The sequence below is a fragment of the Micromonospora sp. NPDC005979 genome (assembly GCF_040614415.1).
Classification (GTDB): domain Bacteria; phylum Actinomycetota; class Actinomycetes; order Mycobacteriales; family Micromonosporaceae; genus Micromonospora.
This window is the reverse complement of sequence record NZ_JBEXUR010000003.1, coordinates 397,553-590,342: the sequence shown is the minus strand read 5'-3', so window position 1 is coordinate 590,342 and position 192,790 is coordinate 397,553. Positions and strand designations below refer to the sequence as shown.

The following is a 192,790-nucleotide window of genomic DNA, read 5'->3' as shown; positions in this document are numbered from 1 at the left end:
CGGCCGGATCGACAATGAGTCACCCAAGCGATCATCGACGCCGAACCTAACGGCAACCAGCCGAACCGATCACCACAGACATAGAAGCGTCTTGCACTTTCTGTGGCCCCATAAGGGGAGCAAGGCGACATGTCGACGACAGAAACTGCAAGATCGCCGAGCGTGAGCGCGAGGGCAAGGGCGAGGGCGAGCATGGGCGCGGGGTTTACGGGGTGGGGACGGGGGTGGATAGGTCGGGGGTGCTGCGGGCCTGGCGGGACTGGTGTGCGGCGCGGATGGCGTCGGCGGTGAAGACCACCAGGGCGAGCCAGACCAGCGCGAAGCCGGCGAGGCGGGCCGGCGGCATCGGCTCGTGGAAGATCAGCACACCGCAGGCGAGCTGGAGGATCGGCGCCAGGTACTGGATCATGCCGAGGCCGGTCAGCGGCAGCCGGTTGGCGGCCCCGGCGAAGAGCAGCAGCGGGATCGCGGTGGCCGCGCCGGCCAGCACCAGCAGCGCGGTGTGCCCGGCCGAGACGTGCCCGAAGGTCAGTCCGTCGTGCCGGGACAACCAGGCCAGGTAACCCAGCGCGGGCAGCGCCAGCACCGCCGACTCGACGAACAGCCCCTCGGCGGCGGGCAGCCCGAGCCGCTTCTTGATCAGGCCGTAGCCGGCGAAGCTGAACGCCAGGGTCAGCGCCAGCCAGGGCAGCCGCCCGTAGTCGACGGCGAGCACCGCGACGGCCGACCCACCGATGCCCAGGGCCACCCACTGCGCGGCCCGCAGCCGCTCCCGCAGCACCGTCACCCCGAGCAGCACCACCACCAGGGGGTTGATGAAGTAGCCGAGCGCGGTCTCCACCACCCGGTCGGAGCTGACGCCGTAGATGTACATGCCCCAGTTGACGGCGATGAGCGCCGCCGCGGCGACGATTCCGGCGAGCGCCGCGCGTCGGCGTAGCAGCGCCCGTAGGAAGCCGACGTTGCGCAGCGCGCCGAGCAGCAGGGCCACGAAGAGCACCGACCACACGATCCGGTGGGCGAGGATCTCCAACGGGCCGGTGGGCCGCAGCAACTTGAAGTAGAGCGGGAAGAAACCCCAGAGCAGGTACGCGCCGATGCCGTAGAGGTATCCCAGGCGCAGTGGCGTCACGGCTCCACCGTAAGGGGTTAACCTCCGTTTTGTTCCTTTCCGGTGATGGGGGTCACCGGCGGTCGCCGGTCGAGGTTCATCCACCGTCCGGGAACGTCCAACGGGGTGAAGCCCACCCGCGCGTACACCTCGTGCGCGTCGTTGGTGATCAGCAGGATCCGGCGTACGCCCAGCTCGTCGAGGTGGTCGCGGACCGCGGCCGCCAGCCAGGTGCCCAGGCCGAGCCCTCGCGCGGCCCGGTCGACGTACACGTCACAGAGCCAGGCGAAGGTGGCGCGGTCGGTGACGACGCGGGCCACCGCGACCTGGCTGTCGTCGTCCGTCCGGTAGATGCCGAACGGCAGCGACCCGGCGAACGCCCGCACGACGCTGTCCCGGTCGCGTCCCAGTGCCCAGTACGCGTCGGTGGACAGCCAGTGGTGTACGCGGTCCAGGTCGAGTCGGGCGGGATCGGTGCTGAGTAGATGACCGTCGGGCCGGGTCAGGGTGAACACGTCGGCGACGCTAACCGACCCGAGGGGGCCGTCAGCCGGCCAATTCCCGAACTCTGGTCACCGGACCGCCCTACCCGTCGGGGCCGGGCGGTCCGGGACGGTGGTTGGTCAGTCGCGGTCGAGGACGGCCCCGAGGATCCACGTCACGATGCTCACGAACAGGGCGCCGAGAACGGCGGCCGGCCAGAACCCGTCCACCGAGAACGGCAGCCCAGCCTGGTCGGCGATCCAACTCGTGAGGAGGAACAGCAGCCCGTTCACCACCAGCGCGATGAGGCCGAGCGTGAGCAGGTAGAAGCCGCAGCCAACGGTCTTGATGACCGGCTGGAGCACCGCGTTGACGATGCCGAAGATCGCCGCCACCAGGATCAGCGTGGTGACCGTCTGGACGGCGGAGGTCGATTCCAGGTCGATGCCCGGAATGAGCAGCGTGGCCAGCCAGAAGGCCAGTGCCGTGGTGGCCAGCCGAATCAGCAACCCTTTCAGAAAACCCATGGCGGGGATCGTGCCACGGACCATCCACGGGCGTAACCCGGCAGTTGACCATCGAGGGTGACCGGCCCGCCTCGCGTGGCCGCGCTCAAGCCCCCGAGCGCGGCCGCGTTCAAGCCCCGAGCGCGGCCGCGCTCACGCCCGTGCCGGCCGGCCGATCAGCTGAGCCTCGATCGGGGTCGGGGAGAGCAGCGCCCAGCGCAACGCGCGGCGGTTCACCACCGCCACCATGTCGTCGCGGATGCGGGTCAGCCAGTCGGCCGAGGCGCCCAGGCCCAGCGCCGCGCCGGCCAGCGTCGCCTCCGCCGGGTGCAGCCGCTGGAGCACCGCCAGGTCGGCGCGACTCAACGTGTCCACGTCGGCCGGTGTCAGCTCGTCGCGCACCACGAGGGTGGCCCGCCACGCCGGACCGGGTTCGGTCTCGGCCGGCACCGGTCCGGTGTCGACGATCAGCAGCATCGGCCGCAGTGCGGCGCCGGCCGATTCGGCGACCGGCCGGCCCGGCGGGATGAGCGGAATGGATCCCCCCGGCGCGCCCACCCCCCGTACGAACGGCTCCCACGCGCGGGGTCGCGCCGTCTGCACCACCACCAGCGCCCCCAGGGCCATCGCCCGCAATGCGACGAGCTGCGCGGTACGCACCCCGCCCAGCAACAGCACCCGCGTGCCCTCCGGCCGGAACAGCCGCACGGTGACCGCGCCACCGTGCCGGTTGGTGCCGACCATCATCCCCGCCTCGCCGAGGGTCAGCTCCCAGTCGTCAAGCGCCGCCTCGGGCCGTCCGGCCGAGAGGAGCGCCAGCGGCAGCGTGCCGGCCAGGCCGTCCAGGTGCGCGCCGTCGAGCCGCCGCAGATCCCCGCCCGCGCCGTCGACGAGGCGGCCCAACGCGTCGACGGCCACGGTCAGTTCGGCCGTCGACGTGGCAGCCAGGCGTACGGTCAGCTCGGTCACCGCGTCCGTGCCCGCGGCCGGCCCCACGCAGAGCGACACGGTCGTCGCGGTCACCGGCAGCGTCAGCAGCCGGGGCACCAGCTGCCGCGCCGCCGCCGCACCGGCCTGCGGCCAGCGGACCAGCCGGAACGTCGCCTGGACCAGAGCGCCGGTGCGGAGCGACGGCCAGCCCTGGACTATCGGCTCACCGTCGTGATGGGCCAGCTCGCCCAGGACCCGCAGCGCCGCGGGTACGCCGAGCGGCCGGGCGGTCAGCGGCCCGAGACGACGGATGATCCGGCGGGTGGTGCCGGCGAGCGCCCGGCGCAGCGCCTCCGGCGTCCAGCCGTCCGCCCGCAGCACCCGGACCGCCAGCACCGCCCGCTCCCGCCCGACGAGGCGGCCGTCGGTGAGCTGCCGGTACGAGGTCCCGACCGTGCCGCCCGCCGTCGGTACGGGCGCCGGTGTGCCGGTGAGCAGCAGTTGGATCCGTACCGGTGGCACGTCCGGCCCCGGCGTCGGCAGCAGCGTGGACGGCGCGGGGATCGCCCGGGACGCGTCGCCGAGGAGGTCGCCGGGATCGCCGAGTTCCAGCACCACCACCATGCCGCCGGTGTCCTCCAGCACCGCCGCCGGCCCGCTGGACAACTCGGTCGAGCCGACGACGGCTCCGGGCGCGACCAGGTCGAGCAGTTCGACCGCACCGGCCCGCTCACCCAGTTTGCGACGACGGGTCACGTGCCCGGCGGCGGTGCCCAGCCACTCGAAGAGCCACCGGCCCCGGAACCGGACGCAGGCGGCCGTCACCAGAAGCGTCGCCACCAACAGCGCGGCGATCATGACCGGGGCGCCCTGGCCCGAGGCGGCGAGGACGACCGCCACGGCGACCTGCCCGGTGACCAGTTGGCCCGCGCGCATCCCCGCACCGAGCCGACCGATGGCGGCCCACCGCGCGGTGGTTCGTCGAGCGGGTACGCCGCCTCGGGGAGCGGTGCCGACGAGAGTGCCTGGCGCGGTGCCGCCGATCGTGGTCGGTCCGACGTCCGGTGCGGTGTCGACCGACGAGACGGCGGGGATGTCCGGCCCGGCTGTCGGGGAAGCTGCGGTCGGGCCCCACCCGGCGTCGCTCGCCGGTTGCGCGCCTGAAGTGGTGATCGGCGGCACCGCGCCTCCTCGACCCGGTCTGGACGTGCCCGGCGGCCGACCGCCCCCGGATGCCCGTCACGCGCCGCGACGGGGCTGCCGCACATCGTAGGCGACCGATGGCTGTCGTAGTTGTCCACAGGGGAGAGCCAGGGGGTAGCAGAACCGCTACCAGGCCGCTACCGTCAGCCACGAAGTTCATCGCTGACCCGTGTCCGACCGTGTTCGTCGAGCGGGCCACGCGAGCGGTGCGCTCCCACCGCGGGCGCATTGACAGCCAGGCACGACCGAGGAGACGAGGTGACGTCCGGGTGTCCCAGACCCAGGCAGAAGCAGCGGTGATGAAGCAGACCGCCGCGAGGTTCGAGCAGGTGGACCAGTCGTTGCAGTCCATGCTGACCGGCCTGCTGGCCGAGTTGGAGGTGTTGCAGCAGGCCTGGCGCGGCGCCGGCGGGCGGTCGTTCGAGCAGGTCAAGCGACAGTGGGCAGACGATCAGGCGGCGTTGCACCGCGCGCTGCGGGAGACCGCCGGTGCCATTCGCACCGCGGGTCGACAGTACGACGTCTCGGACGACGAGGCGGCCAGCCGGGTGGCCGGCACCAACCGCGGCGGCATCCAGCTGCCGCTCTGACCTGCCGGGAGGGCATTCCGATGGACAACGGTGTGCTGGTCGTCAACTTTGCCGCGCTGCAACAGGCCGGCGCGGACATTCAGCGGGCGCTGAACACGCTCGACTCGCAGCTCGGCCAGCTCGAACGTGACGCTGGGCCGCTGGTGTCGGCCTGGTCCGGTGACGCCCGCGAGGCGTACGAGCAGCGCCAGGCGCGGTGGCGCTCCGCCTCGCAGGACCTGCAGGCGATGCTGCGGGCCATCAAGTTGGCGGTGGACGACTCCGCTGCCGACTACCTCGACACCGAGAAGAAGAACACCGGGCTGTTCCAGTGACGTCGGTGGGCCGGGAGCGCTGACCATGACCGCGTCGGCGTCCCGGCCGCCCTCGGGCGGGGGCCACGGCGGCGACCGGGTCGGGTCAGGCCGGCTCGGCCGGTCGCCAACGCCGGCGCGCGCCCCGGGGCAGCACGAGGGCCAGCACCACCACGGCGATGGCCGTCACGCCGATCACCGCGCCGGCCACCAGGGCCCGGTCCCGGGCGGTCGCGCGACGCGCCTGGCGGGCCAGCGCTGCCTGATCGGCCCGGTCATCGGCGAGCGCGGCGGCCGATCTGGGTCCGCCCGGCCGGCCGCCGGTCTCGGTGACCGCCCGGTAGGGGTTCAACACGCCGGCCCCGTACCCGCCGCCGTGTCCCGGGCCGGGTGCCGGATCGGCCGTGGCGACGATCCGCTCCACCACCTCGGTGGCGGTCAGCTCGGGTCGGTACGCGCGCAGCAGCGCCGCGGTGGCGGCCACGAACGGCGCGGCGTAACTGGTGCCCTCCACCCGCTGGTGGCCCTGAGCGGGCGCGGCGACGAGCACCTCGCTGCCGGGGGCGACCAGATCGACGTACGCGCCGGTCTGCGAGAAGGTGGCCCGCGCCCCGTCCGCCCCGATCGCGCCCACCCCGAGCACCCCGTCGTACGCGGCGGGGAACGGGCGCGGGTCACCGTTGTCGTGCAGGTTGCCCACGGCGGCCACCAGCACCACGTCCCGTTCGACGGCGTACCGGACGGCGGAACGGACCTGCGGGTCGTCGGCGTACAGGACCACGGAGAGGTTCACCACGTCGGCGTCGTGGTCGACGGCCCAGCGGATGGCGCGGGCGAACTCGCCAGCGCTGACCGTGCGCCCCGATTCCCGGCCCTGCACCACCTGCTGCTCACTCACGCGTACCGGCAGGATCCGGGCGGCCGGCGCCAGGCCGTGGAAGGCGACGTCGGGCTGCGGCGCCGCCGCGATGATGCTCGCCACACCGGTGCCGTGCCCGGCACAGTCCTGGCCGCCGTCCCCACCCGGTTCGAGCAGGTCGGCGCCGGGCAGCACCCGACCGGCCAGTTGGGGGTGCGCCCGGTCGACGCCGGAGTCGACCACCGCGACCGTCACCCCCGCGCCGGTGGTCAGCGGCGCGAGCCGCGCGGGGTCGTACCGCTGCTGGGGCCACGGTGTGGCCTCGACCGGTCGAACGGGCGTCAGTGGGGTCGCGCAGACCGGAGCCGATCGGCGCGGGCCGGCGGCGACGGCCGGACCTGTCGCGCCGGTCAGCAGTGCGACCGCCAGACCGGCCAGGACCGGGCGCGCAATCGACCGGGACATCGACAGCCTCCGTATCGTGTCGGCTCCGGAACGGGATGTTATCGCCTCGCCGCCGCCGGGGCGGACCGCCGCCGGCCAGCCATTGTGATCTTGATGCCACCTTGTAGGTTGTACGCGATACCTGTGGCCTGTTCTCGGGAGGAGAGGTGGCCGTGACCGAATGGGAGCCGGCCACGGAGGCCGAGGTGGCGATGCGGGACGCGCTGCGCGCCAACGACCAGGAGCTCTACTTCCGCCTCCTGTCCCGCACCGATCTGCTGTTGCCCGTCTCCGCCCCGGCATCCTCCGGTCAGGCCGCCGGCTGGGGCACCTGGACGACCGGGGGCCGGACGCACGTACTGGCCTTCACCTCCAGCACCGCGTTGCGGGCCTGCCTCGGCGAGCACGCGGGCACCCACCGGCGCGTCCCGTTCGCCGACCTCGCGCTGGGCTGGCCAAACCACGAGTGGTGGCTCGCGGTCAACCCCGGGCTGCCCGTCGAGGGGTACCTGCCTTCCTGGTTCGTGTCGCAGCTCTCCCGTGGTGACGTCCGGCTGCCGGGCCGCGCCATGGGCGCCCGGGCCCGGCTGGAGCGGGCCGAGACCCTGTCCCGGTTCCGGGCGGGTACGACCGGTCGGGAGGGCCCTCCCGCAGCCGGGTCCGTACCGCCGTCACCGACGGTCCCCGAGGCGACGCCGCCCGGACCGAGGAGCGCGACGCCTCCGGTGTCTCCGCCCGCCGCCTCGGGTCATCCCACCCGCTCGCCCGGCCCGGGTGACCTGCCGCGCCGCTCCGGGGTGGAGGACCTGCCCGCCGCCGGGCCGCCGCAGCCGACCGAACCGCCCCGCGCGGTCCGGCCGGGCGCCGGTGTCGGGCCGGGGGCGAGCCGCACCGCCGCCTCGCGGTACGTGCCGTTGGCCGCCGACCGCACCCGCACCGTCCCGGTCGACCAGCCGACTCCACGTGCCGGCCGGCCGTCCGCGACCCGTCCGGGCAGCGAGGGTGACGGTCCGGCCGTCGGTGGTGGCGTCAACGACGAAGGCCGGCGTTCCTTCTTCGAACCGACGTCCGGTCGTAAGTCTGGCCTGCCCTCGGGTGACAGTCGGACGGGCGACCGGGCCGCGCCGCCGTCGCGGTTCGGGCGCGGCAGTCAGCCCTTTCCGCGCCGCCGCCCCGCCGACGCGCCCGGCGGCGACAGCGCGACCCAGGCCTTCGCGATGCCCGCGCCGGACGCCGGCCGCGGACCGTGGCCGCCCGCGACTGACCTGGGCACATCCCGGGTGGTACGAGCGCCGCTGACCGACGACGAGACCACGCAGCCGCTGCCGCCGCGACGGCCCGACCCGTTGGCCGAGGAGCCCACCCGCGCGTTCCGGGTGCCCGGTCCGGTCAACGGCGGACCGCCACCGGCCCGCCTCTCGGAGCCGGCGCCTGCGGCGGACGAGACCCAGGCGATCCCGCGTGGCCGTCCCGCTGAACGGCGGCGCTTCGAACCGGTGGAGGATCTGCCGCCGTCGGTCGCGGAACCGGTCTCCGGCCCGCCCGCCCCCCGGCGCGGCTTCACGCCCATCGTCATCGAGGGCACCATCATCGAGTCCCGGGATCTCCTCGATCCGCCCGAGGTCGGCACCTTCTTCGAGACCGCCCGGCGACCCGGCCCGACGACCACCGCCCCGCCACCGTTCAGCCCGGCCGTGCCCGACCCGGCTGTGCCGGACCCGTCCGGATTCAGCCCGGCCGTGCCCGACCCGGCTGTGCCCGACCCGGCCGTGTCCGGTCCGTCCGCGCCCGACCCGGCTGTGCCCGACCCGTCCGCGCCGGATCCCACTGCCTGGGCCGCGTCTGGTGGTGGAGCGAGCCTGTTCGAGCCGTCCAGCGTCACCCCGGCCACCGACGCCGGCCTGGGCGGTACCGGCCCGGCCACCGACGCCGGCCTTGGCGATGCCCGTTCAGCCGGTGACGCTGGCTTCGGTGCCGGCGGCGACACCGGTCGGTCGTCCCGATCCCCGGTGGGTTACGAACCCGAGCCGGCACGCCCCGACTCCGACGCGGAGGCGACGATCGCGGACGCCGTCGAGCCTCCGACGGTCGACGAGCCGGCGTCGCCGCAGTTCCAGCCGGCGAACACCGTCGAGGAGGACCTGCTCGGCGCGGCCGGAGCCGGGAGCACGGACACGTTCCTGTCCACCCTGCTGCTGGCCCGTGTGCTGCTGCCGGCGGCGGCGGACTCGAAGCGGGGCAGCCGTCCCGGCGACCCGGGGTTCGTCTGGCGCACCGCCCGCCTCGACGGCGAGACGTACGTGGTGGTCTACACGTCCCCGGAGCGCCTCGCCGACCACGTCGAGGGCGCCGTCGACACGGTCCGGGTGAAGTTCGCCCAGCTGATCCGGCGCTGGCCCGACGAGGACTGGTCGTTCGCCGTGAACCCGGGCACCCCGGTCGGCGCGAAGTTGCCCGGTGACCAGATCGTCGCGTTGGCCAACTGGGCCGCCGAGGTGGGACTCGGCGACGACCTGGAGGTCGACCCGGTGGAACCGGCGGCCGAGGCGGAACCCGCCGCGCGTCCCCGGTACGCCCCGGCGGCGGTGGACCCGGCCCGCCCGACGGTGATGCAGAAGGCGATCGCGCCCAGCCAGCTCGCGTACTACCTGGAGCGGGGGTACGACCGGGTCTCCGGTTTCGTGCACCGGGCCGGTGAGCTGGCCCACCTGACCACGCCGGCCGAGCTGCACGACGCGTTGGGCCTGAACTACCCCGGTTCGCCGTTCGTGCGGGACGCCGAGGAGATCTACGTGCTGCGGTGGCCGGCGCACCGGCCCAGCCTCTACCGAATTCCGTACGGCGGGCAGAACGAGGCGGCGATGCGTGCCATGGAGGGCTGGGTCATCGAGCGCCCGCCGTTCCGGGGTAATGGCTTCGCCCCGGGCGAGAGCAGTGACGTGGTGGCGGAGTTCAAGGTGGACAGCGCCCGCCTTCCGCACGGCGCGCAGCTCTGGCGGATCGGTGGCGACGGTACCGAACGGGTGGTCGCGGTCCTCGACACGGACGCGGTTACCTGGCGGCGGGTTCCGGAGGAGTGATGCGCGACGGTTACGTGGCCCGCTGGCAGGGCCGGGAGTACCAGGCCAGCCCGGACGGCGACGACATCCGCCTGTACCAGCCAGAGCCGGGCGAGGGCTTCGAGGAGGTCCGCGCCGGCCGCTACGTGCGGGTTCTGCCGGCGAGCGAGATCGAGGATCTGGCGTACGTGCGGACCACCTGCACCTGGCAGGGCCAGCCGTTCATCGTGCTCGGCGAGCACGACGCGTGGCTGCGCGTCGAGTACACGGGTGGTCGTTGGCCGGTGGCCGAGGCGATGCGGTTGGAGGTCTTCGACTTCGGCGTCTACCAGGGCTGGGCGCCGGCCGCCGAGGTCACCGACCTGCGCGAGCAGCGGGTCTGACCGGTCACGACTTGGCCCACCGCAGGATCTCGCCGAGCACCACCTCGGGGGCTTCCAGGTGCGGGAAGTGCCCCACCCCGTCCAGCAGACGCCACTCGTACGGCGCGACGACGTACCGGCCCGACCCGAGGGCGGTCCGTGGCAGGGCGGCGACGTCGGCCGCGCCGTGCAGTTGCAGGGTCGGGGTGACCAGCGGCTTCTGCATCAGGCGCACGAATCGGTAGCCGTGCAGCCGCAGCACGGAACGGAAGGCCCAGCGATAGCCTTCCAGCGCGCAGAAAGCGGCCTGCGGGATACGCATCGCCTCCCGACACCGTTCGGCGTACGCCTCGAAGTCCGCGCTGGCGGCCCAGCGCGGGCCGGCCCAGCGGCGCAGGATCTCCTCGACACCCGCCGCGCCGTCCTTCGTGAGCACGTGCTCGTAACGGGGGAGTTGGAACTTCAACGCCGGGGTGGAGGCGGCGAACTGGCCGCGCGGGTCGGCGAAGATCGCGGCGCGCAGTCGTAGCGGGTGGGGTGCGCCGAGGACCACCAGCCGACGGACCAGGGTCGGGTGGAACGACGCCACCGTCCAGGCGACCATGCCGCCGACGCCGCTGCCGACGAGCGTGGCCGAGCGCTCACCGAGGGCCCGGATGAGGCCGGCGATGTCGGCGGCGAGGGTGTAGCCGTCGTACCCCCGGGGTGGTTTGTCGCTCGCGCCGTAGCCGCGCAGGTCCACGGCGACCGCGCGGAAGCCGGCGTCGGCGACCGCGGGGAGCATCTGGTGCCAGGCCCACCAGTGTTCGGGGAAGCCGTGCAGGAAGAGCACCATCGGGCCGGTGCCGGCCTCGACCACGTGGAAGCGGCTGCCGTTGGCACCGACGAAACGGTGCGTCCACGGGCCCTCGGTGAGGACGCAGGACTCGTCGACGGCCTCGCCGCGCTGGTCGGTCATGGTTGACAGCCTAGGACCCCGTCGAGACGCGGCCGTTTCGCCGGCCCGACTGTGACCCTGCGGGGGATCAGACGACCGGGTTGATGTCGACGATGGTGGCCGGGATGCCCGGCCCACAGTCGGCGGCCGGGTCGGCGGGGCCGATGGTCACCCGGACGGTCGTGCCGACGGTGAAGGTGCCCTTGCCGATGCCGTGCAGCGCGTACTGCCGGCCGTCGTCGGTGACGAGGCCGTAGCAGGGGCCGTCGCCGCCCCGGTTGATCCGCCCGGCCAGGGCGTTGGCCCGCCGGGCGTCGGTCGGCTTGCGTGGTGGCCCGGTCGGCGGGCGCAGGGTGGGCAGCGGGACGCGTGAGCGCGACGGACGGCCGGCAGGGGCCGACGGCGTGGCCCCGCTTTCGGTCGGCGCGGCGGAGGCCGGTGGTGCGCTGGTCGCCGGGGTGCCGGACGGGGTCTGTTCGGCGGGCACGGTGCCTCCTTCGTTCCGCGTTCCGGCGCAGCCGGCCAGCGCAAACAGGACGGTCAGACCGACGCCGGTCAGGGTGGTGCGGGTTCGCGGTCGCACGGGTGATCGGACGCGCGCCACCCGGTCGGGGTTCCCTGGAACGGGCGATGCCCGGGCAGGTGACCTGCCCGGGCATCGCCGTGGTGCGGGTGGTGCCTGATCGAAGGATCAGTTGAAGCGGACGGTGGTGTTGATTCCGTCCTGCGACACGACCTTGATCTTGGTGCCGGTGGCCGGAACCTTGACACCGTGGTTCGGCAGCTCCGGGTACCAGTACTGCTTGGTGTCGTCGAACAGCGGCTGCGCCGCCTGGCCACGGACGTAGTTGGCCTGGCTGTTGATGTGCAGCGTGAACGAGTCCGCCTTCTTCAGGCTGAACGGAGCGTCGTAGACCTGGACGCGGGCCCGCCAGGGGGCGCCGGTCAGGTTGTAGGACGGCTCCGGGTGGGCGTCGATGATCATGTTCCGACCCTCACCCGGGTGCGCGAACGTGTCGTTGTCCGACCACCGCAGGTTCCAGTACGAGATCAGCAGACCCTCCTGGTACGCGTAGTGGTCCACCAGGTCCGGACGGGTGTTCTGGTAGCCGAAGTAGTACGGGCCGGTCTTGAGGTACTTGTCGTACGAGGTGTACGACCGGGTGCCGGCGATGTAGAAGTTCTCGAACGCCTTGGTGTAGGTGGCCGAGGCGATCTCGAACTTCCCGGCGAAGGTCCAGCCGTTGGCGCCGTTCTCGCCGCCGTCGGTGAACACGGTCTGGCCGTCGGCGGTCACGGTGATCGCGTCACCGTAGAAGCCGCCCCGGGACAGGCCGCCATCGGTCTGGTAGCGCAGCCGGAACTGCACGACCTTGCCCGCCGCGGAGTTCATCGGAATGTTGACGTCGACCCACCTGCCGCCGCTGGAGCCGTCCAGGGCGAATCGCCCGGGGGAGATCTCCTTCAGCGGGTTGCCGTTGGCGGTGCCGGGCAGGGTCGCCCAGGTCTTGCCGCCGTCGGTCGACGCCTCGAAGAACAGGTAGTCGAAGTTGGATTCGATGTTGTAGCGGCCCTTCATGGTCAGGGCGGCCGACGACTTCCCGGTGAGGTCCAGCGTCCGGGTCATCGTGCTGTTGAGGTTGTCCTCGTTGCCGGTGAAGAACTGCTTGCTGCCCTCGAACGGCGCACCGTTCGAGAAGGTGTAGTCCCGCTTCGGGAGTACGACGACCGCGGCCTGCGCCTCGGGCGAGTTGTACTCCTGCGGGCCGAGGACCAGCGTCTTCTTCTGCCCCGCGACGACGGTCTCGTAGTCGAGCCAGCCGAGCTGGAACTTGTTCCACGCGCCGAGGTCGCCACCGCGCTCGCCGATGCCGCCGTCGTTCTTGGCGCCGAGCCGGCTCTGGGCCATCAGGGTCCAGTGCTCGTTGTTGTTGTCGCCACCGTTGATGACGTTGTAGTCGTCCGGCAGACCGAGGTCATGGCCGTACTCGTGGTAGAAGACGCTCCGGCCACCGTTCTCCGGCTGGATGGTGTAGTCACCGATCCAGACGCCGGTGTTGCCGATCTGGGTGCCACCGCCGGGGAAGGTGTCCGGGCCGGTGTTGCCCTGGTCCGAGGCGAACGCGTACCACCGGTGGCTCCAGATGGCGTCCTCACCCTGGATCGGGTCACCGTCGGCCTGGTCGCCGCCGGAGTGGACGATCTGGAAGTGGTCGATGTAGCCGTCCGGCTCGTTGAAGTTGCCGTCGCCGTCGTAGTCGTACCGGTCGTACTGGTCCATCGACTTGACGTCGGCGGCGATCTGCGCGTCGGTGCGGCCGGCGGCCTTCTGGTCGGCGACCCACTGGTTGGCGGCGTCCCGGACCAGGTCCCAGGTGTTGTCGCAGACGTTGCTGTCGCAGACCGCCGGGTCGTTGGCCGGGTTGGCGGCGTCGTCGTCGGCGATCGGGTCGTCGGAGCGGCCGTACCGGGCCTCGTTGTACTTGACCTTGACCCAGTCGGTGACCTCGCCCTCGACGCTGTAGCGACCGGAGGACTGGGCCTCGTAGTACTGCTTCAGCGACTCGTCACCCGGGTTGGTGCCGAAGTAGAGCTGCCGGTAGTGGTCGGCGGTGTAGTCCGGCTGCCAGACGGTGGAGTTGTCCACGGCCCGGTTGGGCGCCGGGATCTCGTTGTGCAGTGGACCGGTGAACTTGGTCGGCCCCGCGGTGTTGGGGTCGATGTTCTTGTCCGGGTAGTCCGGGTGCCGCTCGTTGCCGAACTCGGCAAGGATCACGAAGATCTTGTCGGTCCGCTCGCGGGAGAGTTCGACGTACTGGTCCTCGGTCTGAGCCGTGCCCGCCCCGGTGGTGCGGGCGGCGGCCCCGTCGGCCTGGGTCTTACCGACCTTGACGACCGTGCTGCCGTTGATCTTCTCTGCCTTGGACTTGCCGGCCAGGACCTTGCTCAGGCCCTCCTGGCGCAGCGCTCGCCGCTTGTCCTCCAGCGGGTTCGGCAGGTCGTGGTCGGCAAGGGCGGGCTCGGCGACCGACGGAGCGGCCGTCGGCAACTTCGGCTGCGGCGCGGCACTGGCGGACGGTCCGAACGCCAGCCCCGTCGCCGTCAGCGAAAGCCCGAGCAGACCCACTGCGACTTTGCGCACGTGGTACCTCCGGTGTGAGGGAACCGACCCAACGGGGGTACGGGTCGGTGAAAGTCGATCCCACTAGTGGGACCATTGGTGAACATAGACACTGCTGCGACGGGTGGGAAGATGCGCGCGTCGATTTGTTGCAAGATTTTGTTGGGAATGCTTTTCACCGTCACACCCCCGCGCTTCATCTGCGCTCGAGTCAGGGTGGACCGGGTGGCTGCTTCCGCAACGATGTATTTCGATCAATAAGATCAGATGAAACGACAGTGGGGCCGGTGGCGTTCCCGCCACCGGCCCCACCGTCAGTTGCCGAACCCGTTAAACCGTCACTTCGTCGCCGGGGTGACGTAGATCGTGGCGGACGAGTTGTCCTTCGCCGCCTTACGGATCGTCAACGAGACGCCGTTCTGCACGCCAGCGTCGGCCGGGTTGCCCGTGCCGAGCACGATCGCGCCGCCGCCCAGCGTCACGCCGTAGTAGTCCGGCGCCGGGCTACCGTCCGGGTTGGTCACCCGGGTGGTGTACGGCGCGTTGCCACGCGACGGGATCACGACGGAGGCGTCGTTGTCCCGGGCGTACGCGGCACCGTCGCGGATCTCGATGCCCGGGTACCAGCCCTTGGCGTCGGTGAAGCCCTTCACCGGCGGCAGCGCCTTGAACTTCGTGCAATACGCGCTGTACGGCTCGCCCGCCGCCTCCAGGCACTCCGTGAAGGGGTACGTCTTCTGGAGCGTGAAGGCCGCGTTCGACGACTGCGGACGGCTGGGCAGGTTGTCCGTCACCGACGGGTCCTTCTCGGCCGCCGTGCCGGTACGCCGGTACGGCTCGTTGTGCGAGTCGACGATGAGCAGCCCGCCCTTGGCGCCGTAGCTCGGCAGCGAGGTCATCTGACCGGTGACGTGGTTGACGTCGCCCAGCGCGCTGTCCCGGTACCACACCAGCATGCCCGGCGCGTTGTAGGAGATCCGGTCGACCTTCCACGCGTCGCGCGAGTAGATGGTGTCGTAGGCGTACTTCAGGCCCTTGTCGAAGCCGTCGAAGTTGCGCCACTCGGCCAGGTAGTACTGCGCGTGCACCTCGGTGCCGCCGGAGACCTTCCAGCCCGCGCCGGTGGTGTCGACGAAGGTGCCGCCGCTGGTCGTCCAGCCGTTGGCGCCGCCCTCGACGTCGTCGCTCCAGGTGGTGGCGCCGCCACCGGTGACCGAGAAGTCGTCGACGAACCAGTTGCGCTCCTCGAACGCCTCATCGGTGGCCAGGCGCAGTCGCACCTGGACGGTCTTGCCCGCGTACGCCGACAGGTCGACGTAGTCGTGACGCCAGCCGTCGGTGCTGCCGGTCAGGCCGTACTTCTTGCCACCGAAGTCGTTCATCCGGCCGTTCGGGTCGCCGTAGTTGTCCGGCGTCGTGACGACCGTGCCGTCCTCTGCGTACACCTTCTGCTCGGACCAGGTGGTGCCGCCGTCGGTCGACAGCTCGAGGAAGCCGTAGTCCCAGTCCTCTTCGATGATGTAGTTGTTCCACATCCAGAACTTGGAGTCCGCGGCGTTGGGCACGTCCACCGAGCGGCTCAGCTTGACGTCGGCCCAGCTCTGGTCGTTGTTGCTGTGCCACATCTTGGTGCCGCTGTGCGGGGTGGCCAGCACGGTCACCTTGTCCGGCAGGTCGACCTTGATGCCGTCCTCGGCGTCGATCGGCGTACGCGAGGTCTGCCCGAGCTTGACCTCGCGCGGGTTGGAGCCCGGACGGATGGTCAGCGGGTCGGCCCAGCCGAGCACCCACTTGTCCCAGATGCCCATGTGCGTCGGCAGCGCCTGGAAGATCTCACCCGAGTGCGATCCGGAGGCCATCAGGTCCCAGAAGTCGACGTCGGAGTCGGCGTTGCCGGAGGTGTCGTAGAGGTCCGGCAGACCGAGGTCGTGACCGAACTCGTGGGCGAAGACGCCGACGCCGGCGTCCTCCGGCTGCACGATGTAGTTCGACACCTTCAGGCTGGTGCCCGGGATGGTGTAGCCACCCGGCACCGAGGAGGAGTGCGCCCACACGGCGTACGTGCCCTGGCTGCCGCCGCCGCTCGACTTGCCCTTGCCGGCGTGCACCAGCACGAGGTGGTCGATCACGCCGTCCGGCTCGAAGAGGTTGCCGTCACCGTCGCGGTCGGCCTGGTCTTCCTTGTCGTAGTCGGCCCACGGGAAGGTCGGGTCCTTGGCGGCGAGCGCCTCGATCGCGTCACCGGCCAGCCGGCTCGCGCCGGCCGGGTTGTCCGGGTGGCCGTTCATCGACTGCTCCCGGCCGGGCACCCAGTTGCCGTTCTCGTCCTGGGTGCAGCGGTTGGCCGCGTACCAGCCCTCGGAGTGCGGCACGGTGATCCACGGGCTGGCCTGCCCGTCGACCGTGTACGCGTTCTTGGACATCTCCAGGTACATGTTGTGCATCGTGCGACCCGAGATGTCGATGCCCTTCTTGCCGTCCGGGCCCTTGAGGTCCGTACGGACCCGGTCGGTGATGCCCTTCTTGCTGTACAGCATCTTGTTGTAGTGCGACGGCGAGAAGTCCGGCACCCACATCGAGTTGTTGTCCTCGTGGGTGAGCCGCGACGGGTCCGGGATCTTGTTGTGCTTCGGCCCGTTCTGCACGGTACCTGGAACGCAGGTCCGGTCCTCGAACACCGTCTTCGGGACCATCACGTTGGTGAAGTCGTCGTTGGCCTTGTCGTTGAACTCGACCAGCAGTGTCAGCAGCTTCGCCGTCTGCGTGGTGGGCGCCTGCTTGATCTGGCGCGGGCTCTTGCCCGTCTTGATCGACTTGGCCTCGATCTGCGCGAGCTGGCGGGCCGTCACCGGGTTGCCCCGCGCGTGCTTCTGGTCGAACGCGCGGGCGTCGTCGACCTTGGGGGTGTAGACGCCGTTCTTGCCCTTGACCTCACGGCCGGAAGTGTCCGGCTGGACCTCGGGCTCGGCGTAGTTGATGTAGTACTCGTCAGCCCCGATCACCGCCCGGGGGGTGGTGGACGGCTGTGCCGCCGCACTGCCACTCACGGTCAGTGACGTGGCCGCGAGGGCGATGACGGGCAGCGCGACGAGTAGTCGTCGACGCGACCCCGGTTGGGAGTTTCTGTTCATGCCGCTCCGTTTCTCGGGCATGGGCGAGGGAAGCCGGCGGACTCCGTGCACGCAGCGTCGCGTCGAGGGCCAGCCGACCTTCGTGAAACTAAATGAGAATCCTGCCGAACGGCGGGAACGTGATGCAGGCGTTATCCGTCCAACCGTCGGCCAGCGGCGCGTGGGGTGGTCGCAAGTCCACAAATGACGACGGTGGGTGACGGTCCGCGGGGACCATCACCCACCGATCGGGGTACGTCTGTCGTCAGTCCTCGTCGGACTTCGCGCCACTCATCCCGGAGGAGATCAGCTCCATCACCGAGGAGTCCTGCAAGGTGGTGACGTCGCCGAGCGAACGGTTCTCGGCCACGTCCCGCAGCAGCCGACGCATGATCTTGCCGGAGCGGGTCTTCGGCAGCTCCGGCACCAGCATGATCTGCCGCGGCTTGGCGATCGGCCCGAGCGTCTTCGCCACGTGGTTGCGCAGGTCGGCGATGAGCTGCTCACCCGCCTCGCCGGCGACGTCCGTGCTGCCGCGCGGGATGGCGAACGCCACGATCGCCTGGCCGGTGGTCGGGTCGGTCGCACCCACCACCGCCGCCTCGGCCACCGACGGGTGCGACACCAGCGCCGACTCGACCTCGGTCGTCGAGATGTTGTGCCCGGACACCAGCATCACGTCGTCGACCCGACCGAGCAGCCAGATGTGCCCGTCGTCGTCCTTCTTCGCCCCGTCGCCGGCGAAGTACATCCCCTCGAACCGCGACCAGTACGTCTCGATGAACCGGTCGTCGTCACCCCAGATGGTCCGCAGCATCGACGGCCACGGCTCACGCAGCACCAGGTAGCCGCCGCCACCGTTCGGCACCGGCTGACCCTGGTCGTCCACCACGTCGGCGACGATGCCGGGCAGCGGGGCCATCGCCGAGCCCGGCTTCGTCGCCGTCACCCCCGGCAGTGGGGAGATCATGATCGCGCCGGTCTCGGTCTGCCACCAGGTGTCCACGATGGGCAGCTCACCCCGGCCGACGTGCTGCCTGTACCACATCCACGCCTCGGGGTTGATCGGCTCGCCGACGCTGCCGAGGAGCCGCAGCGACGACAGGTCGAAGCCCGCCGGGATGTCCTCGCCCCACTTCATCATCGTCCGGATCAGCGTCGGAGCGGTGTACAGGATGCTCACCCGGTACTTGTCGACGATCTCCCAGAAGCGGCCCTTGTGCGGGGTGTCCGGGGTGCCCTCGTACATGACCTGGGTCGCGCCGTTCGAGAGCGGGCCGTAGACGATGTAGGAGTGGCCGGTGACCCAGCCGATGTCGGCGGTGCACCAGTAGACGTCCGTCTCCGGCTTCAGGTCGAACACCGCGTGCGTCGTGTACGACGCCTGCGTCAGGTAGCCGCCGGTGGTGTGCAGGATGCCCTTCGGGCGGGCCGTGGTGCCGCTGGTGTAGAGGATGAACAGCGGGTGCTCGGCGTCGAACGGCTGCGCGGTGTGCTCGGCCGAGGCGGTCTCGACCGTCTCGTGCCACCAGTGGTCCTTCTCCGTCCAGGCCACGTCCTCGCCGGTCCGGCGGACCACGAGCACGTGCTCCACCGACGGGCAGCTCGCCACCGCCTCGTCCACGGTCGGCTTCAACGCCGACGGCTTGCCCCGCCGGTAACCACCGTCGGCGGTGATCACCACCTTGGCGCTGGCGTCCTGGATGCGGTTGCTCAACGAGTCGGCCGAGAACCCGCCGAACACGACGCTGTGCGCCGCGCCGATCCGGGCGCAGGCCAGCATGGCCACCGCCGCCTCCGGGATCATCGGCAGGTAGATCGCCACCCGGTCGCCGGCGGTCACGCCCAGGTCGGTGAGCGCGTTCGCCGCGCGGCAGGTCAGCTCGTGCAGGTCGGCGTACGTGAGAGTCCGCGTGTCGCCCGGCTCGCCCTCCCAGTGGATCGCGACCTTGTCACCGCGGCCCGCCTCGACGTGCCGGTCCAGACAGTTGTACGCCACGTTGAGCTGCCCACCGACGAACCACTTCGCGAACGGCGGGTTCGACCAGTCGAGCACCTCGTCCCACTTCTTCGACCAGGCCAGCCGGTCGGCCTGCTTGGCCCAGAAGGCGAGCCGGTCGGCCTGCGCCTCGGCGTACGCGTCGACGGTGACGTTGGCGTGCGCGGCGAGCTCGGCCGGCGGGGGGAACTGGCGCGTCTCGTTCAGCAGATTGGCCAATGCCTCGCTCATGCCGTGACTCCTCGTCCTCGGGGTGACCTGCGTCTCGATGGGCACGAGGGTAGTCGTGGGTCCCCCGGCGGGCGACCGCTGCCCACCCCGTCGCGCCGAGCGGCCCCCGCCACGCGCCCGACGGCCCGGCGCGGGTCGCTTGATCGACACGAGATCGCCGAAGTGGGGGTGTTCGGGCCGCCTTGACAGCCCCACTTCGGTGAAGTCGTGTCGATCTGGCCGGCCGCCGGCCGGGTGGCCCGGGTCGCGTTGCGGGCGGGTGTGGGCCGATCAGCCCGGTGGGATCGTTAGCGTGGCGGGGTGACCACCGACCCGCTCGCCCCGCTGCTCGCGCTCGCCGACATCGCGCCCGCCGTCGACCGGGCCCGCGAACGCTTCGACCAGGCGCTCGGGCACCGCGCGCTGCGCCGCAACGGCGGCCAGGTCGCGGCCGAGGTCGGCCTCCGCTCGGCGGTGGCCAGCGCCGCGCTCGAAGGGGCCGTCCACGAGCGCGAGGAGGTACGCGCCGGGACCGTCACCGAGCCAGTGCTCCAGGGGGCGCTACGGGTCGCCGGTGCCCTGCCCGGTCTGAGCGAACTCTGGCCGAAGGCGCCGCGGCAGGCCCTCGCCCGGCTGCACGTCCTCGCCGCCCGGGACATCGTGCCGGAGGCCGAGCTGGGTCGTCCGGTCGCCGATCCGGTGGTCGCCGCCCGACTCGACGGGCTGTCCGGTCTGGTGGCCGGCGGCACGAAGGTCTCCCCGCTGGTGCTCGCCGCCGTCGTACACGGAGAACTGCTCAACCTGCGTCCGTTCGCCGGACCGTCCGGCGTGGTGGCGCGCGGCGCCGCCCGGCTGGTACTGCTCGCCAGCGGCCTCGACCCGCGCGGCCTGCTCGCCGTGGACGTCGGTCACGCCGAACGCGAGCCCGAGTACGTCGGCGCGGCCGGCGCGTTCGCCACCGGCACCCCGGACGGGCTGCGCTCCTGGCTGCGCCACTACATGACGGCCGTCGAGGTCGGCGCCGACCAGCTCGCCACCATCGGCGACGACATTCTCGCCGCCGCGTGAGCGGTGGTTCAGTCCCGCCGCGTCGCCCGGTTGACCTTGGCCTGTAGCGCGCGGCGGGCGATCGGCCCGAGATCGTCGACGATCTCCATGAGGAGCGCGAGCTGGTCGAGCGCGGCCATCGCCCGGTCCGCGCCGGCCGGGTCCACCCCGTCGTAGAGTTCCAGCCCGATGAAGGCGGCCGAGACCGCGCGAGCCAGGCCGGGCACGTCGGCCACCTCGGCGAACGGTGACCCGGCGAGCAGCCTCCGCAGGACCTGCTCGATCTCGTCCACCCAGAGTTGGAGCGCTTTGGCGGTCGGGGCGGCCATGCGCTGGTCAGCCTGTGCGCCCGCCAACATCTGGGCCAGGAAGGTGACGTTGCCGAGTTGCCGTTCCTCCTCGTGCAGCGCCCGCCCGACCGCCAGCAGCTCGCGCAGCGAACCGGCCGAGGCCAGCCGTGCCGACCAGTGCTCGACCCGCTCGGCGGTGCTGACCCGGCAGGCCGCCGCGAGCAGGTCGTCCACCGTGCCGAAGTGGTAGAAGACCAGCGCCTGGTTCACGCCGGCGGCGGCGGCGATGGTGCGGGCCGAGACGCCGGCGATGCCGTGCTCCCGGATGGCGGCGATGGCGCCGTCGAGGAGACGCTGCTTGGTGTCGGACATGGCTCTCCTTTCGGACGCGCCGGATGCGGCGGTGCGATCATCGCATCGGTGAGCAGTTGAGCCAGCCAGGTGACCCCGGGCAGCCGTAACGTCCAGCCGACCAGAGCCCAGCCGAGATGGATGTGTTCGAGCGAGCGGGCGACGGCGGCCACCCCCCGTTCCGGGTGGCCGTCGCCGCCCACGTACTCCGCCCGCCACAGCACGCGCTCGTGCTCCCGGGCCGCCCGGATCCGGAGGCCGACCGGATGCCGCCGGGCCACCATCCGCCAGGTGGCCGCGCAGGGTCCGCAGTCGTCGTCCAGCCAGAGCACGGCCGGCTCTTGCGAGGGGTACGGCCGCCAGCGCGGCCACCAGTCGCGTACCTGCCGCCGGTAGGACCGCCAGGAGTCGCCGTACCGCGTGCGCAGGTCGTGTTGCTCGTGTGGCCCGGCCACCGCCGCGCCGAAGGCCGTCGCCGACACCGCCCCCAGCGCCAGGGCGACGCTCCCGGTAACCGCCGCCGTGAACAGCAGCAGCGCCACGGCGACGAACTGCATCGGGTTGGCCACGTACGCGTACGGGCCGGTGGTGACCAGCCGCCGCGGCGGATCCCACGGGTAGGGCGTGCCGCCACCCCGGACGGCGAACTCCGCGACGGCGGCCAGCGCCGGCACGGCCACCAGCAGGGCCAACTGCGCGACGACCAGGATTCCGGTGCGGTCCAGCGCGATCAGGCCGGCCCATGACCCGTCGCCGACCTCGAACGCCAGGGTGGGGACGAACCAGAGCAGCAGGGCCGCGAAGACTCCCACCTGGAGGAGGGTCCGTGCGCCCAGGTGCCGGCGGTCGGCGCAGAGGCGACCGAGCAGTTGAGCGGGCAGCGCCACCGCGAGCAGTCCGACGACCTCCCCGACGAGCCAGTGCGGGCCGAGGCTGACCAGCGGGTGCAGCGCCGGCATCGCCACCGCGTCGACCCAGAGGAGCAGACCCAGCGCGACCGGCAGCGGCAACGCCCGCCGGAGCAGCACCGGCAACGGGCCCCAGAGGGCCGCCCAGCCGATCCAGAGGTCCACCGGCATTCCCCGGTACGCGCCGTCGACCGGAGCGAAGGCGTACCAGCCGGTCCGGCGGGCGACCTCGTGCAGCGCGGCGATGCCGATCCCGGCGGCCAGGAACGCCAGCAGCCCCGCGGCCCGGACGGACCGGTCCCGCTCCCGAGCGCCGACGGCCAGCACGGCGGCCAGCGGCACGGCGAGGCTCAGCCAGCGGGCGACGGTCACTCGAGCGTCAGCATGTCGAGAAGGTGCCCCACCCCGGCGCCGAGCAGCACCTGCTGGATTGGACCGAAGTACCAGGACGGGTCGAGGCCCCGCGTGTAGTCGACCCGGACCCGGATCTCGGTGTGCCCGGGGTCGACCGTCCGCCAGCTCAGCTCCGCGTGCCGCCAGGTGAACCAGCGCGCGGTGATGGAGCTGTCCTCGACGAAGTCGAAGCCCACCTGCCCCGGCGCGGCGCTCTGCACCTCGGCGAGCAGGTGGCCACCCGGTCCGTGCGCGCTGCCGTGGTAACCGAACATCCACCGGTCGCCGATGTCGAGCCCGTCGCCGGTGACCTGGCCGGGCGTGGGCACGCCCAGGAGCCGCAGCGGCACCGACCGGACGGCGGTCGGGCGGGGACCGGCAGCGAGACGTGCGGCCACCTGGTCCACCGGGAGCCCGACGACCCGGATCACCTCGACCGTCTGGTCCGGAGCCACCCGGGGAGCGATGCCGGTGCCCTCCAGACCGGGCAGGAGCAGCAGGGGTACGGCCACGACGACGTACGGGCGGTTCGCCTCCCGCAGGGCGCGGATCAGCGCGGTGGTCCCGTGCGCCACCGCGTAGACCAGCGGGGCGGCCAGCACGACGCAGATCGCGCCCTCGTGCAGGGCCACCGACGCCAGGAGCAGGGCCATCGTGGTGGCCGTGAAGACCCTCCCGTGAGCCGACCGACGGGGTGTGAGCGCGAGGGCGGCGGCCAGGAGCACCGGGAGCGCCACGAAGAGCACCGCGCTGTCGGCTCGGCCCTGCCGCACCACCACGACGAAGACGACCGCTCCGAAGAGGGTGATCAACCCGGCCAGGATCCAGTGCGCGCTCGTTCTGCGTGGTGTCGGTTCAGTGTCGTCGCCCATGCCAGTCTCCCCGTCTTGAGCGGTCGCTCAAACGGAGGGTACGTCTTCTTGAGCGTTCGCTCAATACGGCGTGGGACAGGGGGCGATGGATTGTGTCGGATAGACGACTGTCGACGATATCGGTGGCGCTGTGAGGGTGAGCGCCGAGAGAGCGGATGCCTACCGAGGGTGGTGTCGTCGGCGAGTGCAGAGGCCGTGCGTTGCCCGGGACGGGCCGCGGTCAGGCCGGGGTGGCGGCGCGCGTGCGGCGGTGCCGGCCGTACCAGGCGATGCCGATCGCCACTCCCACACCGACCCCCAGCGCGGCCGCCGCGACCGGGACGGCCGGCCGCTCCCGCCAACGGCGGCCCAGCGGAATCGGGTGCCGGAACTCCAGCACCGGCCAGGCGTTCTCCGAGGCCAGCTTGCGGAGCTGCCGGTCCGGGTTGACCACGCTCGGGTGCCCCACGCACTCCAGCAGGGGACGATCGCTGTACGAGTCGGAGTAGGCGTACGAGTCGGCCAGGTCGTAGTCCCGGACGGCGGCCAACTCGGTGACCGCCTCGACCTTGCTCGGACCGGCCGCGTAGAATTCGACCTCACCGCTGTAACGGCCGTCCCGCACCGTCATCCGGGTGGCGATCACGTCGGTCACCCCGAGCAGCTCGCCGATCGGGCGGACCATCTCCTCGCCGGACGCCGACACCAGCACCACGTCCCGCCCGGCCGCCTGGTGCTCCTCGATCAGGGCGGCGGCTTCGGCGTACACATAGGGGTTGATCAGCTCGTGGAGCGTCTCCGCGACGATCTGGCGGACCTGTTCCACCTGCCAACCCTTGCAGAGCGCGGCCAGGTAATCCCGTGTTCGGGCCATGGTCTGCTCGTCGGTGCCGCCCAGCCGGAACATCAGCTGCGCGTACGCCGACTTGACCACGTCACGCCGAGTGATCAGCCCGTCCCGGTAGAACGGCCGACCGAACGCCAGGGCGCTCGACTTGGCGATGACGGTCTTGTCCAGATCGAAGAAAGCGGCACTTCGGCCCACGGCGCGAAAGTCTAGCCGGATGGTCTATCGTCGGCGGGTGCCCGGGGTCAGGCCACCCCTCGGACCTGCGGACGGGCGCCCCCACCACCGCTCAGCGTGACCGTGCTCACATTCAGCGAGGAGATTTTCGCGCTGAGTGGAGTGAACACCACTCGACGTGACGGGCCCGCTCAGGCAGACTTGTCCGCACGACGTGCTTTCACATACCCGAAACAGACAGGCCCTCGGCGGTTGCACCCCCCGTGACCGCTGAGTGGTTCGGCTCGACCCCCCCGGAGCCGAACCGTTGACGACCCCCGTCTCCCCCCGACGGGGGTCGTCCCTTTGCGGGGAGCGCTCCCGTACCGATGGAGAGCCGGGTTCGGCACGCCCTCGAAGTAGCCATGTCGAAAGCTCCTGGAACCCCTCGCCCGCAGACACCCCCCGCCCTGCCCGCCCCGCCCCGCTCCGCCGATCCCGCCCCGCCGATCTTGCACTTTCTGTCGTCGACATGAGCGGGATGCCCTTTATGCCGCCACAGGAAGTGCAAGATCGCGGGTAACCACCGCCCGATCTTGTCGATCATGGAGCTGTGGTGCCGGGTTTGGAGATTTACGGGTGCTTTGTGACCCACCACAACTTCATGATCGACCGGCGGGGCGGGGCGGGGCGGGGCTTGCGGTGCGATCGCAGCGCTCGGTACGGCATGTCTGCGTGCGGCGGAACGCGGCAGCGCCATCTAGAGCGGTCTGAACTTGAGGTTCGATACTCCATCGAGACGGCCTACGCGGGCCGCGCTGCCATGTCGCACCCTGGCCGGGTTCGGCGAGTTGGTGGAGGTCGCGGGTTGCGGCCTGTGCCGCCTCCGGCGGTCGAAACCTGCGCTGCCGATTCCACACCGGGCAGATTGCGGGAAACTCCAATCTGCTCATAGAGGTCCAGCGGGTACTTACCTGCGATCGCAAGGTTCTCGATAACGATGGAAGCGGTAAAGTCGCGGCCAAGCAAAAACTTCCTCCGCTTGGCGGTAAGTGGGACCATGCTGGCGACATCCGCAAGATGCTTCTCCCACCTGTCTTGCAGAAGTGCTTCACAGATCGTCCACGCGGAAACAAGTGAGCTAGAGAATTCATGCGAATTGTAAGAAACGACTGCATCGTTCATCAGTGCTGCTAAAGACGTTCCCCTGCTCGGGTTCTTGCCTCCGATCAACTGGTCGAGAAACTGACACGCAGTGCGGAGGGAGGCTTCAGGAACTACCCCTGACCGTAGCACCGGTGACAGGAAGCCGCCGCCAATCATCGGCGGCATGCCACGAACATCTCCTCCCATTCCAATTCCATTGTCGTCGAGATGTAATAGGCGATGTGGGTCAACTCGAAACCCGGTTCCTCCCAGGTTGCGCTCGTGCGTGAATCGAGCCGAGTGGAGGCGGAAGGAGAACGATTCTGCCACCCGTCATCGATGCCGAGCCCAGGTCGCTAGGGGACTACGACCTGGGCTGGGCCGTGCCTTCAGCCGTCCAGTCCGTTGAGTGACGAGGATGCTGCACCGACGGCGGCCGGGACAGGCGCTGAGGACCTCACGTCCTCGATGGCGCGGTAATCGTCGAGCCTCCCGCGACACAAGACAGGGTGAGAGTCGCCGAGGCAGTGGGGGTTCGGGTGGGTCCACCGGGAAAGCGCGACGAGGTCTGGTTCACCAGCCTCTACGCCGCCGAGTACGCGCACATCGTCAAGTACGGCCTGCGCCGCCTCGGCGACGCCGACGCGTCGGCGGAACTCGCCCAGGAGGTGTTCGTCGTCGCGTGGCGGCGGCGCGGCGAGGTGCCGGACCGCAGTCTGCCCTGGCTGTACGGCGTGGCCCGGCGCCTGTTGGCCAACCAGTGGCGCTCCCGGCGGGCCGCACCGGATCTTCTGCCGATCGTGGATGCCGACCTGACGCGGGTGGCCGATCCGTCCGGTGCGGACACGACCGTGGGGGTCGCCGACATCCGGGCGGCCCTGGCGACCCTCAACGACCTCGACCAGGAGATCCTGCGGCTCGTTGGCTGGGAGGAGTTGACGGTGTCCGAGGCCGCGCAGGTCCTCGGCTGCACTCGGACGACCATGGCGGTGCGCCTGCACCGCGCTCGCCGTCGACTGGCCGTGGCGATGTCGAGCCGGCCGGTCCGTCCCCGCCGCCCACTGTTGGCGAGCACGCGAGAGGAGCTGTGATGTTTTCGGTGGCACGTACCCGTACCCTCATCGGCCCGGCCGATCCGGCTCGGAGCGCGACCGTCGCGCCGCCCTCGGTCGCGGCCCACGAGTTGATCGATCGTGCCGGCGTCGCCGAGGCGGCGGCGCATCGGCGCGTACGCCCGACTCGCCGGCTCGTCCTGACGGCCGGGACGCTCGCGGTGGCGGCCGGTGCGGCGGCCGCACTGCGGCCGTCCGGCGAGCGCACGCCGGACGTCCCGGGTGGGCCCGGGGACGCGGCCGGGCTGGTGCTCGTGCCGGTCGCTTACCAGTTCGACGCCGACCCGCCGGCCGCCGGCCCGCGGCTGCGCACGCTGGCGAACAAGATCAAGGACGCGGGGTACGACAACCGCGGCGGGCGCTACATGTACCACCACACGAAGGTGTGGGGTGACCCGGTGATGAGTTCGCCCGACGACCGTTACCACGTCGCCTTTGTCGGCGAGACGAAGGTGTGGCAGGCCGCGGACGGGACCGGCAGCCAGGCCAACACCCAGCAGGAGCCGCAGTACCCCGACGAAGAGTCCCAGGCGTACTGGCGGCGCAAGATCCCCCAGGGCCCGGCCGATTCTTCCCAATGGTCGCTGATTCCGCTGCCGCCGATGGAGCTGACGCCACCACCGGCCGATCCGGTGCGACTGCGGGAACTGCTCAAGATTGAGTACGGCCCGGGGTCGGCGAGCAAGGCGGTCGGCACGCTCTACGCGCGGTACGTCATACCGCGCGCCACCCGGGCGGAGATCCTGCGGGTCCTCGCCGACCTGCCCGGCCTGCGCTGGCGGGGGCAGGTGACCGATCGCGCCGGTCGGGCCGGTGTCGCGGTCACCCACGACGACCGGGAGCACGACGCCCAGTCCCTCCTGATCTTCGATGCGATCACGGGCGGCCTGCTCGCCCACGAGATGCTGACGCTCAGGCCGGTACGGATCAGCGCGTACCAGACGATCATCGACACCGCCTGGACCGCCCGCGTCGGCTGACCAGCGATTTCTGGGGCCGCTCTCTCGGGAGCGGCCCCGGGCTGTTTTTGCGGCAGAGCCGCTAGCTGCGCGAACGCCGGTGCGCGTAGCAGATCAACCGTCTCGGCGGGCGTTGTCCACAGGCCCCTGAGTTGTCCACAGGCGGCCGGGTCGGGGGCGTCGTTCGGGGTTCACCGCGAGCAGGGTCGGCGGTGCATCCGATCCCGACCGCTGGAGGCCGCGATGGCACCCCGTACCTCCGTCCCGCCGATCCGACGGCTCCCACTGGTCGTCACTGGGGACAGCGACCTGCTCGACGACCTGCTCCGGCTCGCCGCCGCTGGCGGGACCGAGGTGGAACTCGCCGCCGACCCGGCCGCGGCACGCACCCGCTGGGCCTCCGCGCCGCTGGTGCTGCTCGGTGTCGACCAGTCTCAGGCGTGCCTGCGGGCCCGACTACCGAAGCGGCCCCGGTTGGTGCTCGTCGGCCGGACCGGTCAGATCGACCCCGGCTGGCAGATCGCCGAGCTGATCGGCGCCGAACACGTCGCCGCGCTGCCCGCCGCCGAGCCGTGGCTCGTGGACCGCCTGGCCGAGCACGGCCCGGACCAGCCGGGCGGCCCGGGTGCGCGGGTCGTCGCGTTGTTCGGTGGCCGAGGTGGCGCCGGGGCGAGCGTGCTCGCCGGTGGGCTCGCCGTGACCGCCGCGCGGGCCCGACTGCGCACTCTGCTCATCGACGCCGATCCGCTCGGCGGTGGCCTCGATCTCGTCCTCGGCTGGGAACAGTTGGAGGGGCTGCGGTGGCCGTCGCTCACCAGCGCGGACGGGCGGGTGGACGCACCCGCGTTGGTCCAGGCCCTGCCCAGTCGGGGCGACCTGGTGGTGCTCTCCTGGGACCGCGGCGAGATGCTGGCGCTGCCCGCCGCGGCCATGGCGGCGACCGTCGACGCCGCCCACCGGGGCCGGGACTTCGTGGTGATCGACCTGCCCCGGCAGTTCGACGACGCCGCCGTGGTCGCGTTGCAGGCGGCCGACCAGGCGTTCGTCGTCGTACCGGCGGAGTTGCGTGCCACCGCGGCCGCCGCCCGGGTGGTGGCGGTGGCGGCACCACACTGCGACGCGCTCTCGGTGGTGGTGCGCGGGCCCGCCCCGGGCCGCCTTCGCGCCACCGAGGTGGCACGGGCCCTCGGGCTTCCCCTCGCCGGCACGCTGCGCCCCGAGCCCGGCCTCTGCCGGGGCCTCGAACGCGGCGAGGCGCCGGCGGCGGCGGGCAAGGGTCCGCTCGCCGCGCTGTGCCAGCGGATCGTCGCGGACCTCACCGGCGCCACGACCGGTGTGGCATGAGCGGCCAGCCTGAGGACACCTCCTTCGCGGCCCGGGTGCGGCAGCGGATCGTCGCCGCCACCGACCCGGTCACCCCGGCGGCGATCGTGTCCGCCGTACGCGCCGAACCCACCGCCGCCGTGCTGGGTGACACCGCCGTCCTGCGGATCGCCGACCGGGTGCACGACGACCTTGTCGGCGCCGGACCACTCGCCCCGCTGCTGGCCGATCCAGAGGTGACCGACGTCCTGGTCAACGGCGTCCGCGTCTGGGTCGACCGGGGCACGGGGCTGCACCAGGTGGCAATCCCGGTGGGCTCGGTCGACGACGTTCGCCGGTTGGCGCAGCGGCTCATCGCCAGCGCGGGTCGGCGGCTCGACGACGGCTCCCCGTACGCGGACGCCCGCCTGCCCGACGGCACCCGCCTGCACGCCGTACTGCCTCCGGTGGCGACCGAGGGCCCCTACCTGTCTCTGCGGACTTTCCGGCATCGCCCGTACACGCTCGACGAGCTGGTGAGCCAGGGGACGGTGCCGCGACCGGTGGCACCGCTGCTCGCCGCCGTCGTCGCGGCCCGGTTGGCGTACCTGGTCACCGGCGGCACGGGCTCGGGCAAGACGACCCTGCTCAACACCCTGCTCGGGTTGGTGCCGGCCACCGAACGGATCGTCCTGGTCGAGGACGCGGCAGAGCTTCAGCCGGGGCATCCGCACGTGGTCGGGCTCCAGGCCCGTACCGCCAACGTCGAGGGGACGGGCGTGGTCAGCCTCGGAGACCTGGTCCGGCAGGCGCTGCGGATGCGCCCGGACCGCCTGGTCGTCGGGGAATGCCGGGGCGCAGAGGTGGTCGACCTGCTGGCCGCGTTGAACACGGGTCACGACGGCGGTGCCGGCACGCTGCACGCCAACAGCCCCTACGACGTGCCGGCCCGGCTGGAGGCGCTCGGCATGCTCGGCGGGCTGCCCCGCGCCGCGCTGCACGCCCAGGTGGTCGCCGCGCTACAGGTCCTGCTTCAGGTGCGTCGCGGTGATCAGGGCCGCGTCCTCGAATCGATCTGTCTGTTGCTCCCCGAAGGGCCCGAGCGCCTGGCCACCGTGGTCCCCGCCTGGATACGTGGACGAGGACTGGGCCTGGCCGCCCGTACGTTCGGCGCGTTGTTGCGGGACCGGGGCGTCGCGGTCCCGCCGATCCTCAGCGAGCCGTGGCCTGGATCGGCAGGTCCGGCATGAACGCCACGATGGGGCTGTTCGCGGTACTGCTGTTGCCCACCGCGATCCTGGTGACCTGGCGGGCGAAGAGCATCAGAGACCGCCGGCGTCGGGTGCTGACGCCGACCCGGCGTGCCGGCGTCGACCCGGACGATGCCCTGGTCGAGTGGATCAGGGACCTCGCTCGCGGGCAGGACCGGCCGACCGACGAACTCGGCGGCACGGCCGCCTCGGCTGACCCAGGTGTGCTCGTGCAGCCGGGGACCGGCAGCGGACGCATGGCCGTCGCCTGGTCCACCCGGGACCTCGACGACAGCCCCGGCCGTTCGAGGGTGACCGGTGGACCCGAGGGACCCACCCGACCAGCCGGCCCGGCACGTCCGCCGGCCCGCCGGGACTCGCGCCGCCCGGCTGCCACTGCCAGGCCCGAGGCCGGAGCCCCGGCGGCCGTCGCTTCCCCGCACCACGAGGCCGGCAGGCCGGTCGCCGACCAGGCGGACCAGAGGGCCGGCGGGCTGTTCGCCGACCAGGCGGTTCATCGGGCCGGCGGGCTGTTGGCGGGGCCGGCAGGCCGCGAGCCGGACAGGCCGATCGTGGACCAGCCGGACCATGATGCCGGCGGGCTGTTCGTGGGGCCGGCGGGCCACGAGCCGGACAGGACGGTCTCGACCCTTCTGGTACGCGCGCGACGGTCACCGCGTCGCGTGCTGCTCCTGGCCGGTCTGATGGGAGCAGGTGTCGGAGACGTGTCCGGCGGGCCGGTGGCCGCCGTGGCGATGGCCGGCTACGGCACGCTCGCTCTCCGCGCCCTGCTGCGCTGGAGAACGAATCGGCAGGTCGAGCTGATTCGACGGCGCAGCCTGGACCTTCTGTGTGGCCTGGCGGCCGACCTTCGGGCGGGTTCGCCCATGCCGTCGACCCTCGAGATCACCTCCGTCGCGGGAGCGTCGATGGCGGGCGTCGATCGGCTTCGTGACCTGACCTCGGCCGCCGTGCGGCTGGCGGATCGGACCGGCGCGCCGCTGGCGGAGCTGATCGAGCGGATAGAGGCGGACGCCCGTGCGACCGACCGTGGGCTGGCCGCCGCAGCGGCACAGGCGGCCGGCGCACGCGCCACCGCCTGGTTGCTGGCTGCGTTGCCGATCGGTGGGATCGGGCTCGGTTACGGGATCGGGGTCGACCCCCTGGCGGTGCTCCTGCACGACACGGTCGGTGGGGTGTGCGCGGTCCTCGCGGTCGCCCTGCAGATCGTCGGCCTCTTCTGGGCTGAGCGGCTGGGCGCTGGACCGGGGCGGACCACCTGATGTCTCCGGTGTTGTCCACTCGCGGGACTGCGGGCATACGGCGCCGTCCGGACGCGATCCGGCTCGCGGCAGGCATGGCCGGGCTTGCCGTGGCAGTGGTTGCCGAGGGCTGGTTCGGATGGCTGGGCGCCGTTCCGGTCGCCGTCCTGTTGGATGTGTCGCTGCGGCGGATCGAGCCTCCCGCCGTACGCAACCAGCGGCTTCGGGAGGCCGCCGACCTGCCGCTCGCCGCCGACCTCCTGGCGGCGGCGATGCGGGCCGGTGCGCCGGTGGACCGCTCGGTCCTGGCCGTCGCCGAGGCGTTGGACGGCCCGCTGGCCACCCGACTGGCCCGGGTGGGCCGCACGTTGCTCCTCGGCGGCGGCCCAGCGGAGGCGTGGTCGGCGTTGGACGGTGTGCCAGGGGCGGATCGGATGGCCGCGGCGGCGTTCCGCTCGGCCAACAGCGGCGCGGCGCTGGCCGGTGCGCTGACCCGTCTCGCCGACGACCTGCGGGCCGACCGGGCCACCGCGGCCGAGGCGTCGGCCCGTCGGGCCGGCGTCCTCATCGTGCTGCCACTGGGGCTCTGTTTCCTGCCCGCGTTCATTCTCGCCGGCCTGGTGCCGGTGATCGTCGCCGTTCTCGGCGACGTGCTCTGACCCATCGAGGAAGGGAAGATCCATGCGCAAACTCATCGCCCGACTGCGGGGCGACGACGGAATGAACACCGCCGAGTACGCCGTCGGCACGCTCGCCGCGGTGGCCTTCGCCGGGATCCTGTTGAAGGTGCTGACCTCCGGCAACGTCCAGTCGGCGCTGACCGCGGTCATCGACCGGGCACTCAAGTGATCCGGCGCCGGCAGGTCGACCGTATGCGGAACACGGACGCTCCCGGGCACGCGTCCGACGGCGACCGGAAGGCCCACATCGTCGGCGGCGAGCGGGGATCCTTCACCGCCGAACTGGCGGCCGGCCTGCCGGCGCTTCTCCTGCTCCTGCTCGCCGGCCTGACGGCGGTGAACGCCGTCAGCACACAGGCGAGTTGCCTGCACACCGCCCGGGAAGCCGCGCTCGCCGCCGCCCGGGGTGCCGGCAACGCGGACGGTGCACGGACCGCGCCGCCGGGGGCTGAGGTGTCGGTGTCGATCGACGGCGACCGGGTGCAGGCGACCGTCCGGGCACCCGTCCGTGCGCTGGGCGGCCGGCTACCACGAATCGCCGTGGCCGCCACCGCCGTCGCAGCGGTGGAGCCAGGCGTCAACGAGGGGACTGGGTGATGGGCCGCACGGGCGCGGACCGGGGCGGGGCGACGGTCCTGCTGCTCGCGCTGGGGCTCGTGTTCGTGTTGGTCGGGACATTCGGCGCCGCCGTCGCCGCGACCGGGATGGCGGCCCAGCGGGCGGCGGTGGCCGCTGATCTCGGCGCGCTGGCCGGTGCTAGCCGAGCATTCGATGGTGACGCGGCGGCGTGCGGCTCCGTCGTGGACATCGTCCGGCGCAACGGCGGCCGAATGGTGGACTGCGCCGTCGACGGGCTGGACGTGCTGGTGACCGTCGAGGTGACGTTCACGCCGATTCCGGGTCTGACCCGGGTAGCGGCGTCGACCGCCCGCGCCGGGCCGGTGCGCGGCTGAGCGACTGAGGCGGAGCGGGGGTGGCCGGGGCAGCCGGCTGGCCGGGACGGGACGGTGAGCCCCGTCCCGGCCAGCCGCAACTCCAGAGAACTCGCCGCACCCAGGCGCAACGGCCCGGCGGACTCGGCGGACCGGTCCGGCGGACTCGGCGCACCGGCCCGGCGGACCCAAGCTGCCTGTGAGTCCCCTTTGCTCTGCTTCACCATAGGCAACACCCGGTGTCCGGATACCGGACGCCAACTGTTTCCTCGGCTGAAGCAGAGCAAAGCCCAGCGGCCGAGGGGTGGGCGGCGAAACGCCAGCAGGATGCGTCAGCGGGACTGGAGCGCGTCCAGGGCGACGGCCATGGCGATGACGAGGCGGCGGTCGATCTGCGGGTTCTGCACCTCGACGACGTACTTGTCACGCAGGCCCCACTTCTTGACCACCGAGAAGACGGGCTGGCCGCCGGCGAGGAAGTCGAAGTGGTACGGCAGCCAGGAGAGCGAGTCGACGAACCGGCGGAGCAGCGCCACCGGCAGGCTGCGCTCCTGACCCGTCACCTGCGGCAGGCCGGCCTGCTCGACGTGCCACGTGGAGCGGAGCAGGGACTGGGCGAAGTCCTTACGGAACAGGCCGATCGGGTTGCCCGCGGCGTCGGTGACGTCGTACGTCGCGCCGAGGTCGATGCGCTGGCGGGCCTTGAAGCCGAGCAGGGGCTGTTGCTTGGAGTCGTCGGTGTAGATCGTCACCTGCTCCTTGAAAGCGAGCCGCTTCTGCTGCGCGAAGGCCAGCAGCTCGCCCTCGCTGCCGTCCGGCGCGACCGCCCGGACCTCGTACTGGTTGACCATCATCCGGAGCCGCTGGCGGATGTGGAACTGCTGCAGGGTCTGCAAGTTGTCGAGCTGCATCTGGTCTCCTCAGGGGGTGTCGCGCCGGAGTCTCGCACAGCCGGGCAACCGCCGTCGGCCCATGCCCATCCGACTCACCACCCGACCAACCCGCGTACCCCGAACCGGCCACCCCGACCCCGGCCCACCTCGACCAGCTCGCCCGAACGACACAGCCTGACCGGTCCGCCCGGCCGGACCGGTCACGCGCGGATTCAGCGACCGTCCACCGTCGACTTCAGCGACCAGGTGTTGAGCACCTGGTGGATGCCGCGCAGTCGCTCGTTGATCTGCTCCAGCCGTTCGGCCTGAGCCAGCGCGGCCAGCGCGGCCCCGAGCGCGATCTGCTGGTCGAGGGTGAGGTGTTCCTGGTCGATGGTGTAGAGCAGGTCGACGGTCTCAGCGATCGTGTCGGCCACAACTTCTCCTCGGGCGCGGGGGCGAAATACAACACAAGCATCGATGGAAGCGCTCCCAAACCATTGTGCCCAGTGCCACCGGGATTCATGCAAGGTGGCTCAGGAGGGCAGATTGCCCAGCACCACGTCGAGGACCCGGATCGCGTCCGGCTTGGAGAGAGGGTTGTTGCCGTTGCCGCACTTCGGCGACTGCACGCAGGACGGGCAGCCGGTCTCGCAGCCGCACTCCGCGATCGCGTCGCGGGTGGCCCGCAGCCACGCCGACGCCGTCCCGTAGGCGCGCTCCGCAAAGCCCGCGCCACCCGGGTGACCGTCGTAGACGAAGACCGTCGGCGCCTCGGTGTCCGGGTGCAGGGCGGTGGAGAGGCCGCCGATGTCCCACCTGTCGCACGTCGCCATCAGCGGAAGCAGGCCGATCGCGGCGTGCTCGGCGGCGTGCAGCGCGCCCGGCACGTCGGCCGGCTGCACCCCGGCGGACGTCAGCGACCGCTCGGACAGCGTGAACCACACCGCCACCGTCCGCAGCTCCCGGGCGGGCAGGTCCAGTGGCCGGGTGTCGATCACCTCGCCGGTGGCGATCCTGCGCCGCTGGTACGACACCACCTGGCTGGTGACGTCCACCTCGCCGAGGAACATGCCGACCGGCCCGGCGTCGACGTAGGAGCGCACCGACACCACGGACAGGTCGGTGACGTCCCGGGCGTGGGTGGACCAGTCCGGCTCCTCGACGTGCACCAACGCGCAGCCGTCGGCGAGGTCCAGCTCGTCGACCACGTACGAGACGCCCTGGTGCAGGTAGACCGCGCCGGGGTGGAGCAGGAAGTGGGACGAGCCGCCGTCGACGGTGCCGAGCAGCCGGCCGGTGGCCGACTCCACCACGCAGACCGGCGCGCCGCCCTCGCCACGCAGCTCCACCTCGGGGCGCTCGCGGTGTCGCCAGTACCAGCCGGTGGGCCGCTGCCGCAGCGCCCCGGTTGCCACCAGCTCGTCCACCGCCTCCTTCGCCCCGTCACCGAAGAGCACCAGGTCGGCCGGCGTCAGCGGCGCCTCGGCGGCGGCGCAGGCCAGTTGCGGGGCCAGCACGTACGGGTTGGCCGGGTCGAGCACCGTCGCCTCCACCGGCGCACCGAAGATCGCCTCCGGGTGGTGCACCAGGTAGGTGTCCAGCGGGTCGTCCCGGGCCACCAACACCGCTAGGGCCTCCTGGCCGGAACGCCCGGCGCGGCCCGCCTGCTGCCACAGCGACGCCCGGGTGCCCGGGTAGCCGCAGATCAACACCGCGTCCAGCCCCACCAGGTCCACGCCCAGCTCCAGCGCGTTGGTGGAGGCCAGGCCGAGCAGGTCACCGTGCAGCAGCGCGCGTTCCAGCTCGCGGCGCTCCTCGCGCAGGTAGCCGCCCCGGTAGGCGGCGACCCGGTCGCCGAGCCCGGGTACGGCGTCGTCGAGCGCCCGTCGCGCGTTTGCCGCCACCACCTCGGCGCCCTTGCGGGAACGGACGAACGCGAGGGTGCGTACCCCCTCGGCGACCGTGTCGGCGAGCAGGTCCGCGGTCTCGCGCAGAGCAGAGCGGCGGACCTGGCGAAGGTCGTCGTGGTCGCCCGTCGCCTGCGGGGGGACCGGGGAAGAGGAGCCCGAGTCGGGTGGCAGCAGTGGCGGTTCCCAGAGCGCGAAGGTCACCCCGCCGCGCGGCGAGGTGTCCTCGGTGACCGCGGTCACCGGCAGGCCGGTGAGTCGCGCGGCGGCGGTCGCCGGGTCGCCCGAGGTGGCCGAGGCGAGGACGAACACCGGGCTGGCCCCGAAGCGCGCGCACTGCCGGCGCAAGCGGCGCAGCACGTGCGCCACGTGCGAGCCGAACACACCCCGGTAGGTGTGGCACTCGTCGATCACGACGTACGCCAGTCGGCGCAGGAACCCGGACCACTGCGCGTGGCCGGGCAGGATGCCGTGGTGCAGCATGTCCGGATTGGTCAGCACGAAGCGGGAGTGTCGGCGGATCCACTCCCGTTCCGCGCGCGGCGTGTCCCCGTCGTAGGTGGCGGGGCGTACCCCCTCCAGCTCCAGGCCGGCGACGGCCCGCAGCTGGTCGGCGGCGAGGGCCTTGGTCGGCGCCAGGTAGAGCACGGTGGCCCGGGGGTCGGCGAGCAGCGTGGCCAGCGCCGGGAGCTGGTACGCCAGGGACTTGCCGGACGCGGTTCCGGTGGCGATGATCACGTGGCCGCCGTCGTACGCCAGGGTGGCCGCCTCGGCCTGGTGCTGCCAGGGCGCGACCACGCCGCGGCGGGCGAACGCCGCCCGAAGCTCCGACGGCGCCCAGGCCGGCCACGGCGCCGGCACCCCGACGCGGGCGGGCACCCGCTCGACGTGGGTGACCGGGTCGCCCGCGCCCCGTGCGCGCAGCCGGCGCAGCAGGTCGACCGGCGGGGAGGAAGTCACGTCCTGCACTCTCGCACTGGTGTTCGGAGATGAAAAGCCGGGCCCTGGGGTAAGGGAAAGCCGCCGCCGGTGACCGCAGGGTGTCCCGGCGGTAGTGGTTAGATGCCCAGGAGAGTTTACGGCTCTGGCGAGGAGGACCGATGGAGCTGTCGCTGGCGACGCGCACCGTGGGCGAGCACACGGTGCTCGAGGTCGGCGGTGAGGTGGACGTCTACACCGCGCCCCGGCTCCGCGAACGTCTCCTCGAGCTGATCGACGGCGGCGCCCGGCACGTGATCGTGGACCTCGGGCGGGTCGACTTCCTCGACTCGACCGGGCTGGGCGTGCTGGTGGGCGCGCACAAGCGGCTGCGCACGGCCGGCGGTTCGTTTGCCCTGGTCTGTGACAAGGAGCCGCTGCTCAAGATTTTCCGGATCACGGCGCTGGACCAGGTGTTCCCGCTGCACGCCACGGTCGAGGCGGCGGCCGGCGCGGGCCCGAGCGGCGCCAACGCGTGATGGCGACGGTCCGGCTCTCCTTCTCTCCGGCCCCGGTGCACGTGCGTACCGCCCGACTGGTCGGCGTGGCCGTCGCCCGACGGGCCGGTGTCCGCGAGGACCTGCTGGACGAGGTGCGCCTGGCCATCGGTGAGGCGTGCACCCGGGCTGTCGCGCTGCACCGTCAGTACGGCCTGGCCGATCCGGTGCTGGTGGAGATGTCCGACGGCGGCACGTACGCGGTGCGGGTCGTGGACCGGGCGCCGATCGAGGCCAGCATCGGGCTGGCGGCGCTGCCGCCGGACGAGTTGGCCGACGAGTCGCTGACCGACGAGGCGTTGACCACCGGTGTCGGGTTCGCTCTGCTCGCGGGCTTCGTGGAGGACCTGCAGGTGCGCCCGGTCGACGAGGGCATCGGCACCGAGGTGCGAATGGTGTGGCCCGTCGGGCGCTGACTTCCGAAGGACTGCTCACAAGGCCGTGTCCCCGCCGGGGATACGGCCTTGTCGTCATGGACCGGGCCCTATATCAGATTTCGTTTCATAACACAGCGACGAAGATCATCGAGACACGGTGCCCCCTGCCTGTGACCTCGAACACTGTGGAGGGCTACAGTACCCGGGTTGTCAGCAAGTGATCCAACCCGCAGCCAGCGGGTATGGGTGGTCATCGCTGGTCCGCTGGGGTGGGTTGGCGCGCGCTTGCGAGTCCGCATCCAGGCGTCGACCGGTGCGTCTCCACCCGTCGACGCGAGTGTTCGGTAACAGGAGGACACAGATGTCCGAGACCTTGGCCGCCGATGGCGGCGGGCTTTCCCTTACCGGAGGCAATGTCACGTACGTCGTCATCGCCGCGGTCATCGCGCTGGTGGCGCTCGTCTTCGCCGCCGCGTTGACGAAGACCGTGCTGGCCGCCGGCAAGGGCACCACCAACATGCAGGAGATCTCGGGGGCGGTCCAGGAGGGCGCCTCGGCCTACCTGCTCCGCCAGTTCCGCACCTTGGCGATCTTCGTCGTCGTCGCCGTGGTGCTGCTCTTCCTGCTGCCGGTGCACGACACCGACGGGAGCGAGATGGCCGTGAAGCTCGGCCGCTCGCTCTTCTTCGTGGTGGGCGCCGTGTTCAGCGCGTCCATCGGTGGCGCCGGCATGTGGCTGGCCACCCGCGCGAACCTGCGCGTGGCCGCCGCCGCCCGGGAGCGACAGGGTGGCCGCGAGGCCGCCATGAAGATCGCCTTCCGGACCGGTGGCGTCGTCGGCTTCCTCACCGTCGGCCTCGGCCTCTTCGGCGCCGCGCTGGTCGTCCTGGTCTACCGGGGTGACGCGCCCACGGTGCTGGAGGGCTTCGGCTTCGGCGCCGCCCTGCTGGCGATGTTCATGCGGGTCGGCGGCGGCATCTTCACCAAGGCCGCCGACGTCGGCGCCGACCTGGTCGGCAAGGTCGAGCAGGGCATCCCCGAGGACGACCCGCGCAACGCCGCCACCATCGCCGACAACGTGGGCGACAACGTCGGTGACTGCGCCGGCATGGCCGCCGACCTGTTCGAGTCGTACGCGGTGACGCTGGTGGCCGCGCTGATCCTCGGGCGGGCCGCCTTCGGCGAGGACGGCTTGGTCTTCCCGCTGATCATCTCCACGATCGGCGTACTGGTCGCCATCGTCGGCGTCTTCATCACCCGGCTGCGCGCCTCCGACCGCAACGGTCTCACCGCGATCAACCGGGCCTTCTACATCTCCGCCGTGATCTCCGCGGTGCTGGTGGCGATCGCCGCGTACGCGTACCTGCCGGCGACCTTCGCCGACCTGGAGGGTGGCCTCACCGACGTCGACCGCAACCCGCGACTGGTGGCCATCGGCGCGGTGGTGATCGGCATCGTGCTGGCCGCCGCGATCCAGGCGCTGACCGGCTACTTCACCGAGACCAACAAGCGGCCCGTGCAGGACATCGGCAAGAGCTCGCAGACCGGCGCGGCCACCGTCATCCTCGCCGGCATCAGCGTCGGCCTGGAGTCGGCGGTCTACTCGGCGCTGCTGATCGGCGCCGGCGTCTTTGGTGCGTTCCTGCTCGGCGGCAGCTCCATCACGCTGTCGCTGTTCGCGGTGGCGCTGGCCGGCACCGGCCTGCTCACTACCGTCGGCGTCATCGTCGCCATGGACACCTTCGGGCCGATCTCCGACAACGCCCAGGGCGTGGCGGAGATGTCCGGCGACATCGACGAGCACGGCGCGCGCGTCCTCACCGAGCTGGACGCGGTCGGCAACACCACCAAGGCCATCACCAAGGGCATCGCGATCGCCACCGCAGTGCTGGCGGCGACCGCGCTGTTCGGCTCGTACACGGACACCCTGCGGACCGCGTACGCGGACGCCGGCGTGGGCGACGTCGGCACCGAGATTCTCAACTCGCTGAACGTGGCCAACCCGCGCAACCTGGTCGGGTTGATCATCGGTGCGGCGGTCGTCTTCCTCTTCTCCGGGCTGGCGATCAACGCGGTGTCCCGCTCGGCCGGCGCGGTCGTGATGGAGGTTCGCCGGCAGTTCCGTGAGCTGCCCGGCATCATGGACCGCACCCAGCGCCCGGAGTACGGCAAGGTCGTCGACATCTGCACCCGGGACGCGCAGCGCGAGCTGATGACGCCCGGCCTGCTCGCCATCCTGGCGCCGATCGCGGTCGGCTTCGGCCTCGGCCCGGGCGCGCTGGCCTCCTACCTGGCCGGCGCGATCGGAGCCGGCACGCTGATGGCGGTGTTCCTGTCCAACTCCGGTGGGGCCTGGGACAACGCCAAGAAGCTGGTCGAGGACGGCGCGTACGGCGGCAAGGGTTCCGAGGCGCACGCCGCCACGGTCATCGGCGACACCGTCGGCGACCCGTTCAAGGACACCGCCGGCCCGGCCATCAACCCGCTGATCAAGGTGATGAACCTGGTCTCGCTGCTGATCGCGCCAGCCGTGGTGGCCTGGAGCGTCGGCGACGACCGCAACGTCGGCCTGCGGGTGAGCATCGCGCTGGTCGCGACGCTGATCATCGTGGCGTCGGTGGTCTTCAGCAAGCGCAAGGGCATCGCCATGGACGACTCCGACACCGGCGCGGGCAGCGCCGACCACCGTCCGGAGACCGTCAACGCCTGACACCGGCGGCACCGGGGTCCCCGCTCGACGCACCCGTCGGGCGGGGACCCCGGCCATCCGGCCCGGTGCCACACCTGGCCGAAGGTCGTACGCTGCAACGCATGCGTACGTGCCGGGCGTCTGCCGTCGGAAAGCTCACGGTGGTCCTGGCCACGCTCGTCGTCGTCCTCACCGGCTGCGGGGGGCCCAGCCCACGGGCCTGGGCGGCCTCGGTCTGCGGCGCGCTCACCCCGTGGCGCTCCGAGATCAGCAAGTTGACCAGCAGCACCGATCAGCAGATGACGGCGCAGACCACTCCGGCGCAGGCCAAGGAGAACCTGGTGCGGCTCTTCGGCGGCGCGGAACAGGCCAGCGAGACCGCGCGCCGCAAGGTCGAGCAGGCCGGCATCCCGGAGACCGACAACGGTGAGGCCATCTCCGCCGGCTTCCGTGGGTCGCTGGAGAAGATGCGGGACGCCTACGGCCGCGCCCGGGACACCATCGAGGGGTTGGGCACCGGTGAGCCCGCCGCCTTCTACGACGGCGTCCGGGCCGCCGTGGACACTTTGAACAAGGAGTACGACGCCAGCGCGCTGGACACCAGCAAGCTCAACTCCGAGGAGCTGAAACAGGCCTTCGACGAGGTGCCCGAGTGTCGCTGAACGGGCTCGGTGATACGCCGGCCGCGCAGTCGCTGCCGGCGCTGTTCCCCGTACCCGAGCCCGATCCGTCGGGCACCGATCCGTCGGGCACCGATCCGTCGGGCACCGACCCGGCGCGGCCCGGCTCGCGGCGGCCTGGTTCGGGCCGGCGACGCGGCGGCCCGGACCGGTCGGAGTCGAGCGTCCCCGCGCCACCTCGGGCCGACGACGCCGGGCGGCAACTGGTCTTCTTCGGCGCGGATGCCGCCGAACCGGCGGTCGCCGATCTGGCCGGGCTGCTCGCCGGACCCGGCGAGGTCGTCCGGATGGGTGGCACCGCCCGTCTCGCGGTACGGGTGGACGCCGCCTGGCGGGTGCACGTGCTCGTCGCCGAACTGGCGCTGCGTGGGCTGGCCGCGAGCTGGGAGCCGACCGAGGACCAGCGACACACCGTGCGGACGTCGTACACCCGGCTGTTGAAGCCGCTCGCGGTCGCCTGGCTGGACGGCCCGGCGAAGCGTCCGCCGGCGGCCTTCCATCTGACCGGCCGGCGGCTGCGGCTGTGGCTCGCCGCCGCCGGGACGCCGGAGCCGCCCGGCGGCTTCCTGCTCCGCCTCGGCGCGGGTGACCAGCGATCCTGGGACGCGATCGGCGCGGCTCTCACCGCCGCCGGCCTGGCCGGCACCCTGCTCGGCCCCGACGAGGGCGGCCCGGCCTACCGGATCACCGGCCGCCGCCGCCTGGCCCGCCTCGCCGAACTGGTCGGCGCCCCCCCGCCCGCAACCCCACCCAACGCCTGGCCCTGACCGCCCCCGCCCCCCGCCCCGCCCGCCGCCCGCAGCCCGCCGCCCGCCTCCCGCTCGCGTCGATCATGGAGTTGTGGTGGTGGACGAACTTCGCCTTCGGGGCCTAAACGCCCACCACAACCCCATGATCGACGCGAGCGGGAGGGGCGCGGGAGGGGTGCGGGAGGGAAGTGGGGTGAGGTGTCTGGTGTTGGACAGCTGGGCTTGGATGGGCTGGTTGGGGGTCCCGCATCGTCACAGGGACCCGCTCCGAGGCCTACCCACGGTGTACGGTGGCGCCGTCCGGCAGTGTCGAGCACGGCGGGCGGGAGTCGACCGCCGCGCCGCAGCGGATTGCCGCCCGCGAAACCCGAAACGCGGACGGCGCGTTACGTTGGACATCCGGACCGCCGGTGCCACGGCGGGGTCGAGAGCGGTCGCTGTCGTAAGGCGCCGGCCGTCCACGAGCAGGAGTGAGGTCGGGGAGAGACGTGCCGAGCAACGCTGGAACCACCCGTCTGGTCATCGTCGAGTCACCGGCGAAGGCCAAGACGATCTCGGGCTACCTCGGCCCGGGGTACGTCGTGGAGGCCAGCTTCGGTCACGTCCGCGACCTGCCGCGCAACGCCGCCGACGTGCCGGCCAAGTACAAGGGCGAGTCCTGGGCCCGCCTCGGGGTGGACGTGGACAACGGCTTCCACGCCCTCTACGTCGTCTCGGCCGACCGCAGGCAGCAGATCAGCAAGCTGGTGAAGCTGTCCAAGGAGGTCGACGAGATCTTCCTGGCGACGGATGAGGACCGCGAGGGCGAGGCCATCGCCTGGCACCTGGTCGAGACCCTCAAGCCCAAGGTCCCGGTCAAGCGGATGGTCTTCCACGAGATCACCAAGCCGGCGATCCAGGCCGCCGTGGCCAACCCCCGGGAGATCGACCGCGACCTGGTCGACGCCCAGGAGGCCCGGCGCATCCTCGACCGTCTCTACGGCTACGAGGTCTCCCCGGTGCTGTGGAAGAAGGTCATGCCGAAGCTCTCGGCGGGCCGGGTGCAGTCCGTGGCGACCCGGATCGTGGTGGAGCGGGAGCGGCAGCGGATGGCGTTCCGCACCGCCGAGTACTGGGACATCCTGGCCACCCTCGCCGTGGCGAACGCCGGTGAGGGGCCGCGCACCTTCAACGCCACCCTGATCGCGCTCAACGGCGACCGGATCGCCACCGGTAAGGACTTCGAGCCCACCACGGGCAAGGTCCGGGCCGGCGCGGGCGTCGTCCACCTCGACGAGGGCGGTGCCCGGGGTCTGGCCGCCCGGCTCGACGGGCGGCCGTTCACGGTCACCCGGGTCGAGGAGAAGCCGTACCGTCGCCGCCCGTACGCGCCGTTCATCACCTCGACGCTCCAGCAGGAGGCGGCCCGCAAGCTGCGCCTGTCCTCGCAGCAGACGATGCGTACCGCGCAGCGCCTCTACGAGAACGGCTACATCACCTATATGCGTACCGACTCGGTGAACCTGTCGGAGACCGCCATCTCGGCGGCCCGCCGGCAGATCGTCGAGCTGTACGGCGAGCGCAGCGTTCCGCCGGAGCCCCGCCGCTACACGGGCAAGGTCAAGAACGCCCAGGAGGCGCACGAGGCGATCCGCCCCGCGGGGGACAACTTCCGCACCCCGGGCGAGGTGGCCAAGGAGCTGTCCGCCGAGGAGTTCAAGCTCTACGAGCTGATCTGGCGGCGCACCATCGCCTCGCAGATGACCGACGCCGTCGGTTCCAGCGTCTCGGTGCGCATCCGCGCGGTCTCCACCTCGCAGGAGGAGGCCGACTTCGGCGCGACCGGCAAGACCATCACCGACCCGGGCTTCCTGCGCGCGTACGTCGAGTCCAGCGACGACGAGAACGCCGAGGCCGAGGACGCCGAGCGCCGGCTGCCGACCCTGGTCAAGGACCAGCCGCTGACCGCCGACGAGCTGGCCGCGCAGGGCCACCACACCCAGCCGCCGTCGCGCTACACGGAGGCGTCGCTGGTCAAGGCCCTGGAGGAGTTGGGCATCGGCCGCCCGTCCACCTACGCGTCGATCATGCAGACGATCCAGGACCGGGGGTACGTCACCAAGCGCGGTCAGGCGATGATCCCCACGTTCCTGGCCTTCGCGGTGATCGGCCTGATGGAGCGGCACTACCCCCGCCTCATCGACTACGACTTCACCGCCAGCATGGAGAACGAGCTGGACGAGATCGCCGGCGGTGACCACGCCGCGGTCGACTTCCTCACCGCGTTCTACTTCGGCAGCTCCAACGGCGCCGGCGACCAGGACATCGCCCGCTCCGGTGGGCTCAAGAAGCTGGTCACCGAGAACCTGAGCGAGATCGACGCGCGCAGCGTCAACTCGATCCCGCTCTTCACCGACGAGGACGGCCGGGAGGTCGTCGTCCGGGTCGGCCGGTACGGGCCGTACCTCCAGCGGGCGGTTCCCGGCGAGACGCCGGCCGCTCCGGCCGAGGGCGAGGAGTCCGGCTCCCAGGGTGACCGGGCGCCGATCCCCGAGGGCTTGGCCCCAGACGAGCTGACCCCGGAGAAGGTGCACGAGCTGTTCCTCGGCGGCAGCGGCGAGCGCAAGCTCGGCGACGACCCGGCCACCGGCGAGCCGATCGTGCTCAAGTCCGGCCGCTTCGGCCCGTACGTCTCCAGCGGCGAGCGCAAGTCGTCGCTGTTGCGCTCGCAGACACCGGACTCGCTCTCCCTCGACGAGGCGCTGCGGCTGCTGAGCCTGCCCCGGTTGGTGGGCGTCGCGCCCGACGGCGTCGAGGTGTTCGCCAACAACGGTCGCTACGGCCCGTACGTCAAGCAGGGCGAGGAGTTCCGCTCGCTCGAGTCCGAAGAGCAGATGTTCACGGTCACCCTGGACGAGGCGCTGGCCCTGCTGGCCGCTCCGAAGACCCGGGGCCGCCGGGCCGCCGCGCCGCCGCTGCGCGAGATGGGCGTCGACCCGCTGACCGAGAAGCCGCTGGTGATCAAGGACGGGCGGTTCGGCCCGTACGTCACCGACGGCGAGGTCAACGCGTCCCTGCGGCGCGGGCAGACCCCGGAGGCGCTGAGCATCGAGGAGGCGTCCGAGATGCTGGCCGACAAGCGGGCCAAGGGCCCGGCCCCGCGCAAGAAGGCGGCGGCGAAGAAGGCTCCGGCGAAGAAGGCTCCAGCGAAGAAGGCGACGGCCACCAAGAAGACGGCCGCCGCCAGCAAGTCCACCGCCGCGAAGAAGACCACCACCGCCAAGGCGACGGCGGCCAGGAAGGCGACCCCGGCGAAGAAGGCGGCCCCGAAGAAGGCAACCGCCAGCCCTGCCGAGGAGTGACAGGGAGCACTTCACCCCAAATGGGTTAAATGTCCAGTTTGGTGTCGGGGCTCTGGCGCGGACTGCCTAACGTGAGGGAATGTTCGCACTCCCTGTCCCGCGCCGCCGCGTGCTCGTCGGTGCCGCTGCCGGTGCGTTGCTGCTCGCCGTGGCCGTCGTCGGCATCCGGGCGACGGACGCGGACGATCCCTCGCCAGCCGGCGCCACCGTGTCGCGCGCTTCCCCGCAGGCCGTCGCCCCCGGGCCGACCCGCGATCCCGCCAACCCGCGGACCGTGCGACTGGTCGCCGCGGGTGACGTTCTGATCCATCCCGCGGTGACCGAACAGGCGCGCCGGGACGGTGCCGGCGCCGGTGGCATGGACTTCGCCCCGATGTTCGCCGGGGTCGCCCCGGTGGTTCGCGACGCCGACCTGGCGCTGTGCCACCTCGAGACGCCACTGGCCGATTCCGCCGGCCCGTTCGCCGGCTATCCGTCGTTCAACGCGCCCCCGCAGGTGCTCGACGCGCTGCGCGCCACCGGGTTCGACGGCTGCTCAACCGCCTCCAACCACACCCTCGATCAGGGTGCCGACGGGGTGACCCGGACACTCCGCGCACTCGACGCCGTCGGGCTGGGGCACACCGGCAGTGCCCGCAGCGCCGCCGAAGCGGCCCGGCCCCGGATCTACCAGGTCGGCGACGTCCGCGTCGCCCACCTGGCGTACAGCCTGAACTTCAACGGGTTGAGCCGCCCCTCGGGCAAGCCGTGGCTGGCCAACCTGATCAAGCCGGCCGAGATCCTCGCCGCCGCCCACAAGGCCCGGGTCGCCGGTGCCGACATCGTCGTGCTCAGCCTGCACTGGGGTACCGAGTACCAACACCTGCCGGACGCCGACCAGCGGGCGTGGGCCAAGCAGTTGATCTCCTCGCCCGACGTGGACCTCATCCTGGGCCATCACGCCCACGCGGTGCAGCCGTTCCAGCGCTTCGGCGACAAGTGGGTGGTCTTCGGCATGGGCAACGAACTGGCCCGGCACGAGACGCCGATCGACGACAACCGCGAGGGTGTGATGGCCCGGGCCACCTTCACCGAGACCGCGCCGGGGCGCTGGACGGTGACCCGGATGGAGGCACTGCCCACCTGGACCGACCTGGCGCCGGCCCTCCGGCTGGTCGACCTGACCGCAGCGCTTGCCGACCCGGGCACCCCACCAGGTCTGCGGGGCGACTACCGGGAGGCGTACCAGCGGGTGCTCGGCTACGTCCGGGCCCTGGGGGCCGGCCCGGACCAGGTGGTGACGTCGGGCGGCTGAGCGCCGCCGCCGAGGACGCGGCTCGGGACCAGGGTGCGCTGCACCACACCCGAGATCGCGCGCCTACCCGTTGAGTCGGTATCGCCGTACCGTATTGCCATGCCGATCGGTCGGACGAGGCGTGCGGGCGGGGAGAAGCGGGGTGCCGTTCTCGACGCCGTGATGGACGTGCTCGCATCGCGCGGGTACGAGAACACGCGGTTCGCGGACGTGTCGGCGGCCGGCGGCGTCGCGATCAGCACCCTCCAGACCTACTTCGGGTCGCGGGAGGACATGATCATCGTGGCCATGCAGGTGTTCACCGACCGGGAGGTCGCCGCCCTGCACGCGGTTCCGGTCGCCGAGGCCGACCCGTGGAGACGACTGGTCGCCCTGACCGACCGGAGCCTGCACAACTCGGAGAGCGCCCGACGGATCCTGGTCGAGTTCTGGCGATCCGCGATGCGCGACGACGAACTCCGCGACCACAGCGCCGAGGTGCTGGCACGGTACCGGGCACCCTTCCTGGCCGCCGTGCGCGAGGGCGCCGAGCGGGGGGCGTTCACGCTGACCCACGACGCCGACGCGGTGACGGACTTCCTGCTCGCGGCTCTGGCCGGTCTGATCGTCTCGCGCGTCCAGCACCATGCCACGCCGTCACCCGCGAACTTCCGCGACGTCCTGCTCACCCAGCTCAGGCTGATGCTGGGTGTCCAGGACCCGGCTCCCCGTACCCGAACGGATTGAGGACGATGACCACCGTTGAGATCACCCGCTTCCGCGTGGCCGCGCAGCGCGCCGATGCCCTGCTGGCCGCACGGCCCGCGATGCTCGACGACTTCCGGGCCGACCGTGCCGGCTTCCTCGGCGCACGGCTGATCCGACTCGATGCCGGGGAGTGGCTGGACATCGTCTTCTGGGCCTCGCCCGAAGACTTCGCCGAGTCCCGGCGCAAGGGCGCGAACCAACCCGGCATCCAGGCGTTCTTCTCCCTGATCGACGAGGTGATCAGCTCCGAGCAGGGCACCACGACCGACGTGGTGGGTGCCTGATGCGCGCCGCCTGGTACGACCGGCAGGGCCCGGCCCGCGAGGTACTCCAGGTCGGCGAGCTGCCCGACCCCTCGCCGGGTGCCGGTGAGGTCCGGGTCCGCGTGTCGGTGTCCGGGATCCATGTCGGTGACCTGGGCAAACGGCAGGGCTGGTGGGGGTCGACAATGGCGTTTCCCCGGGTTGTCCCACACGGTGACGGGGCCGGGGTGATCGACGCCGTCGGCCCGGGTGTCGATGCGTCCCGCGTCGGCGAACGGGTCTGGGTCTTCCTCGCCCAGTCGTACCGCCCGTTCGGCACCGCCGCCGAGTACACGGTGGTGCCGGCCCGGCACGCCGTACCGCTGCCCGCCGAGGTGCCGGACGAGCAGGCGGCCGGGCTCGGGATCCCGGGCATCACCGCCCATCGGGCGATCTTCGCCGACGGTCCGGTGCGTGGGCAGCGGGTCCTCGTCACCGGTGCCCTCGGCGCGGTCGGACGGGCCGCGTTGGCGGTGGCCCGCCGGGGCGGCGCCACCGTGATCGCGACGGTCCGTACGCCGGAGCAGGTCGACGAGGCGTTGGAGGCGGGCGCGCACCACGCGGTCGACACCGCCGGTGGCGACGTCGCCGCCCGGATCCTCGACCGCACCGGCGGGGAACCTGTCGACCGGGTGGCCGAACTCGCCTTCGACGCCAACCTGGCGACCAACCTGGAGATCCTCCGCGTCGGTGGCGTCATCGCGACCTACGCGACCGTGGCCGCCGAACCCGCCATCCCGTACTGGCCGCTGGGCTTTCAGAACATCACGGTCCGGTTCCTCAGCAACGACGACTTCCCCGAGTCGGCGAACGAGGCCGCCGCGACCGACCTGACGGCCGCGCTCGTCGCCGGAGACCTGCGCTACCCGATCGCCGCCCGGTTGCCGCTGGCACGGATCGCCGAGGCCCACGAGTTGGTCGAGCAGGGTGCCCGGGGCCGGGTCGTCCTGGACGTCTGACGGGCGGACGCCGCCCTCAGGCGCCGAGGATGTGGGTCAGGTGCCCGCTGGCGAAGACGCGGTGGGGGTCCAGGCGGTCGCGGACGGCCTGGAAGTCGGCGAAACGGGGGTACGCCTCGGCGAGGGACGCCGCGTCGCGGTAGTGCAGCTTGCCCCAGTGCGGGCGGCCGCCCAGTGCGGCGGCGACCTTCTCGAACGCCTGGAAGTACGGCTCGTACGGCATGCCGACGTACTGGTGTACGGCGATGTACGCGCTGTCCCGGCCGTAGCCGTGGGACAGCCAGATGTCGTCGGCGGCGGTGAAGCGCACCTCGACCGGAAAGAGGATCTTGAACGGGAGCCCGTCCACGATCCGGCGCAGCGCGCCGAGCGCCTCGGGTAGCGCCGCGCGGGGGAGGCCGTACTCCATCTCCACGAAGCGGACTCGGCGCGGGGTGCAGAACACCCGGTCGGAGCGTCCGGTGTACCGCCGTTCGGTGAGCGCGCGGGCGGAGACGGCGCTGATGCCGGGTGCCAGGGCGGGCACGGCGCGGCCGAGGCGGCAGGCCCCGGCGAAGACCCGGTTGGACAGAAAGTCGTCGTCCAGCCAGCCGCGCCAGCGGGACAGCGGCCGGTCGTTGGCGGGTACCCGGTCATTGGCCTTGACCTGGACCCGGGACGTGTAGGGGAACCAGTAGAACTCGACGTGGTCGTGCCGGCCGATCAGCGAGGGCAGGTCGCCGAGCACGTCGTCGAGGGCGGCGGGGCGTTCGTGGGCGTGCAGGACGAAGGCGTCCACGCAGCGTAGGGTCACCTCGATCAGGACGCCGAGCGCGCCGAGCGAGACCCGGGCGGCGGCGAAGACGTCCGGGTGCTCGTCCGCTGAGCAGCGCAGCACCTCGCCCGTGCCGGTGACCAGGGTGAGGGCCTCGACGAAGGTGGAGAGGCAGCCGTAGCCGGCGCCGGTGCCGTGGGTGCCGGTGGAGATGGCGCCGGCGATGGTCTGCGCGTCGATGTCCCCCAGGTTGGGCAGCGCGAGGCCGTGCCGGGCGAGCAGTCCGTTGAGCGCGTGCAGGGGCATTCCCGCCGGTACGGTGACCAGTCGGCGCGCGACGTCCACGCTGACGCCGGTCTCCAGCTCGGACAACTCCATCCGCCGGTCGTCGGCGAGGGCGACGGCGGTGAACGAGTGGCCGCTGCCCGCGACGCGGATCCGGCCTCCGGCGGCGGCGGCGTCCCGGACGGCTTCCGCCACGTCGTCCGGCGAGCCGGGGCGCAGGATGGCGGTGGCGCTGCCACGCTGGTTGCCGGCCCAGTTGGACCATCCGGCGGTGAGCGGTGCGGTGCCGACCATGCGCGCTCCTCATTCATGAATATGAACTGACTTCATATCAGGAACGTTGTCCCTGGTAAATACCGCAATTGCGGTCCGCTCGTTGTACCGGTAGTCACGGACTCGTGACCAAGAGATATGTTCATCCGTCGAAGGGGGGTGGCGCCGAGTGTCCACACCAGCCGCCACGACCGGGCCGCTGCGCCGCGTACCGGTGCAGGGTCGAAGTGTCGCGCGGGTACAGCGCATGTTGGACGCCTGCGCCGAACTCGTCGACGAGGTGGGGTACGAGGGGCTGACCACGACCCTGCTCGCGGAGCGCGCCGAAGTGGCGATCGGGTCGGTCTACCAGTTCTTCCCGGACAAGCGGGCGATCGTGCAGGCGTTGACCCTGCGCACGATGGAGTCCTACCTCCAGCGGCTCGACGAGCGTTTCGCCTCCGACGAGATGACCCACTGGTGGGACGGCGTCGACGCGGGAATCGACGAGTACATCACGATGCACCGCACCGTCCCCGGCTTCCGTACCCTGCACTTCGGCGACGTGGTCGACCTGCACCTGCTCGACGAGCAGCGTGACAACAACGGCGTCATCGCCGACCAGTTGGCGCGGGTGCTCACCGAGCGCTTCGGTCTGACCGACGTGCCGAAGCTGCGCTTCGTCCTGGAGATCGCCGTGGAGGCCGCCGACGCGTTGATCAAGCTCGCGTTCCGACGGAAGTCCGACGGCGACGAGCGGGTCCTGCTCGAGGCGAAGGCGCTGATCCGGGAGTACCTGCACCGCCAGGTCGACGGATGCGAGAGCGAGCAGCGCGCCGAGGCCGCCCGGTCCGCCTGACCTGGCGACGCGGCCACCTAGAGGAACGCGTGGCCCTCGCCCCGGTAGGTGGGCACGGTCGCCACGACCGCGTCCCCCTCGACGAGGTGCAGCTCGTTGACCCGTTCGCACAGCTCACCCGCCTTGGCGTGCCGGAACCACACCCGGTCGCCGACCTGCAGGGTGGCCGCCGCCGCGCCGGAGAGGGGAGTCTGCACCTCGCCGGCGCCCTCGGTGCCGACGAGCTTCAGGCCGGCCGGCAGCCACGGTCGGGGCAGCCGGCTGTCGGCGGCCTGGCCCGAGGCGATCCAACCGCCGCCGAGCACGGTCGCCAACTCCGGCGTCGGTCGGCGGACCACCGCGCAGGCGAAGAACGCCGCCGGGGTGGGCCGCCAGGCGCGGTACGCGTCGAACAGCGTCGGCCCGTACAGGCCCGATCCCGCGGTGACCTCGGTGACCGCGGGATCGGCGCTGGTCGCGGCCACGCTGCCGGTGCCGCCGCCGTTGACGAACTCGAGGTCGGCGTGTTCGCGTACCGCCGCCACCGCGGCGCCACGGCGGGCCAGCAACTCACGGTAGGAGCCGCGCTGGGCCAGCCTGATCGCGCCCGCCAGCAGCGTCCGCCCCGGCGGCGCGTCGCCCAGGCCGGCGATCTGCGCCTCGTACGACATGAGCCCGACCAGCCGGAAGCCGGCGCGGCCGGCGACGGTGGCGGCGAGTGCGCCGGCCGCCCGGGCGCTGTGTACCGGTGAGCGGCGGACGCCGACGTGCACCCCACGCAGCGGTCGCCAGGAGGCGTCCAGGTCCAGGCAGAGCCGCAGCTCGGCGCGTTGCCCCGGGGCGCGGACCGCGTCAATGAAGTCGAGCTGGCCGGTGCCGTCGATCATCAGGGTGATCGCGGCGGCGAGTGTCGGGTCGGCGGCCAGCTCGGTGAGGGCCGCCCGGTCGGCGGTCGGGTACGCCACCAACACGTCGTCGCTCAGACCGGCCCGGACCAGCCAGATCGCCTCGGGGAGGGTGAACGCCATGACACCCTGCCAGCCGGGCCGGGTGAGCGCCCGGGCGATCAGGTCCCGGCTGCGCACCGACTTGCTGGCCAGCCGGATCGGCTTGCCGGCGGCGCGGTCGGCCAGGGCCGCCGCGTTGGCGTCGTAGGCGGTGAGATCCACCACGGCGTACGGGGGGTCGAGATGGGCGGTCGCCCGGTCCAGGCGCTCGCGCAGTTTGTCGCTTTCGATGGCCACGTGTGCACGCTAACTGTCCGACGATGAATGCGAAATACCCTCGCATACGTCCCGGGCTGCGGTCGACGCCGTCGGCGGCCTAGGCTCAGCGAGCAGGAGAATGTCGCCGGTGGGGCGGCCCCCACCGGGTCTAGAGTGTTCCACCGGGGGTGCCCAGCGATGGGCCGGCACGTGGAGGTACGGCCATCGAAAGCCAGAACAGCGGCGAGTCGCCCGGCGTGTCGCGCGCGGGGGACCAGTCGGGCAGCGCCGCCAACCAGTCCAGCGGTGGTCAGGTCGACGCGTCCGGCTACGCCGCGATCCGGTCGGTACTGCGAATCAGGCCGTTCCGCCGGCTCTGGATCGTGCTCGGCGCGGCCTCCTTCGGTGACTGGCTCGGTCTGCTTGCCACCGCCCTCTTCGCCGCCTCGCAGGTGCAGGGCAGCACCGCCCAGGGTGCCGCGTTCGGCGGGGTCACCGCGATCCGGCTGCTGCCCGCGCTGGTGCTCGGCCCGGTGGCCGGCGTCTTCGCCGACCGGTTCGACCGGCGCTGGACGATGGTCATCTGCGACCTGCTGCGCTTCGTGCTCTTCGCGTCCATCCCGCTCTACGCGCTCAGCGGCGCCGCCGGCGGTCTGGTGGTCGGCTGGGCGCTGATCGCCACCTTCCTGATCGAGTCGCTCACCCTGCTCTGGATCCCGGCCAAGGAGGCCGCGGTCCCCAACCTGATCCCCCGGGCCCGCCTGGAGGCGGCCAACCAGCTCACGTTGATCACCACGTACGGCCTCACCCCGGTGGCCGCCGCCATCGGCCTCGCAGTGCTCGACCGTGGGGTCAGAGGCGCGGTGGGCGGCGACCTACCCTCCTGGGCCGAACCGGCTCAACTCGCACTCTGGTTCAACGCCTTCTCCCGGCTCGCCACCGCGTTGGTGGTGGCGTTCGGGATCAAGGAGATCAGCGAGGCGCAGCGCGGCGAGGCGGGGCGTTCCGAGCAGAGCATGTTCCGGCAGTTCTCCGAGGGCTGGAAGTTCATCGGCCAGACCCCGCTCGTCCGCGGCCTGGTGCTGGGCATCTTCGGCGCGTTCGCCGGCGGCGGCATCGTGGTCGGCACGGCCAAGTTCTTCGCCAACTCACTGGGCGCCGGCGATGCCGCGTTCTCGCTGCTCTTCGGCGCGATCTTCGTCGGTCTGGCGCTCGGCATCGGGCTCGGCCCGATGGTCGTCAAGGAGATGTCCCGGCGTCGCTGGTTCGGCATGAGCATCGTGCTGGCCAGCGCCGCCGTGATGACCCTCGCCTTCGCCATCCACCTGTCCATGGCGATCGTCGGCGCGGTGCTGGTCGGCGCCGGCGCGGGCATGGCCTTCCTGGCCGGCACCACGCTGCTGGGCGGTGAGGTGGCCGACGAGGTGCGTGGCCGGGTGTTCGCGGTGGTGCAGATCGGCACCCGACTGGTGCTGATCCTGGCCATCGGGCTGAGCAGCGTGTTGGTCGGCGTCGGTGGCTCGCGCAAGCTGGAGATCGCCGACCTCGGCATCTCCGTCTCCTCCACGCGACTGCTGCTGCTCGCGGCCGGCGCCGCCGGCATCTTCGCCGGCATCAGCGCCTTCGGCCAGATGGACGACAAGAAGGGCGTCCCGGTCCTCGCCGACCTCTGGGGCTCGATCCGGGGCCGTCCGCTGACGCCGGCGGAGCCGTTCGTCTCCGCCGGGCTGTTCGTGGTGTTCGAGGGCGGCGAGGGCGCCGGCAAGTCCACCCAACTCGCCGCGCTCGCCGAGCGGCTGCGCACCGACGGGCGCGACGTGCTGGTGACCCGCGAACCGGGGGCCACCGGCGTCGGCCGGCGGATCCGGTCGCTGGTGCTGGACACCTCCGGCGACGAAGCGCCGTCCCCACGCGCCGAGGCGCTGCTCTACGCCGCCGACCGGGCGCACCACGTGGCCTCCGTCGTCCGGCCCGCGCTCATCCGCGGTGACGTGGTGATCAGCGACCGGTACGTCGACTCGTCGCTCGCGTACCAGGGCGCCGGGCGCACGCTCCCGGTCGACGAGGTCTCCTGGCTCTCCTCCTGGGCCACCGGGGGCCTCAAGCCCGACCTGGTGGTGCTGCTCGACGTCGAGCCGCGCACCGGCCTGTCCCGGGTCGCCTCGCGCAGCGGGCAGGCCGACCGGCTCGAAGCCGAGTCGATCGCCTTCCACGAGCGCGTCCGCTACGCCTTCCTCGACCTGGCCGCCGCCGACCCGAAGCGCTACCTGGTGCTCGACGCGTCCCGGCCGGTCGGCGAGATCACTGGGCTGGTGGTGCGGCGCGTCCAGGAGATGCTGGGCAAGCCCGGCGGCATCGTGCACCCCCGACCCGCGCAGGGCCCGGACACCTCGGTGCAGCCTGAGTTATCCGACTCGGAGCTGGTGACGATGGAGCACAAGACCTGATGCCGGACGTCTTCGCCGACCTGGTCGGTCAGGACGAGGCGGTGACCGAACTGCGCCGCGCCGCCGCCGCGGCGGCGGCCGTGCTGCGTGCCGCCGCGACCGACCGGACGCCCGCGCTCGTCGCGGCGGGCGAGGCCGAAACCGGGGCCGGCACCCCCGACCCGGGCACCGGGATGACCCACGCCTGGATCTTCACCGGGCCACCCGGGTCCGGTCGCTCGGTCGCCGCGCGCGCCTTCGCCGCGGCCCTGCAGTGTGCGTACGGCACCGGTTGCGGCGAGTGCCCCGGCTGCCACACCACGATGGGCGGGACCAACGCCGACGTCCGGCTGGTGGTGCCGGAGGGGCTCTCCATCGGCGTCGGCGAGATGCGCGCGCTGGTGCTCCGCGCGGCCAGCACCCCGTCCGGCGGGCGCTGGCAGGTGGTGGTCATCGAGGACGCCGACCGGCTCACCGAGGCAGCCGGTAACGCACTGCTCAAGGCCATCGAGGAGCCGCCACCGCGGACGGTCTTCCTGCTCTGCGCCCCGTCCACCCACCCGGACGACATCTCGGTGACCATCCGGTCGCGCTGTCGGGTCGTACCCCTGCGGCAGCCGCCGGCCACCGCGGTGGCCGAGGTGCTGGTCCGTCGGGACGGCATCGCGCCCGACGTGGCGCGGTGGGCGGCGGCGGCCGCGCAGGGGCACGTGGGTCGGGCCCGCCGGTTGGCCCGTGACCCGGAGGCCCGCAAGCGGCGTGAGGCGGTGCTCGCCGTGCCGCGCCGGCTGACCGGCGTGGGCGCTGCGTTCGACGCGGCGTCCGCGCTGATCGAGGCGGCCGAGGCGGAGGCCGAGGCGTCGGTCGCCGAGGCCGACGTGGCCGAACGGGCGGCGCTGGAGACGGCGCTCGGCGCGGGCGGCACCGGCCGGGGCGCGGCCGGCGCGATCCGGGGTGCCGCCGGTCAGCTCAAGGAGCTGGAGAAGCGGCAGAAGTCGCGGGCCACCCGCGCCCAGCGCGACGCGCTGGACCGGGCGCTCGTCGACCTGGCCGGCTTCTACCGTGACGCGCTCACCATGGCGCTGCGGGCACCGGTCGACCCGGTGCACACCGACACCGCCGCGCTCGCCGGCGCCGGGGCCCAGAAGTGGGACGCCGAGGGGTCGCTGCGCAGGCTGGAGGCCGTGCTCGCCTGCCGTGCCGCGATCGAGGCGAACGTCAAGCCGCGCATCGCCGTCGAGGCGATGATGCTCGCCCTCTGGAAGGGCTGACCAGCAGCTTCCGCCGGTTGTCCACAGCCATCGACACGTGCGATTGCTGTGCGGTACGGTCCGGTGTGCCGTGGTGACGGTGGCGGCACGCTCAGTGATGATCCATCCGGGAGGAGTCGCCGATGCCGCGGGGGGAGATCGACGAGGCCTGGATCGAGGAGGCGGTGCGGCGCTACCGCCGTATCGAGTCGTTGCAGGCCGAGTTCGACCAGGCCGTGTCGACGGTCGAGGTCACCGTCCGTTCGCCGGACGGGCTGGTCGAGGTGGTGGTCACCGCCGCCGGGCGCATCACCGACGTCCGGTTCCTGGGGCCACTGCACGCCCGCAGCCCGCGCGACGTGGCCGGCTCGGTGCAGGCCGCGGTCACCGCCGCGGCGGACGCGGCCGAGTGGGCCCGGGAGAAGCTGCACAACGAGACGTTCGCCGCCTACCGACCGCTCGCGGGGGCCTGACATGGACACGCTGCGCGCGCTCTCCGCCCGGCTCGACGAGGCGAGCGCCACGCTCACCACCCTGTCCCACACCGTCACCGCCAGTGATCCGGCCCAGGCCGCGTTCGGCGCGGACGCCCCGGGTCGTCCCGGCGAGATCGGTCGCGCCCTGCACCGGCAGTGGGCCGCCGCCACCGACGACCGGGCCCGCGAGGCGCGAGCCGCCGCCGGCCGCCTCGCCGCCGCCGCCTCGGCGGTCCGTGAGGCCGCCGACCGGTACGCCGAGGTCGACCGCGCGGCCCGCCGCCGGATCACCGGAGAGCCGTGATGGACCCACTGGACCGGCTCGCCGAACCCGGCCTCGACCTGCTGCGCCGGGTGGACGCGTTGCTCGCGGCCGGTGTTCCCGAAGGGCACCGGGTGTGGCCCCTGCTCCGCCGGATGCAGGTACTGCCGGGCGACGCCGTCCGGGGCTTCCTCGACCTGCACCCGGCGCCGCTCGTCAGCGCCGGGCACGCCGTGCGCCGGCTCGTCCGGGGGTACGACGACGTCGGCGCCGCGCTCACCGATCCCGTGCTCTGGTCCGGGCCGGCCGCCTCGGCGTACGGGCAGGAGCGTGCCGCGCTGCTGCGCCACCTGGACGAGGGGCCGGAGAGCCTGGTCGGGCGGATGGAATCCACCGCCGGGTACGCGGACGCGCTCGCCGACTGGGTGGAGGGCAGCCGTCTCGCCCTCGCCCGTACGCTGGCCGACCTGCTGCGCTCGGCCGAGGCGGTGGCCGTGGTCGCCGCCAGCGCCGCCGGCCCACCGAACCGTTTGACGCCGGTCGGGCCGGGCGTCGCCGACGCCGCCGAGATCGCCGCGCGGGTGCTGGCGGTGCTCTGCGTCGCGTACGACGGCGCCGAGACACTTCTGCGCCAGTGGGCGCCGAGCCTGGCCGAGTCCACCTGGCGGTCGCCGACCCAGGAGCGCGCCCGGTACGACCAGCACACCCGGGTCGGCTGGTAGCCGTATCCGGCGCCCGCTTTCCGGCCTGGTGTTGCTCTGTGGTCGGCTCGTGGCGTTACTCAGGCCCTGATGTGTCGGTTCGCGGGTAGGCCACGGCGTTGCTCGGGGCCGGTGGTGGTTGGGTTCCCGCGCAGGCCACGGCGTTGCTCGGGGCTGGTGGTGGTTGTTCCCGCGCAGGCCACGGCGTTTCTCGGGGCTGGTGGTGGTTGGGTTCCCGCGCAGGCCACGGCGTTGCTCGGGGCTGGTGTGGTGTTGGTTCGCGGGCAGGCCACGGCGTCGCTCGCGGGCGCCAGAGCAGAGCCGGCGCACACGGCGACGCCGTGGTCTTCCCCCTGCACCCCCCGCAGGTCTGTCTCCACTCAACGCTGTCCGGCAGCGTTTGTCCCCTTCCCGGGCACGGATTCAACCGTCCGGGCGAGGATCATCGGCACGACGGGTGGCCCGGCAATCGGTCGAGTCGACGGTCATGAATGGAGATGGGGTAGCGCCCGCCGCGTTCTCCGCGGTGATCCGTCGTAGGGTGGGGGGATGGGCATGCTCTGCGCGGTCAGCTTCAACCGGTACGGGCGGCTCTACTACCTGGACCCGGGTGAACTGCGTCCCCAGGTGGGCGACCGGGTGCTCGTGCCGACCGACGACGGACCTGAGGTCGCCGAGTGCGTCTGGGCCGCCCAGTGGGTGAGCGAGGAGACCGACGGCTTCCCCCGGCTGGTGGGGTTGGCCGGCGACGACGACCTGCGCCGTGACGAGGCGCTGCGCCGTCGTAAGGCTGAGGCGAAGGTGGCGGCCAAACGGCTGATCCGCGCGCACGGCCTGCCGATGAAGGTGGTGGCCGTCGACCATGTGCTCGGCTCCGCCGACGGCGGTGGCGAGCGCAGCACGGTCTACTTCACCGCCCCGCACCGGGTGGACTTCCGGTCACTGGTCCGCGACCTCGGCGCCACCCTGCACTGCCGGGTCGAGCTGCGCCAGCTCTCGGCGCGCGACTCGGCCCGGGTCCAGGGCGGCATCGGCTCGTGTGGTCGTGACCTGTGCTGCGCGACGTTCCTCACCGACTTCGAGCCGGTGACCATCCGGATGGCCAAGGACCAGGACCTGCCGCTCAACCCGCTGCGGATCTCGGGAGCCTGCGGTCGACTGATGTGTTGCCTCAAGTACGAACATCCGCTGTATCAGCGCTTCCAGGAGACCGCGCCCGCCGTCGGCAGTCGGGTGACGACGCCCGAGGGCAGTGGTCGAGTGGTCGGCCACAGCGTGCCCCGCGACGCGGTGACCGTACGCCTCGACGCGGACGGCTCCCGCTGCTCCTGCTCCCGCGCCTCCGTCTGCGGACCGAGACAGGCACACGAGGAGCACTACACCCCCTAACCCCACCCGCCCCCACCCCGACCCCCCACCCCCCACCCGCCAGCCCGCGTTGATCAAGAGGTTTGCGTCAAAATTCGGGCTCGGGATGATGCAAACCTCTTGATCAACTAATGGTCCGGTCAGGACAGGATCACGGGGGGTTCTGTTAGGTGGGGGATTAGGGGGGTTTTGGGGAGAAGCCAGCTGGCCGTGGGGGACTGGTCGGGGTTGACCTGCCAGTCCCGGGACACCCGGTCGACGCCGATGGCGTACACGGTGAGCGTGCCGTCCGGGTCGATGCGCAGCCGCAGGAACGACTTGGAGTCCTCGATGCCCTGGCCGGCGAACAGTTCGTTGACGTTCACCCCGAAGGCGCCCGCCACCAGCAGATACGCCGCAACCAGCTGACTCGCCACCAGCCCGATGACCGGGCCGTACACCACCACGGCGGCGACCGCTGGCAGCGGCCACGGCCAGTCGTAGAACGGCAGCGCCAACCAGACCCAGGTGCCGCCGGCGGCCAACGCCACATGGGCCACACCGTGGCCGACGCCGAGGAGCCAGTGCCGGGCGTGCCGTTTGCCGCTGGCGCTGGGCGGCTTGGCGAAGAGGATCGCCGCGATCACCGTCACCAGCACCATCAGCACCAGTGGGACGCTGAACAGCCGTTGGTCGCTGCTGTCGCCCCAGTTGGCCGTCGCGCCCGCCATGGCAAGCATCAGCAGGGTGTGCAGGGTGCCCAGCAGAGTCGCGAAGCCCGGGTTGCGGAACGGCAGACGCCCGAAGATGCCCCAGCCGTAGCGGCGCGAGCGGGCCGCGTCCGGGTAGCGGGCCACCAGGTCGTACGGCTGGGAGCGGCTGGCCCGCCGGGCCAGCGTGTCGCGCGGTGGCACCTCGAGGCGCTCGGGCAGCTTGTGCGTGGGGTACAGATACGCCCCACCACCGCCGCAGGTGATCAACTGCCGGTCGTGCCCGGCGTAGCGGGCGTAGTGGTGCAGGTCCCCGGAGAGCAGCAGCCGCACCCGCGCCCCGGTCGGGTCGATGATCGTGCGGACGAAGTAGTCGATCGAGTCGTACGCCGTCGGGTCGTCGGCGGCCTTGACCCACGTCGGCGACGGCGTCGCGATGATCACCTTTGACTCCGGGCTGAGCCGCCGGGCCACCTCGTCGAAGTAGGCCAACTGCGGATCGTCGAGGTACGAGCCGGACTGGTCGTCCACGCCGAGCAGCCACCAGCCGGCCGGCAACTCCACGGCGAAGTACGACCGCGACTGCCCGGTACGCCAGCCGGCGAAGTTACGGTCCCGGGAGCGGACGAACAGCCGCAGGAAGGCGGTCAGGCCGTCGTACCAATCGTGGTTCCCCGGGACCGCGAACAGCGTGGGACGGTCGGGCGGCGGTGCCGGCAGCGCCGCCTGGTAGGGCCCCTTGCAGCGGTTCTCGTACTCCGCGTAGGCCGCCGACGGGTAGACCTGGTCGCCGCCCATCACCAGGGTCTGCGCCCGGGGCAGCCGGTGCCCGTCCACGGTCAGCTCCGGCTGCGCCAGCAGGTACGCGACGGAGTAGGTGGCGTGGAAACCGTCGCCGAGGTCGGCCACGTAGTCGAGCCAGAGCCCACCGTCCGGTCCGGCCTGGCGGAAGATGTCGTCGCCGAAGGCGTTCTGCAACTCGCGCTTGTCGAGGTACGCGCCGAAGAGGATCGCCAGCAACGTCCGGATGCCGGTGCTGATCAACAGGAACGGCGCCAGCCACGGCACCGGCTTGCGGGGGGTGAAGCCCAGTTCCAGCGGGTCGGTGGAGCGTGGGCGGCGAGGAGCCGGCTCGCCGTCGGGCTGCGGGTCCGCCGGTGCCGGGTGATCGTCGCGTTCGTCAGTCACCCGCCGCAGCGTAGTACCGGTCCGCGTGTAGTGCTGTCCGGTAATTGGCCGGATGGCGGTGCTTGTCCGTTTGGTGGCGGCGGGAGCGTCGGGGGTATCCCGCTCGGCCCAGGGGTACGGGGTGCCGTACACTTGCTGATCGTTGCCGCCTTAGCTCAGTCGGCTAGAGCGACGCACTCGTAATGCGTAGGTCGACGGTTCGATTCCGTCAGGCGGCTCGGTACGGAAGCCCAGGTCATCGACCTGGGCTTCCGCCGTTTCCGAGGTGGGATCACGCTGCCGTCCGTGGTGCCGGCCTCGAGCGGCAGTCGCTCTCAGGCTGCCGCGCCACCACCTGTGCGGTTCATCGACGGCCGCCGCTCGTTGAGGAGCCTGCTCTCAAGCAGGTATGCCGCCTCCCGGCTATCGCACGGGTAGGCCAGCCACGACCTCAACGGCTTGCCGTCTCTCCGGTGCGTTCGCATCCGATCTCTGAATGCCTTCGTGCTTCCGACGTAGATTGGATGCGCGGCGGCGTCGTACAGCACATACACGACCGCCTGTCCCCGATGGGGAGTAACGGTGTCTTTTTCGAATGGATAGGGCCCGTGCCAGTGGGTGCCTCCGGGCGCGTTCGGCCGTGTCTTGACTCGGTTGCGCCAGTGGTACTGCACCTGGCCGGCGGGTACGGACATGTGCTCATCCCATTTGGTGGTAAATCCAGGGCCGAGCCCACGTGCCCGCTCGTAGATGAGCGCGAGGTCGTCCATGTCCAGCCGACCGTCACGGTAGTCGCGGTCAATGGCGGTGTAGAGCTGTGCCTGGGATTCGACCAGTCGAGCGCCTAGTTCATTGATCTTCCTTCGGATCAGCTCACAGTGCTGAAACGTCGCTTCGTAGGTCGTCACCGTCTACCTTCCGATCGGAGGCACGCCTCGATATCTCAACCATGGAGCTGACCCGGCACAGTCCGAGGTGGACAACTAGCCAGTGGGGAGGGCGTGCAGGCCGGCTGACTACGAGTAGCACGGGGGTGCGACAACATCTCTGCCGCTGCCCGCGTCTTCGTGCCGTTGCACGCCGGGCGGAGCGACACCGGGGGGTCGTCGGCTGTCGACCCTCGGACGTGATCTTCCCGCATGCCGGGTCGAGGTCAAGCCGGGTTGCCGTGTTGCCACGGCGCATTTCCCGGCAAACGCCATCCCACCGAAAATCCACTGAGGATGAAGTGGCGTGGATCTCGTAGCATTGATGGCGGACGTTCGGCCGAAGAGCGGGGAGTGGTGGCATGAAGTTCGACATGGGGGCTCAGACGCTCGGCAGTCTGACCAAGCAGACGCAAGGTTCCTCCGATGATCTCGGTTCTTTGATCAAGCAACTGATCGCCGCGGCGGAGCCGTTGCAGGGCAACTTCAACGGGGCCGGGCGGGTGGCATTCGACTCGTTCAAGGCCAACGCCGATTCGATCACCGCCGAACTCAACTCCGCTCTCGGTGCGATTCTGGGCGGCCAGAGTGGAATGGACTCCTCGTTCGGCCAGGGTGACACCGAGATGTCGGACAATGCCAGGTCGTCCGAGGGCACCGCGAACTTTGACGCCGCCAGGTTCTCCAGCAGCCGCTGACACGGGGAGTGACAAGTCATGACAGACCGACGCAGTTTCGACACCGGCACGTCGCAGCAGGTACAGGGCGACCTCGCCGGCATCATCGGGCGGCTCGAGTCACTGATCTCGCAGCGCAGCTCCGACGTCGCGGCCGCGATGGCCGACTTCCAGGCCGATGGAGTCTCCGAGGAGTACCGGACCGTCGAGGACCGGTGGAACCGGGCAGCGGGCGAGGTCCGCACGATCATCGACCTGGTCAAGACCACCATGACGAAGAACGACGAGACGGCGAACACCACGCTGTCCCGCGCCCGCTCTGCGGTGCAGTCGATCGGTTGAGTCGTTATCCGACGAGTTGTTGACGAGGGAGCACGAGCGTGAGCGCGTGGGATATCTCCCCCGGTGGAGTGCGCGACGTCCTGACTCGTACCCATGCCGCGGCCATGCCCTTCGAAGGGCAGATGACGAGCTTGAACTCGGCGTTGGAGGGATCTGCCACCGAGTCCAGTTCGGAGATCGTGGGCCAGGCGCTTCAGGGCTTCGTGGAGTCGATTCGGACGGATCTCGAGTTCGTGTTCACTCGCACGGGGGCGTGCATGCAGGCAGCGGCGCAGGCGACGAACGCCTACGTCGAAGGTGACCTGGAGATGGCGGCGAACGCGCAGCGCAGCGCGGCGGCGGCACCCGACCCGTCGGCCACGATGCCGGGGCCGGGCGGTGGGGCGGTGCCCCGATGATCAACCCGGGGGAGATTCCGCAGATCCCCGGCAACATGGATGCGCTGGCCACCCATGCCCAGACGGTTCGGACCGCTGGCGTCGACTTCGCCAACACCGGCCAGGCGGTCGACAGCACCTGGCAGGGGCTGGCGGCGGTGTACAAGGCGCCGGAGGCAGCGCAGCTCTTCGCCGCCACCGGCCCGGTGCGTACGGTGTCGGCCTCGGTGGGCGAGGACATCCAGGCCGTCGGGGCCGCGCTGGCCACGTACGCCACCGAGGTCAAGGAGATCAAGGCTCAACTCGCCGCGCTGAAGGGCCAGGCGGAGGAGTTCGTCGGCTCGATCAAGGACGACGAGGACTGGCGCGACGATCAGGGCAAGGTCGACAAGCACAACGGCCTGATCACCGCCGTGAACACGCAGGTGGCCGCGTTCTTCGAGGCGCAGCGCAAGTGCGCCAACACCATCAACGCGCTGTACGGCGGCCGCCAGTACCGGGCCGACAACGCCGACGGCCAGGCCGAAGACGGCGAGTACGGCTTCACCGCCGACACGCTGAACGCCGCCGCCGGTGAGGACGGCGCTCTGCCGTGGGGCAGCAACGAGGAGCACGACCGCGGCTTCTGGGGCGACGTGGGGGCGTACTTCGTCGGCATCGGCATCAGTTTCGTCACCATGCTTCAAGACCTGGGCGGGCTGATCGGCCGCGATCCCACCACCGGCGAATGGAGCTGGGGCACCGCCGGTCAGTCGTGGCTGGGGCTCGGCAAGTTCGTGTGGGCGGTCTCCATCTACGTCAACCCGGTGACGATCGTGATCGACCAGACGGTCGGCATGCCGTTCATGGAGCAGCGCGAGGCGGGAAACCTCCTGCTCAACGCGGGCAAGAGCATCATCGCGTACGACACCTGGGGTGAGGACAAGTCGAAGGCGGCCGGGATGGCCACCTTCAACATCGTCTCGGCGGTCATCGGCACCAAGGGTGCCGGCTCCGGGCTGCGCGGTGCGGGAGCGGCGGTCAACACCATTCGAGGCAGCGCCACCGCCGCGCGGATCAGCGCCGCGCTGGTCCGTACCGGTAACTGGCTCGACAAGCTGCCCACCGTCGGCGAGGTGGCCATCAACTTCGCCAAGAAGTTCGACATCAAGATCCCGCAGCTCGGGTTGGTCCCGGCGATCGCCGGCGACGTGCCGATCGGGCGTGGCTTCGACGTCGAGATGCCCAACGTCCGCGGTGGCGACGCGATGCACATGGACGGGGGCAACGGGCCGGGCGGCCACGTACCTGGCGGGAACACGCCGGGCGGTCACGTCCCAGGTGACCTGACCCCCGGCGGGCACATCCCGGACGGCAACGCCCCTGGTGGGCACATCCCAGACGGCAACACCCCGGGCGGGAACCTCCCTGAGGGCAATAGCCCTGGTGGCAACCTCCCTGAGGGCAATAGCCCTGGTGGCAACCTCCCAGAGGGCAACGGGCCGGGTGGCAACTTCCCGGACGGCAACGCCCCCGACGGGAACCCGCCGGGCGGAGGAATCCCCGATCGCGGGCGGAACCTCACGCCGGATGAGCAGCAGCGCTTCGTTGATCAGGCCGAGCGGCTCAATCCGGCAGCGAGAGCCCAGGCGTTGGAGTTGCTCGCCCGAAGCGACCTGCCGGACGGTGTGGCCAACCGCGCCGTCCGGGACTTCGTCGACCTACAGGATTCCGGGCGATTGGCAGGCAGTGCGGATCGGCAGGCCCAGGTCCTGCGCGACATGATGGAACAGTTGGGTGGCGACCGTTCCGCCGCAGTCGGAGCGGCCGCTGAGCTACGTGCCGCGAACGAGGTTCTCAACAGCCCCGACCTGATGCCTGGCTCGAAGATCGGTATCAGCGTCAAGAATGAGCTCGTCGATCTCGGCAACGGTAAAGTGGTCAGTACCGGTGACGTCCCCGAGTCGGATCTGGTGTACCAGACCAGGGACGGCAAGGTGCATTTGGACGAGGTCAAGGCCACCGCGCAGACGGTGGCCAATAAGATCAGTGAGAACCCCGATCAGCTGCGCCGGCTGGTTACATGGCGGGGTGAAAATCCCGCAGGACGGGCAGTGAGCTACCGCATCGGGACCGACGAGGGGTTGAAGGGCCTGTTCAGCATGACCAAAACTGAGCCGAAGGCGTATGCGATCGATCGGATTGCCAATGCTGACGTGCCGGTCCAGATTGGTGGACGCACGTTGACTCCGGATCAGCTGCGCCAACTGCGTGAGGCGGCGGAGCAGGCGGCAGCGGATCCAGCGCACCCCATGAAGAGGGGCCAGTCCGGGGCCTGGTTCGACGAGCACATGCCCAACCTCTCTGCGGCACGCGACTTCCTCAGGCCCTATGGAGTTGACTTCCTGTGAGCGAATCTTTGGTACCGCCCGAACTGTTGGCCCTGCCGCCCTCGTGGCAGGCGGCGGAGTCTGGGCGACGTCACCCCGTGATCAGGGACCTGCCGGCCGATCCTGAACACCGGGCGCTGGCGCTCTCGGCCTTGGAAGCGTGTCTTGCCTTTCAAGTGAACTCCGCCGCTCGTTACGGCGACGACCGGAACTGGGGGTTGCCCGAGGCGTTCTCCAACGACGACTGGTTCCTGCTGCAGATAAGGCTCAAACGACGGCTGCCGACCCTCGCCGATGTGACGCGCACGAAGGTGCGTGACTGGCTGCAGGAGGACGACGTGGCGGAGATCCTCGACGCCAAGCGGACCGAGCCCTCGGATGAGCTCGTCGAGGCGGTCGGGCAGATGTGGGCGACTTTCATCGTCAATGGCCTGACCGAGGATCTGCTCCGTTGGCTGGAGTTGGTCGCACGGGATCATCTGGATGTCGTAGAGCGCGCCAGGGCGCTCGATCTCCTCAAAACGACCACGCCGCGCCTGCCGTGGCGTTACACGATCGAGACAATTCCGGTAATTCTGAGTCTCGGCGGGTCGGCTGAGCGTCCCTACTTTGACCAGTTGGCGAATGATCCGGACCTACATGAGAAAACCCGCGCCGAGGCAGCAAGCAAGCGGTGGCTTATCGACAGCAAGCGCGCGCGAGCCTAGCGTGTCACTGCTCTTGAGACCCGGGAACCATCGTCAGCCGATGAAGCAGCCACCCCGACAGCCAGTTCATCCCGAAACTACTCAGCTGTCGTCCTTCCGCCGAGAATGACCCCCAGCGAAAGCTTCGTCGCGGCTAGTTGAGTTAGACAGGTCCCCTATGGAGTTGGTTCAGTGGCTGGTCCCTGGGTTGCCCCCGAAATGCTGGCCGCCGTGCCAGTTCCGTGGCGGCTGGCGGATCCCGTCGAACGGGGCAAGGCGACCTCCGAGCTGCCGCCCGACCCGCTGCACCGGGTCGAGGCTCTGACGGCTCTGCAGACCTGCCTCGGGTACCTGGTGGACGTCCGGGACCGTTACGGCGACGAGACCGATTGGGGACTTCCCAAGGCTTTCTTCGACGACTACTGGTTCATCCTGTACACCCGGCTGAAGCAGTCGATGCCGACTCTCGCCGACGTCACGCCCGAGAAGGTGCGAGCCTGGGCTGACGCGTACCTGGATTCGGAGGACGTCTTCGGCGTCACGTGGACGACTCCGCCGGACGAGGTCATCGACAGCATTGGTCGGTCATGGGCCTTCTTCATCCTGCAGGGAGCGACAGAGAGCCTGGTCCGATGGTTCCGCGGCGTGGGGCCTGATCAGCTGGACGATTCGGAACGGGCCCGGGTGGTCAACCTCCTCAAGGAAGCCACACCTCGTCTGCAGTGGCGTCTGACGATCGTCACCATTCCGGCGATTCTCGATCTCGACGGTTCGGAGGAGAAGGGCTACTTCGATCGTCTGGCGAACGATCCGGGCCTCCACGAGAAGACCCGCGCCGAGGCGGAGAGTGTGAGCGCGTTCATCGACCGCCAACACGAGCCGATCTAGTTGCTTCGGGGGGAAAGGCGTGAGTGTTTCGAGCTATCTGGTGTGTCCGTCGCGCCAGTTGATGATCGGGCTCGGTAAGCGGCTGAGAGAACAGGGTCGGACGGTCATCGGATTCTCCATCGGCGACCACTTGACCTCCGAAGACCCGCAGCTCACGCAGGCGCTCTGGAGGTTTCTCGCCCACACCGCCGGTGCCGAACTGGTCGTCAAGTTCAGCGACGACGAGGACTTCGAGGAGGTCGCCGGCTATCGCGAGCTCGGCGGGAATGAGTACGGCGACATCACGATCGAGGACTACGTGCGCGGAGGCGTCTAGGGTCGGCACCGCCTAGCAGAGCGGACCGGATTGGCGGGCAAGGCAACCATGCCGAACTACGTGGAGATTTATTTTGGGTCCATTGAGGATCGCGGGCGGGTCGCCGACCAGGTCAGTTCCGCCCTGGGCATCCCGTTCGCGCCGTCCGACAAGCCCTACGCCGATTACCTGGGCAGGACGGACGATCTGGCGCTCGACTTCAAGGTGGGTCACGAGCTGGAGGACGATGCGGGCATCCCGTTCGAGGCCATGCCGTACGTCTTGACGGTCCGGGACTTCCAACGGGGCCAGTTGGATGAACCGGCCGCGAGGAAGATGTTCGCTGAGCTGGAAGGGCTGGGCTATCGCCCCATGTACCTCGTCAGAGGCCTTCAGGAGATTCTCCAGTTCAGCGACTGAACCGACGTGTGGGACGCGATCTGCCGGCGGGGCGTCGGCGATACTGTCGAGGTGGAGTACGTGTCCAGGGTGCCGCGACCGCCGCTGGACGCACTGATCGACGACCTCTACTACCTGGAGGGTTCGTCGCCGTACGCCCGGCTGATGTTGCCGCCGATGCCGGCGGCGCTGCTCATCGTCAACCTCGGGGCACCGTTTCGCATTCGTGCCGGCACCGACATCGAGACGGTCGAGTACGCCGACGGCTGCGTCGTCACCACTCCCACCCGCGCCGTGGAGTTCGCGTACCCACTTCGGACCCGGTCCGTCGGCGTGCACGTCAAGCCGTGGGGACTGGCGCCGTTCCTGCCGATGCCCGCGGTCGAGCTGTGTGATCGGCCGGTGACGTTGGAACAGGTGTGGGGCCGGCCCGCCATTGGCGAGCTGCGCGACCGGCTGGCTACGGCGAACGGGCCGCACCAGATGCTGACGCTGCTCGAGGAGGAGCTCATGCGGCGGCTGCGCGAGACCAGCGGCCTGGGGCTGGTGCGTCATACGAGCAGCGTCATCGCCGCGACCGGCGGTGCAGTGGTCATCGACGACCTGAGGGTCTCGGCCGGCGTCAGCAGCACGCACCTGGTTCAGCGGTTCAAGGATCACGTCGGCGTTACCCCGAAGCGGCTGGCCCGCACCTACCGCTTCGCCGCCACCGTGCTCACGATCGACCCTGCCGGACCGTTTGACTGGGCCGAGCTCGCCAGCGGCGCCGGCTACTTCGACCAGGCCCACTTCGGCCACGAGTTCCGGGCATTCACCGGGCTCACACCGACCCGGTATCTCGAGGTCCGGCGGCGCTTCCTGCGCGAGCATCCCGGTCACGTGCTGGACGGTTGGCCGCTGCCGGTCGATTGATTTTCTACAAGAGTGGCAGCTCACGACCCGCTACCTTGAGGCATCTCGGAGCAGAGGAGAGCCCGTGGGCAAGGTGGTCATGTACGGCTCGGTGTCGGTGGACGGCTTCGTCGCGGATGACAGCGACCAGCCCGGACCGCTCTTCGACTGGCTGTCGAACGGTGACGTCCCGCTGGACGAGAGCGGCATGGTGAAGGTCTCGCAGACGTCCTACGACTACACCCGGCCGTACTGGGACGAGATCGGGGTGACGATCGTCGGTCGCCACGTCTTCGACCTGACGGACGGCTGGGACGGGAAGCCGCCGAGCGGCATCGACCATGTGGTCGTCGTGACGCACCGGCCGCCGCCGGAGAGTTGGGACCCCGCGACGCCGTTCCACTTCGTCGGCGGCGTCGAGGCGGCCGTGGCCCGGGCGCAGGAGCTTGCGGGTGATCGCGTGGTCGAGGTCGCTGCTGGCGACGTCGGTGGCCAGGTGCTCGCCGCGGGCCTGATCGACGAGGTACGCATGGACGTCGTACCCGTGGTGCTCGGCTCCGGGAAACGCTACTTCGGGCCGGTCGACGCGCAGCACCTGCTGGAGGATCCGGACCTGGTGATTCAGGGCAACCGGGTGCTCCACCTGCGCTACCGGGTGCGCCGCTGACCGGTGTCGTCAGGCGATCGGCGAGTCAGCCGCCAGACCCGCCGTTCAGGCCGTAGCGGCGCAGCACCGCGCCGAGCGTCTCGTACGGCGCACCCGGACCGCCGTCCAGTCGGTACCACCACGCGCGTCGGGCGCCCCGCCCGAGGGGGCGACCCACCACCACCTCCGGCTCGGACTCGACGGGGTTCTCATGATGGCCGACCAGGATCCCCCACGGCAGCGCCGGCATGCTCGGTCGGCTCGACCGCAGCCCGCCGGTTCGGCCCGGATGCACGGTCACGATCATGCTGCGGGCGGTACCCGCCAGCTTCTCGGCGAGACCTTCGAGCGTCGCCGCGTCGACGACCGACAGGGGCGGGCCGGCCAACCGGAGTTGTTCGCGGACGCCGACGTCGACCCGCTCGACCGTCAGGACCCCGAGCGTCGCCGACTCGTCGTCGCCGCCGACGATGGTCAGGCTGGTGGGTGCCGGCGCGCGCGTTCGACAGAATGCGGTGAGTTCGTGGCGTGACCACGGTTCGGTGACCGGTTCCGCGACGCCCCAACCGGTCGGCTCGGCATCGGTGAGGGCGCGGACGGCGGCCTCGGTGCTGGCTCCCAGCCGCAGGGCCTCGGTGGCGGGGTGCAGGGTGACGATCTGGATCTCCAGGCCGCCCGTCCACGGTGTGTTCGTGGGCAGTGTTCCGGCGGTCTGCGCCGCGTCGGATCTGGCGAAGCGGTGACCGTCCCAGCGCAGCGGCAACCCGGTGAGGCCGTCCCGGTACTCCTCGCCCGCCCGCACCACCCACTGGCCCCGCGCCTGGGCCAGCATCGTCTCGAACGGGTACGTGATGACGCCGTCCACCGGCGTGACGACCTGGAGCAGCAGACCGTCGCGTACCGCGTCGACGGCCGCCTGCGCGAGCCACGGTGCCAGGCCGACCACCGCCCGGTCCTGGTGCAGGACGACGGCCCGGTCGGTGATCGTGTCGGTCGCGCCGTTCATCGGCCCTCCCATGTCAGCCCTCCGGTGATCTCGACCAGCGCGGCGGTGAAGCGGCGGGCGACTTCCGCAGCCTGCGGGTCCGCGCCCGGCGCCCGGCTCTCCACCCACCACGCCGGCTCGGGTACGTCGTCGGCGGGGGCGAGGCCCAGCAGCCGCCGCGCTTCCCCGGGTACGCGCACGAGGCGCGCGGCCTCGACGCTCAGCAGGAGCCGCCCGTCGACGGGGTCGAACAGTTGCACCAGCCCGGCGGCCTCGACGGTGTCCATCTTCAGCTCGGAGCCGGCCGCGAGCAGGGCTCCGAGCATCGCGGCCGCATCGGGCTCGGCGCGGCACAGCGCCACCGTGTCGAACGTCATCAGTGCTCCTTCGTCTCACCGGTGAACGCGATCTGCACCATGCGGGGACCGTCGCCGGGGCGGATCAGTTGCGCGCGGCCGGTCGGCAGGACCATGGGCCGCACGCCCGAGAACAGCTGGCCCTCCGTCCGGTCGCCCGACATGAGCAGGCTGAGGCAGCCGGCCTCCCGTACGGCCAGCGGGAACGGCTCGAACAGGCCGCGTGAGGCACCGGCCACCCGGCGGGCCATCACGACGTGCAGCCCGGTGTCGCGGCCGGCCGCCACGTGCGGCACCAGCGCGCCGAGCGGCTGGGTGGCCGACGCGGCCAGGATGTCGTAGTCGTCGATGAGCAGCACGATCCGGGTACGCGCCGCCTCAGGCGACTGCCGCTTCGCCAGCTCGTCGGAGACCGCCCTGGAGAGTTGCTGGGCGAGTGCCGGGTTCGGGGCGTACCCGCCGCAGTAGGAGTCGGGCACCACGTCGGCGAGGGCGCGGCGCGGGTCGAACACGGCGAAGACGAGTTCCTCGGAGTCGTACTGGCTCATCAACTCCTCGGCGACCAGCCGCAGCAGGTTCGTCTTGCCCGTCCGGGGGTCCCCGAGCACGAGGAGGTGCTGGTCGCGGCCGAAGAGGTCGACAGCGGCGGTGGAGAAGTCGTGCTCGTAGCGACCGAAGGGAACCACCCCGTGACCGGAGGGAGCACCGGCCAGGTCGGCCACGGGAAGCACGGCGGGCAGGACCCGCACCGGCGGCGGCAGCGCGCCCGTCCAGGCCGCCCGTACCGATCGGGCGGCCGCGACCAGACCGGCGACCGCCGGGTCGGCGACCCCGTCCAGTCGGGGAAGCGCCACCTGGGCGAACAACTTCTCGCTGGTCAGCGCCCGACCAGGCTGGTCCGGCGGTACGGCGCGGGCCTGCCGGCCGTCGATGCTGGATTCGGCGGGCTCGGTGAGCCGCAGCTCCACGCGGTTGGCGAAGGCGACCTGCTGGGCGGCGCGGACCTCGTTCCAGCGCCGGGCCGTGCCGACCACGTGGATGCCGTAGCGACCGCCCCGGGCGAGCAGGCCGTGCACCTTGGCTTCGAGACCTTCGAACTCCGCGCTGAGCTGTCCGTACCCGTCGATCAGCAACACCACGTCGACGCAGCCGACCTCGGTGCGCACGGCTTCGTCGGCGTTCCGCAGGTCCTCGACCGTGTCGAACTGGTGCCGGGTGAAGATGCGCTGCCGGCGGGTGAGCATCGCGTGCACCTCGTCGACGACACGGCGGACCCGCTCGCGGTCCTCACGGCCGGCGACGCCGCCGACGTGGGGCAGCTCGGCGAGCCCCGACAGGCCGTTTCCCAGCAGGTCGATGCCGTAGATCCCGACGTCGGTGGGACGGTGGGTGGTGGCCAGGCCGAGGGCGAGGGTCCGCAGCGCCGTCGTCTTGCCGCTGCCGGGTCCGCCCAGGATGAGCAGGTTGCCGCCGCTTCCCGCGAGGTTCAGCACCCAGGGGCCCTGCCACTGGCGGGCCGGGTCGTCGAGCCGGCCCAGCGGAACCGGCAACCCACCGCCGGGCGGCGGGCTCATCCCCAGGCGTACGCCGTCCGGTGTGGTGCTCACCCCGCCGGCCATCTCGTCGAGGGTGAGCAGGGACGGCAGGGGCGGCAGCCAGATCGCCGGGACGCGCTGCCCGCTCGCGGCCATCTGTCGTACCACCGTGGACAGCAGGGTCGGTCCGGTGGTGCGCCGGGTGGCCGTTGGCTCGTCCGGCACGCCCTCGTCGACGTCGGCGCGGGCGGTTCCGAACATCGGCATCGGTTTCGCCAGCGGTCCGACGATCGGGGCGAGTTCGGCGTCCGCACCCTCGTCGAGTGGGCCGGACACGTAGGCGGCCTTGAACCGCTGGTAGATCGACACGTCGACCTTGAGGTACCCGTTCCCGGGCAGCGGCGGCAGGTGGAACGCGTCGACCGTGTCGAGGACGGTGCGCGACTCGATCTCGGTGAGCGTACGCAGGCCGATCCGGTAGGCGAGGTAGTTCTCCAGGCCGCGCATCTTGCCCTGCTCGACGCGCTGGCTGGACAGCAGCAGGTGCACGCCGATGGACCGTCCGATCCGACCGATGCGTAGGAACAGGTCGATGAACTCCGCCTTGGCGGCGAGCAGTTCACCGAACTCGTCGATGAGCACGAGGAGGTGGGGCAGTGGGGGCAGGTCTTTGCGCTCACCCTGGGCGCGGAGCATCTGGTACTCGATGATGTCGGTGACCTTGCCGGCGTCGGCGAGCACCTGTTGGCGGCGCTGCACCTCGCCGTCGAGGCTCGTGTACATCCGCTCCACCAGCGCCGCGTCGGCCGCCAGGTTGGTGATCAGCCCGGCCAGGTGCGGTAGGTCGCCGAACGGCGCGAAGGTGGCCCCGCCCTTGTAGTCCACGAGGACCATCGCCATCCGCTCCGGCGGATGACTCGCCGCCAGGGCGAGCACGAGGGTACGGAGCAGTTCGCTCTTGCCCGAGCCGGTCGCCCCGACGCACAGCCCGTGCGGCCCCATGCCGAGTTGGGCGGGCTCCTTCAGGTCGAGCAGCACCGGACGCCCGGCGGGATCGACCCCGATCGGGACGCGGAGGAAGTCCCGTTCGCCGCGCGGTCGCCAGAGGCTGGTCAGATCGAGGTCGGTGAGGTCGGACAGGCCCAACAGCTCCTGGAAGTCCGCCGGTGGGGTGCCGGTGCCGTCGTCGTACGAGTCGGCGGACAGTCGCAGTGGTGCGATGCTGCGGGCCAGTCCCTCCACGAGCGGGCCCGGCGCCGCGTCGAGGGTGCCTCGTACGGTCATGGCGGGGGAGGCGGTGAGGTCCTCCAGGGTGACCGAGTCGCCGTCGATGGTGATCCGGCGGGAGACGTCGCCGGGCTCGTGCAGCCGGTCGGCGAGCAGGTGGACCACGGTGACGCCGAGGCTGGCCAGTCCGACCGTCGGGTCGGGGCTGGCGAGCACGCGAGCCAGCTCACCGTGCGCGTCGTCGATGACCAGCAGGCGTGGCCGGGCCTTCGCCTCGGCGCGCCCGCCACCGTGGCGGAACGCCTTGAGCGCGCTGGTGGCCCGCTCCTCCAGGTCGTCGCGGAGCAGTTCCACGAGCGTCTGGGCCGTGGTGACCAGCAGCGGGGTCGGGCCGGACGGGCCGATCGAGGTCCGGTCGAGCAGGTGGGGCAGCCACCGTGCCCACCGCCAGTCCCGGGCCCGCTCCGGGGTGGTGATGATCGCGAGCGTCACGTCGTCCGGTGCGTGGAAGGTGGCGACCTGCACGAGGATCGCCCTGGCGACGGCCACCGCCTCGGCGTGGTTCGGCGCTATCACGCTGACGTCCCCGGCGCAGTCGAGGTTCGCCCGCAGGGGCAGCCCCGGTGTCAGCGCGAAGCGGCGGATCAGGGAACGCGCCTCGTGCCGCATGAACGGATCGAGCGGGTTGGTGGGCGTGCTCTGCTCGCGCAGCTCGATGGGTCGCACCGGCAGCGCGCCCACACCCAGTCGTACGTGCAGGAAGTCGATGTCGGCGCGTCGGCGCTCCCAGAGCCGGGCGGGGCTGCGGATCACGTCGAGCAGCCGGTTCACCGGCGGGTCGAGGAGGCTGGCCTCCTCGCGCATCCGCTGCTCGGTCTCGCGCAGCTGGTCCCGCAGTTCCTCCAGATAGTCCTGGTAGCGCTCGCGCTGCGCGCGGCGTTGGCGGCCGGCCTTGCCCAACTGGGTGAGGTACATCGCTCCGGCGGCGCCCAGCGCCGCCACCATCACCACCGCGCCGAGGGCCGCGAATCCGGAGCCGCGCAGGAACATCATCATGCTCATGGCCACGCCCGCGCCGGCCATCGGCAACAGTGCCTGAAGTCCCATCGCGGATTTGCCGTCAGGCAGTTGCGGTGGCGGGTCCAGCACGAGCGGATCCATCGTGGACATCGGGCGGGCCATCCGGGCCGGGCGGTGCACCATGCGCGTCGACATGTGGTCCTCCGGTCAGATCTGCCGGGCGCGGGTCAGGGCCAACGCGGCGGCGCGGGTCACCTCCACGAGCGTCGCCTCCCCGATCCGCGACGGCGTGATGAGCGCGCCGGCGGCCAGGTGACGGTCGTAGGGCAGCGCCACCACCGGTACGCCGGTCTGCCCGATCAGCTCCCGTGCCGCGCGCTGGTCCAGCGTCGACCGGCCGTGCGGGTTGCCCGCGCTCAGCACGACGATCACCCGGTCCAGCCACGCCCCGTACCCGTCGTCCACGATCCGACGGAGGGCCTGGTAGGTGCCCCGTACCCCGTCGGGTGTGGCCGCCGCGACGAGCACCACGGCGTGCGCGTCGGCCATCACCCCCGCCGGGGTACGGGCCTCCAGGCCGGGCGGGCAGTCGGTGACGGTGACGGCGAAGAGGCGCGACAGCGCGCGGGTGACCGCAGTGCACAGGTTCGCGTTCGTGGTGCCGCCCGGCAGCACCCAGAGGCCCGTCCCGGTGCGGGGTAGGAGTGGTGCCAGCTCGCGTAGGTCGCCGCCTCGTGCCGCGAGTAGGCCGGGTGCCAGTTGGTGCAGCGACGGCTCACTCGGCACGCCGAGCCGCCAGGTCAGTGAGCCCTCGTACGGGTCGGCGTCCGCGGCGAGGACCGGATCGGCACGACGGGCCGCGAACACCGACGCCAGCAGCGCGGCGACCGTGGACTTCCCGGCGCCACCCTGCACGGAGGCCACCGCGATGCGCCGGCCGGTGTGTACGGGCGACTGCACCTCGGCCGCCAGGTCGGCGAGTTCCCGGTTCTGTCGGCCGCTGGCGAACATCTGGCTGGCGCTGCGCCAGGTACGCCGTAGCGCGGAGTCGCCGGAGGGGGGACGGCGTGCGATCGGCGGGTTGGTCGGCTCCGCCACCGAGGGATCGGCCGGCGGTGCGGTTCGCGGCACCGGTGGAGCGCTCATGCCACCCCCTCTCTCAGAAGGTGTCGAGTAGTCGTGAGTAGAGCCCGAACACCCCTACGGCGACGGGCACCAGCGCCATCACGGTCAGGGCCTCGACGCGGTCGGCGAGCTGCCGGCCCCGCGCCAGGATGTGTGGCGGCGGCCGGTACGACAGGATCGCCAGGGACACCGCGCAGACACCGAGGGCCGCCACGGCGGCGGCCCACCACGTGTCGGGTCGCTGGCGTATCCAGCTCAGCAGCAGGCCACCCACGACGGTCAGCGTGCCGGTCACCAGCGCCACCACTTCGGCCGCCAGCGGAAAGGCGCGCATCCGCAGCAGCAGGGCGGCGGCCACGAGGACTGCCAGCGTCAGTGGCCACGGACCCGGCGTGGCCGCGAGGACGAGCCCGGCGAGCGCCGCCGAAGTCGCCGCCGCGATCGCCGCGACGGCCAGTCCCCGATGCGCGGAGTCGACGGCGGCCTGTACGGATACACGGCTCACCGGCTCGTCGTTGCTGCGTCGGTCGTCGAGACGGGTGAGGCCCGACGCGATCAGCGCGAACCGGGGCAGCAGCCCCAGCACGCCCACCGACGCGATCGCCATCACCGCCGCGGTCCGCTCGTCGGACACGCCGAACAGCAGCGGGGTGTCCCAGCCCGCGACCAGGAGGAGTGTTGTCCCGCCGCCGAGGAGGCCGGCGCGGCCGTTGCCCGTCGCCGCACCCAAGGCCAGGACGGCGCAGCCGATCACCACGGCCCACAGCGCCAGCTGTCCGGCGCCGGTGTCGGTCCAACCGGGCACGGTGGTCGTCACGATCGCGGCGCCGCTCAGCAGCACCGCCACCCCGACCGCCCGTCTGCCCGCCAGTCCGAGGAGGAGGCCGGCCAGGGCGACCGCGCCACCGACGACGCTGACCAGGGCGGGACCGAGTCGTGGGCCGGAGAACAGGGCGGCCGTGGTGGCGGCCACCAGGCAGGCGGTGGTGGCGGTCCACGTCCGAGGGAGGTCACCCCAGCGGCCGCGTCGACGCGTGAGATCGTCGCCGACCTCGTCGGAGACGTCGTGGACGATCGCCGCGGGTGGTGCCTCCGAGATGGGATCGACCCGGAGCAGGGCGCCGTCGGGTACGGCGGCCTGCCGCAGACTGCCGGCGGGGTCGAGCACCGTACCGTCGAGGGTGCTGATCTGGTAGCCCCGCGAATCGTCCGTCGGTGGGTGGCCCACGAGGGCGACGACCTCGGGCAGCAGCAGGCCGAGCGGTTCGTCGGCGGGCAATACGAGGTCGATGCGGCGGTGTGGCCCAGCCAGGGTCACCCGACTGAGGTGACCGGCGGACGCGAGGGCCTGCGGACCGGTCATCGCTGGCCTGTCGGCTGAACCGCTGCCGGGTTGCGTGCCCGCTGTTGCTCGGCGACGACGTTCTGCAGGAAGGACCAGCCCACACACACGGCGCAGGCCACCGCCGCGAGCACGAGACCGGCCCGCAGCCAACGGAAGCCGTCACCCGTGGCGCGGACGCGGCGCTGCCTGCCCCACAGCAGCAGCTCCCGCATGCGGGCACGGCGAACCGCGACCGACTCGATGAGCTGGGTGTCGAATTCCCGCGCCACGGCTCGATTCTATCCACGGCCGCTAATTCGATTGGGGACGGCGATCACGCGCTGCCGATGGGCCCACTACGCCAACGCGTCGACGTTGATCAACCCTAGGAAGGGCTGGTGGCTCCGAGTGCGGCGGCCACCCGGGCCGCCTCGCGCCGGCCCTGGTCCCGCCCGGCGGCCACGAGCGCGGGTACGACGGATCGGTCCGTCACGCTCGTACCCTGCGCGTTCTTGGAGGCCGTGTCGCGCAGCAGCAGTTCGACCGGGCGGCTCGCGTCCAGGGCGGCTCGCTGCTTCTCGATCCGGGCCCACGGCCCGATGGCGGCGGTGCTGGGCGCGAGGGCGATCACCGGGCCGTTCCCGGGTGCGAGGTCCAGGTTGAGGGTAGACCGCATGCCGCCGTCCATGTACCGGCGACCGTCGATGGCGACCGGAGCGGCGGACTGCGGCATGGCGCAGCTCGCGGCGACCGCGTCCACGAGGGGTACGCCGTCGTGCCGCGTGAAGAGGCGCAGGACGCCGGACTCGACGTCGACGGCGGTGACGCGCAGGTCGGCGTCCTTCCAGTCGTGGTCGGGGAGGCGGGCCTCCGCGATCCGGCGCTGCCGCGACGGGTCGTCGATGGGTGCCGCGAGCGCGAGCCTGCCGAGGCGGCGGGCTGCCTGTTCGGGGCTGCGGGCGAACAGCTGTGCCCGGGCCAGCCGCAGCAGACTGAGCAGGCCCAGCGCGGGGCCGGTCTCGTGGGGTACGCCCTGACGCTGGCGCTCGTACAGCTCGGGCAGGGGTGTGCCGCTGGCGATCTGGGCGCCCACCACGGCGCCGGCGCTGGTGCCGAGAAGCACCGCGTCCGGGGCCACGGTGAGTCCCTCGTCGGCGAGGCCGGCGAGGATGCCCACCTCCCAGGCGATGCCGGCGACTCCACCGCCACCGAGCACCCAGACCGGCCGCGTGTGGTCCGCCATCGCCCCTCCATCCCCTACTGCTAACGCTGTTCGCAGTTTGACGGTAGCAGGAGCCGTGGCGGGCTGACAACGCGTCGGCTCAGGGCTTCCGTCGGCCGAAGACGATCCCGCCGAGCTTGCTCTCCGGCGAGGTGACCGTCATCTCCGCCTCGACCGCGAAGCCGTTGTCGCGGAGCCAGGCCGTCATCCGGGCCGGCTGGCGACGGTGCACGTGGACCCGCATCGGGTGACCGCCGTACCCCTCGGTCTTGAGCGTCGTCTCGTCACCCACGTGGAAGCCGACCAGCAGTGGGCCGCCCGGTCGTACCACCCGGCGGAAGTGCGCGAGGACCTGACCGAGCCGCTCGTCCGGAACGTGGATGAGCGAGTACCAGGCGATCAGACCGGCCACCGAGCCGTCGGCCAGGTCGAGGTCGGTCATCGAGCCCACCTCGAACCGCAGGTCGGGGTTGTCGCGGCGGGCCACCGCCAGCATGCCGGGGGACAGGTCGATGCCGAACACGTCGAGACCCAGCTCGTGCAGGTGGGCGGTGATGCGACCGGTACCGCAGCCCACGTCCGCGACCGGACCGCCGCCCGTGGCGCGGACGAGTTCGGCGAACAGCGCCAGCGCGGCCCGCTCGTAGGGCGCGCTGGCCAGAAAGTCGCGGACGAGGTCGGCGTAGCTCACCGCCACGGTGTCGTACGAGGTGCGCGTGTCGGTCAGCCAGTCGTCCGTGTCCATCCGGGAAGGCTAGACGTAGATCTTCTTGGCGTACTCCGGGCCGTAGTGCGTCTCCAGCTCCTCCAGACTCTCGACGGGCGCCTCGACCTCCTTGATCAGGCGGGCGCGGGACGGCAGGACGTCCGGCTGCCAGGTCTCCGGCTGCCACAGCGCGGACCGCAGGAACGCCTTCGCGCAGTGGTAGAAGATCTGCTCGATCTCCACGATCACGGCCAGGACCGGCCGATGTCCCTTGACGACCATGTCGTCGAACCAGGGGGCGTCGCGTACCAGCCGGGCCCGCCCGTTGATGCGCAGCGTGTCGGTGCGGCCCGGAATCAGGAAGAGCAGGCCGACGTGTGGGTTGTCCAGGATGTTCCGGTAGCCGTCCGCGCGCTTGTTGCCCGGCCGCTCCGGCAGCGCGATGGTCGTGTCGTCGAGCACCAGCGCGAACCCGGCCGGGTCACCCTTCGGGGAGACGTCGCAGGTGCCGTCCGCGCCGGCCGTCGCCACCAGGCAGAACGGCGCGGCGGCGAGCCACTGGCGGTCGCGTTCGTGCAGGCGGGGGCGGTCCTTGTTGGCGGCCCGGGGGTGCGGCGTCCCGAGCAGCTCGCGTAGTTCCTCGTGTGTGGTGATCTCTACCGTCACGTGATCCTCCCTGAGCCGTTGACCAGGGTGGCGGGCACGCCACCGTAGCCAGCCTAGGCCCGCGTGGCCATCGAGGTTTGCCCCCGGACGCCGGGGGTACGGCCTGACCCGACACGCCCGCCGCACGTACCGTCCGCAGGAGCGCCGACCAGTGGAGGCCGGGACATGGAGAGCCGACTCAAGGTGCTGGGTCACCCAGTCCATCCGATGCTTGTCATGTTCCCGGTCGCGTTGCTGGTCACGGCGGTGCTCTTCGACATCATCGACACGGTCGGCGGCCCCGACTTCCTCGGCGAGGTCGCGTACTGGAACATCACCGTCGGTCTGATCGGCGGCCTGCTCGCCGCGGCGGCCGGCTCGTTCGACCTGCTGGCGATCCCGACCGGCACCCGCGCCAAGCGGGTGGGCCTGCTGCACGCGGGCGCGAACGTCGCGGTGATCCTGCTCTTCGCCGCCGTCTGGGCGGTCCGGCTCAACGCGGACTCACGGGCCGCCGGTGGCGCGCTGATCGCCATCGAGGTGGTCGCGGTCGCGATCCTCGGCATCAGCGCCTGGCTCGGCGGCGAGCTGGTCGACCGGCTCGGTGTGGGCGTCGACCCCGACGCCGACCTGAACGCGCCCAGCTCACTGCGACCCACCACCCAGCGGATCGGAGACGCGCGATGAGCGAGCAGCAGGCCGGTGGGTTCGGCCGGGGGTGGCGCAGCCGGCAGCAGGGCTGGGACCCGATGGGCGAGTTGCAGTCGCTGCGCGCCGAGCTGAGCCGGCTGGTCGGCGGCCGGTCCGGGGCGTCCGACGTCGAGCTGACCGAGACCGCGGACGGCTGGCAGGTCGTCGTGCGGTTGCCCGGCGTCGCCCCGGAGGAGGTCGCCGTCGAGCTGGACGACCGCGAGTTGTGTGTGCGGGGCCGCTCCGAGGCGGAGGTCAACGCCGACCAGGGCATCCCCGGTGGCTTCGAGACGCGGGGTTTCGAGTACCGCGTCGACCTGCCGTCGCGGGTCGACCCGGAGGGCATCGACGCGGTGATGGACCACGGGCTGCTGCGGGTCCACCTGCCCCGGGCGGCACGGCCCGCGCCGCGTACCATCACCGTCGGCCGCACCGGGCCGCGCTCCGGCGGCCTGTCCGGGGGTACGCCGGTTCCGGCCGACCCCGCCGCGGACCGGGAGCTGCACCACCCGGACGCCGTCGGCGAGATCGACCGGCCGTAGCGGGCCAGGTGGTCACCCCGTCCCTGCTCGGCCCGACGGCCGGGCGAGTCGAAGACGTGCGGCGGATCGCCGTACTCCGCGCCAACGCCCTCGGCGACTTCATCTTCGTCCTCCCGGCGTTGGACGCGCTGCGTGCCGCGTACCCCTCGGCGGAGATCGTGTTGCTCGGAGCGCCGTGGCACGCGACGCTCTGGCGCGACCGGCCCGGCCCGGTGGACCGGGTGCTGGTGGTGCCGCCGGGGCCGGGCATCCGCGAGCCGGTGGCCGACGAGTCGACCTCGACGATTGACGACTTCGTGGCGGCGGCCCGGGACGAGGGCTTCGACCTGGCGGTGCAGCTCCACGGCGGGGGCGCCAACTCCAACCCGTTCGTCAGTCGGCTCGGCGCCCGGGTGACCGTCGGGTTGCGTGCCGAGGACGCGCCGCCGCTGGACCGCTGGGTCCGCTACGTGTACTACCAGCACGAGGTGATCCGCTACCTGGAGACGGTGGCGCTGGTGGGCGCTCCGGCCACCACGATCGTGCCGACGCTGGCGGTCACCGACGCGGACCGGGCGGAGGCGGAGCGGGTGCTTGGCCCGCCGGAGCGACCCCGGGTGGCGTTGCATCCCGGTGCCAGCGACACGCGACGGCGCTGGCCGGCCGAGCGGTTCGCCGAGGTGGCGGACGCGTTGCACGACGACGGCTACGAGGTGCTGGTGACCGGTACGCCGGCGGAGCGGGACGTCGTGGACCGCGTGGTCGCGGCGGCCGGGGCGCCGGTCCGGCCGCAGGTGGGCACGCTCAGCCTCGGCGGGCTGGCCGGCTGTTACGCCGGTTGCGCGCTGGTCGTCTCGAACGACACCGGCCCGCTGCACCTGGCCGGCGCGGTGGGGACGCCCACGGTGGGCATCTTCTGGGTCGGCAACCTGATCAACACGGCGAGCCCGCTGCGCGGCCGGCACCGCCCGATCACGTCCTGGATGGTGCACTGCCCGGTCTGCGGGGTGGACTGCACGCCCGGCATCTATCCGCACCGGCCGGGCGACGGCGAGTGCCCGCACCGCGACTCGTTCGTCACCGACGTGCCGGTGGCCGAGGTGCGCGAGGCGGCCCGCGAACTGCTCAACCCGTAGCGGCGCCCTCGTCGGCGAGGACGACCTCCCACGCCTCCACGTCCCGTTCGGTGACCGTGGTGGGGGTCTCCAGATGGTAGGCGCCGCTGGGCAGGATGCCCGCCCCGCCGTGGCGGGCCAGCACCGCGAGCTGGGCGGCCACGTCCTCGCCCTGGTGTCTCTCCTGCACCCGACGCCAGAAGTCGAACCCGCCGGAGTCGAGAAGCTTGGCCCGGTCGTAGAGCACGCAGCCGCCGATCCAGGACACCTTGTACGCCCGCCACGCGCCCGGCGGCAGCCCCACCACGGCGGTGACGTGCAGCAGGTTGGCGGCCGAGTGGATCCGGGCGCGGTCCCATTCGACGCTGCCCGGTCGGATCCGCTCCGGCGCGGGCGGTCCCGCCCACTCCTCGTAGTGCCCGTGCGTGTCCGGACGGACGTCGTCGACGTACGACAGGCCGTGCACGCCGTTGCCCACGAAACCGCAGCCCAGCTCCTCGATCGCGGTGACCAGCCGGCGCAGCGCCCCGGGCTCCAGCCAGACGTCGTCGTCGAGGTTGAGCACGTACCGGGCGGCCGACGCGTCGAGCAGGTACGCGCGGTGCTCGGCCAGGCCCCGACGCGGCAGCCGGCGGGTCAGCAGCACCGGGTGGCCGGCGTGCCGCAGCGCCCGGACCATGGTGGCCGCGGCCGGGTGGGCGTACGCCGGGTCGCCGTCGGACTGGTCGCTGACCACCACGCCGAAGCCGGGCACCCCCTCCTGCGCGGCGAGCCCGGCCAGGGTGACCGCCAGCTCGGTGGGCCGGTTACGGGTCGGGATCAGCACGTCGACGAGCCGGTCGACGCGGAACTCCGCCGGTACGCCGAGGGCGAGGGGCCGGTTCACGACGACTGGGTACGGGTGCTCAACGACGGATCAGAGACGTACGACGACGGGTCCTGACCGTGCGACCGGATCCGTTCGATGATCGCCGAGGTGGACCGGTCCGCCACGTACCCGAGGGTTCGCACCTGGCCGCCGAGCCGCCGCACCAGCGGCGCTTCCGGCACCAGCTCGGGCGGGTAGTCGCCGCCCTTGACGTAGACGTCCGGCCGGACCGCCTCGATCAGCGCGGCGGGCGAGTCCTCCTCGAAGACCACCACGTGGTCCACGCAGGACAGCGCGGCCAGCAGGGTGCCACGGTCCTCGACCGGGTTGACCGGCCGGTCCGGACCCTTGAGCCGGCGTACGCTGCCGTCCGAGTTGACCGCCACGATGAGCAGGTCGCCCAGGGCGCGGGCCTGCTCCAGGTAACGCACGTGCCCGGGGTGCAGCACGTCGAAGCAGCCGTTGGTGAACACCACCGACCGTCCCGCCTCGCGGTGTTCGGCGACGATCGCGTCCAACTCGTCGGTGCCGACCACCGCCGGGTGCCCGCTGGTCTCCGGCGGCATGTCGAGCGCGGCGAGCAGGTCGTCGCGCAGGCACACGCAGGTGCCGGTGTCGGAGACCGTGATGGTGGCCGCGAGCTGGGCGAGTTGCGCGGCGGTGGGCAGCGGCGCGGCGGCGGCCAGGGCCAGGGTCATCGCCGCCAGGTAGGCGTCTCCCGCACCCACGGCGTGGCTCGCCGGAACCGGGGTGCTGTGGCTGCGCCGCCGCTCGCCGTCCGCGCCGCCGACCACCGCGCCGTCGGTGTCCAGGGTCACCGCGACCACGTCCGCCCCCGTGTGGGCGTGCAACTCCGCCAGGCGCGACTCGGCCAGCACGGCCCGGTCGACACCCGCTCCGGCCTCGGTGTTCACGGTGACGCCCGTGCCGGTGACGCTGAGACCGTCGCCGGTGAGGGCCACCCGACTCTCGCCCGGCGTGGGTTCGCCGACCGGGCCGGGACGGTCGTCGAGACGGGCTCCGCCCGGGGCGGCCCCCACACTCAGCTCGGACGGCCCGTCGGCCGGGTCGATGTCGGGGTGTTCCAGGTGCAGGTCGGTGCCGGTCGTCGTACGGGTCGCGCCACCGGCCCGGGCCAGCAACCGGGTCGCCTCGGCGAAGCTCGGGGTGACCACGGTCGGCGCGAGCCCCCGCCAGTCGGCGAGGTCGTGGGCGTCCAGCGCGACCGTGGCGTACCGCTCGCGGTTCTCGACCAGCCACGCGCGGACCGGCGCGGGCAGCGCACCCAGGCCGTAGTCGCAGACCACCAGGGTCGGCGCCTCGCCGTCGGCGGCGGCGCGCAGCTCCTCGGTGGCGCAGTCCAGCGCCGTGAGCAGCCGGCTCACGCCGTCCGGGTCGAGCGCGTCGTCGGGGTCACCCGAATCCTCCCGGAGCAGGATCTGGTTGCCGGCCAGCATCCGCCGCTTCACGGGGGTGGGTCGGCCGGGCTGGTTGACGGTACGGTCCCAGACGCCGGCCCGGTCCAGACAGTCGTGCAGTTCGTCCCCGGCGACGTCCGCGCCGACGGGCGCCACCAGCACGGCCCGACCGCCGAGGGTGGCGACGTTGACGGCGGTGTTCGCGGCCCCACCGGCGGCGGAGATCCGCCGACGCAGGGTCAGGACCGGGGCGGGCGCCTCCCGGCAGAGCCGGTCGGACTCGGCGAACCGCCACTCGTCCAGCATGGCGTCACCGACGATCAGGACCGGACGCCCGAGCCAGCTCTCCACGACGGTGGCGAGCCTGCGCTGTTCCGCTGCTGCTCCTGCCATGCCTCCCCGGGTCCCCAGCGGCCCCCGGGCCAAACCTGGGCCGATGTGACGCCCCTCGTGGGGTGTTTCGGGCGGTAGGGCGCGGGAAGGGAATTGAGGAACCCCGGAGAGGAGATGTACCGAGATGGCAGCGACATTGCAGGGTAAGAGGATCGCCTTCCTGGCCGCCGACGGTGTCGAGGAGGTCGAGTACGTTCAGCCGCGCGAGGCGGTCGAGAGCGCCGGCGCGACCGTGGAGCTGGTCTCGCTCAAGCCCGGTTCCATCCAGTCCTTCAACCACCTCGACCAGTCCAAGACGTACGACGTCGACGTCACCGCGGACAAGGCGGACGCCGCCGGGTACGACGCGCTCGTGCTGCCGGGAGGGGTGGCGAACCCGGACTTCCTGCGGTCGGATCCGGACGCGGTGCGGTTCGTGAAGGCGTTCTTCGAGGCCGGTAAGCCGGTCGGGGTGATCTGCCACGGCCCGTGGACGCTGATCGAGGCGGACGTGGTCCGCGGCCGGAAGATCACCTCGTGGCCCAGCCTGCGCACCGATCTGACCAACGCCGGCGCGACGTGGGTAGACGAGGAGTGCGTAGCAGACGGCAACCTGGTGAGCAGCAGAAACCCCGACGACCTCCCCGCCTTCTGCGCCCAGATCACCAAATCCTTCGCCGCCTCCTGACCCGACCTTTTCCTCGGTGATCAAGAGGTTTGCGTCATCCCGACCGGCGTGTCGTGACGCGAACCTCTTGATCACCGCGACATAGGGGCGGGGTTGCGCGCATGTTCTGGGGTGGGCGGGAAAGAGGGCTTGATGACTGCCGACGCCTCCGCTGCCCCGGTGTTGAACCGCCAGCAGATCCGGCTTCTCATGCTGGGTCTGATGACCGGCATGCTGCTGGCCGCCCTCGACCAGACCATTGTCGGTACGGCCCTGCCGACGATCGTCGGTGAGCTGGGCGGGATCAACCACTACTCGTGGGTGGTCACCGCGTACCTGCTCGCCTCGACCGCGTCGACGCCCCTGTACGGCAAAATGGCCGACCTGTACGGGCGTCGCCCGGTCTTCCTCTTCTCGATCGGCACGTTCCTGCTCGGGTCACTGCTGGCGGGGTTGTCGCAGAACATGACCCAGCTGATCATCACGCGCGGCATCCAGGGGCTCGGCGCCGGTGGTCTGCTGACGCTGGCGTTCACGATCATCTCGGACGTGGTCTCACCCCGGGAGAGGGGCCGCTACCAGGGGCTCTTCGGCGCGGTGTTCGGCATCGCCTCGGTGGCCGGACCGCTGGTCGGTGGGTACTTCGCCGAGACCGACTGGCGGTGGATCTTCTACATCAACGTGCCACTGGCGATTTTGGCCATCGTGGTCTGCTACCACGTGATGCGGCTGATCCCGTTCGAGCGGCGGGACCACGCGATCGACTGGCTCGGCGCCGGCCTGCTGGTGGCCGGGGTGAGCAGCCTCCTGCTCGCGCTGAGTTGGGGCGGCAACGAGTACCCGTGGGGTTCCGGGCTCATCATCGGTCTCTTCGTCGCCGGCGCGGTGCTGGCCGCGCTCTTCGTGCTCCAGGAGGCGCGGGTCGCCGAGCCGATCCTGCCTCTGCGGCTGTTCCGCAGCGCCACGTTCGCGCTGGCCAACTCGGCCGGCTTCGTGCTCGGTCTGGTGATGTTCGGGTCGATCATCTTCATCCCGCTGTACCTCCAGATCGTCAAGGGCGCCTCGCCGACCCGCAGCGGTCTGCTGATGCTGCCGATGATGGCGGGCATCATCGTCACCTCGATCGTCACCGGTCGGGCGATGAGCCGGATCGGCCGCTACAAGTGGTTCCCGGTGGCCGGGGCGGCGACGCTGCTGGTCGGCATGCTGCTGTTCACCCGGTTGCAGGTGGGTACGTCGCTCTGGGTGGCGTTCGGTTTCATGGTGGTGATCGGCGTCGGCCTCGGTCTGTGCATGCAGTCGCTCGTCCTCGCGGTGCAGAACGCGGTCTCCGTCCGCGACCTGGGCGCCGGTACCTCGTCGGCGACGTTCTTCCGGTCGCTGGGTGGTTCGTTCGGGGTGGCGATCCTCGGCACGGTGCTCTCGTCGCGGCTCAACTCGCAGCTTGCCGACCGGCTGCCCGGTGCGATCGCCCAGCTCCCACCGGAGCAGCGGGCCGCGGTGGCGGCGAGTGGCGGCACGAACATCTCGATCAACGACCCCGCGACGATCATGGCGCTGCCCGGTGCCGTACGGGCCGCCATCCAGGCGTCGTTCGTGGAGTCACTGCACCTGGTCTTCCTGACCGCCGGGCTCGTCGCCATCGTGGCGGTGCTGGTGACCCTGGCGATGCCCAACAGCGAGTTGCGGGGTGCCGGCCCGGAGGGTGCCAAGGGCGGGGCCGACCCGCTCGGCGGCGAGGCGCCCGCACCGGGCGGCAAGCCGCTGACCCGCGAGTCCAAGGAAGAGGCCGCCGCCGACATGGAGGCCAAGTCCCAGACGATGATCTGACCGCACGGTCGCCGGACCGCTCCGCGTCGGCCGGCAACTCCCGAATGAGCGTGATGCCTGTGAGTCATCAAGATGACTCACAGGCATCACGCTCATTGGCAGTCCGCGCCCCGACTCAGCCGTACCAGAGCAAACCGCGCTACTTGAGGATCAGCCGGTTCGTCTGCTCGAAGACGTCCAGGTCGGCCAGGGTCTCCAGGACCGACGCGGACAGTGGCGACGGGAACCGGTCGCGGGCGAAGAAGCCCGCGTCGGTGGTCTCGTCGGTAATCCGTTCGAGCTGCCCGTCCCACTCCTCCACCTTGAACGCGGTGGTGAAGACCTGGTAGGTGTGCCCGTACATGTTGGTGCTGGTCCGGTCCGGGCCGGTGTAGAGCGCGAACGCGCAGACCCGGAGCGCCCGCAGCCCGGTCTCCTCGCGGACCTCGCGTACCGCGCAGTCGGCGATGGATTCGCCCAGCTCCATGGCCCCGGCGGGCATCGCCCACTGGCCGTTGTCGGAGCGTTGGATCAGCAGGATGCGCCCCGCGTTGTCGCTGACGACGGCACGGGCGCCGACGAACATCAGCGTCCGGTCCCCGGCGAGCGCGCGTAACTGCCCCACGTACGAGTCGGCCCAGGAGATGCTCACCTGCGACAATTTACGGGGGTTCCCAACGTGTGACCGCCGACACTAGCTTGTTACCCATGCGTAGCACGATGATGGCCGCTCCCCTGCAGGTCTCCCGCATCCTCGACCACGGTGCGGGGGTGCACGGCACGGCCGAGGTGGTCACCTGGACGGGCGCCGAACCCCGTCGGATGACGTACGCCGAGGTGGGTCGCACGGCGGCCCGGCTGGCCCACGCGCTGCGCGACGAGTGCGGGGTGACCGGCGACGAGCGCGTCGCCACCTTCATGTGGAACAACAACGAGCATCTGGTGGCCTACTTCGCGGTGCCGAGCATGGGCGCGGTGCTGCACACGCTCAACATCCGGCTCTTTCCCGACCAGGTCGTCTACATCGCCAACCACGCGCAGGACCGGGTGGTGCTTGTCGACACCACGCTCATCCCGCTGCTGGCCCGGGTGATCGGCGAGTTGGACACGGTGCGACACGTGGTGGTCGTCGGTGGCGGCGACCCGGCCCCGCTGCTGGCGGCGGCCGGCGACCGGATCACGGTGCACCACTGGGACGCGCTGCTCGCCGACCGTCCGGACGTGTACGACTGGCCGGAGGTGGACGAGCACGACGCCGCGGCGCTCTGCTACACGTCCGGCACCACCGGCAACCCGAAGGGCGTCGCCTACTCGCACCGGTCGATCTACCTGCACTCGTTGCAGGTCTGTATGCCGGAGGGCTTCGGTCTCGGGCCGACCGACCGGGAGCTGGCCATCGTCCCGATGTTCCACGCCATGTCGTGGGGTCTGCCGTACGCGGCGTTCCTCTCCGGCGCGTCGCTGATCATGCCGGACCGGTTCCTCCAGGCCGCGCCCATCGCCGAGATGATCGCCGCCGAGCGGCCCACCCTGGCCGGCGCGGTGCCGACCATCTGGACCGACCTGCTGGCCTACCTGGACGACCACGACGTGGACAGCTCGTCGCTCACCGAAGTGATCGTCGGCGGTTCGGCCTGCCCACCGGCGCTGATGCACGCGTTCGACGAGCGGCACGGGATCGACGTCATCCACGCCTGGGGGATGACCGAGATGTCCCCGCTGGGATCGGTCTCGCGTCCGCCCGCCGGGGTGGCCGGGGACGAGGCGTGGCGCTACCGCTACACGCAGGGTCGCGTGCCGGCGGGCGTGCAGGCGCGGATCGTCGGCCCGTCGGGCGAGCCGCTGCCCGCCGACGGTTCGGCCGTGGGCGAGCTGGAGGTCCGGGGGCCGTGGGTGACCGCACGGTACGTCGGTGACGACGCCCCCGATCCGGAGAAGTTCCGCGACGGGTGGCTGCGGACCGGCGACGTCGGCACGCTCTCTCCGGACGGGTACATCACGCTCACCGACCGCGCGAAGGACGTGATCAAGTCCGGCGGCGAGTGGATCTCGTCGGTCGAGCTGGAGAACGCGCTGATGGCCCATCCCGCTGTGCTGGAGGCGTGCGTGGTGGGTGTCCCGGACGAGCGGTGGGACGAGCGGCCACTGGCGACCGTGGTGGTCCGGGAGGGCGCCTCGGTGACCGCCGAGGAGCTGCGGGACTTCCTGGCCGGCTCGGTGGCCCGCTGGCAGTTGCCCGAGCGGTGGGCGTTCATCGACACGGTGCCGAAGACCAGCGTGGGCAAGTTCGACAAGAAAGTCGTCCGATCGCGGTACGCCGAAGGCGACCTGACTGTCCGGGAGCTGACAGCACCGTAACGTTTGACCGGGCACCGTCGCCTATGGGCAGAGGAGTACTCCTGACATTCCTCCCCAGAGGGCGGCCCCGGCGTTCGCACCGCGCCGGGGCCGCCCGCTCCACGCGGGTGACCCCGCACCGTCATTGTTGCGAAAATTGTTCGCCTCTGTCCCGGTGACGGGGAAATCGGATACTTCGACGACCGATTCAGGCGTCGCTGGTGGTGATCAGCACCTTGCCGACCGCCGAGTCCTCGACCGCCTGGTGCGCCGCGGCCGTGTCGGCGAGCGGGTAGCGGTGCAGCGGCAGACCGGCGTCCGCGCCCACCCGGATGCCGCCCTGGTTGGCCGCCGCCGCCACGTCGACGACACCCTGCGCCTTGGCCGCCTTCGGCTCCGTGTAGACCAGCACGAACTGCCACCGGGCGTTCACCACGTACAGCGGGCGGATCGGGAGCGTCATCTCGGTCCCGCCGTTGTCGGCGTACACGCAGACCGCGCCGCCGTTGCGGATCAGTTGCGCGTCCATCGCCGCGTTCTGGGCGGGGGCGACCTCCACGATCGTGTGTACCCCGTCGGGGGCGATCTTGCCGACCTCCTCGACCACGTCCTGCTCGCGATAGTTGATCACGTACGAGGCGCCGGCCGACGCCGCGAGCTGCGCCTTCTCGGCACTGCTCACCGTGGCGATCACCGTGGCGTCGGCCCAGCGCGCGAGCTGGATCGCCGCGTTGCCCACCGCGCCCGCCCCGCCCTGCACCAGCACGGTGTGGTCGGCCAGCGCGCCGGCGCGCAGCGCGTCCGGCATGAACTCGCCGGCGGTCAGACAGCGGTGCGCGGTGAGGAACGGGATGCCCAGGCTCGCCCCCAGCTCGAACGAGGCGTCGCCCAGCGGCACCGCCTGCCGCACCGGCACCAGCGTGTACTCCGCGCTGGTGCCCCACGGCCGCTGCCAGGCCGCCTCCCAGATCCAGACTCGCTCGCCGATCAGCTCGCCGCCGACCCCCTCGCCGACCGCCTCGACGACACCCGCGCCGTCCTGCCCCGGGATCTGCCACCCGTCCGGCGCGAACGCCCGGCGCGACTTCCAGTCCGTCGGGTTCACCCCCGAGACCGCCATCCGGACCAGCACCTCGCCCGGCCCCGGCTCGGGCACCGGCCGGTCCACCAGCTCCAGCACCGACGGGTCGCCGGTGCGCTCGTACACGATGGCCTTCATCCGTGGTCTCCTCGCTGGCCGGCGGGGCACGCGTTCGGCGTGCCGCCTGCTGCGGTACCCCGCACCGATCCCGTCATGCCAAACCGTCGATCAGCTCCGCAGTCAACTCGCCGATCGACCCGAGCGTCACGGCCGCGAGCGCGGCGGCGTCCGGATCGAGGGGGTACGACGCGTGCGGCACCGCCACCACCCGCATCCCCGCCGCTGCGGCCGAGCGGACGCCGTTGGACGAGTCCTCCACGGCCGCGCAGCGGGCCGGGTCGACGCCCAGGCGCTGCGCGACGCTCAGGTACACGTCCGGCGCCGGCTTGCCCCGCTCGGTCTCCTCGGTGGACAGGGTCGCGCCGAACGCGTCGGTCAGGCCGGTGGCCTCCAGCGCCGCCGCGATCAGCCGGGTCGGCGACGAGCTGGCCAACCCGAGCGGCCACCGCGCGGCCAACCGGCGTACCACGTCGTCCGCGCCGTCGATCAACGGCACGTGCTCCCGGTAGCGCTGTGCCATCTCCCGCATCACCTCGTCGGCCACCTGCGCGGCGGTGCGCCGTACACCCAGCTCACCGCTCAGGTAGTGGGCCCATTCGCCGGTGCTCATGCCCATCAGCCGGCGCTGTGTGTCGGGCTGCCAGGTGCCACCGTGTGCCGCCACGTACGCCCGCCGGACCTCCTCCCACACCGGTTCGGAATCCACGATCACGCCGTCCAGGTCGAAGACCACCGCATCCACCACGGGCCCATCCTGCCCGACGGCGGGACCCGCAGTCAGCCGGCCAGGGCGGGCAGCCCGATCGGGCTGTCGGGCGGAATCACCGTGTGGCAGGCCCGGGCCAAGGGTTCCAGCAGCTCACGAAGGCGATCGGTGTCGCCCGGGCCGAGCGCCTGCCACGGATGCCCGGCGGACCGGTCGGTGGCGTCCTCGATCGCCTGGAAATCGGCGCGTCCGGCGTCGGTGGGCGTGCCGTCCCCGGCCAGCCAGCCGCGCCGCGTCAGCCGCTCGCGGGCGGCCCGCCACTGCTCCTCGGACCAGCCCCGGCCGAGCAGGCTCTGGGCCGACATGTCCACCGCGACGCGCCAGGCCAGTGCCTCCACCGGGTCCAGACCGGCAGCCACCAGGGCGGCGATGTGTCCGTCGCCGCGCAGCTCCCGCAGCGTGGTGGCGGCCTGCCAGAGCCGGGCGAGGGGGTACTCCCCGACCGGCAGCGCCGCGTTGGCCGCCCCGAGCACCCGACCGGCGGTCTGCGCCGCCGAGGCGGCCCGCTCCAGCAGGTCGGCGGCCTCGGCCAGGTGCCCCTCGGGCAGCTCGTAGGTCAGCTCCGCGAGGGCCTGCACCGCGCCGGTCAGCCGGGCGCGCAGCGCCTCCGGCGGGGTGGCCAGCCGCCACACCGCGGGCAGGGCCCGGCTCACCATCGGCGGTGCGAAGCTGAAGAACGCGGCGACGACCGGAGGGGCCTCGGCGGCGCCCAGCGGCGCGGCCCGACCGGCGAAGTAGCCCCGCCAGTAGCCGCGCAGCCCGACCGCCTCGTACGCGGCACGGGCCCGAGGGTGGAAGTAGGTGACCGCGTGCACCGGCTCGAAGTACGTCCACATCACCCGGGTGGTACGCCCGAGATCCTCCAGCGCCGTCACAGGCACCTCCACCGTCCCGCGTCCGCGTCGTCACCCCGGACTGCGGCCGCCCGGGGTGACGCCGAACCTACTGCCGGAGGGTGACGGGCAGGAAGCCCCATGTGAACAAGTCCATCGCGCCGGGGTGACAACCGGGGCGATCCGGACGGGTCACTGGGCGGCGAGCACGTCCACCACGAAGCGCAGCGGACCGGTCGGGCGACCGCCGGCCTTGGCCTCGTCGTTGCCGTACGCCAGCTCGCCCGGGATGTCGAGCTGCACCCGGCTGCCCACGGTCACGCCGACCAGACCCTGGTCCCAGCCGGGGATGACCTGGCCCACGCCGATCGGGAAGGTGGCCGGCTGGCCGTTGTTCCAGGACGAGTCGAACTCCTTGCCGTCCTTGTAGAAGACGCCCACGTAGTTGGTGGTGATGTTCTGCCCCTTCTTGACCGCCGGGCCGGTGCCCTTGATCATCGGGGTGACCGTGAGCTTCTTCAACTCGCCCGTGCCCGCCTTCACCGTCGGCTTGCTGCCCAACGCCGGATCGGCGCCCTCGGGAAGCTGCGGCGCGGGCGGTGCGGGCGGCGCGGTGGGGGCGTCCGGCGCTGCGGCGGAGGCGGACGGGTTGGCGCCGGAGGCGTTGCTGGGCTTGTCGTCCCGCTTGCTGTCGATCCAGACGAAACCGCCGATCAGCAGCGCCATCACGGCGATGCCGGCGAGCCCGCCGGCCCATGCCTGGCGGCGGCGCTTCGCCTCGGCCGCCTTCTGCGCCGCCAACTGGGCGGCCAGCCGCCGCCCCGCCTTCGTCGCCGGGCTCTGGCCCTCCGACCGGTTCTCCTGCGTGCGCTCGCTCACGTCGTCGACTCCCTGCTGCGAAGGTGTGGCCGGCACCCGGTGCCGGGGGGAAAGCCGACGCACACGGTACCCGCCCGGCGGCCCGCCGTGCCCGCCGTGGACGCCTCGAATCGTCCAGAAACGCCGTCCGCAGGACGTTACTCCGGGACCACCATGAAGTCGGTCACGAACGAGGTGACCCTCCCGTCGGCGGTCCGCCCGATCCAGGTGCCGTAGCAGCCGTCCCCCCAGCCCGTGGCGACCGTGACGATGTTCGCACCGGTGGCCTCGTCCAGCACGGCCGTGATCAGCCCCGGGACCGGCGACGAGGGCAGCTCGGCGGGGATGAAGACGTCCTCGATCCGCTCCTCGTCCCAGCTCTCCAGGGCGGCGAGCGCGGTCGGGTCGGCGAGCGTGCCGGCACCGGCGTCCACGCCGTACCCGAAGAAGTCGTCCGCGCCGAGCGCGGCGACGTCCTGGTCGCCCACCACGGCCTGCTCCCAGCGGGTCGTCGGCTCGGCGCAGATCACCAGTTCCAGCGCGGCCACCCGCCGGTCCACCTCGGCGTCCTCCCGCAGCACCACGGCCACCCAGGCGCGGCCGGGATACCGCCCCGGCGCGACGGCCACCGTGTACGGCTCGGCCTCCGACACGACCAGCGGATCGCACCCGACGACGCGGCCGGTCGGCAGTACGACGTCGCCCAGCGGATGGGCCTCGACGACGTACGCGCCGTGTTCGTCGGTGAAACGCGCCCCGGGCGTCAACAACCGGTCCAGGTCAGGGGTGTGCGGCATGGGGGCTCCTCCGGTGGCCGACGGCCGGCGGAGCGTACCCGGTGTGGCGGACACCGTCCGTGCCGCGTACCTCAGGCGCTCTTGCGGGGTGCGGTCTTGCGCGCGGCGGTCTTCTTCGCGGGCTCGGCCTTCTTCGCGGTGGTCTTCTTGGCGGTGGTCTTCTTCGCCGGTTCGGCCGCCTTCTTCTCGGCGGTCTTCTTCGTCGCGGTCTTCTTCGCGGGCGCCTTGGCGGCCTTCTTCTCGGCTGCCTTCTGCGCCGACCGGGCCGACGAGATCGGCGTCGGCTCGCCGCCGCCACCGCGGGCGGGCTGCTCGCCGCGCGCCGCCCGGGCCCGGTCCACCGAGGCCTTCAGCGCGGCCATCAGGTCCACCGCCGCGGCCGGCGCCTCCTCGACCTCCTCCGGCTGGACGACCTCGCGACCCTCCACCTTGGCGTCGATGACCTCCTGCAACGCGGCCCGGTAGTCGTCGGTGAAGACGTCCGGCTCGAACTCGCCGGTCATCGAGTCGATCAGGGAGCTGGCCATCGCCAGCTCGGGCGGACGTACCTTGAGGTCCTCGTCGAGGAACCCGAAGTCCGGGGTACGGATCTCGTCCGGCCAGAGCATCGTGTTGAGCAGCAGCACACCTTCGCGGACCCGCAACGTGGCGAGCTGCTCACGTTGGCGCAGCGCCACCTTGACGATGGCCACCCGCTCGGAGTCGAGGAGCGCGTCCCGCAGCAGCACGTACGGCTTGGTGGCCGTGCCCTCCGGCTCCAGGTAGTAGGCCTTGTTGTAGAGGATCGGGTCGACCTGCTCGGCGGGGACGAACTCCAGCACGTCGATCGCCCGGGAGCTGGTCAGCGGCAGGTCGGCGAAGTCCTCGTCGGTGAGGATCACCATCTCGCCGCCGCCGATGTCGTAGCCCTTGGCGATGTCGTCGTAGGTGACCTCCTCGCCGCAGACCGAGCAGGTGCGCTTGTAGCGGATGCGACCGCCGTCCTCGCGGTGCACCTGGTGGAACCGGATGTCCTTCTCCTCGGTCGCCGAGTAGAGCTTCACCCCGATCGAGACGAGCCCGAACGACACGGCTCCCTTCCAGATGGCACGCATCCTGCGCTCCCTTCCCCGGTATCGACCATGCTCGCATCCGCAGGAACTCCACGCGAGGTGTTCGGCCTGCTACTACAGTCGGGTCGTGCCCGGCACGCCGCTCAAGCCGATGCTCGCGATGACCGGGCCGCTCCCGGCGGGTGACGGCTGGGCGTACGAGTTCAAGTGGGACGGGGTCCGGGCGCTCGCCAACATCTCCGGCGGTGCCCAACACCTGTATGCCCGCTCCGGCGTGGAGATCACCGCCGCGTACCCCGAACTGGCCACCCTGCACGAGCAGGTCGACGACGCGCTGCTCGACGGCGAGGTGGTGCTGCTGGGCGAGGGCGGGCAGCCGTCGTTCACCGCGTTGGCCGAGCGGATGCACGTCCGGGACCGCGCCAAGGCCGCCCGGCTGGCGGCGGTCATGCCGGTGACGTACATGATCTTCGACCTGCTGCGCCTGAACGGCGACGACCTGACCGGCTGGTCGTACGAGCGTCGCCGGGAGGCCCTGGACTCGCTCGCCCTCGGCGGCGCGCGGTGGGCGGTGCCGCCGGTCTTCGCCGACGGGCCGGCCACGTACGAGGCCGCCGGGGAGCACGGTCTGGAGGGGGTGATGGCCAAGCGGGTGGGGGCCGTCTACCGCCCGGGGGTGCGCTCGCCGGACTGGGTGAAGGTCAAGCTGGAGGTGACCGGCGACTTCGTGATCGGGGGCTGGCGGCCGGGCGCGCGTCGCATCGGCGGGCTGCTGGTCGGGGTGCCCGGCCCGGACGGTCGGCTGATCTACCGTGGTCGGGTCGGTGGCGGGATCGGCGCGGCCATCGAACGGCAGCTCCTCGCCGAGTTGGAGCCGCTGCGCTCCGGCGCGTCACCGTTCGCGGCGGGCGTGCCGCGCGAGGATGCCCGGGATGCCATCTGGGTAGAACCCCGGGTGGTGGTGGAGGTGAAGTACGGCCAGCGCACCCCCGACGGCCGGCTGCGCTTTCCCCGGGTGCTGCGCCTGCGCCCGGACAAGCCGCCGGAGGAGGTCGACGATGCCGGCTGAGAAGCTGCGGGTGGACGTCGAGGGCCGCGCGCTGGAGCTGTCCAACCTGGACAAGATCCTCTATCCGGCCGTCGGCTTCACCAAGGGCGAGGTGATCGACTACTACACGCGGATCTCGCCGGTGCTGCTGCCGCACCTGGCCGACCGGCCGGTCACCCGCATCCGCTTCCCGAACGGCGTGGACGACAAGTCCTTCTTCGAGAAGAACAAACCGGCCGCGACCCCCGACTGGGTGCGCGTCGAGACGTTGCCGGCGCCCGGGTCGACGAAGGGCCGGGAGACCATCGACTATGTCGTCGCCGACGACCTGCCCACCCTGGTCTGGCTGGCCAACCTCGCCGCGCTGGAACTGCACACGCCCCAGTGGAAGGTCGACGAGAACCCGGACATGATGGTGGTCGACCTGGATCCGGGACCGCCGGCCGGGCTCGCCGAGTGCTGCCCGGTGGCGGTGCTGATGCGCGACCGGCTCGCCGACGACGGCATCGATTCGTACCCGAAGACGTCAGGCAAGAAGGGCATGCAGTTGTGCTGCCCGATCGCCGGCACCCAGTCCGCCGACGACGTCTCCGCCTACGCGCGTCGGATCGCGCAGGAGTTGGAGAAGGCGCACCCGAAGCTGATCGTGTCGAAGATGGCGAAGAACCTTCGCCCCGGCAAGGTCTTCATCGACTGGAGCCAGAACAACGCGGCGAAGACCACCGTCGCGCCGTACTCGCTGCGCGCCCAGCGGACGCCGTCGGTATCGACGCCGCTGACCTGGGACGAGGTCGAGGCCGGCGCGCGCGGCCGGAAGCCAGCCGTCCGCCAGTTCACCGCCGCCGAGGTCCTGGACCGGGTCGAGGAGTACGGCGACCTGCTGGCCGCGCTGCTCGACGGCGGCCCGGAACTGCCCGGCGGACGCTAGCCCAACCCGGTCATTCGGGTCACCCACGTAACGGTGGGTGTCTGACCGGTGTCGTCGCCACCTGTAGCTCAGTGTGACCGCCTTCGCTGCCCGCCGCCGCCCCGGCCACCCTGCTCAACCCCTTTGCTCTGCTTCAACCGAGGAAACACCGGGTTCTACCTGCTGTTCTGCGATTTTGGCGAGAACGGGCGGCCGGGTGCGGCCCGCACGGAGCGTGTGTGTTGCGTCGGCTGAAGCAGAGCAAAGGGCGCGAAGGTGAGGGCGACCCCGGACCTGGATGTCGCCGCGTGTGACGGGCCGACGGTTCGGGCCCTGCGTCGGCTGCGGCATCGGCGCGAAGCCCATCTGGTGGACGCCGGCCGGAACTGCCCGGATGAGACCGGTCTGGCCGACGGCCGCTAGAGTGCTTCGATGCTTCAGGGTGAAGTCATCGATGCGTTGAGTGAGCTTCGCGCCCTACGGGTCGAGCCGGACGGACCGGCGCTGCGCGTCACGGTGCCGGCGATCGAGGTGAGCCTGCGGCTCTACCCCGAGGCGGTGGTGTGGCTCAACCACCGCACACTGCCGAACGACGAGCCGATCCTCCAGGTCGTGATCCGTCAACACGGCCGGGACCTGCGGATGATCCTGTTGAACGACGACATCGCCTGGCAGCCGGCCGACCTCGAATCCCTGCTCGACTCCTCGATCCCGGTGCGGCTGACGGACATGCCGGAGCTGGTGGCGTACAGCGAACTGGACCGGAACTCCGTCGCCGCCCTGCGGGCCTACGACGAGCCGAGGGCGAACCTGGCGGCCCTCGCGGGAACGCTGCAACTGCACCGGTGCGTCCTGGTGGCCGCCATGCGGCTCGGCCTCCGTCCGCTGCGCGCGGTACGGCTGTGGCACGAACTGTGGTGGCGCGTCGGCGAGTTCGCGCCGGCCCCGTACTGGCCCGACCCGGACTTCGACCGGCTGCTGGTCGAGGCTGGCGTGTCGCTGACGCCATACGAGGAGGCCCGCGCCCTGGAGCGACCGGCTGAGATCGAATCGTTGACCGTTGCCGACCTGCGGGCCGCCGAACCGACGCTGACGGTCGGCCGGGCGGACGAGGCCGCGCTCGCCGCCTGGCGACAGTGGATGAAGCTGACGCCGCGCCAGTTCTCCGAGGTGCTGACGGCGGAGTTGCCCGAGGCGCAGGTGGAGATTTCGCTCTACGCCGACGGTGGAGCGGCGGTCTCGCTGCGCATCGCGCCGTCCGGTGTCCTGTGGGTCCTGCTCGAGCTGCGGCTCTCCTTCCCCCGGCGGCTGACGATGCTGGACGAGATCCGCATCGCCGAGGAGGCCACCGACACCGGGCTCTTCCAGCGCATCATGGCCAATCTGGATCGGCTCGGCCGGTCGCTGGGCCTGAAAGCGATCAAGGTGTACGCGACCGGGGACGGCAGCGTGGCGTTCGCGCGCGCCGGATTCGACTGGGACCGCGATCCGGGCGACTGAACCGCGTCACCGGAGCTGCGTCACTGCTGCTGCGGTCGGGGCGTCAGCGTGCGTCGTAGCCGGGCGGTGGCCTCCGGGCCGATGGCCTCCCGGGTCGCCGTGAGCAGTCGGCCGCACAACACCCGGGCGGCGTCGATCTCGGCGCGGGCGTGCTCCACCTCCCGCCGTACCGTCACCCGCTCGTCGTCGGCGACGGCGCGGATGTCCGCCACCTCCCGCCGGCGGGCGTTGCGCACCTCGTCCGCCATCACCAGCACGAAATCCGTCCGATTCCGGCCGAGTTCGCTGCCGTTCGAGGCGGCCGGACGGGCGGCCACCACCCGCGTGACGGCCTCGGCGGGCAGGAAGAACAGCGTCGTGGTGGAGAACTGGCTCAGCGCCGCCTGCTGTTGCCAGCGGGTCAACAGCCCCGACTTGCCGTCGAGGAAGGGCGCTATCGCGAACGCGAAGTCCACGTCGACGGTGGCGAGCAGCGCGCGGGCGTCGTCGATACCGCGTCGGAGTTGGTTGATCAGCGTGGACTGTCGGTGCAGCAGGGCGGCGAACTCCGCCTGGTCGTCCGCCCGGGGCTCGGCACTGGACAGCAGGGCGTCGGCCAGGGTCAGCAGACGGTCGCCGTTGAGGCACGACTCCTGGAGCGTGAGGATCACGTCCAGCAGGTGGCTCCCGACCTTCGCGTCCTGCGACACCGCCCGCCGATCCAGCAGTCTGGTGACGTACGCGTTGAGGATCTGAACCACCGTCGACAGCAGTTCACCCACCGCGCCGCCCCCTCCACTGGTGTGAGGGCGAGTGTAATCGGCCAGGTCACGGCACCACCGGATCGGCTGGTACGAGCGACTGGGCCAGCCTGGCGTAGCTGTCGCCGCCGTGGCCCGCCGCGATGGCCCGTTCGATGATTGACTGCACGGCCTGTAGCGGCGCGGGGTCGACACCGCGCGCGGTCGCGGCGTCGCGGACGTGAGCGACCGCCGAGCCCGCCGACGCGATGGTGGAGATGTCGGCGGCGAAGGTCCCGGACGTGAGTTGGTCGGCGAACCGGTCGGCCATGTCCGGCAACAGGGCACCGATTCCGCTGGCGAAGCGGGCGAACGCGGTCGGCGGTATGCCCTCGGTGATAGCCAGGGCGAAGGCGTGCGCGAGGCCGCCGACGGACATGGTGAACAGGTCGAGCAACGCCATCTCGTACGCCGCCGCCGTCCCGACGTCCGCCCCGAGGTAGGCGCTGGATCCACCAAAGCTCTCCAACCAGGGGAGGCTCTCGTCGAAGAGGGTCCGTGGACCGCTGTAGAGGATCGTCGCGGCCGGTGTCCCGATGGTCGGCGCGGGCGTCAGGATGGCGCCGTCGAGGTAGTTGACGCCCCGCTGCGCCGCCCAGCTCGCCAACTCCCGTGCCTCGGCGGCGTGCCCGCTGCTGAGGTTGACGAACGTTCCGCTCGGCGGGCGTTCGAGCCCTGACAGGATGGCGCGGACCGCTCCGTAGTTCATGACGCAGGCGATGACGACCGATGCCCGTTGTGCCGCGTCGGCCACCGTCGGAGCGAGTACGGCTCCCTGGGCCACCAGCGCGGTCGCCTTGTCGGGTGAGCGGTTCCAGAGCACGGTGGGGTGGCCGGCGGCGAGGGACGCGGCGGCCAGCGCCCGACCCATCGGGCCGAGTCCCAGGACGGCGACGACGGCGGCGGATTGATTGTCCAGGTTGTGGTGTGTCACAGCCGCGACGCTAAACCTTCACGTTGACGTGAAGGTCAAGCCTTGATCTGCTGTCAGGGTGCGGATCGGCGAACTGGCGCGGGCGGCCGGCACCACCCCACGCGCCCTGCGCTACTACGAGGAGCAGGGCCTGTTGCGACCGGCCCGGCTCGCCAGCGGCTACCGCCACTACGACCCGCAGGCCGTGGGCACGGTGCGGCACATCCAACTGTTGCTGTCCGCCGGCCTGAACACCGCGGCGATCGCCGAGATCCTTCCCTGCATCCCCAACGACGCCACCGTGCTGGCCCCCACCTGCCCCGAACTGCTCGACGCGCTGGCGGTGGAGCGCGCCCGCATCACGACGTCCATGGAACGGCTCGCCGCCGCCCGCGATGTGCTGGACCGGCTCATCCAGGCCGGCCCGGCGACCCGGCGGCCCACCCACTGACGGTCCGAAAACGTCCACGCGCCCGTGACAACCTTCCACGGGCCCGCTGCGTGGTAGGGGCGTGACCGACCAACAGAGACCCCTGTCCGCGACGGACCGGTCCTACGTCGCGTTCGTCGAGGTGGCGTGGGAGCGACATATCCGGCTGGCCATGCTGCTCTGCGGCGACCGGTGGCGGGCCGAGGAGTTGCTCCAGGACAGCCTGGTCCGGGTCTACGAGCGGTGGCGGCGGCTGTCCCGGCTCGACGACCCGCACGCCTACCTGCGCCGGGCGCTGGTCAACAACCACACCTCGATCTGGCGGCGACGCCGGCGCGAGAGCCTCGTCGCGGACGTCCCCGACCGGGCCGCCCCGGGCGGCGGCAGCGACCCCGACGCCGACGTGCTGCGCCGGGCGCTGCTGGCGCTGCCGGCGAAGCAACGCGCGGTCGTGGTGCTGCGCCACTACGAGGACCTGAGCGAGCGCGAGGTCGCCCAGGTGCTGGGTTGCTCGCTGGGCACCGTCAAGAGCCAGAACGCCCGGGCGTTGGGCGCGTTGCGACACCTCCTGAACAGATCCTTCGACTCGGTGAGCAGGTGACAGTCATGAACGACATCGACGACCGTCTGGTACGTGGACTCCACGACCTCGTGGACGGCGAACCGGACTCCGCCCCGGACGTGCCGGCGCTGCTCGAACGCGGCCGACGGGGTCGCCGACGCCGGGCCACCGCCCTGGCCGGTACGACCTGCGCGCTGCTGGCGTTGGGCGTCGGCACCGCCGTCACGGTGACGACGAACGCCCCACCCGAGCGCCCCGGCGTCACCGCCCAGGCGGCGCGTCCGGAGCAGGTCTCGCCGGAGCTGCGTCTGGTCTCGGCGGCCACCGCCAGCGAGAACATCAGCTACCGGATGCGGCTCACCAACTCGGGTCCGCACGGGCTGACGTACGAGGGCGCGTTCGACCCGAGGACCGCCACGGGCTACGTCAGGGTGCCGCACGACGACTCGATCCAGACCGAGCTGCTGATCGACGGCACCCGGTACGAGGGCGCGGAACGGCCGCAGGGCGAACTGCCGCCCGACAAGGGCCCGGGCGAGACGTACGGCCGCTACGGGCAGTACCCCGGCAGGTACGACCGCCTCTCGTTGCAGGGCGACGGGAACGCCGTGCTGGGTGCCGCCGCACCCGACCCGGCCGCCCTGTTCGCGGCGCTGCGGAGCGCGAACGCGACGGTCACCGAGAACCCGGACGGCACCCTGCACGTCACGTACTCGACGGCGGCCCGGGACTGGTCGAGCAGCACGGCCGGCGACGTGACGCTGGACCGCGACGGCCGGATCGCCACGGTCGCCCTCACCGTCACCTGGGAGTCGACGGCGAAGGGCCGACTCGACCGGGGGACGGTCACCTCGACCCTGCAACTGTTCGACTACGGCGTCGAGGTGACGGTCGACCGCCCGACCGACGTCGTCATGATCTCGGAGTAGCAGCCGGTGGCCAGGCGTCCACGCTCGTGGACGCCGGGTCGGACGGGGCAGGGCGCAGCCGCCACCACGCGCCGCCGACCAGGGCCAGGGTCACGACGCTCACCGCGACGTCGCCGGCCAGGGCCGCCGCCGGGCTCGCCGGGGAGTACGGCGGTACCAGGTACGCGAACGCGGCGGCGCTGACCACGTTCGCCGAGCCGGCGGCGAGCACATGCCGCTGCCCCCAGCGTTCGCTCCCCGACCAGTACACGACGACTGCCCCCAGCGCGGCGGTGAGCGCCAGCGCGACGGCCACCCCGGGCCAGCCGGGCGTCGGGTCGGTGAAGAGGTGGGCGACGACGATCAGCAGGCCGACCCAGAGCGCGTGCGGCACCCGCCGGGCGCGACGCGGACGGGTGCGACGCCAGCGGGGCAGCAGGGCTACCGCGACCAGGGCGAGAACGATCGCCGTCGCGAAGACCAGTTGCAGCGGGCTGGCCAGGAAGTTCTTGCGGCCCTCGGGCGAGGTGAAGACCAGCAGGCTGCCGAGCAGGTAGAGCACCCCGACCACGGCCAACCCGGGTCGCCCCAGCCACGGCCGATGCCGCCGCTTCGCGCCGAGGAACGACTCGACGAACACGATCGGCGCGCAGATCGTCAGCAGGATGTGGTTGCCCACGTAGTCGTACGCCTGCCGGAGGCTGAACCCGAGCCCTGGCACGAGCGACGCCTCGGCGGCGGCGCGGGTGTCGGCGTACTGGGTGTCGTCCAGGTAGCCGGGGTTGAACAGCGACTGGTCCACCAGGCCGGCCTGGAGGACGCCGAACGCGGCGGCGAGCAGCACGATCGTCGGCCAACCCGCGCCGAGGCGTCGGGCGGTCTCCCGGATCAGGATCGCCGCCCCGCCGTACATCGGGCCCAGGGCGATGATGACCGGGAGGAAGTCGTCGATGGCGAAACCGCCCCACGAGCACTCGGCCGCCCAGGGCGCGAGCAGCAGCAACGCCACCACCGGCACGAGCCGCCGGCGCAGCGGAAGACGGTCGGCAGGGTCCGGGGCGGCGTGCGGCGCGGCGGGACGGTCGGCGGGATCGGGTTCGGGCGGCACGGCGGCTCCTCGGAGGCTCGGCGGGGGTCACCCGTCACCGTGCGGAAGCCATCCGGCCAGCCGCTACGGCCATCGGCCGACGGGGACGGCGACCAAAGTCGTTGCGTAGGGTGGTGCGGACGTCGTCACCACCGGGAGCACGCGGATGCAGCCACACGCCACGGCCGACCTGACGGTCCCGCCCACCGCCACCGAGAGCCCGCTGCTCAGCTACCGCGACGAGGCGACCGGTGAGCGCGTCGACCTCACCGCCCAGCAGGTCGGCGCGTGGTCCGCGCGCAGCGCGAGCCTGCTGCGGGACGGCTGTGGGCTCGGTCCCGGCAGCCGCGTAGCGGTGTTACTGCCGCCGCACTGGCGTACCGCCGTGGTGTTGTTGGGCGCGTGGGCGTGCGGCCTGGCGGTGTCGTTCCGGCCGCGCGCCACGGCGGGCCTGCCGGTGCTGGAGCCCGGCGGCGACCGGCCGTTCGACGCGGTCTTCGTGACCCCCGAGCGGCAGGACGACTGGTTGGAGGACGTGCCGGACGCGCCGCACCGCTACCTGGTCGGCACCGGGCCGGGCCGGCTCGCCGACGTGCCGCTGGGCTGGTTGGACTGGTCCGCCGAGGTGCTCCGCCACCCGGATGTGACGCCGGACCACACCGCCATCCGCCCGACGGACCCGGCGAGCGCGGACGGCACGACCTACGGCCAGTGGGGCGCGCTCGCCCGGGAGGTCGCCGGGATGCTCGACCTGCGCGCCGGTGACCGGCTGCTGGTCGACGCGGCCGAGCACGAGCAGCCGCTGAAGTGGCTGCTCGCGCCGCTGTCGGCCGGCGCGTCGGTGGTCATCAGCGCCAACCTCGACCCGGCCCGCCGGGACGCGATCGTCGCCGCCGAGCAGGTCACCAGAATCCTCTGACCTGCCTAGAGCTGCGTTCTCGCCTGTTCGACCTGCCGGACGATGGCGTGAGCGCCGTGCGCCTGCGCGATGGCGTCCGCCTCGTCGAGGGTCGCGAGCGCGTCCGCGTGGCGGTCCTGGGCGGCGGCGACGTAGGCCAGCCCGACCATGTTGGCGGCCACGCCCGGCAGCGCTCCGATCTCCCGGCGCAGCCGTGACGACTCCTCCAGCCGTTCGCGCGCCTCATCCAGCCGACCGGCCAGGTGCGCCGCGATGCCCAGGTGACGCAGCGCCTCCGCCTCGGTCGACCGGTCGCCGACCTGCCCCGCCAGGTGGCGGGACCTCTCGAAGTGCGGAACCGCGGTCTCGTTGTCGCGCCGGATGATCTGGTGCAGGCAGCCGATCCAGAACAGCGCCTCGGCCTGGCCGCGGGTGTCGGCGAGCGCCTGGTACAGCTCGCTCGCACGCTCGAACAACGGCAGTTCGGCCGGGTCCTCGACGGGTGAGGTGCCGCCCCGGGCGCGTTCGTCGAGGTACCGCGCGTGCAGGATCCGCCCACGGGCCAGCGCGGCGTCGGCCTCCACCGCGTCCAGGTCCCGTTCGGCGTCGGCCAGTACGTGGGCATCGCCGCCGTACACGGCCTGTTCGTAGAGTTTTTGGGCCCGTTCGATGCGATCTTCGGCGTTCATTCGCCGCCCCCGTCCTGGCATCGCCACTGAGTGCCGGATCAGCAGCTTAGTGGTCCACAACCGCGCGGAGCGACCCCAATCAGCGCTGCCCGATCCGGTTCCGTTACATCGCCATCTGCCCTGCTCAGAGGGTCTTTTGCCGATGTCGTCGACGTGTTCTCATACCGAAGCGACGGCATCGTCGACAGCGCACCGCTCCCTCACCGAAAGGTGCACCGATGCAGAGCAGATCCCCCTTCCGGCTGGCGGTCCTCACCGCCACCGCCGCCACGTTCCTGGCGTCCGGCGGCGCGTCCGGGGCGCTGGCCACCGCCGCCCCGGTGACCGCCTCCCCGGGCGTCACGGCCTGCGCCGGTGAGTCCAGCGCCGCCCGGGCCACCGCGGGCGCGACGGCCCAGGAGCCGGCGCTGTACTCGAAGAACGAGGCCAACGCCTACGGCGTGATCAAGGACGCCCCGCGCCTGCCCAACGGCAGCGTGACCGTGCCGACGGTCTTCCACATGGTCTCCGACCATCCCTTCAGCGCCGCCGAGACGGCCCGGTGGAAGACCCTCATCGCCGCGCAGATGACGGTCCTCAACGACTCGTACGCGGGCCGCACGGCGGCGGACGCCTCCGACACGCCGTTCCGGTTCTCGCTCGTCGACACGACGTGGACGGTGAACAGCGCCTGGTACACGGTCGAGCCGGGCAAGAACGAGCGCGACATGAAGAAGGCGCTCTACACCGGCGACTCCCGCACCCTGAACGTGTACGCGGCCAACATCGGCGGCGGGCTGCTCGGCTGGGCGTACTTCCCGAAGGGCTACAACAACGGCCGCGACTACATCGACGGCGTGGTGATGCTCGACGAGTCGATGCCGGGCGGCACGGCCGGCAAGTACGCCCTCGGTGACACGCTGACCCACGAGGTCGGGCACTGGCTGATGCTGGAGCACACCTTCGCGCACGGCTGCTCCGCGTCCGGCGACTTCGTGGCGGACACCCCGCGCGAGGCGGCCCCGCAGTTCGACTGCCCGGTCGGCGCGGACTCCTGCACCGCACCCGGGCTGGACCCGATCCACAACTTCATGGACTACACGCAGGACTCCTGCATGGACATGTTCACCCCCGGCCAGGCCGACCGAATGAGCGACGCCTGGGTGGCGTTCCGCGCCGGCGGCGCCGGCTAGCTTGAGTGCGTTGATCAAGAGGTTTGCGTCACCGGAGGGCTGATCGGTGACGCAAACCTCTTGGTCATCTCCGGGAGGGCGCGTAGCGCCGGCAGGGCGCGGTGTGGTCGGCGGGCAGGGCACATCGGCCGCCGCCGGGTAGCCGCAGATCGCAGAAAACCCAATGGCGTACGCACTGCTGGTCCTCGGCGGAAACGGTCGTCCCGCCCGGCTCGACGCGGGCGCTGAGCCGGGCCAGCACGCGGGCGGCGGTCCGGGCGAGGATCCGGGCCCGGAACAGGTCGGGTGCGGTGACCGGCAGGTGGATCACCCAGCGCTCGGTCATCGGTCGTGACTTGCTGCCGTCGGTGGTCGCTCCTTGCGTCGGCCCAGCGGCCGGCGGATCGGGTCGCGCATGGGGGACCGCCCTTCGTCGGGTCGCGTCGAAGTGGAGGGGGCGGCCTCCGCCGGTTGCGGGCGGCGGAGACCGCCCCACCCTGCGACCGCAGCCTCGATCGGCGGTACGGCAGCAGGGCCGCGCCGGGGGAGCGCGGAGGGTGGGGTCTCGGCGGCGATGCGAGACCGGTACGAGAGGCGCCAACCGACCGCAGCAGCACCGCATCACCGACAGTGACGCTATTGCCACCGAGTCACCTATGTCAAGCATGTCTCCGAGTCAGCTACCCACTTATGTCACTCGTGCTACGTGTGTTGCCTGCGTCGAAACGGCTGATCAATACTGGCTGGGCCAACCGACTGCAAGGGGCCCGGACGTGCCTATTCCGCCGACGATGGACGAGCTGCTCGACGCGCTCATGGAGAAGATCGAGGACGGGACGTACCCGCCGGGGTCGCAGCTACCTTCTGGTCGGGCGCTGGCGGATGCGTATGACGTCTCGCAGTCCACGATCAGCCGGGCGGTGGCGAGGCTGCGGAAGCAGGGTGTCCTGGTCGGCCGTCCGGGGCGCGGCGTCTTCGTCGCGGAGTCCAGCCGCCGCTGACTTTCGCCGATGGGGCGAGCTGGCCAGTTCTAGTTTCCTGCGGCGTCGACGACGTAGACACCCAGATGAATCTCAAGCCGTCGCGGAGTGTCGGGAAAGTTCACCACCACGTGTGTGAAGTTGCCCAGCCGCAGGTTGCCTGGCTAGCGGAGCGGATGTCGTATGCGACGGCGAGGGGCGAGGAATGCCGCTTCGGCCCGACCAGGCTGAACGCGTCGCCCTCGCGGCCGTCCTCGCGTACCAGAAACTCCGTCAACCCCATCCGGCGAAGCGTTGTGGCGATGGTACCGCTAGCAGTACCATCGGCCTGTGCCGTCCATAGACAAGCTCGTTGAAGCGATGCGGAAGAGCCAGCAGAACATCGCCTACAACGATCTCTACGGGGTGTGCGAGCACTACTTCGGGAAGCCGCGGCAGGCCGGCACCTCCCACGCGGTGTTCAAGATGCCCTGGCCGGGCGATCCACGCGTCAACATCCAGAACGACCACGGGAAGGCCAAGGCGTATCAGGTACGGCAAGTGCTCAAGGCGATCGACAAAAAGGAGGCCATGTGATGCAGATCGATCCCCATCCTGAGGTGTCCCACTACACCTACCGCGTTACGTGGTCGGTCCAGGACCGCGAGTTCGTCGCCACCTGCGCTGAGTTCCCGTCCCTCTCCTGGCTGGCCCCTTCCCAGATCGAGGCTCTACAAGGGCTTCAGGACCTGTTGCGTGAAGTGATTGCGGACATGGAGGAGCAGGGCGAGGCGGTGCCGCAGCCGTTCGCCGAGCGCAGCTACTCAGGCAAGTTCAACCTGCGCGTCGGCGAGAGCCTGCACCGCGAGCTGGCCATCCACGCCGCCGAGGACGGCATGAGCCTCAACCAGTACGTCCTACGGAAGCTCAGCGCCGCCTGAGGGAGCGCAGTTGATCAACTAACTGTTCATCCCCGCTGCGCCCGTTTCTCATCAAGCTCGCCTGGCGAGTTCGCCAACGGCCGGCAGGGTCACTGAACGGCCGCGCCCACCGGCGTGCCACAGCCCTGTAGACCGGAGCGCTGGCATGCCCGCAACCGCTCGGTGGCCCCGCCGTGTCGTGATCTCGGCGGCGTTCACCCTCACCCTGCTCGCCACGGCGGTACCCGCCGACGCTCACCCGTACGGCTATCCGCAGACCGTGACCATTGCGGCGGACGCGGCCCGCCCCGACGTGGTGCACCTGACGTGGAAGGCCGGCAGCGTCGACGAGTTGACCCTCCTCGGCGTCCACCTCGGCCTGTTGCCGCAGGACCGCGTTCTGCTCGACGGTGCCGTCGACACCCGGGAGACGGACGCAACGATCCTCGCCGGATCTAAGCCGTTCGCGAACTACCTGCTCAAGCAGATGACCGTCAGCAGCGACGGTCGGGCATGCGCCGGCGTCGTCGGAAAGACGAGCGACTCCGGTGTGGACGTCGACTACACCTGCTGGGGCGCCGTCGGCATCGCCCGCGTCGAGGTCCGGATGCTGACCGACCTCGACCCCGCGTACCGCACGGTGGCGACCGGGCCCGAGGGCAAACGCCAGGTGTACGGCACCGACGAGTACTCCCACGACTGGCTGCTCGGCGACGCACCCCCAACAAGCGCGGCGACTCCAACGAGCGCGGCTGATCACGGTCCCACCACCGCCTGGAAGGCCGCCAGAAGCATCGGTCCGCTGCTGCTGCTCGGGGCCGTCGGGTCGTTGCTGCGACGCCAGGTACGTCGCCGACGGCTCACCCGCGTCCGACCGTCGTCCTGAGACCGGCCGCCACCAGGGCGGTCCCCTCTGCCCGCCGCAGTCGGCCTCACGGCGTCGGCGGTTCCTCGCACCTCAACAAAGGAGAAACCCCGCCATGACGCACGACAGACGTGCGCGCCGGAAGCGAACACGCGGACTGCTGTCCGCGATGGCGCTCATCCTCATCGCCGGACCGGCGACGACCCTGCATCCGGCGCTGGCCGGAGCGGAGGCCGTGCCGGCCAGCGCCACCACGCCGCTGATCAACCTGAGTGCCGGGCAGAACGTCGAGGGCACGCTCCCCGTCGTCGTCGAGCCGGTCATCGAGAACGACTCGGTGACCACGCTCGCGGTCGACGGCGAGAAGATCAGCGCCGACAAGACCGCCGGCACCGCCCATTTCGCGTTCGAGATGGGCGGCAACGGCACCGAGTCCCGCTACCGCAACTACCTCACCGTGAACGGGCACACCGCCGAGGCCGACCGGGTCTACTTCCCGGACGTACCGGGCGGCCGGGTCGGCACCCTCGACTTCCCGGGCGACTGGCTGAAGCCGGGCGCGAACACCGTCTCGGTGCACGCCGGAGCGAACTGGGTCGACACCACAACGAAGACCGCCGTCGGCTACCAGGAGTTGCCGAACGGTGAGGGTGGCCGCTGCCCCAACTACGACGACTACGCGCTCAGCAGCATCAGCCTCAGCCTCCTCGGCGTGGTCGCCGACGGCGAGCAGAACCTGTTCAGCTACAACTTCGGCGACGGCACCTGCGGCAGCTCGGCGAAGCTGCTCAACCAGGACCTGACCTTCGTCATCTCCGGCGAACCGGGTAGCACGTCCGGCCTGCGTACCGACCTCGACACCACGAAGCTCACCAACGGTACGCACACCGTCAGCGCGACGGCCCTGTCGGGCGCGAAGACGAGCGTGACGGTCGACGTCAACAACGCCCCGGCCGGCGCGGCGGTGGTCACCCCCGGTGACGGCGCTCGGGTACACGGGACCCAGCCGGTCATCGCCGCGCTCGCGACCGCCGGCAAGGACCGCGTCGAGTCGCTCGCGATCGACGACAAGCCGGCCGAGAACGCGGAGATGCTGGCCGCCGGCACCGCCACCCTCGGCCTCGCGGTCGATGCCGGCAACTCGATCGAGGCTCGCTACCAGAACTACGCGCTGGTCAACGGCCACCGCGTCGACCTCGGCGGCGACTACGGCGCGCTCGGCGCGGAGGCCGTGCGGCTGGCGTTCCCGAACCGGTTCCTGCACCTCGGCGACAACGTCGTCCAGGTGAAGACGGGTGACTACAACGGCACGCTCAACGGCGCGACCTGCGCCAACCACGACGACTTCAAGCTCACCCGGGAGGCCACCAGCCTCACGCTGAGCACGGCGGGCACGGTGACGGCCGGCACCACGTACCTCGTCACCACCAGCGGCACGACCGTGACGAAGGCGGAGACGACCGCCGCGTCCCTGGCGCTCGGCGACGGCACCTGCGGCGCCAACAAGGACGCCGAGTTCCACTTCACCATCGCGGACGCGCCGACCACGCGCACCGTCGACACCCTGGCCGCCGCCGGCGACGCGCACCTGAAGATGTTCGTCGGGGGCAACGGCAGCGACAACGGGTACGACAACAAGGTGCTCGTCAACGGCATCCCGCTGGAGATCGGGATGTGGGAGAAGGAGACCGCCGACCTCACCTTCCCGAACGAGTGGCTGGTGCCGGGCGTCAACGCCCTGGAGTTCGTCGCCGGCAGCGACCACGGCAGCGCCAAGCCGGGTGGCTGCGACAACTACGACGACTTCACGCTGCGGGACTTCGAACTGCTGCCCAGTGGCGCGAAGGCGACCAAGTTGACCCGCTCGGTCGCGCAGACGACCGTCGCCATCGGCTCGGCCACCTACCCGGCCGGGTCGCCCGTCACCACGTACGTCGGTGACGGCACCTGCGGCAGCAGCTTCAACGGCGTCCTCACCACGATGGTCCTGTTCGACGTCACCGCCTCGGACGGCTCGGCGCTGCCGGCGCTGGGCAAGCGCGCCGACGTGGACACCACGACGATCGCGGACGGCCCCCACACCATCAAGGCGGTCGTCGGCGACAAGACCTCCACCCGGCGGTTCACCACCGACAACACCGCCCCGGAGATCGCCAGCAGCGTTCCGGCAGCCGGCCAGCGGCTGACGTCGACGGTGGCGCTCGACATCAGCGTCAAGGACGCCAGCGGGGTGGTCGGCACGCCGGCCATCACGCTCGACGGCACGGCCGTCAAGCAGGGCGACCAGATCGGTCACGGCCTGCCGGCCGGCGAACACGTCATCGCGATGACGGCGACCGACGCGCTCGGCAACACCGCGACCCGCGAGGTGCGCTTCAGCAGCGCGAGCATCCCGGACGTCCCGACCGAGCTGAACGCCACGGTCAAGAACACCGACCCGCTCTCGGCGGAGCTGTCCGCCCGGATCCCCGGCGCCGAGGGCGTCGGGCTGACCGCGACCTTCACCAAGGCCGACGTCGTCCTGCCGACCAAGGGTTACCAGGGCGAGGCGGCCGACGTGCCGACCACGCTCGACGTCCAGCACGACCGCAGCGTGGACGTCACCACGCTGCGTCCGCTCGATGGCGCGACCATCGACAGCCCGTCCAGCCGCGGGGTGGTCTTCCAGCGGTACGACCTGGCGCTGGGCGCCAGCAAGCAGGAGCCGACGCTGCGCTGGTCGGGCAGCATCGACCCGGCGCGGATCGTGGCGCTGCGGGCCTGGAACCCGGCCACCGGGAAGTGGGTCGTGCTGACCAGTTCCCGTGGGCGGGCCGGGCAGGACACCGTCCTCACCTCGTCGGTCGAGGCCGGCTACCGCGACGGCGGTGTCGTGCACGTGCTGGTCACCGGCGAGGACCCGTTCGCCGACGACCTGTCGCCGCGCGACGCGACGGCGCAGAACGACAAGGACCGCTTCGAGGACCCCGCGTCGTACGACTTCTCGTTGGCGCACTTCACCGACACCCAGTACGTCACCGAGGGCGCGGCCGGCGGCACGTACGACGACTTCGACGGCAACGTCGAGCCCTCGGACGTCGAAACCGCCGAGGAGCAGGCGATCTGGTCGGCCGCGTACCGCGACCAGATGCAGTGGATCGCCGACAACGCGGAGAGCCGCAAGATCGCGTACGCGGCACACACCGGCGATGTCATCGAGAACGACTACTACGACCCGCTGGCGAAGAACCCGGACGGCTCGCTGAAGCGGCCCGGTCTGCACGAGCAGGTGCAGAAGGAACTCGCCACCGCCTCGGGCTTCCAGAAGATCCTCGACGACAACGGTGTCGTCAACCAGGTCATCGCGGGCAACCACGACGACCAGCTGGGCGCCGAGACCGGCCCCGACTCCCGGTTCAGCCGCACCTTCAGCGCCGACCGGTACTACGGGACGGCGAAGTCCTGGCCGAAGGGCACCGAATACCACGCCTGGGACGAGCGGACCAACGCCGACGGCTCGGTCACGCCGGGTAGGGACAACCAGAACAACTATCTGCTGTTCTCCGCCGGTGGCCTGGACTTCGTGGCGGTCGGCCTGTCGTACGGCGTCACGCCGGCCGAGGCCAAGTGGGCCGACTCGATCTTCAAGCGGTACAAGGACCGCAACGGGATCCTGCTCTCGCACGACTACCTGAAGCCGTCGGCCAACCCCGACGGTCGTGGCGCGGACTTCTCCGCCCCGGACGGCTCGCCGCTGTTCAAGCAGGTCGTCGAGACCAACCCGAACGTCTTCCTGGTCCTCGCCGGTCACGAGCACGGCGTCGGCACCAACCTGAAGTCGAAGATCGGCGTGACGGTCAGCCACGACGTCGTCGAGCTGCTGGCCGACTACCAGTTCTACACGGTCGCCGCCGCCGAGCTGTGGCCGAACCAGGTCGCCGCCGACGGCACGATCGACGTGAACGGCGACGGCACGCCGGACCACAAGGCCACCGACCGGTTGCAGTTCGGCGCGAGCTTCCTGCGGCTGCTCCAGTTCGACGTGGACCGGGCCGAGATGCACATCGACACGTACTCGCCGTTCCTGAAGAACTTCGGGGCGACCGAGTACGACATCCGCCAGGACGGCAGCCAGCCCAAGCCGCGCTACAACGGCGCGGAGGACAACCTGACCCTGCCGGTGGACCTCAGCACCCGCAAGACGTCGTTCACCACCGACTCGCTCGCCGCGTACGTGCCGGCCGGCACGATCGGCACCGACGAGGTGACCTCGAACGGTGTGGCCACGACGACGTGGGACAAGCTCCTGCCGGGCACCTCGTACGGCTGGGTCGTGTCGGCGAAGAGCGCCGACGGCGGCGAGGCGGTGGCGCAGCCGGCGGTGTTCACGACCGCCAAGCGGGTCCCGACGATGACCGTCACCACCACCCCGACCGCCTGGGGCACGGCGGCGACGGTGACCGTCAAGGTCGCGGCCGGCAGCACGCCGGTCACCGGCGCGGTGGAGTTGCGCGAGGGTACGACCGTTCGCGGCTCGGCCACGCTGACCAACGGCTCGGCGACGTTCACCCTGCCGGTGGGGTTGGCCAGCGGCCAGCACGCGCTGACCGCGTCGTACGCGGGTGACGACCACCTCACCGCGGTCGAGGCCACCGCCACCCTGACGGTGAACCTGCCCGCCGAGTGGAGTTCGTCGACGGTCTACAACGACGGTGACCGGGTGACCTACCAGGGTCGGGTCTTCCGGGCCTCCTGGTACACGAAGAACCAGAAGCCGGGTGCGGACGCCAACGGCGCGTGGCAGGAAATCGCCATGACCGAGGACGGTACGGCGATCTGGACCGCGTCGCGGATCTTCAACTCGGGCGACTTCGCCATGTACGACGGCAGGAAGTGGCGGGCACAGTGGTACACCCGCAACCAGAAGCCGGGTGACCGCAACGGCCCTTGGGAGGAGATCGCCCCGACCCCGCCGGACAACAGCCCGGCCGCCTGGACGCTGACCAAGGTGTACACGGCCGGCGACCGGGTGTCCTTCAAGGGCCACGTCTACGAGGCGAAGTGGTGGACGCGCGGCCAGGAGCCGGGCGACCCGAACGGCCCCTGGAAGCTGATCAAGTAGGCAGGTCCGCGTGCACGCCGGCCCGGGACCGATGCTGGTCCCGGGCCGGCGTGTTCGTTGATCGACTCGGGTTCCTGGAAGCCGGGGTCTCCCGAGCGCTCCGACACCCCGACTTCCCGGAAGCCGAGTCAATCAAGGCCCGGGGCGGCCCCGCCCACCGGGAGAAGCGGTCCACCGTGTTCAGGGGCCGCGCGGGTGCGTCACCCGTCCGGTGGAGGCCATCCGTTCCACCCGCTCTCACGTTTGCCCTGCTCCTACGCTTCGCCGGAGGCGGGCGCGGTCGGGGCGTCGGCCACTGTCGACACTGGCGGAGGGCCGATGGCGTCGAGGCGTACACCTCGGGTTGTGGTTGCGGCGGTAGCCGGCGGGCTGTTCGCGCTCGGCGTGGTCGCGCCCGGCCCGGCCGCCGCGCCGCCGCCTCGCGTGGCTCGGGCGGACGGCGACGTGGTCCCCGTGCCGCGCGAGCCGCGCCCACCGCTGCTCCCGGCCGACTTCCGGGGCACCGGCCGGTACGTCGTGCGGGACCTCGGCATCGACGTGCCGTTCAGCTGGCAGGGCCGCGACGGCAACAGTCAGATGATCGCCGGCGGCCCGGAGCACCCGATCTGGTTCACGAACCTGATCTACGAAAACACGCTCTACACGCTCACCTACAAGTGGCCGAACATCCCGCTCTTCCCGCCGCGCCCGTGCAGCAAGGTGCCGGGGTTCTTCAACCGGCAGATCTTCAACGACAAGCTGAAGACGTCCCGCTATGTCGGCCCGGAGATCCTTCAGGGCGCGAAGGACCGGCACGTGGACCACTGGCGGGTGGGCGTGGTCGGCGGCTCGACCGTGCCGGGGGAGTTCTTCCGGTTCCCGCTGGCGCTCGGTGACATCTACGTCGACCAGCGGGACCCGAGCCGGTGGTGGCAGGTGCTCCAGTTCGGCCTCCAGAATCTCTTCGACCCCGAGCTGGACGAGTGGTTCACGATGGACACCTTCGACCACCACCCCGGCGAGGTCACCCTCCCCGACCGCTGCCCACCCCCCACGTCCTGACCCCACCCCACCCCCCGACCAGTCTGTTGATCAAGAGGTTCGCGTCACCGATCGGCCGGAATTTGACGGGAACCTCTTGATCAACAGGGGAAGCCTGGGGGTGGGGGTGGGGGTGGGCCGGGCTACAGGGCGAAGAGGAGGGCGGCGTTCAGGAGGACCACTACGGCCGTTGCGAAGTGGATGCCGAAGGCGACGGCCTTCGTTCCGCCGTTGCGCAGCACGATGAGGGTGTCGCCCAGGGGGACGAGCGCGACGATCAGCATGTACCACGCGACCGCATCGGCGGTGGTGAAGGCGATCAGGGCGAGGCCGAGCAGGCCGAAGGTGACGTCCTTGAGCCCCTTGACCGTCAGATAGGCGATATCGCCGTCCGGCCGCACCGGTACGCCGTACCCGGCGGCTGCGGCCCGCGGCACCAGCAGGAACCGTGCACCGATGAAGAGGACGAAGAGGCTGAGTACGACGGCGAGTCCGTAGGCCAGGGGTGACAACATGATCCGCTCCAATTTCTAGCGCTGCTAGATACAAGAGCGACGCTAGCAGAGCGCCGGCAGATTCGCTAGCGGTGCTAGCATTGCTGTCATGTCGACTCAGACGCGCCGAGAGCGCGAGCGGGCGGAACGGGAACGCGCCATCGTCGCCGCCGCCCGGGAGTTGGCCCTGGCGGAAGGCTGGGACGCGGTGACGACCAGGCGGCTCGCCGCCGAGATCGAGTACAGCCAGCCCGTCCTCTACAGCCACTTCAAGGGCAAGGACGCCATCATGGCGGCGGTCGCCGTCGAGGGCTTCGCCGAACTGGCGACCGCGCTGGTGACCGCCCGCGCCTCCGCCGCCGACCCGCGACAGGCGGTCGCCGACGTCGCGGCGGCCTATGTGGCGTTCGCCGAGCAGCGGCCCGCGCTCTACGACGCGATGTTCACCCTCGCGGTGGACCTGCCGTTCGCCAGCTCGGACGTCCCGACCGACCTCGCCCGGGGTTTCGCCGAGTTGGCCGAGACGGTACGCCCGTTCGTCGGGGACGGTGACCTGGAGATCTTCACCGAGACGTTCTGGAGTGCCCTGCACGGTCTGGTCACGCTGATGCGCAGCGACCGCCTCCGCCGGGAGGGCCACGCCCGGCGGCTCGCGGTGCTGGTGGACCGCTTCTCCCGCTGAGCTTGGTCAACTCGGGTTCCAGGAAGGCGGGGTGTCGGGGCGCTCGGGACACCCCGGTTTCCAGGAAACCGAGTCGATCAAGCCTCGAAGGACGGTAGGGACGGGCCGAGGACGTCGTCGGCGTCGACGATCGTGTACGCGTACCCCTGCTCGGCGAGGAAGCGCTGCCGGTGCGCCGCGTACTCGGTGTCGATGGTGTCCCGGGAGACCACCGTGTAGAAGTGCGCCTGCCGGCCGTCGGCCTTCGGCCGGAGCACCCGGCCCAACCGCTGGGCCTCCTCCTGCCGTGACCCGAACGTGCCGGACACCTGGATCGCCACCGCCGCCTCGGGCAGGTCGATGGAGAAGTTGCCGACCTTGGAGATCACCAACGTGCGCAGCTCACCGGTGCGGAACGCGTCGAACAGCCGCTCGCGTTCCTTGTTGGTGGTGGAGCCCTGCACGATCGGCGCGTCCAGGTACTCGCCGATCTGGTGCAACTGGTCGATGTACGCGCCGATCACCAGCACCTGGTCGTTCGGGTGCCGGTCGACCAGGGCCTTGACCACGGGCAGCTTGGTGCGCGCGGTCGCCGCCATCCGGTAGCGCTCCTCGGCCTCCGCCGTCGCGTACGACATCCGCTCCGCGTCGGTCAGCGTCACCCGGACCTCGACACACTCGGCCGGGGCGATCCAGCCCTGCGACTCGATGTCCTTCCACGGCGCGTCGTACCGCTTCGGCCCGATCAGGCTGAACACGTCGCCCTCGCGGCCGTCCTCGCGTACCAGAGTGGCCGTCAGGCCCAGCCGGCGGCGGGCCTGGAGGTCCGCCGTGAAGCGGAAGATCGGCGCGGGCAGCAGGTGCACCTCGTCGTAGACGACCAGGCCCCAGTCGCGGGCGCCGAACAGGTCCAGGTGGGTGAACACGCCCCCCTTGCGGGAGGTGAGCACCTGGTACGTGGCGATGGTGACCGGGCGGATCTCCTTGCGCTCGCCCGAGTACTCGCCGATCTCCTCCTCGGTCAGCGACGTGCGGGCGATCAGCTCGCGCTTCCACTGCCGGCCGGCGACGGTGTTGGTGACCAGGATCAGCGTCGTCGCCTTCGCCTCGGCCATCGCCGCCGCGCCGACCAGGGTCTTGCCGGCCCCACAGGGGAGCACGACCACGCCCGACCCGCCGGCCCAGAACGCCTCGACGGCCTCGCGCTGGTACGACCGCAGCGTCCACGGCTTACGCCCGTCCTTGCCGGCCTCGGCCAGCTCGATCGGGTGCGCCTCGCCGTCCACGTAGCCGGCCAGGTCCTCCGCCGGCCAGCCCAGCTTGAGCAGCGCCTGCTTGAGCCGGCCCCGCTCGGACGGGTGCACCCGGATCGTGTCGTCGTCGATCTTGTCGCCGAGCATGCCGGCGAGCTTCTTGCTCTTGGCCACCTCGATCAGCACCAGCCGGTCGAGCGCCCGCAGCACCAGCCCGTACGCGGGATCGTTGGCGAGCTGGAGCCGGCCGTACCGGTCCATCGTTTCGGCCACGTCGACAAGCAGCGCGTGCGGCACCGGGTAGCGCGAGTACTTGATCAGCGAGTCGACCACGCCCTCGGCGTCGTGCCCCGCCGCGCGGGCGTTCCACAACCCCAGCGGGGTCAGCCGGTACGTGTGCACGTGCTCCGGAGACCGCTCCAACTCGGCGAAGGGCGCGATCGCCATCCGGCAGGCCTGCGCGTCGGGGTGGTCGATCTCCAGCAGCAGCGTCTTGTCCGACTGCACGATCAGGGGTCCACCACTCACGCCAGCGTCCTCTCCTCGGTTGGCCCTCGGCACCGCGGCGGTCGCATACCCGCCGCTGGCCGACCATCCAGTGTTGCACGACGGAGAACGTCCCAAGAAAGATGCTCACCGGATGCAACCAGGACGGCACTTACGAACGTCTAGGAAAGGGACAACTGTCCAGGGGAGGTGCCATGAGGCGTGTCCGGCACACTTCCCGGCTGTTTGCCCTGGTGGTGGTCGTGCTGGTCGGCACCGGCGCGTGCACGTTCGATCCGCGGTCCGGCGGGAGTGGTGGCGGGGGAGCCGCCCCGGTCGGTGCGGCGGAGCAGGCATCGGGGGCGAGCGGCACGTCCGGGCCGGCCCAGCACGGCCGGCCCACCACACCGTCACCCGTACCGAAACCCTCTCGAAAACCCACGCCGAAACCGACCCGCGCGGCGTCGACCCCGAGCACCGGCGCGCCGACCGCCGCCGGCTGCCCGCAGGGCCAGCACCAGCGCGCGGTGGAGACGTACCTCGCCCGCCTCGGCGGGTTCGGGGCCGTCACCGTCGACGGGCGGCAGTCCGCCGCCGACTGCGCCGCCATCAAGAAGTTCCAGCAGAGGTACGGCATTCGCCCCGTCGAGGGTCGCGCCGGACCGACCACCCTCGACGTGGCCCAGCGCCTCGCCACCACCTACACGAGCCGCTGCCAGGCCGGCGCCGGCACCACGTTCTGTGTGGACCTGACCCGGCAGACCGTCTGGGCGATGCGGGGCGGCAAGGTGGTCATGGCGCCGACCGTGACCCGCACCGGAATGTCCGGCTACCGCACCCCCTCCGGCACGTACACGGTCAACTTCCGCAACCCGAAGGAGTGGTCCGACCCGTACGAGGTGTGGCTGCCCTACTGGCAGCACTTCACCGAGGGCATGGGCTTCCACGAGACCACCACCTACCTGCACGACAAGTCGATCGGCTCGCACGGCTGCGTCAACCTGCTGCACGCCGACGCCGTCCGGATGTGGGAGCTGGGCAAGGTCGGCACCCGCGTGGTGCTGATCGGTCGCCGCCCCGGCACCTGAGCGACACGCCCCCACTTCGGGGTTTTATCCCCTGTCACACCGGTCGCAGGAGTGTCACGCTGGGAGTCCAGGGCCAGACCGGGCGGGGAGGCTGGGTATGACGGTCGACCGGGAAGTGGTCGCGCAGTACGAGCAGGCGCCGCCCGACGAGGTGTCCCGCGCGACGGTGTTCGCGTACGCCTTCGCGGCAGCGCTGCTCTTCGGGTGGTTCCTCTTCGGGTGGCTGGTGCTCCAACAGGGCTTCGTCGACTCGGTCGGCGAGTCGGCCGGGGCCGGCTTCGCCCTCCTGCTGCTCGTCTCGGTGGTCGGCACCGTACGACGCAGCCGCCGCTGAGCGACCACGGGAGAACCGGAGCCGCTCAGTCCGCCAGCACCGCCGCGGTGATCCGGTGCAGCGCGAAGGTGTGCAGCATCTCCGTCCGCTCGTCCTCGGCGCGCAGGTAACCCGCCCCGATCGAGACCGGCTTCACCAGCCGCGACGCGGTCGCCCCGTGGGCGTCCACGTACCCGACCCAGACCAGCGCCCGGTCCCGGACCGCCTGTTGGAGCACGGCGAGCGCCTCGCTGTGCGTGTGCGCCGGCACCGGGCCACCGCCCAGCCCCGCCGCCCCACCCCGGACCACCGCCGGGGCGCGACGGGCCGCCCGTGCCGCCGCCTCGCCCCGCCGGATGTGCTCCACCACCCCGAGCAGCCGGGGCATCGGCAGCTTCGGGGTGGCCAGCGGGTCCAGCGTCCTGGTGGCCACCCCTACCCGCGCCGGAGCGCGGCGGACCCGTGGCCGGATCAGCATCGTGCTGCCCGTGCCGTCCTCCTGCACCGGTGCGTACCCGGCCTCGCGCAGCGCGGTGAGCATCCGGCTGACCTGGTACGGGGTGGTCAACACCGTCGGCGCCAGCCGACGCAGCGTCAGCGACTCCAGCCGCCGGTCGGCCAGCACCTCGGTGAGGAGCGCCTCGTCGTCGCTGCGCAGGTACGCCCCGGCCGAGCCGGCCCGCAGCCCGCCGTGCTTACGGGCCACGTCGTCCACCAGGTAGCTGAGCCCCTGCGGCACCGGGGTACGCGAGCGGCGACGGAACAACTCGTGCAGGTCGTCGGCCGTGTAACCGGCGTCCAACGCCCGCCGGACGCTCGCCGTGGTGACCCGGTGCACACTCGCCCCGCCGGCCGACTCGAGTTCCGTCGTCGCCTCCAACTCGGCGGCGAGCGCCGGCTCGGGCGGCCCGGGCACCACCACGGTCAGGTCGGCCTGCACCAGGAAGTGGTCGACCGGTGCGGGCAGCAGCGCGTCCAACGCCCGCGCCGCACCGGACGGATCGCCGCTCTCGGTGTCCGCGTGCAGCCCCAGCGGGTCGCCGCCGGACTCGTCGGTCGACGTCAGCTCGCCCAGCAACAACCGTCCGTACGAGGTGAGCGCCCCCAGCCCGGTCATGCCGAGCTGCGCCGCCTCGGCCAGCACCTCCCGGTGGGCGGCCTCCCGACCCCGGCTGCGCCGTGGCGTCCGCCAGTCCAGCAGGGCCTGCAACTCCTCCGGGGTGGGCGCGGTCGCCGGCTCCAGGTCGGCGAGCACCCCGAGCACCGCCCGGCGGGTTGCCGGCGCGCCGGCCCGCTCCGCCTCCGCGGAGAGCGCGGTGATCGGCCGGTCCCGGTCGTCACGTCGCCCGACCAACCCCACCTGCCGGGTCATGGTCATCCAGGCGCGGGCCAGGTGCTCCCACCGTTGGGCCAGTGATCCGGCCCGCCACACCTCGTACCCGCCGGTCGGCAGCACCTGCTGGTCCGCCCCGTACCGACCGGTGGTCGCACCGGGCATCTCCATCTCACCGGCGAGCCCCGCCGCGTACGCCACCTCGAGCAGCAGCGCGGTGGTCGGCTCGTCCAGGCCGGCGGTGCGGGCCAGCCGGCGCAGGTCGCGGACGCCGATGCCACCGGACCGCAGCACCGGGGCGGGTTCGGCGGCGAGCTGTTCCAGCAGTCCCTCGGTGTGCCGGACCACCTCCATGGTTTGCCCGGCGCCGGCCGAGTCAACCATCTTGGGCTCGCGGGGAGCGGCGGCCACCGATGGCGGGCTGGTCTGCAACGGCCCGAGCGGACCGCTGTCGCGCCGCAGTAGGAGGCCGACCTCGCGGGGCAGCTCGACGGTGCCGCCAGCCGTCCCCGAGCCGGCCGAGACGGTCACCAGCAGCCGGTTGTCGACCAGCCAGCGCACCGGTGAGCCGGTGGGCGCGCCGCCGTTGGTCGGGTCGGCGAGGACGTCGTCCTGCGCGCCGATCGCCGGTGCCTGCAACGCGCCCGGGGGCACGCTACCGACCGGCGGTCCGGCCGCCAGCCGGTCCAGGATCGCCCGGGCCGACGGGGGCGCCGCGAGCAGCGTCCGGCGCAGTTTCGCCGGGTCCGCGCAGAGAGCGGCCGCGCGAACGTCCAGGTCCGCGGCGGGTCGACCAAGTCCAGCGGGGTACGGGGAGACCTCGTCGACGGCGGCCGCCACGTGCATGGCGTGCTCGGGGCCGTACAGCAGGAACAGCGCCCTCAGCCGACCCACGGCGGCCCGGACCGCGGTCGGCGCCGGTGGGTGCGGCCCGGCGGTCGCCATGGCGAGGATCGTGTCGGTGGCGGTCGTGCCCTCGTCCGGGTGCCGGGTGAGCCGGCCGGCGTCCAGGATCAGCAGCGTGAACTGGTCCAGCCCGTCTAGCGCGCGGGCCACCGAGACCCGGGACTGGGCGCGGATGGCCAGAGCGGAGATGTCGGCCGGTACGGGCACGACGAGGTCCGGCCGCAGTTGCAGGAGTGCGGCCAGTGACTCGTCGGGCAGCGACCGCAGATGGTCGGCGAGTGAGGTGGTCATCGTCTTTCCACGCTAGCCCGGGGTGGGCCGGTCGCGCCCCTCGGACGTACGGCCGGCTGTGCGTCGGCGAGTAGGTTTCTCGGCATGTCTGCACCGACCGTCGGATTCGACCTCGACATGACCCTGGTGGACTCCCGCCCCGGCATCGCCGCGGCGTACCGGGCGCTGACCGCGAGGACGGGCGTTCCGGTGGACGCCGACCTGGCGGTGTCCCGCCTCGGCCCGCCGCTGCGCACCGAGATCGCGCACTGGTTCCCACCGGAGCAGGTCGAGTCGGCCGTCCTGCTGTATCGCGAGCTGTACCCGGCGTACGCGATCACCCCGACGGTCCCGATGCCCGGCGCGCGGGAGGCCATCGACGCGATCCGCGCCCGGGGCGGAAGGGTGCTCGTCGTCACCTCCAAGATCGCCCGGTTGGCCCGGCTGCACCTGGACCACCTCGGCCTGGTGGTGGACGAGCTCGCCGGTGACCTGTTCGCCGAGCAGAAGGCGACCGCCCTGCGGGAGCACGGCGCTACCCACTACGTGGGCGATCACGTGGCGGACATGGTGGCGGCGGGGGTCGCCGGGGTGCCCGGAATCGCCGTCGCGACGGGCCCGTGCTCCGCGGATGAGCTGCGTGCGGCGGGGGCGAGCGTCGTGCTGGACGATCTCACCGGATTCCCAGCGGCGCTCGACGGCATGATCCAGCTAGCCTTGGAGCAGTAGCGGCTCAAGTGAAGCAGGGGTTTTCAGGTGCCTACGGGTCGAGTGAAGTGGTACGACACGGCCAAGGGATACGGCTTCGTCACCAGCGACGAGGGCGGTGACGTGTTCCTGCCCAAGGGCGCGTTGCCGGCGGGCGTCACCGACCTCAAGGGTGGTCAGCGGGTCGACTTCAGCGTGGTGGACAGCCGCCGTGGCGCGCAGGCCATGGGCGTGAAGCTGCTGGACGCGCCGCCGTCGATGGCGGAGCTGCGGCGCCGGCCGGCCGAGGAGCTGCACGGCCTCGTCGAAGACATGATCAAGGTGCTGGAGGCGAAGGTCCAGCCGGACCTGCGTCGGGGACGGTACCCGGACAAGAAGACCGCGCAGAAGATCGCTCAGCTGGTCCACGCGGTCGCACGCGAGCTGGAGGTCTGAGGCACCAGCCCGGCGGTGGCGGCGCGGTCGAGGAGCGCCGTCACCGCGGCGAAGCCGGCCTCACCCAGGTCGGCCGTGAACTCGTTGACGTAGAGGCCGATGTGCCGGTCCACCACGTCGAGTTCCATCTCCTGGGCGTGCGCGAGGACGTACTCCCGGCTGACCGTCGGGTCCGCCCAGGCCTGCCGGACGGACTCGCGGATCCATCCGGCGGCGGCCTCCGGGTCGACCGCGCCGCGACGGGCCAGGATCGCGCCCAGGGGAATGGGCAGGCCCGTGTCGGCCTCCCACCACTCGCCGAGGTCGACGAGCGCGGTCAGGCCGTGCCGGTGGTAGGTGAAACGGGCCTCGTGGATGACCAGGCCCGCGTCGTAGCGGCCGGCCGCGACGCCCGGCATGATCTCGTGGAACGGAACCACCTCGATCCGGGCCGGCGGCCGTCCGGCCGACCAGAGCCGGAACAGCAGGTACGCGGTGGTCCGGTCGCCCGGCACGGCCACCGTGGCACCGGTCAGGTCGGCGCGGTCGCCCCGGGTGAGCACCAGCGGCCCGCACCCGCGACCGAGCGCGCCACCGCAGGGCAGCAGGTGGTAGTCGTCGAGCAGCCACGGCAGCGCCGCGTAGCTCACCTTCACCAGGTCGAACGCGCCCCGCTCGGCCGCCGTGTTGGTGACGTCGACGTCGGCGTACGTCACCTCGACCGGCGGTGCGCCGGGCACCCGCCCGTGCACCAGGGCGTCGAACACGAACGTGTCGTTGGGGCAGGGCGAGATCGCCAGGGAGAGCGCCACGCCCTTCACGTTAGCCCTGCACCCGGTCGGCAGCCCGCGCACACCCCGCCCACTGTGATCCACGACGGACCGGCGTCCCGGCCTCCCGTCCAGTCCGGGCGAGGGCGGGTGAGGCTGACGTCCTTTGCTCTGCTTCAACCCGCGCAACACCAGCAGCCGCCGAGTGTCGCCTCCGCTGAAGCAGAGCAAAGGACCCGTGGCAGGTGGGTGGGGCGGTCGCGGGCGGCGGGCGGCGGTCGGTGATGCGGCGTGGGCGGGCGCGGAGGGGTGGTTGTGGTGGGGTGCGCGGCGTGGGTGGGCAGCGAGAGGGCGGGCCCCGAGAGGGCGGGCCCCGAGAGGGCCGGTGGGACGGGCCGCCCCATTCTCGGGCAGCTCGACAGGGTCGACAGAAGGGGATACCCACAGCGGCGGGGAGGTTGTCCACAGGGTTATCCACAGTCGGGGCCAGGCCTGTTGACGGTGTCCACTGTGGGGAAACCATGAGCGGGTGGCAGTCGTAGGGGAGGCGATCGATGTGGGCGCGGCGCTCGACGTCCACGGCGTGCCCGGGGTCAGCCCAGCGCCGGAGCCGCCTTCGTCAGGGCGGTGAGGGCCTCGCGCAGCCGCCAGGCGTCGCGGTCGCGCGGGCCGATCGGGTTGGAGATGGTGCGCAGCTCGGCGAAGGGCACTCCGGCCTGTGCGGCGGCGACGGCCACCCCGTACCCCTCCATGGCCTCGGCCACCGCCTCCGGATGCCGCCGGCGTAGCTCCTCGGTGCCGGCGGCGGTGCCCGTGACGGTGCTTACCGTGAGCACCGGGCCGATCGTGGCCATGGGTAGGGCGGCTCGCAGCGCTGCCAGTAACGCCGGGTCCGCGGGGACCACGCTGCCGCCGCCGAGCAGCGCCGGTGGCATGCCCAGATCTTCGATACCGATGAAGCCGTCCGGTGAGTCGGCGCCCAGGTCGGCCGCGATGCTCGCGGTGCCGAGCACGGTGTCGCCGACGGCTGCGCGACCGGTGAAGCCGCCGGCCACGCCGACGCTGACCACCGCACGGTACGGACGACCGGCCGCCTCGGCCAGGGTCAGCAGCCGCGCGGTGGCGGCACCCGCGACGGCCGGGCCCACCCCGACCGGGGCGACGGTCACGTCGGTGGCGGTCAGCCCGGCCTGTACGGCGTCCGCCTCGGCCGGCACCGCGGTCACCACCAGCAGACCGGTCACGAGAGCGAGCCGGGGGACTCGCGGCGGGTCTCGTCGTCCGCGCCCCCACCTGGGCCGCCGACCGACGAAGAGGGCCGGTAGATGTGGTAGCCCGGCGGTGCGAGCCCCGCTTCGTCGTGCCGCTGCGACGTGGCCTGAGGTGGCGCCGGCGAGGTGGGCGCGACGGTCTCGGGCGCGATGGTTTCGGGGTCGATGGTTTCGGGGGCGGCGACCTCGGGCTCGTCCTCGATCAGTTCGTCGTCACCCAGCGGCCGGCCGGCCAGCTTCTCGGTGCGTAGCCGAGCGGCGACCAGCACTCCCCGGACGGCGGCCACGATGCCCACCCCGGCGGCGACCGCGATGCCGGTCCGGCCCGCGAACGGCACCAGCCCGAGCCCGCCACCGGCGACGAAGGCGAGCATGAGCACCGTCTCGGAGTGGGCGAAGGAGCTGGCCCGCAACCGCTCCGGGATGCGCTCCTGGATCGAGGCGTCCACGGCGAGTTTGGCCACTCCGCTGACCAGCGCGGTGACCAGGCAGAGCAGGGCCACCATCAGCAGCGAGAACTGGATGACGGTGAGTACCCCCACCCCCGCCACAATGATCATGCTGCTGGACTGGATGGCGGTCGGCCGGTGGATGCGCAACCGGGTGCCGACCGCGGTCGCCAGGAAGCTGCCGACGGCCAGAGCGCCGCCGATCAACCCCAGCGCCCATTCCGCGCCCAGGTCCCGACCGAACACCCCGGTCGTCAGATCGCCCTTCTTGATGGCGAAGGCGAGGAAGAGCAGCAGGAAGCCGTACACGGCACGCAGGGTCGCGGCGCCGATCAGGGTGGCGATCACCAGCCGTCCGGCGGGCCGGCCCCGGCCCAGCGGCCGGTCCTTCCGACGGCTCAGGGCGCGTAGCGCGCGGGGGACGCGCTCGGGTGGCTCCGAGTCCGCCTTCGGGGGCAGCCGCAGCGAGATCACCATGCCGATCAGGAAGATGACCGACGCGACCCGCAGCGGCCACTGCGGCCCGAACCAGAAGGCGGCCAACCCGATCGGGGCCACGAGCGCGCCCGCCACCGTGCCGTACACGCTGGCCCGGGCGCCCACCTGGGAGAGGCCCAGCCCTTCCGGCAACAGCCGGGGTACCGCCGCCGAGCGGGCCACGCCGTAGGCGCGCGACAGCGCGAGAACACCGAACGCGGCCGGATAGAGCCCGAAGCCGTGGATGTAGTCCGAGATGAGCCAGGCCAGGAACGCCCGGCCGAGCATGGTGGCGGCCAGCGCGTACCGCCGGCCGTGCCGGAAGTGGTCCAGCAGCGGCCCCACCACGGGTGCGAGCATCGCGAACGGCACCATGGTCACCAGCAGGTAGAGCGCGACCTTGCTGCGGGCCTCACCCAGCGGCACGTTGAAGAAGATCGTCCCGGCCAGGCCGATCGCGATCAGGGTGTCACCCGCGCAGGAGAGCGCGTGCAGGTCGAACAGCCGGACCATGCCCACCTCGCCGCCGGCGCCCCGCGCCCGGGCGTGACCGGCCCGGCGGGTCACCCAGCGGCCGCTGCCCACCGAGCCGCGCAGGAGCAGACGGATGGCCCGGATGCCGGTGCCGACGGTCCGCCCGAGGAGGGATCGCCCGGAGTGGGAGTACGGCGGCATGTGCACCATCCTCGCCCATCCGACGCAGGTGTGCCGCATCAGTCGCGGCGAAAGCTTCCCCGGGAGTCCCTGTCACCCCTGCGGGGAGCATGGGGAACAATGGTCTGGTGACCAGGCCCGCCTCCACCCGTGCCGCCCGTCTCGACCAGGTCTGCGCCGCCGCCGTCGAGGTGGCCCGTGCCGGCATCACCGAGGTGGACGCCGACGACGTCGGCGACCACCTGCAGGTCGTGTCCGAGGGCGAACGGCTGGTCACCCACTACTTCGAGTGCCGCCTCGCCGGCTACCGCGGTTGGCGGTGGGCGGTCACCGTCACCCGCGTCCCGCGCAGCCGTACGGTGACCATCTGCGAGACGGTGCTGCTGCCCGGTCCGGACGCGCTGCTCGCGCCGGGCTGGCTGCCCTGGCAGGAGCGGCTCAAGCCCGGTGACCTCGGCCCGGGTGACCTGCTGCCGACCGCTCCGGAGGATGAGCGGCTGGTCCCCGGCTACCTGCTCTCCGACGACCCGGCGGTCGAGGAGACGGCCTGGGAGCTGGGTCTCGGTCGGGCCCGGGTGCTCTCCCGGGAGGGTCGGGCCGACGCGGCGCAGCGCTGGTACGACGGCGAGCACGGCCCGACGGCGGCCATCTCCACCGCCGCGCCGGCCGCCGCCCGCTGCGGCACCTGCGGCTTCTACCTGCCGTTGGCCGGGGCGATGCGGCAGGCGTTCGGCGCGTGCGGCAACTTCTACGCGCCCGACGACGGCCGGGTGGTCAGCGCCGACCATGGCTGCGGCGCGCACTCCGAGACGCTGATCGAGGCCGCCGAGACCGCGGTCGAGGACCTACCAACGGTGTACGACGACAGCGCCGTGGAGGCCATGTCGGTCAGCCGGGCGCCGGGTTCGGTCGAGGCGGGGGAGCCGGCGGAGCCGTACGGGCACCCCTGAGCGGCGCTCCGGCCCGGGCCGATGGTTCAGCTCGCCCGGCGACGGCGTCGGTTGGCGTCGTGCCGCAGCATGACGGCGAGGCCGGGGAACCCCCACAGGAAACCGGCCAGGCAGGTCCAGAGCCAGTTCTCGTGATCGTGTTCGGTCAGCCAGCCCCGGAAGAACACCAGCAGCACCAGTCCGACGACCGCCCATGCGATCAGGCCGGCGACGGCGAACGGCACCATCGGCGGGTCCAGCGGCGCGGGGCGCGGTGGCTGGTCGTTCGGCATCGGGCAAGCGTACGCGATGCACTTCCCCTGCCCGCCAGCGATCTGGGACGATGCGCGCGACAACCGGAAGATCACCTGTGAGGTCCTCATGGCAGTAGCGCCGCCCGAGAACGACACACCTCCCAACTCCGCTCAACCGCGTAACGGCTTCGACCGGTTCTTCGAGATCTCCGCCCGCGGCTCAACGTTGAGCCGTGAGGTACGAGGTGGCCTGGCGACCTTCTTCACGATGGCGTACATCGTCGTGCTCAACCCGCTGATCCTGGGCGGCGCGGTCGACGGTGACAACAAGACTCTCCCGATTCCGGCGCTGGCCGCCGCGACGGCACTGGTCGCCGGCCTGATGACCATCCTGATGGGTGTCGTCGGCCGGTTCCCGCTGGCGCTCGCCGCCGGTCTGGGCGTCAACGCCCTGGTGGCGTACGAGATCGCTCCCGAGATGACCTGGGCCGACGCGATGGGCCTCGTGGTGATCGAGGGTGTGATCATCGCGGTGCTGGTGCTGACCGGTCTGCGTACCGCGGTGTTCCGCTCGGTGCCCACGCAGATGAAGACGGCGATCGGCGTCGGCATCGGCCTCTTCCTGACCATCATCGGTCTGGTGGACGCCGGCTTCGTCCGACGGCTCCCGGACGCCGCCAACACCACCGTTCCGGTCGGCCTGGGCGTCGGCGGCAAGCTGGTGAGCTGGCCACTGCTGGTCTTCGTGGTGGGCCTGCTGCTCACGCTGGTGCTCGTGGTGCGCCGGGTCCGGGGCGCGATCCTGATCGGCATCCTCGCGTCCACCGTGCTGGCGGTGATCGTGGAGGCGATCGGCAACATCGGCCCGTCGTTCGTCGACGGCAAGCCCAATCCGAAGGGCTGGGCGCTGAACGTGCCGGAGCTGCCCAAGACGGTTGTCGACGTGCCGGACCTGTCGCTGCTCGGCAAGTTCAACGTGCTCGACTCGTGGGGTCGGGCCGGCTGGGTCGTCGTGCTGATGTTCATCTTCACGCTGCTCATCACGGACTTCTTCGACACCATGGGCACGATGGTGGCGGTCGGCCAGGAGGGTGGCCTGCTCGACGAGAAGGGCACCCCGCCGAGGGCCAAGGAGATCCTGCTGGTCGACTCGATCGCGGCGGCGGCCGGCGGTGCGGCCAGCACCTCCAGCAACACGTCGTACATCGAGAGCGCGGCCGGTGTCGCGGAGGGGGCCCGGACCGGCGTGGCCAACCTGGTCACCGGCGCCCTCTTCCTGCTGGCGATGTTCCTAGCGCCGCTGGTGGTGATCGTGCCGTTCGAGGCGGCCTCGACGGCGCTGGTGGTGGTCGGTTTCCTGATGATGACCGCGGTACGGACGATCGACTGGTCGGACTACGAGATCGCCATTCCCGCGTTCCTCACCATCGTGCTGATGCCGTTCACCTACTCGATCTCGAACGGGATCGGCGCCGGTCTGATCACCTTCGTGGTGGTGAAGCTGGCCCGGGGTAAGGCCCGGGAGGTCCACCCGCTGCTGTACGGGGTGGCCGCCCTCTTCGTGCTGTACTTCCTACGCGGGCCCATCGAGTCGCTGGTGCTCTGACCGGTGTCGTCCGGGCGGGGGGTCGACCGTGATTCCCCGCCCGGAACAGCACAAACATCCCCGTGAGCCTGGTCATAACGGATGTCGTTAGCCAGGCTCATTAGTTAAGCTAACTAACGTGACGGAGCGGACGGTGACGGCGGAACGCGTGCCACCGGCGCAGCTGGCTCCCCAGTTGCGAGATGCGATCACCCGACTCAACCGGCGGGTCCGACGGGCCCGGCCGGTCGGCGACCTCACGGTCACCCAGGTCTCCGCGCTCACCAGCCTGCGGCTGGCGGGCGGGATGACGCCCCGGGAACTGGCCGAGATCGAACGGGTGCAGCCACCGACGATGACCAAGATCGTCGCGAAGTTGGAGGACCGTGGCCTCGTGCGGCGGACCCCCCACCCGACCGACGGCCGACAGGTCATCCTCGCGGCGACCGAAGGAGGGCAGGCCGTGCTCGACCAGTTCGAGCGGGCCCGCGACGAATGGCTGGCCCACCGGCTGGCCGCGCTCGACGAGGACGAACGGGAGACCCTGCACAGGGCCGCCGAGATTCTCCAGCAGCTCGCTCGCGCCTGAGCCCGCGCCCGCGCCACCGGGCCGTGCCGTCACCTGACGATGACGCGTACGTCCTTGAGGAGGCGCACCGAGAGTGCAGGCCAAGCTGAGCACGATGTTCCAGTCCCTACAGGTCCGCAACTACCGCCTTTTCGCATCCGGGCAGCTGATCAAACTGATCGGCGTCTGGATGATGTTCATCGCCCAGGACTGGCTCGTCCTCGAGCTCTCCGACAACTCGGCCACCGCGCTCGGCGTGGTCACCGCCTGTCAGTTCACGCCGGTGCTGCTGCTCACCCTCTTCTCCGGCCGGCTCGCGGACCGGTACGACAAGCGGGTCCTGCTGTTCGCCGCGAACGCCTTCTGGAGCGTGCTGGCGCTCGTCATGTCCCTGCTGGTCCTGACCGACCTGGTGCAGCTCTGGCACGTCTTCGCGTTCGCCGCGCTCCTCGGCACGGCCAACGCCGTGGAGACCCCGGTCCGCCAGGCGTTCGTCTCCGAACTCGTCGGCACCCCGCTGCTGCCCAACGCGCTGTCGCTGAACGCCGCCGTGTTCAACTCCGCCCGGATCGTCGGTCCGGCGGTCGCCGGTCTGGCGATCGCCGCCTTCGACGTCGGCCCGGTCTTCCTGTTCACCGCCGTCAGCTCCATCGCGCCGCTGGTGAACGTCGTCCGGATGCGGACCGCCGACCTGCACCGCGACGCGCTCCTGCCGCGCGACGAGCGGGCGTCCGCGAAGGTCGTCGACGGGCTGCGGTACGTGTGGCGGCGACCGGACCTGCTGCTGCCGATGGCGGTGATGTCGGTGATCGGCATGTCGCTGTTCAACTTCCAGCTCACCCTGGCCGCGCTGGCGAAGACGGTGTTCAACACCGGTGCCGCCTCGTTCGGCCTGTTCAGCACCGCCCTTGCCGTGGGCGCGCTGGGCGGCGCGCTCAGCGGCACCGGCCGGCGCAGCCGCCCTTCGGTGTGGCTGGTGCTCGGCGCCGCGATCGGCTGTGCCAGCTTCGGCACCCTGGTCGGCTTCGCGTCGGCGTACTGGCTGGTCGTCGCGCTGCTGGTACCCACCGGCTTCTTCATGGTCTTCTTCGCCCAGGCTGCCAACCAGCGCGTCCAGCTCGGCGTGGACGCCGCGTTCCGGGGACGGGTGATGGCCCTGTGGGTGCTGGTGTTCCTGGGCACCAACCCGGTCGGCGCACCGCTGATCGGCTGGGTCGCCGAGCACTTCGGCGCCGGCGCGAGCATCTGGATGGGCGGGCTGATCTCGCTGGCCACCGCGCTGATCGCGCTGACCTGGCAACTGCGCCGCTCCGGTGCGCGGCTGCGCTTCCGCGTGCTGCCCATGCCCCGCTTCTACGTCACCTCCGCCGACTGCTGAGCCACACGCTCGGGCCCCCGCCGACCGCCGGGTAGGGGCCCGCGAGCGTGGTCCCGATCCACGGATAGCGCGGATGCGGCCAAATCGCTGGCGAGGTGGCACGACGGGGCTTAGCGTCGATATGTGGGAGTCGGACGCGCGCTGATGCTGGCCCTGGCGTTCCTCGCCATGGCCAGCATTCCGGCGGTGTTCGCCCTGCTCTTCTGCTACGACGAGATTCTCGACCGGGTGGTCTGCGGCTGGGCCGAGTGGCGCGAGCGCCGGCGGGAGCGACGCACCATCGCCCGCCTCGACCGGGCCATCGAAGCCGACGCGCTGACCCGGGACATCGACCTCAGCGAGTTCGACCGCACCGACCGTCGTCCCCTGGAACAGCTCGCGGCCGACCTGCGCCGCCTCGGCGGTCAGCGACTCGGCGGCATCGGCCGGCCGATGGTCTGGCACGGCGCGGTGGTCCAGGCGTACGACGACCGGCTCCGGCTGGCCTGCCGGGCCCTGGGGATCACCGAGCACCTGGCCGAGCTGACCGGCGTCGACCAGGAGATCGAGCGGGTACGCGTGGAGGGCGTGCTGCACGCCGCCGGGTTGAACCTGCCGGCCGCCCGAGCCGGGCACCGGCAACGCCACCGTTGACGGAACCCCGAATGCGCCTGTTCGTCGCGGTCAACCCGCCCGCTGAGGCGGTCGACCACCTCGGCGCCCAGGTCGCCCGGCTGCGGGTCGGCGCGGCGGCGGCCGCTGGTGCCCAGGTGCGGCTCAGCGACCCGGCGGACCTGCACCTCACCCTGGCGTTCCTCGGTGACGTCGGGGCCGGCCGGCTGGTCGACGTGGAGAGTGCGCTCGGGCTCGCCGCCGACTCGTTCCACGCCGATCGGGACGTCCCGCCCCGGCTGCGTCTCGGCGGCGGTGGCGCGTTCGGCGACGGCCGGCACACGGTGCTCTGGGTGGACGCCAAGGGCGATGTCGAGGCGCTGCACGGCCTGGCCCGGCTGGTCCGGGACCGGCTGCGGCTCGCTGGGGTGGCGTACGACGAAAAGCCCTTCCGCCCGCACCTGACCGTGGCCCGGCCCGGGGACCGGATGGACCCGGCCGCCGTCGAAGCCGACCGCACCGACCTGGACAAGTACGCGGGCCCGGAGTGGCCGACCACGGAGTTGCTGCTGATGCGTAGCCACCCCGGGCCGGTACGCCCGCGTTACGACCGGCTCGCCGCCTGGCCGCTCTGATTCGTCGCGCCCGCGTGAACGGCCTTGATCGACTCGGGTTCGTGGAAGTCGGGGTGTTTTGCAGGTGCTGACAGCGCGACTTCCGTGAACCCGAGTCGATCAAGCGCGAAACGTCAGGAGGACTCGCGGGCGGCCGGACCGCTGCCGAAGAGCACGTCGTCCCAGCTCGGCAGGCGCTTGCGCGGCTTTCCGCTGGCGTCGGTGGACTCGCCACCGGCCGCCGCTGCGGCCGTACCGGTCCGCCGGGGCCGCAGCACCGCCAGTGACGGCACGGCCGGGACCTCCTTGGGCGCGTCCGAGTCGTCGTCGAAGGCCGACCCCTGGCCACCGCCGAGCAGCGCGGCAGCGCCCCCGCCGACCGGCCGCTGCCGGGGCGCGTCCGACCCGGCGAGAGCCGCCGGGTTACGCGGTTCGAGCCCGCGACCCGACGAGGCCCCGAGTGGACGGTCCAGCGAGGCGAGCAGGGCGTCCCGGCCGGCCCGGATTGGATCGCGTCCCGGTCGCGGGTGCTCGGACGCCGCCGGCAACCCGTGCCCACCCCGACTCGGCTCACCGCGCGACGGACCGGGCAGGCCGTGCCCGCTCCGCTCCGGCGCCGGCTCCTGGCCGAGGATCGGCGTGGGCCGCTCGGCGCACAAATATTGCGCCATGTCGTCGTGCGGCGTGACCACCTGCCGGGCCTTGTCCATGTCCCAGATGGCCTGCGCGGTGGCCTTGCCCGACGGCCAGGTGGCGATGATCCGCCAGGTGCCGTCGTCGCGCCGGTACGCGTCCCAGGAGATCTTCTCGGTGTCGATGCCGTGCTGGCTCAGCCGACCGTTGACCACCTCGGCGAGCGGGGTGGGCTTCTCCGCGCCCTTGAGGCGGGTGCGACGGGCGTGCTGGGCGAGCATGGCCCGCTCCTGGAGCACCGGGCCGGCGTAGCGCAGGACCCGGTCGACCGGCACTCCGGCGATCCGGGCAACGTCCTCGGCCGACTCACCGGAACGGATGCGGGCCTGGATGTCCCGGGGGGACAGCGAGGGAATCGGGTCGACGGTGCTCGGTGCCACCGCGAGCGGCGGGGCACCTGGCTCGGGGTGCATCACACCGGCGATGCGCTCGTCGATCGGCAGGGCGAGCAGTCGCCCGACCTCGTCGGCGAGCACCAGGGCCTGGCCGTCCTCGGAGAGGGCGACGAAGCGTACTGGGCGCATAGCGTTGCCTCCGTCCCGCTTCGCTGGCCGCACGCCACGAGTCGGCCACCCAGGCGTCTCGGACCACCGTACGCGCATCTGTCTCAGGGTGGGGGAAGCGACACCCCGCATGTCGTGACTGAGCTGCGGCAATGATCACGGTGGGTGTCCATCGAGGCGTCGACGGACACCCACCGTGACGAAGGTCAGAGGCGCTCGACCACGTAGTCGATGGAGGCGGTCAGAGCCTCGACGTCGGACGGCTCGACGGCCGGGAACAGCGCCACCCGCAACTGGTTGCGGCCGAGCTTGCGGTACGGCTCGGTGTCGACGATGCCGTTGGCCCGCAGCGCCTTGGCGATCGCGGTGGCGTCCACCCCGTCGGCGAAGTCGATCGTCGCGACCACGTTGGACCGTAGCGTCGGGTCGGTGACGAACGGGGTGGCCACCGTGGACCGCTCCGCCCAGCCGTACACCGTGGCGGCGCTCTCCGCCGTGCGCTTCGCCGCCCACGCGAGGCCGCCCTGCGCGTTCATCCAGTCGGTCTGCTCGGCGGCCAGGAAGATGGTCGCCAGCGCCGGGGTGTTGTAGGTCTGCTCGAGCCGGGAGTTGTCGATCGCGGTCACCAGGTCGAGGAAGGCCGGGATGTAACGGCCGGACGCCTTGATCTCGGCGGCCCGGTCCAGCGCGGCCGGCGACATCAGGGCCAGCCAGAGGCCACCGTCGGAGCCGAAGCACTTCTGCGGCGCGAAGTAGTAGACGTCGGTCTCGCCGACGTTGACCTCCAGGCCACCCGCGCCGGAGGTGGCGTCGACCAGCAGCAGTGACCCCTCGTCCGCGCCGGCCACCCGGCTGATCGGCACGGCCACGCCGGTCGAGGTCTCGTTCTGGGGCGTCGCGTACACGTCCACGCCGGCCTCGGCGACCAGGGCCGGGGCGCTGCCCGCTTCGGCCTTGCGGACCGTCGGCTCGCCCAGGAACGGGGCGTCCTTGACCGACTTGGCGAACTTGGCGCCGAACTCGCCGAAGCTGGCGAACTGGGCCCGGTCACGGACCAGGCCGAAGGTGGCGACCTCCCAGAACGCCGTGGTCCCGCCGTTGCCGATCACGACCTCGTAGCCCTCGGGCAGGGAGAAGAACTCGGCGATGCCGGAGCGCAGCCGGGCCACCTGGTCGCGGACCGTCTTCTGCCGGTGCGACGTACCCAGGTAGCTGGTCGCCACCTCGGCGAGCGCGGACACGGCCGCCGGACGGACCTTGGACGGGCCGCAGCCGAAACGGCCGTCGGCGGGCTTGATCTCGTCGGGAATCCGGATGATCGGTGCGTCAGCCACGGTTCTGAAGATCCTTCCGCAAGGGCGAGGGCGGGCCCGGCGACACTGCCGGCCCTCATCCTCGCACCTGGGGTTGGCGGCGACGGCCGGGGTCCCGACGGGCGGTCTGAGTCCTTCGCCACACCACCGGCTGGGTGTAAGGAAGGGCCCCTTCCTATACGCGAGGCGTTAAGAAGGGGCCCTTCCTTACACCTCAGACGCCGTGCGGTACGGCGCCCCAGCCCTCGACGTCGGACGGCTTGCGGGCCTGGGGACCCACGTAGCGGGCGGACGGCCGGACCAGCCGCTGGAGGCGCTTCTGCTCCAGGATGTGCGCGCTCCAACCGCCCATCCGCGCGCAGGTGAACATCGACGTGAACATGTGCGCCGGTACCTCGGCGAAGTCCAACACGACGGCCGACCAGAACTCGACGTTGGTGGCGAGCACCCGGTCCGGACGGCGGGCCTGAAGCTCGGCGAGGGCGGCCTTCTCCAGCGCCTCGGCGATCTCGAAGCGCGGTGCGCCCAGCTCCTTGGCGGTGCGCCGGAGCACGCGGGCGCGCGGGTCCTCGGCGCGGTAGACCCGGTGGCCGAAGCCCATCAGCCGCTCACCACGGTCGAGGACACCCTTGACGTAGCCCTCCGCGTCGCCGCTGCGCTCCACCGCTTCGAGCATGGTGAGCACGCGCGACGGCGCGCCACCGTGCAGCGGGCCGGAGAGGGCGCCGATGCCCGACGAGATGCAGGCCGCCGCGTCGGCGCCGGTGGAGGCGACGATGCGCGCGGTGAAGGTGGAGGCGTTCAGGCCGTGCTCGGCGGCCGAGATGAAGTACGCGTCGACGGCCTTGACGTGCCGCGGGTCCGGCTCGCCCCGCCAGCGCTTCATGAACCGCTCGACGATGGTCTGCGCCTTGTCGATCTCCTTCTGCGGCACGGCCGGCAGGCCGAGACCGCGAGCGGACTGGGCGACGAAGGAGAGCGCGGTCACCGACACCCGGGCCAGGTCCTCGCGGGCCTGCTCGTCGGAGATGTCCAGCAGCTGGCTGAGGCCCCAGTACGGCGCCAACATGGCGACCGCCGACTGCACGTCGACCCGGATGTCACCGGAGTGCACCGGCACCGGGAACGGCTCCGCCGGCGGCAGGCCCGGCCCGAACCGGCCGTCGACCAGCAGCGCCCAGACGTTGCCGAACGAGACCTGGCCGATCAGATCCTCGATGTCGACCCCGCGATAGCGCAGCGCGCCACCCTCGCGGTCGGGTTCGGCGATCTCGGTCTCGAAGGCGACGACGCCCTCCAGACCGGGTTTGAAGTCGGCCATGTCGCTCTCCTGGATCTGGTCGGTACGCCCGATCAGCTGATCCGGCCCGGTCGGCCGAGCGCCTTAGGCGACCCTCAGGGATGTGTTCGGAACATCTTGCCTGCTGGGTAACCGGATACGCGACCCAGTGCGACTGTGCTGCACGCGACATCTCCGGGCGCGCATTCTCCGCGCCGGTCGGTGAGACTGGGCGAAGCGGTCTGGCCAGCGCGGGAGGGCGCCGGTCAGCACGCCGAGAAGGAGTGGGGACGTGACGGGCGACACACCAGCCCCGGCCGCGATGCGTAACGAGTACGCCGCGGACCTGGGCCTGACCGAGGCTGACCTGGCCGCCGACTGGTACACCCAGTTCGACAGGTGGTTCGCCGACGCGGTGGCTCACGGGCTGCCCGAACCCAACGCCATGGTGGTGGGCACGGCCGACGCCGCCGGCCGGCCGAGTGGGCGGACCGTGCTGCTCAAGGGGTACGACCCGGACGGCTTCGTCTTCTTCACCAACCACCTGTCCCGCAAGGGCGTCGAGGCGGCCGGCAACCCGTACGCCAGCCTGGTCTTTCCGTGGTTTCCGATGCAGCGGCAGGTGGTGGTCGCAGGAGTGATCGCCCCGGTCGAGCGGGCGGTGACCGAGTCGTACTTCGCCAGCCGGCCGCGCGGGTCGCAGGTGGGCGCGTGGGCCAGCCCGCAGTCGTCCGTGGTGCCGGACCGGGCCACGTTGGAGGAGCGCTACCGCGAGGTGGCCGAGCGGTACGCCGACGAGAGCGCCATCCCGCCCCCGCCGCACTGGGGCGGCCTGCGGGTCCGGCCGGACTCGGTGGAGTTCTGGCAGGGCCGGTCCGGTCGGCTGCACGACCGCCTGCGCTTCCGTCGTGTCGACGGAAGTGACTGGATCGTCGAGCGGTTGGCGCCGTGACCGGTGTGCAGGAGGCCCGGCCGCGCGGAGCGCGCCGCTGGGCGATCGACGTCCGCCCGCTGCGCGTCCCGGCGTACCGACGGCTGTGGCTCGGCAACACCGTGGCGATGTTCGGCTTCCAGTTCACCGCCGTCGCGGTGCCGGTGGAGATGTACGCCCTCACCCGGGACTCGTTCTGGGTCGGTCTGCTGGGCATCGCCGCGTTCGTACCCCTGCTGATCTTCGGGCTCTGGGGTGGCGCGGTCGCCGACGCCCGCGACCGCCGTGCGGTGCTGCTCGGCGGCTCATTGTTGCTCTGGGCATCCACCCTCGGGCTGCTGGTCCAGGCGCTGTTGAACGTGGGCAGTCCGGTGCTGCTGCTGGCGCTGATGGCGGTGCAGTCGGTGGCCTTCGCGATCACCTCGCCGGCCCGCAGCGCCATGCTGCCCCGGCTGGTCCCCGACAACCTCGTTCCGGCCGCGAGCACCCTCAACTACACGACCTTCACCGCCGCGTCGGTCGCCGGTCCGCTCGCCGCCGGCCTCATCCTCGCCGCCTCGTCGGACACGCGGGTGGTGCTGCCGATCGCGTACGGGCTGGACGCGGTGCTGTTCACGGCGATGCTCTGGGCGGCGCTGCGCCTGCCGGCGTTGCCGCCCGAACCGAGCGCCGACGGGCAGGTCCGCCGGGCCGGCCTGGCCAGCGTGATCGACGGCTTCCGGTACCTGGCCACCACGCCCGTCCTGCTGCTCTCGTTCGGCGTGGACCTGATCGCGATGATCCTGGCCATGCCGCGGGCCCTGTTTCCGGAGATCGCCAACGAGCGGTTCGGTGGGGGCGGCTCGGTCGGCCTGCTCTACAGCGCCATCGCGATCGGCTCCATGATCGGCGGGCTGACCTCCGGCTGGATCGGTCGGCTGCGGCGGCAGGGGGTCGGCCTGGTCGTCGCGGTGGTCGCCTGGGGCGTCGCGATTGCCGCGGCCGGACTGGCCCACCAGCTCTGGCTGATGGTCCTGCTGCTCGCCGTGGCCGGCGCCGCCGACCTGGTCAGTGCCGTACTCCGGCAGTCCATGCTGCTGGTGTACGCGCCGGACCGCATGCGCGGCCGACTCCAGGGCGTCAACACCGTGGTGGTGGCCGGCGGCCCGCGCCTCGGTGACCTGCGGGCCGGCACCATGGCGGCCGGGTTCGGCGGCGGGGTGGCCTGGGTCGCCGGCGGACTCGCCTCGGCGGTGCTCGTCGTGGTGCTCGCGGTCGCCTTCCCGGCGCTGCTGCGCTACCGGGCCACGACGGCGTCGAGCGGCGACCGGCCGTGACCGGTTAGGGTCGCCGGCATGGACAGCCCTGAGCAGCGCCCCTTCTCCGGCGCACAGTGGACCATCGCCGCCGCGGGCCACGAGGCCGTCATCGTCGAGGTGGGCGGCGGGCTGCGGACGTACCGGCACGACGGCGTCGACCTGCTCGACGGGTACGGCGTCGACGAGGTCTGCCCCGGCTGCGCCGGACAGGTGCTCGCGCCCTGGCCGAACCGGATCCGGGACGGGCGCTACGCGTACGGCGACCGGACGCACCAGCTCGCGTTGACCGAGCCGGAGCGGCACGTCGCCATCCACGGGCTGGTCAACTGGGTGCCGTGGCGGCTGTTGGAGCAGTCCACCGACGCGGTGACCCTCGGCTACGACCTGCCGCCGCAACCCGGCTACGAGTGGCCGCTGCGGCTGGTCAGCCGGTGGAGCGTGAGCGCGGACGGCCTGCGGGCCGAGCACGAGGTGACGAACGTGGGCACCGAGGTCGCCCCGTTCGGCTTCTCCGTGCACCCGTACCTGCAACTGCCGGGTGTCGCCGTGGACGACCTGGTCATGCGGCTTCCGGCGCGTACCCGGATCATGGTGGACGGCCGGTTGCTCCCGGTCGGCGCGACGCCGGTGGCCGGCACCGAGTACGACTGGACCAGCCCGCGCCGGATCGGCGACGCCGAGTTGGACCTGTGCTTCGGCGAGGTCGTCCGCGACGCCGACGGCGGCTCCTCGGTGAGCCTGGCGGCACCGGATTCCTCGTCCGGGGTGAGCATCTGGGCGGACGCGGAGTTCGGCTGGTGGCAGGTCTTCACCGGTGACGCGCTCACCGGCGAGCGACACCGCCGGTCGGTGGCGATCGAGCCGATGACCTGCCCGCCGGACGCGTTCCGGTCGGGCCGGGACGTGCTCGCGCTCAAGCCCGGCACGACCTGGCGGGGTGCCTGGGGCATCCGTCCCGGGGCCTGATGGAGTTCGCCGAGGTCGTCCGCCGTCGACGGATGGTCCGCAACTACGACCCGGACCGTCCGGTCCCGCCCGACGTGGTGGACCGGCTGCTCGACCACGCCGTACGCGCCCCGTCGGCCGGCTTCGCCCAGGGCTGGGGTTTCCTGGTGCTGGAGGAACCGGCCGACCGGGAGCGGTTCTGGGCGGCCACCACGCCCGACGGTGGAGGCCGGGAGCGCTGGCTGGCGGGGATGCGCCGCGCGCCGCTCATCGTGGTGCCGCACGCCAACGAGTCGGCCTACCTGACCCGGTACGCGGAGCCCGACAAGGGCTGGACCGACCGGTCGAAGGACCGCTGGCCGGTGCCCTACTGGTACGTCGACACCGGCTTCGCCGCGCTGCTCATGCTGCTCACGGCGGTGGACGAGGGGCTGGGTGCGTGTTTCTTCGGTATCCCGCCCCAGCGGCTGGCCGCGTACCGGGAGAGCTTCGGCGTGCCGGCGGAGTACCAGCCCATCGGCGCCATCACAATCGGTTACCGAGCACCCGACCATCGGTCACCATCGTTGCGTCGCGGCCGGCGCGGGATCGACGAGGTGGTGCGGCGCGGCCGGTGGAGTTGAGCGCGGCGTCCCGTTCGTCGGGTTGAGGATCGGACGAGCGATGGCGAAACTGACATCAGGGAGCAGAACGTCGCGTGCGTGGGGCCGCTAGGCTGGCACGGTCATCGGCGCCGCGCCACGCGGCGTCCGCCGCGGCCCGGCTCGGCGCCGTCGGTCCGTCCGGTCTCGGGGAGGGGAGCGTGCCGTCGTGATCTTCAGAGCGGTCCGGGACGGGCGTCCCTACCCGGAGCACAACCTGACGCTCAAGCAGTGGGCGGAGATTCCGCCCCGTCCGCTGCGTCTGGATCAGTTGATCACCACCAAGCGCGAGTTGGCGCTCGACAAGCTCCTCGCGGAGGACTCGACCTTCTACGGCGACCTCTTCCCGCACGTCGTGCAGTGGAGTGGTGGCCTCTACCTGGAGGACGGGTTGCACCGCGCGCTGCGCGCCGCGCTGCAACAGCGCAACCAGATCCACGCCCGGGTCCTGGTGCTCTCCGAGCCCGTCGAGTGAGCGCGAGTGAGCGGCCCGGCCGTCGAGTGAGCGGTACGGCCTGAGGCTTCACTAAGGTGACGGCATGACTGCCCTCGATCTGCTCGACCTGGACCCGTCGTTCACCGAGGAGGAGCGGCAGATCCGCGATGTCGTCCGCCGACTGGTCGACGACCGGGTCCGCCCGCACGTCGCCGACTGGTACGAGGAGGGTCGCGTGCCGGCCCGCGAGCTGGCCCGGGAGTTCGGCAAGCTCGGGCTGCTCGGCATGCACCTGAGCGGGTACGGCTGCGCGGGCGCGTCCGCCGTCGCGTACGGGCTGGCGTGTCAGGAGTTGGAGGCCGCCGACTCGGGGGTGCGTTCGCTGGTCTCGGTGCAGGGCTCGCTGGCGATGTATGCCATCTGGCGCTTCGGCAGCGAGGAGCAGAAGCAGCGCTGGCTGCCCCCGATGGCGACCGGTGAGGCGATCGGCTGCTTCGGCCTCACCGAGCCCGACCACGGCTCCGACCCGGGGTCCATGGCCACCCGGGCCCGCCGCGACGGCGACGACTGGGTGCTCGCCGGCGGCAAGATGTGGATCACCAACGCGCCGATCGCCGACGTCGCCGTGATCTGGGCGCGAACCGACGACGGGGTACGCGGTTTCGCCGTACCCATGGACACGCCCGGTGTCACGGCGCGCGAGATCCGCCGCAAGATGTCGCTGCGCGCGTCGCTGACCGGCGAGATCGTGCTCGACGACGTCCGGCTTCCGGCCGACGCCCAACTACCCGGGGCCGTCGGGCTCAAGGCCCCGCTGAGCTGCCTGACCGAGGCCCGCCACGGCATCGTCTGGGGTGCCGTCGGCGCGGCGCGCGACTGCCTGGAAACCACCCTGGCGTACGCCACCACGCGCACCCAGTTCGGCCGACCGCTCGCCGGGTTCCAACTCACCCAGGCCAAGCTCGCCGACATGGCCGTCGAGCTGGTGAAGGCGCAACTGCTCGCGCTGCACCTCGGCCGGCTCGCCGACGCCGGTCGGCTCCGCCCCGACCAGGTGAGCGTCGGCAAGCTGAACAACGTGCGGGAGGCACTGGCCATCGCCCGGCAGTGCCGCACCATCCTCGGCGCCAACGGCGTCTCCGGCGAGTACCCGGTGCTGCGGCACGCGAACAACCTGGAGAGCGTGTTGACGTACGAGGGCACCTCGGAGATCCACCAGCTGATCGTCGGCCAGCGGCTCACCGGGCTCTCCGCCTTCGCCTGACCTGCCCGTTTACGCATTCCGGCCGCTCGCCGCGCGGCTGTCGTACGGGGGCCGTACCGTCATTGACAGACGACGTGTCTGACGAGGACGGTGAGTGTGATGGCTCGCGACGCTGACATCAACGAGCCCACGAGGGAGTTCCCCGGTTACCCGACCGGCGACGACCTCAGGGAACGCTCGGCCGCGACACCCGACCCGACTCCGGGCGGGCCGGATGGCACCGATGGTCCTGGCACTGGCGGGGGTGGGGGTGGGGGTGGGGGTGCGGCCCGTGGGCTGCTCCTGCTGCTCGGCGCCGCCGCGCTGGCCGTGGTGGTGCTGCTCGGCGTGCAGGCGACCGGCTTCCTGCCGGACTTCCGTAACCCGTTCGCCAAGGAGCAGACCGACCGCAGCCAGCCGCCGCTGCTGAAGTCGATCCAGGATCTGAGCCGCTACGTGGCGGCCGAAGGCAACTTCCAGGTCGTGGTCGACACCCAGAACGACCGGCGCAACGTCCCGGACTTCCTGCTCAACGAGCGCACGCTGTTTGTCGGAGCCGGCAGCATCGAGGCGTACGTCGACTTCACCAAGATCGGTGAAGGTGCCGTGGTGCAGTCCGCCGACGGCAAGTCCGTCGAGATCAAGCTGCCCGCCCCGCAGCTCGGCGAGACCAACCTCGACATGGAGAAGAGCTACGTCTTCGCCGAGCAGCGCGGCCTGCTCAACCGGCTCGGTGACCTGGTCGGTAACGACCCCAACCGGCAGCAGCAGATCTACCAGCTCGCCGAGGAGCGGATCACCGCCGCCGCCCGGGACAGTGGGCTCTCCGCCCGCGCCGAGGAGAACACCCGAAAGATGCTGGAAGGGCTGCTGCGCTCGCTGGGCTACCAACAGGTCACGGTCACCTACACGGCCCCCTGACCCCGGCGCCTCGGCGCTCTCGTGTTGCGGCAGCGCCCGTCCCGACGATGGTCGGGGCGGGCGCTGCCCGGTCTGCCGGGGTTGGCCGACCGACCTGCCGTGCCGTCGCGCGGACACGCGGACACGCGGACACGCGGACACGCGGACACGCGGACACGCGAGCTGATCCACTCCACATCGCCGATGTTGGGGTGTCACCGTGTCCTGAAAGCGCCGCATCGCCGATGCGGAGTGGATCAGCGGCAGGGTGGGCTGTGCCGGGCTGGGTGCCCGCCAAGATCTGCGCAACTTCAGGGTTACTGCTGTCTCACGGACGCCGGAGGCAGCAGTAACCCCGAAGTTGCGATCCGGCAGCGACGGGTGCCACCGAGAATGGACTGCCCGATCGGGCGCCGGGATGGGGTCAGTGGCCGGTGGAGGCCAGGTAGCGGTCCTCGTTGGGCATGAGGATCCAGAGGATCAGGTAGACGACCACCTGCGTGCCGGGCAGCAGCAGGGACAGCAGGAACAGCAGCCGGACCATCCCGGCCGACATGCCGAACCGCTGACCGAGGCCGGCGCAGACACCGGCGAGCATGCGCCCCTGGCGGGGTCGGACCAGTTTGCGACTCATCGTCGTACTCCCACTCTGCGGCGGTGTGCCGCGTCTGCAATCCACGGTAGAAAGGGGCGGCCGCTCCGCCCTCGGTCCCGAGGAGGATCAGCGACCCGTGGACCCGTAGGTACTTACCCGTGCGGTCCCCGCTCGATGCCCCGCGCCTCGCTCGATGCCCCGCGTCCCGCTCGCACTCCGCGCCAAGCGCCCCGCGCCCGCGTCAAGGTCGCGCTCGAACCTTGTTGTAGTGGCTTCCGGCCGCGTCCGAGGCCACTACAACAAGGTTCGAGCGCGATCATGCGGCGAGCGCGGTCATGCGGCGAGCGCGGTCATGCGGCGAGCGCGATCATGCGGGCCGGGCGTTCACACGGGCTGTCCGGAGGGTGGAGGAGAGGCGGGCGGCAGGCCGGGCTGCGGTGCTGGGGTAAGGGGTGAGCAGGGCAGGTAGGCTGACAGGTCGGGCACCCGCACCCAGGGTGGCCGGCGGCCACCCGACCGGGCGGTCACGAGCGGGGCTGCCGACCGGCGGCCACGACCGGGCGGACCCCGCACCACGGGAGCACGCCGAGGAAGCGCAGCCATGATCAGTGTTTTCGACCTCTTCAGCGTCGGCATCGGGCCGTCCAGCTCGCACACGGTGGGGCCGATGCGGGCGGCGCGTACGTTCGTCGCCGGGCTCAAGGCCGACGGGCTGCTCGCCGACACCGCGCGGGTGCAGGCGGAGCTGTTCGGGTCGCTGGGCGCCACCGGGCACGGGCACGGCAGCGGGCCGGCGGTGCTGCTGGGGCTTGCCGGCGAGTCCCCGGAGACGGTCGACACGGACACCGTAGGTCCTCGCGTCGAGCGTATCCGCGCCGAGCGGCGGATCAGCCTCCTCGACGCGCACGAGATCGACTTCGACCCCGATCGGGACCTGACGCTGCACCGCCGCCGGTCGTTGCCGTACCACCCGAACGGGATGACCTTCGCGGCCTTCGACGCGGCCGGCGAGGAGGTCAGGATCCGCACCTACTACTCGGTGGGCGGCGGTTTCGTGGTGGACGAGGCGGCGGCGGGCGCGGACAAGATCAAGCCGGACACGACGCGGGTGCGGTACCCGTTCCTGACCGGGGCGCAGCTTCTCGAGGTCACCAGCGCCACCGGGCTGTCGATCAGCGAGGTGATGCTGGCCAACGAGCGCTCGTGGCGCAGCGAGGCGGAGATCCGGGCGGGCCTGCTGGAGATCTGGCGGGTGATGCGGGAGTGCGTGCAGCGCGGTTGCGAGCGGGACGGCGTACTCCCTGGGGGTTTGAAGGTCCGGCGGCGCGCGGCGGAGCTGCGGCGCGGCCTGGAGGCGGACGCCGGGACGGCCGACCCGTTGCACGCGATGGACTGGGTGACGCTGTTCGCCCTAGCGGTGAACGAGGAGAACGCCGCCGGGGGTCGGGTGGTGACCGCCCCGACGAATGGCGCGGCGGGGATCATCCCGGCGGTGCTGCACTACTACAGCCGCTTCATCGACAAAGCCGACGACGACGGGGTGGTGCGGTTCCTGCTCGCGGCCGGCGCGATCGGGGTGCTGTTCAAGGAGAACGCGTCGATCTCCGGCGCGGAGGTCGGCTGCCAGGGTGAGGTCGGTTCGGCGTGTTCGATGGCGGCGGCGGGCCTGGCCGAGGCGCTCGGCGGCACGCCGGAGCAGGTGGAGAACGCGGCCGAGATCGGGATGGAGCACAACCTGGGGTTGACCTGTGACCCGGTGGGTGGCCTGGTGCAGATCCCCTGCATCGAGCGCAACGCCGTGGCTAGCATCAAGGCGATCACGGCCGCCCGGCTGGCGCTGCGCGGCGACGGTGTGCACAAGGTGTCGCTGGACAAGGTCATCAAGACCATGCGGGAGACGGGCGCCGACATGAAGGTCAAGTACAAGGAGACGGCGCGTGGCGGTCTGGCCGTCAACGTGATCGAGTGCTGAAGCCGGTCGATTCAGGGCATTCGTTCACCGACTGCTAACCTGGCGTCCGTTTGCGGGAGGCGGGAGGCGGCGGTGACCTCTGGCGTCGCGGCCCTGTGGTCGCACCGCAACTCGCTGCGCATCCTGGTCCGGCGGGACCTGGCGGTGAAGTACCAACAGTCGGTGCTGGGCTACTTCTGGTCGCTGATCGAGCCGCTGGGCATGGGCGCGATCTACTGGTTCGTGTTCGGGGTGCTCTACTCCCGCGACACCGGCCGGCACCTCGGCGAAGCGGCCGGGTCGTACCCGCTGTTCCTGATCACCGGCATCTTCGCCTGGATGTGGACCAGTTCGGCGCTGAGCGAGGCGACGAACGCGCTGACCGGCCAGTCCCGGCTGATCACCACGATGAACGTGCCCCGGCAGGTCTTCCCGATCGGCCGGGTCAGCGGACGGTTCGCCGAGTACGCCGCCGGCCTGCCGATCCTGGCCGCCATCGCGGTGATCTACGCGGCGCACGGGCGGATCCACCCCGGCTGGTCGCTGCTCGCCCTGCCGCTGGCGGTGGCCGTGCAGGCCGTGCTGTTGATCGGGCTGGCCCTGTTGCTGTCGGCCTGGAACGTGCTGATGCGCGACGTGGAACGGCTGATGCGGCTGATCATCCGGGTGCTCTTCTACGCCACGCCGATCATCTATCCGCTCAGCCTGGTCCGGGAGTCCGGCCTGCCGCACTGGCTGAAGGTGGTGTACGAGCTGAACCCGCTGGTCGGGATCTTCCAGCTGCACCACGCGATCTGGTACCCGGACGAGTTTCCGGACGCCCGGCTGCTCGCCACGACGATCGTCGGCAGCCTGCTGGTGCTGGCCGCCGGCTGGTGGTCGTTCCGCCGGTTGGAGCCCGCCGTGCTCAAGGAGCTCTGACGTGGCTACGCCGATCATCGAGGCGGACGGTCTGGGCATCCGGTTCGTCCGCAACCGTCGCCGTCAACTGCGGCTGCGGGAGCTGTTCATCCATCGGGGTGGGCGCGGCGCCCTGCCCGGCCAGTTCTGGCCGCTGCGCGACGTGTCGTTCACCGTCGAGCCGGGCGAGACCGTCGGCGTGATCGGCCGTAACGGCACCGGCAAGAGCACGCTGCTGCGGCTGATCGCCGGGGTGCTCATCCCGGACGAGGGCGACATCCGGGTGCACGGCGCGGTGGCGCCGCTGCTGGAGTTGTCCGCCGGCTTCTCCAACGACCTGACCGGCCGGGAGAACCTGCACCTGGTCGGTGGGCTGCACGGGCTGTCGACGAGCTACCTGAAGCGGCACTTCGACGAGATCGTCGAGTTCGCCGGCGAGCAGGTGGAACGGGCCATCGACACGTCGGTGCGGCACTACTCGTCGGGGATGAAGGTGCGGCTGGGCTTCGCGATCATCTCGCACCTGCCGCACCCGATCCTGCTGATGGACGAGGTGACCGCGGTCGGGGACGCGGAGTTCCGCAAGAAGTGTTACGCGACGATTGACCGTCTGCTCGGGGAGGGGCGCACGCTCGTGCTGGTGTCACACAACGAAAAGGACCTGACCCGGTTCTGCCGTCGGGGGTTGTACCTCGACGCGGGCCGGTTGACGCTCGACGGCACGATCGCCGAGGCGCTCGACGCGTACCACGCCGCGGTCCCGCGGTGACGCTCGCGATCGTGCTCGCCGCCGGGACGTCCGCGGCGGGCCTCACCACCGCGAGCGGCGAGCCGCTGGCCGACCGGCTCGCCGAACAGCTGCGCCGGGCCGGTGCGGCCGAGGTGCGCTTCGCCGCCACCCTGGACGAGCTGGCCGCGCTGGCCGACGCCGCCACCGGTCCGCTGCTGGTCAGCGGCACCGACCTGGTGGCGCACACCGCCGTGCTGCGGCACCTCGCCACCAGCCCGGTGGGACCGACCGTGGCGCTGGTGCTGGGTGACCCGCCGGTGCCGGGCCGGACGGCCGTGCGCGAGGAGCGCGGCCAGGTGGTCGACGCGGGCCCGCTGGACGCTCTCGACGGCGAGGCTACCGGCGTGTTCGGTGGCGCGCTCCGGGTCGGCGTGGACGACCTGCCGACCCTCGCCGCCGCCGCGCGGGCCGCCGCCGTCGGCGCGCGGCCGGTCGCCGCCCCGGTCGGCCCGGTCGGCGACGTGTCGCCGCTGCCGGCGGGCGGGGGCGCCGGCCACGACGACCCCGGGTCCGCCGTGGACCGGCTCGTCGCGGGTCTTGCGGCCCTCGGCACCCTGATCTTCGCCCAGCGGGTACGTCTGCTCGTGGCGCACCGGGTCGAGGACGCCGCCGGCCTGGTCGCCGCCGAGGCGGCGGTGACCGCCGTCGACGAGGACCGGGCCGAGTTGCGGCTGTCGGTGAAGGAGCGGGACGACTTCTTCTCGACGTACTTCGTCAGCACCTGGTCGCCGTACGTCGTGCGGTTGGCGGCCCGGCTGCGGCTCACCCCGACCGGGGTGACGGTGATCTCGGTGCTCTTCGCGCTGGCCGCCGCGGTGCTGTTCGGGGCCGGTGGGCGGCTCGCGCTCGTCAGCGGCGCGGTGCTGCTCTACCTCGGCTTCGTGCTGGACTGCGTGGACGGCCAGTTGGCCCGCTACACCCGGCACTTCAGCGCCTGGGGCGGCTGGCTGGACACGATGGCCGACCGGGCCAAGGAGTACCTGGTCTACGCCGGGCTGGGCTTCGGCGTGAGCCACGCCGGGCTGGGCAACGGTTGGGCCCTCGCCATCGCCGCGATGACGTTGCAGACCGTCCGGCACATGACCGACACCTGGTACGGGGCGCTGCACGACGAGGCGGCTCGCCGACCGCGTACGACGGGCGTCAGCGGCGGGATCGGTGACCGGCTGAACGCCGCGTCCACCCGGGTCCAGGCCGACACCGGCTCGGTGTCGTACTGGCTGAAGCGGACCGTCGTCTTCCCGATCGGGGAGCGGTGGGCGCTCATCGCGCTGACGGTGGCGCTGTTCAACCCGCTGGTCAGCCTGATCGCGGTGCTGGTGTGGGGTGGGTTGGCGTTCGCGTACACCGGTGCCCTGCGGACGCTGCGGGCCCGCTGGATGTGGGTGCCGGTGCTGGACACGGTCGACGCCACCCTGCACCGCGACGACGGTCCGTTGGCGCGTCGGCTGCCGGTGGTCCGCCCGATGGGGCCGCTCACCCTGGCGGTGATCGCCGCGCTCGGTCCGGCGGCGCTGCTGGTCGCCGCCCTGCTGGGCGACGCGCCGGACGGGCTGCGCTGGGCGGTGCCGGTGGCGTTGCTGGTGCTGCTGGCCGGCGGCCTCGGCGCGGGGGCCGCGCACAACGGGCCGCTGGACTGGCTGGTGCCGGCCGCGTTGCGGGCCGCCGAGTACCTGTTCGCGATCGCGGTCGGTGTGGTCGGTGACGCGCCCGGATGGCTGATCTTCGGGTACGTCTTCGTGCTCACCGTGCACCACTACGACCTGACCGCCCGCTTGGAGAAGCGGCAGGCGGCACCCCCGCTGCACGCCGCCACGCTGGGCTGGGACGGACGATCGGTGCTGCTCGCCCTCCTGGCGATTGCCGGCGTCGTGAGTATCGGCATGGCTACACTCGGTGCGTACCTTCTCGTGGTTTTCGTGGTGAGCGTCGTCCTGGCCTGGTTCGTCCGGCCGGCCCGTGGCGCGCGGGCGTCGGCCGCGCCGGTGGGCGCGGGAGGTGTCGCGCCGCGCTGACGAAAGGGGCGGCCGGATGACCCTGATCAGTTTCGTGGTGCCGGCCTTCCGGGTGCAGGGTTATCTGCGCGAGTGCCTGGACTCGATCCTGGGCCAGTCGGAGACCGACCTCGAGCTGATCGCGGTCGACGACTGCTCGCCGGACGCCAGCGGCGAGATCATCGACGAGTACGCGGCCCGTGACCAGCGGGTCCGGGCCGTCCGACTGTCGGAGAACGTCGGTCTCGGTCCAGCCCGCAACATCGGGTTGGACCGGGCCGTCGGCGAGTACGTGTGGTTCCTCGACGGGGACGACTGGCTGGCGCCGGACTGCCTGTCGGAGGTGGCCGACCGCCTGCGGGCGACCCGGCCGGACGTGCTGCTGGTGGACCACGTCCGGACACACTGGAACGACACCGCCACCCGCAGCGCGATGGCCGAGGTGTTCCCCGAGTCGCCCGGCCCGGAGACGTTCGCGCTGCGGGAACGGCCGGAGGCCATGCGGCTGCTGCACACCGCCTGGAACCGGTTGGTCCGCCGGGAATTCCTGGTCAATTTGGGTCTGCGCTTCGCGGCCGGTTGGTACGAGGACGTCTCGTTCAGCTACCCGGTGCTGATGGGGGCACGTCAGATCGGCGTACTCGATCGGGTGTGCGTGAATTACCGGCAGCGCCGCGCCGGCGCGATCACGAAGACCCGGGGGGACCGGCACTTCGAGGTCTTCGCCCAGTGGCACCGGGTCTTCCTCCTGATGGATGCCTGGTCGCCGGCCGTGGACGCGCTGCGGCCGGCGGTCTTCGAGCGGATGATCTGGCACTACCTCACCGTGCTCGGCAATGGTCAGCGCATCGCGCCCGAGCTGCGGCCGGTGTTCTTCGCGCAGATAACCGCGGACTACGCGCGGTGGCTGCCGGTCGGGGGGTACCCCGTGCCGGACGGCGTCGAGGGGGTGAAGCACCGGCTGGTCGCGAGTGGCCGGTGGCGGACGTTCAGTGCCCTGCGGGCCGCCAGTCGGGCCCGCGACACGGCCCGCCGGCAGGCGCGTACCGCCCGGCGTCGGGTCGGCCCGGTGGCCCGGCGCGGCGCCCGGCTCACCCGCGACGGACTGCTGCGCGAGTACTACCGGGCGGAGCTGCGCCGGCCGGTGGACCCGACGCTCGCGGTGTACGCCGCCTACTGGTTCCGGGGATACTCCTGCAACCCGGCCGCGATCTACGAGGCCGCCCGCCGGCTGGCCCCCGAGGTGCGCGGGGTGTGGATCGTGCGCCGCGACCGGGTGGACGCCGTGCCGGACGGGGTGGAGTACGTGGTCGCCGGCACGCCGGCCTACTACCGGGTGCTGGCCCGCGCCCGGTGGCTGGTCAACAACGTGAACTACCCGGACTTCGTCCGTAAGCGGCCGGAGCAGGTGCACGTGCAGACCCATCACGGCACGCCGGTAAAGGTGATGGGGTTGGACCAGCAGCGCTATCCGATCGGCGCGGGCCGGATGGACTTCGCCGGCCTGCTGCGCCGGGTGGACCGCTGGGACTACAGCGTCAGCTCCAACAGCTTCTCCACCCAGATGTGGGACCGGGCCTACCCGGCCACGTACGCCACCCTGGAGGTGGGTTACCCGCGCAACGACCGGCTGGTCGCCGCCGGTCCCGACGAGGTACGCCGGCTGCGCGCCGAGTTCGGCCTCACCCCCGACGAGCAGGTGGTGCTGTACGCCCCGACGCATCGCGAGCACCTGCCCGGTTACCGCCCGCCGTTCGACCCGGACCGGTTCGTCGACGCGCTGGGTGACTCGGGTCGGCTGCTGATGCGCAGCCACTACTTCCACGACCGGGAGCGCCGACCCGGTCGTCCGTCCGAGTACCTCCGGGTCCGCGACGTCAGCGGCTACCAGCGCGTGGAGGACCTCTACCTGGTCGCCGACGTGCTGGTCACCGACTACTCCTCGGCGATGTTCGACTATGCGGTGCTGGACCGGCCCATCGTGCTCTACACACCGGACTGGGAGGCGTACCGCCTGGCCCGGGGGGTCTACTTCGACGTCACGGCGGAGCCACCGGGCGCGGTGGCGGCCACGTTCGCCGACCTGCTCGATCTGTTCCGGACCGACGCGGTGCGCTCGGACGCGGCGGACAAGGCCCGTGAGCGCTTCCGCAGCCGGTTCTGCGGGCTGGACGACGGGCGGGCTGCCGAGCGGGTGGTGCGCCGGGTTTTCCTCGGCGAGCTGCCTGACCAGCCGAAGGGCTGCTGACCGCGCGCTCCCCTGTACGCCGTGTAATGGTGTCGTCATAAGCCGAACATGAGACGTTTACCCGATGTGCGGGACCAATGATCCTGGTCACAGTCATCAGGGGTTCGGCCGAGAGACGTGGGGGACTGACGGTGAGCACCGTCGCACTCAAAGATGTGACAAAGGTTTTCAAGGACGGCACACTCGCCGTCGACAGCATAAATCTCGACGTGAACGACGGCGAGTTCATGGTGTTGCTGGGCCCGTCCGGCTGCGGAAAGTCCACAGTGCTGCGCATGATCGCCGGTCTGGAGGACCCGACGCAGGGTGCGGTGCTGCTCGACGGGGAACTGGCGAACGACCTGCCGCCACGCGACCGCAAGATCGCCATGGTCTTCCAGGACTTCGCGCTCTACCCGCACATGACCGTCGGCGACAACATCGCCTTTCCGCTGCGTCTGGCCGGGGTGGAACCGGAACCGCGCGGCGAGCGGGTCACCGACGTGGCGAGCGCGCTCGGCATCAGCGACGTGCTCGGCCGCAAGCCCGGCCAACTCTCCGGCGGCCAGCGCCAGCGTGTCGCCATGGGCCGCGCGATCGTCCGGCGGCCGGGGCTCTTCCTGATGGACGAGCCGCTGTCGAACCTGGACAGCGGGCTGCGTGCCGAGCTGCGGGCGGAGATCTCCGGGCTGACCCGGGAGTTGGGCGTCACCACCGTCTACGTGACCCACGACCAGGCCGAGGCGCTGACCATGGCCGACCGGGTGGCCATCATGCGCCGGGGCGTACTCCAGGACGTGGGCACGCCCACCCAGGTGTACGGCCGTCCGGCGACGCTCTACGTGGCCGCGTTCCTGGGTAGCCCCCGGATGAACCTGCTGGAGGCGTCGGTCTACGTCCACCTCGACCGGTACATCGCGCTCAACCTCGGCGAGCAGTCGCTCTACCTGCCGTGGAACGACATTCGCAGCCGGGCGGTCGCGCACTACCACGGCGAGCGGATCGTGGTCGGGATGCGGGCCGAGGCGCTCACCCCGGTCGCCCCGGACAGCCCCGGTGACGTGCTGCGCGGCCGGATCCGTTACCTGGAGCACCACGGTCACGAGTCGCTGGCGTTCCTCGACATCGGGGCGACCGCGATCATGGTGGACGAGATGGGCGCGCCGCTGGACCCGCCGCCGGTGGGCCAGCGTGGCCTGCGCCGGTTCGGCGCGGTGATGCAGCGGCTCACCGGCAAGCCGGTGGAGTCCGAGGAGGCGCCGACGAATGGCGCCTCGCGGTCGACGAGCGTCCTGCCCGACCCGGGCCGGCACCACCGCCGCCCGGCGGAGCTGGCGGTACGCCTCGCGCCGTACCCGGCCGTCACGGCCGGGCACCCGCTCGCCGTGTCCGTCCGGATGGACGCGCTGCACTTCTTCGACGAGCGCGGCGCACGTATCGACGTCGGGTGGCGGTGACGCCACGCCGGAGCGGGGTGGCGGCGCGCCTGTCCGGTGTCCTACCGTCTGCGCACCTAGTCCAGTCTGTCCCTGACCGAGAGGGGTGCACCCGTGTCGGGTGACCGTCCCAGTCCGCTCGTCATCGAGCGCATCCTGCGCGACCGCCAGGGCATCTGGCAGCAGATCGTGGCCGAGGGCGACCTGAACGCCCTGACCGGGCGGATGCTGGCCAGCTCCGCCATCGCCCTCGCCTGTTACGGCGCGGTGCTCGGCGCGTTCCACAGCCCGTTGATGGCGTTGACGTCCGCGCTGAAGCTGCCACTGCTGTTCCTGGTGACGCTGGCCATCTGCCTGCCCACGCTCTACCTGTTCAACCTGGTGTTCGGTGCTCGGCTCTCGGTGCGTCAGTCGTTGGCGCTGGTGATGGTGGCGATCACCGTCACCTCGATGCTCGCGGTGGCGTTCGCGCCGATCAGCCTCTTCTTCCTGATCACCGCACCCGACTACGGCTTCTTCAAGCTGCTCAACGTCGCGATCCTGACGCTGTCGGCGCTGGTCGGGCTGCGCTTCCTGACCGGTGGCATGCAGGTGCTCAACGACCACGGCCTACTCGCCCCGGCGACGGCGGCGGCCAACGCTCCGGCTCAGGTCAGCGTCCCGGCGGCGGCCAACGCTCCGGCCCAGGTCGGCGCTCCGGTCGCGGTGCCGGTAGGCGGCACGTCGGGCGCCGCCGAGCCGGTCGCGGTTCCGGCCGGCGCGGCCGTCGCGTCGGCGGCGAACGGTGCCGCGCCCGAGGGCGCGAGCGCCACGACCACCGCGCCGGCCCCGGCGGCTGTTCCGGCGCAGTGGAGTGGGCAGCCGGGCACCGCGTTCCCGCCCGGCATGGTGCCGCCGGGCTACCCGGCGCAGCAGCGCCACTGGGGCAACCCACCGGTGCGGCGCGGCGAGCCCACGCAGCGCCCGGCCAGCATGACGCTGCTCTACATCTGGATCCTGCTCTTCGGCTTCGTGGGCACCCAGTTGGCGTGGACGCTGCGTCCGTTCTTCGGCGACCCGGGTCAGGACTTCTCCCTCTTCCGCAGCATCGACGGCAACTTCTACGCCGAGATCCTGCGCACGATCGCCAACCTCTGACGGTTGTCGTAGTCGGGGAAAACCCTGGTTGCCGCCCTGGTTACCGAGAAGTAGCGTCGGGTCATGACCATCGACTCCCGCCAGGTGGCGGCCGGCATCCTGCAATCGGTGCCGTTCGCCCGCACGCTCGGCATCGAATTCGTCGAGGTGGCGCCCGAGGCGGACGGCGGGGTGCGGGCCGTCGTCCGGCTCCCCGACACGCCGGCCACCCACAACCACGTCGGCGGCCCGCACGCCGGGGCGATGTTCACGCTCGGCGAGACGGCCTCCGGCGCGGTCGTGCTGGCCGCCTTCGGGCAGCTGCTCGACCGGGCCGTGCCGCTCGCCGTCCGAGCCGAGATCGCCTACCGCAAGCTGGCCCTGGGGGCGGTGCTGGCGACCGCGCGGCTGAGGCGTCCGGCGTCGGAGGTGGTCGCGGAGCTGGAGGCCGGTCAGCGGCCCGAGTTCGAAATCGAGGTGGAGATCGCCACCGAGGACGGCACGCCCACGTCGGCCATGACGGTGATCTGGACCCTGCGGCCGAACTGAGCGGCCCGCCGGCGGCTCAAAACGGGTTTGCGCACCCAGCCGGGTGGTTAGATTCGTACCGTGCTGGGCCTACCTGCTCATGTGACCGCCTGTCTCTTCGATCTGGACGGTGTGCTGACGCAGACCGCCCGGGTGCACAACGCCGCCTGGACCGAGACGTTCGACGAGTTCCTGCGCAAGCGCGCCACGGCCACCGGGCAGCCCTTCCAACCGTTCGACCCCGGCCCCGACTACAACCGCTACGTCGACGGCCGACCCCGTGCCGACGGCGTCCGGTCGTTCCTCGCGTCCCGGGGAATCGTGCTTCCCGAGGGAAGCCCCGACGATCCGCCGGAGGCCGACACGGTCAATGGCATCGGCAACCGCAAGAACGCCCTCCTGCTGGACCGTCTGCGCACAGCCGGCGTCGAGGTCTATCCGGGCTCGGTGCGCTATCTGCGGGCGGCGACCGACGCCGGGCTGCGCCGGGCGGTGGTCACCGCGAGCGCCAACGGGCGCGAGGTGGTCGCGGCCGCCGGCCTGGCCGACCTGCTGGAGGCTCGGGTCGACGGGCTCGTGGCCCGGGAGCAGAAGCTGCGCGGCAAGCCCCACCCCGACACCTTCCTGGCCGGCGCCAAGGTCCTCGGCGTGGATCCGGCGCAGGCCGCCGTCTTCGAGGACGCGCTCTCCGGGGTGGCCGCCGGCCGGGCCGGCGGATTCGGGTACGTCATCGGTGTCGACCGGGTGGGACAGGCCGACGAACTGCTCGCGCACGGCGCGGACGTGGTGGTCAAGGATCTCGCGGACCTGCTCGACGCGGGTGACGCCGCCCCGCCGGCACCCCACCGCAGCGGCGAACGGGACCGCACGTGATCCGGGAACGGGCCTATCCCGTCGAGCCCTGGCACATCCGGGAGACCCGCCTGGACATGGACGTGCTGGCCCAGTCGGAATCGGTCTTCGCGCTCTCCAACGGGCACGTCGGCCTGCGCGGCAACCTCGACGAGGGCGAGCCGCACGGGCTGCCCGGCACCTACCTCAACTCGTTCTACGAGCTACGTCCGCTGCCGTACGCGGAGGCCGGCTACGGTTTCCCCGAGTCGGGGCAGACCATCGTCAACGTCACCAACGGCAAGCTGATCCGCCTGCTCGTCGACGACGAACCGCTCGACGTGCGCTACGGCGAGCTGCTGTCCCACGAGCGGATCCTCGACCTGCGGGCCGGCACGCTGCACCGGGAGCTGCACTGGCGCTCCCCGGCCGGCCGCGAGGTCAAGGTCCGCAGCACCCGGCTCGTGTCGTTCACCCAGCGGTCGGTCGCCGCGATCAGCTACGAGGTGGAGGCCGTCGACGGCCCGCTGCGGTTGATCGTGCAGTCCGAGCTGGTGGCCAACGAGTCGCTGCCCGCGCAGAGCAAGGACCCCCGGGTCGCGGCCGTGCTGGAATCGCCGTTGCTGGCCGAGGAGGAGCTGACCACCCCGGACGGCGGCCAGCTCATCCACCGCACGAAGGTGTCCGGGCTGCGCGTCGCCGCCGCCATGGAGCACGAGGTGCACGGTCCGGACCACACCACCATCGAGTCCGAGGGGTACGAGGACTGGGTGCGCACCACCATCGGCTGCGTGCTCAAGCCCGGCGAGAAGCTGCGGGTGGTCAAGTATCTGACGTACGGCTGGTCGAGTCGACGTTCGTTGCCCGCACTGCGCGACCAGGTCGGCGCGGCGCTGGCCGGCGCCCGGTTGGACGGTTGGGACGGGCTGCACCGCGAGCAGCGCGCCTACCTGGACGAGTTCTGGGACGCGGCCGACGTGCTGGTCGAGGGTGATCCGGAGATCCAGCAGGCCGTCCGCTTCGGACTGTTCCACGTGCTCCAGGCCGGTGCCCGTGCCGAGCAGCGGCCGATCTCGGCGAAGGGGCTGACCGGCCCCGGCTACGACGGGCACGCCTTCTGGGACACCGAGATGTTCGTCCTGCCGGTTCTCACGTACACCCAGCCCAGCGCGGTGCGCAGCGCCCTGCAGTGGCGGCACAGCACCCTGGAACAGGCCCGGGAACGGGCGGCGACGCTCAACTTGAAGGGCGCCGCCTTCCCCTGGCGGACCATCGAGGGGCCGGAGTCGTCCGGGTACTGGCCGGCGGGTACGGCGGCGTTCCACATCGCCGCCGACATCGCCGACGCGGTCCGACGGTACGTGCTGGTCACCGGGGACACCGCCACCGAGCGGGAGATCGGGCTGGAGCTGCTGGTGGAGACCGCCCGGCTGTGGCGCTCGATCGGGCACCACGACCGGCACGGCCGGTTCCACATCGACGGGGTGACCGGTCCGGACGAGTACACGGCGGTGAAGAACGACAACATCTACACCAACCTGATGGCCCAGCGGAACCTGCTCACCGCCGCCGATGTCGTCATGCGCTACCGGGACGACGCGTTCCACCTCGGCGTCACCGACGAGGAGGCGGCGAGCTGGCGGGACGCCGCCACGTCGATGCACGTGCCGTACGACGACGAGCTGGACGTTCACCAGCAGGTGGAGGGGTTCACCCGGTTGCAGGAGTGGGACTTCGCGCACACGCCCGCCGAGAAGTACCCGCTGCTGCTGCACTATCCGTACTTCGACCTGTACCGCAAACAGGTCGTCAAGCAGGCCGACCTGGTTCTGGCGATGCACTGGCGGGGGGACGCGTTCACCCCCGAGCAGAAGGTTCGCAACTTCCTCTACTACGAGCGTCGGACGGTGCGCGACTCGTCGCTGTCGGCCTGCACCCAGTCGGTGCTCGCCGCCGAGGTCGGCCATCCCGACCTGGCGCACATCTATCTGCGTGAGGCCGCGCTGATGGACCTGCACGACCTCAACGAGAACACCCGCGACGGCGTGCACATGGCCTCGCTGGCCGGCGCGTGGCTCGCCCTGGTCAGCGGGTTGGGCGGGCTGCGTGACCACGACGGCGAGCTGTCGTTCGCGCCTCGGCTCTCCAGCCGGCTGAGCCGCCTGGAGTTCTCCCTTCAGTGGCGTGGGCTGGCGCTGCGGGTCGACGTCCGGCCGCACCAGACGACGTACTCACTGCGCCACGGTGGCCCGGACGACGTCGTCGAGCTGCGTCACCACGACCAGATGGTGCGGGTCACCTGCGACGAACCGGTGACGGTGCCGGTGCCGCCGGCCGAGCCCACGGGACCGCCGCCGGAGCAGCCGCCGGGCCGGTCGCCCCTGCTCCGGCTCCCCGAGGCCAAGCAGCAGTGACGGCCGGGGCGGGAGTGTTCCCGCCCCGGCCGGCACGCGCGTACGTCAGACCGGCTCGCCGGTCGAGGGGCGTCCGATCGCGTCCCGCGGCGCAGCCGCCTTGGGATCGTCGGGGAGGCGGGCCGAGGCGGCCTGGTCACCGAAGTCCTGGTCACCGACGTCCTGGTTGCGTGCGGCGTCCTGTTCACGCTGGGCGCGTTCGGTCATCTGCTGCTGCCGGGAAATCTGCTGCTTGGCCATCGTGATCCTCGCGATCCGTCGGGGCGCGGCTGCGCCTACACGGTCTGCGGTCTGCTCGGCGCGTACCCGGCGGCCCACCCGGCAAACGCCGCGCTCCGTCCGCGTGCGGCGCGCCGGGCGGGGTAACCGGACCCCAGGCGAGCACGGAGGTGCGGCATGGACGAGCAGCACGACACGGTGACCATTCCGGTTCGGGACGCCCAACTCCCCGCCGATCTGCTGCTACCCGCCCAGCCGGTGGGCGTGGTGCTGTTCGCGCACGGCAGCGGTAGCTCCCGACACAGTCCGCGCAACGTCGCGGTGGCCCGGGCGCTGAACGCCCGTGGCCTCGCGTGCGTCCTGGTGGACCTGCTCACTCCGGACGAGGAGGAGGTGGACACGCGGACGGCCGAACTCCGGTTCGACATCGGGATGTTGGCCAGCCGGCTGGCCGGGATCGTCGACTGGTTGGCGGCCGAACGTCCGGCGGGTGACGCGCCGATCGGTCTCTTCGGCGCGAGCACGGGTGCCGCCGCCGCGCTGGTGGCAGCGGCGTCCCGCGCCGACCGGGTGAGCGCGGTGGTCTCCCGGGGCGGCCGGCCCGACCTGGCGGGCGCCGCGCTGGGTCAGGTGCGCTCTCCCACCCTGCTGCTGGTCGGCGGCCTGGACGAGGAGGTGCTCGCGCTCAACGAGCGGGCGCTCGCCGAACTGGGGGACGTGGGCGAGCTGTGGGTGGTGCCGGGCGCCACCCACCTCTTCGAGGAGCCCGGCACGCTCGACCAGGTCGCCGAGCATGCCGGCACCTGGTTCACCACCCGGCTGACCCGGACGACAACCGCGCCCCGCCGCGGGTGAGTGTCGGCTCTACCCCGCCGCCGGCACCTGCGAGGTGGATCGGCGGCGTTGGACGGTGTCGACGACGCGCCACAGGACGGCGGTGATCGGAACGCTGACGAAGGCGCCGGCGATGCCCGCGATGAGGGTGCCGGCGGTGACCGCCACCAGGATCACGGCCGGGTGCAGGCGTACCTGGCGCTTCATGACCAGCGGCTCCAGCAGGTTGCCCTCGATCTGCTGCACCGCGACCACGGCGGCGAGGGTGAGCAGAGCGGTCGTCGGCCCGTTGGCCGCCAGGGCCACCAGAACCGCGACCGCGCCCGCGACCGTCGCCCCGATGATCGGCACGAAGCCGCCGAGGAACGTGATCAGCGCCAGTGGCAGGGCCAGCGGCACCCGGAGCACCACCAGGGCCAGGCCGATGCCGATCGCGTCGATGGCCGCGATGATCATGGTCCCCCGGCTGTACGCGCCGAGGGTCTGCCAGCCGTTCCGGCCGGCCTCGGCCACCAGGGGTCGGTTCGGGCCGGCCATCCGGGACAGCGTCCAGTGCCACATCGACCGGCCGTCCTTCAGCAGGAAGAAGAGCAGCACCAGGGCGAGCAGCGCGGAACCGACGACCTCGCTGGCCGTCCGGGCGCCGGACACCGGGTCCGGAGAGCTGCCGCTGAGCCCCTCCCGGGCCTGGTCGATCAGCTTGTCGAGTTGGGCCTCGCTGACCGGCAGGGTGGACGTGACGAAGTCGCGGCTCCGGTCGAGCCCCTGGGTCAGTTGCTGACTGAGCTGGTCGAACTGGCTGGCGGTCAGGTTCCACACCAGCGCTCCGACGCCCACGAGGATGCCGAGCAGCAGCAGGACGGTGAGCAGCGCGGCCAGCGCGGCCGGCAGCCGCAGGCGACGCAGCCGGAGCAGCACCGGGTCCAACAGCGCGGTGAGGAAGATGGTGGCGGCCAGGGCGATGGCGAGCGGGGCCAGCAGGACGGCGATGCGACCCAGCAGGTAGAGCCCGGCGACGATCACCACCAGGCAGGCGCTCCAGAGCACCGCGGTCCGGACCAGCCAGGGCAGCCCCGCCCACGCGTGCCGCGCCCCGGCGTCACCGACGGCCGCCGTGCCGCCGGGTGCCGCCGTGCCCCCGGCCGTCGCCGCCGTTGTACCGGTCTCCTGCGTGCCGCCGGTTGTCGGCGCGACGTCCGCCCCGGGTTGGTCTGCCGTCATGTCGGCCCTCCTCGATCTCGGCGAGGTCGGTACCCGGCTGGCCGTGCGCCGACACCCGGCCGTCCGCGCGGATCGTACGCCGGCACGGGTCGATTGGTCGGGCTACGCCCGAACGGAAGGCGTTTGCGCTGTCGGGACCAGGGAACGCGACAGGGAACTACCCGAGGAGGAGCGCCGTGGGTGACTTCATGGACAAGGCCAAGGACTTCGCCGACAAGCACGACAAGCAGGTCGATCAGGGTATGGAGAAGGCCGGCGACGCGGCCGACAAGCGCACCGGCGGCAAGTACGGCGACCAGATCGACAAGGGCGTCGACCAGGCCCAGGCGCGTACCGGCGAGGGCGACCAGGTCCGCTGACGTAGTGGAGTGTCCCGGGCCGCCGAATGTTCGGCGGCCCGGGACTGTCGTGTGCGGAGCGTACGCCGATCAGCGCTGCTGCTCGCGTAGCTCGTCCATCGAGGTCGGTCGGTCGCTCAGCGCGTCACGCATCCGGTCGATCATCCCCGTGCCGGGGGCGAGCAGCTTGTTCGCCGGTGGGTGGTCCGGTGCGCTCGGGTGCGGACGGGTCGGCGCGATCTTCTTGAACGCCGTCACCTTGCCGGCCAGCTCGACCATCTCCTCCCGGGCGGTGGCGGCGCGCAGCCGGGGGAAGAGGTCGTTCTCCTCGTCCTGCACGTGGTGACGGATGGTGCTGGTTAGGTGGGCCAGCAACTCGTCGAAGCGGGGGTCGGACACCTCGACCGACTCCAGGTCCTTCATCGTGCGCTCGGCGTCGGCGTGCTCGGTGATCTCGTGGTCGGCGATCTGGTCGCCGTCGGGCAGCGCCTTGCGGGCCGTCGGATAGACGTACGCCTCCTCGGCCACGGCGTGCCGGACCAGCTCGGCGATCACCACGTCGGCGAGCTGACGGCGGTACTCGGGCGTACCCTGCCGTGTCTCCAACTCGACGAAGAGGGTCTCGACCGCACGGTGGTCGGCGACGAGGATGTCGACGACATCCTGCTCCCCGGTGCTCTGTGGACTGCTCATCTGGGCCCCTTACCGGTTGCGGATCGGTGGGTGTGTGGCCCCTGGTACCCCCCAACGATCGAGCAAACCTACGATCGCCGATGAATACGCACCCCGGTGACGGCTGGTGCCGCCGGTGCCGCTGGGAAGCGCGGGGCGCGACGGCACGATTGACCGCGCTTCCCGGGGGTAACCGCCGCCATGCCCGACGACCGTCCAGCCGCCGACCGCGACCAGTCGCGGCTCGACGAGGCCGCCGAGCGCAGCGGCCGGGCGGTCGAACGGGTGCGGCACCGCGGCGGCGAGGCCAGCCGGGTGCGTGCCCGGCAGTGGGAGGTCACCGTGGTGATCGCCGCCCAGGCCGGGCTGGCGGCGGCGCTCGCGGCCCTGATCGCCAAGCACTTTCTCGGCCCGGGGTCGCACGTCTTCGCTCCCGCCGCAGCCGTCGGCACGATTGCGACCGCCATCGGGCAGCGGGCCCGACGCACCTTCGAGCTGCTGTTCGGCGTCGGACTGGGCATCGTCATCGGCGACACGCTGCGCTTCTTCCTCGGTTCGGGACCGTGGCAGACGGGGGTGGTCGTCGGCCTGGCCATCGCCAGCGCCCTGCTGGTGGCCGGCAAGGGTGGCCCGCTGGTCGGTCAGGCCGGTGGTACCGCCGTGCTGATCGCCACGCTCGCCCCGATGGACCGGGGCCTGGAGTTGCCCCGGATCTTCGACGCGCTCGTCGGTGGAATCGTCGGCCTGGTGGTGGTCGCGCTGTTGCTGCCGGTCAATCCCATGCGGGTGCTGGACCGGGCAGCCAAGCCGATCTTCACGATCCTGTCTGAACAACTCGACAAGCTGGGGCAGGCGGTGCGGCAGCGCGACAGCGAACGGACGAGACACGTCCTGGACACGCTGCGCGGCACCGACGGCGATCTCGGTCGACTGAACGACGCGCTGAGCGGCGCGGAGGAGGTGGTGACGATCGCGCCCGTCCGTTGGCACCGCCGCCAGCAGTTCCACAGGTACGCCCGCAGCGCCGAGAACCTCGAACGGTTGATGCTGGACAGCCGTGTCCTCGCCCGCTGGTCGACCACGGCCCTGCAGTACGACGAGCCGATCCCGCCGGAGCTGCCGGACGCGATCGGCCGGCTGGGACAGGCGGTGGTGAAGATGCGGGCGGAGTGTCGGAGCGGCGACGACCCGTGGCGGACCCGGAAGCTGGTCGAGGAGTGCGCCGAGTTGGCCGGCCGGGCCGCCGCGAGGGGAGTCAGGTCGTTCGGCGACGCGATGGTCACCGGCCTGCGTACCGCGTCGAGCGACCTGCTGCGGGCCGCCGGCTGTGAACCCGACGACGCCAACCGGATCGTGCGCCGGGCGGCCGGTGCCGGCGAGTCGGCCATCGCCCCGCCGGCCCGGCGTGAGCTGCACCGCGCCCGGCCGACACGGGCTATCCGCGCGCGTCGCCGGGCGCACCTGGCCAACCGCAGACGGAACGACCGGGCCGGCCCCTCCGCGCGGGAGAGGCCGGCCCGGTGAGCATCGGTCAGGAGGAGTAACCGCGCTCGGCGATCCAGTTGGCGACCTTCGGCAGGCTCATCCAGTACTCGCCCAGCGCCGGGTCGGCCGGGTCAGCGACCCGGATGAGGTCTCCACCGTCGCGGTAGCCGACAAGCGTCAGGTAGTGACCACCCTCGTACGAGTGCGGGTTGCCGTCGGTGTCCACGGTCGTGCCCTTGATGTTGGCCACCACCGGGCGACCGGCGTCGATCGCGGCCAGGACATCCCGGCGCAGCTGCTCGACCTGGTCGGGGCGGGCCACCGAGTCACGGATCTCGGTGGTCCGGTAGTGACCGCCGGTCAGCTGGTTGAGCACGCGGGTGGTGTCGAGGGCGGACGGGGTGCCCGCCTCGGTGGTGCCGAGCAGCTTGGCCACGTCGTCCTGGGAGAGCGCCTTGCCCTGGGCCGAGAGCGCGATGCGGGTCGCGGCCGGGCCGCAGTAGAAGAAGTTCGGCTGTGCCTGGTAGTCGACGTCGAGGACCCGCTCGGCGCTGCGGCTGGTCTGGCTCGACGAGGATGGGGTCGCCGGCGCGGGGGCTGCCTGCGCGGCGACGGCGGGGCCGAGGGCGCAACCGCCGGCGACCAGTAGGCCGACGACGGACAGGCCGCTCTTCTGCACGATCGGGTTCATGGTCGAGTCTCCGTTCGGGGGTAGCCGCCTCCGTGGCGGTCTCGGCCGTGGTTACCGGGGACGTAACGGCCTTGCTCCGGGCGGCATTCCGCCGCCGGCTGCCGTTGCGGGCGTCGTGACCTGGCGTAACGACCACCGACGGTGGGGGATTCCGTGCGCGGGGACGCTCACGTTCACGGCCCACCATTGAGGCGCTAACCCGACATCTGCCGTGACAGGCGTCAGAGGCTGCCGAGTAGTCCCGTCACGGTGATCTCGAGGACCACCCGCTCCGGATTCGGGCGCGGGGTCCGATAACGCTCGGCGTACCGGCGTTCCGCCTCGGCGACGGAGGCTCGGTCCGATCGGAGCACCGCCCGGCCCTCGATCGTCAACCAGCGACGGCCGTCCACGTGGCAGACGGCCACCGGAGTGCCCTCCGGCCCGGCGGCGGCCACCTGCCGAGCCTTGCGGGACGTGCCGGAGGTGATCACGCGGGCCAGCCCGCCCACCGGATCGAGGGTGACTCCGACGGGTACCACGTGGGGGGTGCCGTCGGCGCGCAGGGTGGTCAGCGTCGCGAGGTGCCGCTCCGCGCAGAATGCCGCCACCCGGTCGTCGTGGATGTCCAGCCGATGATCACCGGCCACGTGCGTCCTCCGTCGTGTGCGCCAAACCTGATCATCGTACGGAGCGGGTGCGGTCCGGGGTCGACGGACCGTCCGGCTGCCCGGGCAGACTACGGCCCGCCGCCCGGCGCTTGTGGACGAGCCGCGTGAGGTAGATCAGCGCGCCGGCCAGGACGCCCATGTCGTCCAGGTAGATCGGGTCCGGGAGGATGTCCACCGGGAAGATCGTGTAGATCAACGCTCCGTAGAAGGCCACCTTGCCGCCCGCGCCGAGCCCGGTGAGCAGCCGCCTCGTACGCACCACACGCACCGCCAGCACCACCGCGCCGACCAGTGTGGCGAGCGCCAGGATGCCGGCGATCACCACGAGGACCCACGACTGTCGGGACATGCCGTCACGCTAACCCACCGACGCCGAGCCGGCTCGGAACGCTCGTCCCGCGCGGATCGTGCGAGCCGCTGCTCTGGGTCAGAACGCCGGCACCGCCGCCCGACCACGGGCGACCACCGTGTTCTCCCGGGTCTGCTCGACGGCTGGCCGGAGGACCTCGCTGAGCGGCAGCACCGAGGCCGACTCCGCCGTGCGCCGTCCGGTTGCCGCGTGGGCCTCCGCACGGAGACTGCGTGCCGCCGCCACGGCCAGCTCCGCGGCCCGCCAGGTTGCCTGCTCGGTCTCCACGGCGCCGGCGTGCTTGGCCGCCAGGTTGTCGCGGACGGCCCGTTGCAGCACGAGTTCCTGCTCGACGGGGTGCAGCCGCGGATCCCAGCCGTCCCGGTGGGCGAAGACGTCACTGAGTTGCTCCACCGACAGTTCCCGCCGCCAGTACGCGTCCAGCGCGGCCCGGTGCAGGTAGCGCTCGCGGTCGGCGTACTCGGCGGGTGTCCGGGCGGTCTGCGGCAACGGCATCGCGGCTGCCGCGCCGAGCCGCCGCACACCCGCCTCGGCCGCCTCCAACGCCTGCCAGGCGGCCTCGACGGTCTCCTGCGCGGCCACCCACTCGGCCCGTCGGCGCTGGGCGGTGGCGGCGGCGCGTTCGGCGGCCACCGCGATCTCCTGCGCGTAGCGGCGCTGTTCCCGCTGCTCCTGCGCCTGTTCGAGATGGCTGGGCATGGCCGCGTCGCGGATGCGGGCGGCCGGGTCGAGGCGGAGACGGCCGGGTCGTACCAGGAGCGCGGCGACGGCGAACACGACCACCCCGAGCAGGCTCAGCCAGATGGCGGCGGCCCGGGGTACGTCGGGCAGGACGGCGGAGAGGACGGTCTGCATGATCAGCACCTCGCGGTCGAATGACGGTGTCGAGGGATGGGTCCCGACCGGGAAGGGCCGGTCGCTTCGAGGCGTCGGGCTCCGAGTGGTCGGGGTGAGCTGTTCCGAAGGCGGGCCGGGGCGCAGAGCCGTCGCCGAGCTGGCGTGCCCGAACGGGTGCTGCTGCGCGTCGGGCACCCGGACGACGACCCGGAGGTGGGTCAGACGAAGCGGCGGGTGACCCGGCGGACCGGGGTCAGCGCGCGGGAGGCCCGCGTCGGGGCGGGGTGCCCCGACCGGGCATGCCAGCCGGCGCGTGCTCCGTGCCCACGAAGACCGGGCCGGCCGGTGCGACGGTGTCCGCGTCGGCCGGCGCGGTAGGGGCCGGCTGGCTCGTACGCTCGGTGGTCGGTGCGGCTTCGGGTCGGACGGTGTCCACCCGGCTGCTCACGGCGGTGGGGCGCAGTTGCGCCTCCGCGGGCGGGGTGGCGGCGAGGGCGCCGCCGAGACCGACCGCCAGCACCAGCGCGGTGACCGCCAGCCGGGTCAGCTCCCGTAGCGACCACAGCACGGCCCAGCGGGCCGGGCGGACCACAGCTACGGACGACACCCGACCAACCTATCGCCCGGCGCGACGCGACGCAGCACGACGGTGGGCACAACCGGGGTGACCAGGACCACCGTCGACACTGTGGACGGTCCCGATCCGGGGTCGGGCGGCCCGCCGAACCACGTGACCCCGCCGGAACGGGTCCGACGGGGTCACGTGGGGTTGTCTGCGGTTGCCGGCGTTCAGCCCCCGGTGCCGAGCACCGGCGGCGCGGCGTCCCCGCCGTCGCCCCACACCATCTCGTCCTCGGTCAGCCAGGTCAGCCGGTCGTCGGACTCGTCATCCTCGGCCCGGCCCTGACCGCCGAGCACTCCGGGACGACCGGTGCCCGTCCGGCCGGCTGCGGCGGCCCGACCGGGCTCACCACGCCGGCCGTCGATGCTCCGCCCCACGCCGCTGGCCGAACGGTTCTCCGCCCCGGCAGCGCCGCCGGTCGGCCGGCCCGACGTGGTGGGAGTGCTGCCGGAGCCGGCGAGCGCGGAGGTGCGCAGCACCCCGCCGGCCGGCGCGCCGCCCGGTGCCCCGAAGAGCAGGCTCGGGGCGCCTCCGGCGCTCGCGGGCATGGTGGTCGGCCCGGACAGACCGGCCAGCCCGGCCGCCCCGCCGGCGAGCAGAGCCCCGCTGACCAGTGGGTCCGCGCCGGCGAGGGAGGTGCCTGCGGCGTCGCCGGCGGAGCCATCCGGCCCGATGGCGACGATCGACGCGCCGCCGTCGTGGCCGGGAACAGAGTCGCCCCCAGCGGTCGGCGGAGGAGCCACGCCCTCGGGTGTCGCGATGGTCGCGTCGCCCCGGTGCGCGGTGAGACCGGTGGCGGTCGGAGCGCCCGACGGCGTCGTGCTGGACGGGCCACTGCGTGGCGTCGGCCGATCGTCGTTGACCGTGCGCGGCAACTCCACGTCCGGCGGAGGCGGGTCCACCACCCGGTCGTAGGCGGAGAGGTCGTAACCGGCGGCCAGCTCGGCCACGAGGCTCACCATCCGCTGGTGGGCCTTCTCCTGCTCCTCCTTGTCCTGCTGGTGGCCCATGATGCCGCCGACCACCGCGCCGGGCAGGCCGAAGGCGGAGCCCTTGAGCACGCCCGAGATGGCCTGGTCGTTGTCGTCGGTCTCCTCGGGGCTCTCCGCCTTCTTGTGCGCGGCGCGCAGTTGGCCGGCCATCATGGTCAGACCCTGCTTGACGCCGGACATGCCCTCGCCCAGGGCGTCGGAGTGGTCGACGATCAGGGTTAGCCGCCGCTGGAACTCCCGGCCCGCCGGGCCCGTCCAGGTGTTGCCGAGCTTCTGGAGGTCGCCGCGCAACTCACGCCCGAGGCCGTCCAGGATGCCCTTGAGGGCGGCCCACTGGGCGGCGACCCCTTCGATCTGCTCCGGCTTGCCGACCATCACCGCGTCGTACAGCTCCTGGTGGCTCCGACCCTGGTAACGCTGGGTGTACTCAGACACGCCCATCCCCCTTCGGCTGCAACGCCCGGTCGACCCCGGTCAGCGCGGCGGTGATGTCGGTGGCGTTGGCCGCGATCCGCGCCTCGGCGGTGCGGTAGTTGGCCAGGATGGTGCCGGTGGCCTGCTGCGCGGCCTGCACCGCCTGCCGGAGCCGCTCGGCCTGCTCCACGTACGACTGGTGGACCTCGCTGTAGCGGCGCGAATTCTGGGTCGCGTCATCGAACGAGCCGAGGGCCGGCGGAGTGCACTGCATCTCGGTGTTGAGCTTGCGCAGCACCGACTCGGCCTGACTCAGCCGCAACGCGAGGTGCTGGTGGAAGTCCTCAAGGGACAGCAGGTCGACTTCCGTACGCCCGGTCATGGCAACATCCCCGTCGTTCTGGTTGACAACCGTCAGCGGATCCAGGTTAGTCCACCTCCGCGAGCCGGGGCGACCCGTATGAACAGCTCAGTCGTCGGCGCCGGTCGATACCTCGGGGCTCAGCCGCCGGTGCCGTCACTCGCCGGGGTGCTCGCGCCGGGCGTCGGTGAGCTGGACGGCGAGGGCGGCTGCGACGGCGGCGTGGTCGTCCCCGCGTCACCTGGCGCGAACTGCGCGAGCGCGGACTCCTGGTCCAGGGTCGGCCCGGTCGGGATCAACGCGAGCAGCGAGCCGGGCACCGCCAGCGGGGTGACCCCTTCGTAGCCGAGGGCGGACCGCGCCTCGGGCGAGCCGAGCGGGTACCGGACACCCTGGGGGCTGATCAGGTAGACCGTCGTGCCAGCGGCGCCGGAGCCGCTGGTCCCGGCGCCGGGCGCAGCCTGGGCGAGTACGCCCTTGCCGCCGGGCAGCAGCACCGACTCGGCCGTTCGCACCGCGTCCCGGGCGCCCTGGCGTACCGGTACCGAACCCGGCTCGGTGCCCGCCAGCTCCGCCGGCACCCGGTCGAAGACCTCCAGCGTGGTGGTCGGCGGGCCACCGGCGGCGCCCTCCCGGTACGTCGCGCAGAGCAGCGTCTGTCCGGCCCGGGCCGGATACAGGGTCGGCAGCGTCCTCGGCATCCCGTCCGCGTCCACCCGCTGCTCCGTCAGGAGACGCCCGGCCTGATCGGGCGTGATGTCGGTGATCCGACCGCCGCCACTGATGAGCAGCAGCGCGGTGATCTCACTGATCGAGACGAGACCCTCGCGCGCCAGGACGTAGTACTGACCGGCCGCCTGGAAGACCTGGCCGATGGTGGCGGGCCGACCGGCCACGCTCAACCCGCTGCGCTCACCCAGGCCGGGCAGCGACGGCTTGCGCAGCGGCGGTCCGGCCGGTACGGCGTTGAGGAGCTGCTGCCCGACCGGCAGCGGCGCCGTACCCGTCATCCGCAGCGCCGCGACGGCCTGGTCACCACCCCGCACCTCCAGTCGGGAGTCGGCGGCGAGCAGGTGCCGCTGACCGTCCACGGTGACCAGAACCGCGCGGTCACCGAGCGGCGTGCCGCCCGGCAGCGCCCGATTGATCACGACGCGGGTGGTGGAGTGACGCGGGCCGACCGGGTCGGGCACGTCGCAGACCGACCACGGCAGGCCCGTCAACGACTTGCGGTCCGGCAGCGCGTCGGGCGCCCCGACGATGCCGACGGTACGGCCGCGTGGCCGGTCCCGCAGCGATGCCTGCGACATGGTGCGCACCGTGGGGTCCGGCTCGTTCAGGATTAGCCGCGCCGAGGTGTAGTTGAGCGTCGGGTGCAGCTGACCCTGGGCGTACACGTAGGTGGCGCCGGTCTCCCGCTCGATGACCAGCGTGTTCTCGTCCAACGGTGCGGTGTTCCCGGTCAACTGGCCGTACGCGCCCACGCCGCCCAGGACCACCGCGGCGGCGATGACGCTGCCGATGACCGCCATGCCGAGCCGTCGCATCGGCAGGTTGGTGGTCTCCGGATCACCCGACAGCAGCGCGGAGACGATCCGGCGGGTGACGAAGCGGTACGCCTGCACCTGATCGCGGCGGGTCCGCATGACTTACCTCCGGCGGGGTGGATCCGCGACGATGTCCTCGGGGTGCCGTCGCGGGCTTCCCTACGATAAGGGGCCGACGGCCGGTCCTCGGGGCCACCGCCGGACCACCCCGGCTCGGGGCCGTACCGTCCAGGAGGGACAGTCAGCGATGACCCAGGTTCAGGCGCCACCCGCGGATGCCGTCGCCAGCCCGTCCGGTGTTCCGGCGGCGCGGGTCACCCCTGCGGCCGACCGGCCGGGCCGGGGGCGCATCGGTCCGGTGCTGGTCGGCCAGCTCGTCGTACTCGAGGTCTGTGCCGTCGCCGTCTGGGCCGCGACGGCCGGTCCGACCTGGCTGCTCGGGACGGTGGCTGTCGTGGCGGCTGTGGTCGTGCTGTCCGCGTTCGCCCGGCGCGGTGGTCGCTGGTGGTTCGAGGACGTGTTGCTGCGCCGCCGGATGCGTCGCCGTCGTGAACGGGCTGCCGCGGCTCTGGCCGGCGGTGCGGCCGCGGATCCCCGGCTGGCCGCGCTGGCGCCCGAACTGGGCGTGATCGAGCTGACCGACCGGGGCACCCGGCTGGGCATCGGGCAGGACGACCAGGGTTGGTTCGCGGCGGTCGCGTTGCAGCCGGCCACCGGCGCCGCGGTCGGCTCGGTGGAGGCGTCGACCGTCGACCGCGCGTTGCGGGTGCTCGCGGAGTTCTCGGCGCCGGTCTCCCGAGCCCAGGTGGTCGCGCACACCCTGGTCTGGTACCCGGCTGCGGGCGCGCCACCGGCCGCACACCGCACCGTGTGGGTGGCGCTGCGGCTCACGGTCCGCGACGCACGGGTCGAGACGGTGAGCCGGGGTGGCGGTCTGCCGGGCGTCCACCGCACGCTGGCCGCCGGGATCGGCCGGTTGGGCAAGGCGTTGACGGCGGCCGGGCTGGCCCACCGGCCGCTGGGCCGCGACGAGCTGCGCGCCGCGGTGGTCTCGGCTGCCGGACTGGACCTGGTGCCGGAGCCGCCGGCGGAAACCTGGTCGGGGTTGCGTGGCGGTGGCTGGACGCACCGCTGCCTGACCCTGCGCGGCCGGCCGGGCGCGCCACTCGGCCCGCTGGTGGACGCGATCACCGCCACGTCCGCGCCGTCGCACACGGTGGCGGCGGCGGTGTCGCCCGACGGACGTGTGGCGTCCCCGCTGCTGCGGGTCGCGGCCATGGACAACCACGTCGAGGCCCTGGTCAAGGTCGTCCGGGACATGGCGCACCGGGCCGGTATGCCGGCCCGGCCGATGGACGGCCAGCACGGGCCGGGTGTCTACGCCAGCGCGCCGGTCGCCTCGGCGCTCGGCGGCGTCGCCCGCCGGCAGCCCCGCTGACGGTCCCGTCAGGGACGCAGGTTGACGATCCAGTCGTACATGCCGCAGACCCAGACGGCGAGCGGCACCAACGCGATGATCAGCAGGATCTCAACGATGTCGAGCAGCCGACCCCACACCGGTGAGATCCGCTTGCCGGCGACGGACAGGCCGTAGATCAGGCTGACCACGGCCGCCAGCAGCAGCCCGCCGAGGATCAGGCCGAGCCGGACCGCCAGCGCGCCGCCCGCGAAGGTCGCGGCGGCCGCCAGGCCCAGCCCGACGGTGCCGGCGAGCAGCACCGGAACACGCTGCGCCCGGCCCAGCAGCGGACGCGCCCGCAGCAGCGACAGCAGGGCCAGCACCAGACACAGCAGCACGGCCGCCAGCCTGCCGTCCAGGGCCAGCACCAGCTCCGCGCCGAGGACCAGCAACGACAACGTCCACAGCAGAGCGGTGAGGAACGCGTCGGCGCGGTCGCTGCGCTCGAGCACCCGCCGCCCGTCCACCGTCTCGCTGTCGGTCTTCAGGTCGTCCGGACCGGTGGGGATCGACGGCACCGGCAGGCGGGCCAGCCGGTAGGCCACCATCGGCAGCGCCGGCACCAGGCCGAAGGCGACGGCCGCCACCACCGCGGCACCGGCGGCGGCGTCGATGCCGAGGAGCAGGCAGAGCAGCGCGCCCACGCCGGCCCCCGCGCCGAGGCCGATCGCGGCGAAGAAGAGGGGGTACCGGTCGTCACCGACGGCCAGCACGGCCACCGCCCCGGCGACCACCACGGCGGTCGCCGCGAGCAGGACGTGTGGGCTGGCCAACTCGGTCAGCTTCCGGTCCCCGGCGAGCAGCAGCAGGCCACCGGTACCCGCGTAGAGCAGCCCGGCCATCGCCAGCACCGAGCCCGTCCGGCTGTCGCCCAGGGCCCGGGCGAGCACCGCCGCGCCGACCAGCAGCGCCACCGCGACCAGCAGGGCGGCCAGCGCTGCGGGCAGGTGCGGAGGGCCGGTGAACAGGGCCGCCACCGCGCCCGCGCCGAACGCCGCCGCGGCGAACAGCACGGCGAACGACCGGGTCGCGTCGACCTGCCAGGAGCCGGGCCGTTGCGTGGTGGCGGTGGCGACCGCGTCCACCACGTCGTCGAAGACGATCTCCGGGGCGGCGGCGGAGCGCGGGTTGAAGTACAGCACCTCGCCGTCGCGGACACCGAGCTGCGCGGCGGTACGACCACCGTCCAGAGGCGCCGCGCCGAGGCGGGACAGCGCCCAGCCGCCGTGCCGTACGCCGTCGTCGGCCAGGTCCTCGCCCGCGTAGCGCAGCAGGGTGGGCAGCAGGTCGGCCATCGGTACGTCCGACGGCAGCGCCAGGTCCATCCGGGTACGGGGGGCCACAATGGTGATCCGGCTCAGACCGCCGGTCGCCGACTTCGTAGCCACAGTGGCCTCCTGGTGTCCATCTATGATCAGCGGGCCGCGGCGCATCGGTGCGGGTGCACCGCGCCCACGGGAGATTACCTACGATGACGGGCACGTACAGTGCCCACCCGCGAGCTTCACGTCGCGTCGGCACGACGGCAGGGCCGCTTCTGGGGAGGAGACAGCCGTGAGCACGGTGGTGTTCCGCCGACCTCCGCGTCAACCGGGGCCGGCGTTGCCGCGTGGCGAGGTGGTGCTGGAGTCCCCGCCCGAGCTGCCCGAGCAGACACCGCGCGGGATGGGGCAGCTGCTCATGATCCTGCCGATGGTCTGCGGTGTCGGCGCGATGGCGTTCCTCTACGCCGGCCGAGGCGGCGGCATGATGACGTACGTCGCCGGTGGCCTGTTCGGTGTGTCGATGCTCGGCATGGCCATCGGCTCGCTCAGCAACGGCGGCAACGACAAGGCCGAGCTGAACGCCGACCGCCGCGACTACATGCGTTACCTGGCGCAGATGCGCAAGCGCACCCGTCGTGCGGCTGCCCAGCAGCGGGACGCGATGGACTGGCGGCACCCCGAGCCCGACGCGCTCTGGTCGATCGCGGCGTCCCGTCGGCTCTGGGAGCGTCGGATCACCGAGCCGGACTTCGGCGAGACGCGGATCGCGTTGGGCCCGCAGCGGCTCGCCGTGGAGATCGTCCCGCCGGAGACCAAGCCGGTCGAGGACCTGGAGCCGATGAGCGCGATCGCGCTGCGCCGGTTCGTCCGCGCGCACACCACGGTGCCCGAACTGCCGACCGCACTGTCGGTCCGCGCGTTCAGCCGGGTGGTGCTGCGCGGTGACCGGGACCCGGTGCTCGATCTGACGCGGGCGGCGCTGGGCCAGCTCGTGACCTTCCACGCCCCCGACGACCTGGTGATCGCCGTGGTCGCCGCGCCCGACCGGCAGCCGGTCTGGGAATGGGTGAAGTGGTTGCCGCACGCTCACCACAGTGGTCGGACGGACGCCGCCGGAGCGCGTCGTCTGGTCTTCGCCAGCCTGGCCGAGGCCGAGGCGTCCCTCGCCGCCGAGCTGGCCGGGCGACCCCGCTTCGCGGCCGAGGCGAAGCCGCTGACCACCGCGCCGCACCTCGTCGTGGTGGTCGACGGTGGCGAGATCTCCCCGACCTGCCAACTGGTGGGTCAGGGTCTGCTCGGCGTCACCCTGGTCGACCTGTCCGGGACGGTGCCGCGCGACGCCGGCCGCTGGTTGCTCTGCCTGGACGCGGGCGACGGCAACGCGCTCGACCTGATCCGGGGCAATTCGACCTCGCGCCTCGGCCGCCCCGACCGGCTCTGCGTCGAGGCGGCCGAAGGGCTGGCCCGGCAGATCGCGCCGTACCGGCTGTCGCAGCAGCAGACCAGCAACGACGAGCCGCTGGCCCGCAGCATGGAGCTCCCGGACCTGCTCGGTGTCGGCGACGCCGCGGCGGTGGACGTGCACCAGACGTGGCGGCCGCGCGGACACCGCGACCGGCTGCGCATCCCGCTGGGTGTCGGCCCGGACGGCAACGTGGTCGAGCTGGACTTCAAGGAGTCCGCGCACGAGGGCATGGGCCCGCACGGCCTGGTGATCGGCGCGACCGGTTCAGGCAAGAGCGAACTGCTCCGTACGGTGGTGGCCGCGCTCGCGGTGACCCATTCGTCGGAGGAGCTGAACTTCGTCCTGGTGGACTTCAAGGGTGGCGCGACGTTCGCCTCGTTGGAGGCGTTGCCGCACACCAGCGCGGTGATCACGAACCTGGCGGACGAGTTGCCGTTGGTCGACCGGATGCGCGACGCGCTCGCCGGTGAGATGGTGCGTCGGCAGGAGTTGCTGCGGGCGGCGGGCAACTATGTCTCGCGGTTCGAGTACGAGAAGGCGCGTGCGGCTGGGGAGCCGTTGGCGCCCATGCCGAGCCTGTTGATCATCTGCGACGAGTTCAGCGAGTTGTTGGCCGCGAAGCCGGACTTCATCGACCTGTTCGTGATGATCGGCCGGTTGGGTCGGTCGTTGGGTGTGCACCTGTTGCTGGCCTCGCAGCGGCTGGAGGAGGGCAAGCTGCGGGGTCTGGACACCCACCTGTCGTACCGGATCGGGTTGCGGACCTTCTCGGCCGTGGAGAGCCGGATCGTGCTCGGCGTACCCGACGCGTACGAGCTGCCGAGCGCGCCGGGGCACGGTTACCTGAAGACGGACACCAACACCATGCTGCGGTTCCGGGCCGCGTACGTCTCGGGGCCGTACCGGGCACCCGGCCAGCAGGCCTCCGCGTCGCAGGCCCTGGTGCAGCGTCGGATCGTGCCGTACGGGGTCAACTTCATCCCCGCGCAGGTTCCGCAGGTGTCGGTGGACACCGCGCCGGAGCCGGAGCAGCCGACCGACGGCAAGGCCGTGGCGATGCTGGACGTGCTGATCGAGCAGCTCAATGGGCGGGGCCGACCGGCGCACCAGGTGTGGCTGCCGCCGCTGGCCGACCCACCGGGCCTGGGCGAGCTGCTCGGCCCGCTGGCCGTCGACCCGACCTACGGGTTGTGTACGGCGTCCTGGCCGGGCCGGGGACGGCTGACGGTGCCGGTCGGCGTGGTGGACCGCCCGTACGAGCAGCGCCGCGATCCGATGATGGTCGAGCTGGCCGGCGCGGGCGGCAACGTGGTCATCGTCGGCGGTTCGCTCAGCGGCAAGAGCACCATGCTGCGGTCGCTCCTGGCCTCGTTGGCGCTCACCCACACGTCCCGCGAGGTGCAGTTCTTCTGTCTGGACTTCGGCGGTGGCGCGCTGCGCAGCCTGGAACGGCTGCCGCACATGGCCGGGGTGGCCGGGCGACGGGACGTCGAGGCGGTGCGCCGCACGGTGGCCGAGGTGGTCGCGGTGCTGGACGACCGGGAGACACGCTTCGCCCAGCACGGCATCGACTCGGTGGCGAGCTACCGACGTCGGCGGGCGGCCGGCGAGTTCGCCGACGACCCGTTCGGCGACGTGTTCCTGGTGGTGGACGGTTGGAACACGCTGCGCCAGGACTACGAGGAGCTGGAGCAGACGATCACGACGCTCGCCAACCGGGGCCTCGGCTTCGGGGTGCACGTCGTGCTCACGGCGGTGCGGTGGGCGGAGATCCGGATCAACATGCGGGACCTGCTCGGCACCAAGCTGGAGCTGCGTCTGGGCGACGCCGCCGAGTCCGAGATCGACCGGCGCTCGGCGATGAACGTGCCGGAGAAGTCGCCCGGTCGCGGCCTGACCCGGGACAAGTTGCACTTCCTGACGGCCATCTCGCGGATCGACGGTCGGCGCGACATCGAGGACCTGAGCGAGGCGTCGGTCGCGCTCGCCGGGCATGTGGCGGCGAACTGGCCGGGACGTCCCGCGCCGAAGGTACGGCTGCTGCCGCGCCGGCTGCCGGTGCCCGAGCTGGCGCGCATCATCGACCGGTCGGCGCCCGGCCTGCCGATCGGGGTCAACGAATCGGCGCTCGCGCCGGTCTACCTGGACCTGGCGAACGAGCCGCACCTGACCGTCTTCGGCGACGCCGAGTGCGGCAAGACCAACCTGCTGCGGCTCATCGCCCGGGGCATCACCGAGCGGTACACCCCCGCCCAGGCCCGCCTGGTGATCGCCGACTACCGGCGTGGCCTGTTGGGCGCGGTCGAGGGCGATCACCTGCTCGACTACGCGCCGTCCAACCAGGCGTTCGCGCAGGGGCTCGCCTCGATCCGCAGCGCGCTGTCCAACCGTCTTCCGGGCCCGGACGTGACCACCGCCCAGCTGCGGGACCGCAGCTGGTGGAAGGGTCCGGACCTGTACATCCTGGTCGACGACTACGACCTGGTCGCCTCCGGCGGCAGCAACCCGCTGAGCGCCCTGCACGAGCTGCTGCCGCAGGCCCGGGACATCGGCCTGCACCTGATCATCACCCGCCGGGTCGGCGGGGTGGCGCGGGCGCTCTACGAGCCGGTGCTGCAACGCCTGCGTGAGCTGGACTCGCCCGGCCTGCTGATGTCCGGCAACCGGGAGGAGGGCGCGGTGTTCGGCACGTTGCGTCCGAGCCCGCAGCCACCTGGTCGGGGCACACTCGTGCGGCGGCGCGACGGTCAGCAGCTCATTCAGACCGCCTGGTCCGAGCCGGCCTGATCGAGCCGTCCGGGTGGTCCGTACGGGTCGTCCCACCGGCCCGATCCACCATCATCCATCGAACCGCCCCGGTCAGGGCTGCGGTGGCTGGACGGATTCCGCTACCGTCTCTGGTGGAGTGTCCGTCGGTGGGGTGTTGCTGCCTTGCCGCGGGGGAGGGGCGCGGCAAAGCCGCCGCCACACAACATGACGGAAGGGTGTGAAGCATGGCGTTCGAGGTCGAAGCTGCGACTCTGCATACCGCCGCGAGTGACGTGCGGTCCACGCGCAGCGAGGTTGACGGCGAGCTGAAGAAGCTGTGGAACGTAGTCGACGACCTGGCCATGGCGTGGAAGGGTCAGGCGTCCACGGGGTTCCAGTCGCTCATGACTCGCTGGAACGAGGACACCGTGAGTCTGCTGACCGCGATGGACAACATCGCGGACCTGCTCGACAAGTCGGGTACGACGCACCAGGTCAACGACGAGGAGCAGCAGCAGATGCTGGACAAGTTCCACTCTGCTCTCAACCCGTGATCCGTAGCCAGCAGAGGAGGAAGTCGTGACGATCAAGGTTGACTACGCGGTCCTCGAGAGCAGCAACCAGCAGATGCAGGCCATCTCGAAGACCATCGACGAGAAGCTGGACACGCTGCGGTCGATGCTGTCCAAGCTCGAGTGGGAGGGCGAGGACCGCACCGCCTACGAGCAGCACCAGGCGAAGTGGGACTCGTCGGTCCGGGACATCAACCGGATCCTGAACGAGATCGGTGGTGCCGTCGGCATCGCCCGCGAGAACTACGTCTCGACCGAGATGAGCAACTCCAAGGTCTGGGGCTGACACAATCACCGATGCGGCTCCGGTCCGGCTCGACCGGGCCGGAGCCGCATCGTGTTGGCGTCGGCGGGATACGGGAGAGCGATGCGTACGGGGAAGCCTTTCCGATCGACACGGGCCGTGGGCGCGGCCGCGTTGGCGCTCTGCGCCGCGCTGGCCCCAGCGGTGACCGTCGCACCGGCACCGGCCCAGGCCGCTGACACGGTCCGTGGCCTCCAGTGGTACCTGGATTATCTCAAGATCCCCGCCGCGCACCAGATCACCAAGGGCGCGGGTGTCACGGTCGCCGTCGTCGACGCTGGAGTCGAAGCAGATCATCCCGACCTGCGTGGCCAGGTGCTCGCGGGGCACGGCACCAACGTCACGGCCGCCCGGGACGGCCGGCGTGACGACGACAAGGAGAAGGGGCACGGCACCTCGATGGCCGGCATCATCGCCGGGCGCGGCGGTGGCGCGACGCACGAGTTGGGCATCGCCCCGGCCGCGAAGATCCTCCCGGTCTCGATGGGGGCCAGGTCGAGCACCGACGACGTGGTCCTGGGTATCCGGTGGGCGGCGGACAACGGTGCCGACGTCATCAATCTCTCGCTGAGAATCGCGCAGCCGGTGGCTCCTCCCGAACTCGTGGACGCCATCAATTACGCGTTGAGCAAGAACGCCGTGGTGGTCGCGTCTGCGGGCAACATCGAGCAGGGCGACCGCGAGGTCACCGCGCCGGCCAACATCCCCGGCGTCATCGCCGTCTCCGGGTTCGACAAGCGGGGCGGTTTCTTCGCTGGCTCGGTGCAGGGCCCGGAGACCGTCATCGCCAGTCCGATGGAGAGCATCATCGCCCCCGCGCCCAAGGTGGTCTCGCCGAACGGCTATTCGCTGAGCAGCGGCACCAGTTCGGCGGGCGCCATCATCTCGGGTGTGGTGGCGCTGATCCGCGCGAAGTATCCGAAGCTCGACGCGCCCAACGTCATCAGCCGCCTTATCGAGACCGCCCGCGACGCCGGTCCCGCCGGTCGGGACCCGCAGTTCGGCTTCGGCCGGGTCGACCCGGTCGCCGCCCTGACCCGCTCGGTACCCACCGTGACGGCGAACCCGCTGCTGGAGGGCGAGGCGGCCGGTCCGACCCGCCCCGGCGGCGCTGACAAACCGGGTGACGACGACGGCCCGGCGGTCGAGTTCGGCGTCTCGAACAAGGCCGGCGCGATCGTCCAGGCAGCGCTCTGCCTCGGCGTACCGATCATCGGGTTGATCGTGCTGTTCGTGGTGTTGCGACGCCGCAAGCGGCGCACGCCGCCGGCGGCCGTCGGTCCGTACCCGGGTGCACCAGGCATGCCGCCACCCGGCTGGCCCGCCACCCAGCCACCACCGGCCGGCTACGGCCCGCCGCCGGGCCAGCCCGGCCCGGGGTATGGCCCGCCGCCGGGCCAGCCCGGCCCGGGGTATGGCCCGCCGCCGGGCCAGCCCGGCCCGGGGTATGGCCCGCCGCCGGGCCAGCCCATCCAGGGTTATCCGCCGGCGCCGAGCGCTCCGGCGACACCGCCGGCCGGGGCCGGCTGGCCGGGCTCGGGCCCGCCGTCGCCGGGCCCGCCCCAGCAGCAGTGAGCGCACACCACCAGTCAGGGTTTCGGGGAGGGGACCGATGACGGACGACAGGACCACCCAGCCGGAACGGTACGTGAACGACGACCTCTACATTCCGGTTCCGGTGGGCGGGATACCGACGTCGGGCCTCGCCGTGACCGGCCTCGAACTCGACAACGTCAACCACGCCGCGACGCCGGAGGGCTTGATCGCCGCGCCCGGTGAGGCCGGCGTCAAGACCGAGTGGGACGCGACCAGCCTGGACTCGGCCATCACCTGGCTGGAGACCCACGCCGCGTACCTGAACAAGCTCAGCTACGACATGGTCGACATCCAGGACCTGATGGGTGGGGCGGCCGGCGGCGTGGCGGGTGGGGCCGGCGGCCAGCCGAGCCCGCTCGGGGGGTTCGACTGGGCGGCCCGGCTGGCCGCCAAGCACCAGGGGCTCTACCAGGGCACCGAGTCCGGTGTCCGCAAGCTGTCGCAGAGCCTGTACGACGCGGCGGAGGCGCTGCGCCAGGTCAAGCAGAACTACGAGACGGCGGAGGAGCAGAACAGGATGTCCGCCGCCGAGATGCAGCGTGTCTTCGGCGACGTGGCCGGCAACGGCGACGGACGCTAGGACGGGGGAGGACGGCAGATGGGCCTGAGCTGGGAAGAGATGTGCCAGAAGGTCGTCATCGACGGCCGGCCGGGTGACGTGGAGAGCGCCGCCCTCGGTTGGGAGCAACTGCTCAAGAATCTCAACAACGTCAAGCAGAGCCTCGAGTCCAACATCAAGGATCTGGGTACGACCTGGAAGGGCCCGGCGTACGAGGCGTTCAAGGGCCACGTCGAGCAGATCGCCAAGGACACCGGGCAGATCGTGGCCGACGCCGAAAAGGGCAACGGCATCGTCCAGTCGCTCAAGTCCGCCGCAGACCAACTCACCGCCGCCCAGCGGGACTTCCCGATCCCGGCGACCTGCGTCAACGACGTGCTGGAGGCGCGCAACGCCAAGCTGACCCTCGGGGTCGGCTTCTTCGAGGCGAAGGTCTCGCCGGATTTCCTGGGCTGGTTCGACCCGGTGACCGCGATCGCCGACTGGATCAACGACCAGTCGGAGGACGCCGCCCGGGTCTACGAGCAGGTGCGCGGTGACTACCAGGCCACCGCGCCCGGCACCCCCGGCGAGGCTGGCAACACCCGACAAAGCACTCCGACAACCGAGACTCCTGATCTGGACACCGGTGGCGGCGGCGGTGGCGGGGGCGGCGGCGTGCCGAAGCTCGGTGGCGGTGGTGGCGGTGGTGGCGGTGGTGGCCTGGGTGCCACACCCTCGATCGGTACCAGCGACATGCCGGGCACCGGCAACCTGAACAGCGGGTCCGGCACCCACCCCGACCTCTCCGGCGGGTACGACACCGGCACGGGCGACTACCCGGGCACCGGCGGCGTGCCGAGCGTCGGCGGCGCGGACGACGAGTTCAGTAGCGGCCTCGCGGGCGCGGGCGGTGGCGGTTCCCCCGGGTTGGGCTCCGGCCTCGGCTCCGGTGGCCTGGGCTCCTCGCCCGGGCTCGGCGGCGGTGGTGGCGGCCTGGGTAGCGCCGGGGGAGGCGTCGGCGCTCTCGCGGGTGGCGGTGCGCTCGGTCGGGCGGTCTCCCCGGGCATGGGCCCGATGATGGGTGGCGGCGCGGCGGGTGCCGGTCGCGGTGGCGGCCGGGGTGCCGGTGGTCGGCTCGGCGCGGGCGGCAAGCTGGCCGGTGGCATGGCGCCCGGTATGGGTGGCGTCGCCGGTGGTGGTGGCGCTGGTGCCGGCCGGGGTGGCGCCGGTCGTGGCGCGACGGGTGCCGGGGGGCGTGGCGCGGGTGCGCGCGGCGCCGGTGGCCTGGCCGGCGCGGGTACCGGTGCCGGTTACGGCGAGGAGGACACCGCCCGCAACACCTGGCTGGAAGAGGACGAGGACGTGTGGGGCGCGGACGGCGGCGGCACCTCCGGCATCCTGCGCTGAGCGCTGCGGCACGGCGCTGGTGTGGTCGACCGCATCAGCGCCGTGACCGGGCTCAGCCGGCGACCTGCTCGTCCGTGCGGCGGCCGGCACGCCAGCCGCGTCGGCGGCCCCGCGCCACGATCGGCCGAGTGACCAGCAGCAGTACGGTGAGCAGCGCGCCGACCAGGGCCGCCCAGATCGCCGTGGTGCGTTGCCAGCTCAGCGGATCCGCTGCGGAAGCAGGCGGGGCGAGCGCGCCGACCGGCGGGTTGGTGCGGGTGCCCAGCAGGCTCGACACCGCCCGGTACGGGTTGACCACGCCGTACCCGACCTCGGCGTTGCGGCCCTGTGGCGGGTTGTCCGCCGTACGCTCCAGCCGGTCGGCGACCTGCTCCGGGGTGAGGTCCGGGTAGGCGGCCCGGACGAGCGCCGCCGTCCCCGAGACGTACGCGGCGGCGAAGCTGGTGCCACCCGTCGGCTCGGCGCGGTAGCCGGCCCCACCGGGCGCGGGGCCGACGATGTTGAGGCCCGGCGCGGCGACGTCGACGTAGCTGCCACTGACCGAGGTGCCGACGTGCCCACCTTGCTCGTCCACACCGGCGACTGCGATGACGCCCGGGTAGGCGGCCGGGTACGCCGGCTTGTCCTCCTGTGTCTCCTGCCGGTTGCCGGCGGCGGCGACCAGGATCACCCGCTTGGCGAGGGCGCGTTCGACGGCCCGGGCCAGTTCGGGGCGGGGCAGGGTCACCAGGGACAGGTTGATCACGTCGGCGCCGTTGTCGACCGCCCAGTCGATGGCTGCGGCGATCTGACCGGGCAGCGCCTCGTCGTTGGTGCCCTTGGCGTTGGGCAGCACCCGGATGGGCAGGATGCGGGCGGCCGGGGCGACACCGCTGAACGGCGCTCCGGTGCCGTCCTGGCCGGCGATGATGCCGGCGACCATCGTGCCGTGGCCGGCCAGGTCGCACTGGCCCCGGTAGTCGGTCAGGTTGTTGAAGTCGCGCCCGGGCAGAACCTGGTTCTTGAGGGCGGGGTGGAGGGCCGAGACCCCGGAGTCGATGACCGCCACCGTCACCCCGGCGCCTCGCGAGATCGGCCAGGCCGAGACCGGATCCAGCCGTTGCAGCGCCCACGGCATCTCCGCCAGGCCGTCCTCACCGGGCGGGCCGCAGACGGGTGCCGCCGCTGCCGCCGGCACGCATGGGGCCACCACCAGGGCGATCCCGAGCAGGGTCGCGACAGTTCCACTGAGGACAGCGCGGACGGTACGGCGGGGTGGTTCGGTCGCGCTCGGCGGCAGGCATTCGCGCACCCGCAGAGATTACCGCTGCGCCGCGTCGCGCAGCGGCCCGGCGACGCCGGCCGAGACCACGGCGCACGACGGTCGTCAGGGAGTGTCGTCGCCGGGGGCGGGGGTGAACAGCGCGAGGAGGTCACCGACCTGCACCTCGGCCTCGGCGGGGTGCCGGAACCGGCCGGCGGGGTTGAGGGTGTACTCGTTGCGACGCCCCACCCGGGTGCGGTGCAGGTAACCCTCGGCCTCCAGGTCGGCGACGATGGCCTGGGCGGCCCGCTCGGTGACGCCCACCTCCGCCGCCACGTCACGGAGCCGGGCGGTGGGGTCGCGGGCGATGGCGAGCAGCACATGGCCGTGGTTGGTGAGGAATGTCCAGTTCCGGCCGCCTCCGGCCGTCGTGCTCGCCATCGTGGGGGCCGCCTTTCCGGGTCAACGTATGAAATCTAAATCACGCATATCTTGACGCATCTTGCCGTGCGTGTGACCGTTGAGCGCGAGCCAGCGCCCGCCGCCGGCCCGGTTTGAAAAGGCCGTTGAGCAGGTCAAACGCGTGGAGACGAGGTGCGGGGATGAGCCGTTCCGGTACGCCCGGCGGGCAGCCGGGCACCCAGCGGACCGTCGAGCAGGCGCCGGTCTCGACCGAGCCGGCCCGAGCGTACGCCGAGCTGGTCTCCGGCAACCGTCGCTTCGTCGCCGGAGAGCCGCGCCACCCCAACCAGGATGCCGGGCACCGGGCCGCCGTGGCGGACGGGCAGCACCCCTTCGCGGTGATCGTCGGCTGCTCCGACTCGCGGCTGGCCGCCGAGATCATCTTCGACCGAGGGCTGGGTGACCTCTTCGTCGTTCGGACCGCCGGCCACACCACCGGGCCCGAGGTGCTGGGCAGCGTCGAGTACGCGGTGGCCGTCCTCGGTGCCCCGCTGGTGGTGGTGCTCGGCCACGACTCCTGCGGCGCCGTGCAGGCGGCCCGCGAATCGGCGGCCACCGGCGTCGCGCCCCCGGGACATCTCCCAGCGGTGGTCGACGCGGTGCTGCCCAGCCTGCGACGAGCCGCGGCCGAGGGCGTGCACGACATCGACGGCATCGTCGACATCCACATCGCGCAGACCGTCGAGACGCTGCTCGGGCAGTCGCCCGTGCTGGCCGACGAGGTGGCGCGGGGGCGGTGCGCGGTGGTGGGGATGTCGTACCGGCTCGCCGCCGGGGCAGTACGACCCGTGACGTCCGTACCGGCCGGCGACGCCTCGGACGACTCGGCGGCCACCACCGCCGCCTGACCCGCGACGAGGGCCGCCCCGCTCGACGCGGGACGGCCCTCGAACTGCTGAACGTCGAATCAGAGCAACGACATGTGTACGTGGTCGGTGTGGTTCGACGGCCCGCTGTACGACTTCCAGCCGGTCGCCGGGAACCAGATCTGCCGGTTCCAGATCACGTAGTAGATGCCGAGCCGGTCGGCGTTGCGGATGAGGAACGCGGCCACGTTGTTGCCGTACATCCGGGTGTCGTCGTTGTGCCACGGGCTGAAGCCGCTCTTCTGCAACGACCAGTCACAGGCGCGGCCCTTCGGGTGCTCGTACGGTCCGCCGTTGCGGTGGCAGCCCACGAACCGGTTGAATCCGGCCCGCTTGACCTCCTTGTACGCGTGCAGCGTGCGCGGCGTGACGCAGCCGGAGGTGGTGGGGTCGTCCTCGCTGCACGACTGCGCCTTCCAGTCGCCGTCGGCGGTGCGACCCGGGCCGATCCGGGCGACCGGGGAGGTGGCGTCCACCAGGCCGCCGGTGAAGCCCTTGCCGCCGACCAGCGCGAGCGCCTTGTCCGCGTCGCGCTTGTCCTTCGCCATCAGCGCGGTCTGCTTCTGCTGCTCCCGGACCTCGGCGTCGAGGGCCAGCTTGGCCTGCTCGGCGCGGGACTTCACGGCGTTGACCTCGGCGAGCTTCTTCTCGTTGACCATGTTCATCTCGTCGAGCGCCGCGGCCCGCTGGACGAACGAGTCCGGGGCGTCGGCCTCCAGCAGCATCGCGATCGCGCCGACCCGTCCGGTCCGGTACGACTGAGCGGCGATCTGCGCGACCTGCGGGGCCAGCGCGGCGAGGTCGGCCTTCGCCCGGTCGACCTCGGCCGCCAGTTCGAGCTGCCGCTTCTTGGACTTGTCCAGTTTGGACTTGGCCGCCACGTAGTCCCGGTTGGTCTGCTCGATGACGTCGGTGAGCAGCTTGGGCTCGTCGCCGTCCTCCTCGTGCCCGGACGGGGTGGGGGTCGTCGGGGCGGCGTGGGCCGGGAGGGGTCCGGCGAGCACGGTCAGCGCAGCGAACACGGCCACCACAGGTGTCAACCAGCGGCGTAGGGGTGCCGTCACAATCTTCCCTTCCGTCGACCGCCGACCGGGTTAGCTGACGGGTTCGGGGCGGAAGTGGCCCCTACCGCTGTCGCGGATTCACCCCAGGTACCTGGGTCCCCGGCTCGCCGGTTGGCGATTGGGCGGTGGCACCGCAGGCGCCGCTGCGCGCCTTCGTCGGTGACCGGCAGCGAGGTTACCCGAGAGTCCACCGCCTGAGCTACGTCCTGATGCCGACTAAAAGCGTCATTTCGCCATGGCGTTGAGTGACCAGTGACGCGGTTCTCAGGGCGGGTGCCCGATCCGGTCACGCTGAGGAGTGTCACCATGCCGTATCCGTGCTCCTGTTCGGCTCTGGCCACCCGGTGGTGGCGGTGGATGGGGGTGTGCTCCGCTGCGGATCGGGCCCGTCGGCCCGACCCGCAGGCGGGGAACTGAGGGCGGCAAGCGCCTCCGTACGGTCCGCGCGGGGGCGCGGTGGCGGGGCGTCCGCGTCGGCCGGGGCCGTCGATCCGGCCGCGGTCACCACCGCCGCCAGCCCGGTGGTGAGGGGTACGGCGGCGATCAGGCCGAGCGTGGCGACCGCGCTGCGGACGATCTCCTGGGCGAGGAACTCGCTGGTCAGGATCTGCCCGACGGGACGCGAGTCGGCGGTGAGCAGGAGCAGCAGCGGCAGTGACGCGCCCGCGTACGCCAGCACGATGGTGTTGACCGTGGAGGCGATGTGCGCCCGGCCGACCCGGGTGGCGGCCCGGTAGAGCTGTCGCCGACCCAGCCCGGGGTTGGCGTTGGCCAGCTCGGTGACGGTGGCGGCCTGGGTGACGGTCACGTCGTCGAGTACCCCGAGTGAGCCGATGATGATCCCGGCGAGCAGCAGGCCGCGCAGGTCCACATCCGCCTGGAACATCGAGAGCGTGGTGGCGTCCTCGCTGCCGAAGCCGGTGAGCCGGGTGGCGGCGGTGGCGATGGTCGCGAGGACGCCGGTGAGCACCAGACTGCCCAGGGTGCCGAGGACCGCGACGGAGGTCTGCGCGGTCACTCCGTGTGTCAGGTAGAGCACCACGAACATGATCAGGGCCGCGCCGACCACCGCCACCAGCAGCGGTGACCGGCCCGCGCCGATGGCCGGCAACACGAAGGTGAGCAGGATGGCGAAGCTGGCGGCCAGGCCGGCGAGCGCGGCCAGACCCCGCCACCGGCCGAACGCGACGATGGCGGCGGCGAAGACCACCACGAGCCACACCAGTGGCGCCCCGCGCTGGTGCTCGGCGATGTTCCAGGTGCTGATGGTGGGATCGGTCGGATCGGTCAGCTCGACCAGGACGACGTCGTCGCCCACCTCGACCCGAGGCGCTCCGGGCCCGGCGGGGACGGGCGTGCTCACCTGCCGGTCGGCGCGCGGCCCGTCTTCGAGGAGTACGTCCACCGTGCCGCACGGCCCGCTGCTCGGCGTGCCCTCCGGGCTCGTCGAGGGCGGGCACGGTTCGGTCACCACCCGGGTCACCGTGCCGTGGTGGCGCGGCAGGTCCGCGCCACCGCCGCTCTTCGGTGCGCCGTCCCGGGGCCACAGCACCACGGCGGCGACGACGGTGGCCACGAAGAGCGGCACCACCGTCGCGACGAGGATCCGTCGTACCCGGGGCGGGGCGGGACGAGCGGAATGGCTGTGGTCGGAACCCAATGCGAGACTCCCAACGATCCGGTGCGGGGTACGTGCCGGCGGCCCGTGCGGTTCAGTTCCGCCGGACGAACGCGGGCACGAGCGCGTCGGTTCGCCGCCTGACGACCCGACAATCACAGAGAGTGATGAAGTGGCCCGGTCGGCGCCGTACGGGGCCGCGCCGTGGCGGCGCCGTCGCCCGTCTCGGTGGCGGGATCCGATGGGTCATCGCCGGACGATGCTAACCAGCGTGCCTGGAGGTCGCAGGTTGTGTGGACGTGTCGGGGGAGTCGAACCGCTGACACCGCCCCGGGCGCGGCGGGATGGTGGAGTCATGCCTGAGCCATCCACCGAGCACCGACAGCACGACGGGCACGCCGAGCACGACAAGCACGCCGGGCACGACAAGCACGACAAGCACGCGGGGCACGACCCGGCCATGTTCCGTCGCCGGTTCTGGGTCTGTCTGGTGCTCACCGTTCCGGTGGTCCTGACCAGTGACCTGGTGGTGGACCGGCTCGGGCTCCGGCTGGACGTGCCGGGTCGTTCCTGGGTGGGGCCGGTGCTCGGTTCGGTGGTGTTCCTCTGGGGTGGCTGGCCGTTCCTGGTCGGCGCGGTACGGGAGATCCGGGACCGCGCGCCGGGCATGATGCTGCTGGTCGCGATGGCGATCACCGTGGCGTACACCGCGTCGCTGGCGACCAGCCTGGGTGCCTTCGACCTGGACTTCTGGTGGGAGTTGGCCGCACTGGTCACCATCATGCTGCTCGGGCACTGGCAGGAGATGAAGGCCATCGGGCAGGCCCGTGGGGCGCTCGCGGCCCTGGCGGCGCTGCTGCCCGACGAGGCCGAGCGGGTGGCGGCGGACGGGCGGGTCGAGCGCGTACCGGTCGACGGGCTGCGGGTCGACGACGTGGTGCTGGTCCGACCCGGGGGTCGGGTTCCGGCCGACGGCCGGGTGGTCGACGGTGACGCGGAGTTGGACGAATCGATGATCACGGGCGAGTCGCGTCCGGTCGCCCGGTCGGCGGGCGATCGGGTGGTGGCCGGCACGGTCGCCACCGATTCGGCGATCCGGGTCCGTGTCGAGGCGCTGGGCGACGAGACCGCGCTCGCGGGCATCCAGCGCATGGTCGTGCAGGCGCAGCGCTCGGGCGGGCAGGCTCAACTGCTCGCCGACCGGTTCGCCGCCGCGCTGTTCTACGTGGCCGCCGGTACCGCCGTGCTCACCCTGGTGGTCTGGACCGCGCTCGGTGAGCCGGACGAGGCGGTGGTGCGTACCGTCACCGTTCTGGTGATCGCCTGCCCGCACGCGCTCGGCCTGGCCATCCCGCTCGTCGTCGCGCTCTCCACGGCGCTGGCGGCACGAAGCGGGATCCTGGTGAAGGATCGGCTCGCGTTGGAGCGGATGCGGTCCGTCGACGCGGTGCTGTTCGACAAGACCGGCACGCTGACCCGGGGCGAGCACGCGGTCACCGACCTGGTGACGGCCCCCGGCGTGGGCCGCGACGAGGCGTTGCGGATCGCCGCCGGTGTCGAGTCCGACAGCGAACATCCGCTGGCCCGGGCGATCGTGGCGGCGGCCGGGCCGGGTGGGCCGGCCCGGGCCGCCGGCTTCCGCTCGCTTCCGGGCCGCGGGGTGCGGGCCACCATCGACGGTACGGAGTACGCGGTGGGCGGGCCGGCCCTGCTGCGTGAGCGGGGTGGACCACTGCCGGACGAGCTGCGGGAGGCGACCGGGCGCTGGTCGTCACGAGGAGCCGTGGTGCTGTATCTCCTGCGGTTGCCGGACACGGTGCTCGGGGCGTTCGCGCTCACCGACGCGGTACGCCCGGAGGCCCGCGAGGCCATCGCCGAGCTGCGGGCGGATGGCGTCCGCACCATCGCCATGATCACCGGGGACGCGCGGTCGGTGGCCGAATCGGTCGCTGCCGACCTCGGCTTCCGGGCCGGGGTGGACGAGGTCTTCGCCGAGGTGCTGCCGGCCGACAAGGACAGCCGGGTGGCGGAACTCCAGCGGCGCGGGCTGACCGTGGCGATGGTCGGTGACGGGGTGAACGACGCGCCGGCGCTGGCCCGCGCCGACGTGGGCATCGCGATCGGGGCGGGCACCGACGTCGCGATCGAGTCCGCCGGGGTCGTGCTGGCGTCGTCCGATCCGCGCGGCGTCGGGGCCGTGGTCCGGCTCTCCCGGGCGTCGTACCGCAAGATGCGGCAGAACCTGGCCTGGGCCGCGAGCTACAACGTGGTGGCGTTGCCGCTGGCGGCGGGGGTGCTCGCCGGGGCCGGGGTGGCGCTGAGCCCGGCGGTGGCGGCCGTGCTGATGTCCGCGTCCACCATCGTGGTGGCGCTCAACGCGCAGTTGCTGCGCCGGGTACGTCTGGGGCCTGTTCCGGAAGAATGACCGGGAGCGGGAGTGCGGCGCTCAGCCGCGCTTCATGAGTCGGCCGACGGCCGCCATCATCTCAGTGGCCATCTCGTCGGCCCGGCCCTCGGCCGCCCCTTCGTGCATGCAGTGCCGGGCGTGCCCGTCGAGCAGGCCCAGGGCCACCTTGTCGAGCGCGGCCTGGATCGCGGAGATCTGGGTGAGCACGTCGATGCAGTAGCGGTCCTCGTCGACCATCTTCTCGATGCCCCGGACCTGTCCCTCCACCCGGCGCAGGCGCGCGAGCAGTTGGTCCTTGCTGGCGGTGTACCCGCGGATCGGTGTGGGTGCGGTCATGGCGACGAGGATAGCGTACCCCTAGGGGGTATGGTAATGTCCGATCCTGCCGGCATACCCCCACCGGGTACCGGTACTACGAGAGGAGCCGTCCGATGGTCGACACGACGTACCAGGTGCGGGGCATGACCTGCGGGCACTGCGTCAGCGCGGTCAGCGCCGAGGTGGGCGCGATCGAGGGCGTGCGCGACGTGCGGGTCGACCTCGCCACCGGCCAGGTCACCGTCAGCAGCGAGCAGCCCGTGAACACCGAGGCCGTCCGGGCCGCTGTCGACGAGGCCGGCTACGACCTCGTCGAGGCGTGAACGGAGGTCCGCGATGACCACGGTGACCAGGCTGGGCGCGTTCGCCCTCGGTCTCGCGGCGGTCTTCGGCGCGGCGTACGGGGTCGGTCGGGTGGTCGACCCGGCGGACCCGGTCGCGCAGAGCCGGCCCGACGTCGCCCACACCTCGGGCCCCACCACGAGCGGCGAGGTGGCCGACCTCGTTCCCGGCGGGTTGCTCGTCTCCGACCGGGGCTACACGCTCCAACACCTCACCGCGCCCGCCGGCCAGTTCGCCTTCCGGATCGACGGGCCGGACGGTCGGCCGGTCACCAGGTACGACGTCGCGCACGACAAACGGATGCACCTGATCGTCGCCCGCCGGGACCTGTCCGGCTTCCGGCACGTCCACCCCGATCTCGCCCCGGACGGCACCTGGCGGGTCGCCACCCCGCTGGCCGGCCCCGGGCAGTGGCGGGCGTTCGCCGACTTCACCCCGGCCGGGGGTGAGCCGTTGACCCTCGGCGTGGACGTGACCGTCCCCGGCGAGCTGACCGAGCGGACGCTGCCCGCCCCGGCGGCCAGCACCACGGTCGACGGTTACACCGTCACCCTGACCGGTACGCCGGAGCCGGGCCGGACCTCGGCGCTCACCCTGACGGTGAGCCGTGCCGGGCAGCCGGTCACCGACCTGGAGCCCTACCTCGGGGCGTACGGGCACCTGGTGGCGCTGCGTCGGGGCGATCTGGCGTACCTGCACGTGCACCCGGACGGGACGCCCGGCGACGGACGAACCCCGCCCGGCCCCGCCGTCACCTTCCACGCCGAGGTGCCCTCGGCCGGCGCCTACCGGCTCTACCTCGACTTCCAGCACGGTGGGCGGGTGCACACCGCCGAATTCACCATCGTGGCGGGCGTTGCCCCCGCCGCGACGGGCGAGCCGACACCGACCGGCGGGGCCGACCACGGCACCCCCGGGCACGGGCACGACTGACGGGACCGGACGATGACCACCACCAGCAGCAGACCGTTGCCCGAGGCGCCGAACCGGATCGAACTGGCGATCGGGGGGATGACCTGCGCCGCGTGCGCCGCGCGGGTCGAGAAGAAGCTCAACCGCATGGACGGGGTGAGCGCCACCGTCAACTACGCCACCGAGAAGGCGACCGTCCGGTACGCCGACGACGTCACCCCGGACGACCTGATCGAGACCGTCCAGAAGACCGGCTACACGGCGGCCCTGCCGACGCCGCCGACCGCCGAGCCGCCGGTGCAGGATCCGCTGCGCGGTCCGCGTACCCGGCTGTGGGTCTCGGCGGTCCTGAGCGTGCCGGTGGTCCTGCTGGCCATGGTGCCGCCCTGGCAGTTCGACTACTGGCAGTGGCTCTCGCTGACGCTGGCCGCCCCGGTGGTCGTCTGGGGTGGGCTGCCGTTCCACCGCGCGGCCTGGACCAACCTGCGGCACGGCGCGGCCACCATGGACACGCTGGTCTCGCTCGGCACGCTCGCCGCGTTCGGGTGGTCGCTCTGGGCGCTCTTCCTCGGTGACGCCGGCATGCCCGGGATGACGCACCCGTTTCGCTTCGCCATCACCCGCGGCGACGGCGCCGGCAACATCTACCTGGAGGCCGCCGCCGGGGTCACGGTGTTCATCCTGGCCGGTCGCTACTTCGAGGCCCGGTCCAAGCGGACCGCCGGCGCGGCCCTGCGCGCCCTTCTCGACCTCGGCGCGAAGGAGGTGGCGGTGCTGCGGGACGGGGTCGAGACCCGGGTACCGGTGGACCGGCTCGCCGTCGGTGACCGGTTCGTGGTCCGCCCCGGCGAGAAGATCGCCACCGACGGTGTCGTCGACGAGGGTACGTCCGCCGTGGACGCGAGCATGCTGACCGGTGAGTCGGTGCCGGTCGAGGTCGGTCCGGGCGACGCCGTGGTCGGCGCGACGATCAACGCGGGCGGCCGGCTGATCGTCACCGCCACCCGGGTCGGCGCGGACACGCAGCTCGCCCGGATGGCCGACCTGGTCGAGCAGGCGCAGAGCGGCAAGGCGGCGGTGCAGCGGTTGGCCGACCGGATCTCCGGGGTGTTCGTGCCGATCGTCATAGCCCTGGCCGTGGGCACCCTCGGCTGGTGGCTCGGCGCCGGGGCCGGTCCGACGGCCGCGTTCACCGCCGCCGTGGCTGTGCTGATCATCGCCTGCCCGTGCGCCCTGGGTCTGGCCACGCCGACCGCGCTGCTCGTCGGCACCGGTCGTGGGGCCCAGCTCGGCGTGTTGATCAAGGGGCCGGAGGTGCTGGAGTCGACCCGCCGGGTGGACACCGTCGTGCTGGACAAGACCGGCACCGTGACGACCGGTCGGATGACCCTGGTGGGCGTGGCGCCGGCCAGTGGCGAGGACCGCGCGGAGCTGCTCCGGCTCGCCGGTGCGGTGGAGGCCGCCTCGGAGCATCCGATCGCCCGGGCCGTCGCCGTGGCCGCCGCCGAAGCGGGCGAGCTGCCCCCGGTGACCGGCTTCGCCAACCTCGAAGGGCTGGGCGTGACCGGCAGGGTCGAGGAGCGGGTCGTGCTGCTCGGCCGGGTCCGGCTGCTGCGCGAACGCGGTGTCGACGTACCGCCGGAGATCGAGTGGGCCGTGCGGGACGCCGAGGCCGCCGGGCGTACGGCGATCGTCGCGGGCTGGGACGGGCGGGCCCGGGGTGTGCTCGCGGTCGCCGACGTGGTCCGGCCGACGAGCCGGGCGGCCGTGGCGCGGCTGCGTGCCCTGGGGCTCACACCGGTCCTGTTGACCGGCGACAACACCACCGTGGCCCGGGCGGTCGCCGCCGAGGTGGGCGTGGACGAGGTGATCGCCGAGGTGCTGCCGGCCGGCAAGGTCGACGTGGTCAAGCGGCTCCAGGCGCATGGGCGCTCGGTGGCGATGGTCGGTGACGGCGTCAACGACGCGCCCGCGCTGGCCCAGGCCGACCTGGGGCTCGCCATGGGCACCGGCACCGACGTGGCGATCGAGGCGTCCGACCTGACCCTCGTCCGGGGTGACCTGGACGCCGCGGTGGACGCCATCCGGTTGTCCCGGCGCACGCTCGGCATCATCCGGGGCAACCTGTTCTGGGCGTTCGGCTACAACGTGGCGGCCCTGCCGCTGGCCGCCGCCGGGCTGCTCAACCCGATGATCGCGGGCGCCACCATGGCGTTCTCGTCGGTCTTCGTGGTGGCCAACAGCCTGCGGCTGCGCCGCTTCCGTTCGGCCGCTGGCGAACTGTGACGACCGCGATGGTTGGACCGGTCACGACGGGGGTACGTCTGAGTTCGTAGCGACGCTTGCGATGGAGGTTGGCAATGGGATTCGACGACAAGGTCAATAACGCCACCGAGGACGCGGCCGGCAAGCTGAAGGAAGGCGCCGGTCGGGCCACCGACAACGAGCAGCTCGAGGCCGAGGGTCGCGCCGACCAGTCCACGGCCAAGCTCAAGCAGGCCGGCGAGAAGATCAAGGACGCCTTCAAGAGCTGACGTACGACGTAGTCCGCACGCCGGGCCGGTGATCATCACCGACCCGGCGTGCTGTCGTGTCCGGGGTGCCGAACCCTGAGATCCCCCTGATTCCGTCTCCGTGCCGCGCCGCAGTGTCGCCATACCTGCTAACTTCTGTTGGCATGTGCAAGGGCTGGTTATGAGCGCGGCTTCGCCGCCGACCGGCGACGACCTGGTCCGGGTGCTGGCCACGCTGGCCAACCCGCACCGGCTGCGGGTCGTCGCCGCGTTGGCCCGCGAGCGCGCGTACGTCAGTGGGCTGGCCCGGCAACTGGGCATCAGCCGCGCGCTGTTGCAGGTCCACCTACGGAAGCTGGCGGCGGCCGGACTGGTCACCGCCCGCATGGAGTTGTCGGAGGACGGGAAGGCCATGAACTACTACGAGGTGGAGCCATTCGTGCTCACACTCACCCCCCAGGTCATCGCGGCGGCGATCGAGACGCTCACCGTGCCCGACTCGGGCGAGCAGCCGGAGGAGCGGTCATGAGCGAGCACGACTGGACCGAGGTGGTCGGCGCGTTCGGCGTGTTCGCGCTGCTGATCAGCGTGTTCACCGTGACAGTCGTGCAGCTCGCCAAGACCCGGCGGGCCCGGTACGAGGCGAACCGCGCGGACGACTACCGCAAGCTCGCCGAGACCGCCGCGCAGGCGCAGGCGGAGAACGCCCGACTGCTCGCCGCGATGGACGGCCGGCTGAGCGGGATGGAGACCCGGATGACCACGCTCGAACGCGTCCTGCGCGAGGTCGACTGATGCTGCGCGTACGCAAATCCGGAGTCGGCTGGGCGGTGGCCCTGGCCCTCACAGCCGCCGGCCTGACCCCGGCGAGCCCGGCCGTCGCCCGACCCACCATCGACTGGCACCCCTGCGCCGAGGACGCCCCCGAGGAGGAGCCGCCCGTCGCGGAGGCCCCGGCCGAGTGCGGCACCCTGTCGCTGCCGGTCGACTGGAACCGACCACGGGGGGAACGCTTCGAACTGGCGTTGGCCCGCCGGGTCGCCACCGACCCGACCGCCCGACAGGGCACGCTGGTCTTCGGTCCGGGCGGGCCCGGCGACAGCGGCGTCGACCGGGTGGTGAACGGTAGTTCCCGGTTCAGTGCCGACCTGCGCCGCCGGTTCGACATCGTCAGCTTCGACCCGCGCGGCATCGGCGGCAGTCACCCGGTGCGCTGCTCCCGCGACCTGCTCGTCCGGCAGCCCCAGGTGATCGCCGACCAGGCACAGTTCGACGCCACCCTGGCCACCAACGCGCTGCTGCGCGCCGACTGCCGGGCCCGGACCGGCGCGCTCTACGACCACGTGGACACGACAAGCGCCGCCCGTGACCTGGACGCGGTCCGTGCCGCGCTCGGCGAACGGCAGCTCACCTTCCACGGCAGCTCGTACGGCACGCTGCTGGGCGAGCGGTACGCCGAGTTGTTCCCCGACCGGGTGCGGGCCATGGTGCTGGAGGCCGCGATGGACCACAGCCTCGACACCCGCGCCTTCCTCGACACCCAGGCCGTCGCCGCCGAGGACGCGTTCGACGAGTTCCTCGACTGGTGTGACCGGTCCGCCGACTGCGTGCTGCGTGGTCGGGACGTACGGGCGATCTGGGCCGGGCTGCACGACCGGGCCGAGCGCGGGACGCTTACCGACCCGGACCGGTCGGGCGCCCCGCTCGCCCCCTTCGAGTTGAGCCGCCTCGCCCACAAGGGGCTCTACGAGACCGACCGGTGGCCGGGGCTCGCCCAGTGGATCGACAAGCTGGCGGGTGCCCCGACGCCGGGCGTCACCACGTTGGCGGACGACGCCGTGGTCCCGTACCCCTTCGCGGTCTTCTGCCAGGACTGGAGCCTGCCGGTCCGCGACTACCGCGAGTACGACGCGCATCTGCGCCGCAGCTCCCGGCTCGCGCCCGACCTGCGCTACCCGCCGGCGCTGTTCGCGCTGGTCACCTGCCTGGGCACCCCGACGCCGGTCGCCAACCCGCAGCACCGGCTGCGGGTACGCACCGACCTGCCGGTGCTGATCGCCGCCACCGTGCACGATCCGGCGAGCGGCTACGCCTGGGCCCGCGCGGTGGCCCGGCAGTTGGGTCGGCACGGGGTACTGCTCACCTACCAGGGCTGGGGGCACGGCAGCTACACCACCAGTCCGTGCGTGGGTCGGGCCGTCGATGCGTACCTGATCGATCAGGTCGTACCCGCCCGGGGCGCGAGCTGCCCGGCGGTCGACCTCTGACGGGCGGGCGGCGCGGCGGTCACCGCCGCGCCGCCACTCGGGCGGCGCGCAGCTCCAGGTAGCGCTGCTCGGGCAGGCTCGTGGTGCCGCGCGCCGCCGCCAGGTACGCCTCCCGCGCCGCCGCCGGCTCGCCGGCCAGCTCCAGCAGGTGCGCCCGGACGGCCGCGAGCCGGTGGTGTCCGGCCGTACGCTCGTCGGCGTCCAACGGGGTGAGCAGGGCGAGCCCGGCCCGGGGCCCGTCCACCATGGCCACCGCGACCGCCTGGTTGAGCGTGACCAGCGGGT

183 protein-coding genes, 1 tRNA gene and 1 riboswitch (1 of these 185 only partly in view) are annotated in these 192,790 nt (G+C 71.9%); of the genes, 109 read left to right on the top strand and 75 right to left on the bottom strand.

What is annotated here, in order from left to right:
* The 5 genes from ABZ272_RS08905 to eccE form a co-directional block, all read right to left on the bottom strand.
* Nucleotides 1-194: hypothetical protein (locus ABZ272_RS08905; RefSeq protein ID WP_355049301.1), on the bottom strand; the 194-nt coding region annotated here is incomplete at its 3' end.
* An 11-nt stretch (nucleotides 195-205) separates the two neighbouring features.
* A complete protein-coding gene (rarD, locus tag ABZ272_RS08900) occupies nucleotides 206-1,132 on the bottom strand; it encodes an EamA family transporter RarD (RefSeq protein WP_355049300.1) in 927 nt (308 codons plus the stop codon).
* A gap of 17 nt (nucleotides 1,133-1,149) precedes the next feature.
* Nucleotides 1,150-1,626 carry a GNAT family N-acetyltransferase gene (locus ABZ272_RS08895; RefSeq protein WP_355049299.1) on the bottom strand — a complete coding sequence of 159 codons (477 nt, stop codon included), beginning with the start codon at nucleotides 1,624-1,626 and terminating at the stop codon, nucleotides 1,150-1,152.
* 108 nt (nucleotides 1,627-1,734) lie between these two features.
* A complete protein-coding gene (locus ABZ272_RS08890; RefSeq protein WP_355049298.1) occupies nucleotides 1,735-2,121 on the bottom strand; it encodes a phage holin family protein in 387 nt (128 codons plus the stop codon).
* A 132-nt stretch (nucleotides 2,122-2,253) separates the two neighbouring features.
* Nucleotides 2,254-4,212, bottom strand: coding sequence for a type VII secretion protein EccE (gene eccE / locus ABZ272_RS08885; protein ID WP_355049297.1), 1,959 nt, complete (start codon nucleotides 4,210-4,212; stop codon nucleotides 2,254-2,256).
* 290 nt (nucleotides 4,213-4,502) lie between these two features.
* Here eccE and ABZ272_RS08880 point away from each other — a divergent pair, with 290 nt between their 5' ends.
* The gene (locus ABZ272_RS08880) at nucleotides 4,503-4,823 is read left to right on the top strand and encodes a WXG100 family type VII secretion target (RefSeq protein ID WP_355049296.1); all 321 of its coding nucleotides are present in this window, start codon (nucleotides 4,503-4,505) and stop codon (nucleotides 4,821-4,823) included.
* A gap of 20 nt (nucleotides 4,824-4,843) precedes the next feature.
* Complete coding sequence (locus tag ABZ272_RS08875) at nucleotides 4,844-5,137, top strand: WXG100 family type VII secretion target (RefSeq protein WP_355049295.1); 294 nt, start codon at nucleotides 4,844-4,846, stop codon at nucleotides 5,135-5,137.
* Between the two features lie 85 nt (nucleotides 5,138-5,222).
* Here the strand turns inward: ABZ272_RS08875 and mycP (ABZ272_RS08870) are convergent, their stop codons facing one another.
* Nucleotides 5,223-6,440, bottom strand: a complete 1,218-nt coding sequence (mycP, locus tag ABZ272_RS08870; RefSeq protein WP_355049294.1) for a type VII secretion-associated serine protease mycosin — start codon at nucleotides 6,438-6,440, stop codon at nucleotides 5,223-5,225.
* Nucleotides 6,441-6,592: 152 nt separating this feature from the next.
* Here mycP (ABZ272_RS08870) and ABZ272_RS08865 point away from each other — a divergent pair, with 152 nt between their 5' ends.
* The gene (locus ABZ272_RS08865) at nucleotides 6,593-9,499 is read left to right on the top strand and encodes an SseB family protein (protein WP_355049293.1); all 2,907 of its coding nucleotides are present in this window, start codon (nucleotides 6,593-6,595) and stop codon (nucleotides 9,497-9,499) included.
* Complete coding sequence (locus ABZ272_RS08860; RefSeq protein WP_030486287.1) at nucleotides 9,496-9,861, top strand: hypothetical protein; 366 nt, start codon at nucleotides 9,496-9,498, stop codon at nucleotides 9,859-9,861. Before ABZ272_RS08865 ends, ABZ272_RS08860 begins: the two co-directional genes overlap by 4 nt.
* A 4-nt stretch (nucleotides 9,862-9,865) precedes the next feature.
* Here the strand turns inward: ABZ272_RS08860 and ABZ272_RS08855 are convergent, their stop codons facing one another.
* The 5 genes from ABZ272_RS08855 to acs all read right to left on the bottom strand — a co-directional run bounded on the left by ABZ272_RS08855 (nucleotide 9,866) and on the right by acs (nucleotide 19,238).
* A complete protein-coding gene (locus ABZ272_RS08855; RefSeq protein ID WP_355049292.1) occupies nucleotides 9,866-10,798 on the bottom strand; it encodes an alpha/beta hydrolase in 933 nt (310 codons plus the stop codon).
* A gap of 67 nt (nucleotides 10,799-10,865) precedes the next feature.
* A complete protein-coding gene (locus ABZ272_RS08850; RefSeq protein ID WP_355049291.1) occupies nucleotides 10,866-11,264 on the bottom strand; it encodes a hypothetical protein in 399 nt (132 codons plus the stop codon).
* 204 nt (nucleotides 11,265-11,468) lie between these two features.
* A complete protein-coding gene (locus tag ABZ272_RS08845) occupies nucleotides 11,469-13,904 on the bottom strand; it encodes an immune inhibitor A domain-containing protein (protein ID WP_355049334.1) in 2,436 nt (811 codons plus the stop codon).
* 332 nt (nucleotides 13,905-14,236) lie between these two features.
* Nucleotides 14,237-17,029 carry an immune inhibitor A domain-containing protein gene (locus ABZ272_RS08840; RefSeq protein ID WP_355049290.1) on the bottom strand — a complete coding sequence of 931 codons (2,793 nt, stop codon included), beginning with the start codon at nucleotides 17,027-17,029 and terminating at the stop codon, nucleotides 14,237-14,239.
* Nucleotides 17,030-17,273: 244 nt separating this feature from the next.
* A complete protein-coding gene (gene acs / locus ABZ272_RS08835; RefSeq protein WP_355049289.1) occupies nucleotides 17,274-19,238 on the bottom strand; it encodes an acetate--CoA ligase in 1,965 nt (654 codons plus the stop codon).
* Between the two features lie 300 nt (nucleotides 19,239-19,538).
* Between acs and ABZ272_RS08830 the strand changes: the two genes are divergently transcribed.
* Nucleotides 19,539-20,285: an oxidoreductase gene (locus ABZ272_RS08830; protein WP_355049288.1), complete on the top strand. Its 747-nt coding sequence runs from the start codon at nucleotides 19,539-19,541 to the stop codon at nucleotides 20,283-20,285.
* Nucleotides 20,286-20,293: 8 nt separating this feature from the next.
* On the opposite strand, the gene ABZ272_RS08825 is transcribed toward ABZ272_RS08830, so the two are convergent.
* The 5 genes from ABZ272_RS08825 to ABZ272_RS08805 form a co-directional block, all read right to left on the bottom strand.
* On the bottom strand, nucleotides 20,294-20,926 hold the full coding sequence (locus ABZ272_RS08825) for a TetR/AcrR family transcriptional regulator (RefSeq protein ID WP_355049287.1): 633 nt from the start codon (nucleotides 20,924-20,926) through the stop codon (nucleotides 20,294-20,296).
* Complete coding sequence (locus ABZ272_RS08820) at nucleotides 20,821-22,185, bottom strand: methyltransferase (protein ID WP_355049286.1); 1,365 nt, start codon at nucleotides 22,183-22,185, stop codon at nucleotides 20,821-20,823. Before ABZ272_RS08820 ends, ABZ272_RS08825 begins: the two co-directional genes overlap by 106 nt.
* Nucleotides 22,182-23,078, bottom strand: a complete 897-nt coding sequence (locus ABZ272_RS08815; RefSeq protein ID WP_355049285.1) for a hypothetical protein — start codon at nucleotides 23,076-23,078, stop codon at nucleotides 22,182-22,184. The genes ABZ272_RS08820 and ABZ272_RS08815 overlap by 4 nt, the downstream gene beginning before the upstream one ends.
* Before the next feature lie 220 nt (nucleotides 23,079-23,298).
* On the bottom strand, nucleotides 23,299-24,102 hold the full coding sequence (locus tag ABZ272_RS08810; protein WP_355049284.1) for an HAD-IB family hydrolase: 804 nt from the start codon (nucleotides 24,100-24,102) through the stop codon (nucleotides 23,299-23,301).
* Nucleotides 24,103-24,864: 762 nt separating this feature from the next.
* On the bottom strand, nucleotides 24,865-25,536 hold the full coding sequence (locus ABZ272_RS08805; RefSeq protein WP_355049283.1) for a hypothetical protein: 672 nt from the start codon (nucleotides 25,534-25,536) through the stop codon (nucleotides 24,865-24,867).
* Nucleotides 25,537-25,745: 209 nt separating this feature from the next.
* Between ABZ272_RS08805 and ABZ272_RS08800 the strand changes: the two genes are divergently transcribed.
* The 9 genes from ABZ272_RS08800 to ABZ272_RS08760 all read left to right on the top strand — a co-directional run bounded on the left by ABZ272_RS08800 (nucleotide 25,746) and on the right by ABZ272_RS08760 (nucleotide 32,724).
* Complete coding sequence (locus ABZ272_RS08800) at nucleotides 25,746-26,297, top strand: sigma-70 family RNA polymerase sigma factor (RefSeq protein ID WP_355049282.1); 552 nt, start codon at nucleotides 25,746-25,748, stop codon at nucleotides 26,295-26,297.
* The gene (locus ABZ272_RS08795; protein WP_355049281.1) at nucleotides 26,297-27,298 is read left to right on the top strand and encodes a CU044_5270 family protein; all 1,002 of its coding nucleotides are present in this window, start codon (nucleotides 26,297-26,299) and stop codon (nucleotides 27,296-27,298) included. Before ABZ272_RS08800 ends, ABZ272_RS08795 begins: the two co-directional genes overlap by 1 nt.
* A 222-nt stretch (nucleotides 27,299-27,520) precedes the next feature.
* Nucleotides 27,521-28,621 (top strand): septum site-determining protein Ssd, encoded by a 1,101-nt coding sequence (gene ssd, locus ABZ272_RS08790; RefSeq protein ID WP_355049280.1) that lies wholly within the window; start codon nucleotides 27,521-27,523, stop codon nucleotides 28,619-28,621.
* A complete protein-coding gene (locus ABZ272_RS08785) occupies nucleotides 28,618-29,829 on the top strand; it encodes a TadA family conjugal transfer-associated ATPase (RefSeq protein WP_355049279.1) in 1,212 nt (403 codons plus the stop codon). The genes ssd and ABZ272_RS08785 overlap by 4 nt, the downstream gene beginning before the upstream one ends.
* Entirely contained in the window at nucleotides 29,826-31,112 is a 1,287-nt protein-coding gene (locus ABZ272_RS08780; protein ID WP_355049278.1) for a hypothetical protein, read from the top strand. The genes ABZ272_RS08785 and ABZ272_RS08780 overlap by 4 nt, the downstream gene beginning before the upstream one ends.
* Nucleotides 31,112-31,750: a type II secretion system F family protein gene (locus tag ABZ272_RS08775; RefSeq protein WP_355049277.1), complete on the top strand. Its 639-nt coding sequence runs from the start codon at nucleotides 31,112-31,114 to the stop codon at nucleotides 31,748-31,750. The genes ABZ272_RS08780 and ABZ272_RS08775 overlap by 1 nt, the downstream gene beginning before the upstream one ends.
* Before the next feature lie 22 nt (nucleotides 31,751-31,772).
* Nucleotides 31,773-31,940, top strand: a complete 168-nt coding sequence (locus ABZ272_RS08770) for a DUF4244 domain-containing protein (RefSeq protein ID WP_234584142.1) — start codon at nucleotides 31,773-31,775, stop codon at nucleotides 31,938-31,940.
* Between the two features lie 23 nt (nucleotides 31,941-31,963).
* On the top strand, nucleotides 31,964-32,368 hold the full coding sequence (locus ABZ272_RS08765; protein ID WP_355049276.1) for a TadE family type IV pilus minor pilin: 405 nt from the start codon (nucleotides 31,964-31,966) through the stop codon (nucleotides 32,366-32,368).
* Complete coding sequence (locus ABZ272_RS08760; RefSeq protein ID WP_355049333.1) at nucleotides 32,368-32,724, top strand: Rv3654c family TadE-like protein; 357 nt, start codon at nucleotides 32,368-32,370, stop codon at nucleotides 32,722-32,724. The genes ABZ272_RS08765 and ABZ272_RS08760 overlap by 1 nt, the downstream gene beginning before the upstream one ends.
* 311 nt (nucleotides 32,725-33,035) lie before the next feature.
* On the opposite strand, the gene ABZ272_RS08755 is transcribed toward ABZ272_RS08760, so the two are convergent.
* The 3 genes from ABZ272_RS08755 to ABZ272_RS08745 all read right to left on the bottom strand — a co-directional run bounded on the left by ABZ272_RS08755 (nucleotide 33,036) and on the right by ABZ272_RS08745 (nucleotide 36,454).
* Entirely contained in the window at nucleotides 33,036-33,614 is a 579-nt protein-coding gene (locus ABZ272_RS08755) for a hypothetical protein (RefSeq protein ID WP_355049275.1), read from the bottom strand.
* A gap of 194 nt (nucleotides 33,615-33,808) precedes the next feature.
* On the bottom strand, nucleotides 33,809-34,012 hold the full coding sequence (locus ABZ272_RS08750; protein ID WP_355049274.1) for a hypothetical protein: 204 nt from the start codon (nucleotides 34,010-34,012) through the stop codon (nucleotides 33,809-33,811).
* Nucleotides 34,013-34,111: 99 nt separating this feature from the next.
* The gene (locus tag ABZ272_RS08745) at nucleotides 34,112-36,454 is read right to left on the bottom strand and encodes a DEAD/DEAH box helicase (RefSeq protein ID WP_355049273.1); all 2,343 of its coding nucleotides are present in this window, start codon (nucleotides 36,452-36,454) and stop codon (nucleotides 34,112-34,114) included.
* Between the two features lie 131 nt (nucleotides 36,455-36,585).
* On the opposite strand from ABZ272_RS08745, the gene ABZ272_RS08740 reads away from it, so the two are divergent.
* The 10 genes from ABZ272_RS08740 (at nucleotide 36,586) to ABZ272_RS08695 (ending at nucleotide 48,098) form a co-directional block, all read left to right on the top strand.
* A complete protein-coding gene (locus tag ABZ272_RS08740) occupies nucleotides 36,586-36,942 on the top strand; it encodes an STAS domain-containing protein (protein WP_355049272.1) in 357 nt (118 codons plus the stop codon).
* The gene (locus tag ABZ272_RS08735) at nucleotides 36,939-37,376 is read left to right on the top strand and encodes an ATP-binding protein (protein ID WP_355049271.1); all 438 of its coding nucleotides are present in this window, start codon (nucleotides 36,939-36,941) and stop codon (nucleotides 37,374-37,376) included. Before ABZ272_RS08740 ends, ABZ272_RS08735 begins: the two co-directional genes overlap by 4 nt.
* A gap of 322 nt (nucleotides 37,377-37,698) precedes the next feature.
* Nucleotides 37,699-40,047, top strand: coding sequence for a sodium-translocating pyrophosphatase (locus tag ABZ272_RS08730; RefSeq protein WP_355049270.1), 2,349 nt, complete (start codon nucleotides 37,699-37,701; stop codon nucleotides 40,045-40,047).
* Nucleotides 40,048-40,148: 101 nt separating this feature from the next.
* Entirely contained in the window at nucleotides 40,149-40,688 is a 540-nt protein-coding gene (locus ABZ272_RS08725; RefSeq protein WP_355049269.1) for a hypothetical protein, read from the top strand.
* Complete coding sequence (locus ABZ272_RS08720; protein WP_355049268.1) at nucleotides 40,679-41,473, top strand: hypothetical protein; 795 nt, start codon at nucleotides 40,679-40,681, stop codon at nucleotides 41,471-41,473. Before ABZ272_RS08725 ends, ABZ272_RS08720 begins: the two co-directional genes overlap by 10 nt.
* Before the next feature lie 470 nt (nucleotides 41,474-41,943).
* Nucleotides 41,944-44,796 (top strand): type I DNA topoisomerase, encoded by a 2,853-nt coding sequence (gene topA / locus ABZ272_RS08715; protein WP_355049267.1) that lies wholly within the window; start codon nucleotides 41,944-41,946, stop codon nucleotides 44,794-44,796.
* A 79-nt stretch (nucleotides 44,797-44,875) separates the two neighbouring features.
* Nucleotides 44,876-46,090 (top strand): CapA family protein, encoded by a 1,215-nt coding sequence (locus ABZ272_RS08710; protein WP_355049266.1) that lies wholly within the window; start codon nucleotides 44,876-44,878, stop codon nucleotides 46,088-46,090.
* A gap of 99 nt (nucleotides 46,091-46,189) precedes the next feature.
* Complete coding sequence (locus ABZ272_RS08705) at nucleotides 46,190-46,816, top strand: TetR/AcrR family transcriptional regulator (RefSeq protein WP_355049265.1); 627 nt, start codon at nucleotides 46,190-46,192, stop codon at nucleotides 46,814-46,816.
* A gap of 5 nt (nucleotides 46,817-46,821) precedes the next feature.
* Nucleotides 46,822-47,121: an antibiotic biosynthesis monooxygenase gene (locus tag ABZ272_RS08700; protein ID WP_355049264.1), complete on the top strand. Its 300-nt coding sequence runs from the start codon at nucleotides 46,822-46,824 to the stop codon at nucleotides 47,119-47,121.
* Nucleotides 47,121-48,098 (top strand): NADPH:quinone reductase, encoded by a 978-nt coding sequence (locus ABZ272_RS08695; RefSeq protein ID WP_355049263.1) that lies wholly within the window; start codon nucleotides 47,121-47,123, stop codon nucleotides 48,096-48,098. The genes ABZ272_RS08700 and ABZ272_RS08695 overlap by 1 nt, the downstream gene beginning before the upstream one ends.
* Nucleotides 48,099-48,114: 16 nt before the next feature.
* Here ABZ272_RS08695 and ABZ272_RS08690 read toward each other — a convergent pair whose 3' ends face one another.
* On the bottom strand, nucleotides 48,115-49,431 hold the full coding sequence (locus ABZ272_RS08690) for a D-arabinono-1,4-lactone oxidase (protein ID WP_355049262.1): 1,317 nt from the start codon (nucleotides 49,429-49,431) through the stop codon (nucleotides 48,115-48,117).
* A 226-nt stretch (nucleotides 49,432-49,657) separates the two neighbouring features.
* Between ABZ272_RS08690 and ABZ272_RS08685 the strand changes: the two genes are divergently transcribed.
* Nucleotides 49,658-50,248: a TetR/AcrR family transcriptional regulator gene (locus ABZ272_RS08685; RefSeq protein ID WP_355049332.1), complete on the top strand. Its 591-nt coding sequence runs from the start codon at nucleotides 49,658-49,660 to the stop codon at nucleotides 50,246-50,248.
* 17 nt (nucleotides 50,249-50,265) lie between these two features.
* Here ABZ272_RS08685 and ABZ272_RS08680 read toward each other — a convergent pair whose 3' ends face one another.
* Nucleotides 50,266-51,471 (bottom strand): amino acid deaminase/aldolase, encoded by a 1,206-nt coding sequence (locus tag ABZ272_RS08680; protein ID WP_355049261.1) that lies wholly within the window; start codon nucleotides 51,469-51,471, stop codon nucleotides 50,266-50,268.
* A 317-nt stretch (nucleotides 51,472-51,788) separates the two neighbouring features.
* On the opposite strand from ABZ272_RS08680, the gene tmk reads away from it, so the two are divergent.
* From tmk to ricT, 6 genes are all read left to right on the top strand, one after another.
* On the top strand, nucleotides 51,789-53,879 hold the full coding sequence (tmk, locus tag ABZ272_RS08675) for a dTMP kinase (RefSeq protein WP_355049331.1): 2,091 nt from the start codon (nucleotides 51,789-51,791) through the stop codon (nucleotides 53,877-53,879).
* Nucleotides 53,879-55,129, top strand: a complete 1,251-nt coding sequence (locus tag ABZ272_RS08670; RefSeq protein WP_355049260.1) for a DNA polymerase III subunit delta' — start codon at nucleotides 53,879-53,881, stop codon at nucleotides 55,127-55,129. The genes tmk and ABZ272_RS08670 overlap by 1 nt, the downstream gene beginning before the upstream one ends.
* A gap of 122 nt (nucleotides 55,130-55,251) precedes the next feature.
* The gene (locus ABZ272_RS08665; RefSeq protein WP_355049259.1) at nucleotides 55,252-55,581 is read left to right on the top strand and encodes a YbaB/EbfC family nucleoid-associated protein; all 330 of its coding nucleotides are present in this window, start codon (nucleotides 55,252-55,254) and stop codon (nucleotides 55,579-55,581) included.
* 1 nt (nucleotide 55,582) lies between these two features.
* Nucleotides 55,583-55,888, top strand: a complete 306-nt coding sequence (locus tag ABZ272_RS08660) for a hypothetical protein (RefSeq protein WP_355049258.1) — start codon at nucleotides 55,583-55,585, stop codon at nucleotides 55,886-55,888.
* Complete coding sequence (locus ABZ272_RS08655) at nucleotides 55,888-56,568, top strand: hypothetical protein (RefSeq protein WP_355049257.1); 681 nt, start codon at nucleotides 55,888-55,890, stop codon at nucleotides 56,566-56,568. Before ABZ272_RS08660 ends, ABZ272_RS08655 begins: the two co-directional genes overlap by 1 nt.
* A gap of 528 nt (nucleotides 56,569-57,096) precedes the next feature.
* Nucleotides 57,097-57,936, top strand: a complete 840-nt coding sequence (ricT, locus tag ABZ272_RS08650) for a regulatory iron-sulfur-containing complex subunit RicT (RefSeq protein WP_355049256.1) — start codon at nucleotides 57,097-57,099, stop codon at nucleotides 57,934-57,936.
* Nucleotides 57,937-58,055: 119 nt separating this feature from the next.
* Here the strand turns inward: ricT and ABZ272_RS08645 are convergent, their stop codons facing one another.
* A complete protein-coding gene (locus ABZ272_RS08645) occupies nucleotides 58,056-59,792 on the bottom strand; it encodes a metallophosphoesterase (RefSeq protein WP_355049255.1) in 1,737 nt (578 codons plus the stop codon).
* 144 nt (nucleotides 59,793-59,936) lie between these two features.
* On the opposite strand from ABZ272_RS08645, the gene ABZ272_RS08640 reads away from it, so the two are divergent.
* Nucleotides 59,937-60,010 (top strand) — tRNA-Thr (locus ABZ272_RS08640).
* Between the two features lie 96 nt (nucleotides 60,011-60,106).
* On the opposite strand, the gene ABZ272_RS08635 is transcribed toward ABZ272_RS08640, so the two are convergent.
* A complete protein-coding gene (locus ABZ272_RS08635) occupies nucleotides 60,107-60,679 on the bottom strand; it encodes a hypothetical protein (RefSeq protein WP_355049254.1) in 573 nt (190 codons plus the stop codon).
* A gap of 380 nt (nucleotides 60,680-61,059) precedes the next feature.
* On the opposite strand from ABZ272_RS08635, the gene ABZ272_RS08630 reads away from it, so the two are divergent.
* The 10 genes from ABZ272_RS08630 to ABZ272_RS08585 all read left to right on the top strand — a co-directional run bounded on the left by ABZ272_RS08630 (nucleotide 61,060) and on the right by ABZ272_RS08585 (nucleotide 68,288).
* Nucleotides 61,060-61,395 (top strand): hypothetical protein, encoded by a 336-nt coding sequence (locus ABZ272_RS08630; protein ID WP_355049253.1) that lies wholly within the window; start codon nucleotides 61,060-61,062, stop codon nucleotides 61,393-61,395.
* An 18-nt stretch (nucleotides 61,396-61,413) separates the two neighbouring features.
* Nucleotides 61,414-61,716 carry a pore-forming ESAT-6 family protein gene (locus ABZ272_RS08625; RefSeq protein WP_355049252.1) on the top strand — a complete coding sequence of 101 codons (303 nt, stop codon included), beginning with the start codon at nucleotides 61,414-61,416 and terminating at the stop codon, nucleotides 61,714-61,716.
* A gap of 38 nt (nucleotides 61,717-61,754) precedes the next feature.
* Nucleotides 61,755-62,114 carry a DUF6507 family protein gene (locus ABZ272_RS08620; RefSeq protein ID WP_355049251.1) on the top strand — a complete coding sequence of 120 codons (360 nt, stop codon included), beginning with the start codon at nucleotides 61,755-61,757 and terminating at the stop codon, nucleotides 62,112-62,114.
* On the top strand, nucleotides 62,111-64,483 hold the full coding sequence (locus tag ABZ272_RS08615; RefSeq protein ID WP_355049250.1) for a hypothetical protein: 2,373 nt from the start codon (nucleotides 62,111-62,113) through the stop codon (nucleotides 64,481-64,483). The genes ABZ272_RS08620 and ABZ272_RS08615 overlap by 4 nt, the downstream gene beginning before the upstream one ends.
* 77 nt (nucleotides 64,484-64,560) lie before the next feature.
* Nucleotides 64,561-65,169, top strand: coding sequence for a hypothetical protein (locus tag ABZ272_RS08610; RefSeq protein ID WP_355049249.1), 609 nt, complete (start codon nucleotides 64,561-64,563; stop codon nucleotides 65,167-65,169).
* Nucleotides 65,170-65,340: 171 nt separating this feature from the next.
* Nucleotides 65,341-66,036 carry a hypothetical protein gene (locus ABZ272_RS08605; protein WP_355049248.1) on the top strand — a complete coding sequence of 232 codons (696 nt, stop codon included), beginning with the start codon at nucleotides 65,341-65,343 and terminating at the stop codon, nucleotides 66,034-66,036.
* Nucleotides 66,037-66,055: 19 nt separating this feature from the next.
* Nucleotides 66,056-66,352: a hypothetical protein gene (locus ABZ272_RS08600; protein WP_355049247.1), complete on the top strand. Its 297-nt coding sequence runs from the start codon at nucleotides 66,056-66,058 to the stop codon at nucleotides 66,350-66,352.
* Nucleotides 66,353-66,400: 48 nt separating this feature from the next.
* Complete coding sequence (locus ABZ272_RS08595; protein WP_355049246.1) at nucleotides 66,401-66,751, top strand: hypothetical protein; 351 nt, start codon at nucleotides 66,401-66,403, stop codon at nucleotides 66,749-66,751.
* Between the two features lie 60 nt (nucleotides 66,752-66,811).
* Nucleotides 66,812-67,642 (top strand): helix-turn-helix domain-containing protein, encoded by an 831-nt coding sequence (locus ABZ272_RS08590; RefSeq protein WP_355049245.1) that lies wholly within the window; start codon nucleotides 66,812-66,814, stop codon nucleotides 67,640-67,642.
* A 64-nt stretch (nucleotides 67,643-67,706) separates the two neighbouring features.
* A complete protein-coding gene (locus tag ABZ272_RS08585; RefSeq protein ID WP_355049244.1) occupies nucleotides 67,707-68,288 on the top strand; it encodes a dihydrofolate reductase family protein in 582 nt (193 codons plus the stop codon).
* A gap of 25 nt (nucleotides 68,289-68,313) precedes the next feature.
* On the opposite strand, the gene ABZ272_RS08580 is transcribed toward ABZ272_RS08585, so the two are convergent.
* The 9 genes from ABZ272_RS08580 to ABZ272_RS08540 all read right to left on the bottom strand — a co-directional run bounded on the left by ABZ272_RS08580 (nucleotide 68,314) and on the right by ABZ272_RS08540 (nucleotide 78,433).
* Nucleotides 68,314-69,273, bottom strand: a complete 960-nt coding sequence (locus ABZ272_RS08580) for a DUF6177 family protein (RefSeq protein ID WP_355049243.1) — start codon at nucleotides 69,271-69,273, stop codon at nucleotides 68,314-68,316.
* The gene (locus ABZ272_RS08575) at nucleotides 69,270-69,629 is read right to left on the bottom strand and encodes a hypothetical protein (RefSeq protein ID WP_355049242.1); all 360 of its coding nucleotides are present in this window, start codon (nucleotides 69,627-69,629) and stop codon (nucleotides 69,270-69,272) included. Before ABZ272_RS08575 ends, ABZ272_RS08580 begins: the two co-directional genes overlap by 4 nt.
* On the bottom strand, nucleotides 69,629-73,585 hold the full coding sequence (gene eccCa, locus ABZ272_RS08570) for a type VII secretion protein EccCa (RefSeq protein WP_355049241.1): 3,957 nt from the start codon (nucleotides 73,583-73,585) through the stop codon (nucleotides 69,629-69,631). The genes ABZ272_RS08575 and eccCa (ABZ272_RS08570) overlap by 1 nt, the downstream gene beginning before the upstream one ends.
* Before the next feature lie 12 nt (nucleotides 73,586-73,597).
* The gene (locus tag ABZ272_RS08565; protein ID WP_355049240.1) at nucleotides 73,598-74,536 is read right to left on the bottom strand and encodes a hypothetical protein; all 939 of its coding nucleotides are present in this window, start codon (nucleotides 74,534-74,536) and stop codon (nucleotides 73,598-73,600) included.
* Nucleotides 74,537-74,549: 13 nt separating this feature from the next.
* Nucleotides 74,550-75,878, bottom strand: coding sequence for a type VII secretion integral membrane protein EccD (gene eccD, locus ABZ272_RS08560; RefSeq protein WP_355049239.1), 1,329 nt, complete (start codon nucleotides 75,876-75,878; stop codon nucleotides 74,550-74,552).
* Nucleotides 75,875-76,129 carry a hypothetical protein gene (locus tag ABZ272_RS08555; RefSeq protein ID WP_355049238.1) on the bottom strand — a complete coding sequence of 85 codons (255 nt, stop codon included), beginning with the start codon at nucleotides 76,127-76,129 and terminating at the stop codon, nucleotides 75,875-75,877. The genes eccD (ABZ272_RS08560) and ABZ272_RS08555 overlap by 4 nt, the downstream gene beginning before the upstream one ends.
* 95 nt (nucleotides 76,130-76,224) lie before the next feature.
* Complete coding sequence (locus tag ABZ272_RS08550; RefSeq protein ID WP_355049237.1) at nucleotides 76,225-77,082, bottom strand: patatin-like phospholipase family protein; 858 nt, start codon at nucleotides 77,080-77,082, stop codon at nucleotides 76,225-76,227.
* Nucleotides 77,083-77,161: 79 nt separating this feature from the next.
* Nucleotides 77,162-77,806 carry a class I SAM-dependent methyltransferase gene (locus ABZ272_RS08545; protein WP_355049236.1) on the bottom strand — a complete coding sequence of 215 codons (645 nt, stop codon included), beginning with the start codon at nucleotides 77,804-77,806 and terminating at the stop codon, nucleotides 77,162-77,164.
* Nucleotides 77,807-77,815: 9 nt separating this feature from the next.
* The gene (locus ABZ272_RS08540; RefSeq protein ID WP_355049235.1) at nucleotides 77,816-78,433 is read right to left on the bottom strand and encodes a pyridoxamine 5'-phosphate oxidase family protein; all 618 of its coding nucleotides are present in this window, start codon (nucleotides 78,431-78,433) and stop codon (nucleotides 77,816-77,818) included.
* A 165-nt stretch (nucleotides 78,434-78,598) separates the two neighbouring features.
* On the opposite strand from ABZ272_RS08540, the gene ABZ272_RS08535 reads away from it, so the two are divergent.
* Genes ABZ272_RS08535 through ABZ272_RS08525 form a run of 3 tightly spaced genes read left to right on the top strand, consistent with a single transcriptional unit; the run spans nucleotide 78,599 to nucleotide 80,759 of the window.
* Nucleotides 78,599-79,099, top strand: coding sequence for a DUF2231 domain-containing protein (locus tag ABZ272_RS08535; protein WP_355049234.1), 501 nt, complete (start codon nucleotides 78,599-78,601; stop codon nucleotides 79,097-79,099).
* Complete coding sequence (locus ABZ272_RS08530) at nucleotides 79,096-79,644, top strand: Hsp20/alpha crystallin family protein (protein ID WP_355049233.1); 549 nt, start codon at nucleotides 79,096-79,098, stop codon at nucleotides 79,642-79,644. The genes ABZ272_RS08535 and ABZ272_RS08530 overlap by 4 nt, the downstream gene beginning before the upstream one ends.
* An 8-nt stretch (nucleotides 79,645-79,652) precedes the next feature.
* Entirely contained in the window at nucleotides 79,653-80,759 is a 1,107-nt protein-coding gene (locus ABZ272_RS08525; protein ID WP_355049232.1) for a glycosyltransferase family 9 protein, read from the top strand.
* Here the strand turns inward: ABZ272_RS08525 and ABZ272_RS08520 are convergent.
* The gene (locus tag ABZ272_RS08520) at nucleotides 80,749-81,624 is read right to left on the bottom strand and encodes a glycosyltransferase family A protein (RefSeq protein ID WP_355049231.1); all 876 of its coding nucleotides are present in this window, start codon (nucleotides 81,622-81,624) and stop codon (nucleotides 80,749-80,751) included. The genes ABZ272_RS08525 and ABZ272_RS08520 overlap by 11 nt on opposite strands.
* On the bottom strand, nucleotides 81,621-83,417 hold the full coding sequence (gene rfaE2, locus ABZ272_RS08515; RefSeq protein ID WP_355049230.1) for a D-glycero-beta-D-manno-heptose 1-phosphate adenylyltransferase: 1,797 nt from the start codon (nucleotides 83,415-83,417) through the stop codon (nucleotides 81,621-81,623). Before rfaE2 ends, ABZ272_RS08520 begins: the two co-directional genes overlap by 4 nt.
* Nucleotides 83,418-83,541: 124 nt before the next feature.
* Here rfaE2 and ABZ272_RS08510 point away from each other — a divergent pair, with 124 nt between their 5' ends.
* On the top strand, nucleotides 83,542-84,084 hold the full coding sequence (locus ABZ272_RS08510) for a type 1 glutamine amidotransferase domain-containing protein (RefSeq protein WP_355049229.1): 543 nt from the start codon (nucleotides 83,542-83,544) through the stop codon (nucleotides 84,082-84,084).
* A gap of 132 nt (nucleotides 84,085-84,216) precedes the next feature.
* Nucleotides 84,217-85,893 (top strand): MDR family MFS transporter, encoded by a 1,677-nt coding sequence (locus ABZ272_RS08505; RefSeq protein ID WP_355049228.1) that lies wholly within the window; start codon nucleotides 84,217-84,219, stop codon nucleotides 85,891-85,893.
* A gap of 139 nt (nucleotides 85,894-86,032) precedes the next feature.
* On the opposite strand, the gene ABZ272_RS08500 is transcribed toward ABZ272_RS08505, so the two are convergent.
* Nucleotides 86,033-86,524 (bottom strand): NUDIX domain-containing protein, encoded by a 492-nt coding sequence (locus tag ABZ272_RS08500; RefSeq protein WP_355049227.1) that lies wholly within the window; start codon nucleotides 86,522-86,524, stop codon nucleotides 86,033-86,035.
* 71 nt (nucleotides 86,525-86,595) lie between these two features.
* Between ABZ272_RS08500 and ABZ272_RS08495 the strand changes: the two genes are divergently transcribed.
* On the top strand, nucleotides 86,596-88,230 hold the full coding sequence (locus tag ABZ272_RS08495) for a fatty acid--CoA ligase (RefSeq protein ID WP_355049330.1): 1,635 nt from the start codon (nucleotides 86,596-86,598) through the stop codon (nucleotides 88,228-88,230).
* Nucleotides 88,231-88,417: 187 nt separating this feature from the next.
* Here ABZ272_RS08495 and ABZ272_RS08490 read toward each other — a convergent pair whose 3' ends face one another.
* The 6 genes from ABZ272_RS08490 to ABZ272_RS08465 all read right to left on the bottom strand — a co-directional run bounded on the left by ABZ272_RS08490 (nucleotide 88,418) and on the right by ABZ272_RS08465 (nucleotide 93,758).
* Complete coding sequence (locus ABZ272_RS08490; RefSeq protein WP_355049226.1) at nucleotides 88,418-89,428, bottom strand: NADPH:quinone reductase; 1,011 nt, start codon at nucleotides 89,426-89,428, stop codon at nucleotides 88,418-88,420.
* A gap of 73 nt (nucleotides 89,429-89,501) precedes the next feature.
* The gene (locus ABZ272_RS08485; RefSeq protein WP_355049225.1) at nucleotides 89,502-90,155 is read right to left on the bottom strand and encodes an HAD family phosphatase; all 654 of its coding nucleotides are present in this window, start codon (nucleotides 90,153-90,155) and stop codon (nucleotides 89,502-89,504) included.
* 32 nt (nucleotides 90,156-90,187) lie between these two features.
* Nucleotides 90,188-91,012, bottom strand: a complete 825-nt coding sequence (locus ABZ272_RS08480; RefSeq protein WP_355049329.1) for a hypothetical protein — start codon at nucleotides 91,010-91,012, stop codon at nucleotides 90,188-90,190.
* Between the two features lie 189 nt (nucleotides 91,013-91,201).
* Nucleotides 91,202-91,924: an FKBP-type peptidyl-prolyl cis-trans isomerase gene (locus ABZ272_RS08475; RefSeq protein WP_355049328.1), complete on the bottom strand. Its 723-nt coding sequence runs from the start codon at nucleotides 91,922-91,924 to the stop codon at nucleotides 91,202-91,204.
* Between the two features lie 101 nt (nucleotides 91,925-92,025).
* On the bottom strand, nucleotides 92,026-92,664 hold the full coding sequence (locus ABZ272_RS08470; RefSeq protein ID WP_355049224.1) for a DUF4241 domain-containing protein: 639 nt from the start codon (nucleotides 92,662-92,664) through the stop codon (nucleotides 92,026-92,028).
* A gap of 71 nt (nucleotides 92,665-92,735) precedes the next feature.
* Nucleotides 92,736-93,758 (bottom strand): Ku protein, encoded by a 1,023-nt coding sequence (locus tag ABZ272_RS08465; protein WP_355049223.1) that lies wholly within the window; start codon nucleotides 93,756-93,758, stop codon nucleotides 92,736-92,738.
* Nucleotides 93,759-93,843: 85 nt separating this feature from the next.
* On the opposite strand from ABZ272_RS08465, the gene ligD (ABZ272_RS08460) reads away from it, so the two are divergent.
* The 3 genes from ligD (ABZ272_RS08460) to ABZ272_RS08450 all read left to right on the top strand — a co-directional run bounded on the left by ligD (ABZ272_RS08460) (nucleotide 93,844) and on the right by ABZ272_RS08450 (nucleotide 97,171).
* Complete coding sequence (gene ligD, locus ABZ272_RS08460) at nucleotides 93,844-94,785, top strand: non-homologous end-joining DNA ligase (protein ID WP_355049222.1); 942 nt, start codon at nucleotides 93,844-93,846, stop codon at nucleotides 94,783-94,785.
* The gene (ligD, locus tag ABZ272_RS08455) at nucleotides 94,775-95,692 is read left to right on the top strand and encodes a non-homologous end-joining DNA ligase (RefSeq protein ID WP_355049221.1); all 918 of its coding nucleotides are present in this window, start codon (nucleotides 94,775-94,777) and stop codon (nucleotides 95,690-95,692) included. The genes ligD (ABZ272_RS08460) and ligD (ABZ272_RS08455) overlap by 11 nt, the downstream gene beginning before the upstream one ends.
* A 411-nt stretch (nucleotides 95,693-96,103) precedes the next feature.
* Nucleotides 96,104-97,171 (top strand): hypothetical protein, encoded by a 1,068-nt coding sequence (locus tag ABZ272_RS08450; protein WP_355049220.1) that lies wholly within the window; start codon nucleotides 96,104-96,106, stop codon nucleotides 97,169-97,171.
* A 20-nt stretch (nucleotides 97,172-97,191) separates the two neighbouring features.
* Here the strand turns inward: ABZ272_RS08450 and ABZ272_RS08445 are convergent, their stop codons facing one another.
* Nucleotides 97,192-97,932 carry a hypothetical protein gene (locus ABZ272_RS08445; RefSeq protein ID WP_355049219.1) on the bottom strand — a complete coding sequence of 247 codons (741 nt, stop codon included), beginning with the start codon at nucleotides 97,930-97,932 and terminating at the stop codon, nucleotides 97,192-97,194.
* 46 nt (nucleotides 97,933-97,978) lie between these two features.
* The gene (locus ABZ272_RS08440) at nucleotides 97,979-98,884 is read right to left on the bottom strand and encodes an NAD(P)-binding domain-containing protein (protein WP_355049218.1); all 906 of its coding nucleotides are present in this window, start codon (nucleotides 98,882-98,884) and stop codon (nucleotides 97,979-97,981) included.
* A 58-nt stretch (nucleotides 98,885-98,942) separates the two neighbouring features.
* Here ABZ272_RS08440 and ABZ272_RS08435 point away from each other — a divergent pair, with 58 nt between their 5' ends.
* From ABZ272_RS08435 to ABZ272_RS08425, 3 genes are all read left to right on the top strand, one after another.
* Nucleotides 98,943-99,314 carry a MerR family transcriptional regulator gene (locus ABZ272_RS08435; protein ID WP_355049217.1) on the top strand — a complete coding sequence of 124 codons (372 nt, stop codon included), beginning with the start codon at nucleotides 98,943-98,945 and terminating at the stop codon, nucleotides 99,312-99,314.
* 61 nt (nucleotides 99,315-99,375) lie between these two features.
* Complete coding sequence (locus ABZ272_RS08430; protein ID WP_355049216.1) at nucleotides 99,376-99,894, top strand: SigE family RNA polymerase sigma factor; 519 nt, start codon at nucleotides 99,376-99,378, stop codon at nucleotides 99,892-99,894.
* Nucleotides 99,895-99,899: 5 nt separating this feature from the next.
* Complete coding sequence (locus tag ABZ272_RS08425) at nucleotides 99,900-100,784, top strand: hypothetical protein (RefSeq protein WP_355049215.1); 885 nt, start codon at nucleotides 99,900-99,902, stop codon at nucleotides 100,782-100,784.
* Here ABZ272_RS08425 and ABZ272_RS08420 read toward each other — a convergent pair.
* Nucleotides 100,768-101,871, bottom strand: a complete 1,104-nt coding sequence (locus tag ABZ272_RS08420; RefSeq protein ID WP_355049214.1) for a hypothetical protein — start codon at nucleotides 101,869-101,871, stop codon at nucleotides 100,768-100,770. The two genes, ABZ272_RS08425 and ABZ272_RS08420, sit on opposite strands and share 17 nt — an antisense overlap.
* 145 nt (nucleotides 101,872-102,016) lie before the next feature.
* On the opposite strand from ABZ272_RS08420, the gene ABZ272_RS08415 reads away from it, so the two are divergent.
* A complete protein-coding gene (locus ABZ272_RS08415; protein ID WP_355049213.1) occupies nucleotides 102,017-102,769 on the top strand; it encodes a TIGR03089 family protein in 753 nt (250 codons plus the stop codon).
* Between the two features lie 5 nt (nucleotides 102,770-102,774).
* Here the strand turns inward: ABZ272_RS08415 and ABZ272_RS08410 are convergent, their stop codons facing one another.
* Entirely contained in the window at nucleotides 102,775-103,437 is a 663-nt protein-coding gene (locus tag ABZ272_RS08410) for a tetratricopeptide repeat protein (protein WP_355049212.1), read from the bottom strand.
* 218 nt (nucleotides 103,438-103,655) lie between these two features.
* Here ABZ272_RS08410 and ABZ272_RS08405 point away from each other — a divergent pair, with 218 nt between their 5' ends.
* Entirely contained in the window at nucleotides 103,656-104,609 is a 954-nt protein-coding gene (locus tag ABZ272_RS08405) for a zinc metalloprotease (RefSeq protein WP_355049211.1), read from the top strand.
* 64 nt (nucleotides 104,610-104,673) lie between these two features.
* On the opposite strand, the gene ABZ272_RS08400 is transcribed toward ABZ272_RS08405, so the two are convergent.
* Entirely contained in the window at nucleotides 104,674-104,934 is a 261-nt protein-coding gene (locus ABZ272_RS08400) for a hypothetical protein (RefSeq protein WP_355049210.1), read from the bottom strand.
* Between the two features lie 445 nt (nucleotides 104,935-105,379).
* On the opposite strand from ABZ272_RS08400, the gene ABZ272_RS08395 reads away from it, so the two are divergent.
* The 6 genes from ABZ272_RS08395 (at nucleotide 105,380) to ABZ272_RS08370 (ending at nucleotide 113,474) form a co-directional block, all read left to right on the top strand.
* On the top strand, nucleotides 105,380-105,589 hold the full coding sequence (locus ABZ272_RS08395) for a winged helix-turn-helix domain-containing protein (protein WP_355049327.1): 210 nt from the start codon (nucleotides 105,380-105,382) through the stop codon (nucleotides 105,587-105,589).
* A 309-nt stretch (nucleotides 105,590-105,898) separates the two neighbouring features.
* On the top strand, nucleotides 105,899-106,144 hold the full coding sequence (locus ABZ272_RS08390; protein WP_355049209.1) for a toxin HicA: 246 nt from the start codon (nucleotides 105,899-105,901) through the stop codon (nucleotides 106,142-106,144).
* Entirely contained in the window at nucleotides 106,144-106,488 is a 345-nt protein-coding gene (locus ABZ272_RS08385) for a type II toxin-antitoxin system HicB family antitoxin (protein WP_355049208.1), read from the top strand. Before ABZ272_RS08390 ends, ABZ272_RS08385 begins: the two co-directional genes overlap by 1 nt.
* 145 nt (nucleotides 106,489-106,633) lie before the next feature.
* Complete coding sequence (locus ABZ272_RS08380; RefSeq protein ID WP_355049207.1) at nucleotides 106,634-107,353, top strand: hypothetical protein; 720 nt, start codon at nucleotides 106,634-106,636, stop codon at nucleotides 107,351-107,353.
* A gap of 94 nt (nucleotides 107,354-107,447) precedes the next feature.
* Nucleotides 107,448-112,433, top strand: coding sequence for a carbohydrate-binding protein (locus tag ABZ272_RS08375; protein WP_355049206.1), 4,986 nt, complete (start codon nucleotides 107,448-107,450; stop codon nucleotides 112,431-112,433).
* A gap of 345 nt (nucleotides 112,434-112,778) precedes the next feature.
* Nucleotides 112,779-113,474, top strand: a complete 696-nt coding sequence (locus ABZ272_RS08370; protein WP_355049205.1) for a hypothetical protein — start codon at nucleotides 112,779-112,781, stop codon at nucleotides 113,472-113,474.
* Nucleotides 113,475-113,596: 122 nt separating this feature from the next.
* Here the strand turns inward: ABZ272_RS08370 and ABZ272_RS08365 are convergent, their stop codons facing one another.
* Nucleotides 113,597-113,968: a DUF4267 domain-containing protein gene (locus ABZ272_RS08365; protein WP_355049204.1), complete on the bottom strand. Its 372-nt coding sequence runs from the start codon at nucleotides 113,966-113,968 to the stop codon at nucleotides 113,597-113,599.
* An 88-nt stretch (nucleotides 113,969-114,056) separates the two neighbouring features.
* Here ABZ272_RS08365 and ABZ272_RS08360 point away from each other — a divergent pair, with 88 nt between their 5' ends.
* Entirely contained in the window at nucleotides 114,057-114,629 is a 573-nt protein-coding gene (locus ABZ272_RS08360) for a TetR/AcrR family transcriptional regulator (RefSeq protein ID WP_355049203.1), read from the top strand.
* A 77-nt stretch (nucleotides 114,630-114,706) separates the two neighbouring features.
* Here the strand turns inward: ABZ272_RS08360 and ABZ272_RS08355 are convergent, their stop codons facing one another.
* Nucleotides 114,707-116,389 carry a DNA repair helicase XPB gene (locus ABZ272_RS08355; RefSeq protein WP_355049202.1) on the bottom strand — a complete coding sequence of 561 codons (1,683 nt, stop codon included), beginning with the start codon at nucleotides 116,387-116,389 and terminating at the stop codon, nucleotides 114,707-114,709.
* A gap of 173 nt (nucleotides 116,390-116,562) precedes the next feature.
* On the opposite strand from ABZ272_RS08355, the gene ABZ272_RS08350 reads away from it, so the two are divergent.
* Complete coding sequence (locus ABZ272_RS08350; protein WP_355049201.1) at nucleotides 116,563-117,435, top strand: L,D-transpeptidase family protein; 873 nt, start codon at nucleotides 116,563-116,565, stop codon at nucleotides 117,433-117,435.
* A 97-nt stretch (nucleotides 117,436-117,532) separates the two neighbouring features.
* Nucleotides 117,533-117,769 carry a hypothetical protein gene (locus ABZ272_RS08345; RefSeq protein WP_355049200.1) on the top strand — a complete coding sequence of 79 codons (237 nt, stop codon included), beginning with the start codon at nucleotides 117,533-117,535 and terminating at the stop codon, nucleotides 117,767-117,769.
* A gap of 25 nt (nucleotides 117,770-117,794) precedes the next feature.
* Here the strand turns inward: ABZ272_RS08345 and ABZ272_RS08340 are convergent, their stop codons facing one another.
* Nucleotides 117,795-120,278, bottom strand: coding sequence for a helicase-associated domain-containing protein (locus ABZ272_RS08340; protein WP_355049199.1), 2,484 nt, complete (start codon nucleotides 120,276-120,278; stop codon nucleotides 117,795-117,797).
* An 84-nt stretch (nucleotides 120,279-120,362) separates the two neighbouring features.
* Between ABZ272_RS08340 and ABZ272_RS08335 the strand changes: the two genes are divergently transcribed.
* A complete protein-coding gene (locus ABZ272_RS08335; RefSeq protein ID WP_355049198.1) occupies nucleotides 120,363-120,986 on the top strand; it encodes an HAD hydrolase-like protein in 624 nt (207 codons plus the stop codon).
* A gap of 27 nt (nucleotides 120,987-121,013) precedes the next feature.
* Entirely contained in the window at nucleotides 121,014-121,400 is a 387-nt protein-coding gene (locus ABZ272_RS08330; RefSeq protein WP_088986676.1) for a cold shock domain-containing protein, read from the top strand.
* Here ABZ272_RS08330 and ABZ272_RS08325 read toward each other — a convergent pair.
* From ABZ272_RS08325 to ABZ272_RS08315, 3 genes are all read right to left on the bottom strand, one after another.
* The gene (locus ABZ272_RS08325; RefSeq protein ID WP_355049197.1) at nucleotides 121,361-122,191 is read right to left on the bottom strand and encodes a 1,4-dihydroxy-6-naphthoate synthase; all 831 of its coding nucleotides are present in this window, start codon (nucleotides 122,189-122,191) and stop codon (nucleotides 121,361-121,363) included. The two genes, ABZ272_RS08330 and ABZ272_RS08325, sit on opposite strands and share 40 nt — an antisense overlap.
* 551 nt (nucleotides 122,192-122,742) lie before the next feature.
* Nucleotides 122,743-123,393 (bottom strand): futalosine hydrolase, encoded by a 651-nt coding sequence (locus ABZ272_RS08320; protein ID WP_355049196.1) that lies wholly within the window; start codon nucleotides 123,391-123,393, stop codon nucleotides 122,743-122,745.
* Nucleotides 123,390-125,021, bottom strand: a complete 1,632-nt coding sequence (locus ABZ272_RS08315) for an MFS transporter (protein WP_355049195.1) — start codon at nucleotides 125,019-125,021, stop codon at nucleotides 123,390-123,392. The genes ABZ272_RS08320 and ABZ272_RS08315 overlap by 4 nt, the downstream gene beginning before the upstream one ends.
* A gap of 89 nt (nucleotides 125,022-125,110) precedes the next feature.
* On the opposite strand from ABZ272_RS08315, the gene ABZ272_RS08310 reads away from it, so the two are divergent.
* Entirely contained in the window at nucleotides 125,111-125,950 is an 840-nt protein-coding gene (locus ABZ272_RS08310; RefSeq protein WP_355049194.1) for a DUF3027 domain-containing protein, read from the top strand.
* A gap of 26 nt (nucleotides 125,951-125,976) precedes the next feature.
* On the opposite strand, the gene ABZ272_RS08305 is transcribed toward ABZ272_RS08310, so the two are convergent.
* Nucleotides 125,977-126,222, bottom strand: coding sequence for a DUF2530 domain-containing protein (locus ABZ272_RS08305; RefSeq protein WP_355049193.1), 246 nt, complete (start codon nucleotides 126,220-126,222; stop codon nucleotides 125,977-125,979).
* Nucleotides 126,223-126,310: 88 nt separating this feature from the next.
* Between ABZ272_RS08305 and ABZ272_RS08300 the strand changes: the two genes are divergently transcribed.
* The 5 genes from ABZ272_RS08300 (at nucleotide 126,311) to thpR (ending at nucleotide 130,940) form a co-directional block, all read left to right on the top strand.
* The gene (locus ABZ272_RS08300) at nucleotides 126,311-127,789 is read left to right on the top strand and encodes an NCS2 family permease (protein ID WP_355049192.1); all 1,479 of its coding nucleotides are present in this window, start codon (nucleotides 126,311-126,313) and stop codon (nucleotides 127,787-127,789) included.
* Between the two features lie 118 nt (nucleotides 127,790-127,907).
* Nucleotides 127,908-128,357 (top strand): MarR family transcriptional regulator, encoded by a 450-nt coding sequence (locus ABZ272_RS08295; protein WP_355049191.1) that lies wholly within the window; start codon nucleotides 127,908-127,910, stop codon nucleotides 128,355-128,357.
* Nucleotides 128,358-128,430: 73 nt separating this feature from the next.
* Nucleotides 128,431-129,714: an MFS transporter gene (locus ABZ272_RS08290; protein WP_355049190.1), complete on the top strand. Its 1,284-nt coding sequence runs from the start codon at nucleotides 128,431-128,433 to the stop codon at nucleotides 129,712-129,714.
* Between the two features lie 123 nt (nucleotides 129,715-129,837).
* Nucleotides 129,838-130,347: a hypothetical protein gene (locus ABZ272_RS08285; protein ID WP_355049189.1), complete on the top strand. Its 510-nt coding sequence runs from the start codon at nucleotides 129,838-129,840 to the stop codon at nucleotides 130,345-130,347.
* Nucleotides 130,348-130,358: 11 nt separating this feature from the next.
* Nucleotides 130,359-130,940, top strand: coding sequence for an RNA 2',3'-cyclic phosphodiesterase (thpR, locus tag ABZ272_RS08280; RefSeq protein ID WP_355049188.1), 582 nt, complete (start codon nucleotides 130,359-130,361; stop codon nucleotides 130,938-130,940).
* Between the two features lie 113 nt (nucleotides 130,941-131,053).
* Here thpR and sepH read toward each other — a convergent pair whose 3' ends face one another.
* The 3 genes from sepH to ABZ272_RS08265 all read right to left on the bottom strand — a co-directional run bounded on the left by sepH (nucleotide 131,054) and on the right by ABZ272_RS08265 (nucleotide 134,749).
* Nucleotides 131,054-132,136 carry a septation protein SepH gene (gene sepH / locus ABZ272_RS08275; RefSeq protein ID WP_355049187.1) on the bottom strand — a complete coding sequence of 361 codons (1,083 nt, stop codon included), beginning with the start codon at nucleotides 132,134-132,136 and terminating at the stop codon, nucleotides 131,054-131,056.
* A 185-nt stretch (nucleotides 132,137-132,321) separates the two neighbouring features.
* Complete coding sequence (gene serC / locus ABZ272_RS08270; RefSeq protein WP_355049186.1) at nucleotides 132,322-133,449, bottom strand: phosphoserine transaminase; 1,128 nt, start codon at nucleotides 133,447-133,449, stop codon at nucleotides 132,322-132,324.
* A gap of 193 nt (nucleotides 133,450-133,642) precedes the next feature.
* Nucleotides 133,643-134,749, bottom strand: coding sequence for a citrate synthase 2 (locus ABZ272_RS08265; RefSeq protein ID WP_355049185.1), 1,107 nt, complete (start codon nucleotides 134,747-134,749; stop codon nucleotides 133,643-133,645).
* Nucleotides 134,750-135,029: 280 nt separating this feature from the next.
* On the opposite strand from ABZ272_RS08265, the gene pdxH reads away from it, so the two are divergent.
* From pdxH to ABZ272_RS08230, 7 genes are all read left to right on the top strand, one after another.
* Nucleotides 135,030-135,659 carry a pyridoxamine 5'-phosphate oxidase gene (gene pdxH / locus ABZ272_RS08260; RefSeq protein WP_355049326.1) on the top strand — a complete coding sequence of 210 codons (630 nt, stop codon included), beginning with the start codon at nucleotides 135,030-135,032 and terminating at the stop codon, nucleotides 135,657-135,659.
* The gene (locus ABZ272_RS08255; protein WP_355049184.1) at nucleotides 135,656-136,954 is read left to right on the top strand and encodes an MFS transporter; all 1,299 of its coding nucleotides are present in this window, start codon (nucleotides 135,656-135,658) and stop codon (nucleotides 136,952-136,954) included. The genes pdxH and ABZ272_RS08255 overlap by 4 nt, the downstream gene beginning before the upstream one ends.
* Nucleotides 136,955-136,972: 18 nt before the next feature.
* Nucleotides 136,973-137,902: an aldose 1-epimerase family protein gene (locus tag ABZ272_RS08250; RefSeq protein ID WP_355049183.1), complete on the top strand. Its 930-nt coding sequence runs from the start codon at nucleotides 136,973-136,975 to the stop codon at nucleotides 137,900-137,902.
* A complete protein-coding gene (locus ABZ272_RS08245) occupies nucleotides 137,902-138,504 on the top strand; it encodes a nitroreductase family protein (RefSeq protein ID WP_355049182.1) in 603 nt (200 codons plus the stop codon). Before ABZ272_RS08250 ends, ABZ272_RS08245 begins: the two co-directional genes overlap by 1 nt.
* Before the next feature lie 187 nt (nucleotides 138,505-138,691).
* A complete protein-coding gene (locus ABZ272_RS08240; RefSeq protein WP_355049181.1) occupies nucleotides 138,692-138,997 on the top strand; it encodes a type II toxin-antitoxin system VapB family antitoxin in 306 nt (101 codons plus the stop codon).
* Nucleotides 138,998-139,061: 64 nt separating this feature from the next.
* Nucleotides 139,062-140,222 (top strand): acyl-CoA dehydrogenase family protein, encoded by a 1,161-nt coding sequence (locus ABZ272_RS08235; protein ID WP_355049180.1) that lies wholly within the window; start codon nucleotides 139,062-139,064, stop codon nucleotides 140,220-140,222.
* Between the two features lie 99 nt (nucleotides 140,223-140,321).
* The gene (locus ABZ272_RS08230; RefSeq protein ID WP_355049179.1) at nucleotides 140,322-141,122 is read left to right on the top strand and encodes a DUF4230 domain-containing protein; all 801 of its coding nucleotides are present in this window, start codon (nucleotides 140,322-140,324) and stop codon (nucleotides 141,120-141,122) included.
* Between the two features lie 403 nt (nucleotides 141,123-141,525).
* On the opposite strand, the gene ABZ272_RS08225 is transcribed toward ABZ272_RS08230, so the two are convergent.
* Complete coding sequence (locus ABZ272_RS08225; protein ID WP_355049178.1) at nucleotides 141,526-141,735, bottom strand: PspC domain-containing protein; 210 nt, start codon at nucleotides 141,733-141,735, stop codon at nucleotides 141,526-141,528.
* Between the two features lie 562 nt (nucleotides 141,736-142,297).
* Between ABZ272_RS08225 and ABZ272_RS08220 the strand changes: the two genes are divergently transcribed.
* The 10 genes from ABZ272_RS08220 to ABZ272_RS08175 all read left to right on the top strand — a co-directional run bounded on the left by ABZ272_RS08220 (nucleotide 142,298) and on the right by ABZ272_RS08175 (nucleotide 155,883).
* On the top strand, nucleotides 142,298-143,668 hold the full coding sequence (locus ABZ272_RS08220) for an L-serine ammonia-lyase (RefSeq protein WP_355049177.1): 1,371 nt from the start codon (nucleotides 142,298-142,300) through the stop codon (nucleotides 143,666-143,668).
* Nucleotides 143,669-143,740: 72 nt separating this feature from the next.
* Nucleotides 143,741-144,568, top strand: coding sequence for an ABC transporter permease (locus ABZ272_RS08215; RefSeq protein WP_355049176.1), 828 nt, complete (start codon nucleotides 143,741-143,743; stop codon nucleotides 144,566-144,568).
* 1 nt (nucleotide 144,569) lies between these two features.
* Complete coding sequence (locus ABZ272_RS08210) at nucleotides 144,570-145,316, top strand: ABC transporter ATP-binding protein (RefSeq protein WP_355049175.1); 747 nt, start codon at nucleotides 144,570-144,572, stop codon at nucleotides 145,314-145,316.
* Nucleotides 145,317-145,327: 11 nt separating this feature from the next.
* On the top strand, nucleotides 145,328-147,352 hold the full coding sequence (locus tag ABZ272_RS08205; RefSeq protein ID WP_355049325.1) for a DUF5941 domain-containing protein: 2,025 nt from the start codon (nucleotides 145,328-145,330) through the stop codon (nucleotides 147,350-147,352).
* 16 nt (nucleotides 147,353-147,368) lie between these two features.
* A complete protein-coding gene (locus ABZ272_RS08200; RefSeq protein ID WP_355049174.1) occupies nucleotides 147,369-149,579 on the top strand; it encodes a bifunctional glycosyltransferase family 2 protein/CDP-glycerol:glycerophosphate glycerophosphotransferase in 2,211 nt (736 codons plus the stop codon).
* A 131-nt stretch (nucleotides 149,580-149,710) separates the two neighbouring features.
* The gene (locus tag ABZ272_RS08195; RefSeq protein WP_355049173.1) at nucleotides 149,711-151,015 is read left to right on the top strand and encodes an ABC transporter ATP-binding protein; all 1,305 of its coding nucleotides are present in this window, start codon (nucleotides 149,711-149,713) and stop codon (nucleotides 151,013-151,015) included.
* A 93-nt stretch (nucleotides 151,016-151,108) separates the two neighbouring features.
* The gene (locus ABZ272_RS08190) at nucleotides 151,109-152,131 is read left to right on the top strand and encodes a hypothetical protein (protein WP_355049172.1); all 1,023 of its coding nucleotides are present in this window, start codon (nucleotides 151,109-151,111) and stop codon (nucleotides 152,129-152,131) included.
* Between the two features lie 63 nt (nucleotides 152,132-152,194).
* The gene (locus ABZ272_RS08185; protein ID WP_355049171.1) at nucleotides 152,195-152,659 is read left to right on the top strand and encodes a DUF4442 domain-containing protein; all 465 of its coding nucleotides are present in this window, start codon (nucleotides 152,195-152,197) and stop codon (nucleotides 152,657-152,659) included.
* A 60-nt stretch (nucleotides 152,660-152,719) separates the two neighbouring features.
* Entirely contained in the window at nucleotides 152,720-153,511 is a 792-nt protein-coding gene (locus ABZ272_RS08180; protein WP_355049170.1) for a beta-phosphoglucomutase family hydrolase, read from the top strand.
* A complete protein-coding gene (locus ABZ272_RS08175; RefSeq protein WP_355049169.1) occupies nucleotides 153,508-155,883 on the top strand; it encodes a glycoside hydrolase family 65 protein in 2,376 nt (791 codons plus the stop codon). Before ABZ272_RS08180 ends, ABZ272_RS08175 begins: the two co-directional genes overlap by 4 nt.
* 45 nt (nucleotides 155,884-155,928) lie before the next feature.
* Here ABZ272_RS08175 and ABZ272_RS08170 read toward each other — a convergent pair whose 3' ends face one another.
* On the bottom strand, nucleotides 155,929-156,123 hold the full coding sequence (locus tag ABZ272_RS08170; RefSeq protein ID WP_355049168.1) for a hypothetical protein: 195 nt from the start codon (nucleotides 156,121-156,123) through the stop codon (nucleotides 155,929-155,931).
* Nucleotides 156,124-156,279: 156 nt separating this feature from the next.
* On the opposite strand from ABZ272_RS08170, the gene ABZ272_RS08165 reads away from it, so the two are divergent.
* Nucleotides 156,280-156,957, top strand: a complete 678-nt coding sequence (locus tag ABZ272_RS08165; protein WP_355049167.1) for an alpha/beta fold hydrolase — start codon at nucleotides 156,280-156,282, stop codon at nucleotides 156,955-156,957.
* Nucleotides 156,958-156,966: 9 nt separating this feature from the next.
* On the opposite strand, the gene ABZ272_RS08160 is transcribed toward ABZ272_RS08165, so the two are convergent.
* Nucleotides 156,967-158,157: an AI-2E family transporter gene (locus ABZ272_RS08160; RefSeq protein WP_355049166.1), complete on the bottom strand. Its 1,191-nt coding sequence runs from the start codon at nucleotides 158,155-158,157 to the stop codon at nucleotides 156,967-156,969.
* Nucleotides 158,158-158,333: 176 nt separating this feature from the next.
* Between ABZ272_RS08160 and ABZ272_RS08155 the strand changes: the two genes are divergently transcribed.
* Nucleotides 158,334-158,516 carry an antitoxin gene (locus tag ABZ272_RS08155; protein WP_355049165.1) on the top strand — a complete coding sequence of 61 codons (183 nt, stop codon included), beginning with the start codon at nucleotides 158,334-158,336 and terminating at the stop codon, nucleotides 158,514-158,516.
* A 69-nt stretch (nucleotides 158,517-158,585) separates the two neighbouring features.
* Here the strand turns inward: ABZ272_RS08155 and ABZ272_RS08150 are convergent, their stop codons facing one another.
* Nucleotides 158,586-159,188, bottom strand: coding sequence for a hemerythrin domain-containing protein (locus tag ABZ272_RS08150; RefSeq protein WP_355049164.1), 603 nt, complete (start codon nucleotides 159,186-159,188; stop codon nucleotides 158,586-158,588).
* A gap of 180 nt (nucleotides 159,189-159,368) precedes the next feature.
* Between ABZ272_RS08150 and ABZ272_RS08145 the strand changes: the two genes are divergently transcribed.
* Entirely contained in the window at nucleotides 159,369-160,691 is a 1,323-nt protein-coding gene (locus ABZ272_RS08145; RefSeq protein ID WP_355049163.1) for an FUSC family protein, read from the top strand.
* A 7-nt stretch (nucleotides 160,692-160,698) separates the two neighbouring features.
* On the opposite strand, the gene ABZ272_RS08140 is transcribed toward ABZ272_RS08145, so the two are convergent.
* The 8 genes from ABZ272_RS08140 to eccB form a co-directional block, all read right to left on the bottom strand.
* Entirely contained in the window at nucleotides 160,699-161,343 is a 645-nt protein-coding gene (locus ABZ272_RS08140; RefSeq protein ID WP_355049162.1) for a C39 family peptidase, read from the bottom strand.
* A gap of 221 nt (nucleotides 161,344-161,564) precedes the next feature.
* Nucleotides 161,565-161,972: a TIGR03618 family F420-dependent PPOX class oxidoreductase gene (locus tag ABZ272_RS08135; protein WP_355049161.1), complete on the bottom strand. Its 408-nt coding sequence runs from the start codon at nucleotides 161,970-161,972 to the stop codon at nucleotides 161,565-161,567.
* Nucleotides 161,973-162,003: 31 nt separating this feature from the next.
* Nucleotides 162,004-162,342 carry a YkvA family protein gene (locus tag ABZ272_RS08130; protein ID WP_355049160.1) on the bottom strand — a complete coding sequence of 113 codons (339 nt, stop codon included), beginning with the start codon at nucleotides 162,340-162,342 and terminating at the stop codon, nucleotides 162,004-162,006.
* A gap of 78 nt (nucleotides 162,343-162,420) precedes the next feature.
* The gene (locus tag ABZ272_RS08125; RefSeq protein WP_355049159.1) at nucleotides 162,421-163,218 is read right to left on the bottom strand and encodes a hypothetical protein; all 798 of its coding nucleotides are present in this window, start codon (nucleotides 163,216-163,218) and stop codon (nucleotides 162,421-162,423) included.
* A 235-nt stretch (nucleotides 163,219-163,453) separates the two neighbouring features.
* On the bottom strand, nucleotides 163,454-163,807 hold the full coding sequence (locus ABZ272_RS08120) for a hypothetical protein (RefSeq protein WP_355049158.1): 354 nt from the start codon (nucleotides 163,805-163,807) through the stop codon (nucleotides 163,454-163,456).
* A 182-nt stretch (nucleotides 163,808-163,989) separates the two neighbouring features.
* Nucleotides 163,990-165,249, bottom strand: a complete 1,260-nt coding sequence (locus tag ABZ272_RS08115; protein WP_355049157.1) for a hypothetical protein — start codon at nucleotides 165,247-165,249, stop codon at nucleotides 163,990-163,992.
* The gene (locus ABZ272_RS08110) at nucleotides 165,242-165,610 is read right to left on the bottom strand and encodes a hypothetical protein (RefSeq protein WP_355049156.1); all 369 of its coding nucleotides are present in this window, start codon (nucleotides 165,608-165,610) and stop codon (nucleotides 165,242-165,244) included. Before ABZ272_RS08110 ends, ABZ272_RS08115 begins: the two co-directional genes overlap by 8 nt.
* A 119-nt stretch (nucleotides 165,611-165,729) precedes the next feature.
* On the bottom strand, nucleotides 165,730-167,235 hold the full coding sequence (eccB, locus tag ABZ272_RS08105; RefSeq protein ID WP_355049155.1) for a type VII secretion protein EccB: 1,506 nt from the start codon (nucleotides 167,233-167,235) through the stop codon (nucleotides 165,730-165,732).
* 148 nt (nucleotides 167,236-167,383) lie between these two features.
* Between eccB and ABZ272_RS08100 the strand changes: the two genes are divergently transcribed.
* Nucleotides 167,384-168,574 carry a type VII secretion protein EccE gene (locus ABZ272_RS08100; protein ID WP_355049154.1) on the top strand — a complete coding sequence of 397 codons (1,191 nt, stop codon included), beginning with the start codon at nucleotides 167,384-167,386 and terminating at the stop codon, nucleotides 168,572-168,574.
* A gap of 8 nt (nucleotides 168,575-168,582) precedes the next feature.
* On the opposite strand, the gene eccD (ABZ272_RS08095) is transcribed toward ABZ272_RS08100, so the two are convergent.
* Nucleotides 168,583-169,983, bottom strand: coding sequence for a type VII secretion integral membrane protein EccD (gene eccD / locus ABZ272_RS08095; protein ID WP_355049153.1), 1,401 nt, complete (start codon nucleotides 169,981-169,983; stop codon nucleotides 168,583-168,585).
* A 166-nt stretch (nucleotides 169,984-170,149) separates the two neighbouring features.
* Here eccD (ABZ272_RS08095) and eccCa (ABZ272_RS08090) point away from each other — a divergent pair, with 166 nt between their 5' ends.
* The 6 genes from eccCa (ABZ272_RS08090) (at nucleotide 170,150) to ABZ272_RS08065 (ending at nucleotide 178,493) form a co-directional block, all read left to right on the top strand.
* Nucleotides 170,150-174,112, top strand: coding sequence for a type VII secretion protein EccCa (gene eccCa / locus ABZ272_RS08090; protein WP_355049152.1), 3,963 nt, complete (start codon nucleotides 170,150-170,152; stop codon nucleotides 174,110-174,112).
* 206 nt (nucleotides 174,113-174,318) lie between these two features.
* Nucleotides 174,319-174,627, top strand: coding sequence for a WXG100 family type VII secretion target (locus ABZ272_RS08085; RefSeq protein WP_355049151.1), 309 nt, complete (start codon nucleotides 174,319-174,321; stop codon nucleotides 174,625-174,627).
* Nucleotides 174,628-174,652: 25 nt separating this feature from the next.
* Entirely contained in the window at nucleotides 174,653-174,931 is a 279-nt protein-coding gene (locus ABZ272_RS08080; protein ID WP_007454922.1) for a WXG100 family type VII secretion target, read from the top strand.
* Nucleotides 174,932-175,048: 117 nt separating this feature from the next.
* Nucleotides 175,049-176,524 (top strand): S8 family serine peptidase, encoded by a 1,476-nt coding sequence (locus ABZ272_RS08075; RefSeq protein ID WP_355049150.1) that lies wholly within the window; start codon nucleotides 175,049-175,051, stop codon nucleotides 176,522-176,524.
* A 37-nt stretch (nucleotides 176,525-176,561) separates the two neighbouring features.
* A complete protein-coding gene (locus ABZ272_RS08070; protein ID WP_355049149.1) occupies nucleotides 176,562-177,125 on the top strand; it encodes a hypothetical protein in 564 nt (187 codons plus the stop codon).
* Nucleotides 177,126-177,143: 18 nt separating this feature from the next.
* Nucleotides 177,144-178,493, top strand: a complete 1,350-nt coding sequence (locus tag ABZ272_RS08065) for a WXG100 family type VII secretion target (RefSeq protein ID WP_355049148.1) — start codon at nucleotides 177,144-177,146, stop codon at nucleotides 178,491-178,493.
* A gap of 52 nt (nucleotides 178,494-178,545) precedes the next feature.
* On the opposite strand, the gene mycP (ABZ272_RS08060) is transcribed toward ABZ272_RS08065, so the two are convergent.
* Both mycP (ABZ272_RS08060) and ABZ272_RS08055 read right to left on the bottom strand, forming a co-directional pair.
* The gene (gene mycP / locus ABZ272_RS08060) at nucleotides 178,546-179,784 is read right to left on the bottom strand and encodes a type VII secretion-associated serine protease mycosin (RefSeq protein ID WP_355049147.1); all 1,239 of its coding nucleotides are present in this window, start codon (nucleotides 179,782-179,784) and stop codon (nucleotides 178,546-178,548) included.
* A 75-nt stretch (nucleotides 179,785-179,859) separates the two neighbouring features.
* Entirely contained in the window at nucleotides 179,860-180,177 is a 318-nt protein-coding gene (locus ABZ272_RS08055) for a MarR family winged helix-turn-helix transcriptional regulator (RefSeq protein WP_355049146.1), read from the bottom strand.
* A gap of 161 nt (nucleotides 180,178-180,338) precedes the next feature.
* On the opposite strand from ABZ272_RS08055, the gene ABZ272_RS08050 reads away from it, so the two are divergent.
* Nucleotides 180,339-181,046, top strand: coding sequence for a carbonic anhydrase (locus ABZ272_RS08050; protein WP_355049145.1), 708 nt, complete (start codon nucleotides 180,339-180,341; stop codon nucleotides 181,044-181,046).
* A gap of 59 nt (nucleotides 181,047-181,105) precedes the next feature.
* Here ABZ272_RS08050 and ABZ272_RS08045 read toward each other — a convergent pair whose 3' ends face one another.
* Together ABZ272_RS08045 and ABZ272_RS08040 are read right to left on the bottom strand one after the other, a co-directional pair.
* Complete coding sequence (locus ABZ272_RS08045) at nucleotides 181,106-182,128, bottom strand: hypothetical protein (protein WP_355049144.1); 1,023 nt, start codon at nucleotides 182,126-182,128, stop codon at nucleotides 181,106-181,108.
* Between the two features lie 3 nt (nucleotides 182,129-182,131).
* A riboswitch (cyclic di-AMP (ydaO/yuaA leader) is annotated at nucleotides 182,132-182,263 on the bottom strand.
* A 166-nt stretch (nucleotides 182,264-182,429) separates the two neighbouring features.
* A complete protein-coding gene (locus tag ABZ272_RS08040; RefSeq protein ID WP_355049143.1) occupies nucleotides 182,430-183,788 on the bottom strand; it encodes a YibE/F family protein in 1,359 nt (452 codons plus the stop codon).
* 313 nt (nucleotides 183,789-184,101) lie between these two features.
* On the opposite strand from ABZ272_RS08040, the gene ABZ272_RS08035 reads away from it, so the two are divergent.
* Nucleotides 184,102-186,171, top strand: a complete 2,070-nt coding sequence (locus ABZ272_RS08035; RefSeq protein ID WP_355049142.1) for a heavy metal translocating P-type ATPase — start codon at nucleotides 184,102-184,104, stop codon at nucleotides 186,169-186,171.
* Between the two features lie 21 nt (nucleotides 186,172-186,192).
* Here the strand turns inward: ABZ272_RS08035 and ABZ272_RS08030 are convergent, their stop codons facing one another.
* Nucleotides 186,193-186,489 carry a metal-sensitive transcriptional regulator gene (locus ABZ272_RS08030; RefSeq protein WP_007454936.1) on the bottom strand — a complete coding sequence of 99 codons (297 nt, stop codon included), beginning with the start codon at nucleotides 186,487-186,489 and terminating at the stop codon, nucleotides 186,193-186,195.
* 95 nt (nucleotides 186,490-186,584) lie between these two features.
* On the opposite strand from ABZ272_RS08030, the gene ABZ272_RS08025 reads away from it, so the two are divergent.
* The 7 genes from ABZ272_RS08025 to ABZ272_RS07995 all read left to right on the top strand — a co-directional run bounded on the left by ABZ272_RS08025 (nucleotide 186,585) and on the right by ABZ272_RS07995 (nucleotide 192,505).
* Entirely contained in the window at nucleotides 186,585-186,794 is a 210-nt protein-coding gene (locus ABZ272_RS08025; protein ID WP_355049141.1) for a copper ion binding protein, read from the top strand.
* Nucleotides 186,795-186,807: 13 nt separating this feature from the next.
* On the top strand, nucleotides 186,808-187,746 hold the full coding sequence (locus tag ABZ272_RS08020; protein ID WP_355049140.1) for a hypothetical protein: 939 nt from the start codon (nucleotides 186,808-186,810) through the stop codon (nucleotides 187,744-187,746).
* Between the two features lie 12 nt (nucleotides 187,747-187,758).
* A complete protein-coding gene (locus ABZ272_RS08015) occupies nucleotides 187,759-190,011 on the top strand; it encodes a heavy metal translocating P-type ATPase (RefSeq protein WP_355049139.1) in 2,253 nt (750 codons plus the stop codon).
* Nucleotides 190,012-190,085: 74 nt separating this feature from the next.
* A complete protein-coding gene (locus ABZ272_RS08010; protein ID WP_278150219.1) occupies nucleotides 190,086-190,259 on the top strand; it encodes a CsbD family protein in 174 nt (57 codons plus the stop codon).
* 160 nt (nucleotides 190,260-190,419) lie between these two features.
* Nucleotides 190,420-190,767: a helix-turn-helix domain-containing protein gene (locus ABZ272_RS08005; protein ID WP_355049138.1), complete on the top strand. Its 348-nt coding sequence runs from the start codon at nucleotides 190,420-190,422 to the stop codon at nucleotides 190,765-190,767.
* The gene (locus ABZ272_RS08000) at nucleotides 190,764-191,033 is read left to right on the top strand and encodes a hypothetical protein (protein WP_355049137.1); all 270 of its coding nucleotides are present in this window, start codon (nucleotides 190,764-190,766) and stop codon (nucleotides 191,031-191,033) included. The genes ABZ272_RS08005 and ABZ272_RS08000 overlap by 4 nt, the downstream gene beginning before the upstream one ends.
* Nucleotides 191,033-192,505, top strand: a complete 1,473-nt coding sequence (locus tag ABZ272_RS07995; protein ID WP_355049136.1) for an alpha/beta hydrolase — start codon at nucleotides 191,033-191,035, stop codon at nucleotides 192,503-192,505. The genes ABZ272_RS08000 and ABZ272_RS07995 overlap by 1 nt, the downstream gene beginning before the upstream one ends.
* Before the next feature lie 19 nt (nucleotides 192,506-192,524).
* On the opposite strand, the gene ABZ272_RS07990 is transcribed toward ABZ272_RS07995, so the two are convergent.
* Nucleotides 192,525-192,790 carry the final stretch of a DUF6596 domain-containing protein gene (locus ABZ272_RS07990; protein WP_355049135.1) on the bottom strand. The gene runs 988 nt beyond the window's last position, so only the last 266 of its 1,254 coding nucleotides appear in the window; its start codon lies off the right edge, out of view; the stop codon is at nucleotides 192,525-192,527.

What these genes read in the sequence shown, in the direction of transcription:
- ABZ272_RS08015 (WP_355049139.1), top strand. Translation starts at nt 187,759, where the DNA reads ATGACCACCACCAGCAGCAGACCGTTGCCCGAGGCGCCGAACCGGATC.
- ABZ272_RS08375 (WP_355049206.1), top strand. Translation starts at nt 107,448, where the DNA reads ATGACGCACGACAGACGTGCGCGCCGGAAGCGAACACGCGGACTGCTG.
- rfaE2 (WP_355049230.1), bottom strand. Translation starts at nt 83,417, where the DNA reads ATGGCAGGAGCAGCAGCGGAACAGCGCAGGCTCGCCACCGTCGTGGAG.
- ABZ272_RS08185 (WP_355049171.1), top strand. Translation starts at nt 152,195, where the DNA reads ATGACCATCGACTCCCGCCAGGTGGCGGCCGGCATCCTGCAATCGGTG.
- ABZ272_RS08775 (WP_355049277.1), top strand. Translation starts at nt 31,112, where the DNA reads ATGTCTCCGGTGTTGTCCACTCGCGGGACTGCGGGCATACGGCGCCGT.
- ABZ272_RS08350 (WP_355049201.1), top strand. Translation starts at nt 116,563, where the DNA reads ATGAGGCGTGTCCGGCACACTTCCCGGCTGTTTGCCCTGGTGGTGGTC.
- ABZ272_RS08740 (WP_355049272.1), top strand. Translation starts at nt 36,586, where the DNA reads ATGGAGCTGTCGCTGGCGACGCGCACCGTGGGCGAGCACACGGTGCTC.
- ABZ272_RS08510 (WP_355049229.1), top strand. Translation starts at nt 83,542, where the DNA reads ATGGCAGCGACATTGCAGGGTAAGAGGATCGCCTTCCTGGCCGCCGAC.
- ABZ272_RS08145 (WP_355049163.1), top strand. Translation starts at nt 159,369, where the DNA reads ATGCCCGACGACCGTCCAGCCGCCGACCGCGACCAGTCGCGGCTCGAC.
- ABZ272_RS08405 (WP_355049211.1), top strand. Translation starts at nt 103,656, where the DNA reads ATGCAGAGCAGATCCCCCTTCCGGCTGGCGGTCCTCACCGCCACCGCC.
- ABZ272_RS08005 (WP_355049138.1), top strand. Translation starts at nt 190,420, where the DNA reads ATGAGCGCGGCTTCGCCGCCGACCGGCGACGACCTGGTCCGGGTGCTG.
- ricT (WP_355049256.1), top strand. Translation starts at nt 57,097, where the DNA reads ATGGGCATGCTCTGCGCGGTCAGCTTCAACCGGTACGGGCGGCTCTAC.
- ABZ272_RS08660 (WP_355049258.1), top strand. Translation starts at nt 55,583, where the DNA reads ATGGACACGCTGCGCGCGCTCTCCGCCCGGCTCGACGAGGCGAGCGCC.
- ABZ272_RS08625 (WP_355049252.1), top strand. Translation starts at nt 61,414, where the DNA reads ATGACAGACCGACGCAGTTTCGACACCGGCACGTCGCAGCAGGTACAG.
- ABZ272_RS08300 (WP_355049192.1), top strand. Translation starts at nt 126,311, where the DNA reads ATGGCAGTAGCGCCGCCCGAGAACGACACACCTCCCAACTCCGCTCAA.
- ABZ272_RS08495 (WP_355049330.1), top strand. Translation starts at nt 86,596, where the DNA reads ATGGCCGCTCCCCTGCAGGTCTCCCGCATCCTCGACCACGGTGCGGGG.
- pdxH (WP_355049326.1), top strand. Translation starts at nt 135,030, where the DNA reads ATGCGTAACGAGTACGCCGCGGACCTGGGCCTGACCGAGGCTGACCTG.
- ABZ272_RS08825 (WP_355049287.1), bottom strand. Translation starts at nt 20,926, where the DNA reads ATGTCCGACACCAAGCAGCGTCTCCTCGACGGCGCCATCGCCGCCATC.
- ABZ272_RS08450 (WP_355049220.1), top strand. Translation starts at nt 96,104, where the DNA reads ATGCTTCAGGGTGAAGTCATCGATGCGTTGAGTGAGCTTCGCGCCCTA.
- ABZ272_RS08565 (WP_355049240.1), bottom strand. Translation starts at nt 74,536, where the DNA reads ATGAGCGCTCCACCGGTGCCGCGAACCGCACCGCCGGCCGATCCCTCG.
- ABZ272_RS08615 (WP_355049250.1), top strand. Translation starts at nt 62,111, where the DNA reads ATGATCAACCCGGGGGAGATTCCGCAGATCCCCGGCAACATGGATGCG.
- ABZ272_RS08530 (WP_355049233.1), top strand. Translation starts at nt 79,096, where the DNA reads ATGAGCGAGCAGCAGGCCGGTGGGTTCGGCCGGGGGTGGCGCAGCCGG.
- ABZ272_RS08055 (WP_355049146.1), bottom strand. Translation starts at nt 180,177, where the DNA reads ATGGCGAGCACGACGGCCGGAGGCGGCCGGAACTGGACATTCCTCACC.
- ABZ272_RS08010 (WP_278150219.1), top strand. Translation starts at nt 190,086, where the DNA reads ATGGGATTCGACGACAAGGTCAATAACGCCACCGAGGACGCGGCCGGC.
- ABZ272_RS08690 (WP_355049262.1), bottom strand. Translation starts at nt 49,431, where the DNA reads ATGGTCGGCACCGCACCGCTCACCGCCGGATGGTCCAACTGGGCCGGC.
- ABZ272_RS08170 (WP_355049168.1), bottom strand. Translation starts at nt 156,123, where the DNA reads ATGGCCAAGCAGCAGATTTCCCGGCAGCAGCAGATGACCGAACGCGCC.
- ABZ272_RS08685 (WP_355049332.1), top strand. Translation starts at nt 49,658, where the DNA reads ATGTTGGACGCCTGCGCCGAACTCGTCGACGAGGTGGGGTACGAGGGG.
- ABZ272_RS08265 (WP_355049185.1), bottom strand. Translation starts at nt 134,749, where the DNA reads ATGGCCGACTTCAAACCCGGTCTGGAGGGCGTCGTCGCCTTCGAGACC.
- ABZ272_RS08890 (WP_355049298.1), bottom strand. Translation starts at nt 2,121, where the DNA reads ATGGGTTTTCTGAAAGGGTTGCTGATTCGGCTGGCCACCACGGCACTG.
- ABZ272_RS08665 (WP_355049259.1), top strand. Translation starts at nt 55,252, where the DNA reads ATGCCGCGGGGGGAGATCGACGAGGCCTGGATCGAGGAGGCGGTGCGG.
- ABZ272_RS08345 (WP_355049200.1), top strand. Translation starts at nt 117,533, where the DNA reads ATGACGGTCGACCGGGAAGTGGTCGCGCAGTACGAGCAGGCGCCGCCC.
- ABZ272_RS08630 (WP_355049253.1), top strand. Translation starts at nt 61,060, where the DNA reads ATGAAGTTCGACATGGGGGCTCAGACGCTCGGCAGTCTGACCAAGCAG.
- thpR (WP_355049188.1), top strand. Translation starts at nt 130,359, where the DNA reads ATGCGCCTGTTCGTCGCGGTCAACCCGCCCGCTGAGGCGGTCGACCAC.
- ABZ272_RS08710 (WP_355049266.1), top strand. Translation starts at nt 44,876, where the DNA reads ATGTTCGCACTCCCTGTCCCGCGCCGCCGCGTGCTCGTCGGTGCCGCT.
- ABZ272_RS08795 (WP_355049281.1), top strand. Translation starts at nt 26,297, where the DNA reads ATGTTTTCGGTGGCACGTACCCGTACCCTCATCGGCCCGGCCGATCCG.
- ABZ272_RS08150 (WP_355049164.1), bottom strand. Translation starts at nt 159,188, where the DNA reads ATGAGCAGTCCACAGAGCACCGGGGAGCAGGATGTCGTCGACATCCTC.
- ABZ272_RS08545 (WP_355049236.1), bottom strand. Translation starts at nt 77,806, where the DNA reads ATGGACACGGACGACTGGCTGACCGACACGCGCACCTCGTACGACACC.
- ssd (WP_355049280.1), top strand. Translation starts at nt 27,521, where the DNA reads ATGGCACCCCGTACCTCCGTCCCGCCGATCCGACGGCTCCCACTGGTC.
- ABZ272_RS08250 (WP_355049183.1), top strand. Translation starts at nt 136,973, where the DNA reads ATGGACAGCCCTGAGCAGCGCCCCTTCTCCGGCGCACAGTGGACCATC.
- ABZ272_RS08340 (WP_355049199.1), bottom strand. Translation starts at nt 120,278, where the DNA reads ATGACCACCTCACTCGCCGACCATCTGCGGTCGCTGCCCGACGAGTCA.
- ABZ272_RS08200 (WP_355049174.1), top strand. Translation starts at nt 147,369, where the DNA reads ATGACCCTGATCAGTTTCGTGGTGCCGGCCTTCCGGGTGCAGGGTTAT.
- ABZ272_RS08695 (WP_355049263.1), top strand. Translation starts at nt 47,121, where the DNA reads ATGCGCGCCGCCTGGTACGACCGGCAGGGCCCGGCCCGCGAGGTACTC.
- ABZ272_RS08780 (WP_355049278.1), top strand. Translation starts at nt 29,826, where the DNA reads ATGAACGCCACGATGGGGCTGTTCGCGGTACTGCTGTTGCCCACCGCG.
- ABZ272_RS08025 (WP_355049141.1), top strand. Translation starts at nt 186,585, where the DNA reads ATGGTCGACACGACGTACCAGGTGCGGGGCATGACCTGCGGGCACTGC.
- ABZ272_RS08875 (WP_355049295.1), top strand. Translation starts at nt 4,844, where the DNA reads ATGGACAACGGTGTGCTGGTCGTCAACTTTGCCGCGCTGCAACAGGCC.
- ABZ272_RS07995 (WP_355049136.1), top strand. Translation starts at nt 191,033, where the DNA reads ATGCTGCGCGTACGCAAATCCGGAGTCGGCTGGGCGGTGGCCCTGGCC.
- ABZ272_RS08535 (WP_355049234.1), top strand. Translation starts at nt 78,599, where the DNA reads ATGGAGAGCCGACTCAAGGTGCTGGGTCACCCAGTCCATCCGATGCTT.
- ABZ272_RS08755 (WP_355049275.1), bottom strand. Translation starts at nt 33,614, where the DNA reads ATGCAGCTCGACAACTTGCAGACCCTGCAGCAGTTCCACATCCGCCAG.
- ABZ272_RS08580 (WP_355049243.1), bottom strand. Translation starts at nt 69,273, where the DNA reads ATGAACGGCGCGACCGACACGATCACCGACCGGGCCGTCGTCCTGCAC.
- ABZ272_RS08100 (WP_355049154.1), top strand. Translation starts at nt 167,384, where the DNA reads ATGACCCAGGTTCAGGCGCCACCCGCGGATGCCGTCGCCAGCCCGTCC.
- ABZ272_RS08815 (WP_355049285.1), bottom strand. Translation starts at nt 23,078, where the DNA reads ATGGGCGACGACACTGAACCGACACCACGCAGAACGAGCGCGCACTGG.
- ABZ272_RS08400 (WP_355049210.1), bottom strand. Translation starts at nt 104,934, where the DNA reads ATGACCGAGCGCTGGGTGATCCACCTGCCGGTCACCGCACCCGACCTG.
- ABZ272_RS08480 (WP_355049329.1), bottom strand. Translation starts at nt 91,012, where the DNA reads ATGTGGACGTACTTCGAGCCGGTGCACGCGGTCACCTACTTCCACCCT.
- ABZ272_RS08385 (WP_355049208.1), top strand. Translation starts at nt 106,144, where the DNA reads ATGCAGATCGATCCCCATCCTGAGGTGTCCCACTACACCTACCGCGTT.
- ABZ272_RS08160 (WP_355049166.1), bottom strand. Translation starts at nt 158,157, where the DNA reads ATGACGGCAGACCAACCCGGGGCGGACGTCGCGCCGACAACCGGCGGC.
- sepH (WP_355049187.1), bottom strand. Translation starts at nt 132,136, where the DNA reads ATGCGCCCAGTACGCTTCGTCGCCCTCTCCGAGGACGGCCAGGCCCTG.
- ABZ272_RS08085 (WP_355049151.1), top strand. Translation starts at nt 174,319, where the DNA reads ATGGCGTTCGAGGTCGAAGCTGCGACTCTGCATACCGCCGCGAGTGAC.
- eccD (WP_355049239.1), bottom strand. Translation starts at nt 75,878, where the DNA reads ATGACCGGTCCGCAGGCCCTCGCGTCCGCCGGTCACCTCAGTCGGGTG.
- ABZ272_RS08365 (WP_355049204.1), bottom strand. Translation starts at nt 113,968, where the DNA reads ATGTTGTCACCCCTGGCCTACGGACTCGCCGTCGTACTCAGCCTCTTC.
- eccCa (WP_355049241.1), bottom strand. Translation starts at nt 73,585, where the DNA reads ATGTCGACGCGCATGGTGCACCGCCCGGCCCGGATGGCCCGCCCGATG.
- ABZ272_RS08490 (WP_355049226.1), bottom strand. Translation starts at nt 89,428, where the DNA reads ATGAAGGCCATCGTGTACGAGCGCACCGGCGACCCGTCGGTGCTGGAG.
- ABZ272_RS08855 (WP_355049292.1), bottom strand. Translation starts at nt 10,798, where the DNA reads ATGACCGACCAGCGCGGCGAGGCCGTCGACGAGTCCTGCGTCCTCACC.
- ABZ272_RS08425 (WP_355049215.1), top strand. Translation starts at nt 99,900, where the DNA reads ATGAACGACATCGACGACCGTCTGGTACGTGGACTCCACGACCTCGTG.
- ABZ272_RS08000 (WP_355049137.1), top strand. Translation starts at nt 190,764, where the DNA reads ATGAGCGAGCACGACTGGACCGAGGTGGTCGGCGCGTTCGGCGTGTTC.
- ABZ272_RS08050 (WP_355049145.1), top strand. Translation starts at nt 180,339, where the DNA reads ATGAGCCGTTCCGGTACGCCCGGCGGGCAGCCGGGCACCCAGCGGACC.
- ABZ272_RS08705 (WP_355049265.1), top strand. Translation starts at nt 46,190, where the DNA reads ATGCCGATCGGTCGGACGAGGCGTGCGGGCGGGGAGAAGCGGGGTGCC.
- ABZ272_RS08655 (WP_355049257.1), top strand. Translation starts at nt 55,888, where the DNA reads ATGGACCCACTGGACCGGCTCGCCGAACCCGGCCTCGACCTGCTGCGC.
- ABZ272_RS08760 (WP_355049333.1), top strand. Translation starts at nt 32,368, where the DNA reads ATGGGCCGCACGGGCGCGGACCGGGGCGGGGCGACGGTCCTGCTGCTC.
- ABZ272_RS08550 (WP_355049237.1), bottom strand. Translation starts at nt 77,082, where the DNA reads ATGGCGGACCACACGCGGCCGGTCTGGGTGCTCGGTGGCGGTGGAGTC.
- ABZ272_RS08140 (WP_355049162.1), bottom strand. Translation starts at nt 161,343, where the DNA reads ATGAACCCGATCGTGCAGAAGAGCGGCCTGTCCGTCGTCGGCCTACTG.
- ABZ272_RS08230 (WP_355049179.1), top strand. Translation starts at nt 140,322, where the DNA reads ATGGCTCGCGACGCTGACATCAACGAGCCCACGAGGGAGTTCCCCGGT.
- ABZ272_RS08225 (WP_355049178.1), bottom strand. Translation starts at nt 141,735, where the DNA reads ATGAGTCGCAAACTGGTCCGACCCCGCCAGGGGCGCATGCTCGCCGGT.
- ligD (WP_355049221.1), top strand. Translation starts at nt 94,775, where the DNA reads ATGCCGGCTGAGAAGCTGCGGGTGGACGTCGAGGGCCGCGCGCTGGAG.
- ABZ272_RS08305 (WP_355049193.1), bottom strand. Translation starts at nt 126,222, where the DNA reads ATGCCGAACGACCAGCCACCGCGCCCCGCGCCGCTGGACCCGCCGATG.
- mycP (WP_355049294.1), bottom strand. Translation starts at nt 6,440, where the DNA reads ATGTCCCGGTCGATTGCGCGCCCGGTCCTGGCCGGTCTGGCGGTCGCA.
- ABZ272_RS08245 (WP_355049182.1), top strand. Translation starts at nt 137,902, where the DNA reads ATGGAGTTCGCCGAGGTCGTCCGCCGTCGACGGATGGTCCGCAACTAC.
- ABZ272_RS08575 (WP_355049242.1), bottom strand. Translation starts at nt 69,629, where the DNA reads ATGACGTTCGACACGGTGGCGCTGTGCCGCGCCGAGCCCGATGCGGCC.
- acs (WP_355049289.1), bottom strand. Translation starts at nt 19,238, where the DNA reads ATGAGCGAGGCATTGGCCAATCTGCTGAACGAGACGCGCCAGTTCCCC.
- ABZ272_RS08065 (WP_355049148.1), top strand. Translation starts at nt 177,144, where the DNA reads ATGGGCCTGAGCTGGGAAGAGATGTGCCAGAAGGTCGTCATCGACGGC.
- ABZ272_RS08335 (WP_355049198.1), top strand. Translation starts at nt 120,363, where the DNA reads ATGTCTGCACCGACCGTCGGATTCGACCTCGACATGACCCTGGTGGAC.
- ABZ272_RS08765 (WP_355049276.1), top strand. Translation starts at nt 31,964, where the DNA reads ATGCGGAACACGGACGCTCCCGGGCACGCGTCCGACGGCGACCGGAAG.
- ABZ272_RS08700 (WP_355049264.1), top strand. Translation starts at nt 46,822, where the DNA reads ATGACCACCGTTGAGATCACCCGCTTCCGCGTGGCCGCGCAGCGCGCC.
- ABZ272_RS08130 (WP_355049160.1), bottom strand. Translation starts at nt 162,342, where the DNA reads ATGTCCCGACAGTCGTGGGTCCTCGTGGTGATCGCCGGCATCCTGGCG.
- ABZ272_RS08410 (WP_355049212.1), bottom strand. Translation starts at nt 103,437, where the DNA reads ATGAACGCCGAAGATCGCATCGAACGGGCCCAAAAACTCTACGAACAG.
- ABZ272_RS08125 (WP_355049159.1), bottom strand. Translation starts at nt 163,218, where the DNA reads ATGCAGACCGTCCTCTCCGCCGTCCTGCCCGACGTACCCCGGGCCGCC.
- ABZ272_RS08030 (WP_007454936.1), bottom strand. Translation starts at nt 186,489, where the DNA reads ATGACCGCACCCACACCGATCCGCGGGTACACCGCCAGCAAGGACCAA.
- ABZ272_RS08465 (WP_355049223.1), bottom strand. Translation starts at nt 93,758, where the DNA reads ATGCGTGCCATCTGGAAGGGAGCCGTGTCGTTCGGGCTCGTCTCGATC.
- ABZ272_RS08020 (WP_355049140.1), top strand. Translation starts at nt 186,808, where the DNA reads ATGACCACGGTGACCAGGCTGGGCGCGTTCGCCCTCGGTCTCGCGGCG.
- ABZ272_RS08670 (WP_355049260.1), top strand. Translation starts at nt 53,879, where the DNA reads ATGCCGGACGTCTTCGCCGACCTGGTCGGTCAGGACGAGGCGGTGACC.
- eccB (WP_355049155.1), bottom strand. Translation starts at nt 167,235, where the DNA reads ATGCGGACCCGCCGCGATCAGGTGCAGGCGTACCGCTTCGTCACCCGC.
- ABZ272_RS08360 (WP_355049203.1), top strand. Translation starts at nt 114,057, where the DNA reads ATGTCGACTCAGACGCGCCGAGAGCGCGAGCGGGCGGAACGGGAACGC.
- ABZ272_RS08725 (WP_355049269.1), top strand. Translation starts at nt 40,149, where the DNA reads ATGCGTACGTGCCGGGCGTCTGCCGTCGGAAAGCTCACGGTGGTCCTG.
- ABZ272_RS08785 (WP_355049279.1), top strand. Translation starts at nt 28,618, where the DNA reads ATGAGCGGCCAGCCTGAGGACACCTCCTTCGCGGCCCGGGTGCGGCAG.
- ABZ272_RS08310 (WP_355049194.1), top strand. Translation starts at nt 125,111, where the DNA reads ATGGGGAACAATGGTCTGGTGACCAGGCCCGCCTCCACCCGTGCCGCC.
- ABZ272_RS08070 (WP_355049149.1), top strand. Translation starts at nt 176,562, where the DNA reads ATGACGGACGACAGGACCACCCAGCCGGAACGGTACGTGAACGACGAC.
- ABZ272_RS08235 (WP_355049180.1), top strand. Translation starts at nt 139,062, where the DNA reads ATGACTGCCCTCGATCTGCTCGACCTGGACCCGTCGTTCACCGAGGAG.
- ABZ272_RS08415 (WP_355049213.1), top strand. Translation starts at nt 102,017, where the DNA reads ATGCAGCCACACGCCACGGCCGACCTGACGGTCCCGCCCACCGCCACC.
- ABZ272_RS08730 (WP_355049270.1), top strand. Translation starts at nt 37,699, where the DNA reads ATGTCCGAGACCTTGGCCGCCGATGGCGGCGGGCTTTCCCTTACCGGA.
- ABZ272_RS08470 (WP_355049224.1), bottom strand. Translation starts at nt 92,664, where the DNA reads ATGCCGCACACCCCTGACCTGGACCGGTTGTTGACGCCCGGGGCGCGT.
- ABZ272_RS08380 (WP_355049207.1), top strand. Translation starts at nt 106,634, where the DNA reads ATGCCCGCAACCGCTCGGTGGCCCCGCCGTGTCGTGATCTCGGCGGCG.
- ABZ272_RS08035 (WP_355049142.1), top strand. Translation starts at nt 184,102, where the DNA reads ATGCCTGAGCCATCCACCGAGCACCGACAGCACGACGGGCACGCCGAG.
- ABZ272_RS08110 (WP_355049156.1), bottom strand. Translation starts at nt 165,610, where the DNA reads ATGACCGGGCGTACGGAAGTCGACCTGCTGTCCCTTGAGGACTTCCAC.
- ABZ272_RS08840 (WP_355049290.1), bottom strand. Translation starts at nt 17,029, where the DNA reads ATGAACAGAAACTCCCAACCGGGGTCGCGTCGACGACTACTCGTCGCG.
- ABZ272_RS08505 (WP_355049228.1), top strand. Translation starts at nt 84,217, where the DNA reads ATGACTGCCGACGCCTCCGCTGCCCCGGTGTTGAACCGCCAGCAGATC.
- ABZ272_RS08220 (WP_355049177.1), top strand. Translation starts at nt 142,298, where the DNA reads ATGATCAGTGTTTTCGACCTCTTCAGCGTCGGCATCGGGCCGTCCAGC.
- ABZ272_RS08595 (WP_355049246.1), top strand. Translation starts at nt 66,401, where the DNA reads ATGCCGAACTACGTGGAGATTTATTTTGGGTCCATTGAGGATCGCGGG.
- ABZ272_RS08770 (WP_234584142.1), top strand. Translation starts at nt 31,773, where the DNA reads ATGCGCAAACTCATCGCCCGACTGCGGGGCGACGACGGAATGAACACC.
- ABZ272_RS08315 (WP_355049195.1), bottom strand. Translation starts at nt 125,021, where the DNA reads ATGCCGCCGTACTCCCACTCCGGGCGATCCCTCCTCGGGCGGACCGTC.
- ABZ272_RS08395 (WP_355049327.1), top strand. Translation starts at nt 105,380, where the DNA reads ATGGACGAGCTGCTCGACGCGCTCATGGAGAAGATCGAGGACGGGACG.
- ABZ272_RS08165 (WP_355049167.1), top strand. Translation starts at nt 156,280, where the DNA reads ATGGACGAGCAGCACGACACGGTGACCATTCCGGTTCGGGACGCCCAA.